The organism is Streptomyces sp. NPDC020747 (assembly GCF_044334695.1).
Classification (GTDB): Bacteria; Actinomycetota; Actinomycetes; order Streptomycetales; family Streptomycetaceae; genus Streptomyces.
Map to the genome: position 1 here is coordinate 114,320 of NZ_JBIRTJ010000002.1, position 228,883 is coordinate 343,202.

General features: G+C 71.0%; 196 protein-coding genes, 2 pseudogenes and 2 riboswitches (2 of these 200 cut by a window edge). Of the genes and pseudogenes, 108 read left to right on the top strand and 90 right to left on the bottom strand.

The annotated features are described in order from the left end of the window. The 4 genes and pseudogenes from ACH4YP_RS05615 to ACH4YP_RS05630 form a co-directional block, all read left to right on the top strand. Positions 1–325 carry the end of a protein kinase gene (locus ACH4YP_RS05615; protein WP_398490007.1) on the top strand. The gene continues 1,484 nt to the left of window position 1, outside the view, so 325 of the gene's 1,809 nt are visible here — the last part of the coding sequence; its start codon lies off the left edge, out of view; the stop codon is at positions 323–325. A gap of 124 nt (positions 326–449) precedes the next feature. Beyond that, positions 450–1,724, top strand: a pseudogene (locus tag ACH4YP_RS05620) (serine/threonine-protein kinase); the annotation flags it as partial. A 115-nt stretch (positions 1,725–1,839) separates the two neighbouring features. Next, positions 1,840–3,483 carry a serine/threonine-protein kinase gene (locus ACH4YP_RS05625; RefSeq protein ID WP_398489543.1) on the top strand — a complete coding sequence of 548 codons (1,644 nt, stop codon included), beginning with the start codon at positions 1,840–1,842 and terminating at the stop codon, positions 3,481–3,483. A 174-nt stretch (positions 3,484–3,657) separates the two neighbouring features. Next, positions 3,658–4,284 carry a GntR family transcriptional regulator gene (locus ACH4YP_RS05630; protein WP_361053993.1) on the top strand — a complete coding sequence of 209 codons (627 nt, stop codon included), beginning with the start codon at positions 3,658–3,660 and terminating at the stop codon, positions 4,282–4,284. A 62-nt stretch (positions 4,285–4,346) separates the two neighbouring features. Here the strand turns inward: ACH4YP_RS05630 and ACH4YP_RS05635 are convergent, their stop codons facing one another. From ACH4YP_RS05635 to ACH4YP_RS05645, 3 genes are read right to left on the bottom strand one after another with little or no spacing between them, the layout of a single operon-like run. Further along, on the bottom strand, positions 4,347–4,685 hold the full coding sequence (locus ACH4YP_RS05635) for a cupin domain-containing protein (protein WP_398489545.1): 339 nt from the start codon (positions 4,683–4,685) through the stop codon (positions 4,347–4,349). Next, the gene (locus tag ACH4YP_RS05640; protein WP_398489546.1) at positions 4,682–5,485 is read right to left on the bottom strand and encodes a carbon-nitrogen hydrolase family protein; all 804 of its coding nucleotides are present in this window, start codon (positions 5,483–5,485) and stop codon (positions 4,682–4,684) included. The genes ACH4YP_RS05635 and ACH4YP_RS05640 overlap by 4 nt, the downstream gene beginning before the upstream one ends. Before the next feature lie 51 nt (positions 5,486–5,536). After that, entirely contained in the window at positions 5,537–6,901 is a 1,365-nt protein-coding gene (locus tag ACH4YP_RS05645) for an MFS transporter (protein ID WP_361054002.1), read from the bottom strand. Positions 6,902–7,062: 161 nt separating this feature from the next. On the opposite strand from ACH4YP_RS05645, the gene ACH4YP_RS05650 reads away from it, so the two are divergent. Further along, complete coding sequence (locus ACH4YP_RS05650) at positions 7,063–7,749, top strand: DUF2848 domain-containing protein (RefSeq protein ID WP_361054005.1); 687 nt, start codon at positions 7,063–7,065, stop codon at positions 7,747–7,749. Between the two features lie 137 nt (positions 7,750–7,886). Here the strand turns inward: ACH4YP_RS05650 and ACH4YP_RS05655 are convergent, their stop codons facing one another. After that, positions 7,887–8,717 carry a hypothetical protein gene (locus ACH4YP_RS05655; protein WP_361054008.1) on the bottom strand — a complete coding sequence of 277 codons (831 nt, stop codon included), beginning with the start codon at positions 8,715–8,717 and terminating at the stop codon, positions 7,887–7,889. 166 nt (positions 8,718–8,883) lie between these two features. Between ACH4YP_RS05655 and ACH4YP_RS05660 the strand changes: the two genes are divergently transcribed. The 4 genes from ACH4YP_RS05660 (at position 8,884) to ACH4YP_RS05675 (ending at position 15,787) form a co-directional block, all read left to right on the top strand. Then, positions 8,884–10,374: a diacylglycerol kinase family protein gene (locus tag ACH4YP_RS05660; protein ID WP_361054011.1), complete on the top strand. Its 1,491-nt coding sequence runs from the start codon at positions 8,884–8,886 to the stop codon at positions 10,372–10,374. A gap of 74 nt (positions 10,375–10,448) precedes the next feature. After that, entirely contained in the window at positions 10,449–12,170 is a 1,722-nt protein-coding gene (locus tag ACH4YP_RS05665) for a serine/threonine-protein kinase (RefSeq protein WP_361054014.1), read from the top strand. A gap of 127 nt (positions 12,171–12,297) precedes the next feature. Further along, positions 12,298–13,923: a succinic semialdehyde dehydrogenase gene (locus ACH4YP_RS05670; RefSeq protein ID WP_398489548.1), complete on the top strand. Its 1,626-nt coding sequence runs from the start codon at positions 12,298–12,300 to the stop codon at positions 13,921–13,923. An 85-nt stretch (positions 13,924–14,008) separates the two neighbouring features. Further along, positions 14,009–15,787: a GMC family oxidoreductase N-terminal domain-containing protein gene (locus ACH4YP_RS05675; RefSeq protein ID WP_398489550.1), complete on the top strand. Its 1,779-nt coding sequence runs from the start codon at positions 14,009–14,011 to the stop codon at positions 15,785–15,787. Between the two features lie 127 nt (positions 15,788–15,914). Here the strand turns inward: ACH4YP_RS05675 and ACH4YP_RS05680 are convergent, their stop codons facing one another. Then, positions 15,915–16,919, bottom strand: a complete 1,005-nt coding sequence (locus ACH4YP_RS05680) for an LAETG motif-containing sortase-dependent surface protein (protein WP_398489551.1) — start codon at positions 16,917–16,919, stop codon at positions 15,915–15,917. A gap of 286 nt (positions 16,920–17,205) precedes the next feature. Between ACH4YP_RS05680 and ACH4YP_RS05685 the strand changes: the two genes are divergently transcribed. Both ACH4YP_RS05685 and ACH4YP_RS05690 read left to right on the top strand, forming a co-directional pair. After that, positions 17,206–18,381, top strand: a complete 1,176-nt coding sequence (locus ACH4YP_RS05685) for a hypothetical protein (RefSeq protein WP_361054027.1) — start codon at positions 17,206–17,208, stop codon at positions 18,379–18,381. Continuing rightward, positions 18,378–19,217, top strand: coding sequence for a hypothetical protein (locus ACH4YP_RS05690; protein ID WP_398489553.1), 840 nt, complete (start codon positions 18,378–18,380; stop codon positions 19,215–19,217). Before ACH4YP_RS05685 ends, ACH4YP_RS05690 begins: the two co-directional genes overlap by 4 nt. A gap of 655 nt (positions 19,218–19,872) precedes the next feature. On the opposite strand, the gene ACH4YP_RS05695 is transcribed toward ACH4YP_RS05690, so the two are convergent. Then, a complete protein-coding gene (locus ACH4YP_RS05695) occupies positions 19,873–20,175 on the bottom strand; it encodes a chorismate mutase (RefSeq protein WP_361054032.1) in 303 nt (100 codons plus the stop codon). A gap of 345 nt (positions 20,176–20,520) precedes the next feature. Between ACH4YP_RS05695 and guaA the strand changes: the two genes are divergently transcribed. After that, positions 20,521–22,095: a glutamine-hydrolyzing GMP synthase gene (gene guaA / locus ACH4YP_RS05700; protein ID WP_361054035.1), complete on the top strand. Its 1,575-nt coding sequence runs from the start codon at positions 20,521–20,523 to the stop codon at positions 22,093–22,095. Between the two features lie 20 nt (positions 22,096–22,115). Here guaA and ACH4YP_RS05705 read toward each other — a convergent pair whose 3' ends face one another. Continuing rightward, entirely contained in the window at positions 22,116–22,613 is a 498-nt protein-coding gene (locus ACH4YP_RS05705) for a pyridoxamine 5'-phosphate oxidase family protein (RefSeq protein ID WP_361054038.1), read from the bottom strand. Positions 22,614–22,685: 72 nt separating this feature from the next. Then, the gene (locus ACH4YP_RS05710) at positions 22,686–23,204 is read right to left on the bottom strand and encodes a hypothetical protein (protein WP_361054041.1); all 519 of its coding nucleotides are present in this window, start codon (positions 23,202–23,204) and stop codon (positions 22,686–22,688) included. 277 nt (positions 23,205–23,481) lie between these two features. Here ACH4YP_RS05710 and ACH4YP_RS05715 point away from each other — a divergent pair, with 277 nt between their 5' ends. Further along, positions 23,482–24,276, top strand: a complete 795-nt coding sequence (locus ACH4YP_RS05715; protein WP_269653884.1) for a class II aldolase/adducin family protein — start codon at positions 23,482–23,484, stop codon at positions 24,274–24,276. A 63-nt stretch (positions 24,277–24,339) separates the two neighbouring features. Here the strand turns inward: ACH4YP_RS05715 and ACH4YP_RS05720 are convergent, their stop codons facing one another. After that, positions 24,340–25,245, bottom strand: coding sequence for a DUF4429 domain-containing protein (locus ACH4YP_RS05720; protein ID WP_398489555.1), 906 nt, complete (start codon positions 25,243–25,245; stop codon positions 24,340–24,342). Between the two features lie 342 nt (positions 25,246–25,587). On the opposite strand from ACH4YP_RS05720, the gene ACH4YP_RS05725 reads away from it, so the two are divergent. Both ACH4YP_RS05725 and ACH4YP_RS05730 read left to right on the top strand, forming a co-directional pair. Then, on the top strand, positions 25,588–26,889 hold the full coding sequence (locus ACH4YP_RS05725) for a hypothetical protein (protein WP_398489556.1): 1,302 nt from the start codon (positions 25,588–25,590) through the stop codon (positions 26,887–26,889). Positions 26,890–27,143: 254 nt separating this feature from the next. Then, positions 27,144–27,665: a DoxX family protein gene (locus tag ACH4YP_RS05730; protein WP_398489557.1), complete on the top strand. Its 522-nt coding sequence runs from the start codon at positions 27,144–27,146 to the stop codon at positions 27,663–27,665. 181 nt (positions 27,666–27,846) lie between these two features. Here ACH4YP_RS05730 and ACH4YP_RS05735 read toward each other — a convergent pair whose 3' ends face one another. Further along, positions 27,847–28,104 (bottom strand): hypothetical protein, encoded by a 258-nt coding sequence (locus ACH4YP_RS05735; protein ID WP_361054054.1) that lies wholly within the window; start codon positions 28,102–28,104, stop codon positions 27,847–27,849. Then, positions 28,091–29,596, bottom strand: coding sequence for a PspC domain-containing protein (locus ACH4YP_RS05740; protein WP_398489559.1), 1,506 nt, complete (start codon positions 29,594–29,596; stop codon positions 28,091–28,093). Before ACH4YP_RS05740 ends, ACH4YP_RS05735 begins: the two co-directional genes overlap by 14 nt. A 267-nt stretch (positions 29,597–29,863) precedes the next feature. Between ACH4YP_RS05740 and ACH4YP_RS05745 the strand changes: the two genes are divergently transcribed. Together ACH4YP_RS05745 and ACH4YP_RS05750 are read left to right on the top strand one after the other, a co-directional pair. Beyond that, positions 29,864–31,147, top strand: a complete 1,284-nt coding sequence (locus ACH4YP_RS05745; protein ID WP_361054060.1) for a PspC domain-containing protein — start codon at positions 29,864–29,866, stop codon at positions 31,145–31,147. Beyond that, positions 31,144–32,007, top strand: coding sequence for a response regulator transcription factor (locus ACH4YP_RS05750; RefSeq protein WP_361054063.1), 864 nt, complete (start codon positions 31,144–31,146; stop codon positions 32,005–32,007). The genes ACH4YP_RS05745 and ACH4YP_RS05750 overlap by 4 nt, the downstream gene beginning before the upstream one ends. 12 nt (positions 32,008–32,019) lie before the next feature. Here the strand turns inward: ACH4YP_RS05750 and ACH4YP_RS05755 are convergent, their stop codons facing one another. Next, the gene (locus ACH4YP_RS05755) at positions 32,020–32,865 is read right to left on the bottom strand and encodes an L-histidine N(alpha)-methyltransferase (protein WP_361054066.1); all 846 of its coding nucleotides are present in this window, start codon (positions 32,863–32,865) and stop codon (positions 32,020–32,022) included. Between the two features lie 101 nt (positions 32,866–32,966). Here ACH4YP_RS05755 and ACH4YP_RS05760 point away from each other — a divergent pair, with 101 nt between their 5' ends. Further along, positions 32,967–34,628 (top strand): PLP-dependent aminotransferase family protein, encoded by a 1,662-nt coding sequence (locus ACH4YP_RS05760; protein WP_398490009.1) that lies wholly within the window; start codon positions 32,967–32,969, stop codon positions 34,626–34,628. 910 nt (positions 34,629–35,538) lie between these two features. Here the strand turns inward: ACH4YP_RS05760 and ACH4YP_RS05765 are convergent. Next, positions 35,539–36,606, bottom strand: a complete 1,068-nt coding sequence (locus tag ACH4YP_RS05765; protein ID WP_398489561.1) for an NlpC/P60 family protein — start codon at positions 36,604–36,606, stop codon at positions 35,539–35,541. A 416-nt stretch (positions 36,607–37,022) separates the two neighbouring features. Here ACH4YP_RS05765 and ACH4YP_RS05770 point away from each other — a divergent pair, with 416 nt between their 5' ends. Beyond that, a complete protein-coding gene (locus tag ACH4YP_RS05770; RefSeq protein ID WP_361054072.1) occupies positions 37,023–37,376 on the top strand; it encodes a hypothetical protein in 354 nt (117 codons plus the stop codon). A 70-nt stretch (positions 37,377–37,446) separates the two neighbouring features. Here ACH4YP_RS05770 and ACH4YP_RS05775 read toward each other — a convergent pair whose 3' ends face one another. Continuing rightward, the gene (locus tag ACH4YP_RS05775) at positions 37,447–38,604 is read right to left on the bottom strand and encodes an NlpC/P60 family protein (protein WP_361054075.1); all 1,158 of its coding nucleotides are present in this window, start codon (positions 38,602–38,604) and stop codon (positions 37,447–37,449) included. Positions 38,605–38,610: 6 nt separating this feature from the next. Further along, positions 38,611–38,783, bottom strand: a riboswitch (cyclic di-AMP (ydaO/yuaA leader). A gap of 450 nt (positions 38,784–39,233) precedes the next feature. Here ACH4YP_RS05775 and pcrA point away from each other — a divergent pair. Continuing rightward, the gene (gene pcrA / locus ACH4YP_RS05780; protein ID WP_361054078.1) at positions 39,234–41,786 is read left to right on the top strand and encodes a DNA helicase PcrA; all 2,553 of its coding nucleotides are present in this window, start codon (positions 39,234–39,236) and stop codon (positions 41,784–41,786) included. A 57-nt stretch (positions 41,787–41,843) separates the two neighbouring features. On the opposite strand, the gene ACH4YP_RS05785 is transcribed toward pcrA, so the two are convergent. Together ACH4YP_RS05785 and ACH4YP_RS05790 are read right to left on the bottom strand one after the other, a co-directional pair. Then, positions 41,844–43,460 (bottom strand): peptidoglycan DD-metalloendopeptidase family protein, encoded by a 1,617-nt coding sequence (locus tag ACH4YP_RS05785; protein ID WP_361054081.1) that lies wholly within the window; start codon positions 43,458–43,460, stop codon positions 41,844–41,846. A 317-nt stretch (positions 43,461–43,777) separates the two neighbouring features. Continuing rightward, entirely contained in the window at positions 43,778–44,707 is a 930-nt protein-coding gene (locus ACH4YP_RS05790) for an alpha/beta fold hydrolase (RefSeq protein WP_361054125.1), read from the bottom strand. Between the two features lie 587 nt (positions 44,708–45,294). On the opposite strand from ACH4YP_RS05790, the gene ACH4YP_RS05795 reads away from it, so the two are divergent. After that, complete coding sequence (locus ACH4YP_RS05795; protein ID WP_398489564.1) at positions 45,295–45,696, top strand: cobalamin B12-binding domain-containing protein; 402 nt, start codon at positions 45,295–45,297, stop codon at positions 45,694–45,696. 163 nt (positions 45,697–45,859) lie between these two features. Here ACH4YP_RS05795 and ACH4YP_RS05800 read toward each other — a convergent pair whose 3' ends face one another. Both ACH4YP_RS05800 and ACH4YP_RS05805 read right to left on the bottom strand, forming a co-directional pair. Next, positions 45,860–47,581: a DUF5691 domain-containing protein gene (locus ACH4YP_RS05800; RefSeq protein ID WP_398489565.1), complete on the bottom strand. Its 1,722-nt coding sequence runs from the start codon at positions 47,579–47,581 to the stop codon at positions 45,860–45,862. A gap of 161 nt (positions 47,582–47,742) precedes the next feature. Beyond that, positions 47,743–49,095, bottom strand: a complete 1,353-nt coding sequence (locus ACH4YP_RS05805) for an SWIM zinc finger family protein (RefSeq protein WP_398489567.1) — start codon at positions 49,093–49,095, stop codon at positions 47,743–47,745. Positions 49,096–49,228: 133 nt separating this feature from the next. Here ACH4YP_RS05805 and ACH4YP_RS05810 point away from each other — a divergent pair, with 133 nt between their 5' ends. From ACH4YP_RS05810 to sucD, 7 genes are all read left to right on the top strand, one after another. Further along, on the top strand, positions 49,229–50,383 hold the full coding sequence (locus ACH4YP_RS05810; RefSeq protein ID WP_398489569.1) for an AAA family ATPase: 1,155 nt from the start codon (positions 49,229–49,231) through the stop codon (positions 50,381–50,383). After that, positions 50,380–53,046: a DUF5682 family protein gene (locus ACH4YP_RS05815; protein ID WP_398489571.1), complete on the top strand. Its 2,667-nt coding sequence runs from the start codon at positions 50,380–50,382 to the stop codon at positions 53,044–53,046. Before ACH4YP_RS05810 ends, ACH4YP_RS05815 begins: the two co-directional genes overlap by 4 nt. Then, entirely contained in the window at positions 53,043–54,266 is a 1,224-nt protein-coding gene (locus ACH4YP_RS05820; protein ID WP_361054100.1) for a VWA domain-containing protein, read from the top strand. The genes ACH4YP_RS05815 and ACH4YP_RS05820 overlap by 4 nt, the downstream gene beginning before the upstream one ends. 275 nt (positions 54,267–54,541) lie before the next feature. Further along, complete coding sequence (locus ACH4YP_RS05825; RefSeq protein WP_398489572.1) at positions 54,542–55,567, top strand: hypothetical protein; 1,026 nt, start codon at positions 54,542–54,544, stop codon at positions 55,565–55,567. Positions 55,568–55,836: 269 nt separating this feature from the next. Continuing rightward, positions 55,837–57,765 carry a hypothetical protein gene (locus ACH4YP_RS05830; RefSeq protein WP_398489574.1) on the top strand — a complete coding sequence of 643 codons (1,929 nt, stop codon included), beginning with the start codon at positions 55,837–55,839 and terminating at the stop codon, positions 57,763–57,765. 490 nt (positions 57,766–58,255) lie between these two features. Then, complete coding sequence (sucC, locus tag ACH4YP_RS05835; protein ID WP_398489576.1) at positions 58,256–59,434, top strand: ADP-forming succinate--CoA ligase subunit beta; 1,179 nt, start codon at positions 58,256–58,258, stop codon at positions 59,432–59,434. A gap of 22 nt (positions 59,435–59,456) precedes the next feature. Continuing rightward, a complete protein-coding gene (gene sucD / locus ACH4YP_RS05840; protein WP_143639188.1) occupies positions 59,457–60,341 on the top strand; it encodes a succinate--CoA ligase subunit alpha in 885 nt (294 codons plus the stop codon). A 152-nt stretch (positions 60,342–60,493) separates the two neighbouring features. On the opposite strand, the gene ACH4YP_RS05845 is transcribed toward sucD, so the two are convergent. Further along, positions 60,494–61,393, bottom strand: a complete 900-nt coding sequence (locus tag ACH4YP_RS05845) for an RNA polymerase subunit sigma-70 (protein ID WP_398489577.1) — start codon at positions 61,391–61,393, stop codon at positions 60,494–60,496. 105 nt (positions 61,394–61,498) lie between these two features. On the opposite strand from ACH4YP_RS05845, the gene ACH4YP_RS05850 reads away from it, so the two are divergent. Continuing rightward, positions 61,499–63,709, top strand: a complete 2,211-nt coding sequence (locus ACH4YP_RS05850; protein WP_398489578.1) for a DUF6350 family protein — start codon at positions 61,499–61,501, stop codon at positions 63,707–63,709. 6 nt (positions 63,710–63,715) lie between these two features. Here ACH4YP_RS05850 and ACH4YP_RS05855 read toward each other — a convergent pair whose 3' ends face one another. Together ACH4YP_RS05855 and ACH4YP_RS05860 are read right to left on the bottom strand one after the other, a co-directional pair. Then, a complete protein-coding gene (locus ACH4YP_RS05855) occupies positions 63,716–64,702 on the bottom strand; it encodes an aldo/keto reductase (protein ID WP_361070395.1) in 987 nt (328 codons plus the stop codon). Positions 64,703–64,914: 212 nt separating this feature from the next. Beyond that, a complete protein-coding gene (locus ACH4YP_RS05860; protein WP_398489579.1) occupies positions 64,915–65,814 on the bottom strand; it encodes a hypothetical protein in 900 nt (299 codons plus the stop codon). A gap of 409 nt (positions 65,815–66,223) precedes the next feature. Between ACH4YP_RS05860 and purN the strand changes: the two genes are divergently transcribed. Continuing rightward, positions 66,224–66,844 carry a phosphoribosylglycinamide formyltransferase gene (gene purN, locus ACH4YP_RS05865; protein ID WP_361070390.1) on the top strand — a complete coding sequence of 207 codons (621 nt, stop codon included), beginning with the start codon at positions 66,224–66,226 and terminating at the stop codon, positions 66,842–66,844. Then, the gene (gene purH, locus ACH4YP_RS05870; RefSeq protein ID WP_398489580.1) at positions 66,841–68,421 is read left to right on the top strand and encodes a bifunctional phosphoribosylaminoimidazolecarboxamide formyltransferase/IMP cyclohydrolase; all 1,581 of its coding nucleotides are present in this window, start codon (positions 66,841–66,843) and stop codon (positions 68,419–68,421) included. Before purN ends, purH begins: the two co-directional genes overlap by 4 nt. 147 nt (positions 68,422–68,568) lie before the next feature. Here purH and ACH4YP_RS05875 read toward each other — a convergent pair whose 3' ends face one another. The 3 genes from ACH4YP_RS05875 to ACH4YP_RS05885 form a co-directional block, all read right to left on the bottom strand. After that, the gene (locus ACH4YP_RS05875; RefSeq protein WP_398490011.1) at positions 68,569–69,015 is read right to left on the bottom strand and encodes a peptidoglycan-binding protein; all 447 of its coding nucleotides are present in this window, start codon (positions 69,013–69,015) and stop codon (positions 68,569–68,571) included. Between the two features lie 153 nt (positions 69,016–69,168). Next, entirely contained in the window at positions 69,169–69,570 is a 402-nt protein-coding gene (locus ACH4YP_RS05880; protein ID WP_398489581.1) for an ATP-binding protein, read from the bottom strand. Further along, the gene (locus ACH4YP_RS05885) at positions 69,567–69,779 is read right to left on the bottom strand and encodes a hypothetical protein (RefSeq protein ID WP_398489582.1); all 213 of its coding nucleotides are present in this window, start codon (positions 69,777–69,779) and stop codon (positions 69,567–69,569) included. The genes ACH4YP_RS05880 and ACH4YP_RS05885 overlap by 4 nt, the downstream gene beginning before the upstream one ends. A gap of 117 nt (positions 69,780–69,896) precedes the next feature. On the opposite strand from ACH4YP_RS05885, the gene ACH4YP_RS05890 reads away from it, so the two are divergent. Both ACH4YP_RS05890 and ACH4YP_RS05895 read left to right on the top strand, forming a co-directional pair. Then, positions 69,897–70,751, top strand: a complete 855-nt coding sequence (locus tag ACH4YP_RS05890; protein WP_398489584.1) for a helix-turn-helix domain-containing protein — start codon at positions 69,897–69,899, stop codon at positions 70,749–70,751. Next, a complete protein-coding gene (locus ACH4YP_RS05895) occupies positions 70,732–70,950 on the top strand; it encodes a DUF397 domain-containing protein (protein WP_398489586.1) in 219 nt (72 codons plus the stop codon). Before ACH4YP_RS05890 ends, ACH4YP_RS05895 begins: the two co-directional genes overlap by 20 nt. Here ACH4YP_RS05895 and ACH4YP_RS05900 read toward each other — a convergent pair. The 5 genes from ACH4YP_RS05900 to ACH4YP_RS05920 all read right to left on the bottom strand — a co-directional run bounded on the left by ACH4YP_RS05900 (position 70,947) and on the right by ACH4YP_RS05920 (position 76,401). Beyond that, on the bottom strand, positions 70,947–72,257 hold the full coding sequence (locus ACH4YP_RS05900) for a protein kinase (RefSeq protein WP_398489588.1): 1,311 nt from the start codon (positions 72,255–72,257) through the stop codon (positions 70,947–70,949). The two genes, ACH4YP_RS05895 and ACH4YP_RS05900, sit on opposite strands and share 4 nt — an antisense overlap. Positions 72,258–72,322: 65 nt before the next feature. After that, positions 72,323–73,063: an FHA domain-containing protein gene (locus ACH4YP_RS05905; RefSeq protein ID WP_398489590.1), complete on the bottom strand. Its 741-nt coding sequence runs from the start codon at positions 73,061–73,063 to the stop codon at positions 72,323–72,325. A gap of 162 nt (positions 73,064–73,225) precedes the next feature. Beyond that, on the bottom strand, positions 73,226–74,794 hold the full coding sequence (locus ACH4YP_RS05910; protein WP_398489592.1) for a protein kinase: 1,569 nt from the start codon (positions 74,792–74,794) through the stop codon (positions 73,226–73,228). After that, on the bottom strand, positions 74,791–75,597 hold the full coding sequence (locus ACH4YP_RS05915) for an FHA domain-containing protein (RefSeq protein ID WP_361070361.1): 807 nt from the start codon (positions 75,595–75,597) through the stop codon (positions 74,791–74,793). Before ACH4YP_RS05915 ends, ACH4YP_RS05910 begins: the two co-directional genes overlap by 4 nt. Before the next feature lie 165 nt (positions 75,598–75,762). Beyond that, the gene (locus tag ACH4YP_RS05920) at positions 75,763–76,401 is read right to left on the bottom strand and encodes a hypothetical protein (protein ID WP_361070359.1); all 639 of its coding nucleotides are present in this window, start codon (positions 76,399–76,401) and stop codon (positions 75,763–75,765) included. A 258-nt stretch (positions 76,402–76,659) separates the two neighbouring features. Here ACH4YP_RS05920 and ACH4YP_RS05925 point away from each other — a divergent pair, with 258 nt between their 5' ends. Together ACH4YP_RS05925 and ACH4YP_RS05930 are read left to right on the top strand one after the other, a co-directional pair. Then, a complete protein-coding gene (locus ACH4YP_RS05925) occupies positions 76,660–77,514 on the top strand; it encodes a bifunctional methylenetetrahydrofolate dehydrogenase/methenyltetrahydrofolate cyclohydrolase (protein WP_361070356.1) in 855 nt (284 codons plus the stop codon). Between the two features lie 274 nt (positions 77,515–77,788). After that, entirely contained in the window at positions 77,789–78,361 is a 573-nt protein-coding gene (locus ACH4YP_RS05930) for a DUF3017 domain-containing protein (protein WP_398490013.1), read from the top strand. A 500-nt stretch (positions 78,362–78,861) separates the two neighbouring features. Here the strand turns inward: ACH4YP_RS05930 and ACH4YP_RS05935 are convergent, their stop codons facing one another. Beyond that, the gene (locus ACH4YP_RS05935; RefSeq protein WP_398489594.1) at positions 78,862–79,023 is read right to left on the bottom strand and encodes a hypothetical protein; all 162 of its coding nucleotides are present in this window, start codon (positions 79,021–79,023) and stop codon (positions 78,862–78,864) included. Positions 79,024–79,472: 449 nt separating this feature from the next. On the opposite strand from ACH4YP_RS05935, the gene ACH4YP_RS05940 reads away from it, so the two are divergent. Further along, a complete protein-coding gene (locus ACH4YP_RS05940) occupies positions 79,473–80,777 on the top strand; it encodes a DUF2690 domain-containing protein (RefSeq protein ID WP_398489595.1) in 1,305 nt (434 codons plus the stop codon). Between the two features lie 792 nt (positions 80,778–81,569). Next, positions 81,570–82,559: a malate dehydrogenase gene (locus ACH4YP_RS05945; protein ID WP_266759472.1), complete on the top strand. Its 990-nt coding sequence runs from the start codon at positions 81,570–81,572 to the stop codon at positions 82,557–82,559. A 201-nt stretch (positions 82,560–82,760) separates the two neighbouring features. Here the strand turns inward: ACH4YP_RS05945 and ACH4YP_RS05950 are convergent, their stop codons facing one another. After that, positions 82,761–83,051: a hypothetical protein gene (locus ACH4YP_RS05950; protein ID WP_361060453.1), complete on the bottom strand. Its 291-nt coding sequence runs from the start codon at positions 83,049–83,051 to the stop codon at positions 82,761–82,763. A 236-nt stretch (positions 83,052–83,287) separates the two neighbouring features. On the opposite strand from ACH4YP_RS05950, the gene ACH4YP_RS05955 reads away from it, so the two are divergent. Beyond that, positions 83,288–84,490 (top strand): helix-turn-helix domain-containing protein, encoded by a 1,203-nt coding sequence (locus tag ACH4YP_RS05955; RefSeq protein ID WP_398489596.1) that lies wholly within the window; start codon positions 83,288–83,290, stop codon positions 84,488–84,490. Between the two features lie 46 nt (positions 84,491–84,536). Here the strand turns inward: ACH4YP_RS05955 and ACH4YP_RS05960 are convergent, their stop codons facing one another. Continuing rightward, a complete protein-coding gene (locus tag ACH4YP_RS05960; RefSeq protein WP_398489597.1) occupies positions 84,537–85,394 on the bottom strand; it encodes a GNAT family N-acetyltransferase in 858 nt (285 codons plus the stop codon). A gap of 261 nt (positions 85,395–85,655) precedes the next feature. On the opposite strand from ACH4YP_RS05960, the gene ACH4YP_RS05965 reads away from it, so the two are divergent. From ACH4YP_RS05965 to ACH4YP_RS05985, 5 genes are read left to right on the top strand one after another with little or no spacing between them, the layout of a single operon-like run. Next, on the top strand, positions 85,656–87,167 hold the full coding sequence (locus ACH4YP_RS05965; RefSeq protein ID WP_398489598.1) for an aldehyde dehydrogenase family protein: 1,512 nt from the start codon (positions 85,656–85,658) through the stop codon (positions 87,165–87,167). Positions 87,168–87,226: 59 nt separating this feature from the next. Then, positions 87,227–88,756 carry a GMC family oxidoreductase gene (locus ACH4YP_RS05970; protein ID WP_398489599.1) on the top strand — a complete coding sequence of 510 codons (1,530 nt, stop codon included), beginning with the start codon at positions 87,227–87,229 and terminating at the stop codon, positions 88,754–88,756. Continuing rightward, positions 88,756–90,003: a glycine betaine/L-proline ABC transporter ATP-binding protein gene (locus tag ACH4YP_RS05975; RefSeq protein WP_361060443.1), complete on the top strand. Its 1,248-nt coding sequence runs from the start codon at positions 88,756–88,758 to the stop codon at positions 90,001–90,003. Before ACH4YP_RS05970 ends, ACH4YP_RS05975 begins: the two co-directional genes overlap by 1 nt. Further along, on the top strand, positions 90,003–91,964 hold the full coding sequence (locus ACH4YP_RS05980; RefSeq protein ID WP_398489600.1) for an ABC transporter permease: 1,962 nt from the start codon (positions 90,003–90,005) through the stop codon (positions 91,962–91,964). The genes ACH4YP_RS05975 and ACH4YP_RS05980 overlap by 1 nt, the downstream gene beginning before the upstream one ends. 40 nt (positions 91,965–92,004) lie before the next feature. After that, positions 92,005–92,976, top strand: coding sequence for an ABC transporter substrate-binding protein (locus tag ACH4YP_RS05985; protein WP_398490015.1), 972 nt, complete (start codon positions 92,005–92,007; stop codon positions 92,974–92,976). A 119-nt stretch (positions 92,977–93,095) separates the two neighbouring features. Here the strand turns inward: ACH4YP_RS05985 and ACH4YP_RS05990 are convergent, their stop codons facing one another. Continuing rightward, positions 93,096–93,665, bottom strand: coding sequence for a carboxymuconolactone decarboxylase family protein (locus ACH4YP_RS05990; RefSeq protein ID WP_361060439.1), 570 nt, complete (start codon positions 93,663–93,665; stop codon positions 93,096–93,098). Positions 93,666–93,712: 47 nt separating this feature from the next. On the opposite strand from ACH4YP_RS05990, the gene ACH4YP_RS05995 reads away from it, so the two are divergent. Further along, positions 93,713–95,257, top strand: a complete 1,545-nt coding sequence (locus ACH4YP_RS05995; RefSeq protein ID WP_398489601.1) for a PLP-dependent aminotransferase family protein — start codon at positions 93,713–93,715, stop codon at positions 95,255–95,257. A gap of 63 nt (positions 95,258–95,320) precedes the next feature. On the opposite strand, the gene ACH4YP_RS06000 is transcribed toward ACH4YP_RS05995, so the two are convergent. Together ACH4YP_RS06000 and rocD are read right to left on the bottom strand one after the other, a co-directional pair. After that, positions 95,321–96,181 (bottom strand): hypothetical protein, encoded by an 861-nt coding sequence (locus ACH4YP_RS06000; RefSeq protein ID WP_361060435.1) that lies wholly within the window; start codon positions 96,179–96,181, stop codon positions 95,321–95,323. A 285-nt stretch (positions 96,182–96,466) separates the two neighbouring features. Beyond that, positions 96,467–97,678 (bottom strand): ornithine--oxo-acid transaminase, encoded by a 1,212-nt coding sequence (gene rocD, locus ACH4YP_RS06005; protein ID WP_398489602.1) that lies wholly within the window; start codon positions 97,676–97,678, stop codon positions 96,467–96,469. A 174-nt stretch (positions 97,679–97,852) separates the two neighbouring features. Next, a riboswitch (ZMP/ZTP riboswitch) is annotated at positions 97,853–97,939 on the top strand. Between the two features lie 31 nt (positions 97,940–97,970). Here rocD and ACH4YP_RS06010 point away from each other — a divergent pair. Beyond that, positions 97,971–99,416, top strand: a complete 1,446-nt coding sequence (locus tag ACH4YP_RS06010) for a glycine hydroxymethyltransferase (protein ID WP_361060431.1) — start codon at positions 97,971–97,973, stop codon at positions 99,414–99,416. Between the two features lie 193 nt (positions 99,417–99,609). On the opposite strand, the gene ACH4YP_RS06015 is transcribed toward ACH4YP_RS06010, so the two are convergent. The 4 genes from ACH4YP_RS06015 to ACH4YP_RS06030 all read right to left on the bottom strand — a co-directional run bounded on the left by ACH4YP_RS06015 (position 99,610) and on the right by ACH4YP_RS06030 (position 103,356). Continuing rightward, the gene (locus ACH4YP_RS06015) at positions 99,610–100,272 is read right to left on the bottom strand and encodes a hypothetical protein (RefSeq protein ID WP_361060430.1); all 663 of its coding nucleotides are present in this window, start codon (positions 100,270–100,272) and stop codon (positions 99,610–99,612) included. Between the two features lie 424 nt (positions 100,273–100,696). Continuing rightward, positions 100,697–101,494: a hypothetical protein gene (locus tag ACH4YP_RS06020; protein ID WP_398489603.1), complete on the bottom strand. Its 798-nt coding sequence runs from the start codon at positions 101,492–101,494 to the stop codon at positions 100,697–100,699. A 187-nt stretch (positions 101,495–101,681) separates the two neighbouring features. Beyond that, positions 101,682–102,671: a hypothetical protein gene (locus tag ACH4YP_RS06025; protein WP_398489604.1), complete on the bottom strand. Its 990-nt coding sequence runs from the start codon at positions 102,669–102,671 to the stop codon at positions 101,682–101,684. Beyond that, the gene (locus tag ACH4YP_RS06030; protein ID WP_398489605.1) at positions 102,664–103,356 is read right to left on the bottom strand and encodes an RNA polymerase sigma factor; all 693 of its coding nucleotides are present in this window, start codon (positions 103,354–103,356) and stop codon (positions 102,664–102,666) included. The genes ACH4YP_RS06025 and ACH4YP_RS06030 overlap by 8 nt, the downstream gene beginning before the upstream one ends. 100 nt (positions 103,357–103,456) lie before the next feature. Here ACH4YP_RS06030 and trpS point away from each other — a divergent pair, with 100 nt between their 5' ends. The 3 genes from trpS (at position 103,457) to ACH4YP_RS06045 (ending at position 106,539) form a co-directional block, all read left to right on the top strand. Then, complete coding sequence (trpS, locus tag ACH4YP_RS06035) at positions 103,457–104,470, top strand: tryptophan--tRNA ligase (RefSeq protein ID WP_361060424.1); 1,014 nt, start codon at positions 103,457–103,459, stop codon at positions 104,468–104,470. Positions 104,471–104,643: 173 nt separating this feature from the next. Continuing rightward, positions 104,644–105,222, top strand: a complete 579-nt coding sequence (locus tag ACH4YP_RS06040; protein ID WP_361060423.1) for a 2'-5' RNA ligase family protein — start codon at positions 104,644–104,646, stop codon at positions 105,220–105,222. Between the two features lie 99 nt (positions 105,223–105,321). Next, positions 105,322–106,539, top strand: a complete 1,218-nt coding sequence (locus ACH4YP_RS06045) for a hypothetical protein (protein WP_398489606.1) — start codon at positions 105,322–105,324, stop codon at positions 106,537–106,539. Between the two features lie 68 nt (positions 106,540–106,607). Here ACH4YP_RS06045 and ACH4YP_RS06050 read toward each other — a convergent pair whose 3' ends face one another. Then, complete coding sequence (locus tag ACH4YP_RS06050) at positions 106,608–107,363, bottom strand: decaprenylphospho-beta-D-erythro-pentofuranosid-2-ulose 2-reductase (protein WP_361060419.1); 756 nt, start codon at positions 107,361–107,363, stop codon at positions 106,608–106,610. Positions 107,364–107,460: 97 nt separating this feature from the next. Further along, on the bottom strand, positions 107,461–108,816 hold the full coding sequence (locus tag ACH4YP_RS06055) for an FAD-binding protein (RefSeq protein ID WP_398489607.1): 1,356 nt from the start codon (positions 108,814–108,816) through the stop codon (positions 107,461–107,463). Positions 108,817–108,948: 132 nt separating this feature from the next. On the opposite strand from ACH4YP_RS06055, the gene ACH4YP_RS06060 reads away from it, so the two are divergent. From ACH4YP_RS06060 to ACH4YP_RS06075, 4 genes are read left to right on the top strand one after another with little or no spacing between them, the layout of a single operon-like run. Then, on the top strand, positions 108,949–109,482 hold the full coding sequence (locus ACH4YP_RS06060) for a phosphatase PAP2 family protein (RefSeq protein ID WP_398489608.1): 534 nt from the start codon (positions 108,949–108,951) through the stop codon (positions 109,480–109,482). Next, complete coding sequence (locus ACH4YP_RS06065; protein WP_361060413.1) at positions 109,475–110,422, top strand: decaprenyl-phosphate phosphoribosyltransferase; 948 nt, start codon at positions 109,475–109,477, stop codon at positions 110,420–110,422. The genes ACH4YP_RS06060 and ACH4YP_RS06065 overlap by 8 nt, the downstream gene beginning before the upstream one ends. Before the next feature lie 14 nt (positions 110,423–110,436). Beyond that, positions 110,437–110,910 carry a GtrA family protein gene (locus tag ACH4YP_RS06070; RefSeq protein ID WP_398490016.1) on the top strand — a complete coding sequence of 158 codons (474 nt, stop codon included), beginning with the start codon at positions 110,437–110,439 and terminating at the stop codon, positions 110,908–110,910. After that, positions 110,898–111,857: a YihY/virulence factor BrkB family protein gene (locus tag ACH4YP_RS06075; protein WP_361060411.1), complete on the top strand. Its 960-nt coding sequence runs from the start codon at positions 110,898–110,900 to the stop codon at positions 111,855–111,857. Before ACH4YP_RS06070 ends, ACH4YP_RS06075 begins: the two co-directional genes overlap by 13 nt. On the opposite strand, the gene ACH4YP_RS06080 is transcribed toward ACH4YP_RS06075, so the two are convergent. Further along, positions 111,811–113,145 (bottom strand): D-alanyl-D-alanine carboxypeptidase family protein, encoded by a 1,335-nt coding sequence (locus tag ACH4YP_RS06080; RefSeq protein ID WP_398489609.1) that lies wholly within the window; start codon positions 113,143–113,145, stop codon positions 111,811–111,813. The two genes, ACH4YP_RS06075 and ACH4YP_RS06080, sit on opposite strands and share 47 nt — an antisense overlap. 136 nt (positions 113,146–113,281) lie before the next feature. On the opposite strand from ACH4YP_RS06080, the gene ACH4YP_RS06085 reads away from it, so the two are divergent. The 4 genes from ACH4YP_RS06085 to ACH4YP_RS06100 all read left to right on the top strand — a co-directional run bounded on the left by ACH4YP_RS06085 (position 113,282) and on the right by ACH4YP_RS06100 (position 117,112). Next, positions 113,282–113,524, top strand: coding sequence for an SCO4848 family membrane protein (locus tag ACH4YP_RS06085; protein WP_055615755.1), 243 nt, complete (start codon positions 113,282–113,284; stop codon positions 113,522–113,524). Positions 113,525–113,538: 14 nt separating this feature from the next. Next, on the top strand, positions 113,539–114,846 hold the full coding sequence (locus ACH4YP_RS06090) for a metallophosphoesterase (RefSeq protein WP_361060408.1): 1,308 nt from the start codon (positions 113,539–113,541) through the stop codon (positions 114,844–114,846). Positions 114,847–115,062: 216 nt separating this feature from the next. Further along, on the top strand, positions 115,063–116,613 hold the full coding sequence (locus ACH4YP_RS06095; protein WP_398489610.1) for an ABC transporter substrate-binding protein: 1,551 nt from the start codon (positions 115,063–115,065) through the stop codon (positions 116,611–116,613). Positions 116,614–116,710: 97 nt separating this feature from the next. Further along, positions 116,711–117,112 carry an ATP-binding protein gene (locus ACH4YP_RS06100; protein WP_361060404.1) on the top strand — a complete coding sequence of 134 codons (402 nt, stop codon included), beginning with the start codon at positions 116,711–116,713 and terminating at the stop codon, positions 117,110–117,112. A gap of 58 nt (positions 117,113–117,170) precedes the next feature. Here ACH4YP_RS06100 and ACH4YP_RS06105 read toward each other — a convergent pair whose 3' ends face one another. After that, complete coding sequence (locus ACH4YP_RS06105) at positions 117,171–118,616, bottom strand: HAMP domain-containing sensor histidine kinase (RefSeq protein WP_361060402.1); 1,446 nt, start codon at positions 118,614–118,616, stop codon at positions 117,171–117,173. Continuing rightward, on the bottom strand, positions 118,613–119,302 hold the full coding sequence (locus tag ACH4YP_RS06110; RefSeq protein WP_361060400.1) for a response regulator transcription factor: 690 nt from the start codon (positions 119,300–119,302) through the stop codon (positions 118,613–118,615). Before ACH4YP_RS06110 ends, ACH4YP_RS06105 begins: the two co-directional genes overlap by 4 nt. A gap of 167 nt (positions 119,303–119,469) precedes the next feature. Between ACH4YP_RS06110 and ACH4YP_RS06115 the strand changes: the two genes are divergently transcribed. Then, positions 119,470–121,887, top strand: a complete 2,418-nt coding sequence (locus ACH4YP_RS06115; protein ID WP_398490018.1) for an MMPL family transporter — start codon at positions 119,470–119,472, stop codon at positions 121,885–121,887. 13 nt (positions 121,888–121,900) lie between these two features. Here ACH4YP_RS06115 and ACH4YP_RS06120 read toward each other — a convergent pair whose 3' ends face one another. The 5 genes from ACH4YP_RS06120 to ACH4YP_RS06140 form a co-directional block, all read right to left on the bottom strand. Beyond that, on the bottom strand, positions 121,901–122,677 hold the full coding sequence (locus ACH4YP_RS06120; protein ID WP_398489611.1) for a TetR family transcriptional regulator: 777 nt from the start codon (positions 122,675–122,677) through the stop codon (positions 121,901–121,903). A 10-nt stretch (positions 122,678–122,687) separates the two neighbouring features. Continuing rightward, positions 122,688–123,203, bottom strand: coding sequence for a DCC1-like thiol-disulfide oxidoreductase family protein (locus tag ACH4YP_RS06125; RefSeq protein WP_361060463.1), 516 nt, complete (start codon positions 123,201–123,203; stop codon positions 122,688–122,690). A gap of 5 nt (positions 123,204–123,208) precedes the next feature. Further along, positions 123,209–123,616 carry a hypothetical protein gene (locus tag ACH4YP_RS06130; RefSeq protein ID WP_361060396.1) on the bottom strand — a complete coding sequence of 136 codons (408 nt, stop codon included), beginning with the start codon at positions 123,614–123,616 and terminating at the stop codon, positions 123,209–123,211. 210 nt (positions 123,617–123,826) lie between these two features. After that, a complete protein-coding gene (locus ACH4YP_RS06135; RefSeq protein WP_269649010.1) occupies positions 123,827–124,237 on the bottom strand; it encodes a VOC family protein in 411 nt (136 codons plus the stop codon). A gap of 25 nt (positions 124,238–124,262) precedes the next feature. Beyond that, the gene (locus ACH4YP_RS06140) at positions 124,263–125,132 is read right to left on the bottom strand and encodes a helix-turn-helix domain-containing protein (RefSeq protein WP_398489612.1); all 870 of its coding nucleotides are present in this window, start codon (positions 125,130–125,132) and stop codon (positions 124,263–124,265) included. 184 nt (positions 125,133–125,316) lie between these two features. On the opposite strand from ACH4YP_RS06140, the gene ACH4YP_RS06145 reads away from it, so the two are divergent. The 3 genes from ACH4YP_RS06145 (at position 125,317) to ACH4YP_RS06155 (ending at position 129,302) form a co-directional block, all read left to right on the top strand. Further along, on the top strand, positions 125,317–126,330 hold the full coding sequence (locus tag ACH4YP_RS06145) for an aldo/keto reductase (protein ID WP_398489613.1): 1,014 nt from the start codon (positions 125,317–125,319) through the stop codon (positions 126,328–126,330). 108 nt (positions 126,331–126,438) lie between these two features. Further along, on the top strand, positions 126,439–126,831 hold the full coding sequence (locus ACH4YP_RS06150) for a hypothetical protein (protein ID WP_361060390.1): 393 nt from the start codon (positions 126,439–126,441) through the stop codon (positions 126,829–126,831). Further along, a complete protein-coding gene (locus tag ACH4YP_RS06155; RefSeq protein WP_398489614.1) occupies positions 126,831–129,302 on the top strand; it encodes a DUF4132 domain-containing protein in 2,472 nt (823 codons plus the stop codon). The genes ACH4YP_RS06150 and ACH4YP_RS06155 overlap by 1 nt, the downstream gene beginning before the upstream one ends. Here ACH4YP_RS06155 and ACH4YP_RS06160 read toward each other — a convergent pair. Together ACH4YP_RS06160 and ACH4YP_RS06165 are read right to left on the bottom strand one after the other, a co-directional pair. Beyond that, positions 129,289–130,443 carry a serine hydrolase domain-containing protein gene (locus ACH4YP_RS06160; protein WP_361060386.1) on the bottom strand — a complete coding sequence of 385 codons (1,155 nt, stop codon included), beginning with the start codon at positions 130,441–130,443 and terminating at the stop codon, positions 129,289–129,291. The two genes, ACH4YP_RS06155 and ACH4YP_RS06160, sit on opposite strands and share 14 nt — an antisense overlap. Before the next feature lie 201 nt (positions 130,444–130,644). After that, on the bottom strand, positions 130,645–131,655 hold the full coding sequence (locus ACH4YP_RS06165; RefSeq protein WP_398489615.1) for a hypothetical protein: 1,011 nt from the start codon (positions 131,653–131,655) through the stop codon (positions 130,645–130,647). Here ACH4YP_RS06165 and ACH4YP_RS06170 point away from each other — a divergent pair. Next, on the top strand, positions 131,621–132,193 hold the full coding sequence (locus ACH4YP_RS06170) for an ATP-binding protein (protein WP_398489616.1): 573 nt from the start codon (positions 131,621–131,623) through the stop codon (positions 132,191–132,193). The genes ACH4YP_RS06165 and ACH4YP_RS06170 overlap by 35 nt on opposite strands. A gap of 288 nt (positions 132,194–132,481) precedes the next feature. Here ACH4YP_RS06170 and ACH4YP_RS06175 read toward each other — a convergent pair whose 3' ends face one another. The 6 genes from ACH4YP_RS06175 to ACH4YP_RS06200 form a co-directional block, all read right to left on the bottom strand. Further along, entirely contained in the window at positions 132,482–133,090 is a 609-nt protein-coding gene (locus tag ACH4YP_RS06175) for a Uma2 family endonuclease (protein WP_398489617.1), read from the bottom strand. Positions 133,091–133,246: 156 nt separating this feature from the next. Then, complete coding sequence (locus tag ACH4YP_RS06180; RefSeq protein WP_398489618.1) at positions 133,247–134,026, bottom strand: succinate dehydrogenase iron-sulfur subunit; 780 nt, start codon at positions 134,024–134,026, stop codon at positions 133,247–133,249. After that, entirely contained in the window at positions 134,026–135,783 is a 1,758-nt protein-coding gene (gene sdhA, locus ACH4YP_RS06185) for a succinate dehydrogenase flavoprotein subunit (protein ID WP_361060377.1), read from the bottom strand. Before sdhA ends, ACH4YP_RS06180 begins: the two co-directional genes overlap by 1 nt. Positions 135,784–135,802: 19 nt before the next feature. Next, positions 135,803–136,288 carry a succinate dehydrogenase hydrophobic membrane anchor subunit gene (locus ACH4YP_RS06190; RefSeq protein WP_055618602.1) on the bottom strand — a complete coding sequence of 162 codons (486 nt, stop codon included), beginning with the start codon at positions 136,286–136,288 and terminating at the stop codon, positions 135,803–135,805. 8 nt (positions 136,289–136,296) lie between these two features. Further along, on the bottom strand, positions 136,297–136,677 hold the full coding sequence (gene sdhC, locus ACH4YP_RS06195; protein ID WP_079053671.1) for a succinate dehydrogenase, cytochrome b556 subunit: 381 nt from the start codon (positions 136,675–136,677) through the stop codon (positions 136,297–136,299). 359 nt (positions 136,678–137,036) lie between these two features. Further along, on the bottom strand, positions 137,037–137,702 hold the full coding sequence (locus ACH4YP_RS06200) for a 2-oxo-4-hydroxy-4-carboxy-5-ureidoimidazoline decarboxylase (protein WP_398489619.1): 666 nt from the start codon (positions 137,700–137,702) through the stop codon (positions 137,037–137,039). Between the two features lie 161 nt (positions 137,703–137,863). On the opposite strand from ACH4YP_RS06200, the gene ACH4YP_RS06205 reads away from it, so the two are divergent. From ACH4YP_RS06205 to ACH4YP_RS06215, 3 genes are all read left to right on the top strand, one after another. After that, on the top strand, positions 137,864–139,525 hold the full coding sequence (locus tag ACH4YP_RS06205; RefSeq protein ID WP_398489620.1) for a glycoside hydrolase family 20 protein: 1,662 nt from the start codon (positions 137,864–137,866) through the stop codon (positions 139,523–139,525). Between the two features lie 284 nt (positions 139,526–139,809). After that, complete coding sequence (locus ACH4YP_RS06210; RefSeq protein ID WP_361060458.1) at positions 139,810–140,328, top strand: hypothetical protein; 519 nt, start codon at positions 139,810–139,812, stop codon at positions 140,326–140,328. A 99-nt stretch (positions 140,329–140,427) separates the two neighbouring features. After that, the gene (locus ACH4YP_RS06215) at positions 140,428–141,030 is read left to right on the top strand and encodes a hypothetical protein (protein ID WP_361060375.1); all 603 of its coding nucleotides are present in this window, start codon (positions 140,428–140,430) and stop codon (positions 141,028–141,030) included. Between the two features lie 157 nt (positions 141,031–141,187). Here the strand turns inward: ACH4YP_RS06215 and ACH4YP_RS06220 are convergent, their stop codons facing one another. Further along, positions 141,188–143,938, bottom strand: a complete 2,751-nt coding sequence (locus ACH4YP_RS06220) for an FG-GAP-like repeat-containing protein (RefSeq protein ID WP_398489621.1) — start codon at positions 143,936–143,938, stop codon at positions 141,188–141,190. A gap of 267 nt (positions 143,939–144,205) precedes the next feature. Between ACH4YP_RS06220 and ACH4YP_RS06225 the strand changes: the two genes are divergently transcribed. The 5 genes from ACH4YP_RS06225 (at position 144,206) to ACH4YP_RS06245 (ending at position 148,863) form a co-directional block, all read left to right on the top strand. Next, positions 144,206–144,790 carry a hypothetical protein gene (locus tag ACH4YP_RS06225; protein ID WP_361072627.1) on the top strand — a complete coding sequence of 195 codons (585 nt, stop codon included), beginning with the start codon at positions 144,206–144,208 and terminating at the stop codon, positions 144,788–144,790. Positions 144,791–144,895: 105 nt separating this feature from the next. Further along, entirely contained in the window at positions 144,896–145,513 is a 618-nt protein-coding gene (locus ACH4YP_RS06230; RefSeq protein WP_361072630.1) for an RNA polymerase sigma factor, read from the top strand. A gap of 39 nt (positions 145,514–145,552) precedes the next feature. Further along, complete coding sequence (locus ACH4YP_RS06235) at positions 145,553–146,386, top strand: hypothetical protein (protein ID WP_398489622.1); 834 nt, start codon at positions 145,553–145,555, stop codon at positions 146,384–146,386. 369 nt (positions 146,387–146,755) lie between these two features. After that, on the top strand, positions 146,756–147,430 hold the full coding sequence (locus ACH4YP_RS06240; RefSeq protein WP_055617921.1) for an RNA polymerase sigma factor: 675 nt from the start codon (positions 146,756–146,758) through the stop codon (positions 147,428–147,430). Continuing rightward, the gene (locus ACH4YP_RS06245; RefSeq protein ID WP_398489623.1) at positions 147,430–148,863 is read left to right on the top strand and encodes a hypothetical protein; all 1,434 of its coding nucleotides are present in this window, start codon (positions 147,430–147,432) and stop codon (positions 148,861–148,863) included. Before ACH4YP_RS06240 ends, ACH4YP_RS06245 begins: the two co-directional genes overlap by 1 nt. A 218-nt stretch (positions 148,864–149,081) precedes the next feature. Here the strand turns inward: ACH4YP_RS06245 and ACH4YP_RS06250 are convergent, their stop codons facing one another. Next, a complete protein-coding gene (locus tag ACH4YP_RS06250; protein WP_398489624.1) occupies positions 149,082–149,969 on the bottom strand; it encodes a L,D-transpeptidase family protein in 888 nt (295 codons plus the stop codon). Between the two features lie 135 nt (positions 149,970–150,104). Here ACH4YP_RS06250 and ACH4YP_RS06255 point away from each other — a divergent pair, with 135 nt between their 5' ends. Next, positions 150,105–151,685 (top strand): methylmalonyl-CoA mutase, encoded by a 1,581-nt coding sequence (locus ACH4YP_RS06255; RefSeq protein WP_398489625.1) that lies wholly within the window; start codon positions 150,105–150,107, stop codon positions 151,683–151,685. Between the two features lie 92 nt (positions 151,686–151,777). Continuing rightward, positions 151,778–152,356: a Uma2 family endonuclease gene (locus tag ACH4YP_RS06260; RefSeq protein ID WP_398489626.1), complete on the top strand. Its 579-nt coding sequence runs from the start codon at positions 151,778–151,780 to the stop codon at positions 152,354–152,356. A 6-nt stretch (positions 152,357–152,362) separates the two neighbouring features. Here ACH4YP_RS06260 and ACH4YP_RS06265 read toward each other — a convergent pair whose 3' ends face one another. Then, a complete protein-coding gene (locus ACH4YP_RS06265) occupies positions 152,363–153,802 on the bottom strand; it encodes an FAD-dependent oxidoreductase (protein WP_398489627.1) in 1,440 nt (479 codons plus the stop codon). Positions 153,803–153,873: 71 nt separating this feature from the next. Between ACH4YP_RS06265 and ACH4YP_RS06270 the strand changes: the two genes are divergently transcribed. Beyond that, positions 153,874–154,518: a TetR/AcrR family transcriptional regulator C-terminal domain-containing protein gene (locus tag ACH4YP_RS06270; RefSeq protein ID WP_398489629.1), complete on the top strand. Its 645-nt coding sequence runs from the start codon at positions 153,874–153,876 to the stop codon at positions 154,516–154,518. Between the two features lie 209 nt (positions 154,519–154,727). Here the strand turns inward: ACH4YP_RS06270 and ACH4YP_RS06275 are convergent, their stop codons facing one another. The 4 genes from ACH4YP_RS06275 to ACH4YP_RS06290 all read right to left on the bottom strand — a co-directional run bounded on the left by ACH4YP_RS06275 (position 154,728) and on the right by ACH4YP_RS06290 (position 159,691). Beyond that, positions 154,728–155,639, bottom strand: coding sequence for a class I SAM-dependent methyltransferase (locus ACH4YP_RS06275; RefSeq protein ID WP_269647900.1), 912 nt, complete (start codon positions 155,637–155,639; stop codon positions 154,728–154,730). A gap of 383 nt (positions 155,640–156,022) precedes the next feature. Next, on the bottom strand, positions 156,023–157,186 hold the full coding sequence (locus ACH4YP_RS06280; protein ID WP_398489631.1) for an acyltransferase family protein: 1,164 nt from the start codon (positions 157,184–157,186) through the stop codon (positions 156,023–156,025). Between the two features lie 196 nt (positions 157,187–157,382). Next, positions 157,383–158,717, bottom strand: a complete 1,335-nt coding sequence (locus ACH4YP_RS06285; protein WP_398489633.1) for an alpha-2,8-polysialyltransferase family protein — start codon at positions 158,715–158,717, stop codon at positions 157,383–157,385. Further along, positions 158,714–159,691: a glycosyltransferase family 2 protein gene (locus ACH4YP_RS06290; RefSeq protein ID WP_398489634.1), complete on the bottom strand. Its 978-nt coding sequence runs from the start codon at positions 159,689–159,691 to the stop codon at positions 158,714–158,716. The genes ACH4YP_RS06285 and ACH4YP_RS06290 overlap by 4 nt, the downstream gene beginning before the upstream one ends. 198 nt (positions 159,692–159,889) lie before the next feature. On the opposite strand from ACH4YP_RS06290, the gene ACH4YP_RS06295 reads away from it, so the two are divergent. The 12 genes from ACH4YP_RS06295 (at position 159,890) to ACH4YP_RS06350 (ending at position 175,338) form a co-directional block, all read left to right on the top strand. Continuing rightward, positions 159,890–161,266: a DUF6716 putative glycosyltransferase gene (locus tag ACH4YP_RS06295; RefSeq protein ID WP_398489635.1), complete on the top strand. Its 1,377-nt coding sequence runs from the start codon at positions 159,890–159,892 to the stop codon at positions 161,264–161,266. Positions 161,267–161,328: 62 nt separating this feature from the next. Continuing rightward, positions 161,329–162,642: a cytidylyltransferase domain-containing protein gene (locus ACH4YP_RS06300; RefSeq protein ID WP_398489636.1), complete on the top strand. Its 1,314-nt coding sequence runs from the start codon at positions 161,329–161,331 to the stop codon at positions 162,640–162,642. Positions 162,643–162,656: 14 nt separating this feature from the next. Then, positions 162,657–163,595, top strand: coding sequence for an N-acetylneuraminate synthase family protein (locus ACH4YP_RS06305; RefSeq protein ID WP_361064258.1), 939 nt, complete (start codon positions 162,657–162,659; stop codon positions 163,593–163,595). Between the two features lie 51 nt (positions 163,596–163,646). After that, positions 163,647–164,885: a hypothetical protein gene (locus ACH4YP_RS06310; RefSeq protein ID WP_398489637.1), complete on the top strand. Its 1,239-nt coding sequence runs from the start codon at positions 163,647–163,649 to the stop codon at positions 164,883–164,885. Positions 164,886–165,257: 372 nt separating this feature from the next. After that, positions 165,258–166,526 carry an amidohydrolase gene (locus ACH4YP_RS06315; protein WP_398489638.1) on the top strand — a complete coding sequence of 423 codons (1,269 nt, stop codon included), beginning with the start codon at positions 165,258–165,260 and terminating at the stop codon, positions 166,524–166,526. Between the two features lie 324 nt (positions 166,527–166,850). After that, complete coding sequence (locus tag ACH4YP_RS06320; RefSeq protein WP_361064266.1) at positions 166,851–167,906, top strand: BMP family ABC transporter substrate-binding protein; 1,056 nt, start codon at positions 166,851–166,853, stop codon at positions 167,904–167,906. 295 nt (positions 167,907–168,201) lie between these two features. Further along, entirely contained in the window at positions 168,202–169,251 is a 1,050-nt protein-coding gene (locus tag ACH4YP_RS06325) for a BMP family ABC transporter substrate-binding protein (RefSeq protein ID WP_361064269.1), read from the top strand. Positions 169,252–169,506: 255 nt separating this feature from the next. Beyond that, entirely contained in the window at positions 169,507–171,165 is a 1,659-nt protein-coding gene (locus ACH4YP_RS06330) for an ABC transporter ATP-binding protein (protein ID WP_398489639.1), read from the top strand. Next, entirely contained in the window at positions 171,165–172,295 is a 1,131-nt protein-coding gene (locus ACH4YP_RS06335) for an ABC transporter permease (RefSeq protein ID WP_055611266.1), read from the top strand. Before ACH4YP_RS06330 ends, ACH4YP_RS06335 begins: the two co-directional genes overlap by 1 nt. Further along, on the top strand, positions 172,292–173,557 hold the full coding sequence (locus ACH4YP_RS06340) for an ABC transporter permease (RefSeq protein WP_398489640.1): 1,266 nt from the start codon (positions 172,292–172,294) through the stop codon (positions 173,555–173,557). The genes ACH4YP_RS06335 and ACH4YP_RS06340 overlap by 4 nt, the downstream gene beginning before the upstream one ends. Continuing rightward, a complete protein-coding gene (locus ACH4YP_RS06345) occupies positions 173,554–173,970 on the top strand; it encodes a cytidine deaminase (RefSeq protein ID WP_398489641.1) in 417 nt (138 codons plus the stop codon). Before ACH4YP_RS06340 ends, ACH4YP_RS06345 begins: the two co-directional genes overlap by 4 nt. Before the next feature lie 90 nt (positions 173,971–174,060). Continuing rightward, positions 174,061–175,338, top strand: coding sequence for a thymidine phosphorylase (locus ACH4YP_RS06350; protein ID WP_361064324.1), 1,278 nt, complete (start codon positions 174,061–174,063; stop codon positions 175,336–175,338). Between the two features lie 123 nt (positions 175,339–175,461). Here the strand turns inward: ACH4YP_RS06350 and ACH4YP_RS06355 are convergent, their stop codons facing one another. After that, positions 175,462–176,382 carry an AEC family transporter gene (locus ACH4YP_RS06355; protein ID WP_398489642.1) on the bottom strand — a complete coding sequence of 307 codons (921 nt, stop codon included), beginning with the start codon at positions 176,380–176,382 and terminating at the stop codon, positions 175,462–175,464. A gap of 259 nt (positions 176,383–176,641) precedes the next feature. On the opposite strand from ACH4YP_RS06355, the pseudogene ACH4YP_RS06360 reads away from it, so the two are divergent. Beyond that, a pseudogene (locus ACH4YP_RS06360) lies at positions 176,642–176,839 on the top strand (hypothetical protein); the annotation flags it as partial. Positions 176,840–176,878: 39 nt separating this feature from the next. Here ACH4YP_RS06360 and ACH4YP_RS06365 read toward each other — a convergent pair. Both ACH4YP_RS06365 and ACH4YP_RS06370 read right to left on the bottom strand, forming a co-directional pair. Beyond that, positions 176,879–177,901, bottom strand: a complete 1,023-nt coding sequence (locus ACH4YP_RS06365) for a sigma-70 family RNA polymerase sigma factor (RefSeq protein ID WP_361064282.1) — start codon at positions 177,899–177,901, stop codon at positions 176,879–176,881. A gap of 184 nt (positions 177,902–178,085) precedes the next feature. Beyond that, positions 178,086–179,378 carry an MFS transporter gene (locus ACH4YP_RS06370; protein ID WP_361064285.1) on the bottom strand — a complete coding sequence of 431 codons (1,293 nt, stop codon included), beginning with the start codon at positions 179,376–179,378 and terminating at the stop codon, positions 178,086–178,088. Positions 179,379–179,440: 62 nt separating this feature from the next. On the opposite strand from ACH4YP_RS06370, the gene ACH4YP_RS06375 reads away from it, so the two are divergent. Continuing rightward, a complete protein-coding gene (locus ACH4YP_RS06375) occupies positions 179,441–180,394 on the top strand; it encodes a LysR substrate-binding domain-containing protein (RefSeq protein WP_361064288.1) in 954 nt (317 codons plus the stop codon). Positions 180,395–180,518: 124 nt separating this feature from the next. Here ACH4YP_RS06375 and ACH4YP_RS06380 read toward each other — a convergent pair whose 3' ends face one another. Next, positions 180,519–181,280, bottom strand: coding sequence for an alpha/beta hydrolase (locus ACH4YP_RS06380; protein WP_361064291.1), 762 nt, complete (start codon positions 181,278–181,280; stop codon positions 180,519–180,521). A gap of 113 nt (positions 181,281–181,393) precedes the next feature. Between ACH4YP_RS06380 and ACH4YP_RS06385 the strand changes: the two genes are divergently transcribed. Together ACH4YP_RS06385 and ACH4YP_RS06390 are read left to right on the top strand one after the other, a co-directional pair. Beyond that, complete coding sequence (locus tag ACH4YP_RS06385) at positions 181,394–182,548, top strand: adenosine deaminase (RefSeq protein WP_361064293.1); 1,155 nt, start codon at positions 181,394–181,396, stop codon at positions 182,546–182,548. Positions 182,549–182,673: 125 nt separating this feature from the next. Beyond that, positions 182,674–183,027 carry an ATP-binding protein gene (locus ACH4YP_RS06390; protein WP_361064295.1) on the top strand — a complete coding sequence of 118 codons (354 nt, stop codon included), beginning with the start codon at positions 182,674–182,676 and terminating at the stop codon, positions 183,025–183,027. 89 nt (positions 183,028–183,116) lie between these two features. On the opposite strand, the gene ACH4YP_RS06395 is transcribed toward ACH4YP_RS06390, so the two are convergent. The 5 genes from ACH4YP_RS06395 to afsQ1 all read right to left on the bottom strand — a co-directional run bounded on the left by ACH4YP_RS06395 (position 183,117) and on the right by afsQ1 (position 187,046). Further along, positions 183,117–183,323, bottom strand: coding sequence for a PspC domain-containing protein (locus tag ACH4YP_RS06395; protein WP_361064298.1), 207 nt, complete (start codon positions 183,321–183,323; stop codon positions 183,117–183,119). Positions 183,324–183,417: 94 nt separating this feature from the next. Continuing rightward, entirely contained in the window at positions 183,418–183,987 is a 570-nt protein-coding gene (locus ACH4YP_RS06400) for a VanZ family protein (RefSeq protein ID WP_361064327.1), read from the bottom strand. 124 nt (positions 183,988–184,111) lie between these two features. Beyond that, a complete protein-coding gene (locus ACH4YP_RS06405) occupies positions 184,112–184,714 on the bottom strand; it encodes a hypothetical protein (RefSeq protein WP_361064330.1) in 603 nt (200 codons plus the stop codon). Positions 184,715–184,779: 65 nt separating this feature from the next. Beyond that, complete coding sequence (locus tag ACH4YP_RS06410; RefSeq protein ID WP_398489643.1) at positions 184,780–186,372, bottom strand: ATP-binding protein; 1,593 nt, start codon at positions 186,370–186,372, stop codon at positions 184,780–184,782. Continuing rightward, the gene (afsQ1, locus tag ACH4YP_RS06415; protein WP_217452845.1) at positions 186,369–187,046 is read right to left on the bottom strand and encodes a two-component system response regulator AfsQ1; all 678 of its coding nucleotides are present in this window, start codon (positions 187,044–187,046) and stop codon (positions 186,369–186,371) included. Before afsQ1 ends, ACH4YP_RS06410 begins: the two co-directional genes overlap by 4 nt. A 274-nt stretch (positions 187,047–187,320) precedes the next feature. Between afsQ1 and ACH4YP_RS06420 the strand changes: the two genes are divergently transcribed. Further along, positions 187,321–188,079: a SigE family RNA polymerase sigma factor gene (locus tag ACH4YP_RS06420; RefSeq protein ID WP_361064302.1), complete on the top strand. Its 759-nt coding sequence runs from the start codon at positions 187,321–187,323 to the stop codon at positions 188,077–188,079. Between the two features lie 213 nt (positions 188,080–188,292). Here ACH4YP_RS06420 and ACH4YP_RS06425 read toward each other — a convergent pair whose 3' ends face one another. After that, on the bottom strand, positions 188,293–189,015 hold the full coding sequence (locus tag ACH4YP_RS06425) for a uridine kinase (RefSeq protein ID WP_361064305.1): 723 nt from the start codon (positions 189,013–189,015) through the stop codon (positions 188,293–188,295). A gap of 52 nt (positions 189,016–189,067) precedes the next feature. Between ACH4YP_RS06425 and ACH4YP_RS06430 the strand changes: the two genes are divergently transcribed. Further along, positions 189,068–189,469, top strand: a complete 402-nt coding sequence (locus tag ACH4YP_RS06430; protein ID WP_361064308.1) for a hypothetical protein — start codon at positions 189,068–189,070, stop codon at positions 189,467–189,469. A gap of 136 nt (positions 189,470–189,605) precedes the next feature. On the opposite strand, the gene ACH4YP_RS06435 is transcribed toward ACH4YP_RS06430, so the two are convergent. Genes ACH4YP_RS06435 through deoC form a run of 3 tightly spaced genes read right to left on the bottom strand, consistent with a single transcriptional unit; the run spans position 189,606 to position 192,905 of the window. Further along, positions 189,606–190,490, bottom strand: a complete 885-nt coding sequence (locus tag ACH4YP_RS06435; protein ID WP_361064310.1) for an aldehyde dehydrogenase family protein — start codon at positions 190,488–190,490, stop codon at positions 189,606–189,608. Next, a complete protein-coding gene (locus ACH4YP_RS06440) occupies positions 190,483–191,943 on the bottom strand; it encodes an aldehyde dehydrogenase family protein (RefSeq protein ID WP_361064313.1) in 1,461 nt (486 codons plus the stop codon). Before ACH4YP_RS06440 ends, ACH4YP_RS06435 begins: the two co-directional genes overlap by 8 nt. Positions 191,944–191,948: 5 nt before the next feature. Then, positions 191,949–192,905: a deoxyribose-phosphate aldolase gene (deoC, locus tag ACH4YP_RS06445; protein ID WP_361064316.1), complete on the bottom strand. Its 957-nt coding sequence runs from the start codon at positions 192,903–192,905 to the stop codon at positions 191,949–191,951. A gap of 276 nt (positions 192,906–193,181) precedes the next feature. Between deoC and ACH4YP_RS06450 the strand changes: the two genes are divergently transcribed. The 3 genes from ACH4YP_RS06450 (at position 193,182) to ACH4YP_RS06460 (ending at position 196,986) form a co-directional block, all read left to right on the top strand. Next, complete coding sequence (locus ACH4YP_RS06450) at positions 193,182–193,871, top strand: PH domain-containing protein (protein WP_398489644.1); 690 nt, start codon at positions 193,182–193,184, stop codon at positions 193,869–193,871. 392 nt (positions 193,872–194,263) lie between these two features. Continuing rightward, a complete protein-coding gene (locus tag ACH4YP_RS06455) occupies positions 194,264–195,922 on the top strand; it encodes a hypothetical protein (protein WP_398489645.1) in 1,659 nt (552 codons plus the stop codon). 215 nt (positions 195,923–196,137) lie between these two features. Next, complete coding sequence (locus tag ACH4YP_RS06460) at positions 196,138–196,986, top strand: hypothetical protein (protein ID WP_361069398.1); 849 nt, start codon at positions 196,138–196,140, stop codon at positions 196,984–196,986. Positions 196,987–197,072: 86 nt separating this feature from the next. On the opposite strand, the gene ACH4YP_RS06465 is transcribed toward ACH4YP_RS06460, so the two are convergent. The 3 genes from ACH4YP_RS06465 to ACH4YP_RS06475 form a co-directional block, all read right to left on the bottom strand. Further along, on the bottom strand, positions 197,073–198,713 hold the full coding sequence (locus tag ACH4YP_RS06465; protein WP_398489646.1) for a phospho-sugar mutase: 1,641 nt from the start codon (positions 198,711–198,713) through the stop codon (positions 197,073–197,075). A gap of 218 nt (positions 198,714–198,931) precedes the next feature. After that, positions 198,932–199,756, bottom strand: a complete 825-nt coding sequence (locus tag ACH4YP_RS06470) for a purine-nucleoside phosphorylase (RefSeq protein ID WP_398489647.1) — start codon at positions 199,754–199,756, stop codon at positions 198,932–198,934. 100 nt (positions 199,757–199,856) lie between these two features. After that, positions 199,857–200,294, bottom strand: a complete 438-nt coding sequence (locus ACH4YP_RS06475; RefSeq protein ID WP_361069390.1) for a gamma-glutamylcyclotransferase — start codon at positions 200,292–200,294, stop codon at positions 199,857–199,859. Positions 200,295–200,477: 183 nt separating this feature from the next. Here ACH4YP_RS06475 and ACH4YP_RS06480 point away from each other — a divergent pair, with 183 nt between their 5' ends. Both ACH4YP_RS06480 and ACH4YP_RS06485 read left to right on the top strand, forming a co-directional pair. Next, positions 200,478–201,926: an NAD(P)H-quinone dehydrogenase gene (locus ACH4YP_RS06480; protein WP_361069387.1), complete on the top strand. Its 1,449-nt coding sequence runs from the start codon at positions 200,478–200,480 to the stop codon at positions 201,924–201,926. A 191-nt stretch (positions 201,927–202,117) separates the two neighbouring features. Further along, positions 202,118–203,083 carry a DeoR/GlpR family DNA-binding transcription regulator gene (locus ACH4YP_RS06485; protein ID WP_361069384.1) on the top strand — a complete coding sequence of 322 codons (966 nt, stop codon included), beginning with the start codon at positions 202,118–202,120 and terminating at the stop codon, positions 203,081–203,083. Positions 203,084–203,241: 158 nt separating this feature from the next. Here ACH4YP_RS06485 and ACH4YP_RS06490 read toward each other — a convergent pair whose 3' ends face one another. Further along, positions 203,242–203,808 carry a TetR/AcrR family transcriptional regulator gene (locus ACH4YP_RS06490; RefSeq protein WP_398489649.1) on the bottom strand — a complete coding sequence of 189 codons (567 nt, stop codon included), beginning with the start codon at positions 203,806–203,808 and terminating at the stop codon, positions 203,242–203,244. Between the two features lie 230 nt (positions 203,809–204,038). Continuing rightward, the gene (locus tag ACH4YP_RS06495) at positions 204,039–205,811 is read right to left on the bottom strand and encodes a biotin carboxylase N-terminal domain-containing protein (RefSeq protein ID WP_361069378.1); all 1,773 of its coding nucleotides are present in this window, start codon (positions 205,809–205,811) and stop codon (positions 204,039–204,041) included. A 373-nt stretch (positions 205,812–206,184) separates the two neighbouring features. On the opposite strand from ACH4YP_RS06495, the gene ACH4YP_RS06500 reads away from it, so the two are divergent. Next, positions 206,185–206,715 carry a hypothetical protein gene (locus tag ACH4YP_RS06500; protein ID WP_361069375.1) on the top strand — a complete coding sequence of 177 codons (531 nt, stop codon included), beginning with the start codon at positions 206,185–206,187 and terminating at the stop codon, positions 206,713–206,715. Between the two features lie 25 nt (positions 206,716–206,740). Here the strand turns inward: ACH4YP_RS06500 and ACH4YP_RS06505 are convergent, their stop codons facing one another. Both ACH4YP_RS06505 and mmpB read right to left on the bottom strand, forming a co-directional pair. After that, positions 206,741–207,361, bottom strand: coding sequence for a Maf family protein (locus ACH4YP_RS06505; RefSeq protein WP_398489651.1), 621 nt, complete (start codon positions 207,359–207,361; stop codon positions 206,741–206,743). A gap of 31 nt (positions 207,362–207,392) precedes the next feature. Beyond that, positions 207,393–207,521 carry a morphogenic membrane protein MmpB gene (mmpB, locus tag ACH4YP_RS06510; RefSeq protein WP_107102526.1) on the bottom strand — a complete coding sequence of 43 codons (129 nt, stop codon included), beginning with the start codon at positions 207,519–207,521 and terminating at the stop codon, positions 207,393–207,395. Between the two features lie 174 nt (positions 207,522–207,695). On the opposite strand from mmpB, the gene ACH4YP_RS06515 reads away from it, so the two are divergent. Continuing rightward, entirely contained in the window at positions 207,696–208,826 is a 1,131-nt protein-coding gene (locus ACH4YP_RS06515) for an SGNH/GDSL hydrolase family protein (RefSeq protein ID WP_398489652.1), read from the top strand. A 31-nt stretch (positions 208,827–208,857) separates the two neighbouring features. Here ACH4YP_RS06515 and ACH4YP_RS06520 read toward each other — a convergent pair whose 3' ends face one another. Together ACH4YP_RS06520 and ACH4YP_RS06525 are read right to left on the bottom strand one after the other, a co-directional pair. Next, positions 208,858–209,064, bottom strand: coding sequence for an acyl-CoA carboxylase epsilon subunit (locus tag ACH4YP_RS06520; RefSeq protein ID WP_398489653.1), 207 nt, complete (start codon positions 209,062–209,064; stop codon positions 208,858–208,860). Positions 209,065–209,105: 41 nt separating this feature from the next. Beyond that, complete coding sequence (locus ACH4YP_RS06525; protein WP_361069365.1) at positions 209,106–210,704, bottom strand: acyl-CoA carboxylase subunit beta; 1,599 nt, start codon at positions 210,702–210,704, stop codon at positions 209,106–209,108. A gap of 202 nt (positions 210,705–210,906) precedes the next feature. Here ACH4YP_RS06525 and ACH4YP_RS06530 point away from each other — a divergent pair, with 202 nt between their 5' ends. Continuing rightward, entirely contained in the window at positions 210,907–211,818 is a 912-nt protein-coding gene (locus ACH4YP_RS06530) for a biotin--[acetyl-CoA-carboxylase] ligase (protein WP_361069362.1), read from the top strand. A 633-nt stretch (positions 211,819–212,451) separates the two neighbouring features. Then, positions 212,452–213,579: an adenylate/guanylate cyclase domain-containing protein gene (locus ACH4YP_RS06535; protein ID WP_398490020.1), complete on the top strand. Its 1,128-nt coding sequence runs from the start codon at positions 212,452–212,454 to the stop codon at positions 213,577–213,579. A 50-nt stretch (positions 213,580–213,629) separates the two neighbouring features. Here the strand turns inward: ACH4YP_RS06535 and ACH4YP_RS06540 are convergent, their stop codons facing one another. Continuing rightward, complete coding sequence (locus ACH4YP_RS06540; protein ID WP_398489654.1) at positions 213,630–214,337, bottom strand: hypothetical protein; 708 nt, start codon at positions 214,335–214,337, stop codon at positions 213,630–213,632. A 284-nt stretch (positions 214,338–214,621) separates the two neighbouring features. Continuing rightward, on the bottom strand, positions 214,622–215,434 hold the full coding sequence (locus ACH4YP_RS06545; protein WP_361070237.1) for an enoyl-CoA hydratase-related protein: 813 nt from the start codon (positions 215,432–215,434) through the stop codon (positions 214,622–214,624). A gap of 152 nt (positions 215,435–215,586) precedes the next feature. On the opposite strand from ACH4YP_RS06545, the gene ACH4YP_RS06550 reads away from it, so the two are divergent. The 4 genes from ACH4YP_RS06550 to ACH4YP_RS06565 all read left to right on the top strand — a co-directional run bounded on the left by ACH4YP_RS06550 (position 215,587) and on the right by ACH4YP_RS06565 (position 220,475). Further along, positions 215,587–216,729: a sensor domain-containing diguanylate cyclase gene (locus ACH4YP_RS06550; RefSeq protein WP_361070240.1), complete on the top strand. Its 1,143-nt coding sequence runs from the start codon at positions 215,587–215,589 to the stop codon at positions 216,727–216,729. A gap of 105 nt (positions 216,730–216,834) precedes the next feature. Next, complete coding sequence (gene hutH / locus ACH4YP_RS06555; protein WP_361070261.1) at positions 216,835–218,373, top strand: histidine ammonia-lyase; 1,539 nt, start codon at positions 216,835–216,837, stop codon at positions 218,371–218,373. Positions 218,374–218,573: 200 nt separating this feature from the next. Then, the gene (locus ACH4YP_RS06560) at positions 218,574–218,777 is read left to right on the top strand and encodes a cold-shock protein (RefSeq protein ID WP_053661143.1); all 204 of its coding nucleotides are present in this window, start codon (positions 218,574–218,576) and stop codon (positions 218,775–218,777) included. Between the two features lie 123 nt (positions 218,778–218,900). Next, positions 218,901–220,475, top strand: a complete 1,575-nt coding sequence (locus ACH4YP_RS06565; protein WP_361070244.1) for a DEAD/DEAH box helicase — start codon at positions 218,901–218,903, stop codon at positions 220,473–220,475. A gap of 81 nt (positions 220,476–220,556) precedes the next feature. Here ACH4YP_RS06565 and ACH4YP_RS06570 read toward each other — a convergent pair whose 3' ends face one another. Together ACH4YP_RS06570 and ACH4YP_RS06575 are read right to left on the bottom strand one after the other, a co-directional pair. Then, positions 220,557–222,638, bottom strand: a complete 2,082-nt coding sequence (locus ACH4YP_RS06570) for a glycosyltransferase family 4 protein (protein WP_398489656.1) — start codon at positions 222,636–222,638, stop codon at positions 220,557–220,559. A gap of 184 nt (positions 222,639–222,822) precedes the next feature. Then, positions 222,823–223,155 (bottom strand): LAETG motif-containing sortase-dependent surface protein, encoded by a 333-nt coding sequence (locus ACH4YP_RS06575; protein WP_398489657.1) that lies wholly within the window; start codon positions 223,153–223,155, stop codon positions 222,823–222,825. A 110-nt stretch (positions 223,156–223,265) separates the two neighbouring features. Between ACH4YP_RS06575 and ACH4YP_RS06580 the strand changes: the two genes are divergently transcribed. The 5 genes from ACH4YP_RS06580 to ACH4YP_RS06600 all read left to right on the top strand — a co-directional run. Beyond that, positions 223,266–223,607 carry a hypothetical protein gene (locus ACH4YP_RS06580; RefSeq protein ID WP_361070253.1) on the top strand — a complete coding sequence of 114 codons (342 nt, stop codon included), beginning with the start codon at positions 223,266–223,268 and terminating at the stop codon, positions 223,605–223,607. 249 nt (positions 223,608–223,856) lie between these two features. Beyond that, positions 223,857–225,128, top strand: coding sequence for an Ig-like domain-containing protein (locus tag ACH4YP_RS06585; protein ID WP_361070255.1), 1,272 nt, complete (start codon positions 223,857–223,859; stop codon positions 225,126–225,128). A 159-nt stretch (positions 225,129–225,287) separates the two neighbouring features. After that, the gene (locus tag ACH4YP_RS06590; RefSeq protein WP_398489658.1) at positions 225,288–226,766 is read left to right on the top strand and encodes an ABC transporter permease; all 1,479 of its coding nucleotides are present in this window, start codon (positions 225,288–225,290) and stop codon (positions 226,764–226,766) included. A gap of 76 nt (positions 226,767–226,842) precedes the next feature. Further along, positions 226,843–227,526 carry an ABC transporter ATP-binding protein gene (locus ACH4YP_RS06595; protein WP_398489659.1) on the top strand — a complete coding sequence of 228 codons (684 nt, stop codon included), beginning with the start codon at positions 226,843–226,845 and terminating at the stop codon, positions 227,524–227,526. A gap of 211 nt (positions 227,527–227,737) precedes the next feature. Beyond that, positions 227,738–228,883, top strand: the 5' end (the start) of a protein-coding gene (locus ACH4YP_RS06600) for a S8 family peptidase (protein ID WP_398490022.1). The gene runs 2,118 nt beyond the window's last position; 1,146 of the gene's 3,264 nt are visible here — the first part of the coding sequence; it begins with the start codon at positions 227,738–227,740; its stop codon lies off the right edge, out of view.

Below are 228,883 nucleotides of genomic sequence, written 5' to 3' on the forward strand. Positions count from 1 at the left end.
CGACTCGCCGGACTTCGACACCCCGTACACGCATCTGCTCGACCTGGAGCAGCAGTTGAACGGGCGGCTGCAGGACTACCAGCAGGTGGGTCTGGAGGAGAACACCTTCCGCGACCGCCCGGGCGGGCTCTGGGACTTCACCTGGACCGCGCTGCCGAAGGACACGGAGTTCCCCGGCCCGCGCCGGGCCAGCGAGCAGGCGTATCTCAGCCGTGACGGCGTCGAGTACGTGATCTACATGTCCGCTCCGGCGGCGGACTGGGACACCGCGAAGGAACGGTTCGACACGATCCTGCGCAGCTGGCGGCCCCCGGGCGCCCAGTGAACCCGTACGCGCCGTACGCCCCGTAAACACGGCCGGTGCGAGGCGTCACCGCGTACGTCGCTTGTCGGCCACCCGTGCCGCAGCGGCCCGGAAGGCCTCCGTCCGGTGCGGCATGATGGGGCGCATGGTGACCGAGGGGGACAACGTCCGTGTCATCGCGGGCCGTTACCGGCTGGAGGCCAGACTCGGCCGGGGCGGTATGGGCGTCGTATGGCGGGCCGCGGACCAGTTGCTCGGCAGGCAGGTCGCGGTCAAGGAACTCGTCCTCGACACCTCGCTCTCGGCTGAGGAGTCCCGGCTGCAGCGCGACCGGACCCTGCGTGAGGCGCGTGCCGTCGCCCAGTTGCGGGACCCGCACATCATCGTCGTGCACGACGTCGTCGAGCAGGACGAACGCCCCTACATCGTCATGGAGTTGATCGAGGGCGGCTCGCTCGCCGAGCGGATCTCCCGGAGCGGGCCCGTGGACGCGGCCGAGACCGCCCGGATGGGCATCGACCTGCTCGGCGCGCTGCGCAGGGCACACGGCGCGGGTGTGCTGCACCGGGACCTGAAGCCCGCGAACGTACTCCTCACCGGGGAGGGCCGGGTCGTCCTCACCGACTTCGGGATCGCCCAGGTCGCGGGGTCGACGACGCTCACCGAGAGCGGGTCGTTCGTGGGCTCGCCCGAGTACACCGCACCCGAGCGGATGTCCGGCCTCAGGACCGGCCCCGAGTCCGACCTGTGGTCGCTCGGCGCGCTGCTCTGCACCGCCCTGAGTGGCGAATCGCCGTTCCGCCGCGACTCGTTGGGCGGGATCCTGCACGCGGTGGTGGTCGACGAGATACGTCCGCCCGCGTCCGCCGCGCCCCTGCTTCCCGTCGTACGGGGCCTGCTTGAGCGCGATCCCGAGCGCAGGCTCGACGCGGTCGAGGCGGAGCGGCTGCTGCGGGCGTTTCTCGACACGGGCCGTATGCCGCCGGTGTCGCCCGGCTACAGACCGACCCGGCGGGACGCGCCGAGACCGCATCCGCAGTCGCATCCGCAGTCGCTCCACGCGCCGCGGCCTCCGTCGGACTCGCCCGTGACATCGCCGATGAGGTCCGTCGCCTCCTCGCGCTCCGCCACGCGGAACGTGCTGATCGCGGTCGCGCTCGTCGCCGCGATGGCCGTGGCGGGTGTGTCGGCCGCCGCGCTGCTGATGGACGGTGACGGGGGCAACGGGCCCTTGTCACCGACGAGTTCCGCGCCATCGTCCCGGGCGACGGTCACTACTACGACCACCGCGACAACCACATCGACGACCGGCCCGACGGCGAGCGCGCCCACGAGCCCCGCCGCGAGCCCGGGCGGCACGAGCCCCGCCCCCACTGTCACGGTGACCCGCCCAGGGTCCGGCGGAGTCGACCCCTCGGGCACGTGAGTGGCGTGGCCGCGTAAAAGGAACATAAGCGACACCGTGCGTCACGGGTCTGTGACTGGAAAGCGCCCAGGGTGGCTCGCGAAGCGCTTGCCGCGATAGGGATGGACCCATGAGCAACAACGGGGGAGCCCCATACGGACCCGACGAACCAACGAGTTTCGGCCTGCAACCGCCGCGGCCGCCGGTCGCCGTGCCGCACCCCGGGAACCCGTACGCCGCGCCCACCCAGGTCGTGCCCGACCAGCAGGCGCCGCAGGAGCCGGGCACCGGTCGGCTGATCGCGGGCCGTTACCGGCTGCTCGGCAAACTCGGGCACGGCGGTATGGGCACCGTGTGGCGGGCGAAGGACGAGACGGTGGACCGGGAGGTCGCCGTCAAGGAGCCGCGGGTACCGGACCACCTTCCCGAACGTGAACGGGACAACGCCTACGAGCGGATGCGTCGCGAGGCGCGCGCCGCGGCCCGGCTCGACCACCCGGCCGTCGTGAACGTCCACGATGTCGCGGTCGTGGACGGCCGGCCGTGGATCGTCATGGAGCTCGTACGGGGGCGTTCGCTCGGTGCCGCCCTGCAAGAGGGCACGATCGGGGCGCGTGAGGCGGCGAGAATCGGCCTCGACGTGCTGGGCGCGCTGGAATCCGCGCACGCGGCGGGCATCCTGCACCGGGACGTCAAGCCCGACAACGTCATGCTCGGCACGGGCGACCGGGTCGTCCTCACCGACTTCGGCATCGCCCAGATCGAGGGCGAGACGAACCTGACCGACACCGGCGGCTTCGTCGGCTCGCCCGAATTCATCGCACCGGAGCGGGTGTTGGGGCAGCGGCCGGGTCCGGCCTCGGACCTCTGGTCCCTGGGTGTGGTCCTGTACGCGGCCACGGAGGGCGTGTCGCCGTTCCGCCGCAGCAACACGCCGGCGACGCTCCAGTCCGTCCTCAACGCCACGCCGGCCGCGCCCAACGCGGCCACGGGACCACTGGCCGACGCCATCAACGGCCTCCTCGACAAGGACCCGGCCCGCCGCCCGGACGCCGCGCGGGTGCGCGCGCTCCTGGAGCAGGCCGCGCGTCCGCCCGAGCCCGCGCCCACGCAGGTCGTACGGATGGCGGAGCCCGGCGGCAGGTCGGTCCGGGTCGGCCGCAAGGGGTGGATCGGGATCGGTGCCGTCGTCGTCGCGGCCGCGCTCGCGGCGTACCTGGTGGTCGCGGACCCGTTCGCGGGGCCACTGCCCGACAACTGGGACAAGAAGGACCTGAAGGCGCTGGGCGCGACGATGGCGGTACCGGCCGGCTACGTGAAGACCGTGCCCAAGCCCGACGCGGCCAAGGACGAACACTGGGTCCAGTTCACCGACGCGAGCGGCAGCCTCTGGATCAGCCTCACGCTGGCCAAGAGGATCGAGGACACCAGCGGTGACATCGCCGGGTCGGCGGCGGCCGAGATGTACGACGACGACGCGAGCTACCGGCAGAGCGGCAGCTACGGCATGGACATGGACTCCGAGCCCGCTCCCAAGAGCAAGCCCGATCCGACGACGTACAAGGACCGGAAAGCGGCCCTCAACACCATCACCTACGAGACCACGGACACCGAGTCCCCGCGTCCGCGCGAGATGCAGGTCCTCTACTACAAGACCAAGTCCGGCGACATGTACAAGCTCATGATCGGCTACCCGGGCGAGGGCGACTTCACCGGGCGCGGGCGCGAGGTCGCGAAGACGGCGATCGCGAACCTGGACATCGACCGGCTCTGAACTTGTTTCCAACCCTCTGACGGCTCACGGCTCACGGCTCACGGCTCACGGCACATGGCTCGTGGCACATGGCTCACGGCGTCGGCTTCTGACAGGGGTCGGCGGCCCGGTGTCGTGCGGGAACGTGCGTGGTAGCGTCGGTATACAAACTGTATGCGATGTCTGGGGGTTGCCGTGGCGTCCGGTCGGGAGAAGGCCTACGCGTATCTCAAGGACACGGTGCTGACGGACCCCGAGATGCAGGGGGCCTTCGTGTCGGAGCAGGAGCTCGCCGACCGTATCGGTGTCTCCCGCACCCCCATCCGCGAGGCGCTGCTGCTGCTCGCCGCGGAGGACCTGGTCGAGCTCGTGCCCAAGCGCGGTGCCCGGGTGGCACCTCTGACGGGGCGGGAGGTCCGGGAGCTGATGGAGCTGCGCGGCCTCGTCGAGCGGTACGCGGCCGAGCGGCTCGTCGCGGCCGAGCGGGTGCCGCTGGACGAGCTGCGCTCCCTGCTGGAACAGCAGCGCGCGCTCACCGGCGCCGAGGAGACCCGGGAGTTCATCGCCGTGGACCACCGGTTCCACGCGTCCCTGGTCTCGGCCGTCGGCAACACCCTGCTGGACCGGCACTACGACGGCCTGCGCAGCCGCCAGGTCCGTGCTGGAGTGGTCGCCGTCTTCAACCAGCAGGGACGGCAGAAGGCGGTGCTCGACGAGCACGAGGCCATCGTGGACGCCCTCGCCGCCGGTGACGCGCGGGCCGCCTGCGCGGCCATCGACCACCACCTGCAGTCGACCCTCAAGGTGCTCCTCGACGGCTGAGATGCCTGAAGTGCCCCCGGCACGCCTCCCGGCCGCCGGGGACCTTCCCGTGTCCGCCCGGATCAGGGGTACGTGATCACCAGCATCGTCACGCCGTTCGGTGAGGTCCAGGGCCCGTGCGGCATGCCCGGGGGACGGCAGGCGTACATGCCCGCGGTGAAGGTGCGCTCCAGCGTCAGGTCGTACATCGCTCCCTCGACGAGATAGACCTCCTCCCACACGTCGTGCCGGGACACGCCCGCCGCCGAGGTGTCGGTGCCCGGCGCCCAGCGGACCAGCGCGGTGCGCCGGCCGCTTTCGGGGTCCTCGGCCAGGACGCACTCCTCGACGCCGGGTCCGGCGCCGGCCGGGGCGTGCCAGGGGCCGTCGGGGCGGTGGAACTCCAGCTCGGGCCCGCTCATCGCCACACGTCCGGCCGCCGGTTCGCCAGTACGGACGTCTTCTCCCGGACCGCGCCGACCTCCTCGACGTCCAGCTCCGTAATGAGCAGCTCCGGATCGGCGCCTAGAGAGGCGCGTACGGTTCCGTCGGGGCCGACCATCAGGCTGTGCCCGATGCCGGTCGGCACAGGGCCCGGACCGGTGCCGGGATCGGCCTGGCCGACGGCGGCGACCCAGACGGTGGTGTCCAGCGCGCGGGCCCGCACCAGCAGCTCCCACTGGTCGAGCTTGCCGGGGCCGGCTCCCCAGGAGGCGGCCAGCAGTGTGCCCACCGCCCCGGCGTCGGCGTGCGCCCGGAACAGCTCGGGGAAGCGGACGTCGTAGCAGGTGGCCAGGCCCAGCCGGACCCCGTCCACGTCGATCACGGCGGGGCGGGAACCCGCGGCGACGGTCTCGGACTCGCGGAAGCCGAAGGCGTCGTAGAGGTGGATCTTGTCGTACGACTCCTCGACCGGCTCCTCGGCGCCGGGGCCGGTGGCCAGCAGGGTGTTGGCCACCCGGCCCTGGTCGGCCGGGGTGAACATGCCGGCCACGACGACGGTGCCGGTCGCGAGGGCGATCTCGCGTACGCCGTCGGCCCACGGTCCGTCGAGGGGCTGGGCGAGCGGGGCCAGTGGCGTGCCGAAGCAGGCCATCGACGCCTCCGGGAAGACGACGACGCGGGCTCCGGCGTCCGCGGCGCGACGCGTCCACTCCTCGACGAGACGCAGGTTCTTCTCGGGGTCGGGGCCGGTGGTGAGCTGGCTGAGGGCGATCCGCACTGCGGGGCCTCCTTGTTCGGGGCGAGTCTGGGCGGGGTTGTGTGGCCGTTGTCAGCGGGGCAGGGGAAGGTCCGCCGCGGCCCGGGTCTTCGGCGCGGCGAGCTCCGCGTCCTCGTCCACGGCGGCCTCCGGGTCGCGGCCCAGCAGGACGCCCACCAGGGAGACCGCGCAGGCGAGGGCGATGTAGACGGCCAGCGGTACCCAGCTGTCGTAGGCGCTCAGCAGGGTGGTGAACAGCAGCGGGGCGATGGCGCCGCCGATGATCCCGGCCAGGGTGTACGCCAGCGAGGAGCCGGTGTAGCGCAGCCGGGGCGAGAACTGCTCGGCGATGAAGGCGGCCTGCGGTCCGTAGAGACAGCAGTGGATGACCAGGGCGACGAGGACCCCGGCGGCGAGCGGCAGCCAGGAACCGCCGGCGGCCATCGGGAAGAACACGAACGGCCACACCGCGGCGGCCACCGCGGCGACACCGTACAGCAGGCGTCGGTTGACGCGGTCGGAGAGCGCGCCGGCCAGCGGCATCAGGAAGACCTGGACCGAGGAGCCGATGAGGACGGCCGCGAGGGCGGAGCCGCGCGACATGTCGAGTTCCTGGGTGGCGTAGGTCAGCACGAAGACGGTGAACATGGCGTACAGCACGTCGGGGCCGACCCGGCACAGGATCGCGGCGGTCAGGGCGCGGGGCTGGGTGGTGAAGACCTCGCGGATCGGGGCCTCGGGCCGGGACTGCTCGGCCTCCATCGCCTTGAAGACCGGGGTCTCCTCCAGCTTGGCCCGGATCCACAGGCCGAACGCGACCAGGACGCCGGACAGCAGGAACGCCACCCGCCAGCCCCACGACTCGAACTGCGCCTCGGTCAGCAGTGCGCCGAGGGCGGCGAGCACACCGTTGGCGAGCAGGTTGCCCGCGGGCGGGCCGACCTGTGCGGCGGAGGCGTAGAAGCCCCGGCGGCGCGGGTCGCCGAACTCGCTGGACAGCAGCACGGCGCCGCCCCACTCGCCGCCGACGCCGACGCCCTGGACGAAGCGCAGCACGACCAGGGCGATCGGCGCCGCCACGCCGATCGTTCCGTAGGCGGGCAGCAGGCCGATCAGGAAGGTGGCCACGCCGATCAGGACGAGGGTGGCGATCAGCACCTTCTTGCGGCCGATCACATCGCCGAGGCGGCCGAAGACGAATCCGCCGAGGGGACGGGAGACGTAGCCGACCGCGTAGGTGGAGAACGCCAGGAGCGTGCCGGTGAGCGGGTCCTCCGACGGGAAGAACAGATCGCCGAAGACCAGGGCCGCGGCGGCGGAGTAGACGGCGAAGTCGTACCACTCCAGGGCCGTGCCGGTGAGGCTCGCGACGAAGGCGCGGCGGACGCCGGAGCGCTTCTCAGCGGCCCCGGCGTCGCTCTTCGGGGTGTCGTGCATGGTGCCCATCCTTGCTCGGGGACATCGACCTTCCGGCATACTTCTTGTATACAGGTCGTATGCGCAAGCCCCGCGCCGGAAGTCGACCGCGGAGAAATCAGGATCCGTAGACCCCCTTCCCGATGCCCGTTTCCTGTTCCCCGATCCCTGGGAGTGCCCTCATGGCCGTGCTGACCTTCGAACTGCCCGACGGATCGACGCGTGAGGTCGATGTCGTCCAGGTCCTCAACGCCGGGTACGCCGGGCGCAGCCAGGACGATGTCGCCGCGCACGTCGCGGAGCTCGCCGAGCTGGGTGTGCCGGGCCCGTCCGTGACGCCGGCGCTCTACCCCGTCTCCCCGTACCTCGCCCAGCAGACCGAGCGGGTCGCGGTCCAGCACGGCCGCACCTCAGGCGAGGCGGAGTGGGCGCTGGTCGTCGCGGAGGGCGGGGAGCTGCTGCTGACGGCGGCCTGCGACCACACCGACCGCGACCTGGAGGTGCACGGGGTGGCGTGGAGCAAGAACGCCGGCCCCGACGTCCTCGCCCGCCGCGCCTGGCGCCTGGCCGACGTGGAGTCCCGCATCGACGAGCTCACCCTGCGCGCCTGGGTCAGCCACGACGGCACCGAGACCGAGATCCAGGCCGGGACGCTCGCCGAACTCCTCACCCCGGGCTACTGGGTCGACGTCCTGCGCTCCCGCGGCGAGCTGACACCCGGGACCGTCCTGATCTCCGGCACCATCCCGATGGCTCCCGGCGTCGACCAGTTCGCCGACGGCTGGCGTGTCGAACTGGCCGACCCGGCCGGCGGCGACGCGATCAGCCTCGCCTACGACGTCCGGCCCATGCCGCAGCCCATCGGCTGACACGTCAACCACGGGAGGGCGGGCCGGTGAACCCGGCCCGCCCTCATCGTGCGTACTGCCTTGTGTGTCCTACGCGCCTCAATGGCGTCGCCCCAACAGGCTCCGCCTCAACAGGCTCCGCCCCAACAGGCGTCGGCTCAGCCGAGCTTCGCCGTCTGGGCCTTGATCAGGGCGGCCGGTACGTCGTAGTCGGAGACCTTGGCGTCATCGGCGAACGCGGCCAAGCTGATCGAGTAGTACGTGGCGACCGTGTTCCCGTGCCGCGCGACCTCCGCGTGCACGACCGGGTCGCCGTCGGAGTCCGCGGTCACCGCGAACGCCAGCGACTCGTCGCCGTTCCCCGAGGCCTTCTCCGCCTCGACCTTCTTGAACTTCTGGGGCTCTTCCTTGGCCGTGGCCGTGAAGCCGCCGCCGCAGCCCTCGATCGCGGCGGAGAGCGAGGACATGGTCTCCTTCGCGCCGTCGCCCTCGTACGAGGACAGCGAGACGATGGTCATCGTCGAACCGAGGGCGTCGGTGATCGAGTTCATCGCGGCCTCCATCTCCTCCTCCGTCATGTCCTCCAGGTCCTTGGTGGGGGACTCGCTCGCCTTGGCCGTCGGGTCCTCCTGGGCCATGCGATTGACGTACGAGGCCGAGTCGCCCGGCGCGAAGCCGGTGAGGACGTACGCGAGGGGCGCGCACTTCTCGTCGACGACCTTGATCTCCTCCTTGGAGGAGGCGAACTGCTCGGACTGGTCGGCCGGGCCGACCTTGTAGCCCTTGACGTCGGCCGTCGCGATGATGAGCTTGTCCAGCTCACCCTTGGCGAGGGTCTTCGCTGCCGCGGCCGGCTCCTTGCCCGCGGCCTTGTCGTCCTTGCCCGATCCGGAGTCGGAACCGCTGTCGGAGCAGCCGGTCACCAGGGCGAGCGAGAGGACGGACACAACGGCTGCGGCGCCGGGACGAGGCAGCGCGAGTCTCTTCATTATTCGAATGTTCCTTCGGTGGTATTGCGGTGAAACTGGGAGTCTGAGGGCGGGTCAAGAAAACGTCAAGCCGGTCCCGGAACGGCATACTGCTCAGCACCGACGGACAACAGGGACGACAGCCGCCGACCCTCCCCGCGGCTTCCTGTGGAGAGAGGTGACGGGCGTGGGCCTGGATCTCGACGTGCGCGCGCACGCACGCCAGCGGTGGGCGGCGCGCGGTGCCCTGGCGGCGGCCGGCCTCGCCGTACTGCTGCCGATCGGATTCGCCAGGGCCGCGAGCGTGCTGCTCGTCGTGGTCGGGGTGCTCGGTACGGCGGTCACGGTCGCCGCGCTCTGGTGGGTGCTGACCCTCCGGGGGCCGGCCCGGGCCGCGGCCGGGGTGCTGGCACTCGCGACACCGGCCACGGTCATCGGGCTCTTCGCCGCCGCGAACCTGCTGTGGGTCGTCGTGGTGTCCCTGGCGCTGTGGGGCTTCGCCGTCTGGGCCGGGAAGTTCGCGCTCAGCCTGACCAAGTCGCATGCCGTGCGGGTGTCCGAGCACCGGACCCCCGCCCCCGCCAGGCCCTTCCTCATCATGAATCCGCGGTCCGGTGGCGGGAAGGTCGAGCGGTTCGGGCTGAAGGAGAAGGCCGAGCGGTTCGGAGCGCGCGTCCACCTCCTCGACCCCGAGCACAAGGAGGACGTCACCGAACTCGCCCGGCGGGCCGTCGCCGACGGCGCCGATCTGCTCGGCGTCGCGGGCGGGGACGGCACACAGGCGCTGGTCGCCGCGGTCGCCGCCGAGCACGACATCCCGTTCCTCGTCGTCTCCGCCGGGACCCGGAACCACTTCGCCATGGACCTCGGGCTCGACCGGAACGACCCGGCCGCCTGTCTCGACGCGCTCACCGCCTCGGGGGTCGAGGTCCGTGTCGACCTCGGCTTCGCCGACGGGCACCCCTTCGTCAACAACGCCTCGTTCGGGGCGTACGCGGTGGTCGTGCAGAGCCCCGAGTACCGGGACGACAAGGTGCGTACGACGCTGGAACTGCTGCCGGAGCTGCTCACGCACCAGCGGGGGCCGCTGCTGACCGCCCGGATCGAGGAGACGGGCGGGACCGCCGGGACAGGCACGCCGAGTGGGGCGGGCACACCGAGCGAGACCGGAATGTCGAGTGGGGCGGAGGAGGCGGCCGGGGTGGCCGTCATCGACGCGCCCCAGGCTCTCCTCGTGAGCAACAACCCCTACCGCATGGACGATCCGGCGGGCCTCGGCTACCGGGAGCGGCTGGAGTCGGGCCTCCTCGGCGTCCTCGGCATCAAGGTGGAGAACGCGGCCGAGGCGGCAGGGCTGCTGCTGGGGGTGCACTCCACCGGGCTCACGGTGCTCACGGCCCGCGAGGTGGTCGTCGACGCCGACCGCCCCGAGATCGAGGTCGGCGTGGACGGCGAGGCCTTCGTCCTGCCCACCCCGGTGCGGTGCCGTATCGCACCCGGCGCGCTGCGGGTGCGCGTCCCCTGGAACCGGCCGGGCGTGCCGGAGACCAAGCCGCCGATGGACTGGCGCCGGCTGCGCAAGCTAGCGGCGGCGGTGGGCCGTACGGCACTCCCCAAGCACCGGGCCCTGCCCAGGGACGAGCCTCTGCCCGAGAACCGGACCCCGCCCACCGCATGACCCACCGCATGACCCTCCGTTTGACCCCCAACACGACATCGACAAGCTCAGGCCCCGCACGGTACTGATGGGGCATGAGCGATGACGGGGGGCGGCTGATCGGCGGCCGCTACCGGCTGGCCGAGCGCATCGGCTCCGGCGGCATGGGCACCGTATGGCGGGCCGTCGACGAACTCGTGGAGCGGGACGTCGCGGTCAAGGAGCCCAGGCTGCCCGGCGATCCGCAGGACGCGGCCCACCAGCGCGCGTACAACCGGCTGCAGCGGGAGGCGCGGGCGGCGGCGCGTGTGGAACACCCGGCGGCCGTCGCCATCCATGACGTGGTCGTGGAGGACGGACTTCCCTGGATCGTCATGGAGTTGATCCGCGGCGAGTCCCTCCACGAGGTACTGCGGCGCGGCGCGCTCCCGCCCGCCGAGACCGCCCGGATCGGGCTCGCCGTCGTGGGCGCGCTGAAGGTCGCGCACGCCAAGGGCATCGTGCACCGTGACGTGAAGCCGGCCAACGTGCTGCTCGGACAGCACGGCCGCGTCGTGCTCACCGACTTCGGCATCGCCCACATCCAGGGCGAGGAATCCATCACGATGAGCGGGGAGTTCGTCGGCTCCCTCGAGTTCATCGCACCCGAGCGGATGTCCGGCCGCGGCGCCGGCCCGGCCGCTGACCTGTGGTCCCTCGGCGTCTGCCTGTACGCGGCCGTGGAGGGCTGGTCCCCCTTCCGGCGTACGACGCTGGAGTCGACCCTCGCCGCGATCCTGTCCGCCGAGCCGCCGGAACCGAAGCAGGCGGGGCCGCTCGGCGCCCTGATCGTGCGGCTCCTGGCGAAGGACCCGGACGAGAGACCGGACGCGGACGAGGTCGTCGTCGCACTGGAGGCGGTGGCGGAACGGTGGCCGGTACCGGCTCCGGCTCCACGGGAAGATCTGACGATCCCTCAGGACACCTCCGCGTTACGGGAGTTCGCGGACGACTCGGGGACGGTGCGGCTCGCCAGGCCCTCCGCCTCGGACGAGGCGCCGGAGAAGTCGAGGTCGTCGGAGTCGCCCGTCCGGCCGGAGACGGCCACCCCCTCCGAGTCGACCGCCTCCTCCGACATATCCGCCCCGTCCGAGGGCACCCGGGCCGACCCCGTCCCCGTACGCCCCAGGCGCAAGCGCTCCACCGCGCGTCTCGTGGCCGGAGTCCTCGCCGGTGCCCTCCTCGTCGCGGGTGGTGTCTGGGCCGGGACCTCGCTCACCGACGACAGCGCGACCGCCGAAGGGGGCAAGCCGTCGGTGGCCCCGAACTTGCCCATTCCCAAGGACAGTTGGGTCGCCAACGAGGAGCCGGACCTGAACGCCGTCCTCTCCCTCCCCAGGCAGTACGTGCGCTTCCACGAGCAGGGCGGCCCCGACGACCAGCCGCGCATGGCCATCTACGACAACGACGAGGTCGTCCAGGTCCGACTCACCCTGTGGGACGAGGCGCCGCGCTCGCCGATGGGCCAGGCGAAGGACTCGGCCGAGACATGGGCCGGCTACGGGGAGTCGCGGACGCAGTACACGAAGACGTCCTTCCACGGGAACGAGGCCGTGCTCGTCGACACGACCTACGAGACCGAGGGCAGGCTGGTGCGCGTCATGGAGCTGATGATCCTTACCGACGACAGCCGGCTGTACGAGCTGCGCGTCGACATGCCGAAGGGGACGGCGAACGAGAAAAGGGGCACGGAGGTGTTCAAGGGGGCGCGGGACCGGCTGAAGATCGGCGGGTCGAGGAAGTGGTCGCCGCGCTCCGATATTTCGGCCGGCCCCTGATCGTCGCCGGACGACTCCCTGATCAGGCCATTCATTGCCAGTGATCGCTGGCGTCGTGTGTGTACTCGGTGAAACCCTGTTACCGCCGGGTACCCAAAGCGGCGGGCCCGGGCATACGCTGCGGGCCATGACCGACTCGCAGGCCCCGGCACAGGCCCCGGAAAAGACCGGCACCAACCCCCTCGCGCCCGCCCCCGAGGGCGCCCGCACGGCTGCTGACGTGGTCACGCCGGAGCTGATCGCACAGCTCACGCGTGGCGTGGTCGGTTCGGGCCGCACCGCCAACCACACGCCGTTCACGGGCGAGAAGCTGGCCGACCTGCCCGAGTCCACCCCCGAGGACGTGGAACGGGCCTACGAGAAGGCCCGCGCCGCCCAGGCCGTCTGGGCCCAGACCCCGGTCAGGCAGCGCGCCGCCGTCCTCCTCCGCTTCCACGACCTGGTGCTCGCCCGCCAGGCCGAGGTGCTGGACCTCATCCAGCTGGAGACCGGCAAGGCCCGGCTGCACGCCCACGAGGAGGTGCAGGCCGTCGCCGTGGCGGCCCGCCACTACGGCCGCAAGGCCGCCTCGTACCTCAGGCCCAAGCGCCACGCGGGCGCCGTGCCGACCCTCACCAAGGTCACCGAGCTGCGCCACCCCCGGGGCGTCGTCGGCCAGATCGCCCCCTGGAACTACCCGCTCGAACTCTCCGTCGGCGACGCGATCCCCGCCTTCGTCGCGGGCAACGCCGTCGTCATGAAGCCCGACACCGAGACCTGCCTCACCGCCCTGTGGGCCCGTGACCTGCTGATCGAGGCGGGCCTGCCGGCCGACGTCTTCCAGGTCGTCCTGGGCGAGGGGCCGGTCGTCGGCCCGGAGGTCGTCAAGCGCGCCGACTACGTCTCGTTCACCGGCTCCACCCGCACGGGCCGCGAGGTCGCCCAGAGCGCGGCGGCCCGTCTGGTCGGTGTCTCCCTCGAACTCGGCGGCAAGAACGCCATGTTGGTCCTTGAGGACGCCGACATCGACAAGGCGGCGGCCGGTGCGGTCCGCGCCTGCTTCTCGTCCGCGGGCCAACTCTGCATCTCCATCGAGCGGTTGTACGTCCACGAGTCGATCGCGGACGCCTTCGTGGAGCGGTTCGCCACACGCACCAGGGCGATGCGGCTCGGCAAGTCCCTCTCGTACGGCGCCGAGATGGGCTCGCTGGTCGGTGAGCGCCAGCTGGAGACGGTGACCCGGCACGTCGAGGAGGCGGTCTCCAAGGGCGCCAGGCTCGTCGCGGGCGGTGTGGCACGGCCGGACATCGGCCCGTACTTCTTCGAGCCCACGATCCTGGACGGCGTCGAGGCGCCGATGGCGGTCTGCAACGAGGAGACCTTCGGCCCGGTCGTCTCCATCTACCGCTTCAAGGACGAGGACGAGGCGGTCGAACTCGCCAACTCCACGCCGTACGGCCTCAATTCGTCGGTGTGGACGAAGGACGGCCGCCGCGGCGCCGACGTCGCGGCCCGCCTGCGCACCGGCACGGTCAACGTCAACGAGGGCTACGCGCCCGCCTACGGCAGCGTCCAGTCCCCGATGGGCGGCATGAAGGACTCCGGCCTCGGCCGCCGCCACGGCTCCGAGGGCATCCTCAAGTACACCGAGGCCCAGACGGTGGCCCAGCAGCGCCTGCTGCCCATGGCCCCGTCCCTCGGCATGGACGACGAGGGCTACGCCCGGTTCATGAGCCGCAGCCTGAGGCTGATGAAGGCATTCCGGTTCCGTTAGAAGTCCTTTGTCGTTCAGGGGCGTCTTTCAGGGGCGCGAGCCACCACAGAGCACCCGCACTGCACACTCAAAGGGGAGAAGGCACGTGCCTCAGGACGCTTACGACTACGACGTCATCGTCGTCGGCTCCGGCTTCGGCGGATCCGTCACAGCCCTGCGCCTCACGGAGAAGGGCTACCGCGTAGGCGTCCTGGAGGCGGGCCGCCGCTTCACCCGCGAGTCCCTCCCCAAGAACTCCTGGGACCTCAAGAACTACCTCTGGGCGCCGAGACTCGGCATGTACGGCATCCAGCGCATCCACCTCCTCGGCAACGTCATGGTCCTGGCGGGCGCAGGTGTCGGCGGCGGCTCGCTCAACTACGCCAACACCCTCTACGTACCGCCGAAGACGTTCTTCGAGGACCCGCAGTGGAAGGACATCACCGACTGGCAGGAGGAGTTGAAGCCGTACTACGACCAGGCCCGGCGCATGCTCGGCGTACGGCTCAACCCGACCATGACGCCCTCGGACGTCCACCTCAAGGCAGCCGCCCAGCGGATGGGCGTGGGCGACACCTTCCACATGGCACCGGTCGGCGTCTTCTTCGGTGACGGCGAGGACGCCGACGGGACCGCGAAGGCGGGGCCCGGACAGCAGGTCGACGACCCGTACTTCGGCGGGGTGGGGCCGGCCCGCAAGGCATGCGCCGAGTGCGGCGAGTGCATGACGGGCTGCCGGCACGGCGCGAAGAACACCCTCAACGAGAACTACCTCTACCTCGCGGAGAAGGCGGGCGCGGTCGTCCACCCGATGACGACCGTCATGTCGGTCACCGACGACTCGCAGGGCGGCTACGCCGTCGCGACGCTCCCGACGGACGAGAAACGCAAGGGCGAGGGCCGGACCTTCAAGGCCCGCCGGGTCGTCCTCGCCGCCGGCACGTACGGCACCCAGACCCTGCTGCACCGCATGAAGTCGAGCGGCCAACTCCCGTACCTGTCCGGCAGGCTGGGCGAGCTGACCCGTACCAACTCCGAGGCCCTGGTCGGCGCGCAGACCGACAACCGCCGCTACCGGAAGGCCACCGGCGAGGCGAAGGTCGACTTCACGCGCGGAGTCGCGATCACCTCGTCGGTCCACCCGGACGAGAACACCCACATCGAGCCCGTCCGCTACGGGAGGGGCTCGAACTCGATGGGCAGTCTGTCGATCCTCCAAGTCCCCTACACGGAGGGCTCGTCGAGGGTGCTGGGCTGGCTGGTCAACGCGGTGAAGCACCCCACCCTCGTGGCCCGCTCGCTCTCCAACCGCCGCTGGTCGGAGCGGACCATCATCGGCCTGGTGATGCAGTCCCTCGACAACTCCCTGACGACGTACCTGAAGCCGAAGGGCGCGGGCAAGGGCCTGCTCACGGCCAGGCAGGGCCACGGCGCCCCCAACCCCAAGCAGATCAAGGCGGCTTCGGAGTCGGCCTCCGCGATCGCCGCGGAGATCAACGGTTTCCCCGGCTCGAACGTCGGCGAGCTGATGGGCACCCCGCTCACCGCCCACTTCCTGGGCGGCTGCCCGATCGGCGCGTCGGCCGCCGAGGGCGTCATCGACCCGTACCACCGGCTGTACGGACACCCCGGCATCTCGGTGGTCGACGGCGCCGCGGTCTCGGCGAACCTGGGCGTCAACCCCTCGCTCACGATCACCGCGCAGGCGGAGCGGGCGATGTCGTACTGGCCCAACAAGGGCGAGGCGGACCCGCGTCCGGCGCAGGGGGCCGCGTACGAGCGCCTGAAGCCGGTCGAGCCCCTCGCACCCGCCGTCCCCGCGGACGCCTTCGGCGCGCTGCGCCTGCCGTTCCTGGGAATACCGACGGTGCCGCCGAAGAAGTAACTCCCGCCGTACCGCGTGCAATCGGCGACCGGAAACGACGAAGGACCTGCGCCCCCCTCCGAGCGCAGGTCCTTCGTTTCTTGCGTGAAGCGTTGGTTCGCGTGAAGCGAGTTACGCCCTACGCGTCCTAGGCGTCGGCGCCGGCCTTGCGGCGGCGGACGACGAACACCGCACCGGCACCGGCGACGACGGCGGCGCCGCCGACGAGACCGATGGTCGGCAGGGCGGAGCTGGAGCCGGTCTCGGCGAGGTTGCCGGTCGGCAGCTCGGAGACGTTGCCCTGCGGCTTCTTCACCGGGTCCTTGCTGTCGTTGTCACCCGGCTCGGCGGTGCCCGGGCTCGGGTTGGCGGAGCCGGCCTTCAGCACCTCGAAGTCGTACTGCGCCCAGCCCTCGGCGATGCAGTCCTGGCCCTTGATGTTGTCCAGGTAGGCGCCGGAGCCGAAGGAGTACGAGTCACCGGCCGGAGCGCCCTTGTCGACGCTGAAGCGCAGGGCGACCTTCTCGCTCGCCTTCGCCTTCAGGGACTCGACGTAGAAGAAGTAGTCACCGGCCCAGTTCTCGTCGCCGATCCGCTCCCACTTGCCGGACTCGGTGTTCTTGAACTCCAGCGTGACGTACGGGCTCAGGAACTTCGCCTCGTCGAGCTCGTAGTTCTCGATCTCGGCGTAGAAGGCGACACCCTTGATGTCGGCCTTCGACTCGTTGGTGACGACCAGGTTGAAGTTGTGGAAGCCGTCGCCCGCGACGATCTTGCCGGGCAGACCCTTGATGTCCGCGGAGACCTTGGCGTCGCCGTAGTTCTCGTCGAGGTCCTCGCAGTAGGGGACGTCCGGGTCGGGCTCCTCGCTCGGCTCGGGCGTCGTGGTCGGCGACCCGGTGGGCGTCGTGGTGTTGCTCGGGGTCGTGGTGGAGGTCGGCGTGCCCGAGGGGGTCTGGGTGACCGGCGTCGTCGTCGGCGTGGCCGTCGGCGTCCCGGACTCGGTGGTCGCAGTCGCGGTCGGCGTCGTGGTCGCGGACTCGGTCCCGGTCGGAGTCGGGTCGGTCGCGAAGGCGGCAGGAGCCGACAGCAGCGCGAGTGGAGCTATGACAGCCGTCGTGGCCGCAGCGGCCATGACACGGCGAAGCTTCATGAAGACCTCGAAGAGTCCGGCGTACCGCAGCGTTGCGGCACGAGATGTTGGGAGGCCTCCGCGTGCGGAGTACGCGGGTACGGCCGTTGGTTCCGCAAGTGAGACCTGTGACTCCTGTAAAGGGTTGCCTCCGAACTCACAGAATTTTTATGTGGGCTGGGTCACAGTCGGCCCGGACTTGTGAACTCCCTTGCCTACGCCTTAGAACTGTCCATCGTTTGTTCGTCGAGTAATTCGAAGAAAACGTCGATCCGCGGGTCGATCACGGGGGAGGGGCGCGAGCGCCATGGCCGAGAAGCCGTCGGAGAAGACACCCGAGGAACCTGAGGGGGCCGGGCAGTCCGGAGAGTCCATACCGGACGACGTGTGGGCGCAGTTCGTCCAGGACAGCGAGCGGGACATCTATACGTCCGAGGCGCCCAAGGAGCCGTCCGCGCGGGCCCGGATGGTGACCGAACGGCTGCGGCAGCAGGAGGCGCGCGGCGAGCTGCCCCCGGGGTGGCGCACCGGGCCCGCCTGGCAGGAGATGAACGGGCGGGCGGCCCGGCGCCGCAAGGTGTGGACGATCATCGGCGTGGTGCTCGCGATCGTGGCGGCCGTGGTGGCCATGAAGCCGTCCCTGCTGCCGGGTGACCTGTTCGGCACCGGCACGGACGAGGGCACGCAGTCGGCGAACCCGCTGCCCGACGAGACCGCGGCCCCGTCGAGCGCCCCCTCCGCGGCGCCCGGAACGCCCACGCTGGACGAGCCGTTCGCCGGCTCCCCGGCAGTGCGGTACGCCGACGGCGCCGCCGGAATCGTCCTGCCGGAGGCCAAGCCGGTCGGCGCGTTCGGCAAGGACCAGGTGGCGAAGGCCCTGGCGCAGACCAAGTCCCTGCTCGTCGACACGAACATCGACCGCAAGACCCTGCTCGGGGGCACCCCCGAGACCACGCTCGACAAGATCCTCGACCCCAAGCAGCCGGACGTGATCGACGACGCGAAGTCCTGGCTCCGCACGCCCGGCAAGGACAGCGACCCGCTCTGGCTCTTCAGCCGTTTCGACCCGGACGAGGTGCGGCTCGTCGGCGACGTGGTCAAGACCCGTGGCCGTACGACCTTCAAGGCGGGCAAGGACGGTGGCGTCGCCATCCACGCCGACTACACCTTCGTCTACCCGCTGGCCCTGGCGGACCCGGACGCCACCGAGGTCTCCCGCACCATCGTCCGCCGCGTCCTGGACCTGGAACTCCTCAACCCGGCGAAGTACGAGGTCACCCCGGGCAGGCTCTCGGTCAACCGCCACGACCTGGATCTCGCCAACTCCGCCTGTGACGTCTACGACGGCTTCCTGCACCCGCAGTTCGACTCGGTCGATCCCACCGGCGCCCCGCCGAGCGGGCCCACGACCGACCCGTACGACCGCAGCCGGGACATCGGCAAGTCCGGGTCGGAGGAGTGTGGGACGGTGTCCCGGACATGAGCACGGACATGGGTACGGGCGTGAAGGCGGGCGTGAGCAAGAGGATCGTGCGGACCCTCGTGGCCGCTTCGGTCGTGGCAGGCATCGGATGCGCCTCGGGGTGCGCGGGCGGCGACGACAAGGACAAGAAGGCGGCACGGACGTCGGCCGCCGCAAAGCAGGCCGGCGAGTCGAAGGAGAAGGCGGAGGGGGACGCGGGGTCGAAGGACGGGGCGAAGGACGGGGCGAAGGCTCCGGCCAAGGACTCTTCGGCCGCCCCGGACACGGACGAACCCCTGACCCGGGCCCGGTTGAAGAAGGCCGCGCTCGTGACGGGTGACGTCAAGGGCTACAAGGTCGAGGGGGCCGGATCCGCCGATCTCCAGGGGGCGTCCTCCCCGGCGGGCCCGGCCAAGTGCCAGCCGGTCGCGGACATGTTCCTGTTCACCACCGACCCGGTCTCGCGGACCTCCCTCAGCTGCGGCGTCACCGCCAAGGACGAGACGAACGCCTCGGTGACCACGCTCGCGCTCCTCTCGTACGGGTCCGACGAGGCGGACGACGTGCTCGCCGGCCTGCGCAAGGCGACGGGCGAGTGCACCGAGTACCGGTACGTCGGCTACAAGTACTCCGGGGTCAACGCGCTGGCCGATCCGAAGCTGGGCGACGAGTCCGTCGCGTTCCGGCTGGTCGCCTCCATCGAGGGGGCGGAGGTCCCGGCCGCGTACACGGTCGTGCGGGACGGTTCGACGCTGGTGGCCTTCAGTTCGATGAACATGCTGGACACCGACGAGGTCGAGGTCCCTGTCGAACTCGTCGAGGCGCAGCTCGCCAAGCTGAAGAGGACGACGGCCTGACAGGACGGCAAGGCCGGGGACCCGGGACCGGCCGCACGGCGTACCGGACAGGCGAAGGGCCCCGCGGACAACCGCGGGGCCCTTCGTGGTCAGCACCGACGTCAGGGCAGCGTCGGTGCCTGCGGGACGGCGCCGGGGGGTGCGCCGTTTACTGGCTTCTCCGCCCGGTCGGCGCCCCGGCGCACGAGGGGAGTGCGCGTGGTATCGACCAATGGCGGTAAGACGATCCAATGCCGCTGTCTGCTCTGGGACTTTGGGGTGGTTCCAGACATCGTGCTCGATGGGCCGCGGCCTCCGCAACCGTTTCGACCGCCCTTGCACAGATTCCGCCGGTCGGCTCCGAGCGTCCCCGGAGCCGACCTCTCTTGGGTGACCGGGCTGCTGTCCCCTGCCGTCCGGTCACTTCTCTGGAACGAGGTCCCACGGCGCACGTCCGTACGCCTCATCGTTCCAGCGGAGCCACGCGTGGTTCTTCGGGCCCGCCCCTGGCTGGCACGGACACCGGGACCAACGAAGCCCGCCGCGGGGCGGTCACGCGCCGTACGGGTGAGAGGACATGCGTACGTGCGTGCACCGGACGTCCGTCGTACACGGATGTCGTACGTGGATCCCGTACGCCCTCAGCATCGTCGGAGGCGGTCTTCGGAGGCGGTCTTCATACGCGGCCCCGGCACAGCTCCAGGAGGGTCATCGCGAGCGAGGTGCCCGGCTTGCCGAGCGCGTCCCTGTAGTGGCCGAGGACGTCCATCTCGCGGGACAGGTTCACGCGGCGGCCTCCGGAGGCGATCCGGGCCTCCTGGATGACCGCCGAGATGGCCATGCGCTCCTGGACGAGGCCGATGATCCGGTCGTCGAGGGCGTCGATGCGTTCGCGGGCGCCGGTGATGACGTCGGCGGCCTCTTCGGTGCGGGCGCCGGTCTTGTCGGTGGAGGTGTTCGTGGCGGCGGCTGTGCTCATCTCGGGGGTTCCTCTTCGGGTGGGGTGCCCCGGAGCGGCAAGGTCCGGAAACCGCGAGGCGCCCCGGGCCTTGTCGGCCCGGGGCGCCTGGGAAGTCGCTTGTCAGTTGCTCAAGCAGCACGACCATGGCAGCCGGTGGGCCGGTTGCCATAGGTAAAGACGAAGGTCTCGTGCGTGAGCATGGGAGCAGTATGCCCGGGCGGGCGGTGCCGTCCAACTCGGTTCGAATCCTGAGACACCTTTCCTCGCCCCGGCGGGGGCGAGGAAAGGTCGTAGGCCCCCCACCCCCGACCCCCCGGTAGACTCGCCCCCACACACCCCTTGCTCACCGCCGGAAGGCAAACCGTGCCAGAAGCGTCCCCCGTCGCCCCCGACACCGTCCTGGTCGTCGACTTCGGTGCGCAGTACGCCCAGCTCATCGCCCGCCGGGTCCGCGAGGCCCGGGTCTACAGCGAGATCGTGCCGAGCACCATGCCGGTCGCGGAGATGCTCGCCAAGAACCCGGCGGCGATCATCCTCTCCGGCGGCCCCTCGTCGGTGTACGCGGAGGGCGCCCCCCGCCTGGACCGCGCGCTCTTCGAGGCCGGTGTCCCGGTCTTCGGCATGTGCTACGGCTTCCAGCTGATGGCGACCACCCTCGGCGGCACGGTCGACAACACCGGCGCCCGCGAGTACGGCCGTACGCCGCTGCACGTCTCCAAGTCGGGCTCGACCCTCTTCGAGGGCACCCCGGACGAGCAGTCGGTGTGGATGTCCCACGGCGACGCGTGCAGCGCGGCCCCGGAGGGCTTCTCGGTCACGGCCTCCACGGACGTCGTCCCGGTCGCGGCCTTCGAGAACGACGAGAAGCGGCTGTACGGGGTCCAGTACCACCCCGAGGTCATGCACTCCACGCACGGCCAGCAGGTGCTCGAACACTTCCTGTACCGGGGCGCGGGCCTGACCCCGAACTGGACCACCGGCAATGTGATCGAGGAGCAGGTCGCCGCGATCCGCGAGCAGGTCGGCGACAAGCGCGCCATCTGCGGCCTGTCCGGCGGTGTCGACTCCGCCGTAGCCGCCGCCCTCGTGCAGAAGGCCATCGGCACCCAGCTGACCTGCGTGTACGTCGACCACGGTCTGATGCGCAAGGGCGAGACCGAGCAGGTCGAGAAGGACTTCGTGGCCGCGACCGGCGTACAGCTGAAGGTCGTGGACGCGGAGGAGCGGTTCCTCACCGCGCTCAAGGGAGTCAGCGACCCCGAGGAGAAGCGGAAGATCATCGGGCGCGAGTTCATCCGCGTCTTCGAGCAGGCGCAGGCGGAGATCATCGCGGACGAGGGGCCCGAGGTCGCGTTCCTGGTGCAGGGCACGCTCTACCCGGACGTCGTCGAGTCCGGCGGCGGCACCGGCACCGCCAACATCAAGTCCCACCACAACGTGGGCGGGCTGCCGGAAGACCTCGAATTCAAGCTGATCGAGCCGCTGCGCCAGCTGTTCAAGGACGAGGTCCGGATGGTCGGCCAGGAGCTCGGCCTGCCGGACGAGATCGTCCAGCGCCAGCCGTTCCCCGGCCCCGGCCTCGGTATCCGTATCGTCGGCGAGGTCACCAAGGAGCGGCTCGACCTGCTCCGCGAGGCCGACGCCATCGCCCGCGAGGAGCTGACGGCGGCCGGTCTCGACCGTGACATCTGGCAGTGTCCGGTCGTGCTGCTCGCGGACGTCCGCAGCGTCGGCGTCCAGGGCGACGGCCGGACGTACGGCCACCCGATCGTGCTGCGGCCCGTCTCGTCCGAGGACGCGATGACCGCCGACTGGTCGCGCCTCCCGTACGACGTCCTCGCGAAGATCTCGACGCGCATCACCAACGAGGTCGCGGACGTCAACCGGGTCGTCCTCGACGTGACGTCGAAGCCGCCGGGCACCATCGAGTGGGAGTAGCCCCGGGCTGCTGCTGACGGTCAGGTCCGCTTGAGAGTCCGCACCGGCTCTCCGGGCTTCCAGATCTCGACGACCAGATAGGTGTCGTCCTCGACGTAGGTCCGTACGACCTCCGTCAGCTCGGTGCGGAAGAGGTGGAACGGCTCCGGCGGTTCCACCTCTTCGGCGTACCGGGCGCGCTCCGCCGGGTCCTCGACCTCGACGGCCCGGCCCGCGATCCGTACGTCGCCGCCCGCCATCCCCGTGCCGGGGCCCGGATTGGTCTGCAGGGCGAAGCGCGGGTCGCGGCGCAGGTCCAGCGCCTTGAGCGAGTCCGGCATCATGCCGAGCCACAACTCCCCGTTCAGGAACCGGACTTCGAGTCCCGAGGTGCGTGGCGACCCGTCCTTGCGGAGGGTCGCCACGATGTGGTGAGTGAAGGCCGCGAACCGGTCCTCGACGGTCTTGGCGAGGTCCGGTTCCGCGGCGGTGAACGCTGCCCAGTTCGATGTCCCGCGAGTCGATGTCGTCCGAGTCATACGACGAGTCTTACGCCGATACCCGACATCCTCTGTCGCCATTGCGGCGGAGGGTTCCTCGGGCCGGATCGCTCAGATCAGCCCCGCCGACCGCAGCCGCCGGGCCAGCCGGTCCTTCCGTAACACCTCCAGGCGCAGGAAGACCGCGAACACCGCGGCCATGGTGGCGCTCGCGGCGAGCGAGGCCCTCCAGCCCGCGGGGATCAGCAGCAGTGCCATGAGGGCCGCGCTGGCGGTCATGAAGACGGCCTTGCGGCGCCAGTCGAGGTCGTCGGCCAGCGCGTCGAACTCGATACGGGCCCTGAGCAGCCCGACCGCGGGCGCCACGTCGGGCAGCGGTTTGAGCGTGCCCGGGCGCATGCCCGGAGCGCGGCCCGCGGCGAGGCGGCCGAGGGCGGCCGTGCTTCGTTCGCGCGCTTCAGGGCGGGGGTCGCGGGTCAGGCGGACCTGGAGTGTCTGGCCGAGTCTGTTCGTCTCCTCGTAGCGGAATCCGTACTGCACGGCGATGTAGGTGAGCGCGGCGAGGCGGCGGGGGGACCCGCCGAGGTCGTCCAGGACGACCACGTCGCGCGTGGCGATCTGTCTGAGCATGCCAGTGACAAGGCGCTCGTTTCTCTTCATGGGCTGGTGGGGGGTGCGGTCGCGGGACGCGGTCCGCGCAGCGTAGGGGGGTGACTGCGCACGGGGTCCTCCAGGGGGCGTCGGTGCAGGTGCCCGACCGAATAGTTGGCTCCGGACAGGCAGACCAGCGACCCCGTGCAACGGTTGTGCACTCTCTTCACGAACATCTCTGTTCTCCTGCGCTGACCGCCGGTAACTTCCGGCCCGTAGACACGTACCGAGTCCGTACCTCAGGGCTGGAGGACATATGCACGGGCCCACGCCGCCCCTGCCCCTTCCCACCGACCGGCTGCGGTTCGCCATGCCGCCGATGCACGAGTCGCTCGACGACGAGCGGCGGCACCGCAAGGAACGCCTCGCGGGCGCGCTCCGGTTGTTCGGCCGGCTCGGGTTCGAGGACGGGGTCTCCGGGCACATCACCGCGCGCGATCCGGAGTACAGCAACTGTTTCTGGGTCAATCCGTTCGGGATGCCGTTCAAGCATGTCACGGTCAGTGACCTGGTCATGGCCAACGAGGACGGGCAGGTGATCGAGGGCCGCTATCACGTGAACCAGGCGGCGTTCACCGTGCACGCGCAGGTGCACGCCGCCCGGCCGGACGTCGTCGCGGTCGCCCACTGCCACTCGGTGCACGGCCGCGCGCTGTCCGCGCTCGGCGACCTGCTCGATCCGATCACCCAGGAGAGCTGCGCGTTCTACGAGGACCACGCGCTGTACGACGCGTACTCGGGGGTCGCCGTGGACGCCGAGGAGGGGCGGCGGATCGCCTCGGGGCTCGGCACCCGCAAGGCGCTCGTGCTGCGCAACCACGGGCTGCTGACCGTCGGCGACTCGGTGGACGCGGCGGCCTGGTGGTTCCTGTCGATGGAGCGCTCGTGCCAGGTGCAGCTGACCGCGTGCGCGGCGGGCCGTCCCGTACTCATCGACCACAAGCAGGCGGTCGCGACACGGGAACAGCTCGGCGGGGATCTGGTGGCGTGGATCAACTACCAGCCACTGTGGCAGGACATCAGCCGCAGTGAACCCGATCTACTCAGTTGAGCCAACCCGATCTCCTCAGCTCCCAACTCCTCAGCCCTCAACTCCTCAGTCGGAAGGCCCGGTTCAGAAGTCCCGCAGCACCGCCGCTTTCGTCGTCGCGAACTCCTCGTCCGTGAGCACGCCGTCGCGGTGCAGTTCGCCCAACTCCCTGAGGCGGCGCAGGAGTACGTCGTGATGCCCCTGCCTGGGCTGCTGCGGTACGGCGTCCTCGGGTGCGGCCGGGAGGCGGGGCGGGTCGCCCCGGGCGTACTCGCCGGACCTGGTGGACGGGTGCGGGAGCCGGGCCATGACCGCGGTGGCGACCAGTGCCGTGAGCAGATCGCGGCGGGCACTGCCCCACAGGTCGAGGGCGAACGGGTCCTTCTCCGGCGGCAGTTTGGAGAACACCGAGTCACGGGTCACGAAGCGCAGGAAGCCGTCCTCGTAACCGGAGTTGGGCAGCCACTCCACCTGGACCAGGTCCGGCAGCTCGATGATGCGCGGGCCCGTCGCGCGCTTCACCCGGTCCGAGGTGTCGCTCCAGTCGATACGGACCTGGGTGCCGTCGAAGGACACCGTGCCGTCGCTGGAACGGACCGAGACGGGGACGGGCGGGCCGGACACGAGGTAGGTTCTGGCCGGTTCCCTGGGAATCTCTTCGAGGAGCAGGGCGTGCCGGATCTCCTCGGCGACGTACTCGGCGACGCCCGAGCCGTCGATGTCCACGGTCAGCCGGTACGGGTCCGCGGGCTCGGGCAGCCGGCCACCGGTCGCCTGGAGCAGCGGGTCGGCGCCCTCGCGGAGTCTCAGGCGCAGGCGGCCCCGCTTGCGTTCGGGTTCGTAGGCGACGCCCGCGACCGCTTCGAGGGGCACGGCGATCTCTCCGTACGTCTGCCGGAACAGCGGCACGGAGCGGTGCAGTCCCGGGGTGATCCGGACCGTGCTGCCGTCGAAGGCCCAGGTCCCGTCGCGCTGGATGATCTCGGCCATACGCGAATTCTCGCAGCCGGGTCAACACGGGGGTGGGCGGTTCACCCGCGCTGACCAGACCTGGCGGACGCGCGGGGTGTGGGGTACGGCACAATGCGCTGTCGTCGCGAGGCAGTTGTGCGGCTGCGCAGATGTGCGGGGGTTGATTGTGCGACCGGTGGCCTCGGGGCCGGCGGTCGTGCCGCTGTCCGCGGTGCGGCGGTGGCGTGCGAACGTGACATATCGGTAGGGCGTGCGGTCGGTTCGGTACGGCGTGCGTCGGTTCGGTAGAGCATGCGTCTGTTCGGTGGGGTGTGCGGTAGATGAGGGTTCGACCCAATGGTCTGGAAGGCGGCAACGGGCGTGGCGGTGCAGGAGACTGGACAGGGCGCGGGGCGTGACGCCGGGCGCGGCGCCGGTCGGAGCGGGCACGAGGGGGGCTGCACCTGCGGGAACTGTCCGCACGGGGCACGCGAGGGACATCGGCGTGCCGTTGCCGAGTTCCTTTCCAAGCGGGACGAGTTGGCGTCCGGGCGGGGGCTGCCCGCGGCCGTCGCGTACTCGGCCGGCGCGTCGAGGCAGTGGGTGTCGGACGAACTGACCCAGTCCGCGGACGTCGTCGCGGAGCGCGGGCGGGCCGAGGGCGAGGTCTGGCTCGGCCTGGTGTGGCGGCGAACCGTCATCGCCGTGTGGGGAGTTGTCCTCGTCCTGCTCCTGGTGCAGACGCTCACCGCGATCGGGGCGGGCTGGACGGCCGCGCGGACCGCGGGGCTGGTGGCCGCGGTGGTCGTGAGCCTGCTGCTGACCGGCGCCTCGTGGTTCCACCGGGCGCGGGGCGGGGTGCTGGCGCCCGTCATCGGCGAGGACAACCGGCTGTCCACCTCCCGTGCCGTGGCGGTCGGCTGGGTGCTGTTCGTCGTCTACGCCGTGCTCGTCCTGGCGGGACGGCTGGCCGGAGCCTCCTCCCCCGCCCAGCGGGACTCCTTGATCGCCGGGCTCGAACTCGCCCGGGGAGCCGGGATCGTGACCGTGCTCGCCGTCGCGTGCGCGATCGCCGTACTCGTGCGTCGGGTCGTCGGTCTGCGCGTTCTCGGACAGCGGCTGCAGAAGGTACGGGCCGACCGGCCGCGGGCCGCGGACCTCCTCACCGACGACTCCGGCCGCGGCAGCTTCGCCGACATCCAGTACGTGGTCGCGGGCGCCGTCGCACTCGTCTTCGCGGCGGTGCGGCTGGCCCGCCGGCCCGAGCAGCTGCCCGATCTGCCGTGGGGCCTCGCCGTGATGGTGCTGGTGTCGGCCGCCACGTACGTCGCCGGGAAGTACGCGGAGGGCGGGCGGCCGGTGATTCTGTCGGTCGTGCGGGCGCGCGAGGCGGGCGATCTGGACGCGCCGATCCGGACCGGCGACGACATCGAGATCCGGGGCGCCGGATTCGTGCCGCCCGGCGCGCAGGGCGCGGACCGGCTGTCGCGGATGGTGGTGCGGATCGGGGCCGTGCATGTGCACGTGCCGCTGGTTCCGGTGCCCGGTGGGTTCAGCAACCCCTCCGACGCCGTGCTCACCGTGCCGGTGCCGGCGGATGTGGAGCCCGGGCGGGTGGACGTACAGGTCGTCACCGCGGCGGGGCTGGAGACGAACCGGGTGGGGATCGATGTGACGGAGTGACCGCGCCTCGGTGGCGGAGCGACCGCGGCGCCCGGCCCACGGCTCCCGCCCGCCACTCGCATGGACGTGTCTCCGGGGAGCGGCCCGCGGACCCGGATCCTCCGTTCCCGTACGGGCTCAAAAGGGATGTTCAGGGGGACCTGGTGAAAATTTGTGCGTCCGCTCCTGAGCGGGACCTCGCCGTCGTACGTATCGTCTGTTGAGGGGTGGACCGTTCGGCGGGCGAGAGGCGGCGGAGAGCGATGGCTCACGGCATGCGAATGGACACGCACTCCGGATACATGGACGACGGCGGCGGCGACTGGCGGGACACCGCGACGCGGTACGCCCTGCTTCCGCTGCGGGTCTTCCTCGGCGTCACCTTCATCTACGCGGGAATCGACAAGCTGACCGACAGTGCCTTCATGCACGACGCCGGGGCCGGATCGGTCGGCGACCTGATGCGGGCGGTGCGCGACTCGTCGGCCATTCCGGCGCTCGTCGATCTCGCCCTGAAGAATCCCGTCGGCTTCGGCTATGCCATCGCCTTCGGTGAGCTCGCGGTGGGTATCGGCACGCTGATCGGTCTCCTCGCCCGTCTCGCCGCGTTCGGCGGCGCCCTGATCTCCCTCAGCCTCTGGCTGACGGTGAGCTGGGCCTCTGACCCGTACTACTACGGCAACGACCTCCCTTACCTGATGGCCTGGCTGCCGATCGTGCTCGCCGGTGCGTCGGTGTTCTCGGTGGATGCGATGCTGCGATCCCGGCGCAGGCGCCGGACGAGCAGCGCCTACTAGGCACTCCGCGAGGCGCTTCGCGAGGCGCTCCGCTGGAAGCAGGGCGACGACCTGCGGGCCGCGTGGGGGCTGGTCGCGCCCACGACGGGGTCCCTCCCTGGTCGAGCGAAGCCGAGAGTGGGGGAGCAGTCGCATGTACACAGCCCCGCGTCCCTGAAGGGGCGCGGTACCGCGTGAGGGACTACCGGCCCGGTATCCGCTCGTCCGCCTGGGAGCCCTGTGTCTCCCGGGCCAGGAGCGCGCGGCGCCTGCGGCGCCGGATTCCGTGGGCCAGGGTGCCCGCCGCGGCCGCCAGGCAGAGGCCGACCGTGACGAGGGGGATCACCACGAACCACGGGGTGTCCCAGGCGTCGCCCGCGTCTCCGGCGTAGACGACGCCTGTGAGGGCGAGGAAGAAGCCCGCGATGAGCCGACCGGGCTGGAACTCATGACGTGCCACGGATGACCTCCGCCTGTCCGATGCCGACTTCGAGGGTGAGGTCGAGCGTGCCGCCTGCCTTGGCCTTGTCCGTGTCTGTGGGGGAGAGCGTCAGCTGCTTGTGCTTGCCCGGGGCCACGTCCACGTCCTGTTTGTCGTCGCCCGGCAACTGGATGTCGCCGACGCCCACTTCGATCACCAGCTGCACCGTCACGTCCTTGGGCAGGATCACCTTGAGCTGTCCCATCCCCACCTCGGCGTACGTCGCCACGGTCCGGCCCTTGGCGAGGTCGATCCGGCTGAGGTCGAGCGTGCCGACGCCGGTGCCGAGGTCGTAGTGCTCCCGTACGGCGGCGGCCGTGGCGGGTGTCCAGTCCGTACGCACCCAGTGGGTGCTGATGTCCTTCGGCAGTGCCGCCGAGCCGGCCAGCAGGCCCGCCGTGACGATCGCGAGGAAGATCGACCCCGCTCCGGTGCGCCCCCGGAACGCGCTGACCGCGATGCCCAGGCCGAGCACGCCGAGCGCACAGGCCAGGCCGGTCTGCAGGCTGGCGCCCAGCGCGCGGTCGTCCCAGGTCAGGTGCGTACCGAGCAGGCCCGCGAGGAGGGCGAACAGGAACACCTGGCCGCCGATCGAGCGGGGGCCGCGCGGCTTGGGCGCCCGGGCCGGAATGTCCCGGACGTGGCCGCCGCCGCGCGCGATGGTGATGGCCGCCGCGATGTCGCGCTCGCGGGCGTCCTTGGGGCCCCACAGATAGCCCGTGCCGCCCACATACGTGCCGTCCTTGACGATGGGCTCGCGCCACCAGGAGGGGAACGAGGCGGGGACGGGCGGTGCCTGCGCCTCGGGCGGTGCGTCGGCGACGGCCTGCGCGGCGAGCGGGTCGGGGTCGTCCGTGGCGCGCTGCCGCGACCAGTACCCGGCGCCCGCGAGGAGCAGTGAGAGCACCGTCCCGAACGTCAGCACACCGCTGTTGCTCAGCATGGAGAGGAACACACCGCAGCCGACCAGGGCGAACAGCACGCCCGCCAGCGCCTGGCCGTCCACCCGGCCGGTGAGGAGCTTGCGCACCTCGTTCTCGTCCTCGTCGTCGTTCGGGACGAAGAGCCAGGCGAAGCCGTAGAAGAGAAGGCCGATGCCGCCGGTCGCCGAGAGCACGGCGAGCACGATCCGGAAGATCACCGGGTCCATGTCGCAGTGCCGCCCGAGCCCCGCGCACACGCCGCCCAGCATCTTGTGCCGCGGGTCGCGCCGGAACTTCCGCGGGACCTCGGGCACACCGGGCACACCGGGCACACCGGGCACACCGGGCACACCGGGCACACCGGGCTCCCCGGGCGGGACCGGGCTCTCCGGCGGGTTCGGCTCCCCGGGTGCGCGCGGCTCCTCACCCGCGGTCGCCCGGGCGCCCGCCGCGAGCACGGTGTCCTGCGGCTCCACCCCCGGGACTCCACTCCCGGCCGGGCCGGAGCCGGGTCCCGGACCCGGCGCGGCGTGCTGGTGATCTGTCATGTGTCCATGGTGACGGCCGCGACGGCCGGACGGGAGTCGGTACGACCCTGGCCGAACCCTGAAATCGACCCTGGGCCGGACCCTCACGCGACGATCACCGAGGAGACTCCGAGCGGAGGAGAGACTCCGTGCCGAGAGGAGACTTCGTGCCGAGAGGGACTCCGTGCCTATTCGCGGGTCGGGCGATTCGCAGAGATTCGAAGATCAGGGGAGTCTAGGGGGTCGACCCTGATGCCCGGCGCTGCCCGGCGTGTGAACATCGATGGCATGCCGGAAGCCGCAACCTTGACCGTCGAGGACCCGCGGCCGCCGCGCAAGCTCTACCGCAGCAGTGACGGACGCTGGCTCGGAGGGGTGGCGCGGGGGCTCGCGGGCCATCTCGGGCTGCCGGTGATCTGGGTGCGGCTGGTCTTCGTCGGCCTCATGACGGCGGACGGCCTCGGCGCGTTGCTGTACGCGGCGTTCTGGTTCTTCGTCCCGCTCGGCATCGGCGGTGTGGACGCCGAGCGGCCCCCCGCCCTCGCCACCGAGACCGCGCCCGACGGCCGCCGCAGACTCGTCGCCCGCAAGCCCGACAAGGGCCAGATCGTCGCGCTGCTCGCCATGGTCGTGGTGGCCCTGGTCTTCGTCGGCAATGTGGACCTCAGCGGCGGAGCCAAGGCCTATCTCTGGCCCACCGTCCTGGTGGGCGCGGGCGTCGCCCTGGTCTGGCGCCAGGCGGACAACGCGCGGCGGGCCCGCTGGATGGAGGTCGGCCGCCGCAAGCGCACGATCACCCTGCTCCGCTCCGCGGCCGGCGTCCTGCTCGTCGCCACCGGCGTCTCCGCGATCTTCGTCCTGCAAGGCTCCGCCGCCCACCTCGGCTCGGTCCTCCAGGCCGCGCTCGCGGTCCTCGTCGGCATAGCGCTGCTTTCCGGCCCGTATGTCGTCCGCATGACCCAGGACCTCTCCGAGGAGCGCCTGATGCGCATCCGCGCCCAGGAGCGGGCCGAGGTCGCAGCCCACGTCCACGACTCGGTGCTGCACACCCTGACCCTGATACAGCGGAACGCCGAGAACGCGAACGAGGTCCGACGCCTCGCCCGCGCCCAGGAGCGAGACCTGCGCAACTGGCTCTACAAGCCCGAGGGCACCGGCAAGGACGAGGACGACGAGCCCGGCACGCTCGCGGAGGCCGTGAAGCGCAACGCCGCCGAGGTGGAGGACAAGCACGGCGTCCCCATCGAGGTCGTGGTCGTCGGCGACTGCCCGCTCGACGACCGGATCGGCGCCCAGATGCAGGCCGCGAGGGAAGCCATGGTGAACGCGGCCAAGTACGGTGGCGAGGGCGGTGCGGTGCAGGTCTTCGCCGAGGTCGAGGGGAGGACCGTCTTCGTGTCGGTCCGCGACCGCGGTCCGGGCTTCGACCTGGATTCGATACCCGGCGACCGCATGGGCGTCAGAGAATCGATCATCGGCCGCATGGAGCGCAACGGCGGTACGGCGCGGCTGCGCGCGGTGCCGGACGGCGGCACGGAGGTCGAGCTGGAGATGGAGAGGGCGGAGACATGAGCGACGCGAACGAACCGACCGGAGCGGTCGAGCCGGACACCGGCACGACCGGCGCGGGCACGGCCGGCGGCCCTGCCGCGGCGACCGGTGCGGCAGGTTCGGCCAGCACGGCCGGTTCGGCCGGAGCCGGTGCGCCGTCCGGTGCCGCCACGGCGAACGGCCCTGCGGGCGCCCCCGATCCGGCGGGCTCCGCGCCCGGGCGACGCGTGCGCGTGGTTCTCGTCGACGACCACCGCATGTTCCGTACGGGGGTCCAGGCGGAGATCGGGCAGACCGAGCGGACCGGCGTCGAGGTGGTCGGCGAGGCCGCCGACGTCGACCAGGCGGTCACGGTCATCACGGCGACCCGGCCCGAGGTCGTCCTCCTCGACGTGCACCTCCCGGGCGGCGGCGGGGTCGAAGTCCTGCGCCGCTGCTCGCCGTTGATGGCCGACGCCGAGCAGCCGGTGCGGTTCCTCGCGCTGTCCGTGTCGGACGCCGCGGAGGACGTCATCGGTGTGATCCGGGGCGGTGCCCGTGGCTACGTCACGAAGACGATCACCGGCACCGACCTGGTCGACTCCGTCTTCCGCGTGCAGGACGGCGACGCGGTCTTCTCGCCCCGCCTGGCCGGCTTCGTCCTCGACGCCTTCGCCTCCACCGACGCCCCGCCCGTCGACGAGGACCTGGACCGCCTCACCCAGCGCGAGCGCGAGGTCCTGCGCCTCATCGCCCGCGGTTACGCGTACAAGGAGATCGCCAAGCAGCTGTTCATCTCCGTCAAGACGGTCGAGTCCCATGTCTCGGCGGTGCTGCGCAAGCTCCAACTGTCGAACCGGCACGAGCTGACTCGGTGGGCGACGGCGCGACGGTTGGTCTGACGGCATCTGACGTCAGGGGTTCACAGCCGTGTTCGGCGGGTTCACGGCCACGGCCTTGAAGAACGTGTAGTGGAAGGTGCCGTCCGGGTCCGCCGTGCGGCGCAGGTCCGCCAGGCCGTGCTCCCAGTCCGCCCGGGGCATGAGGCCGGCGGCCAGGGCGTCCTCCCGTACGGACTCGACCATCGCGATGAAGGTGTTGCGGGTGAAGCCCTCGACCAGGGCCGGGCGGGAGGGGGCGGCGTAGACCGGCAGGGGGCGGACGTCGATGTGTTCGTACCCGGCGGCGGTGAGAAGCGGGTGCAGTTGACGGCCCAGCAGGGCGTTTCCGCCCGCCGCCTGCTGGAGCCGGACCTGGCAGTCGATGGCGGCATGGGCGTACGCGCTGTCGGGGTGGAAGAACGTCGAGCCGTGGTCGCCCTCGATGACGGTGAGCGTGCCACCGGGGCGCAGGACGCGGCGCAGTGCCGTGAGAGCCCGCCGAGGGTCGGGCAGGTGCTCAAGCACGAAACAGACGAAGACGTGGTCGAACTCGGCGTCCTTGAAAGGCAGTTCGAAGAGATCCGCCCGGTGCCAGGTGACCAGGGCGTCCGGGGCCTCCGCCGTGACGCGGGCGCGGGCCTGGGCCAGCGAGGCGGCCGAGACGTCCACCGCGGCGAAGCGGGCCTCCGGGCTCGCCGCGACCAGGTGCACCGTCTGGGCGCCCACCCCGCAGCCCACCTCCAGGACCTTGCTGCCCGGTGGGTACGCCGTGCCGGCGTGGAGCAGTTCCGCGAGGGTGTCCGCCTGGTCGCCGAGGCGGCGGGACTCGTGGGCGGAGTAGCCGTGGACGTAGTCGAGGGCTTCGGTGGGTGTGGTCATGACCGTGAGCCTCGTCGGAGAATGGTCCGGTGGACAGGTCCAAAGAAGGTGCCGCCGAGAGGGCCATAGGCGTCGAGGGGGACGCGTGTGTCGGTGAGGCCGTGGGTGCGGGGGCCGGGGCGGGCGTCGCCGGGTCCGTCGTCCCCGGCTCCGACTTTCTCCAACTCGATGTGGCCGAGGCGCCGTTCGGTGGGCGGGCCGAGTGGCTGGCCGGGCAGTTGAGACAGGCCGTCGCCGACGGGCGGTTGCCGGTCGGCAGCAGGCTTCCGGCGACTCGGGTGCTCGCCGCGGAGTTGCGCGTCTCGCGCGGGGTCGTGACCGAGGCGTACCGGCGGCTCTCGGAGGAAGGGCAGGTGGAGGGCCGCGGGAGGGGCGGGACGGTGGTGGTGGCGGGGCCCGGGGCAGCGGGTGCTTCGGGTTCGGGTGTCGGAGGCCGTGCGGTCGGCCCGGGGCAACTCGCTTGCGCCGAGCCTCCGTACGCTCCCTCCCCGTCCGCCTCCACTCCGTCCTCCCCGTTCGGCAGCCCGCCCGGCGATGACGTCTTCGACCTGATCCGTACGGCGGCCGCGCGGATCGACCTGTCGCCCGGGGTGCCGGATCTCGCGGCGTTTCCGCGGGCGGCCTGGCTGCGGGCCGAGCGTGGGGTGTTCGGGGAGCTGGCTGCGGGCGGGTTCGGGTACGGGGACCCGCGCGGGACCGAGGAGCTGCGGCGGGCCGTCGCCCGGTGGCTGGGGCGGTACCGGGGGATCCGGGTCGAGGCCGGTGACGTACTGATCGTCGCCGGGACCGCGCAGGCGCTCGCGCTGATCGGGCGGGTGCTGCGGGAGGACGGCATCGAGGAGATCGCCGTGGAGGACCCGGGGTCGCTCGGGGTCAGGCAGCATCTACGGAACCAGGGGCTGCGTACCCCGCCGGTGGCGGTCGACGGCGAGGGCGTCCTCGTGTCCGAACTGCGGGACCACCGGGCCGTGTTGCTGACCCCGGCGCACCAGTTTCCGACGGGGGTCGTACTCGGGGGCGCGCGGCGCCGGGAGCTGATGCGGTGGGCCGGGGACGGCGGGCTGGTCGTGGAGGACGACTACGACGCCGAGCACCGGTACGACCGGGCGCCCGTGCCCGCGCTGCGGTCGATGCTGCCGGAGGGGGTCTGCTACGCCGGAAGCGTGTCCAAGCTGCTCGCGCCCGCGCTGCGGATGGGGTGGGTCGTGGCGCCCGCGCGCTACCGGGAGGCGCTGGTCGCCGCGAAACGGTACGCCGACCTGGGCAACGCGGTTCTGCCCCAGCTCGTGCTGGCCCGGCTGATGGAGTCGGGGGAACTGGAGCGGCACCTGCGGCTGGTACGGCGGCGCCATCGGCGTCGGCGGGACGCGATGATCGGGGCGATACGGGCGCATCTTCCGGGGGCCGTGGTGCATGGGGCCGCGGCCGGACTGCATCTGCTGATCACGTTCGGCGGGGACGACAGCGCCGGAACCGACGCCAGTGCCGGAACCGATGACAGCGGACGAACCGGGGACAGCGGAGGAACCGGGGACTTCAGGGATGCCGACCTCGCCGCCGCCGCGCTGGCCCGCGGGGTCAAGGTGCACCCGCTCTCCTGGCACCGCCAGCGCCCGGGTGGCCCGCCAGGGCTGCTGCTCGGTTACGCGGCGTCCTCGGTGTCGGCGATCGAGGAGGGGGTCGCCGTACTGGGTGAGGCCGTTGTCCGCTGCTCGGTGGGTGCCGGTGTCCGGGGCCCCAACACCCGCACGGCCCACCGATAGTGGCGTACGGCCTTCACCACGCCGATGAGACCGGTCAGCCAGAGGATGAATCCGATCCCCGTCACGAGCACCACGTCGCTGTAGGCGTCCCGTCCGGTCTTCGCCTCCGCCGCCCCCGCGAACGACGTCCACAGCCCGAACGCGCAGACGGTGAGCGAGGAGAGCAGCCAGAAGAGACTCAGACCGGAGGAACGCAGCCGGGCGTCCGCGGGCTGATGGTTGTCCAACCGCAGCCAGGCGTCGAGAAGTTGGCTGATATGGCGGTCCCGCCGGACGGCGAGGACGACAGCCACGACGGAGGGCGCCAGTGAGGCCAGGCCGAGGACAGCGAAGAGCGGCCCCAGGATGAACCCGGTGGGATCGCGCTGCTCCAGTTGCTGCAACGGCAGTACCAGCAGCGCCCATCCGATGATCGCGGTGACCGCCAGCAGCCACAGGAGCAGCACCCGGTGCACCCCGAGACTGCGTCTGCGCAGCTCCTCCAACGCCCGCCCGCGGTCGGCCAACAGCGCCGACCGACTGGGCCAGCCGCTGATGTACGCGGGCGGCGGCGGAAGCGGCAGCGTGGGGCCGGGCATCGAATCCTTCGGGAAGGCGACGGCGAACCAGGCGGAACAGGACGGAACGCAACAGGACGGAAGACAACAGGACGGAAGACAACAGGACGAAAGACAACGGGACGGACGGGAACGGGACGGAAGACAGCGAGGCAGAGTGAGAAGGGAACGGAGCGGAGCGCGACCGTGCGGTGCGGTGCGGCATTTCGAACAGTGCCACGCCGACGCTACCCCGCCGCTGTACCCAGGCGATGCCCATCCACGCCCGGCCGACGCCCGAACGGCTTGAACTCCCCCGCGCTCTCCACCAAACCCTGCCTGTTCCACCAACCTCCGCCTGATCGCCGGCCGGCTCACGCCACGCGCGTGGCCCCCGCGAACGGCATCTCGTCGATCGGTGCCACCCGCACCGGCGCCGACGGATTGGGCGCGTGGACCATCTGCCCGTTGCCCACGTACAGCCCCACATGGCTGATGCCCGAGTAGAAGAACACCAGGTCGCCGGGGCGCAGTTCGGACCGCGACACCCGCTGGCCCGCGTTGATCTGCGCGTACGTCGTGCGGGGCAGTTCGATCCCCGCGGCGCGGTACGCGGCCTGCATCAGCCCCGAGCAGTCGAAGGCGTCGGGACCGGTGGCGCCCCACACGTACGGGCTGCCGAGTTTTCCGTACGCGTACGAAATGGCGTTCGCCGCACGGGAGTTGGGGGCGGTGGCCGACGAACCGCTGCCGCCGCCCAGATCGCGCGGGCCCGCGGCGGAACGTGAGGCACGCGCGGTGTCCGCGTCGTCGGCGCCGATGCGGGCCCGGTCCGCGTCCGACAGCCGCGACAGCAGATCCCGTGCCTCTCCCAGCTTCCCGGTGACGGCCGTCTTGTGCCGCTTCAGCTCCGCCTGCCGCTCCTTGAGCGAGGTGAGTTCGACATGGGCGGCCCCGCGCAACTGCTCGATCTCGCGCAGCTGCCGGCGTACGCGCGACACGTTCGAGGCCTGCCTGCTGCCGGCCCGCTCGGCGAACGCGGCCCCGTCCAGGTACTGGTCGGGATCGGAGGAGAGCATGAGCCCCAGCGCGGGGTCGACGCCGCCGTCCCGGTACTGCGCGGCGGCCAGTGAACCGAGCGCCTCCCGCTCGGAGTTGAGCCGTTCCGTCCTGCGCGCGGCCTCGTCCCGCAGGGTGTCCAGGCGGCCCCGCGTCTTGGTCGACTTCTCCTTCGCGCCGTTGTACTTCTCGGTGGCGACCTCCGCCTCCTGGTACAACTTGTCGACCTTCGCCTTGACCTGAGCGGGTGTCAGCTCCGGGGCGGCGGCACCCGTCCCCTCGAACCCGGTCGCGCTCGCCGCGCCCGCAAGCGCGATGGTGAGGGCGGTGCGGGCCGTACTGCCGCCGACTGAGCGCTGTCTCGGCTTGCGGTGCGCTGCCACGTGCGATCCACGTCCTTCCGTACGGCCGCCGAGGCGTTGGTGCGGCTGCGGCGGCGGCCCTCAGGGGCCCGTTGCACGTCCGGCGGCGTTCCGCACAGGGGGAGCGGGCCGCCGCCGGACCTTCTCGGCGGTGGTGTCCGGATGCCGCCCCTGACCCGGGCGGTGGTGGGGAGCCGGTCACCTGGTGAAGGACGCTAAACCTGGGACCGCGGCGGGGGTAACGGCATGTACGGAAGTGGTGGGACTCGGACATGAGCTGACCGGGTGCGACCACGAGCCGGGCCCGGTGCCGCCGACTTGGCGTGGTGCGGTGACCGATGCGCGGATTGTGGTGAAACGGGCGGCGACCCGGTGCTATGGGCTCCGCCGGGGGCGGTGCGCGGTGGTGCGGAGGTGTCTGGTTAGTGTCCGGGCTCATGGACGTACTCATTCATGTCTTCGTAGCCCTGCACATCATCGGCATCGCGTCCCTCCTCGGCGGCTTTCTCACACAGCTGAAGGCCATGAGTGACGGCACGGCCCGCTTCAGTCCCGCCATGCTCCACGGCGCGCTGACCATGCTGGTCACCGGCGCGATCCTGGTCGGCCTCAACCAGGCCGACGACCAGACCGTCAACAACATCAAGATCGGCGTGAAGCTCGCCCTGCTGGTCGTGATCCTCGGCCTCGTGTACGTGAAACGGGACGAGGAGAAGGTGGAGAGCAGCCTGTTCGGCCTGGTGGGCGCGCTGACCACGGTGAACATCTTCATCGCGGTGCTCTGGACCTGAGTGGAGACCGGTGTGTTTCCACATGGGTCTCCACTCAGGTCTGCCTCCACTCAAGTCTGCGAAAAGCCCCTCACGCCGGGCGCACCACGCTGTGGATCGGCATGTAGTAGATCGACTCCTCGCGGACGTACGCCCCCGGCTTGGGCGCGTGGATCATCATGCCGTCGCCGATGTAGATGCCGACGTGGCTGATGTCGTCGTAGAAGAAGACCAGGTCACCGGGCTGTGCGCTGTTCACTGAGACCGTCGTGCCGGCCTTGACCTGGTCCCAGGTGGTGCGCGGGAGCGTGACGCCGGCGGCCTTCCAGGCGGCCTGGGTGAGGCCGGAGCAGTCGTACGAGCCGGGGCCGCTCGCGCCCCAGACGTACGGCTTGCCGATCTGGGCGCGGGCGAAGGCGAGCGCCTTGTCGGCCTTGGCGGTGGAGGCGGCTGGCCCGGACCCGGAGGTCCCCGAGGTGCTCCCGGAGCCCGTGGAGGTCCCGGTGCCGGTGCCCTGCGCGGCCTCCTGGCGCCGCCGCTCGGCGTCGGCCGCCTGCTGCCGGGCCAGCTCGTCCGCCTTGCGCTGGGCCTCTTCCTGCTTCTTCCGCTCGATCGCGGCGAGCCGCGCCTTCTCCTCGGTGGTCAGCTTCGAGAGGAGTTCGCGCGCCGTGGCGAGCTTCCGCTGGACGTCGGCCTTGGACGTCTTCAGCGAGCTCTGCGTCCTGGTGAGCGTCTCCAGGCTCTGGGACGCCTCCTGCCGCTTCTCCGTCGTGGCGGTCTGCTGCGTCACGTAGTCGTCGACGGACTGCTTCTGGCGGCTGGTCAGCCGGTCCATCAGCTGGGTCTGGTCGAAGTAGTCCTGCGGGTTGTCCGCGAGGAGCAGGGAGGCGGTGTCGGGGGCGGCGGCCCCGGTGCGGTACTGCGCGGCGGCGAACGTACCGAGCTCCTCGCGCGCGTCGTTGAGCTTCTCCGTGCGCCGTGCCACGTCGTCGAGCAGGGTGCCGACGCGCTTCTTCTGCTTGGTGGTCCTCTCCTTGGCCGCGTTGTACTTCTCGCCGGCCGTCTCCGCCTGGCGGTAGAGGTCGCCGACCTTCTTCTCGACTTCCTCGAGGCTCGGCTTGGGCTCCTCGGAGGGGGACGCGTTCGCCGTCTGGGAGAGAAGGGCCACCGAGGTCAGGGCCGCGGTGGCGAGGGCCGGAGTCCGTATGCCCATGGGACTGGGGGGCCGGGACTTGCGGTGTGGCGCCACGAGGGCGTCTCCTTCCGTCATCCGCCTACCGAGTTAGCTGTCGGGTTCGGGCGGGTGCTCCGGAAGGTTTGCCCTACGGTCCGTTTCCCCGAAGGGAGTTGGACCGATTCACCCCAAGGTCGGTTGGGTCCCCGGCTCCGTCGGCCACGAGGGCGTACCGGACTCGGCGGAGGCCGCTCGGCCCGGCGTGTTCGCCGGTGCGGGTCGTGCGGCCCACATAAAATTTAGCTAATTCGTGTGGCCCCTGTGAAGTTTGATGTGCGATATGCCCGATACGTTTTCGTGACCTTAGCTTTGGGCTCGACTCTCCGTGGTCAATTGGGAACGATCTACGGCGAGTTGTCCGGAGTGCGGTGACGGCGGCATCCCGAACGGTGGCTTCCGAGAGGGGCGTGGGGATCTGCGCCGTCGGCCAAGGCCCGCCCGCACCCGCGATAGGGGGTTCCCGGATTCCCGTTCCCACCGAAGCCGCAGGTCGGCCATCTGATCGCGGACCGCTACACGCCACCACCGGAGGGTGACGGGCCCGGCGTGAGCGGCCCCGGAAACCCGCACCCCCGCGGAGCGATCCCGTCGAGTTTTCAGGGTGGCGGCGGTGTGTCAGTGGGGGCGCCTAGACTCGGAGAGCGATGAGCAGCCTCTTTGATGACAGCTTCCTGGCGGACCTCAAGCCCTCGCGGGCCCACGACGAGGAGCCCCCGCCGCCCGAGGACGAGCCCCCGCCGCCGCCCGAGGACGAGGCGCCGGAGTCGGGGCCGGTTCCGGACGACTTGTTCGGCGGCCGCTTCGACGTGCCGTCGAGCAGATGGGGGTCCCCCCGCTCGAGCGAAGCCGAGAGTGGGGGAGGGTACTACCGCGACGGGGCCCCTCGCCCGCACGTGGACCCGGCCGCGCTCCTGGACGGGCTGAACGAGAACCAGCGCGCGGCGGTGGTCCACCACGGCTCGCCGCTGCTCATCGTGGCCGGCGCCGGCTCGGGCAAGACCCGTGTGCTCACGCACCGGATCGCCCACCTGCTGGGCGAGCGCAGGGTGCACCCGGGCCAGATCCTCGCGATCACCTTCACGAACAAGGCCGCGGGCGAGATGAAGGAGCGCGTCGAGCAGCTCGTCGGCCCGCGGGCCAACGCGATGTGGGTGATGACCTTCCACAGCGCGTGTGTACGGATCCTGCGGCGCGAGTCGAAGCAGCTCGGCTTCACCTCCTCCTTCTCGATCTACGACGCCGCCGACAGCAAGCGCCTCATGGCCCTGGTCTGCCGTGACCTGGACCTCGACCCCAAGCGCTTCCCGCCCAAGTCGTTCAGCGCCAAGATCTCGAACCTGAAGAACGAGCTGATCGACGAGGAGGACTTCGCGGCCCAGGCCGCCGACGGTTTCGAGAAGACCCTCGCCCAGGCCTACGCGATGTACCAGTCACGCCTGCGCGAGGCGAACGCGCTGGACTTCGACGACCTGATCATGACGACGGTCAACCTCCTGCGCGCCTTCCCGGACGTCGCCGAGCACTACCGCCGCCGCTTCCGGCACGTCCTGGTCGACGAGTACCAGGACACGAACCACGCGCAGTACGCACTCGTCCGCGAGCTCGTCGGCACCTCCGAGCACCCGGTCGACGTACCGCCCAGCGAGCACGACCTCCCGCCGGCCGAGCTGTGCGTGGTGGGTGACGCCGACCAGTCGATCTACGCCTTCCGCGGCGCGACCATCCGCAACATCCTCCAGTTCGAGGAGGACTACCCGAACGCGAAGACGATCCTGCTGGAGCAGAACTACCGCTCGACGCAGACGATCCTCACCGCCGCGAACGCGGTCATCGAGCGCAACGAGTCGCGCCGCCCCAAGAATTTGTGGACCAACGCGGGCGCCGGTGCCCAGATCACCGGCTATGTGGCCGACACCGAGCACGACGAGGCCCAGTTCGTCGCCGACGAGATCGACCGGCTCACGGACGCGGGCGACGCGAAGGCGGGCGACGTCGCCGTCTTCTACCGTACGAACGCGCAGTCCCGTGTCTTCGAAGAGGTCTTCATCCGCGTCGGCCTGCCCTACAAGGTCGTCGGCGGCGTCCGCTTCTACGAGCGCAAGGAGGTCCGGGACGTCCTCGCCTACCTGCGCGTGCTCGCGAACCCCGAGGACTCCGTACCGCTGCGCCGCATTCTCAACGTCCCCAAGCGCGGTATCGGCGACCGCGCCGAGGCGATGATCGACGCGCTCTCCCAGCGCGAGAAGATCAGCTTCGCGGAGGCGCTGCGCCGCGTCGACGAGGCGTACGGCATGGCGTCCCGCTCGACGAACGCCGTCAAGAAGTTCAACACGCTGATGGAGGACCTCCGCACGGTCGTCGAGTCGGGCGCCGGCCCGGCGACGGTCCTGGAGGCGGTTCTCGAACGGACCGGCTACCTCGCCGAGTTGCAGGCCTCGACCGACCCGCAGGACGAGACCCGCATCGAGAATCTCCAGGAACTGGCCGCCGTGGCCCTGGAGTTCGAGCAGGAGGCCGGCGAGGGCGAGGCACCGGGCGGGCTCTCCGCCTTCCTGGAGCGGGTCGCGCTCGTCGCCGACTCCGACCAGATCCCGGACGAGGAGGAGGACGGGTCCGGCGTGATAACGCTGATGACCCTCCACACCGCCAAGGGCCTCGAATTCCCCGTGGTGTTCCTGACCGGCCTGGAGGACGGCGTCTTCCCGCACATGCGCGCACTCGGCCAGACCAAGGAGCTGGAGGAGGAGCGCCGGCTCGCGTACGTCGGCATCACGCGCGCGCGGGAGCGGCTGTATCTGACCCGCGCCTCGATGCGCAGCGCCTGGGGCCAGCCCTCGTACAACCCGCCGTCCCGTTTCCTGGAGGAGATCCCGGAGACGCATCTGGAGTGGAAGCGCACGGGCTCCCTCGGCCCGGTGGCCTCCGGTCCGGTGTCCGGGGTGGCGGCCTCCCTGTCCTCCTCGCGCTCCCGCTCGGCCGCCTCGGGCGCGTCCGGCTTCGCCACCCGACGCGGCGGCGCCGCGGACAAGCCGGTGGTGTCACTCGCCGTCGGCGACCGCGTCACCCACGACCAGTTCGGCCTCGGCACGGTCGTCGGGGTGAAGGGCACGGGGGCGAACGCCGAGGCGACGGTCGACTTCGGCGAGGAGAAGCCGAAGCGGTTGCTGCTGCGGTACGCACCGGTGGAGAAGCTGTAGCCCTGAGGGCTCCCGCCCCCTGGGGGAAACGCCCCCAGGGACCAACGGGTCAACGGGTCACGTCGGGTCGATGCCGTGGCTGCGCAGCCACGGCAGCGGGTCGATCGCCGAGCCGCCACCCGGGCGCACCTCGAAGTGGAGGTGCGGACCGGTCGAGTTGCCGGAGTTCCCGGAGTACGCGATCGGGTCCCCGGCCTTCACGACGGCACCCGAGGCGACCTTGTACGTGGAGAGGTGGCAGTACCACGTCTCCGTACCGTCCTTGGCCGTCACGATGACCATGTTCCCGTACGCGCTGTTCCACTGCGTCCGGACGGTCCCGTCGGTCGCGGCCATCACCGTCGTGCCGTACGAGACGGGGAAGTCGATGCCGGTGTGGACGGACATCCAGTTGATGCCGGCCTGTCCGTAGTAGGCGCTGAGCCCGTGCTGCGCGACCGGCAGTGCGAACTTCGGGCGCAGCCGCTCCTTGCGGGCCGCCTCCGCCGCCGCCTTCTGCTTGTCGGCGACCTGCTGGGCCTTCAAGTCGATACGTTCCTGCGTACGGCTCGCCCGGTCGGCGAAGTCGTCCGCGTCCGCGGAGAGGTTCTCCAGCTGGGTGTCCAGCTCGTTGTTCGCGGCCGCCGGCTTCACGGCGCTCGCGTCGGGCGCGGCGGCCGTCGTCGTCTGCACGTCGTCGTTGCTGCCGCTGCCGCCGGTCACGGACGCGGCGGCGATTCCGGCCACGCCCATCACACACGCCGAGGGCACGGCGACCGTCAGCAGGGCGGAACGCTTCGGCGGGGTGCGACGGCGGGACCGGGGCGCGGAACGGCCGGCCGCACGTGACGCGGAGCGCCCGGCCGGGGCGGCGGTGGCGACGGAGGTGGTCTCCTCGACGTCGTCGAAGGGCGGTTCGTCGTGCGTGTGGTGGCTGTGGCCACCGGTGGCGGAGTCCGCGTCGGCGTCGTCGGAGGGGGTGAACTCGCCTTCCGCGGTGGCCTGTTCCTCGTACGGGACCTGCTCGAAGGTGGTGGTGGCCTGCTGGTCGTGGGCCTCGTGGTGGTCGTACGACGTGTGCGGGACCTGGGTCTGGTTCTGCTCGCCGCCGTCGGAGTTCCACGCCGTCGCGTCGTACGTGCCGGTCTCGAAGGTCGGTGCCGTCCACTGCTGGGTGGGGTCGACCGGATCGGCCTGGCGCCAGGCGTTCGCGTCCCACTGGCCGGTGCCCTCGGGGCTTCCGGCCTGCGTCGGGATCTCGCCGAGGTGCTGGTAACCGGAATCCGGCCAGACACCGCTCGTGTCGTAGCTGCCGGTCTCGAACGCGGCGTGGTGCTGGGCCGCGTACGGGTCGTAGTTCAGGGTCTGATGACTGCCGGTGGCCCACTGGGTGGCGTCGTACGAACCGGTGCCCGCGCCGCTGCCGTCGGTTCCGCCGCCGTCGCCGGGGAGGTCGCCGAACAGGGGGTCGGTGTCGAAGGTCGTCGTCGCGTAGGCGCCCGTCGTGTCGTAGCCGCCCGTCGTGCCGTACGTGCCGGAGGCGGTGGCGTCAAAACCGGTGGCGGAGTAGCCGTCGTACATGGTGAAGTCGCCGTACTGGACGCCCTGTTCGCCATGGGACGCGTAGTGCGCCGTGGCGGCCTCGGGAGCCGGAGCCGGGGGAGTTGCGGTCCCCGACGGGTGACGGTCGTTCACCAACTTCTCTTTCGCCTCGACGACAGGGGCTGGCAGAGCAGTGCGGCGACTGTACCCGGCGGTATGAGGGCGCGACAATCTTCGGAGGCTTTCCCTCTCTCAGGAAACGGGCATTCGGCCGCCTTTCGGCGGAGGGTGGGCACAGCTTTGGCCTGGCGTTCGATGAATGTTCGAAGAAACGCCGGTCTTCGGAGCCGGTTGAACGGGCTCGGCGGCGCCTTCCGGTTGTACCGATCCCCTTTTGCGCCGCTTACGCTCCGCCGATTCCGGTTGGCTCACGCCTCCGGTCGCGCCATCGTCGGTCGATCACTCCACCGTCACGCCACCGTCAGACCGTCGGCGTGGGCGGCGGCAGGGCGAGCGGCGGCCGGGCGGGCCTCCGTCTCCTCGGCGTCCAGGGCCTGCCGGATGCCGGCCGCGACGGCCGGGTGCACGGGGAGGGCGAGATGCCCGATCCCGCTCACCCGTACGTTCTGGACGAGCAGGTCCGGGTGCTCGATGCACGCGGTCTCCAGCGGGTCCATCAACTGGTCGAGGTCGCTCCAGAAGCTCACGAACCGGGTCCGGCAGTGCGGTGCCGGCTGGCACAGCTCGTCGAGCACGGCCGAACCGGGACGCATCTGGCGGACGATCGGGTGCGCGTTCATCAACGGGACGACCCGCGTGCCCGAGTGCGGCGTGCCCAGTGTGACGAGGGTCCGGACGCGGACGTCACCGCCCAGGCACTGCACGTAATAGCGCGCTATCAGTCCGCCGAGGCTGTGCCCGACGACGTCCACCTCGTGACGGCCGGTGCGCTCGCAGATCTCCTCTATGTGCCGGCCGAGCAGCTCGGCGGCGGTCCGTATGTCACAGGTCAGCGGGGAGTAGTTGAGCGACTCGATCTGCTGCCTGCCGTGCTGGGCCAGTGAGCGGCGCAGCATCACGAAGACGGAGCGGTTGTCGATGAAGCCGTGCAGCAGGACGACCGGGGGCCTGGTGGGGGTGGGCAGCCGGGTGGTGTCGGAGGTGGCGCCGGTGCCTGTGCCCGTACGGGTGTCCGTGTCGGTGAGGTCGGCCGGGGACCCGGGTGGGGTCGGGCGGCGCTCCGGGGTGATGCCTGTGGGATAGAGCAGGAGATGGCCGGCGAGGATCGCGATCTCCAGGGCGGTCGCCTTCAGGAGGGCCAGCGAGAGTCCGGCCAGTCTGCCGGGGAGCAGGCGCTGGCAGAGTGGAAGAAGGGGCGACACTGCCCTGGTGACCTTCATGGCCGACCTCCCGTCGGCGCACGGGAGGACGACTCCGTCCCCCGTGTGCCCTCGTGAGAAGCCGGTGACGAGGAAGGCGAGGTGCACGTGCGGTGCGTGTGGCACCGGTGGAGCGACGGGCGGGCCCGTCGTCGTGCGATCGCCGATGCGCCGCACCACCGTGCCGCGCGGCTGACGGCGCGGAGGTGCGGCGACCTCGAAGCGGCTCCCCTTGCGCCCGGTCCGGCCGCGGCCCATCGGCCGCGGACTGCGGCCCATGTGCCGCGTGATGCGGGACCGGTGCGCGGCGAACTTGTCCCACCGTGTGATTTCCCCCTCGGCCCACACCGTGAAACTGCCGGTTGCGGGATGGTGTCGATAACGTTCGTTCACTTCCCCGGGCCGTGTCGTGTGGGGTTGCTGTGCAACCGGGGCATATCTGACGTGAGGACGGTGGCGGCGAGTCGCCGTCTCGGCCCTCGGGTGCTATCAGTCGGTACAGGTCCGAGTGGATCTCCGTGGATCTCAGCGGATCGCAGTGGAGCTTCGCGCATCCCCGCGGACTGTGCGGGTCGGTAGCTCGGTGTAGTCGGTTCATGGAGGCAGTGATGGGTGTGGCAGCCGGTCCGATCCGCGTGGTGGTGGCCAAGCCGGGGCTCGACGGCCACGACCGCGGAGCGAAGGTGATCGCGCGGGCGTTGCGGGACGCCGGTATGGAGGTCATCTACACCGGTCTCCACCAGACGCCCGACCAGATCGTGGACACGGCGATCCAGGAGGACGCCGACGCGATCGGGCTGTCGATCCTGTCCGGCGCGCACAACACGTTGTTCGCCGCGGTGATCGGGCTCCTGAAGGAGCGGGACGCGGAGGACATCAAGGTGTTCGGGGGCGGGATCATTCCGGAGGCGGACATCGCGCCGCTGAAGGAGCTGGGTGTGGCGGAGATCTTTACGCCCGGGGCGACGACTGTGTCGATCGTGGAATGGGTTCGCGCGAACGTGCGGTAGGGCTCCGCCGGGTGGGCCGGGGGTGTGGGGGCTTGGGGTGTGTTGTTGGTGCGGGTCGGTCTGAGCTGAGCGCGCAGTTCCCCGCGCCCCTTGGGGGTGGGTGGGGTGAGGGCGTTGCGAGGTGCTGTGAGTCTCTGCCCCGGTTCCGGCCACACCTCGGCGCTTACTCCTCCGTGAGTTCTCTCTGCATCGCCGCTCGTAGGCGCAGGGTCGTGACCAGGCGTTGGAAGGATTCCGCCCAGTAGCTGCCGGCGCCGGGGGCCGCGTTCTCCGGTTCGTCGGGGATGGCGGTGAGGGTTTCGAGGTGAGGGGCCTCCGAAGGGTCCAGGCAGCGTTCGGCCAGGCCCATGACCCCGCTGAAACTCCATGGATAACTGCCCGCGTCGCGGGCGATGTTGAGGGCGTCGACCACCGCTCGCCCCAAGGGTCCCGACCAGGGCACCGTGCACACTCCGAGCAGCTGGAACGCCTCGGACAGGCCGTGCACGGCTATGAATCCGGCCACCCAGTCGGCCCGCTCCGCGGCCCCCAGCGTGCCGAGCAGCTTGGCCCGCTCGGCCAGCGACACCGCCCCCGGTCCGCCCGCCTCCGGCGCGGCGGGAGCTCCCAGCAGAGCTCTGGACCAGGAGGGGTCGCGCTGGCGCACGGCCGCCCGGCACCAGGCGGCATGCAGCTCGCTCTGCCAGTCGTCCGCCACGGGCAGCGCCACGATCTCCTCCGGCGTACGTCCCCCGAGCCGCCGCGACCACGTGCCGAGCGGTGCCGCCTCCACCAACTGGCCCAGCCACCAGGACCGTTCGCCCCGCCCCGCCGGAGCCTTGGGGACGACTCCGTCGCGCTCCATCCCCGGATCGCACTCGTGCGGTGCCTCGACCGCTATCGTCGGCACGCCCTGTGTGCTCTGTGTGCCCTGTGTGTGGTCGACGGCCACGCAGGACATCGCGCGTTCCGCCATCCGTCCGGCGAGCGCCGAACCGGGCAGCGCGGACAGCAACTCCGCCGCCGTGGCCCGCACATTGCGGCTCCGGTCGGCCAACGCCCGCTCCAGGAACGGCTCGTCCGCCGCGCACAGCCCCATACGCAACGAGTCGAGGAACATCAGCCGGTCCTCGGCCCGCTCCGTCGCCCACGTCGTGGCGAGCAGGTCCCGCGCGGCCGCCGCGTCCCGGGCCCGTATCCCGGAAAGGAGCGCGACCCGCTCGGCGAACAGCCCCTCCTCCCACAACTCCCTTATGCGGTCGGGCTCCTCGGGCCCGGGCAGCGCCGCCCCGCCGCCCGGCGTCGAGCGCAGCGCGAACCGCCAGTCCGCGTTCAGCCGGGCCAGCCACAGCGCGCGCGGCCCCGCGAACGCCAGCACCGCCGGCCGTAGATCCGTACGCCCCCGGGCCGCGTCCAGCAGCGCGGGCAGCGCCTCCGGGCGTGGCGCGAACCCGCGCAGGTTCGCCGTGGTGAGCCACTGGGGGAGCAGCTCCATGAGATCGGGCGCCGACCCTCTGCGGCCGCCACTGCCGCTGCCCGTCCCGGGCCGGTCGGCGAGCAGCATCGCGAGTCTGCGCGCCGCCGCGGTCGGCAACAGCGGCCGGGGGTCCGCCGCCGTGGGCTCCACCCGGGCCGCCGCCCGCCCCGGCCGCATCCCGGCCCGCCGCCGCACGGTCTCCACGGCCGCCGCGTCCAGCAGGGCCGTCGGCGCTTCCCGGCCGGCCGGGACCCCCGACGGCGTGCGCCGCGCGGTCCCCAGGAGCGCCGCGGTCACGAGCTCCTCCCAGCGGCTCCCGCCGGACACTTCCGTGGAGGCCGTGTCGTTGGAAGACGCGTCGGTGGAAGTGGCGTCGGTGAAAGCTGCATCGGTGGAAGCCGTGTCGGTGGGAGCGGGGGTCCTGTTCATGTGAGTCCCTTCCATGGATCCACCAGGTCCGTCACGTCGGTCATCTCGGCTATCGCGGTCATCTCGGCTGTCGCGGCCATCGCGGCCATCTTGGTCACGTCGGTCGGGCCGGTCAGGTCCGTAGGCGGTGAGGGGGCCGGGAGTCGTGTCGGGTGTCGTCGTCAGCACAGCGACACCGCCTCGCCCGGGCCCTCCGGCCAGGCCGTGAGGGGCGTGAAGCCGCGGTGGCCGCACTCTCCGAAGACCGTGACCGGTGTGCCACCGGAGAGGGCGACCAGACGCCACAGGCCCGAGCCGGACCGGGCCGCCGGGGTGAGCGGTAGGGCCAGCTCGCCGTCGGCGTCGGCCAGTTGCCAGGTGTCGCCGTCGGGGGTGGGTATGACGCGGCCGAGTGTCACCGGGTGGGAGTCCAGCCACGGGTCGTCCCGGAGCGCCTCGCCGTACCTGGCCGCCGCCTGCGCCACGCCCACTCCCGGCGGGCGGGTCGTCGTGGGCGCCGGAGGCGTGAACTGCTCGCCGAGCGCGGCCCGTAGCTGCCCCGCGCCCGGATAAGCGGACACCTCGGCGTCGAGCGCGAGCCCGACCGGAAGGGCCAGTTCGGGTGCGCGGCCGGCAGCCCCGTACGACAGGAGCAGGACCTGGCGTGCCGATTCCGCCCCGTGCAGCCAGATGCGGCGGGTGGTGAGGTGGCTGTCCGACGTGTCGTACTGGGCCAGGACCAGCCAGTGGTCGCGGACCGGTGGGCCGTCCGCCGAGCCGGTAAGGCCGATCCGTGAACGGACCGTCGCGGCCAGGCCGTCAGGCAGCCGCTCGCGGCGCAGCCAGCCCTGGTCGAGGAGGTGGAGCAGCGCGCACTCCTCCAGCAACCGCACCGGCCAACCGGGGCCCGACGACGGGATCGCCCCCAACTCCCTTACGCGCGCGGCCAGTCCGGACGCCTGCGCGTCGACCATCCGGGCCGCCGTCTCCTCCCAGAGCCCATATCCCGCCTGCTCCGCCGTGGCCAGGCCACCCCGGAGCAGATCGGCCAGCCGCTGCTCCAACTCCGCGGCCCCCGCGGTGATGTGCTCTGCCCGCCGCTCCGCCCTGCGCCGTGCGGCCTCCGGGTCACCCGAGGCCGGGGAACCCGCCGCGCTCGCCGCCCGTTTGTCGTCCGCGCGCTTCCTCCTCCCCTCGGTCCACTCCTCCGCCCAGTCCGGCACCTGCCCCCGCGCCACCGTGCCGTCCTCGCCCGCCCAGAGCAGCAGCAACCCCAGCGCGTGCTTGCACGGGAACTTGCGGCTCGGGCAACTGCACTTGTACGCGGGCCCGGTGGAGTCCGCGATGTCGATCACCGTCCGATACGGCCTGCTGCCGCTCCCCCTGCACAGCCCCCACACCGTCCCCTCGTCCGTACTCCCCGCCTCCGACCACGGCCCTGCCGCGCCGAGCTTGCTGCCCGCCTTGCGTGACGCGGCGTCAGGAGCCAGTGCAAGCACCTGATCCGCAGTCCAGCGCACCCCCTGCTGAGTCATGTCATCGAAGGTAGGTCCCGCCACTGACAATCGGCCCCGGCGAGTGCGTTTATGCAGGTCAGAGCGATTGTCAGTGGCGTAGTGCACGGTGGAACCAGATCCGAACCGGCCGAGCCGCAAGGGGGACCGCTCCATGTCCGTGCCCGTCGACCAGACGTCCGTCGAACCGAGCCAGCACCACTCCGCGCACACACGGGAAGCAGCGGAGGGCGAGGCGCTGCGGCCGCACGCCGAGGACGCGTTCGCCGCCGAGCTCGCGGCGCTGGCCGCGCAGGACGACCGGCCGCGCCCGGTCCGCTGGCGGATGTCGCCGTGGGCCGTCGCGACCTACCTGCTCGGCGGCACACTGCCGGACGGCACGGTGATCACGTCGAAGTACGTCGGCCCGCGCCGCATCGTCGAGGTCGCCGTCACCACGCTCGCCACCGACCGGGCCCTGCTGCTGCTCGGCGTGCCCGGCACGGCCAAGACGTGGGTCTCCGAGCACCTGGCCGCGGCGGTCAGCGGCGACTCCACCCTCCTCGTGCAGGGCACGGCCGGCACACCGGAGGAGGCGATCCGCTACGGCTGGAACTACGCGCAGCTGCTAGCGAACGGCCCGAGCCGGGACGCGCTGGTGCCCAGCCCGGTCATGCGGGCCATGGCGGAGGGGATGACGGCCCGGGTCGAGGAACTGACCCGCATCCCCGCCGACGTACAGGACTCGCTCATCACGATCCTGTCGGAAAAGACCCTGCCGATACCGGAGTTGGGCTCTGAGGTGCAGGCGGTCCGGGGCTTCAACGTGATTGCCACGGCCAACGACCGCGACCGCGGGGTGAACGACCTGTCCAGCGCCCTGCGCCGCCGCTTCAACACGGTGGTCCTGCCGCTGCCCGAGAGCGCCGACGCCGAGGTCGACATCGTCTCGCGCCGCGTCGACCAGATCGGCCGCTCCCTCGACCTGCCCGCGGTGCCCGACGGTGTCGACGAGATCCGCCGCGTCGTCACGGTCTTCCGCGAGCTGCGCGACGGCATCACCGCCGACGGGCGTACGAAGCTGAAGTCGCCCAGCGGAACGCTGTCCACCGCTGAGGCGATCTCCGTCGTCACGAACGGCCTCGCCCTGGCCGCCCACTTCGGGGACGGCGTCCTGCGCGCGAGCGACGTCGCCGCGGGCATCCTCGGCGCCGTCGTCCGTGACCCGGCCGCCGACCGCGTCATCTGGCAGGAGTACCTGGAAGCGGTCGTCCGCGAGCGCGACGGCTGGAAGGACTTCTACCGCGCCTGCCGGGAGGTGAGCGCGTGAGCGACCGCGACGGGGGGACCGGGCCCCTGCTGCTCGGGGTGCGCCACCACGGACCCGGCTCGGCCCGGGCCGTACGGGCCGCGCTGGAGGCGGCGGGCCCGCGCACCGTACTCATCGAAGGGCCGCCGGAGGCCGACGCGTTGATCGCGCTGGCCGCCGACGAGGACATGCGGCCGCCCGTCGCTCTCCTCGCGCATGTCGTGGACGAGCCGGGGCGGTCGGCGTTCTGGCCGCTCGCCGAGTTCTCGCCGGAATGGGTGGCCATCCGCTGGGCCCTGGAGCACGGGGTGCCGGCCCGCTTCATCGACCTCCCGGCCACGCACACGCTGGCATGGGGACGGGAGGAGGGAGAGGAACAGAAGCAGGAGGCATCGGAGAAGAGGGAGCGGGCGGGGGAGGGGGAGCCGGGAGGACTTCCGTCCGAGCCCGAGGAGGCCGTGCGGATCGACCCGCTCGCCGTCCTCGCCGAGACCGCCGGGTACGACGACGCCGAGCGGTGGTGGGAGGACGTGATCGAGCACCGGGGGGCGAGCGACGGGGACGCGTTCGCGCCGTTCGAGGTGCTCGGCGAGGCGATGGGGGCCCTGCGGGAGGCGTTCGGGACCGGGGGACACGAGCGGGACCTCGTGCGGGAGGCGTACATGCGGCTCCAGGTCCGGGCGGCCCAGCGGGAGTTCGGGGACGACGTGGCCGTGGTGTGCGGTGCCTGGCACGTGCCCGCGCTGCGTCAGCGCACGACCGTCGCCGCGGACCGGGCACTGCTTAAGGGGCTGCCCAAGGCCAAGGCCGACATGACATGGGTGCCCTGGACCCACCGACGGCTGTCGCGGGTGAGCGGCTACGGCGCGGGGATCGACTCACCGGGCTGGTACGGACACTTGTTCGGCGCCGCCGACCGCCCGATCGAGCGCTGGATGACGAAGGTGGCCCGGCTGCTGCGCGACGAGGACCGGCTCGTCTCGTCCGCGCACGTCATCGAGGCGGTGCGGCTCGCCGACACGCTCGCCGCGATGCGGGGCCGCCCCCTGCCGGGCCTGACCGAGACCACCGACGCCGTACGGGCCGTGATGTGCGAGGGCTCGGACGTGCCCCTCGCGCTCGTGCACGACCGGCTCGTCGTCGGTGACGTCCTGGGCGAGGTGCCCGCGGCGGCGCCCGCCGTGCCGCTGCAGCGCGACCTCGACCGGCTGCAGCGGCGGCTGCGGCTCAAACCGGAGGCGCAGGAGCGGGAGTTGGAGCTCGATCTGCGCAAGGAGAACGACGCCGGGCGCAGCAGGCTGCTGCACCGGCTGCGGCTCCTGGGTATCGAGTGGGGCGAGCCGGCCGCGTCGCGCGGCAGCACCGGTACGTTCCGGGAGACCTGGCGGCTGCGCTGGGAGCCGGAGTTGGCGGTGCGGGTCGCCGAGGCCGGAGTGTGGGGCACGACCGTGCTCGCCGCCGCGACCGCCAAGGCCGGGGCGGACGCCATCGGCGCACGGTCCCTCGCCGACGTCACGGGCCTCGCCGAGCGCTGCCTCCTCGCCGAACTCCCGGACGCCCTCCCGGTGGTGATGCGGATCCTCGCCGACCGCGCCGCCCTGGACGCCGACGTCGGCCACCTAGCCCAGGCGCTCCCCGCGCTGGTCCGCTCCCTCCGCTACGGCAACGTACGCGGCACGGGTACGCAGGCCCTGGCCGAGGTGGCCGCGGGGCTCGCCGAGCGCGTCTTCGTGGGGCTGCCCCCGGCCTGCGCCGCACTCGACGCGGACGCCGCGGAGGAGATGCGCGGGCATGTGGACGCGGTGCACGGGGCGGTGGGGTTGCTGGGGGAGGGAGAGGGGGACGACTCCGCACGGCACGAGGCCGACTCTGCACGGGATGAGGCCGACTCCGCACGAGACGTGGAGGGCTGGGCGCGAGGTGAGCAGGGACCCGCGAGGCCCAAGGAGTCCGAGGGGTCCGAGACGCCCAAGGAGTCTGAAGGGTCCGAGGGGGCCGAGGCGTCGGCAGGGGGCGAGTCGAGGGGCTCGGCCGGATCCAGGCCCGGACCCCGTGGCGGTATACGCGGCCGTTGGCACGGCGTACTGCGCACGCTCTCCGGGCGGGACACGGTTCCCGGGGTCATCCGGGGCCGGGCCGTGCGGTTGCTGCTGGACGACGGGGAGTTGGGGCAGGAGGAGGCGGCGCGGCTCATGGGGCTCGTGCTGTCGCCGGGGACGGAGCCGGCGGACGCGGCGGCGTGGATCGAGGGCTTCGTCGGCGGGGGCTCCGGGGGCGGGATGCTGCTCGTGCACGACGAGCGGTTGCTCGGGCTGGTCGACGCCTGGCTGGCCGGGGTGCCGGGGGGCGCGTTCACGGACGTACTGCCGTTGCTGAGGCGCACCTTCTCGGCGTACGAGCCCGGAGTGCGCCGCACCCTCGGCGAACTGGTCCGGCGTGGCCCGGGAACGCGAGGCAGTGCCACGGCCACCGCCTCGGGCATACCCGGCTTCGCCTCCGACCTCGACGCCGCACGCGCCGACGCGGTGCTGCCGGTGCTGCGCCTGCTGCTGGGGCCGGACGAAACAGCGTTCACCGACGGTGCCGCCGACAGCAGCCTCCACGGCACCAGCACCAGCACCAGCAGCACCAACGGCAATGACAACGGCGCCGATGACAACGACCTTGTGGGGGTGGGCCGATGAGCGCGGGAGCGGTGAACACGGGAGCGACCGACCAGGCCGAGGCGCCCGAGCCGGGCGGCGCCGACGACGAACGGCTTCGCCGCTGGCGGCTCGTGCTCGGCGGGGAGGACGCGGACGGTACCGGGTGCCGGCTCACCGGGCAGGACGCAGCGATGGACGGGGCGCTCGGCGCGCTGTACGGGAACGGCAAGGTGGGCAAGGCGCGGGCCGGGCGGGAGCGTTCGGCGGGGCTCGGGGGGTCCGCGCCGTCCGTCGCCCGGTGGCTGGGGGACATCCGGACGTACTTCCCGTCCTCCGTCGTCCAGGTCATGCAGCGGGACGCCATCGACCGGCTCGGCCTGTCCACCCTGCTCCTGGAGCCGGAGATGCTGGAGGCGGTGGAGGCGGACGTCCACCTGGTCGGCACGCTCCTGTCGCTCAACAAGGCCATGCCCGAGACGACCAAGGAAACGGCGCGGGCGGTCGTACGCAAAGTGGTCGAGGACCTGGAGAAACGGCTCGCGACGCGCACCAGGGCCACGCTCACCGGCGCCCTCGACCGCAGCGCCCGTATCAACCGGCCCCGCCACCACGACATCGACTGGAACCGCACGATCTCGGCCAACCTCAAGCACTACCTGCCCGAGTACCGCACGATCGTGCCCGAGCGGCTCATCGGGTACGGGCGCGCGTCGCAGTCCGTGAAGAAGGAGGTCATCCTCTGCATCGACCAGTCGGGCTCGATGGCGGCGTCGGTCGTGTACGCGTCGGTGTTCGGCGCGGTGCTCGCCTCGATGCGGTCCATCAACACCCGGCTCGTGGTCTTCGACACGGCCGTCGTCGACCTCACCGACCAGCTCGACGACCCGGTCGACGTGCTCTTCGGTACGCAACTCGGCGGCGGGACGGACATCAACAGGGCGCTGGCGTACTGCCAGTCGCAGATCACGCGCCCCGCCGACACCGTGGTCGTCCTCATCAGCGACCTCTACGAGGGCGGCATCCGGAACGAGATGCTCAAGCGGGTCGCGGCGATGAAGGCGTCGGGGGTGCAGTTCGTGACGCTGCTCGCGCTGTCCGACGAGGGGGCTCCCGCGTACGACCGAGAGCACGCGGCGGCGCTCGCGGCACTGGGAGCACCGGCGTTCGCCTGTACGCCCGACCTCTTCCCGGAGGTGATGGCGGCGGCGATCGAGAAGCGCCCGCTGCCGATACCGGACACCGGGAGCCCGGGGCAGTAGAGGCGGCAGCGAGGGAGACGCGGCGGAGCTGACAGACGACGGAAAAAGCGGACATGAGTATCCATCGGTAACAGGGGACTTGCGCGACCTCGGGAGTCCCGTGCAAGGATCGGCCGGACTTCAGAGGGCGCGCAGCCTCGCAGCCGCGCCCCCGTTCGCTCCACCCCGCCTCATCTCGCTTCACCCGACCTCATCTCGCTTCACCTCGTCCCTCCGCACGGGAGGCTCTCCCCGCCTTGGCCCTGTCAGCCGTACCGCCCGCTGTCGCTCTGCGCGTGACGCGCACGGCGGCGGGGCGGCGTGCGCTGCAAGTGGCGCTGCTGGTGGGCGGGTTGTTCGTGCTGGGGCTCCTCTGCGGGGAGCAGGCGCGCGCGGCGGACGGTGTCGCGCCGGCCTCGAAGCTCACAGAGGTCGTGCGGTCGGTGACGAGTTCGGCCGAGCGGTCGGCGAAGGGTGCGGAGGAGCCGCGGCAGCGGGTCGGAGAGCGGCCCTCGGGCTCGAACTCACGGTCCGCGACGGTCTCGTCGGCCACCCCGCCGCCCGTCTCCACCGCGTCCTCCGGTTCCGGTTCCGGCTCCGAGCAACCTGGACTCCCCAGAGCGATCACGCCCGTGACCGACGAAGTCCAGCGAGTCGTGAGGCCGGTCGCCGAACCTGTCGTGCGGCCGGTGACCGAGCAGGTGGTACGCCCGGTCACCGAGCGCGTAGTACCGCCGGTCACCAAGGACGTCGTACAGCCCATCGGTGATCTGGTGGATCGGATCACCGGCGGGGTCACCGGCGGGATCGGTGAGCGGCCGGACCCGCCGCAGTGGTGGCCGTCGCTGCCTCAACTGCCCACGCTGCCGGGCCTTCCCGGGCTCCCGGAGTTGCCAGGGCTGCCGCTGCCCGCGGTTCCCGGGCAGACCCTGCCGGTCGGTGCGGTGCCGCAGCAGCCCGGCGGGGCGACGGACAACCACCGGGCGGCCGAGAAGCAGTCGCGCGACGACAACGCGGCGACGGTGTACGGGCCGCGGTTCGCCGGTGGCCTCGCGGCGGCCGGTGACGATGTGCGCCACCATGCGGACACTCAGGGCACGCGGGCCGAGCAGGCACCCGTGCACCAGGTTCCCGACGGCGACCCCACGGGTGCGCCGGGGCGTCATTCCGCGGTCGACAACGGGTCGCCGCGGCACGGCGACGCGCAGACCGTCGCGTTGAACGAGAGGGACCGGCCGGCGCTGGTGCCCGGCGCCGCCGCGGACGTCACCGCGGCCGGGACCAGGGACAGGCACCGGGACATCCCGGCATTCCCCGGCTAGAGCCGCCGGCCTTCCCCCGCTGAGACCTGCCGCGCGGGGGCGGAACAGGTCTGCCCGCGCGCCCGTCCGGACATCCCTCCGATTCTCCGGATTCTCCGGATTCTCCGGACGCGATCGACCGGACACCCCGGACGCGGGCCGCTGCCACGGCCGTCGGTGCTCGACTCCTCAGTTCGAAGCACCGACGCGGCGCATCGGCCCCTCCGGACGCCCGGTCCCTCCCCACACCACGTCCCGAACTCTCGGTCTTCCGAAGGACTGACGCACGCATGCACAAGAACATTCGCCGTTCCATCGTCATAGCCGCCGGAGTCACCGGTGCCTGGGCGCTCGGCTCAGCCGTCGCCAGCGCGGACGAACTGCCCGCCACGTCCGCCTCCGTACCCGACGCGTCCCTCTCCCTGGACGACGTGGACCCCGTCGTCGGCACGGTCACCGACACCGTCGACGGGGCGGTCGGAGACGTCCGCACCGACGCCTCCCCGGTCACCGCCCGAACCGTTCCCGACGCTCGCGCCACCGTCACCGACATCACCGGCACGAGCGCCGACGCCATCGCCGGGACGAAGCCGGCCGCCGACGCGAAGACGAAGGCGGCCGACCAGGCCCGCCGGTACGTAGATGCCGAGCTCCCCACCCAGAAGACCCAGACCCAGACCCAGATCCAGGTCAAGGGCAAGGTGGACACCGTCGCCGAGTCCGCCGCAGACGTGACCGCCAGGGCCACCGACGCACTGTCCGACGCCCCCACCCCCCACCCCCAAGGCGAGGTCGACTACCTCTTCGGCCCCCTCTCGGCCTTCGCGCCGGAGCTGGAGCAGGCCCTCGCCGCCACGCAGACGAAGCTCGGGGCCACCCGGCGCACCGCCACCGCAGTCCCCTCCGGCGCCCGTGCCCAGGTGCGGCAGACCGTCGCCACCGCCGGCCGGACCGTTCCCGACGCCCGCGCCACGGCCACCGCGAACGGCGTGCCCGGCCGGCTCCGGGCCACCCTCGACACCACCCCCGCACACCTCCAGAACACGGTCACCGGTGCGAAGGGCCAGGTCCACGGCACCGTCGCCACACTCGGCGGCCGGGCCCGGACCACCGTGACCTCCGTGCGGGCCGAGGCGGCCGCCACCGTCACCGGCCTCCCCTCCACGGTCCGCGGTATCCAGGGCGGCATCCAGGGGACCGCCACCCCGGTAGTCGACGAGACGGCCGCCGCCGCGCTGCCGCCCGTCGCAGCCACCGCCGTGCACGGCGTCACCCCGATCGCCGGTCGGGCCGTCGGCGGGGTCACGCCCGTCGCCGACCAGGCCGTGACCGGAGTCCCCCGGGTCGCCACCGGCGCAGTGAACGGCGTGGTCCCGGTCGCCGGCCAGGCCGCGGACAACGCCACCGGCCTCGCCAACGAGGTCGTGGCCGACGTGCGCACGTACACCGACGGCGTCACCGGCGACGTGGCCCCGTACGCGACGGGCCTGGTCGGGAACGTCGGCCCGTACGCGACCGGTGTCGTCGGCGAGGTCGCCCCGTACGCCACCGGCGTGGTCGCGGGCGTTCCCCCGTACGCCACCTCCGTCGTCACCCAGGTCGCCGACGAGACCGTCGACTCCGTCCTCCCGCCCGTCGCCGCCACGGCGGTGGACGGTGTGGTGCCCGTAGCCGGGCAGGCGGTCGGCGACGCGACCGTGCTCGCCGACGGTGTCGTCGGCGACGTGCGGCCCTTCGCGGACGGCGTTGTCGGCGAGGTCCCGCCGCTCGCGTACGGCGTGGTCGGCCAGGTCGACCCGTTCGCACGGGGCGTCGTCGGCCAGGTGCCGCCGTTCGCCGAGGGCGCCGTCGGCGCGGTGCGGCCGGTCGTGGACACGGCCGTCCAGTACGTCAGGCCGGTCGTGGACGGCGTCGGCGGCAGTGCCACGGCGCTGGCGTACGGCGTCACGGGCGACGTACGCCCCTTCGCGGACGGTGTCGTCGGCGAAGTCGCCCCGTTCGCGGCCGACGTGACCGGACAGGTCGGGCCCTTCGCGGGGAACGTGACCGGAGCCGTCGGGTCGGCCGCCGGCCCGCTGGCCGGAAACGCCGTCGGCGGAGTCGAGGACGTCGCCGACTCCGTCACCCCGAGCTACCTGCCGACCGACCGGTACGAGGTCGCTCCGAGCTCCCTGCCGACCGCCCCCTACGGGCAGCACGGCTCCCCCTACGGCGTCTGACGACGCCCAGGGCGTATGCCCCGAGGGAACCCCGAGGCGTTGCCCCAGGGGCGTACACCCCGCCGTACGACCGTGCCCGGCCGCCGGTCGTACGGCATCCACCGGACCCCGCAGCGCGACGGTCACGTACGGCCGAAATCCGTCGGTCGTGCGACCGGAACCCTGCGGTCAGGGCCGGGCGGTCCTCATTGGGGTGGGGACCGGCCGCCCTACGCCCCTCAGGTCACTGTCAGGGGTTGTTCGAGGGGCCTCACCAGGCAAACCCCAGCCTGGTGAGGCCCTTTAGAGTGGTGGTCTGTGACCGTAATCACCGCCCAGGTGTGATCTGCGATTTACGACCCCACCATGAGCGGGGATAACCTGCGAGGCGGACATGCCGCGTGCCGGCCACCGTGCCCACGCCCTCCTTGTGACCGCGCAGTCACGTTGCCCTTCGCGGCACGCCCACGCAGACAACGAACCGCGAGATACCTGATAGGGACGGACGCGCGTGGACCTGTTCGAGTACCAGGCGAGGGACCTCTTCGCCAAGCACGGTGTACCGGTGCTGGCCGGTGAAGTGATCGACACGCCTGAGGCAGCCCGCGAGGCGACCGAGCGGCTTGGCGGCAAGTCCGTCGTCAAGGCCCAGGTGAAGGTCGGTGGCCGAGGAAAGGCCGGCGGTGTCAAGCTCGCCGCCAACCCCGACGAGGCGGTCGCCCGTGCGACCGACATCCTCGGCATGGACATCAAGGGCCACACGGTCCACAAGGTGATGATCGCCGAGCTGTCCCCGGAGATCGAGGCGGAGTACTACGTCTCGTACCTCCTCGACCGCACCAACCGCACCTTCCTGGCCATGGCCTCGGTGCAGGGCGGCATGGACATCGAGGAGGTCGCGGAGAAGACCCCCGAGGCCCTCGCGAAGGTCCCGGTCAACGCGGTCGAGGGCGTTGACATCGTCAAGGCCCGCGAGATCGTGGCCCTGGCGAAGTTCCCGGCCGAGGTGGCCGAGGGTGTCGCCGAGGCCCTGGTGACCCTGTGGGAGACCTTCGTCGCCGAGGACGCGCTCCTCGTCGAGGTCAACCCGCTGGTGAAGACCAAGGACGGCCGCATCCTGGCGCTGGACGGCAAGGTCTCGCTCGACGAGAACGCCGACTTCCGCCAGCCCGGGCACGAGGCGCTGGAGGACAAGGACGCGGCCAACCCGCTGGAGGCCGCCGCCAAGGAGAAGAACCTCAACTACGTCAAGCTCGACGGCGAGGTCGGCATCATCGGCAACGGCGCGGGTCTCGTCATGAGCACCCTCGACGTCGTCGCGTACGCCGGTGAGAACCACGGCGGCGTGAAGCCGGCCAACTTCCTCGACATCGGCGGCGGCGCCTCCGCCGCGGTCATGGCGAACGGCCTGGAGATCATCCTCGGCGACCCGGACGTCAAGTCCGTGTTCGTCAACGTCTTCGGTGGCATCACCGCCTGTGACGAGGTCGCCAACGGCATCGTCCAGGCGCTGCAGCTGCTCGCCGACAAGGGCGAGGAAGTCAACAAGCCGCTGGTCGTCCGTCTCGACGGCAACAACGCGGAGCTGGGTCGCAAGATCCTGTCCGACGCCAACCACCCGCTGGTGCAGCGCGTGGACACCATGGACGGCGCGGCCGACAAGGCCGCCGAGCTGGCCGCGGCCAAGTAAGGGACGAGGGAAAACCACAGCCATGGCTATCTTCCTCAACAAGGACAGCAAGGTCATCGTCCAGGGCATGACCGGCTCCACGGGCATGAAGCACACCAAGCTCATGCTCGCCGACGGCACCAACATCGTCGGCGGTGTGAACCCGCGCAAGGCCGGCACGTCGGTCGACGTCGACGGCACCGAGATCCCGGTCTTCGGCACGGTCGCCGAGGCGATCGAGAAGACGGGCGCCAACGTGTCCGTCCTCTTCGTGCCGCCGGCCTTCTCCAAGGCCGCCGTCGTCGAGGCCATCGACGCCGAGATCCCGCTCGCGGTCGTCATCACCGAGGGCATCGCCGTCCACGACTCCGCCGCCTTCTGGGCGTACGCGAAGTCGAAGGGCAACAAGACCCGCATCATCGGCCCGAACTGCCCCGGTCTCATCACGCCGGGCCAGTCCAACGCCGGCATCATCCCGGGCGACATCACGAAGCCGGGCCGCATCGGCCTGGTCTCGAAGTCCGGCACGCTGACGTACCAGATGATGTACGAGCTCCGTGACATCGGCTTCTCGTCGGCCGTCGGCATCGGTGGCGACCCGGTCATCGGTACGACGCACATCGACGCGCTCGCCGCGTTCGAGGCCGACCCCGACACCGACCTGATCGTCATGATCGGCGAGATCGGCGGCGACGCCGAGGAGCGCGCGGCCGACTTCATCGCGAAGAACGTGACGAAGCCGGTCGTCGGTTACGTCGCGGGCTTCACCGCGCCCGAGGGCAAGACCATGGGCCACGCCGGCGCCATCGTCTCCGGCTCCTCCGGCACGGCCGCCGCGAAGAAGGAGGCCCTGGAGGCCGCCGGAGTCAAGGTCGGCAAGACCCCGACCGAGACGGCGAAGCTGGCCCGCGCCATCCTGGCCGGCTGAGCACGGCACCTGGCGCACTTCCCGGCGCAGCCCCCGGTACGACTCCGGTCGGCTGATTCGCCGCCTGTACGCGGACGGGCCCGCATCCCTTCTCCAGGGGTGCGGGCCCGTCCGCGTCGCCGTCTGCCCGGCGGTTCTCGTACCCATGCTCCTCAGCGGAGCTCCGGCCGGAGCCTCTCCGGACCGCTCTGGAACATCGTGCGGAGCTTGGTGCGGAGCTCCTGCTCCTCCTCGGACAGCGGACCGGGGCCCGACCTCGGCGGAACCCCGCTGATCGTCGCGGCGGGCGCCTGCGGGGCCTCGTAGTGGTCGGGCGCTGTGCGGAGCGTGAACGCGGTGGACCCGATGAGCAGGACCGTGAAGGCGATCGCCGCGCGGGTCCAGCGACGGGCGCGGCGCTCACTTCCCGACCGCACCACGACGGGTTTCGCGGCGGTCCGCAGCGACTCCTTGCTCCCGAGTTCCGTCAGCCTGAGCCGCAGCTCCCCGGGATCCGCGAGCTCGGGCACGCGCGCGGCGACGACCTCGCGCGCGTGCAGCAGCCGGCCCACCGCCGCGGGCGTGCTCGCCTCCGTCTCGGCCGCGGTCTCCGGCAGCCCGATGCCGAGGCCGTCGTGGAGCAGCACGGTGCGTCGGTACGCCGGCGGCAGGCCGAGCAGTACGGAGAGCAGCCGGCGGTCGTCCAGGGCGGCGGGCGGTGGCTCCGGGGTCCGGTGCCGAAGACGCAGCCGGTGCCAGGGGGACATCGCGTACTCGTACGCCGCTGCCCGCACCCAGCCCGCCGGATCCCGGTCGACCGCCACCTCCGGCCAGCGCTGCCACGCCAGTTGGAAGGCCCGCTCCACGGCCTCACGCGCCAACTCACGCCGCCCGGTCAGCAGATAGGCCTGCCGTACGAGGGCGGGGGCCGCGAACGCGTAGAGGGCGTCGAAGGCCTGACCTGGCGTCAGGGCGGGGGCGGGGGGCGCGGGTTCGAGGTCGACCTCCACCTCGGTCCCGTCCTCGGCCTCGGCCTCCGGAAGTGGCGGCGGGCAGGCAGGGGTCTGCGTCACCGGGCGCCCCTTCGTACGTAAAAGTACATAAAAAGTATATTGAGCGACACATCCGAGGTTTGCCTGTTACGAGGAGAAAGCGCGTGTCGTTGGGAGCATGGCGGCGTGACCCAGACGACCGACCGCAGTCCGGACCGCACCTCGTCCCTGCCGACCCCACCGGCCTTGCCTGCGCTGCTGGCCCGATGGCGCGGGAGGTCGCCCGGACTGGCCGCGAGCCTGGTCGGCGGCGCGCTCGCGGCGGGGCTCGGACTGGCGGCGTTCACCGTACTGGTGACGGTCCTTTGGATCAGCTCGCCCTACCCGGACAGCGGTCCTGACGGGGCGTTGCACGTCGCCGCCGGGCTGTGGCTCCTCGCGCACGGCTGCGAACTCGTCCGCACGGACACGCTGTCCGGCGTACCCGCGCCCGTCGGCGTGACCCCGCTGCTCCTGGTCGTGCTGCCCGCGTGGCTGCTGCACCGCGCGGGGCGCGACGCGGCGGACGGCGACGAGGAGTCGGCGCCGCCCGCCGTCCGCACGGCATGGGGCGGTGTCGTCGCGGGCTATCTCACGGTCGGCACGGCCGCCGCCCTGTACGCCTCGGGCGGTGCGCTGCGGCCGTCCTGGGCGTCGGTCGCCGTATGGCTGCCGCTGCTCGCGGTCACCGCGGCGGGGGTGGGCGCGTGGACGGCGTACGGGCGCCCCCGGGGGTCGCTGGCGCCGCCCGTGCGCCGGGCACTCCGCGCCCTCCCCTTCGCCTCCTTCGTCTCCGCCGTCCCCGGGCTCCGGCTCCCGGCCGCCGTGCGCGCCGCGAGTGCGGGTGCGGCGGTGCTCGTGGGGGGCGGGGCCGTGCTGGTCGGCGCCTCACTCGTGTGGCACGGAGGGCCGGCCCGCGTGTCGTTTCTGCAGCTCACGGAGAGCTGGTCGGGACGGTTCGCGGTACTGCTCCTGGCGCTGGCCCTGGTGCCGAACGCGGCGGTGTGGGGGGCCGCGTACGCCCTCGGCCCCGGCTTCGTGCTCGGCGCGGGGCACGCGGCCGATCCCCTGATGTCGTCGCCCGGTCCGCTGCTCCCGCCCTTCCCCATGCTTGCGGCGGTTCCGGGCGCGGGCCCGGGCACTCCGGTGAACTGGGCGGCGGGGGCCGTGCCGTTGGTGGCGGGCGTGGTGGTGGCCTGGTTCACGGTGGGGGCGGGGGTGCCGGGCCGGAAGGACGCGGGGGAGGGAGAGACAGAGGCACAGGCGACAACCGGAAACGAAGAGGGGAAGCGGAAGGGGAAAAGGAGGGGGAAGAGGAAGCGGAAGGGGGAGGGTGCGGGCCGGGTTTCGGTGGCGGCCCGCCGCGGTGAGGCCTGGTCACCCGGCCGGACCGCCGGGAACGCGGCCCTCGCGGCCCTCCTCTGCGGACTGGCCCTCGCGGCGCTCGCCGCCCTGTCGGGCGGCCCCCTCGGCACACACGCACTCGCCGACTTCGGCCCCGTCTGGTGGCAGACGGGTCCCGCGGCGGCGGGGTGGACCGCGGTGGTGGGCGTCCCGGTGGCTTTGGCCCTGCGCGCCTGGCGGCTGCGACAGCCGCGGGTACGGGTGACGCGGGCGCCCCGGGTAAGGGCCGTGCGGGGGAGTGGGCGCTGGGCGTGGGCTTCCTGGATGCGGAGGCCTTGGGGGCGTGGGCGGGAAGGACAGACACAGGCAGGCCAGACACCCGCAGGCCCGAAGGCTTCAGCCCATGAGCCTGCGGGCGGGGTGACTCCAGTGCATGAGCCTCTGCTCTCGAAGCCGTCGGCCAAGGAGCCGCAGGCACAGCTTCCGGGCTTCGAGCCGTCGGGGGGCCTGTTCCTGTCCAACGCCCACGAGTCGTCAGGAGCCGGGCTCCCGGACTTCGAGCGGTCAGGAGGGGCGCTCCCGGCTGACGAGCCCTCCGAGCAGGCCCTTCACTCCGAGTCCCTCGCCCCCGAGCGCCTCGCCCACCAACCCCTCGCCCCCGAGCCGCCCGGATCCCCCCTCCACTCCCGGACGTCCCCCGAACTCCCCCCCGAACTCCCCACCGAGCCCCTGCCGCCCCCGCGCGCCCCGCGAACCAGCTGGTTCGCGCGCGTACGGCTTCGGCGGCGGGCGGAGGTACCGCCCGTCACCCCCGCCATCCCCGCCACCCCCGTCGAGAGTCGCCGCGCCACCCCGGCCCCGGATCCCGACTTCGAGCCGTACGACTTCCTGCCCGCCTCCGACTCCTTCGGCTCGCTCTGGCACGACGACGTCTCGCGTGAGGCCCGCTGGGCCGCTCTCAAGAAGGCGTCCGGCCCGACCGGCTCCCCGGAGAGCGGGGACCGACGGGACTGACGGGGGTCAGCGGGCCGCGTCCAGGCGGGCCCGCTGTTCCGCCGTCAGTTCCAGGTCGACCGCAGCCAGGTTCTCGTTCAACTGGGCCACCGAGGAGCAGCCGACGAGGGGGATCGCCGGGACCTCGCCGTCGATCAGCCATGCCAGGACCACCTGGTTGACCGTCGCGCCGGTCTCCTCGGCGACCGAGCGGAGCGCCGCCAGCCGGGCCGGCGTGCCCGCGTGGTCGAACTCCGGGCCGAGCGGCTTGTCCTCGCGGACGTAACGGCCGGACAGGAGCGGGGTGTAGGCGACGAGCGTGAGGGACGGCTCGGCGCGCAGGTAGCTGAGCAGGTCGCCGCCGGTCACGCCCTGGTCGCCGTCGGGCGAGAGCTGCCCGGGCAGGTCGGCGCGCTTGCGCAGATAGCTGTGCTGGTACTGGAGGACCTCGTAACCCGGCAGTCCGGCCGCCGCAGCGAGGCTCCGGGCCCGCTCCAGACGCCAGGTCCAGTGGTTGCTCGCGCCGAGCAGCCCGACCGAGCCCTCGGCGACGAGTTCGGCGAAGCCCTCGACGGTCTCCCGCATGGGCACGGTCGTGTCCTCGATGTGGGCGTACAGCAGGTCCAGCTTCGGGACGCCGAGCCGCTCGCGGCTGCCCTCCACCGCCTCCCGGATCGCCTTGGCGGACAGGCCCTCCGGGTTGTCGGTGTAGCTCGTGCCCGGGGCGAGCGGCCGTGCGCCCAGCTTCGTGGCGATGACGATCTCGTCGCCGATGCCACGACTGCGCCGCCAGCGGCCGAGCAGGGCCTCGCTCTCGCCGCCCTGCGTGCCGTTGATCCAGAACGCGTAGTTGTCGGACGTGTCGATGAACGTGCCGCCCGCCTCGACGAACCGGTCGAGGATCGCGAACGAGGTCGCCTCGTCCGTGACCGTCCCGAACAGCATCGCGCCGAGGCTGAGGACGCTCACCTCACGGCGGGTCCCGGGGGCCGTTCCGATCGTGCGGTAGCGCATGCGGGTTGTCCTCCCCTTACGGCCCGCCGAGCGGCGGGCGTCGAGAGGAGCATGGATTTTGAAGCGCACTCCAAGTCAACCCACAACTTCAGCCCACAACTTCAGCCCACGACTCCAGCCCGCGACTTCGATCCACGGGCTGCACCATGTACGAGAATCCACGCGCTGCACCCCGTACGAGGCCGCTGCACCCCGTACGAAGAAGCGGGCCCTCAGCTCTCCGTCCCCAGCAGCCCCCGCAGTTCCTTCGGAAGCAGTTGGTCGCAGGACTTTTCCGCCGTCTTCGTCAGCGAGTCGTTCACGCACGTGTAGTAGTCGCGGTACACGAGCTGTGCCGTGAAGGTGGCCGCGACCATGGCGAGGGCCAGGGACCCGGTGACCAGGCCGCTGATCGCCGCCGTGGTCTGGGGCCTGGAGCCCGAGGTGGGCGGCGCCGGGGTGTTCGGGTCCGGCGCGCGCGGCGGCTTGCTGCGCAGCGCGCTGATCGCCCAGTACAGGGCCAGCGCGCCGAGCAGGAGTGCCACGTACGGCCAGCTGAAGAGGGCGAAGAAGAACGCCCACATGCCGGACAGCAGCGCGAACCGGGCGCGGCGCTGGGCGGGGTCCGTCGGGTCCCAGCGCATACCGGCGCCAGGACCGCCGCCGGACCCGTCCGGACCGTTCTGCCCGCCGGATCCGCCGCCGGACCCGCCGTTGGAACCCGGCCGGTCACCGAACCGGCCGCCCTGCGCGGGCCCCGGCTGGCGGTCGCTCCACTGGCTGCCCCAGGGGGAGCCGTCGCCCTCGCCCCGGCCGTCCTGGCCGTCGCCCTGTCCGCCCGCGGGCCGCCGCGGCTGCCAGGGCCGGTCGGGTGTGCCCTCGGGCGGCGGGGCGAAGGGGTTGTCGTCGGCGGGAGGCGGCGGCTCGGGCCGCTGCCCGGAATCGGGCGCACCGGAGCCGCCCGTGCCACCGGAGCCGCCCGGGCCACCCGCGGAGCCCTGCCCACCTGCGGACCCCTGTCCGCCCGCGGAGTCCTGCCCGCTCTCGGGCACGTCGTCGCTCTCCGGCGGAGTGGGAGAAGGGCGCCGCTCGCGCAGCAGGAGTGGAGGGAGTCGGAGACTGCGGTCCGGCATCAGGTGTGCGTCTTCCCCTTGATGGTCTCTGGCGGCAACGTGTCCACAGAGCTGGTTACGTGTCCGGGGCTCGCGCCCAAGCGTTCGTACCCGTCCCTGGTCAACGTCCCGTGCGCGAAAGGCGTTCCCCGGTGCGCACCGTGTTCCCCGGGCGGATCCTCCCCAGACGCTACCTTCCGGCCACGCCCCCGTCCCGTGGGGGCCGCCCGGTGTGCCGGTATCGTTGCTGACGGTCGGCCGCTTCGTAGACTTCCCCGTATCCGGGGGCTCGATGCATTCGTACGACCATACAAACGCCGACCGTGGACACACTCTCCCCGAGAACCACGGAGAAGCATCCGCGAACCACCCGAGAACCACCGAGAACCACCCAAGAACTCCCCTGGAACCCCCGAGAAAGGGCCCCGCCGTGGCCAAGGCCAAGCGCCTCGTCGTGCTGGTCTCCGGATCAGGTACGAATCTGCAGGCTCTCCTCGACGCGATCGCGTCGGAGGGGACGGCCGCCTACGGAGCCGAGATCGTCGCGGTCGGCGCTGACCGCGACAACATCGCCGGCCTGGAGCGCGCCGAGCGCGCCGGGCTTCCCACCTTCGTGTGCCGGGTGAAGGACCACGCCACGCGTGAGGAGTGGGACAGGGCGCTCGCCGAGGCGACGGCCGCGTACGAGCCGGATCTCGTCGTCTCGGCCGGGTTCATGAAGATCGTGGGCAAGGAGTTCCTGGCCCGCTTCGGCGGCCGGTGCGTGAACACCCATCCCGCGCTGCTGCCGAGTTTCCCGGGGGCGCACGGCGTTCGCGACGCCCTCGCGTACGGCGCGAGGGTCACCGGGTGCACCGTCCACTTCGTCGACGACGGCGTCGACACCGGCCCGATCATCGCTCAGGGCGTGGTCGAGATCCGGAACGAGGACGACGAGAGCGCTCTGCACGAGCGCATCAAGGAAGTCGAGCGAAGGCTGCTCGTCGATGTCGTGGGGCGGCTCGCCCGCAACGGCTATCGCATTGAGGGACGAAAGGTAGTTATCCCGTGACCGCCGAAGGTACGCAGGGTACGCAGGACACCAAGCGGGTCATCCGCCGCGCGCTCATCAGCGTCTACGACAAGACCGGTCTTGAAGAGCTCGCCCGCGGCCTGCACGCCGCCGGTGTCGAGCTGGTCTCCACCGGCTCCACCGCCGGGAGGATCGCCGCCGCCGGGGTCCCGGTCACCAAGGTCGAGGAGCTCACCGGCTTCCCCGAGTGCCTGGACGGCCGGGTCAAGACGCTGCACCCGCGCGTGCACGCGGGCATCCTGGCCGACCTGCGCCTGGAGTCCCACCGCGAGCAGCTCGGCGAGCTGGGCGTGGAGCCGTTCCAGCTGGTCGTCGTGAACCTCTACCCGTTCCGCGAGACCGTCGCCTCGGGCGCCACGCCCGACGAGTGCGTGGAGCAGATCGACATCGGTGGCCCCTCGATGGTCCGCGCCGCCGCCAAGAACCACCCGTCCGTGGCCGTGGTCACCAGCCCCGAGCGGTACGCCGACGTGCTGTCCGCCGCCCGCGACGGCGGCTTCGACCTGCGCGCCCGCAAGCGGCTCGCCGCGGAGGCCTTCCAGCACACGGCCGCGTACGACGTCGCCGTCGCCTCCTGGTTCGCGAGCTCGTACGCGCCCGCCGACGAGTCGGGCTTCCCCGACTTCATCGGCTCGACCTTCGAGAAGCGCAACACCCTGCGCTACGGCGAGAACCCGCACCAGGGCGCCGCGCTCTACGTGGACGGCAGCGGTGGTCTGGCCGACGCCGAGCAGCTGCACGGCAAGGAGATGTCGTACAACAACTTCACGGACACGGATGCCGCGCGCCGTGCCGCGTACGACCACGACGAGCCCTGTGTGGCGATCATCAAGCACGCCAACCCGTGCGGCATCGCGATCGGTGGGAACGTCGCCGAGGCGCACCGCAAGGCGCACGCCTGTGACCCGCTCTCCGCGTTCGGTGGCGTGATCGCCGTCAACCGGCCCGTGTCGAAGGAGATGGCGGAGCAGGTCGCCGAGATCTTCACCGAGGTCATCGTCGCGCCCGAGTACGAGGACGGCGCGCTGGAGGCCCTCACCAAGAAGAAGAACATCCGCGTGCTCCGCGCCCACCAGGGCCCGGCCGCCTCCGTCGAGGTCAAGCAGATCGACGGCGGCCGGCTCCTCCAGGTCGCCGACCGCCTCCAGGCCGACGGCGACAACCCGTCCTCCTGGACCCTGGCGACCGGCGACGCCCTGTCGCCCGGCGAGCTGGCGGAACTGGCCTTCGCCTGGCGGGCCTGCCGCGCGGTGAAGTCCAACGCGATCCTCCTCGCCAGGGACGGCGCCTCAGTCGGTGTCGGCATGGGCCAGGTCAACCGCGTCGACTCGGCCAAGCTCGCCGTCGAGCGCGCGGGCACCGAGCGCGCCCGGGGTTCCTTCGCCGCCTCGGACGCCTTCTTCCCGTTCCCCGACGGCCTGGAGATCCTCACCGCCGCCGGCGTCAAGGCCGTCGTCCAGCCCGGCGGTTCGGTCCGCGACGAACTGGTCGTCGAGGCCGCGAAGAAGGCGGGCGTCACGATGTACTTCACGGGGACGCGGCACTTCTTCCACTGAGCGGTTTGCCCGTCGGCTTCGTGGCCTTGGACGCCGCGAAGCCGGTGCCCGCAGCCGCCAGGCTCCCGGCGGCAACGTACCGCGGCCCGTCCGCTCCCACGAAGGGAGGACGGGCCGCGGCACGGTCGTGCGATCGGTCAGGTCCGGTCAGCAGGCGGGGCAGCTGTTGGCCGCCCGCTTGAACGCGGCCTGGGTCCCCGATCCGGCGACTCCGTCGATGCCACCGGTGTAGCCCCAGAGTGCCTTGAGCCAGCGCTGCAACGCCATCACCGTGTTGGGTCCGACGTCTCCGTCGATCGAGTCGTTGTAGTCCCAGCGCGCCTTGAGGAAGCGCTGCATCGCCTTCCAGCTGTTGGGGCCGAGTTCCCCGTCGATCGTGTCGGTGTAGCCCCAGTTGAGCTTCAGCCCCTGCTGGATCTTCTTGGCCTGCGCGGTGCTCAGGCCAAGGTTGACCACAGCGGCCGCCTCGGCGCTCGCCGCAGGCTTCGCGGCAGGCGCGGAGGCGGCGAAGCTGGTGCCCGCGGTCGCCAGGCTCCCGGCGGCGATCACGCCGATGGTGGTGACACTGACGAGCGTCCTCGTCAGAACATTCAGTCCCATTCATTTCCCCGTTCGGGTCGCAGGGCGGCACCTGATGTGGCCGGTGCCGATCACCGGTCGCGTCGATGTCACCGTCTGTGTTGATGTGGTGCGTTCTTGCCATGGCCATGTTGGCCGAGGCGGGTGTCCTGGGGAACCTGGAATGTTTCAGGTGTGCGGTGCGGAACCACCGGTGCCGTCGGACGCGTCTTCCTTCAACTCGCACCACACGGTCTTGCCGCCGGGCCCCTGGTCCACGCCCCACCGCAGCGCGACCGCGTCGAGCAGGAGGAGGCCACGGCCGGTCTCGTCGTCGGGGGCGGCCCTGCGGAGGATGAGCCAGGAGTACGGGTCCGGGTCGGTGACCTCCAGACGGGTACGGCCGTCGTCGTGGGCGAGCCGCACGGTGACCGGCGTGTCCTCGCCGAGGTGGACGATCACGTTCGTCAGTAACTCGCTTACACAGAGCTGCACTTCGGGACAGGGGACGCCGAGGTGTTCACGTACCGCGCGGCGGACCTCCGGCACGGCCTTGGGGGCCGCGAGCAGGTCGAGGGTGAGCGGTTTCAACGGTCGGCCGCCTTGTGGAGGGCGGCGGCCAGGGCCTGGGCGGTGGCGAGGTTGCAGTTGCCGAGAGCGACGAGGTGCGGGGTGGCGTACGTGGCGGCGAAGGACATCGACTCGACACCGAGGGACGGCAGGGCGATGCCGTTCGCTGCCAGCGCGGTGCGGAGTTGTTCTACGCAGGCGGGTACGTCGTCGGGGGCGGGGTCGGCCATGGGGGGAACGCCTTCCTGTGCTTTACGTGACGAACTCGTCACACTCTGGCGTCGGTCGGCGTACCGTAAAAGGGTTTTGGGGTCCACGGCACCGGGTGTGGAAGCAGGTGGTCAACGGTGGCTGCGCGCAAGGACATCGACGGTTCGGCGAGCGTTCCGGAGTTCTATGGCAAGGAGTTGCGGTGGAAGCGGGAGGAGGTCGGGCTCACGTTGGAGGGGACGGTGGAGGGCAGCTTCTACGCGGCGACCTACCTGAGTGAGATCGAGCGCGGGCAGCGGAGAATGCCCGAGGATCTCGCCCGCCACGTGGACCAGGTGCTGAAGACCGACGGGTTCTTCGGACGACGGTGCGAGGACGTGCGGAAGGCGAAGAGGAAGGGGCATGCGGGGTACTTCGAGCGGATTCTGGATGCTGAGAAACACGCGAAGACCATCGAGGAATGGTGCCCAACCCTCGTTCCTGGGCTGCTGCAGACTCCCGCGTACGCGCGGGCGGTGGTGCGGGCGACACACCCGCTGGCGCCCGACGATGAGGTGGAGGAGAAGACCAACGCCCGTATGGCGCGGGCCCAGCTCTTCGAGGACGATCACACGACGCCGATGTACTGGGCGATCCTGCACGAGTCGATCCTGCGCCACCCCATCCTTCCGGCAGAGTCGATGGCCGAACAGCTCCACCGCATCGCGGCGTTGGCGCGGCGTCGGCGGATCGTTCCACAGACCCTTCCGTGGAACAGCGGGCCGCACCCCTTCATGTTGGGCACAGCCAAGATCATGACCTTTCCTGACGCGCCTCCGCTCGCCTATACGGAGTCTCTCCACAGCGGTGACACCATCGACGATCCGGCCCTCGTGGAGGAATACCGAAGGTCGTACGATCTGCTCAGGGCCGCCGCATTGCCGCCTGAGGCGTCCCTCGCCATGATCGAGGATGCGGCAGAGGACTATCGAAATGGCAAGCAAGCAGATTGACTTGGGCGCTGCCGTCTGGCGCAAGAGCAGTTACAGCAACGGCAGTGGCGGGGACTGCGTCGAGGTCCGCCACGGCCTCCCCGGCATCGTTCCCGTCCGGGACTCCAAGGCCCCCGCCGGCCCCGCCCTCATGTTTCCCGCGAGCGCCTGGGCCCCCTTCGTCGGCGCGCTCAAGGGTGTTGATGTGCCCATGAGTTAGCTCTCAGTGCTCCTGGTGCGCAGCGCGCGCCAGGTGTTCGGGCCCACCTCTCCGTCCGTCGACAGGCCCGCCCGCTTCTGGAAGGCCACGACGGCCGCGTGGGTCAGCGGGCCGAAGTCGCCGTCCACCCTTCCGATTCCGGTGATGCGGTGAAGGTGCTTGAGCAGGCACTGGAGCTCTCTGACCTGGCTGCCACCGTCGCCCTGCTTGACGGTGAAGTCCCACGTGCCGCTCCAGCCCGCGGTGTAGCCGCGGCCGTAGGTGCTGTCCTCGTACACCGCGGGCTTCTCGCAGGTGGGCGGCGCGGCGGCCGCCGCGTCCGAATCCCGCAGGGCGTACGTCACCGTCGCCGCGCCCAGCACCGCCACCGCGAGGGCGGCCGCCAGCACGGGGCGGCGCCACCGGCGGGGCCGCAGCCTCGGCAGGCGAGCCGAACGGGCCGTCCCCGCGGCCCGCTCCACCCGGCGCAGCAGCGAGGCCGCGTCGTGCGGGGCGCGCTGCGCGTGCGTAGGGGCCAGGCAGTCCGTGATGATCTCCCGCCAGGAGTCCGGGAGTTGGGGGGACAGGCGGAGTTCGTCGGTGCCCCGCGCGTACCGCACCACCGCGTCGCGGCGGGCCTCGGCCGTGCCGCCCGGCAGGGGCAGGAAGCCCGTCAGGACCAGATGGGCCAGTACGCCGAAGGCCCAGATGTCGGCGGTCGGGCGGATCTGCTGGCCGCGTTCGCCGATCTCGGCCCAGAGGAGTTCCGGTGGCGTGTAGTCGGGGGTGGAGAAGGCGGGGGAGTAGGCGTGGGTGCCCTCCAGTTCCGCCGCCAGGTTGAAGTCGCCGAGACGCGCCGAACCGTCCTTCATCAGCAGGATGTTGGCGGGTTTGAGGTCGCCGTGCACCCAGCCCGCGTGGTGCAGCTGGTGCAGGCCCTCGCAGACCTGGGCCAGCAGGGCGGGCCCGCCTCCCGGGGTGGCGGACCGGTCGAGGAGCGCGTCCATCGAGCCTTCCGCCCGCTCCAGTACGAGGACGGTGGCGCCGTCGAGTTCGGGGTGCTCCGGGTCGTCGACCGTCAGCGCCTCGTACATCCGGATCAGGCGTGGTGAGCGCAGCCGCTTCAGCAACTCCTGTTCACGGTCGGCCAGTTCACGCAGGTGGTGGAGCTGGCGCGGGGTGCGCGTACCGGTCGGCAGGAACTTCAGCGCCGCGCGCCGGGGCAGCGGACCGGCTCCGCCCCCGCCTCCGTCACCGGCACGCCTGGCCGCGTACACGCTGCCGAACGCGCCGGACGCGAGCGGCTCGCGCACCTCCCAGAGGCCCACCCGGTACCCCTTCGGAACAGAGACGGCGTAGGAGCGTCCGTTCGGTGCGCCGCTCGCCGCGCCACTCACTGCTCCGCCCTGCTCGGTGCCGGCGCAAGGACGACGAGATCGTCCTCCCGTACGAGGTCGAACCGGAGCGCGAGCGAGACCAGCGACTCCTTCTTGCCGTAGCGGCGCGGGCCGGGTTCCGCTGTGTCAGGGCCGGGTCTCAGGCGCAGCTTCACCGCCAGGTAGTCGATGTTCCAGTACACGGACGAGCGGCTCGCCGCGGGCCAGGAGGGCCGCAGCCGCTCCACGAGCTGGTCGCTCGTGGCGAGCGGGGCGTGCGGCTCGCCACGTAGTCGGGACTCGCACAGAGCGGCCAGCACCGCGAAGTACCGCTTGGTCCGGTCGAGCGAGAACGCAGCGGCCGTGGTGGCGCCGGAGACCCCGGGATGGGCCGTACCGCTGTACGTGTGCCGCGGCGCCCACACGTCGAAGCTGAGCAGCTCGCCCGCCGCGGGCAGTACCACGCGCGAGAACTCGAACGACACGGGCGCGTCCAGCCTGCCCGGTGCGACCTTGATGTGCTCGCCCGCGCCCTCCGGGTTCTCCACCACGTACGTCTGGTCCTGGCTGAGGTTGCTCAGGATCCAGAAGGCCCGGTGCGCGGTGATCTCACCGGCGACCCTGGACACTCCTTCGTGGGCGATCGTCAGACCGCCCTCCCGCGCGGACCTGCCGAAGGCGAGCTTCTCGCCTGCCGAGAGATGGATCTGGTCGCCTGATCCAGTGCCACCCGGCGGTACCACGATGACGCTGTACATAGAGTCGTTTCCCCTTACCCCTGCCCCCAACGATGGCCAGGCTATGGGGAGTCAGAGGGGTCGGCCAGGGTATCGGGAGTTACCGGAGGCATGTCACAGCGGCATGACGAGGAGCGGGCGCCCCAGGGGAGACCCGCGAGCGGTACCTCGGAACTCTCAGGGTCACTTCTTCCCCGCGGGCGTGTACTCCTTGAGGTAGTGAGCGACGCGGGCGGCGTAGTCGAGGGACTTCGGGGGAACACCGGCCGCGTCGTTCACCTTCTCGTACGACGTGCGGTAGGCGGCCGCGATCAGTACGCGACGGTCGCCGTCGAGCTTGGGATCGAGGCGCGGCGCGATCCAGCACAGGTATCTGCTCATGGCGGGGATGGACTCGGCGGGGGAGAAGGGGGGTTGGGGGATCGTCTTGGCTGTGACGCCGTCGGACCGGATCCACCAGCGCAGCACCCGCGGGGTCCAACGGGCGATGCCGTACTCGTCGTCGGCCGGGTCGGACAGGCCCGGGTCGAAGTCGCTCTCCACCTTCAGCATGGCGGCGAGGAGCGCCGGGGTGACCGACTCCTGCACACAGTCGTGCGCGGAGTCGACGATCAGCGGCCGGTAGACGGCCGGTACGCCCTTGCCGGTACGGAGTTCACCGGCGCCGTACGAGGCCTGGGCGACCTTCTTGTTCGCGGAGGCGTTTCCCGCGCGCCTCTCCGCGCTGCTCTCGCCGTCGCCCGCCCAGGTCGTGATGCCGTACGCGAGCCCCGAGACGGCGACCGCGGCGGCCGCGGCGGCGAGGACCAGCGTCGAGCGGCGTCCGCGCCGGGCGCGCAGTCTCGGCAGGCGGGGCGAGCGGCTGGTGCCTGCCGCCTCCTCCACCCGCCGCAGCAGCGTCTCTCCGGAGACCCGTTCCGTGTGCGTACGGGCCAGACAGTCCCGCACGATCTCCCGCCAGCCGTCCGGGAGTTGAGGGGAAAGGCGTAGCTCGTCGGTGCCGCGCGCGTACTGGACCGCCGCGTCCCGGCGGGCCGAGGGCGTGCCGCCCGGCAGCGGGAACGTGTCGGTGAGGACGAGATGGGCGAGGACGCCGAAGGCCCAGATGTCGGCCGAGGGCCTGATCTGACGGCCGCGTTCGCCGATCTCCGACCAGAGGAGTTCGGGCGGGGTGTAGTCGGGGGTGGAGAAGGCGGGGGTGTAGGCGTGGGTGCCCTCCAGCTCGGCGGCCATGTTGAAGTCGGCGAGCCGGGCCGAACCGTCCTTCATCAGCAGCACGTTGGCGGGCTTGAGGTCACCGTGCACCCAGCCGGCGCTGTGCAGCTGGGCGATCCCCTCACAGGTCTGCGCGAGCAGCGCGGGGCCCTGCGGCGGGCTCGGGGAGCGGTCCAGCAGGGCAGCCATGGAACCCTCGGCCCGTTCCAGTACGAGGACGGTGGCGCCGTCGAGTTCGGGGTGGCCAGGGTCGTCGACGGTGAGGGTCTCGTACATCCGGATGAGCCGCGGGCGAGTGAGTCTTCGGTGCAACTCGACCTCGCGCTCGGCGAGTTCACGCAGATGCGTCAGCTGACGGGGCGTACCCGTGCCGGTGGGCAGGAACTTCAGCGCGGCCGACTTCGGCAGGCCCTCGCGCGGGTGGGCGCACCGGGCCTCGTAGACGCTGCCGAAGGCGCCCGTGGCGATCGGGTCCCGCACTTCCCAGGACCCCACCCGGTACCCCTTGGGCACCGAGACCGCGTACGCCTCGGTCACCGCGCCGCCCGGCTCGCCTGCTCGGTCAGGACGAGCAGGTCGTCCTCCCGTACGAGATCGAAGCGCAGGGCCAGGGAGACCAGGGACTCTTTCTTGCCGTTGAGGCGCGGGCCGGTGTCCGCCGTGTCGGGGCCCGGCTTGAGGCGCAGTTTCACGGCGAGGTAGTCGATGTTCCACTGGACCGACGTGCGGGACGCGGCGGGCCAGTGGGGGCGCAGCCGCTCCACGACCTGGTCGACCGTGGGCAGCGGGGCGTGCGGTTCACCGCGCAGCCGGGGCTCGCAGAGGGCGGCCAGGACCGCGAAGTACCGCTTGGTGCGGTCGACGGAGAACGCGGGCGTGGTCGTCGACCCGTCCATGCCCTCGGGCGAGCGCAGATAGTCGTGGCGGGGTGCCCACACCTCGATGGGCAGCAGGTCGCCCGCCGCCGGGAGCACGATCCGCGAGAACTCGAAGGGGACCGGCGCGTCCAGCCGGCCCGGTCCGACCTTGATGTGCTCGCCCGCGCCCTCCGGGTTCTCCACCACGTACGTCTGGTGGGCCGAGAGGTTGCTCAGTACCCAGAACGCGCCCTGCGCGGTGATCTCCCCGGCGTTCCGGGAGACGCCCTCGTGTGCGATCGCAAGTCCTTCGCCGTTCGCGGAACGTCCGAAGGGCAACCGCTCGCCGGGCGCGAGCCGGATCTGGGGGCTGGTGCGTTTCGCGCCGTGCGTTCCGCCGAGTGCGTCGCCGTATGTCCCGCCGTACGTGCCGCTGTGTTCGTCCTCCGTGGTCGGCGGAGGTACCACGATGATGCTGTACAAGGCCGTTCTCCCCGTCCCGCTCCCCGTTCCCAGTCCCGTACGCGGTTACCGGATCAGGGTATGGCGACGCGGCAGGGCCGTGTCCCCCTCAGCGGGGGGAAACACGGCCCTTGGCGTGAATGGCGTGAACGTGCCGTTGCCGAGCGGGAGTTCGGGGCTCCGAGGTCAGTACCGCGGGCGGTTGAACCATGCCGAGGCGGCGCTGTTCACCATCGAGGCGAGGATGATGCCGGCGATGGCGAGGGAGATGATCCCGCCGAAAGTGGCCGAGCCGCCCGCGCCCTGCACGGTGTTGCCGAGGCCGCCGAGGATCATCAGCGACGCGTAGACGATCGTCGTGACGCGGATGCCGCTGCCGCCGGTCTTGAACTTGACGCCCAGGAAGATGGACAGGGCGCCGATGCCCACCAAGAAGGCGGCGAGCACGAAGCCCAGTCCGGCGAGGGTGTCGGTGCTGTCACCGCTGCCGATGCCGTTCGACACGTCCTGTGCGGCGCCGACGGCGATGCCCGCGATGATGCCGAACAGGATCTGGAATCCCGACAGGATGAACAGCAGGACGCGCGCGGTCTTCATCAGACCGGGCATCTCCACGGGCATCTGGTTGCCGCCCGGGTAACCGGGATACCCGGGCTGCTGCGGGTAGCCGTAGCCGGGCTGCTGCTGCGGGGCGCCCTGCGGGTAGCCGTAGCCGGGCTGGCCCTGGGGAGGGTAACCGGGCTGGCCCTGCGGAGGCTGGGGAGGGTAGCCGGGCTGCTGGCCCTGCGGCGGACCGTATGGGTTGTTCGGGTCGCCAAAACTCATGGCGTCTTTCCTCCGTCGTTGCGTAAGTGCGGGGACGACGCGGCACATTTCGGAGGAAAGTTCTACAGATGCGGTTCGTCCCCCCGGTACTGTCCGCGGCACTGTGCCGCTCATCGTCCTTAACGCGTTGCTTATTTGTCCAGCCGGATACCGCGTGTGTTGTGCAAGTGCAACATGGCCGATCATGGGCGAAGGCCGGAACGCGTGCGTGGGGGGCCGGATTGGAACCAGGGCCCGGTCATCCGCGAGGATGGGCACATGACCGCCCAGATTCTCGATGGCAAGGCCACCGCAGCCGCGATCAAGTCCGATCTGACCGTCCGCGTGGCGGCCCTGAGGGAGAAGGGCATCACGCCCGGCCTCGGAACCGTCCTGGTGGGCGACGACCCCGGCAGCCAGAAGTACGTCGCGGGCAAGCACCGCGACTGCGCCCAGGTCGGTATCGCCTCCATCCAGCGGGAACTGCCCGCGACCGCCACACAGGAGGAGATCGAGGCGGTCGTCCGCGAGCTCAACGAGGACCCGGACTGCACCGGTTACATCGTCCAGCTGCCGCTCCCCAAGGGCATCGACGAGAACCGCATCCTGGAACTGATGGACCCGGACAAGGACGCGGACGGACTCCATCCGATGAACCTCGGCCGCCTCGTCCTGAACGAGCCGGCCCCGCTGCCCTGCACCCCCAACGGCGTCCTGACCCTGCTGCGCCAGTACGGCGTGGAGATCAAGGGCGCCGAGGTCGTGGTCGTCGGCCGCGGCGTGACGATCGGCCGCCCGATGCCGCTGCTGCTCACCCGCCGCTCCGAGAACGCGACGGTGACGCAGTGCCACACCGGCACCCGCGACCTCGCCTCTCACCTGCGCCGGGCCGACATCATCGTCGCCGCGGCGGGCTCCGCGCATCTGATCCGCCCCGAGGACGTGAAGCCCGGGGCGGCCGTCCTGGACGTCGGCGTCTCCCGCAGCGCCGAGGGCAAGATCGTGGGCGACGTCCACCCCGGTGTCGCCGAGGTCGCCGCCTGGATCTCCCCGAACCCCGGCGGAGTGGGCCCGATGACCCGCGCCCAGCTCCTCGTCAACGTGGTCGAGGCGGCGGAACGCAGTGCCGGCTGACCGGGCCGCCACCGGGCGGGACAGCGAGGCGGACACCTCCGCGAGCGCGGACACCTCCACGAATGCCGACACCTCCGCGAAGACGGACACCTCGGTGAAAGCGGACACGTCGGTGAAGGCGGATGCCGCGACGAATGAGGACGCCGCGGGCCGGGGTGCCGAGGGTGCTTCGGACGTCCAGGACACCGAGTCGCACGGGACGACTGCCGCCGCCGGGGCGTCCGTACCGGAACAGAAGCCGACCGGCGGCGCCGAGCCGGAGGCGGGACGGGCGCTGGACGCGGAGCCGCACGGTGCGGAGTCGAGTGGCGACGAGCCGCGCCAGGCTCACGCCGGTGAGGGGGACTCCGGTGGGGCCCCGGCTGAGGGCGCCGGTCCCGGTGCCGACGCGGTTCACGAGGGTGAGCCCAGCGTCCGGGACGCCGTCAGCGCGCCCGGCCCCGACGGACAGCCCCGGCGGACCACGCGGCGGTTCCCGCTGTTCACTCGGGACACCGCGCGGCCCGAGGGCGGTGGCAGGGCGGCTCCCCGCGACGCGCCCGCTCCCGCGCGCCAGTGGCCGATCCTCGCGGTCACTGGCACCGTCGGACTCGGTCTGCTGCTGACCGCGATCGACCTCTTCAAGTTCGGCACCCTGCTGATCGGTCTCGCGCTGCTCGCGGGCGGCGTCATGCGCTGGATGCTGCCCGACGTGGGCATGCTCGCCGTCCGCTCCCGGTTCACGGACCTCGTCACGTACGGCGTCCTGGGCGTGACGATCGCGCTGCTCGCGTTGATGGCGCAGCCCAACCCGTTGCTGGAGATCCCGTTCCTGGACGACACGCTGCACTTCACGATCAGGACCTGACCTCACGATCGGGACCTGGCGAACGCGGTGCCCGTACGACGAGAGCCCGCCCCCTCTTGCCGAGGAGGCGGGCTTCTTCGTGGACGGGAGCGGCGCCCGTCCACTCCCCCGAGCGAGGACGGGCGCCGCCTGGACTCAAGAGTCATGGACGTGCCAACGGCGGTTCAATGCCTGTCAGCCCCCTGTGGCACGGAGGTGACGGTTCCGGCACGTCCCACCCGTCAGGGCGCCGTCGCGGCCCACGTGTGGCCGTCGTGCGGCCGTCGTGCGGCGTACGACCCGCGAGGCATCCGACGGGAACCAGTCCGCCGTCGGCGCCGTCGTCCTGGCGTGATCACACGTCGGAGTGACAGTCCGAGGGCTCGGGGCGTACGGATCCAGCCACGCCGGTTGCGCGCCGCCACCTTCCCCTGCGTACCGATCTTGACGTAGTACTTCCCGCTCAGCCGCTCGAACGCGACGTCCCGCCGGTAGCCGCTGTACGTAACCTTGCCGCCCGGTTACGGGCCGTCGAGGACGTCTCCGCGTGGCCGAAAAGCCTCCTTCCCGACGCCGCCGTCCACCTCTTCCAGCTCCTCGCCCGCCCGCCGCCAGTTCAGGGGCGACTTCGTCCTCCGGCCGAAGGAGCCGTCGGTGTCGTACGTCGTGAAGAGGCGTTTCACGCTGTTGCCGTCGCGGTCGCGGCGGTGACCGCGGTGGGCGGTCGGCCGTTCGACCTGCCCATGGTGTGCGTGTGGTCCCCCTGAGGTCGCGAGTGACGCACGAGGTCGCGCATGTGTTCCCCACGTGTCGATGTGTTGACAAGTTCGAGGATTTACGCTGATCACCCCCGACACCAGGGATAACGTGGGCAATCGGGACGCTCCGGGAGGTCCCGTGCGCTGACCAGGCGATCCTGTCGGCCGAGGGGGAAGTCGGTGGGACACTGGACCGCAGACCAACGGGCGTGCAACGGTGCATGCCCACAGGCCCGAATGCTCCCGTGCGCCCCCATCCCGGGAACTGAGATCCTTACTGTGCGCATCCCTGTGGGTAGCCAGAACGAGGACTCGGCAGAGGGCTTCACGCGCGGGAAAAGCCAGCACGTACGGGGGGAAAGAGGGGGGTAGCAATGCCTCGTTGGAGGGCCTTGCCGGATGAACTCGATCCGCAGGTCAGGGAGTTCGCCAGCCAGCTGCGCCGGCTGGTCGACCGCGGTGGTCTGAGTGTCGCCGCCGTGGCCGACCGTACCGGGTACAGCAAGACGTCCTGGGAGCGGTATCTGAACGGCCGGCTGCTCGCGCCGAAGGGCGCGATCGTGGCTCTGGCCGAGGTGACCGGGACCAATCCCGTCCATCTGACGACGATGTGGGAGCTTGCCGAGAGGGCCTGGAGCCGCTCGGAGATGCGCCACGACATGACCATGGAAGCGATCCGGATCTCCCAGGCGCGTGCCGCGCTCGGAGAGTTCGGGTCGACTCCGGCCAAGGGGGGACGGAACGGGAAGCAGGCGCGCGCCGGGGGTAGTGCGACGGGTGCCCCCACGCCGGGTATCGCGGGACCTGCCGGGGTGGCGCCCACGGTGCCGCCGCAGACTCCGGTGCAGGGGGAGGAGCGGCGGACGCCGCACGGCGCCGGTGCCGGCAACGCCTCCGGCGGGGCCTCGGGTTCGCGCGGTGGCGGCTGGGGGGTCGTCGCCACGCCTTCGGGGACGTCCGGGACGTCCGGGACGGCCGGAGGGTCCGGGGGGTACGGATACCCCGGGGGTCTGGGTGCGTCGAGTGCCGGCACGTCCGGCTCCGCCGGTGCGTCCGGGTCGTCGGGCCTCGGCCCGTCGGGTTCCTTCGGGCCGCCCGGCACGGCAGGTCCCGCCGGTTCGGCCGGTTCTGCTGGGGGGCCGCCTGAGGACGCGCGTCCGCGTTCGGGCGGTTCGCCCGACGGGAAGCGGGGGAAGCGGCGGCTCACGATGTTCCTCGCGGGGGTCGTGGGCGCGCTCGTGGTGATAGCCGCGGCCGTGTTCCTCACGGACGGCGGGAGCGACGACAAGGCCGGGAGCGAGACCACGCCGACACCGACGCCGACCGTCAGCAAGGAGCTGCCGGCCGGTGTCGAGTGCTTCGGCGCGGACTGTGCGGGCAAGGACCCGGAGAACATGGGCTGCGGCGGCACGCTTGCGACGACGGTCGAGAAGGCCGTCGTCGGCACCGCCCAGGTCGAGGTCCGCTACAGCGAGACGTGCGGGGCCGCCTGGGCCCGCATCACCGCGGCCGGGCCCGGCGACGAGGTCCGGATCACGGCGGGCAAGGCAGCCGCCCAGACCGCGGAGGTCGACACGGACACCGACGCCTACACCCCGATGGTCGCCGTGAAGAACGCCACCGCGGCCAAGGCCTGCGCCACCCTGCAGACCTCGGGCGAGGAGGGCTGCACGAAGTAGCAACCCCGAGGCTCCCGCAGAACGAGCCCCAACAGGCGCCCGCCTCCCCAGAGGCGGGCACCTGCTTGTTCGGGGCCGGGGGTCCGCCTTTCCGGGCCGCCGGCAACTGCCCTTTAGGGGCGCGGGGAACCGCGCGTCCAGCCTCGGGCGACCCGCACGTACTCACCGGCCTGAGCTCACCCGCTTCTCTGCGGCCGGGGCACCTGCCTTTCCGGGCCGCCGGCACCCGCCTTTCAGGGGCGCGGGGAACTGCGCGTCCAGCCTCGGGCGACCCGCACGTACTCACCCGCCCAAGCCCACCGAGCCCACCCGAGCGATCCGAACCCCACCCGCAACAATTCGCCGTACAAGAGGAATGCCCGACCCCCGCCGGGGCAGGCGAACCGTACCCCCACGGGAGTCCGGCGCCGACCGGGAGGTTCCCCCCCTCCCGGCCAACCGGCACCCCCACCAAGGCGGCCGTCGTCCTTCTCTCCCGGAACGACGGCCGCCTTCCCATGCCCACGCTGCCCCCACGTCGACCCCTCACGCACCCCGCCCCGTGTCCCCTGACCCAGCGGAGCAAGACGCGGAGCAATCCGTGGCGTGCCCCGCGGAGCGCCTTGTGGGGTGGGCCACATCGGCCCCGGCCGTCCGGGATCCCGGATGCGCGATAGCCTGACCGCTGGATCTCTCTTGACGCCAAGAGATCGATCATCGACGCAGGTGATCGATCATCCCGGCGGCAGGCAGAGGATCCCGTACCCGGGGCAGGGACGCCCCACCGTCGTCAGCTGTCATACGGAGAACGCCATGACCCGCACTCCCGTGAACGTCACCGTCACCGGCGCGGCCGGCCAGATCGGTTACGCCCTGCTCTTCCGCATCGCCTCCGGCCAGCTGCTCGGCGCGGACGTGCCGGTCAAGCTGCGTCTCCTGGAGATCACGCCGGCGCTGAAGGCCGCCGAGGGCACCGCCATGGAGCTCGACGACTGCGCCTTCCCGCTCCTCCAGGGCATCGACATCACGGACGACCCGAACGTCGCCTTCGACGGCACGAACGTCGGTCTCCTCGTCGGCGCCCGCCCCCGCACCAAGGGCATGGAGCGCGGCGACCTGCTCTCCGCCAACGGCGGCATCTTCAAGCCCCAGGGCAAGGCCATCAACGACAACGCCGCGGACGACGTCAAGATCCTCGTCGTCGGCAACCCGGCCAACACCAACGCCCTCATCGCCCAGGCCGCCGCCCCGGACGTACCGGCCGAGCGCTTCACCGCGATGACCCGCCTGGACCACAACCGCGCGCTCACGCAGCTCGCGAAGAAGACGGGCTCGACGGTCGCGGACATCAAGCGCCTCACCATCTGGGGCAACCACTCCGCCACCCAGTACCCCGACATCTTCCAGGCCACGATCGCCGGCAAGAACGCCGCCGAGACCGTGAACGACGAGAAGTGGCTGGCCGAGGAGTTCATCCCGACCGTCGCCAAGCGCGGTGCCGCCATCATCGAGGCCCGCGGCGCGTCCTCGGCCGCCTCGGCCGCGAACGCCGCCATCGACCACGTGTACACGTGGGTCAACGGCACGGCGGACGGCGACTGGACCTCGATGGGCATCCCGTCCGACGGTTCGTACGGCGTTCCGGAGGGCCTCATCTCCTCCTTCCCCGTCACCACGAAGGACGGCTCGTACGAGATCGTCCAGGGCCTCGACATCAACGAGTTCTCCCGTGCCCGCATCGACGCGTCGGTGAAGGAGCTGGAGGAGGAGCGCGAGGCGGTCCGCGGACTCGGCCTCATCTGAGCCCCACGCCGGCCCGAAGCCTGAAGCACGACATCTGAAGGCCGAAGTCCCAAGCCTGAAGCCTGAAGCCGCCCCCGGGAGTTCCCGGGGGCGGCTTCTCGCGCACCGCGCGTCACCGCGCACCGCTCACTGCCCCACCGCCCGGTACCTGCTCTCCCCTGTGCAGCAGGTCCCGGACAGCGCGGGGCGTACGAGCCCGGCTCAGGCGGTGTCGATCCAGTGGTTCGTGATGGTGGGGCCGCCGGAACAGCGCAGGCTGGTCGGGGTGGTGACCCTCTTCCAGGCGGACCACTTGTAGTCGCCGTCGGAACACCGGATGCCGAGCCGCCAACTGCCGCCGCCCGACATGCTGTTGCAGGCACCGCGGGCGAAGGTCGGGCTGGTCTGCTCGCTCCAGCAGGCGCTCGGCGAGGCGCTCGCCGGTGCGCTCATGACACTCAGCGCGAGCGCGGTTCCCAGGCCGGCACTCGCAAGGGCATGACGAAGACGCATGAGTAACTCCTCAGGGATTCTTCAGGGACGGTGCCCGAGCAGTGGACCTGCCGGGCAGGAATGAGCTTGCTGGGGCCGGTTGGACGGGGACAACAGCGTCGGGCCGTCCCGGACAGTCCCGCGCTGTCCGGGCTGGTCAGTCGGCTGTCCGGGTTTCCGCGCGCGCTCGTACGACCGGTGCGAGGGGCCGGAAACGGCCTTTGCTGTGTGACGTGCCTCCGACAAAGATGTCTGGCATGGGCGACCACGGGCAGTCAGCGCCGCAGCAGCCGTCACAGCAGACGCCTCCTGACACGCCTCGCGAGACACCTCGGCCGACGCCTCAAGAGCCCCGGAACACCGCCGAGTTCGCCGCCCGGCTGCGGCGGCTCAAGGACCGGTCGGGGCTCTCCTACCGGCAGTTGGAGGAGCGGGCCGCCGAGCGGGGCGAGGTACTGCCGCGCAGCACCCTGGCCGACGTACTGCGCCATGACGTCCTGCCGCGCCCGGAGATGCTGACGGCGTTCCTCAACGCCTGCGGGGCGGGACACGAGGCGGAGGCATGGCTGGCGGCGCGGAACCGGATCGCCGAGACGGAGCCCTCCGGGACCCGCCCGGGCCAACAGCAGGACGAGGGCCAGAGCCGGAACCAGAACCAGAACCAGAACCAAGCCGAGGACCAGGCACACGAGCAGGCACACGAATACGAGGAAGAGCGGGCCCACGCCCACGTGCAGCCGCCGGGACCGGGAGGAGGCCCGCCCGGCCCCCAGCACGCGTCAGCCCTCGACCCCGACCCCGAAGCCGGCCCACCACCCCGCCACCGTCGCCTGCGCAGCCTCATCGGCTCGCGCCGGCGATTGTCCGGTGCCGTGGTGACCCTGCTGGTCCTGGCCGGCGGCGGCTACCTCGCGTCGGCGGTGAGTCACGACGGGGCGGACAGCGACGGAGCTTCGCCCGTCCCGGGCACCTACCAAATCCGCAGCCTCACCTCCTCCCTCTGCATCTCCGAACGGGACGGCGAAGAGACCGGCAGCGTCTACCAGTTCGACTGCGGCCGCGGCCTGCTGACCTACGCCCTGGAGGACCAGGGGGACGGGGTCTACCGGATCCGCTCGCTCCACCCGGTCTTCGGCTACGGCTGCCTGGGCGTGACCGGCGGCAGCACCCGGGGCGGGGCACGCATGGCGGACGACTACTGCGGCCACCGCGGCAACGCCGAACGCTTCCGTCTGAAGCCGGTCGCAGCGGACGGGTCGCAAGGGTCAAGCGAACCACGCGGGTACCGGATCATGCCCCTGCACACCGACTCCTGCGTCTCGGTGCCCGGCGGTTCCAAGAAGAGCTGGGCCCCGGTGCTCCAACTGCCCTGCGGCCAGGGCCAGTCGGGGCAGACGTTCCGCTTCGACCCGGTCCCCTCCCCGAGCGCGGTGCCCTCGATCAGCAGCAAGGACGGCTGACGGGCGACGGGTGACAGGCGACAGGTGACGGGCACCGGACCGTACGTCAGCCGGGCAGGACCAATGCCTTCTCGAACCAGTAACTGGCGTGCTCGTTCGCGTCGTACGCCGGGATCTCGACGTACCCGCTCGTCCGGTACATCGCGGCGGCCTCCTTGAGAACCTCGTGCGTGTCGAGGCGTACGACGTGATGCCCGCGCTCGGCGGCCGTGCGCTCCAGTTCGGTCAACAGCCGCCGCCCGAGGCCGAGTCCACGCGCGTCGGGGTGCACCCAGAGATGCCGGATCTCGGCCGTGCCGGCGTCGAGCGCGCACAGCGCCCCGCAGCCGACGGCATGCTCCTCCTCGTACGCGACGAGGAGGACGGCGATCTGCTCCGGCGGTACGAGATCCGCGGTGGCGTACCCCTCGGGGAACCGTTCGTCGAGCTCGGCGGCGAATCCGGCCAGGCAGGCGCGGGCGTCGGCAGACCCGGCGCCGACGGCTCTGACAGTGACCCCGGCCAGCCTGAGCAGCCGCTCGGCCACGGTGACGGCCTCCGTCAGCCGACCCCGCTGCTCCTCGCTCAGCCCGTCGAGCAGCCCCTTCGCGAGTCCGTCGGCCCGCCGGTTCTGCTCGGCCAGCTCCGCCCGCCCGGTCTCCGTGAGCTCCGCGAGGCGCAGCCGGCTGTCCGTCGGGTGCACGCTGACCCGGACGAGCCCCTGGCCCTCCAGCGCGCGCACCATCCGGCTCAGGTACCCGGCGTCCAGGCCGAGCCGGGTCCTCAGCTCCTTCAGCGACGCGCCGGTGCCGATCTCGAACAGCAGGCGTGCCTCGCCGAGCGGCCGGTCCTGCCCGAGGTAGTGATCGTCGAGCACACCGATCCGGCGGGTGAAGTACCGGTTGAAGCGGCGCAGGGTGGTCACGTGCTCCGCGGACGCTGACGCTTTCACTGGCTCCATATTTCTTTGACTTTAGTCAAAGGCTTGCTGTGGTGTCCATGGCTCGGATCGGCCGTGCGTTTCGCGCCTTCTGTTCGCATTTTCGATGACTTTTCAGTGACCCCGCGCACTATCCGTCACTGGTTGTGCATGCGAACCAGGTCCCGGGGCAGGTGCACTCGGCCCGCGAGAGTGACACGCGTGTGACACAGGGGCACGGAACAGGAACGGAAGGCAACACCGATCATGTCGGGACACCAGGCGCAGCAGACGATTCACGTGGGCGGAGAGTGGCGTGCGGCCGCCTCAGGGGCCACGCGCGACATTCTCGACCCGGCGGACGCCAAGACGTTCGCCGTGGTCGCCGAAGGCGGCGTACCGGACACGGACGCCGCGGTCGAGGCCGCCCGGCGGGCCTTCGACCACGGAGAGTGGCCACACACGCCCGTCGCCGAGCGGGCCGCGCTCCTGCGCCGCGTCGCCGACTTCCTCGTACGCGACCGCGAACGGCTCGGGCTCCTTGAGAGCCGGGACGCGGGCAAGACCCTGGAGGAGGGGCGCGTCGACATCGACTGTGTCGCCGACGCCTTCCGGTACTTCGCCGATCTCGTCGTCGGAGAGGGCGGCGGCCGGGTCGTCGACGCCGGGTCGGACGACATCCACAGCGTCGTCGTGCACGAACCCGTCGGCGTCTGCGCGATGATCACGCCCTGGAACTACCCCCTGCTGCAGGCGAGTTGGAAGATAGCCCCCGCCCTCGCCGCCGGGAACACCTTCGTCGTCAAGCCGAGCGAGATCACTCCGCTGACCACGGTCGCCCTCATCGACCTGCTGGTCGAGGCCGGGCTGCCCGAGGGTGTCGCCAACATCGTCACCGGGCCCGGCCACAGCGTCGGCGCCCGGCTCGCCGAGCACCCGGACGTCGACCTGGTGTCCTTCACCGGCGGACTCGTCAGCGGTACGAAGGTCGCGCAGGCCGCCGCCGTCACCGTGAAGAAGGTCGCCCTCGAACTCGGCGGCAAGAACCCCAACGTCGTCTTCGCCGACGCCTGCGCCACGGAGGAAGGGTTCGACACCGCCGTCGACCAGGCCCTCAACGCCGCCTTCATCCACAGCGGTCAGGTGTGCTCCGCCGGATCCCGGCTCATCATCGAGGAGTCCGTGCGCGAGCGCTTCGTCGCCGAACTGGCGCGGCGGGCCGAGCGGATCCGGCTCGGCCGCGGCACCGAGGACGGCGTCGAGTGCGGACCGCTCGTCTCCGCCGAACAGCGCGAGAAGACCGAGTCGTACGTCGCCGCCGCCCTCGCCGAGGGCGCGGTGCAGCGAGCCGGCGGCGCCCGCCCCGAGCCGTCCGCCGAGCGGCCCGCCACCGGCTACTTCTACGAGCCGACCGTCCTCGACCAGTGCCACCGCGAGATGCGGGTCGTCCGGGAAGAGGTGTTCGGGCCGGTCCTGACCGTCGAGACCTTCCGCACGGAGGACGAGGCCGTCGCGCTCGCCAACGACACGGAGTACGGGCTCGCGGGCGGCGTCTGGACCGCCGACGCGGGACGCGCCCGGCGCGTCGCCGGCCGGCTGCGGCACGGCACCGTCTGGATCAACGACTTCCACCCCTACCTCCCGCAGGCGGAGTGGGGCGGCTTCGGCAAGAGCGGTGTGGGACGCGAACTAGGGCCCGCGGGGCTCGCCGAGTACCGCGAGACCAAGCACGTCTACCAGAACCTCGCGCCGAAGCCGGTCAGGTGGTTCGCGGGCTGACCCCCGCCCCGGCCACCCAACGACTCCCCACCGCACAAGGCACCTTGGAGCGCCACGCCATGCCCGAAGAACAGAACACGTACGACTACGTCGTCATAGGCGGCGGCACCGCGGGATCCGTCATCGCCTCCCGGCTCACCGAGAACCCGGACGTCACCGTCGCCGTCATCGAGGGCGGCCCGAGCGACGTCGGCCGCGAGGACGTCCTGACCCTGCGGCGCTGGATGGGCCTGCTCGGCGGGGAGCTGGACTACGACTACCCCACGACCGAGCAGCCGCGCGGCAACTCGCACATCCGGCACAGCCGCGCCCGGGTCCTCGGCGGATGCTCCTCGCACAACACGCTCATCGCGTTCAAGCCGCTGCCGTCCGACTGGGACGAGTGGGAGGCGGCGGGTGCCAAGGGCTGGGGCGCGGTGCCGATGGAGGCGTACTTCCCGCGGCTGCGCAACAACATCGTGCCGGTCGACGAGAAGGACCGGAACGCCATCGCCCGCGACTTCGTGGACGCCGCGCAGTCGGCGCTCGAAGTGCCGCGCGTGGAGGGCTTCAACAAGCAGCCGTTCACCGAGGGCGTCGGCTTCTTCGACCTCGCGTACCACCCGGAGAACAACAAGCGGTCGAGCGCGTCGGTCGCCTACCTGCATCCGTTCATGGACGAACGCCCCAACCTCCACATCCTCCTGGAGACCTGGGCGTACAGGCTGGAGCTCGACGGGACGCGCGCCCGCGGTGTGCACGTACGCACCAAGGACGGCGAGGAAGTCCTCGTCAGGGCCAGGAACGAAGTCCTGCTGTGCGCCGGCGCCGTCGACTCGCCGCGGCTGCTCATGCACTCCGGCATCGGGCCGCGCGAGGACCTCGAAGCGCTCGGCATCCCCGTCCTGCACGACCTGCCGGGCGTCGGCGAGAACCTGCTCGACCACCCCGAGTCGGTCATCGTCTGGGAGACGGACGGGCCGATCCCCGAGAACTCCGCGATGGACTCCGACGCCGGCCTGTTCGTGCGGCGCGACCCCGAACACGCGGGCCCGGACCTGATGTTCCACTTCTACCAGGTCCCGTTCACGGACAACCCGGAGCGCATCGGCTACGAACGCCCCGCGCACGGCGTCTCGATGACCCCGAACATCCCCAAGCCGCGCAGCCGCGGCCGCCTGTATCTGACGAGCGCCGACCCGGCGGAGAAGCCCGCCCTCGACTTCCGCTACTTCACGGACGAGGACGACTACGACGGCCGCACCCTCGTCGACGGCATCAAGATCGCCCGCGAGATCGCCAAGTCCGAGCCGCTCGCGCACTGGCTCAAGCGCGAGGTGTGCCCGGGACCGGACATCACGGGCGACGAGGAACTCGGCGTGTACGCCCGGTCGGTGGCGCACACCGTGTACCACCCGGCGGGCACCTGCCGCATGGGCGCGTCCGACGACCAACTGGCCGTCGTGGACCCCGAGTTGCGGATCCGTGGCCTCGAAGGCATCCGGATCGCCGACGCGTCGGTCTTCCCGACGATGCCCGCCGTGAACCCGATGATCGGGGTGCTCATGGTCGGCGAGAAGTGCGTGGACCTGCTGGGAGGCGGTGCGTGATGAGTACGTCAACAGATGTTCAGAGCTTCGCAGTTGAGCCCACGGGTGCCGAACGCACTGGCGCCGAGCCCGTCTTCGCCGTCGAGGGGCTGTGGAAGGTCTTCGGCCCCAAGGCCGAACGCGTCCCCGCCGACCCCGAGCTCGCGGCCCTCACCCCGGCCGAACTCCGGTCCCGTACCGGCTGCACGGCCGCCGTCCGGGACGTGAGCTTCGACGTCCGCAAGGGCGAGGTCTTCGTCGTCATGGGCCTGTCCGGCTCGGGCAAGTCCACCCTCGTGCGCTGTCTGACCCGGCTCATCGAGCCGACGGCCGGCTCGATCGTCATCGACGGCGAGGACGTCCGCGCGATGGACAAGGCCCGGCTGCGCGAACTGCGCCGCCACCGTGCCGCGATGGTCTTCCAGCACTTCGGCCTGCTGCCGCACCGGACCGTGCTCGACAACGTCGCGTACGGGCTCGAGGTCCAGGGCGTCGGCAAGCGCGAGCGCCGCGAGAGGGCGCAGGTAGTCGTCACCAAGGTGGGCCTCGAAGGCATGGAGCAGCGGAGGCCCGGCCAGCTGTCCGGCGGTCAGCAGCAGCGGGTCGGACTGGCGCGGGCGCTGGCCGTGGATCCCGAAGTCCTGCTGTTCGACGAGCCGTTCAGCGCGCTCGACCCGCTGATCCGGCGCGACATGCAGGAGGAGGTCGTCCGGCTCCACCACGAGGAGGGCCGCACGATGGTCTTCATCACCCACGACCTGAACGAGGCCCTGCGCCTCGGCGACCGCATCGCCCTCATGCGCGACGGCCGCGTCGTCCAGCTCGGCACGCCCGAGGAGATCGTGGGCTCGCCCGCCGACGACTACGTACGCGAGTTCGTACGGGACGTGCCGCGCGAGCAGGTCATGACGGTACGGCGGGCCATGCGGGCCGCGTCCGCGCAGGAGGCGGGCGAGGGTCCGGCCCTCGCGCCCCAGGCCACGGTCTCCGAGGCCATCGAGGCCGTCGCGCGCACCGGCCAGACCGCCCGCGTGGTGGACCAGGGCCGCTGCCTCGGCGTCGTCGACTCGGACGCGTTGCTGGGGGTGGTGGCGGGGACCGGCGGGCAGTTCGCCGACGCGGACACCGACGCGGACACCGACGCGGACACCGGTTCGGACACCGGTTCGGGTTCGGGCGCTGGTTCGGAGTCGGACGCCGGTTCGGCCGAGTCCGTTGGCGACAAGGGCGACGGAACGGCCGCGCCCGCTCGCGAGGGGGCGGCCTGATGGCCACGATCGCCGCCGCCGCTCCCCGGAGCGGCCTCCCCGGCCTCCTCAAGCACCCCGCCACCGGCAAGCTCCTGCTGCTCGCCGTCGTGGCGGCGGTCCTCGTCCCGTTGGCCAACGCCCGCTGGGCGAGCGGCAGTTGGCCGCACGCCCTCACCGTCGACCTCTCCGAGCCCCTCGGCAAGGCCAGCGACTGGGTCATCGACAACCGCGACAGCCACCCGCTGTTCCTCTACTTCTTCGGGTACGTCTCCAACGCGGTCGTCCTCTCCGTACGCGCCGTCTATCTCGTCCTGCTCGCCGCAGGCTGGGCGGGCGTCACGGCCGCGGCGGCACTGGTCGCCTGGCGGGTCGCGGGGGTGCGACTGGCGCTCGGCACGGGCGCCGCGTTCCTGGCCTGCGGGCTGCTCGGCATGTGGATCCCCACCATGCAGACGCTCGCGCTCATGGTGGTCGCGGTCCTCGCGTCCGTCGTGCTCGGCGTGCTCCTCGGCCTCGCGGCCGGGCTCTCCGACCGTACGTACCGGGCGCTGCGCCCCGTGCTCGACACCATGCAGGTGTTCCCGGCCTACGCCTACCTCCTGCCGGTCGTCCTCGTCTTCGGCATGGGTGTCCCGGCCGCGGTGCTCGCCACCGTCGTGTACGCGGCCCCGCCGATGGCCCGCCTCACCGCGCTCGGCCTGCGCGGCGCCGACGCCGGGGTGATGGAGGCCGTCGAGTCCCTGGGCACCACGGCCCGGCAGCGGCTCCTCACTGCCCGCGTCCCGCTCGCCCGCAAGGAACTCCTCCTCGGCCTCAACCAGACGATCATGATGGCCCTGTCCATGGCCGTCATCGCGTCCGTCATCGGCGCGGCCGGCCTCGGTGACCGCGTCTACCAGGCACTCGCCTCGGTCGACGTGGGCGCCGCCCTCTCCGCAGGCATCCCGATCGTGCTGCTCGCGGTCGTCCTCGACCGGGTGACGGGCGCGGCGGGAACGGTGACTTCGGCAGGCGACGGGCTCGGCGAGCCCGGGTCCCGCTGGACCGGCTGGGCCTACGCGGCTGTCGCGGCGGTGGCCGTCGCGGTCGCAGGACGTCTCACCGGCCGTCTCGACTGGCCCGAGGCCTGGCTCGTGAACATCGCCGAGCCGGTCAACCGGGCCGTCGACTGGATGACGGACCACCTCTACTCCGGCGTCCCCTACGTGGGCGGCACCGCCGACTGGGCGGGCCACTTCACCACCTGGGTCCTGGACCCGATGCGGGACGGCCTGCAGTGGCTGCCCTGGTGGTCGGTCCTGCTGATCGTCGCCGCACTGGCCTGGCTGATCGGCACCTGGCGCACCGCGCTCACCGCTGTCCTCGCGATGGCCGCGATCGGTGTGCTCGGCGTGTGGGGGCCGTCCCTCGACACGCTGTCGCAGGTCCTCGCGGCCGTGGCCGTCACCCTGGTCCTGGGCTTCGCGACCGGCATCGCGGCGGCCAGGAGCGAGCGCTGCGAACGCGTGCTGCGCCCCTTCCTGGACGTCTTCCAGACGATGCCGCAGTTCGTGTACCTCATCCCCGTCGTCGCGCTCTTCGGCGTGGGCCGCGCCCCGGCGGTCGCCGCCGCGGTCGTCTACGCCCTCCCCGCGGTCGTCCGCATCACCACGCAGGGCCTGCGCCAGGTCGACCCGGCCGCCATGGAGTCCTCGCGCTCGATGGGTGCCACGGGCTGGCAGCAGCTCCGCCAGGTCCAGCTGCCGTTGGCCCGCCCGGCGCTGCTGCTCGCGCTCAACCAGGGCGTCGTCCTCGTCCTCGCCGTCGTCATCATCGGCGGCCTGGTCGGCGGTGGCGCACTCGGCTACGACGTCGTGTTCGGCCTCGCCCAGGGCGACCTCGCCACGGGCCTGGTGGCCGGCGCGGCGATCGTCTGCCTCGGCCTGATGCTCGACCGCGTGACCCAGCCGACGGACCGCCGCACGAAGAAGGGAGCCTGAGATGCGTACGCGTATACGTCGTACGACCAGTGGTACGCGCATGACGGGCGGTACGCGCTTTACGGGCGCTCTGGCCGTCGGCTGTTCCCTGCTGGTGCTGACGACGGCCGGCTGCGGGGCCGCCGACATGACCAAGCAGGCCTCGCCCTTCGCCAACGCGCAGGGGGCCAGGACGGTGACCCTGTCCGTGCAGTCGTGGGTCGGCGCGCAGGCCAACGTGGCCGTCGCGCAGTACCTGTTGGAGCACGAGCTGGGCTATCGCGTCGACACCGTCCAGGTCGACGAGGTCCCCGCGTGGGACGCGCTCAGCCAGGGCCGGGTCGACGCGATCCTGGAGGACTGGGGCCACCCCGAGCAGGAACAGCGGTACGTCAAGGACAAGAAGACGATCGTGAACGGCGGCGGCCTCGGCGTCACCGGCCACATCGGCTGGTTCGTACCGACGTACTTCGCGAAGCAGCACCCGGACGTGACCAACTGGAAGAACCTGAACAAGTACGCCGACCAGCTCCGCACGCCCGAGAGCGGCGGCAAGGGGCAGTTGCTCGACGGCTCACCCTCCTACGTCACGAACGACAAGGCGCTGGTGAAGAACCTGGACCTCGACCTCCAGGTGGTGTTCGCCGGTTCGGAGGCGGCCCAGATCACCCAGATGCGCCAGTTCGCCAAGGAGAAGAAGCCCTTCCTCACGTACTGGTACTCACCCCAGTGGCTCTTCAAGAAGGTCCCCATGACCGAGGTGAAGCTGCCCGCCTACAAGGAGGGCTGCGACGCCGACCCGGAGAAGGTCGCCTGCGCCTATCCGCACACCCCGCTGCAGAAGTACCTGAACACGGACTTCGCGAAGAGCGGCGGCAAGGCGGCGGCCTTCCTGAAGAAGTTCAAGTGGACCACCGAGGACCAGAACGAGGTCTCCCTGATGATCGCCGACCAGAAGCTGACGCCCGAGGAGGCGGCACGGAAGTGGGCCGAGGGCCATGAGTCCACGTGGAAGGCCTGGCTGCGGAAGTAGTCCATCGCCGTACGGGCCGCCCAAGTGGCCCTCCCTGTACGGGTGCCGGGTGTCTCCCTGACGAGGGCACCCGGCACTCCCGCGTGTTGTGCTGCTACTGGTTACGGCTGCTGGTTCGGCTACTTGTACTGCCCGGCTGTGTAGTGACCGGCCACGAGACGGCAGGTCACGCCGAAGCGGTTCCAGGCGTTGATCACCGTGATGGCGGCGATCAGCTGGGTCAGCTCGGCCTCGTCGAACTGGCGGGCGGCGGCCTCGTACACCTCGTCCGGCACGAAGCCGTCCGTCAGGACCGTCACGGCCTCGGTGAGCGCGAGGGCGGCGAGCTCCTTCTCCGTGTAGAAGTGCCGTGACTCCTCCCACGCGCTGAGCTGGACGATCCGTTCGACGCTCTCGCCCGCCGCGAACGCGTCCTTCGTGTGCATGTCGAGGCAGAACGCGCAGTGGTTGAGCTGCGACGCGCGGATCTTCACCAGCTCCAGCAGCACCGGGTCGACGCCCTTACGGGCAGCCGCGTCCAGCCTGACCATGGCCTTGTAGACCTCGGGGGCGAACTCGGTCCACTGGAGGCGGGGGGCGTGCTCGCGGGCGAGCGGAGTGTCGGTCGAAGCGCCGGTAGAGGTGTCGGCGGTGGTCCCGGCCGTGGCGTGGATGGGGGTGGTGCCGATGGGGGTGGTGTTCGTCGTCATGATCATGAGCCTACGTCCGGAGTAGCCCAGGAGTATGGTCCATTTCCATGGTGAAACCCTGGGCCACTTTCGGAGTGGATCTGCATGTCGACGTGACGCGCACCGGCTCCGGCCTGCGCAAAGGCCTGACGGACGCGCTGCGGGCCGCGGTACGCGGCGGACGGCTCGCGCCCGGGACCCGGCTGCCGTCGTCGCGCTCCCTCGCCGCCGATCTGGGCATCGCGCGCAACACCGTCGCCGACGCGTACGCCGACCTCGTGGCCGAGGGCTGGCTCACCGCCCGCCAGGGCTCGGGCACGCGGGTCGCCGAGCGGGCGGTGGTGGCACCGGCCTCCGCCCGGCCCCGGCCGCGTACGCCCAGCGGCCCGGCGTACGACCTCGTCCCCGGCACCCCCGACCTCGCCTCCTTCCCGCGCGCCGAGTGGCTCAAGGCATCCCGCCGAGCCCTCGCCGCGGCCCCGTACGACGCCCTCGGCTACGGGGACCCGCGCGGCCGCGTCGAACTGCGCACCGCGCTCGCGAGCTACCTCGCCCGGGCCCGCGGCGTACGCGCCGACCCCGAACGCATCCTCATCTGCTCCGGGTTCGTACACGGCCTGATGCTCCTCGGCGCGGTGCTGCGACAGCGGGGCGCGGGGGCGCTGGCCATGGAGTCGTACGGGCTCGACGTGCACTGGAGGCTGGTGGAGCGGGCGGGCCTGCGGTCGGTGACCCTGCCGTTCGACGAACTGGGCACACGGACTGAGGAGTTGACCGGGGGAGGGCTCGGTGCGAGCGGGCCTGGGAGTCGGAGTGGGAGCGGGAGAGGGAGCGGCGGCGGGCAGGAGAGCCGGGGCGGGAGCCGGAGCCGGAGTGGGAGTGGGAGTGGCGGTGGGCGGGGGAGTGGGGACAAGGGTCGGTCCGGTGGTGTGGGGGCCGTGCTGCTGACTCCCGCCCATCAGTTCCCCATGGGCGTGCCCCTGCACCCCGACCGTCGTGCCGCCGTCGTCGACTGGGCGCGGCGGACGGGCGGGCTGATCCTGGAGGACGACTACGACGGGGAGTTCCGCTACGACCGGCAGCCCGTGGGCGCGCTGCAGGGCCTCGACCCGGACCATGTGGTGTACCTCGGCACCGCCAGCAAGTCCCTGGCCCCCGGCCTGCGCCTCGGCTGGCTGGTCCTGCCGGCGGACCTGGCGGCCGAGGTCACGGCGGCGAAGGGCGGCGCGGACTGGTCGTGCGGTGTCCTGGACCAGCTGACCCTGGCGGAGTTCATCACGTCGGGCGCGTACGACCGCCATGTGCGCGCCTCACGCCTCCGTTACCGCCGTCGCCGCGACCACCTCGTCTCCGCCCTGGCCGCCCACGCGCCCTCGGTCACGGCCACCGGCATCGCGGCCGGCTTCCACGCGGTACTCCAACTCCCGCCCGGCACCGAGCAGTCGGTCGTCCGCGCGGCGGTCTGGCAGGGCCTGGCGGTCCACGGCCTGACCCGCTACCGCCACCCGTCCGCCACGGCCCCACCCCTGGACGCACTGGTCGTGGGCTACGGAACACCCACGGACAGCGGATGGCCGGGAACACTGGAGGCACTGGTCAGGGCGCTGCCCTAACGCGGCCGGGCGACACGCCCGCGAGAGGCCGCCCCGTGCGGAACGGAACCGACCTGTGGAGCCCTATGGCGCAACCGACTCCGACTCGTCCGCCTCCACCGGCGCCTCCCCGAAGCGGGCCAGCGCCAGCGCCCCGGCCACCGCCACGGCGAAACCGAGTACGGCCAGCCAGGCCAGCCCCTCCCGCGTACGGTCGCCCAGCCACACCACGCCCACCACCGCCGGCCCGATGGTCTCGCCGATGACCAGCCCCGCCGTGGCCGTCGTCACCGAGCCCCGCTGGAGTGCCGAGGTGAGCAGCAGGAACGCCGCTCCTCCGCCCAGCAGCAGGGCGTACGTCGCCGGGTTGGTGAAGAGCGTCGAGGGGGCGAGGCCGTCGATGAGCCGGACCGACACCTCGACCACCCCGAACCCGAACCCGGCACCCAGCCCGAGCGCGAGCGCCCGCCCCCGATCGGGCAGCCGTCCGGCCAGCGCGCCGAGGAGCAGCACGACCACGGCGGTGCCCAGCATCGCGTACTTGAGCGCGGTCGACCCGGCTCGGTCGCCCTCTTCCCCGGACGCGAGCCCGAGCATGGCGAGCCCCGCGCACACCACCGCGACCGCGCCCCATTCGAGCCCGCTCAGCCGCACATCTAGGAGCCAGGCCGCGACCACCGCCGTCACCGCGAGGCTCGCGGCGAGCGCCGCCCCCACCGTGTAGATCGGGAGCGACCGCAGGGCCGCGATCTGCAGCACGAACCCGACCCCGTCGAGTGCGAGCCCGGCGATGTACCGCCACTCGCGCAGCGCCCGCAGCAACAAGGCGGCGTCCACACCGGACGAGCCGGAATCGTCCGCCGCCGGTGAGGCCGCCCGCGCGGCAATCGCCTGCAACACCGTCGCCGTCCCGAAGCACAACGCCGCACCAAGGGCACACACCATTCCAAAGAGCACAAAGCGACTCTAGGGGAGGGAGAGTTCGAGAGAGCGGTTTGCACAACCCGCTGACCTGATCTTTAACCAGTCCGGGGCCGGACAGGCGAACCCGGCCCAGTCGTCGAGGTCACGGTCCGAGCCGGCCTCATCGTCCACGAACCGGGCCCCACTCCCGTCGTCCGCGAAGAACCCTGCTGCTACCAGGAGTTGGCACCCCGCGCCCACTTCCTGCCGCGCGTGATCCTGCCCCCCGCCGGGCCTGGCCGGGCTCCCTCGGCCAGGCGAGGACGGTCACGCCCCCAGCCCCAGTACGCCCCGCAGCTGCGCGAGCCCCCAGTCCAGGTCCTCCTTGCTGATCACCAGCGGCGGCGCGATCCGGACCGTGGACCCATGGGTGTCCTTGACGAGCACACCCCGGTCCATCAGCTTCTCGGAGATCTCCCGGCCCGTGCCGTACGCCGGGTCGATGTCGATCCCCGCCCAGAGCCCTCGCCCCCGCACCTGAGTGATCCGGCCCGAACCTGCCAACTGCCCCAATTCCCGGTGCAGATGCTCGCCCAGCTCGGTGGCCCGCCGCTGGTACTCGCCCGACCGCAGCATCGCGATCACCTCCAGTGCCACCGCACAGGCCAGCGGATTCCCGCCGAACGTCGACCCGTGCTCACCCGGCCGGAACACCCCGAGCACCTCGCTCGACGACACCACCGCCGACACCGGCACGACCCCGCCCCCGAGCGCCTTGCCCAGCACGTACATGTCCGGCACGACCCCCTCGTGCTCGCACGCGAAGGTCCGCCCCGTCCGCCCGAGGCCCGACTGGATCTCGTCCGCCACGAACAGCACGTTCCGCTCGCGCGTCAACTCCCGTACGCCCGCGAGATAACCGGCCGGCGGCACCAGCACCCCCGCCTCGCCCTGAATCGGCTCCAGCAGCACGGCCACCGTGTTCTCCGTGACCGCCGCGCGCATCGCCGTCAGATCCCCGTACGGCACGATCTCGAAGCCCGGCGTGTACGGACCGAAGTCCGCCCGCGCCTCGGAATCCGTGGAGAAACTGATGATCGTCGTCGTACGCCCGTGGAAGTTGTTGCCCGCCACGACGACCTTCGCCCTCCCCTCGGGCACGCCCTTGACCCGGTACCCCCACTTCCGGGCGGTCTTCACGGCCGATTCGACCGCCTCCGCGCCCGTGTTCATCGGCAGCACCATCTCCATGCCGCACAACTCGGCCAACCGCTCGCAGAACTCGGCGAACCGGTCGTGGTGGAACGCCCGCGACGTCAGCGTCACCCGCTCCAGCTGCGCCTTCGCCGCCTCGATCAGCCGCCTGTTGCCGTGACCGAAATTCAGCGCCGAATACCCGGCCAGCAGATCCAGATAACGGCGCCCCTCGACATCCGTCATCCAGGCCCCGTCCGCCGTCGCCACGACGACCGGAAGCGGGTGGTAGGTGGGCGCGCTGTGCGCTTCGGCCGAGGCGATCAGTTCTTCGGTGGTGCTCACAGGGGTCTCCGTTTCCGGCCGCACGAGGGCTCGTGACCTGCATCTTTTCCCGCTTCTGTGCCAGAGCTCCGGCCCGGCTCCCTTCCGGCCGTCCGACTGCGTGTGGCCCCTTTCCTATCGTCGCTCGCATGGTGGACGGCGGACCTCAACAATCCGGCGCGCCCGGTACGCTGATCCACGGGCCGTGACTGGCGCGCTGGGATGGGACCGACCATCGGGGAGCGGCCCATGAACTGTGTGCCGTGCGCCTGGGCCGAACCGTGAACGCCGAACGCCACGTCCGGAGGCCGTCATGCCAGAGCCCCTCTCCAACGAATCCACCGCCTTCCGCAGTGCCCTCGAAGTGATCCGCGCCGTCGAGCCCCGCGTCGCCGACGCCATCGGGCAGGAAGTCGCCGACCAGCGCGAGATGCTCAAGCTGATCGCCTCCGAGAACTACGCCTCCCCGGCCACCCTCCTCGCGATGGGCAACTGGTTCAGCGACAAGTACGCCGAAGGCACCGTCGGCCGCCGCTTCTACGCCGGCTGCCGCAACGTGGACACCGTCGAGGCCCTCGCCGCCGAGCACGCCCGCGAGCTCTTCGGCGCCGAGCACGCCTACGCGCAGCCGCACTCCGGCATCGACGCCAACCTCGTCGCCTTCTGGGCCGTCCTCGCCGCCCGCGTCGAGGCCCCCGCCCTGCAGAAGGCCGGCGTCCGCAACGTCAACGACCTCTCCGAGGCCGACTGGGCCGAACTGCGCCAGGCCTTCGGCAACCAGCGCATGCTCGGCATGTCCCTGGACGCCGGCGGCCACCTCACCCACGGCTTCCGCCCGAACATCTCCGGCAAGATGTTCGACCAGCGTTCCTACGGCACCGACCCCGCCACCGGCCTCATCGACTACGAGGCCCTGCGCACCTCCGCCCGTGAGTTCAAGCCCCTGATCATCGTCGCCGGCTACTCCGCCTACCCCCGTCTCGTGAACTTCCGGATCATGCGGGAGATCGCCGACGAGGTAGGCGCCACGCTCATGGTCGACATGGCGCACTTCGCCGGTCTCGTCGCAGGCAAGGTCCTCACCGGCGACTTCGACCCGGTCCCGCACGCCCAGATCGTCACCACGACCACCCACAAGTCGCTGCGCGGCCCGCGCGGCGGCATGGTCCTGTGCGACTCCTCCCTCGCCGACCAGGTCGACCGCGGCTGCCCGATGGTCCTCGGCGGCCCCCTTCCACACGTCATGGCCGCCAAGGCGGTCGCGCTCGCCGAGGCCCGCCGCCCCGAGTTCCGCGACTACGCCCAGGCCGTCGTCGACAACGCCCGCGCTCTCGCCGAGGGCCTGATGCGACGCGGCGCCACGCTGGTCACCGGCGGCACCGACAACCACCTCAACCTCATCGACGTCGCCTCCTCCTACGGCCTCACCGGCCGCCAGGCCGAGTCCGCCCTGCTCGACTCGGGCATCGTCACCAACCGCAACTCCATCCCCGCCGACCCCAACGGCGCCTGGTACACCTCCGGCATCCGTATCGGCACGCCGGCGCTGACCACCCGTGGCCTCGGCGCCACCGAGATGGACGAGATCGCCGGCCTCATCGACCGCGTCCTCGCCACCACGGAGCCCGGCACCACCGCCAAGGGCGCCCCTTCCAAGGCCCAGCACGTCCTGGACCCGAAGATCGCCGACGAGATCTCCCACCGGGCGACCGACCTCCTGACCGGCTTCCCGCTCTACCCGGAGATCGACCTAGGCTGAGGCCGCGAGCGAGACCTCGGCTGAGGCTTCGGCTGAGACCGCGAGCGAGGGCGTGGGCGACGAGGCCGAGAACCGACACCCGGTCTGAGTCGAAACCGCCTCACAAGCCGAACCCGCCGATTCGTGGGCCGACTTACAGGTCGGCCCACAGGTCGGCCCACAGGTCGGCCCACATGTCGGCTCACAAGCCGGCTCACAAGTCGATCAACTCCTGTCGTGATTCCCGCGGCGGCCCCGGCTCACGCCCGGCCGCCGCGCGGCGTATCAGCAGGGTGCCGCCGGAGCCGAGGGCGAGGCCCGCCACGAGTCCGGCTGTCGCCCACCCCGGGCCGCCCGCGGGATCGGCCGCACCGTCCGTCGCGTGCGCCGGACCGAACAGCTCCTTCCCGTCCAACCGGTCGTAGACCGACCGTGATGCCCGATGCCAGCGGATGTCGTCGTCGTTCACATCGACCGCAGGGTCGCTCCGCACCCAGGGGGTGCCGTCCTCCGCGAGGAACAGCTGGTCCTGGCGCCCCATATAGATGTCGCCCCCGGGCGCGCTGTCCGTCTCGGGCCAGCCGCCCACGCCGGTCGTCCCCCAGATCACGGTGGCCCGCACTGCAGGGAAGTCGCCCTCCAGCCAGTCCTGCGGGACCTTCTCCGTGTCCGTGGCCGACGGCCCCAACAGCCGCCAGAGCCGCGCGAAGTACGGATCCCCGGAGCGCACGCTCGTCGTCCGCCCGGTGCCGTCCCCCGCGATGACAACCGCCAGATTCGGTACGTCGGGATCCGGCGTCGGGGCCGCGGAGGCCACCGCCGCGTGTGCCCGAGGCACCCCGAATCCGGCGAGAGCCACGACGACGAGCGCGACCATGACGCACACGAATCCGCCAGACACCCCGCCGCCGAGTTGCCCGCCCAGGCCCGCACCTTCCCGCCCGCCCGGGCCCGATCCTCCCCACCAGACCCGAAGACAACGGGCCGTCCCCCCTCCCCGGGGCTTCGTTCTCCGCATGCGTAGGCCTCGGCTCGCCATGCCCCAGCTCCGTGGGCCCCGGCACCACATGCCACCGGCCGCCTTAGCTCTTCGACGCCGCACACCGAGAGCCACCCCCACGCGCCCGAACCCCACGCGCCCGACGCCCACGCGCCCGACCTCCATCTTCATGAGCCCTGCCCCACGGCTTCCCCCTTCCCCCTCACCGGCCCTGCCCACCACAACTCCCCTCCTCACAAGGCCCCTCCTCGCACAGGCCCGCCCAGACACCCCACCCGAACCTCCTTCTCAGACGCCCCTCTCAGACATCCCTCAGCTCCTGCCGAGGCCCCGTCTCCCGCTCCCGCCGACGGCCCAACTGCCGTACTCCCGGGAACCGTCCGACGAACGGCCGCAGCCCCAGGGCCAGCACAGCCCCCGTCGCCACCCCAGGTATCGCCCACCACCAGTCCGTGTCGTCGTCCGCCGCCGCGACGGCCGTCGCCGTCGCCGTGCCGGACCGCTCCGCGGACTCGGACTCGGACTCGGACTCGGGGGCGGGTGCAGGCCCGGCAGCGGCACCTGCCTTCGTCTCCCAGGGCGCTGGATAGATGGCCCCCGCGCTCTTGCTGGACGACTCGCCCAGCACGCCGAGCTTCTTCAACAGCGCGCGCACCGCCGCCGGTTGCTCGGCCCGGTGCCAGTAGCCGTTCATCGACTCCGGAACGTTGGCCGCCGTGTGTATCCAGACGTCCTTGGTGCGAGGTGTCTCCGGATAGACGCGGTCGACCCGCCAGGGCGAGACGTCATGGATCATCCAGGTGACGTTGATCTGCCGACCGCTGCCCACGCCCAGCCCGGGCGGCTCCTCGCGGGTGCCGCTGCCTGGTGATCCGAGGAGGCGCTCCAACTCCCCGTACTCCTCCTTCGAGTTGTAGATCGCCGCGCTCTGGCCGCTCTCCGGCGAGACCACCAGCACGCTCGTCGGACCGCCGGCCGCCGCGGTGGGCGCGCACATCACCACCAGGCCGAGCGCCATCACCCACCCCCAGACCATCGCCCAGCCCGAGACCGCCGCCCCTCCCCGGCTCCCCGTCACCCGTGTACGAATCGAGCGCATCCCGACATCCCCAATCGGTCCCGGTGCGGTCCGCCCGCACTCGCGTGTCACTTCTGGTACACCGCTCGACCCGCCGGGGTTCCCACTCGACACCGACCAAATTTCGAGAATCCCGCGGAGCCCCGGCCTGCCCCGCTCCGGCGTCGCCCCGCCCTCGCCAACAGGCCCGCCAGTTCGGCCAGTTCGGCTAGTTCAGCGACTTCGCGATCTCCACCGCCCGTGCCCTCGACGCCACACCCTCCAGCCGGAGCGTCATGTCGCCCCCGTGCATCCACAACAGCGTCGGCCCCGAGGTCCGCTTGGAGCGGGTGAACTCCCCGTCCGTGTCCATCAGCCAGAGGCGCAGGAGATGCGGTTCGGGAAACCACAGCGCCGTACGCTCGACGAAGTCCGCGTCCTTGCCCAGCGGCACGTACTCCGGCTGCTCCCGCACGAATTTGGTGAAGCCAGGACTCAGCACCGCCGGATACTCGTCCAGCCGGACCGTGCGCCCCCGCTCGCGCCAGCACAGGGTGATCAGGAACCGCCCCTTCGGCTCGCGGGCCACCGTCACCGCCTCCGGGGTCCCCAGGGCAGGGGGAGTAAGGGGTGCGAAGCCTGCCCGCCGCTCGGCCTCGGTGAGAGTGAGGGACGGGCCGCCGCAGCCGGGCACCACGGCCCCCGGCGAAGGCGTCGCCGACGGGTCGTACCGCACCTCCACCCCGCCGAAGTCGAACCACTCGACGACCGCGGCGCGCACCGGAGGCGTGAGCACGAGGACCGTCAGCAGACCGCACAGCCCGGCGGCCAGCGCGCGCCGACGCGCCCGGGCCCAGCGGCACACCGCCCTCAGCCGCTCCGCGAGGCCCGGCGGCTCGGCCACCGGGACCGGCACGTGCTCGGCGAGTATCCGCTCCAGCACCCGCTCGACCATCGACTCACCGCCCGCCGCCCCGGGCCGGTCCAGCGACCGCCCGAGCGCCCGCAACTCCTCGGGCAGCCGGGAGCCACCCTGTCCGTGCCCCTGCCCCTGCCCCTGCCCCTGCCCCGGCCCCTGCCCCGGCCCCTGCCCCGGCCTGGGCCCATGCCCATGTCCGTCCCCGACCCCGTACTGGCCCCCGTACGGGCCCTCACCACGGCCCCTGCCACCGGAGGACCCCGTACCCCCCGCCTCGTACGACTCGTGCGAGTCACCCATGCTCATCACCTCCTCCCCGCGTCTTCCGACCTCTCCGGCCGTTCAGGTCAGCCCCATCAGCCCCATCAGCCGTACTCTCAGCACCCTCCGATTCCCCCGACCGCTCCCGCGGCTCGAAGTCCGGCAGCAGTCTGCCGAGCTTCCGCAGGGCGCGGTTGAGCCGGGATTTCACCGTCCCCCGCGGCCAGCCCAGGGCTTGGGCGGTCTCCGACTCGTCCATCTCCAGCAGATAGCGGTAGGTGACGACCAGGCGGTGGTCCTCGCCCAGTCCTTCCAGGGCGGTCAGCAGGGCAGTCCGGCGCTCGACCTCCAGGGCCGCGGCCGCCGGATCCGTCGATTCCGGTATCAGCGGCTCGGCCTCCACGAGGGCGGCCTCACGGCCGGCCAGCGTCCGCTGGCGCACCGCCGTCCGCACTGTGTTCCTCGTCTCATTGGCGACGATCGAGAGCAGCCACGGCTTGAACGCCGCGCCGTCCCGAAAGCGCCCCAAGGAGCAGTAGGCCTTGAAGAAGGCCTGCTGCACCACGTCCTCCGCGTCCGCACCCGCCCCCAGTGCCGCGGCCGCCCTGAGCGCGAGGCCCGTATGGGCACGCACCAGCTCCGCATACGCCTCCGGCTCTCCGGCGCGCACGCGTGCGATCACCGCGGCCTCATCGACGATGCGGCCCCCCTCCCGCGTCCTCACGCTCTTGTTACACCGCCGGAGGCAGATCGGTTCCCACCCGTGTCACATCTGTTTCCGACCAGTTCCGGAACGGCCCCCGACACCTGAGAGAATGGTGAGCATGGCTTCAGACCGTCCCCGCGTGCTTTCTGGAATCCAGCCCACCGCCGGCTCGTTCCACCTCGGCAACTACCTCGGCGCCGTCCGTCAGTGGGTGGCCCTGCAGGAGTCCCACGACGCGTTCTACATGGTCGTCGACCTGCACGCGATCACCATTCCGCAGGACCCCGCGGACCTCCGCGCCAACACCCGGCTCGCCGCGGCCCAGCTGCTGGCCGCCGGTCTCGACCCGGAGCGCTGCACGCTCTTCGTCCAGAGCCATGTCCCCGAGCACGCACAGCTCGCCTGGATCATGAACTGCCTCACCGGCTTCGGCGAGGCGTCCCGTATGACCCAGTTCAAGGACAAGTCCGCCAAGCAGGGTGCCGAGCGCGCCTCGGTCGGCCTCTTCACGTACCCGGTCCTCCAGGTCGCGGACATCCTGCTGTACCAGGCCAACGAGGTCCCGGTGGGTGAGGACCAGCGCCAGCACATCGAGCTGACGCGCGACCTCGCCGAGCGCTTCAACGGCCGCTTCGGGCAGACGTTCACCGTTCCGAAGCCGTACATCCTCAAGGAGACGGCGAAGATCTTCGATCTCCAGGACCCGGCGATCAAGATGAGCAAGTCGGCATCGACTCCGAAGGGCCTCATCAACCTTCTCGACGAGCCGAAGGTCACCGCCAAGAAGGTCAAGAGCGCGGTCACCGACACGGACACGGTGATCAGGTACGACGTCGAGAACAAGCCGGGCGTCAGCAACCTGCTGACCATCTACTCCACCCTCACCGGGACCGGTATCGCGGAACTGGAGCAGAAGTACGTCGGCAAGGGCTACGGTGCGCTGAAGACCGACCTCGCCGAGACCATGGTCGACTTCGTGACGCCGTTCCGGGAGCGTACCCAGCAGTATCTGGACGACCCGGAGACGCTCGACTCGATTCTGGCCAAGGGGGCCGAGAAGGCCCGCGCCGTCGCCGCGGAGACCCTCTCCCAGACGTACGACAGAGTGGGTTTCCTGCCGGCGAAGCACTGACTCCCGGGACGACAACCGGGACGACGGCCGACACGAGACCAGGACAACACCGGTACGACAACCGGAACGGGGTCGTACGGCCGTACAGTCGATAGCCGAACCGGCAGCAACCCCTGCCCGAGAAGTGCACCAGCACGACGCGAACATCAACACAACCAACGACAGGAGACGACGTGGGGACCGTAACGATCGGTGTGTCGATCGCGGTCCCGGAGCCACACGGCAGCCTGCTCCAGGAGCGGCGCGCGGGCTTCGGCGACCCCGCGGCTTCCGGCATCCCCACGCACGTCACACTGCTCCCGCCGACCGAGGTCGAGGGCTCGGCGCTGCCCGCGATCGAGGCGCATCTCGTCGAGGTCGCGGCCGCCGGACGGCCCTTCCTGATGCGCCTTTCGGGCACCGGAACCTTCCGGCCGCTGTCGCCCGTCGTGTTCGTGCAGGTCGTCGAGGGGGCCGAGGCCTGCACCTGGCTGCAGAAGCAGGTCAGGGACGCGTCCGGGCCCGTGGCGCGCGAGCTGCAGTTCCCGTACCACCCGCATGTGACGGTGGCACACGGCATCGACGACGAGGCGATGGACCGGGCGTTCGAGGAGCTCGCGGAGTACGGGGCCCAGTGGCCGTGCACCGGCTTCGCGCTCTACGAGCAGGGCGCCGACGGCGTCTGGCGCAGGCTGCGCGACTACGTCTTCGGGGGCGCGGTCGTACCGCCGCAGGCCACCCGCGCGGAGCGGGGCCCCCTCCCGGCCCGCTGAGCGGACAGCCCGCGGGTCGGGCGGTCCGCGGCCCGGACCGTTCGCGGGTCCGGCGGTCCGCGGCCCGGGCGAGCTGGGGATCGGACGATCAGGGGGATCATGCGCAGGATCGTCACGGGGCTCACTGTGCTCGGCCTCGCGCTGACCGGATGCGGTACGGGGGCCGACGGCGACGACGGCAAGGCGAAGCCGCCCTCGTCGTCCTCATCGACCGCTGGTGAGACACCCGAGCTGACCTGGGCCTACGACGAGATCGCCGACGACGGGAGCAAGCTGTCGGACGTGATCGCGACGGCCGACGACGACGTCTGGGTCGTGGGCACCGTCACGAACAGCGCGGACTCGTCGGGCGACGACGGTTTCCTGCTCCACTACGACGGCACGCGCTGGCAGCGGCAGCCGATGCCCGCCGGGCTCGGCACCAGTGTCCATGTGGCCCGCTTCGACACTCTGGGCTCGGACGGCTTCCTGCTGACGGCCTCGCAGCCGAACGAGCAAGGGCCACGGACGGTCCGCTGGGACGGCACGCGCTGGACCGCGCTCCCGGAGCTGCCGGGCGGCGGCGGTCGGCTCGTCGACATGAAGGCCTTCGCGGCCGTCGACATCTGGACCCTCAGCGGCGAGTCACAGATCCACCACTGGGACGGCACCCGGTGGAGCACCTCGACCCTGCCCGCCACCGTCGTCTCGCTCGACGGCGTCGCGGCCGACGACCTGTGGGCCGTCGGCTACCGCGAAACGGGTGACGGCAGTGACGGCAGTGACGGTAGTGACGGCGGAGAGTTCACCCGGCCCGCGGCCGTCCACTGGGACGGTTCCTCCTGGCAGCTGACGGAGACCCCCGCCTACCGCTTCCCCGAGCCGGTGCCGCCCGAGCCCGGCGCCTCGATCGACGACGTCCTCGCTCTCGCGGCCGACGACGTCCGCGCGTACGGCACGCACAGCTTCAACCACGGCGAGGTGGAGGACGAACCCCAGGAGGAGGCCGTACGGCTCCGCTGGGACGGCTCCGGCTGGGCCAAGGCGCCCGATGCCGCGGGGGACTGCGCCGGGCGCGACCCCATGGCGGTCGACGGCACGCGCGGGCTCTTCCTGGACGGCAACCGGTACGTCGGCACGGACGGCGCCTGTACGAAGATCAAGCGGCCGCGGTTGCCCAGCGAGGGTGGGGTACGGGCGACTTCCCGGCAGTCGTTGTGGCTGTCGGCCGTGGAGGTTGTGCCGGGCACCGACCGGGTCCTTGGCGTGGGGCACGTCCAGGTCAACCAGAGCGGTGATCCGACGAGCAGGTCCGTGATCGTGTCGCTCAGGCGGTAGCGCTCGCTCCGTCCGAGATGCGCACCCCGCGCCCCTACGGGGGCGCAGGCCCCGCACACGTCGTGGCCCTAAATCGGCAGGCGTCGGAAAACGGATCGCGGTACGTGCCTCAGCGCCGACATGACCACCCGTAGTGCCCCGGGCACCCACACCGTCTCGGAGCGTCGGCGCAGGCCCGTCTCGATGGCCGTGGCGACCGCCTCGGGGGTCGTCGCGAGGGGGGCCTCCGGCAGACCCGTGGTCATCCTGGTGCGGACGAAGCCGGGGCGTACGACCATCACGTGGACGCCCGTGCCGTGCAGGGCGTCGCCCAGGCCCTGGGCGAAGGCGTCGAGGCCCGCCTTGCTGGAGCCGTAGATGAAGTTGGCGCGGCGGGCGCGCTCGCCGGCCACCGAGGAGAGCACCACCAGGGAGCCGTGTCCCTGGGCCTGGAGCGCCCGCGCGCACACCAGCCCCGACGACACCGCGCCCGTGTAGTTGGTCTGCGCGACCCGGACCGCCGAGCCGGGCTCGTTCTCGTCGCGCGACTGGTCGCCGAGGACACCGAACGCCAGCAGTACGAGGTCGATGTCGCCCTCGGTGAAGACCTTGCCGAGGGCGCTCTCGTGGGCGTCGGGGTCGAGCGCGTCGAAGGCGACCGTACGGACGTCCGCGCCGAGGACGCGCAGGTCGGCGGCGGCCGTCTCCAGTGCGGGCGAGGGTCGGCCCGCGAGCCACACCGTGCGGGTGCGGCGGGCGATCAGCCGCCGCGCGGTGGCCAGCGCGATCTCGGACGTGCCGCCGAGAACGAGCATGGACTGGGGGGCACCGAAGGCGTCCTTCATGAAACCGAACTCCTATAGAGAGATTCATCCAGAGAGATTCATCAGAAGAGAGAGATTCAGAGAGAGTGGGAAAACCGAACTCACCCAGCGGTTCGCCTCAGAGCCCGAGGCGCCGGGACAGGTCCGAGGTGAAGACGGAACGCGGGTCCAACTCCTCGCGCAGCGCCCGGAAATCGCCCAGCCGCGGATACATCGCCGAGAGCAGTTCGGGCCGCAGCCGGGAGTCCTTGGCGAGGTAGACACGCCCGGCCGCCGCGGTCACCTCCTCGTCCAGCTCGTCCAGGAAGCCGCCGAGCCCCGGCAGGTTCGCGGGGATGTCCAGCGCGAGGGTCCAGCCGGGCATCGGGAAGGACAGCCACCCCGGATCGCCCTCCCCGAAGCGCTTCAGGACGGCGAGGAAGGAGGGGCAGCGGCGCTGCGAGATGCGGTGCACGATCCGGCGCAGGACGTCTTCCTGGCCGTGTCCGACGACGAACTGGTACTGCACGAAACCGCCGCGCCCGTAGACGCGGTTCCAGTGCGGCACGCCGTCGAGCGGGTGGAAGAACGTGGAGATCCGCTGCAGTTCGCCGCTGCGCGCGCGGGGCGCCCTGCGGTACCAGAGCTCGTTGAAGAGGCCGACCGTCGTCCGGCCGAGCAGTCCCTCGGGCATCCATGCGGGGGCGGCGGGCAGGCTGCCGGGACGGAACTCCAAAGGGGCTCTACGCGCGCGCGTGCGGTCCGCCAGCGCCTCCAGGGGAGCGTGATCGCCCCGGGTCAGCACCGAACGCCCCATGGACGCGCCACGGGCCAGCAGATCGATCCAGGCGACCGAGTAGCGGTAGCGGTGGTCGGTCGCCGTGAGGCGGGCCATCAAGTCGTCCAGGTCCGTGGCGCGTTCCGTGTCGACCGACATCAACGAGGTCGCCACGGGCTGCAGCCGGACGGTGGCCGTGAGGATGACACCGGTCAGGCCCATACCGCCCGCCGTGGCGTCGAAGAGGGGCGTGCCGCGGCTCACCGTACGGATCTCGCCGTCCGCGGTCAGCAGTTCGAAGGAGAGCACATGGCGGGCGAACGAGCCGGACACATGGTGGTTCTTGCCGTGGATGTCCGCGCCGATCGCGCCGCCGACCGTCACATAGCGGGTCCCGGGTGTCACCGGCACGAACCAGCCCAGTGGCAGCAGGACTTCCATCAGGCGGTGCAACGAGACGCCCGCGTCGCACAGCACGGTCCCCCCGTCGGCGTCGATCGCGTGGACGCGGTCCAGGCCCGTCATGTCGAACACGGCCCCGCCCGCGTTCTGCGCCGCGTCCCCGTACGCCCGTCCCAGGCCCCGCGGGATGCCCCCGCGGGCCCCGCACTCCCGGACGGCCGCCGCGGCCTCCTCGTACGAACGAGGGCGGATCAGGCGGGCGGTGGAGGGAGCGGTGCGGCCCCACCCCGTGACGGAAACCGTGTCGGCAGGCATGCGCACGACCGTATAGCCGGAAAGTTACCGTTAGTTCCCTAACATCCCTACTCTCCCCGAAATGGGTGATTAATGGGATGTCGCTCAATATTGCCGGAGTTCCAGTGGTGTTGACGTGAACAGTGAGTCCCCATGGACCATCACGACGACCACCACGACGACCGTCCCGACCTGGACCACCGGATCCTTACGGCCCTCCACGCCCGCGGCGCGGCCCCGCGCGTCGCCGCCGCCGCGCGGGCCCTGTCCCTGGCCGGCGAGCACGGCGCGCTGTGGCTGGCGGCGGGCCTCGCCGGAGCGGCCGTCGACCGGGAGCGGCGCGGTGCCTGGCTGCGCGGCACGGCCCTGACCGCGGGCGCGCACCTGGCCAGCATGGGCGTGAAACGGCTCGTACGCCGCCCACGCCCAGTGCACGTCGAACCGCTGGTCCGCACCGCGGGCCGGCACTCCTTCCCCAGCTCGCACGCCACCTCCGCGGCGGCCGCCGCCGTGGCCTTCGGAGCACTCGGCGCGCACGTGGTGCCCCCACTGGCCGCCGCGATGTGTCTCTCGCGGCTGGTCGTCGGCGTCCACTACCCCTCCGACGTGGCCGCGGGCGCGGCACTCGGCGCGATGACGGCCCGGCTCGGGGCCCGCTGGATGACCGGAGGCCGGAACCATGGCTGACACGGCCCTCCTGGAAAGCACCCACAAGAAGCACGAGAAACAGTCCACTCGGGAGAAAAGCGGCCTCCTAAGAGGGCTGATCAGGACCGCCCGGCCGAAACAGTGGGTCAAAAACGTCCTCGTGGTCGCCGCCCCGGCCGCCGCCGGCGAGCTCTTCTCGCGCCACGCGCTCACCCAGATCGCGCTCGTCTTCGTGCTGTTCACGGCCAGCGCCGCCGGCGTCTACCTGGTCAACGACGCCCGGGACGCCGACGCCGACCGCGCCCACCCGGTCAAGCGCCACCGGCCGGTCGCCGCCGGACAGGTGCCCGTACCGGTCGCCTACTCCGTAGGGATCGCGCTCGCCGTCGTCGCCCCGACCGCGGCCGCGTTCCTGTGCTCCCCGCTCACCTCGGCCCTGCTGACCGCCTACCTGGGCATGCAGTTCGCGTACTGCGTCAGCCTCAAGCACGTCCTCGTGATCGACCTCGTCGTGGTGACCACCGGGTTCCTGATGCGGGCCATGATCGGGGGACTCGCGCTCGGGATCCCGTTGTCGCGCTGGTTCCTGATCACGACCGGCTTCGGCGCGCTGTTCATGGTCTCCGCGAAGCGCTACTCCGAAGCCGTGCAGATGGCCGGCAAAGCGGGCGCCACGCGCGCGTTGCTCACCGAATACACCACCGGCTACCTGCGCTTCGTCTGGCAGCTCGCCGCCTCGGTCGCCGTCCTCGGCTACTGCCTGTGGGCCCTGGAGGAGGGCGGCGTACCCCACACCAGCGTCCTGCCCTGGCGGCAGCTCTCGATGGTCGCCTTCATCCTCGCGGTCCTGAGATACGCGGTGTTCGCCGACCGCGGCACCGCCGGCGAACCCGAGGACGTCGTCCTGCGCGACCGCGCGCTCGCCGTCATCGGCGTGGTGTGGATCGCGATGTACGGCCTGGCGGTGGCCAACTGGTGAGCCACGCACAGCGGTTGAAGGCCCCCGGGCCTCAGCCCCAGCCACGGCCTAGGTCGTGGGCCCGGCGCCCCGGAGCCCAGGAGCTGCTCGGCTTCGCCGCCGCCGGTCTCCTCGCGTACGCCGCCGACCTCGCCCTCTTCGTCTGGCTGCGCGGCCCCGTCGGACTGGACCCGCTCACCGCCAAGGCCCTGTCGTTCGTGGCGGGCTGCTCGGTCGCGTACGCGGGCAACGCGCTCGGCACCTACCGCCACACGACGACGGGGGGCTTGCGCCGGTACGCGGTCTTCTTCGCGGTGAACGTCGCCGGCGCCCTCGTCCAGCTGCTGTGCATCCTCATCAGCCACTACGGCCTCGGTTTCACCTCCCCGCGCGCGGACACGGTGTCCGGTGCGGGAATCGGCATGGCGCTCGCCACAGTCCTGCGGTTTTGGGGTACCCGGACATTGGTTTTCCGAGGCGAGGGCAGAGTCGGATCATGGACTGGCTGAAAAAGCTCCCCGGCGTGGGCCCGTTGGTCACACGTCTGATGGCCACGCACGCGTGGCGCTCGTACGAACGGCTGGACCGGGTGAAGTGGACGCGGCTCGCCGCCGCGATGACCTTCATCAGCTTCGTCGCGCTGTTCCCGCTCATCACCGTCGCCGCCGCGATCGCCGCCGCGACGCTCGACAAGGACGGGCAGGAGAAGCTGCAGGAGAAGATCGCCGAGCAGGTGCCGGGCATCTCCGACCAGCTCGACATCGGCGGCCTCGTCGACAACGCCGGCACGGTCGGACTCATCGCGGGCGCCCTGCTGCTGTTCACCGGCATCGGCTGGGTCGGTTCGATGCGCGAGTGCCTGCGCGCGGTCTGGGAACTGCCGGACGAGGAGGAGAACCCCCTCCTGCGCAAGCTCAAGGACGGCGGCGTACTCGTCGGCCTCGGCGGCGCCGTGCTCGTCACCCTCGCCGCCTCCACCGTCGCGTCAACCACCGTGGGCTGGACGGCCCGGCAGTTCGGCATCGACGAGGACGGCTGGGGCGGGGTGCTGCTGCAGACCGCCGCGTTCACCGTGGCCGTCCTCGCCGACTTCCTGCTGCTCCTGTACGTCCTGACGCTGCTGCCCGGAGTCCAGCCCGCCCGGCGTCGGCTCGTCGTCGCCGCGCTCATCGGCGCGGCCGGGTTCGAGCTGCTGAAACTGCTGCTCAGCGGCTATATGCAGGGCGTCGCGTCGAAGAGCATGTACGGGGCGTTCGGGGTGCCCATCGCACTGCTCCTGTGGATCAACTTCACCTCGAAGCTGCTGTTGTACTGCGCCGCCTGGACGGCGACGCAGCACGAGGAACCGGCCGGGTCCGAGGAGTCGGCCGAGCCCGACGACTCCACCGGAGTCGGCAAGACCGCCGGGCTCAGCGGCGGCGGCGCATCAGGTCGGGCAGCGGCCAGCGGCGGTTGATCACGAAGACACCGGCCGCGAGGAACACGAGGACGCCGCCCGCGATCGCCAGCGCGATGCCCACACCGCTCGAACCCTCCGTCTCGGCCGAGGCCGCGACGGGCTTCGAGGAGGCCTCGCCGTCGCCCGAGCCGCCCGCCTCGCCGGAGGCGTTCGCGCCCGGCTGCGCGTCCGTGTCCGCGCTCTTCGGCGGCACCAGCTCGCCCACCGGGTCGACCTTGCCGGACGCCTGGAAGCCCCAGTCGAGGAGCTTCGCGGTCTCCTTGTAGACCTCGTCGTGCTCCTCCTTCTCGGGGTTCATGACCGTGACGAGCAGCACCTTGCCGTCGCGCTCGGCGACACCCGTGAAGGTCGAGCCCGCGTTCGTGGTGTTGCCGTTCTTCACACCCGCAATGCCCTTGTAGGCGTCGAGACCGTAGTCGCCGGTGAGCAGCCGGTTGGTGTTCTGGATCTCGAAGGTCCCGCGGGTCTTCTTGCCCTTCTTGTTCTTCTTGGTCTCGCCGGGGAACTTCGCGCGGACCGTCGAGCAGTACTCCCGGAAGTCCTTCTTCTGCAGGCCGGAGCGGGCGAACAGGGTCAGGTCGTACGCCGACGACACCTGCCCCTTCTCGTCGTACCCGTCGGGGCTGACCACGGTCGTGTCGAGGGCCTGGAGCTCCTCCGCGTGCGCGTTCATGTCCTTGACGGTCTGGTCCACGCCCTTGTTCATCGCGGACAGGACGTGGACCGCGTCGTTGCCGGAGCGAAGGAAGACGCCGAGCCACAGATCGTGGACCGTGTACGTCTCGTCCTCCTTTATGCCCACCATGCTGGAGCCCGCGCCCATGCCCGCCAGATCGGACGGCACGACCTTGTGCTTCTCCGTCTTCGGGAACTTCGGCAGCAGCGTGTCCGCGAACAGCATCTTCAGCGTGCTCGCCGGGGGCAGCCGCCAGTGCGCGTTGTGCGAGGCCAGGACATCGCCCGACTCGGCGTCCGCGACGATCCAGGAACGGGCGCTCAGGTCCTTCGGGAGGACCGGGGCGCCGGCGCCGAGGTTCGCCTGGGTGCCGGACCGGCCGAGCTGGGCGCCGCCCACGGTCGACATGTCCGCCGGGGGCGTGGCCGTCGGGCTGGTCGACGACTTGCCCGACGGCGAGGTCGACGGCGAGGTCGACGGTGTCGAGGAGGGCTTGTCGTCCGCGAGGGCCGGCGCGGTGGCGGTCGCGGTGAGCGCGAGCGAGAAGGACAACAGGGTGGCGGAGGTGACCAGCAAGGAGGACTTGGCGGTCTTTTTCATGGCGGGCACGGTCGAGAACGTACAGGGCGAGGGGCGGGAAGTCGCGCGGCCCTCCTCACCGTGGCTCGTACCGTTGCGGTCGTTCCCTCTGCGGCCCTCTCCACCCCGGGCGCCGGTGCCGTTCGACGGCGGCGATACTGAACCCATGAAGCTCAGCCGTCCCGTCTCCTGGTTCCTGCTCGCCTTCGGAGTGTGGAGCTGGGTCATCTGGATCACTTTCGTCAAGAACCTGTGGAAGGACGGGAGTGGGCTCGCGTTCGACGACGCGGGCGATCCGACCGGGTACTTCTGGGTGCACCTGACACTCGCCGTTGTCTCCTTTGTCTTGGGGACGGTCGTCGGGGGCATCGGGTTGCGCGGTGTTCGAGCCTTGCGTCATACGTCATAACGGGGAGTCTCCGCGTGATCATCGTGTTCCTGGTCCTGGTCCTGGTTCTGGCCGTGTTCGGCGGTCTGCACTGGTACGTGTGGCGTCGGATGGTGCGTGACACGACGGCGCGCCCGGGAGTGGCCAGGCGTGTGGGCACGGTCGTGATCGTCGGCGGCCTGCTGTTCATGTTCGGGGGGAGCGCGTCCGAGTGGGCCGGCGCGCCGTTCTGGCTGCAGCAAGTGCTTGCCTGGCCCGGGTACCTGTGGATGGCCTTCTCGCTCTATCTCCTGCTGGCGTTGCTGGTGGGGGAGGCCGTACGGCCGTTGCTCCGGCGGGTGCTGGAGCGGCGCTCGACGCCCACGGCGGAGCCGGTCGGCGTACGCGAGGGCGCACCCGTACGCACGCGAGTTCCTGACCTGGAAGCCGAGTCCGCCTCGGAGCCCGGGACCGCCTCGGACCCCGAGAGCGAGCCCGAGCCCGGGCCCGCCGAGAAGCCCGAGCCCGCGGCCACCGGTCCCTCGCGTCGCCTCTTCGTCTCGCGCGTGGTCGGTGGGGCCGCAGCGGCGGCGGCCGTGGGGACCGTCGGCTACGGGACGTACGGCGTCCTGCGCGGGCCCAAGGTGAAGCGGGTGACCGTGCCGCTCGCCAAACTCCCCAGGTCGGCCCACGGATACCGGATCGCCGTCGTCAGCGATGTGCACCTCGGGCCCGTACTGGGGCGTGGGTTCGCGCAGAAGGTGGTCGACACGATCAACTCGACGCAGCCCGACCTCATCGCGGTCGTGGGTGACCTCGTCGACGGCAGTGTGAAGGATCTCGGGCCCGCGGCCGCGCCCCTCGCCCAGTTGAGGGCCCGGCACGGGTCGTTCTTCGTCACGGGCAATCACGAGTACTTCTCCGGTGCCGACGAGTGGGTCGCGCACGTACGGGAGTTGGGGCTGCGCCCGCTGGAGAACGCCCGTACGGAGCTGGCCGACTTCGATCTCGCCGGGGTCAACGACGTGTCCGGTGAGGACGAGGGGGAGGGGCCCGACTTCGTCAAGGCGCTCGGCGACCGGGACCGTTCGCGGGCGTGTGTGTTGCTGGCACATCAGCCGGTGCAGATCCATGACTCCGTGGACCATGGCGTCGATCTTCAGCTCTCGGGGCACACGCACGGCGGCCAGTTGTGGCCCGGCAGCCTCATCGCGGCTCAGGCCAATCCGACCCTCGCGGGCCTGGAGCGGTACGGGGACACGCAGTTGTACGTGTCGCGGGGCGCCGGTGCCTGGGGGCCGCCCACGCGGGTGGGTGCGCCGTCCGACATCACGGTCGTGGAGCTGGCTTCCAGACAGGCTTGAGACGTGAGCTGAGGCGCACGCGGCACGCCTGTGAGCGGGCTGTGGAAGCGGCCGGAAACCATCGCTTGGTCAGCTTTCTCCCAACACTCCCCATAAGCCTTTCCCTGCCCGAAACCCCTGTGGTTGAGTGCCTCGCGCCACCGGGGAGTGGCATGAGGAGCCACTGGGGGAGTGGCGGGATCGAGCCACGGGACCGTGGCTCCAGGAGGGGCGCCGATGCGATCGGTTCGCATACGGATTCTCGCGGTGGTTCTGGTGCTGGTCGCCGTGGGTGTGGGCGGCTGGCAGCTGCTGCCGACGGGCGGCGGCGGGTCCATCACCGTCGGTACGACGGACGCGGTGACGGCCCTCGATCCGGCGGGCGCCTACGACGCCGGGTCCTGGGACCTGTTCAGCAACGTCTTCCAGTCGCTGCTGACCTTCGATCCGGGCGGCGCGGCCCCCGTGCCCGACGCCGCCAGGAGCTGTGAATTCGTCGGTACGGGCCTGACCACGTACCGGTGCACGTTGAAGGAGGGCATCACGTTTCCCAGCGGGCACACGATGACCGCCCAGGACGTGAAGTTCTCCTTCGACCGGGTCAGGTCCATCGACTCGGCCGTGGGACCGGCCCCGTTGTTCGACACGCTGGCTTCGGTGGACGCGCACGGGCTCACCGTCACCTTCCATCTGTCGTCGCCGGACGCCACGTTCCCGTTCAAGGTCGCCACCGGCGCCGGTTCGATCGTCGACCGCACCCGCTACTCGGGGCACTCGCTGCGTACCGACAACGGGGCCGACGGCTCGGGGCCGTACACGCTGAAGACGTACACGAAGGATCAGCGGGCCGTTCTGACGCCGAACTCCCGCTATCGGGGGGCGGCGCAGCGCAAGGGTGAATCCGCCGTGGTGCGCTACTACGCGACCCCCGGGAAACTCGACGCCGCGTGGAAGGCCAAGAAGGTCGACGTCGTCGCGCGGACGCTGCCGCCGAAGGTGCTCGCCGGGCTGTCGCCGAGCGATCCCCGCCATCGCGTCACGGAGGCGGCCGGCGCCGAGACCCGCAATCTGTACCTCGACGTGCGGGCCGGATCACCGCTCCACGACCGCCGGGTACGGCAGGCGCTGGCCCTGCTGGTCGACCGCGCCGAGCTGGCCGACACGACGTACCAGGGCACGGTGGATCCCCTCTACTCGCTGATCCCCGCGGGCATCACCGGGCACACGGCCTCGTTCTTCGACGCCTACCCGAAGCCCGATCCCGTGCGGGCGAAGGCGCTGCTCACGGCCGCCGGGGTGAAGACGCCCGTGCGCTTCACCTACGGGTACGCGAAGGGAAGGGACGCGGCCGGCGTGGAAGCCGCCGAGCTCAAGCGGCAGCTGGAGCGGGGTGGGCTGTTCCAGGTGACGCTCAAGGGCTACGAGTGGACCGACTTCCAGAAGCGGTACGCGGACGGCCAGTTGGACGCGTACGCCGTCGGGTGGGTCGCCGACTTCCCCGACCCGGACAACTTCACCGCGCCGCTGGTCGGCACTGGCGGCAGCATGAAGAACGGCTACAGCAGCAAGGACGTGGACCGGCGGATTCAGGACAGCCGGCGGTACGCGGACCGCGGTCGCACGGAGGACGACTTCCGTGCGGTCCAGGACGACGTCGCCCGCGATGTTCCGCTCGTGCCGCTGTGGCAGCGCAAGGACTACGTACTGAGCAGCGAGGCCGTGGGGGGCGGGCAGTACCTGTCGGACGGCACCGGGGTCTTCCGGCTGTGGAGCCTCGACCGGATCTGACGCGTTCGGGAGGGGGTTGACGATTGCGTCAGTGACGCGATGGGCTCACCCCCCACAGCACCTTGTGACGAAGGTGTGCGTGGGGTGAGGAGTAAACGTGTTGAGACGCAACTCCTTCCGGCTGCCCCGGCATCCGGCCTCGGTCGGGCTCGCCCGGTGCCGGGTGCGTGACCATCTGTCGAACTGGGGGCACAGCGCGGGGGAGCAGGCGTTCGAGGACGTCGTACTGCTCGTGTCCGAGCTGGCGACGAACGCGGTGCGCCACGGGCCGCTGCTGGAGCGGGAGTTCGAGGTCGCGGTCACCGTGCTCGCGGACGGCTCCTGCCTCATAGAGGTCTCCGACGAGAGCCCTGTCCAGCCCCGCCTGCGGGTGGTCGGAGAGTACGACGAGGAGTCCGGCCGAGGCCTGACGGTGGTGGAACACCTCACGTCTGCCTGGGGAGTGTGGAGCCGGGGAAGATACGGCAAGACGGTGTGGGCGCTGGTCCCGGCGGCGTAGCGCCCTTCTCCGCCGCGTGGGCGGGCCAGGCCCCCACCGTCCCGCACCCCCACGACGATCAACCCGCACACGCCTTCGCAGGCAACGTGACCGTCACCGCCAGCCCTTCCCCCGGCGCCGTCCGTACCTCGACCTCGCCTCCGTGGGCCACGACCACTCCTTGGACGATGGCCATGCCGAGCCCGCTGCCGGCGCCCCCGCCCGCCCGGAAGAACCGGTCGAAGATGCGGGAGGCGTCGTCCGCGTCGAGGCCGGGCCCCTCGTCGGCGACGCAGAGGTGGACGACCCCGTCGACCCGCTCCAGGCCGAGCGTGACCGCGACATCCGCGGGCGTGTGCGTGCGTACGTTCGCCACGAGGTTGCCCAGGATCTGGCGTAGGCCCGACTCGTCGGCGTGTATCAGCAGGGCCCCGTCGGCGCCCACGGACACCGGTCGTTCGGGCTGCTGGACCCGCAGGTCCTCGGCCGCGTCGCGCACGAGACGGCTCAGGTCGACGTTCTTGAAGCGCAGTTCGGGCTGCTGGTCGAGGCGGGCCAGGGTGAGCAGCTCGTCGACCAGGCGGGCCATGCGGTCGGCCTCACCGGTCATCCGGTCCCAGGCCCGCTTGCGCTCGCCCGGTTCGCACAGCATGCCCTTGTCGTACAGCTGGAGGTAGCCGCGGATCGCCGACAGCGGCGTACGCAGTTCGTGGGAGGCGTCCGCGACGAAGCGGCGCAGCTGCGTGGCGCTCCGCTCGCGGGTGCGGTAGGCCGACTCGACCTGGTGGAGCATCGAGTTGAGGGCGAGCCGCAGCTGCTCGACCTCCTGGGTCGGGTGGTGGCTGGAGGGCACGCGCCGGGCCAGATCCCCCTCGGCGATCGCCGACGACGTCTCGACCATGTCCTCCAGGGGCCGCAGCCGGCGGCTCACGCTGAGCATGGTCAGTACGGCGAGGAGTGCCAACAGCAGGACACCGAAGGTCAGATCGAGCTTGAGGGCCTTGGTCATGCCCTTGTGCAGGGCGTCCGTGGAGGAGGCCAGCAGGACGGTCGTGCCGTCCGCGAGGGAGACGCCGATGACCCGGAACGGGGTGCCGTCCACGCTGACGTCCCGCGGCTCGGCGTCTCCGGTGAGGGACCGGGGGTCGTCCACGGCCGCGGCCAGCGCCCGCTGGTTCTCCGTCGGTTCGAAGTTGCCGATCGTGAGGGTGTGTCCGGTCCTGTCGACCAGCACGAACAGGGAGTCCGAGTTCGGCGGCCCCTGCGACTCCGGGATCCTTCCGTCGCGGACGAAGGCCAGTGCGCTCATCGAGTCGATCTGCCGCGCGGTGAGCTGCGTACTCCCCAGTGAGTCCCGTGTCTTGAGCAGCTGCGAGTCGACCTGGTCCAGCAGGTAGTACCGCATGCCCATCAGGCTGACCGCCGTCGCCACGATGATGCCGAGCGCCAGCAGCGCCACGTTGGCCAGCGTCAGCTTGCCGCGCAGCGAGTGGATGCCACGGCTGTGGTGGTGGCGGAAGATCATGCGAGCCCGTATCCGACGCCCCGGCGTGTGGTGATCACCGGGGCGCCGAGGGCGTCGAGCTTGCGCCGCAGATAGCTGATGTATGTCTCCACAACGGTTGACTCGGCCGAGTGCTCGTACTGCCAGACGTGGCGCAGGAGTTGCTCCTTGGGGACGATCCGGCCGCCGTTGCGCACGAGGAAGCGCAGCAGCGCGTACTCGGTGGGGGTGAGCTCGACCGAGCGGCCCGCGCGGTGCACCGAGTACGTCGTCTCGTCCAGCTCCAGGTCTCCGTAGCGCAGCGGCGGGCGCTCCGGGAGGACGTCCTCGGAGCGGGTGCGGCGCAGGACAGCGGTGATGCGGGCGATCACCTCGTCGATGTTGAACGGCTTGGTGATGTAGTCGTCGCCGAAGGCGAGCGCGCCGACGATCTCGGTGGGCGCGTCCCGCGCGGTCAGGAACACCAGGGCCAGGTCGGGCTGTTTGGCGCGCAGTTCGCGGCCCAGCGCCCGGCCGTCGCCGTCCGGGAGCATCACGTCGAGGAGCGCGGCGTCCGGGCGGGTGCGCTCGGCCAGCGTCAGGGCCTGGCGCACGGTCCCCGCCGTCATCACCTCGAAGCGGTGGTAGCGCAGAGCGATGGCCAGGACGTCCGCGATGCTCGGTTCGTCCTCGACGACCAGGACGGTCGCCCCCTCGTGAGCGGTCATGTCCCCAGTATCGGCGCGGGCACTGACAACGGGGCCGGGTCGTGCTTTGGAGTTCCTTGTGAGTCATGGCGGAGTCGTGTCCACGGGTGCGCGCCGCCCCGATGCTGAGCCGCAGGACCTGGGGGACCGACCGACAACCGATTAAGGGGCGTTGAGGCGTGACGACATTGGCACGGTGGTGCTATCGGCACCGGCTGGTGGTCCTGGTGTTGTGGGTGGGGGCGCTGTTGGGGCTGGGCTTCGCGGGATCCGCCGCGGGCACGAACTACGCGGACACCTTCACTCTTCCGAACACGGACTCCACGCGCGCGTACTCCCTGATGGAGAAGGCATTCCCGGAGAGGTCGGGCGACACCGACACGGTGGTGTGGAAGGTCGACGACGGATCCGTACGGGACGGTTCCGTACGCTCCCGGATCGAGCCCGCCCTGAAGGAGATCGGGCGCATGAAGGGCGTCGGCGACGTCAGCAGCCCGTACGCCGCCCAGGGGGCCACGCAGATCAGCGAGAACGGGCGGATCGCCTACGCCCAGGTGACCTTCACCGAGCAGGCGAACGGTGTCCCCAAGGAGCTGGTCCAGGACGTCGTCGACTCGGCGCAGGACGCCGAACGCGCCGGTCTCCAGGTGGAGCTGGGCGGTCAGGCGATCACCCGGATCCAGGAGCCGCCCACCGGTATCGCCGAGATGGTCGGCATCATGGCCGCGGCGGTCGTCCTCTTCCTCGCCTTCGGCTCGGTCTTCGCGATGCTGCTGCCGCTCGTCGTCGCGATCGCGGCCCTCGGCACCGGCCTGATGGCGACCTCACTGCTGAGCCATGTCACCGACGTGCCCGAAGTGGCGCCGCTGCTCGGCTCGTTGATCGGTCTCGGCGTGGGCATCGACTACGCGCTGTTCATCGTGACGCGGCACCGCCGGGGCATCCTGCGCGGCATGAAGCCCGAGGAGTCCGCCGTCACGGCCCTCAACACCTCGGGGCGTGCCGTGCTGTTCGCGGGCGGCACGGTGTGCATCGCACTCGCCGGAATGCTCGTGATGAACATGCGCTTCCTGGACGGCGTGGTCGTCGCGACCTCGCTGACCGTCGTGCTCAGCGTCCTCGCCGCGACCACCCTGCTGCCCGCGCTCCTCGGCCTGCTCGGCATGCGTGTTCTCAGTCGCAAGCAGCGGCGCAGGCTCGCCGTGACGGGACCGGAGCCGGCCGAGGCGAGTGGCCTCGCGGCACGCTGGGCCACGTACGTGCAGAGGCGGCCGCGTTCGATCGCCGCCGGGGCACTGGTCGTGATGGTGATCCTCGCGCTGCCCGTGCTGTCGATCCGGCTCGGCGCCACCGACCAGGGCAACCACAAGGACTCGACGACGACACGCCAGGCGTACGACCTGCTCGCCGAGGGCTTCGGGCCCGGCTTCAACGGCCCGCTCCAGGTGGTCGTGGACGGCGGCGACACGGACGCGCTCGTGTCGGCCATCCGCTCGACCGAGGGCGTCGCCCAGGTCGCCGCCGCACCGCCCTCCCAGGGCGTCACGGTGATCCAGGTCGTGCCCACCACGTCACCGCAGTCCGAGAGGACGGACCAGCTGATCGACCGGCTGCGGGACGACGTGATCCCGGAGTCCGGGACCGAGGCCCACGTGGGCGGAGTGACCGCCGTCTTCAAGGACTTCGCGGCCGTCACGGGGGACCGGCTGCCGTACTTCGTCGCGGCGATCATCACGCTCGGTTTCCTGCTGCTGATGGTGGCCTTCCGCTCCCTGGTGGTGCCGCTGACGGCAGCCCTTATGAACCTGATCGCGGCCGCCGCGTCCTTCGGAGTGCTCGTCGCGATCTTCCAGTGGGGCTGGGGCACGGGACTCCTCGGCCTCGGCAAGGAGGGGCCGATCACCGCCTTCCTGCCGGTCATCATGCTGTCGCTGCTCTTCGGGCTCTCGATGGACTACCAGGTGTTCCTGGTGAGCCGCATGCACGAGGAATGGGTGCACACCAAGGACAACGCGCGGGCGGTGCGGGTCGGCCTCGCCGAGACCAGCCGGGTCATCAACTGCGCGGCCCTGATCATGATCTGCGTGTTCTCCGCGTTCGTCCTCAGCGGCGACATGGAGGGCGCGATGGCGGGCATCGGGCTCGCGGCGGCGGTCGCGCTGGACGCGTTCATCCTGCGTACGGCGCTGGTGCCGGCCGCGATGCACCTCCTGGGGAACTCCAACTGGTGGCTGCCCGCCGGTCTGGAGAAGCGGCTGCCGCATCTGGCGGTCGAGCCCCGCGAGGAGGAGGTTTCCGAGCCCCACGCGCGCGTGCCCGACGCCGACGGCGGTTCGACCGTGATCCACGGCTTCGTCCGCACCCCGGACGGCGTGCCCGTCGAGGGCGCCGCGCTGACCCTGCTCTCCAAGGGCGGCCGTCAGCTCGACCGGGTGACGTCGCTGGCCGACGGCTCGTACATCGTCTCGGTGCCCTCCGCGGGCTCGTACCTGCTGGCCGTGACGGCCGCCGAGCACCCCTCCCGGGCCCGGCACGTGATGGTCGGCGCCGAGCCACTGGTGTACGACGTGGAGCTGGCGGAGGACGAGGTGGACGCCGTGAACTGACCGCGCGGGGGCGCTATTTCGCGGACTTCCTGGCGGGGTCGGGCAGTGCGTTCGTCATCCCCGGCAGGAAGTCCGTGAACAGCCCGTGCACCTCGCGGACCAGGGGCCGCAGCACCCGGAAGCGGGCCAGCGACACGCCGAGCGAGGTGAGCCGGGCACCTCGTTCGGCGAGCCGGTAACTGCGCTCGCGGCCCTCCGTACGGTCGAAGACCCAGTACAGGACGAGACCCATCTGGGAGAGCCACAGCAACTCGGGGAGCACCTCCCGCAGTTCCTCGGGGATCTTCGCCTTGGAGCCCGTCAGCACCTCGCGGCAGACCGCGATGGCCTCCACGCGCGCGTGCTCCGACTCGGCGGAGAACGGGCTGAGCGGGCTGTCCGGATCGGCGGCGTTCTTGAAGAACTGCACCGCGAACTCGTGGTACGGCGTCGCCACGTCCAGCCACGCCTTCAGCACCCCGGCGATCCGCGCCTCCAGGTCCTTCTCCTGGTCCAGGACTTCCCGGACCGCCACCCTGTGCTCGGCGGCGAGCCGGTCGTAGAACCCCTGGATCAGGTGCTCCTTGCCGGCGAAGTAGTAGTACGCGTTGCCTACGGAGACCCCGGCCTCCTTGGCGATGGCCCGCATCGTCGTCTTCTCGTAGCCCCGCTCCTGGAACAGGCGCATCGCCGTCTCCAGAATCAGGGCCCGGGTCTGCTCGCTCTTGGCCGGCGTACGGGACGGCCGGGCGGGGCCCTCCGGCTCCGCGGGGCCGTCCGGACGACTGGCATTGTCTTTCTCTGCTGGCACGGGACAGAGCCTAACGAGGCGCGCAGGTGGTGCTGTCGCAGGCGGGCGGGTCGTAGGTCCAGCCCGTGCGCGGGTTGTAGGACCACCCGTCGGCCGTGTAGTAGGAACCGCCGCCCCAGGCGCCCTGCTGCTTGCGCGCCCAGTGTCCCTCGCGCCACTTGGCGGCGGCGAGGACCGCACCGCGCGCGAGCCGTGCCCCGGCCGGGGTGCTGAGCCGGTGGGCCATCGGGCGGTGCTCGGCGAGCGCCCACAGGGTGACGATCCAGGCGGCGGTGCCCCGGTAGACCTGGCCCGAGTCGCCGATCACGGTGATCTCGTCGAGCGTGGCCCCGTGGTCGAGCCCCGGGAAGCGCAGCCGGGCGGCCTCCGAACCGGCGGGCACCAGCTCCAGGGGCACCAGCTGGCGCTGCCGTACGAGCCAGTCGCGCAGGAAGGCGCAGAGCGAGCACTGCGCGTCGTACAGGACGGTGAGCCCGCGGACCGGGACGCGCGCGGCGTCCCGGTCCGGGGTGGCGGCGGTGGCCATCGCGGTCACGCCCCGACCGCCGGGGCGACCCAGTCCTGCGGAGGCACGGGCGGCTGCTGCTCGCGCTCCATGATGCCCCGGCGCCGGATCTTGTTGAGCACGTACACATTGCCCAGGTGCATGGCGCCGAGCACCAGGAGCACCACGCCGAGCTTCGTCGACAGGGCCTCGAACACCCCGCGGGCGTCGGTGATCTCCTCGTCCTGGTTCAGGTAGAGGGCCACGAAGCCCAGGTTCACCAGGTAGAAGCCCACCACCAGCAGGTGGTTGACGGCGTCCGCGAGCTTCTCGTTCCCGTGCAGCACATCCGCCAGAAAGATCCGCCCGTTCTGGCTGAGCGTCCGCGCCACCCAGATCGTCAGCGCCACGCTGACCAGCAGATAGATGACATACGCGACGACCGTGAGGTCCATGTCCCCACCCCTTCTCGACTTCTTGAACGCGTTCAAAACGCGCTGTCGAGGAAGAATGTAGACCTGTTTTTGAACGTGTTCAAGTCGATTGCGGGCGCGCGTGTGTGACGTGCGGCTCAGGCCGCGAGGGGGTGGGGGTGTGGGCGGCGGGAGGAGCGAGGTCCGGGGCGGGGAGTCCGGGACGGGCCCGGTCGACGCCGGGGGTGAGGCTCAGCCGGTGCGCGCCAGCTCCGGCCGCTTGCCGTAGTCCGTGAAGCCGATGACGTTGCCCCAGGGGTCGGCGATCTCGACGGTCCAGCCGGTGGCCACCGGGAAGGGCTCGTCCAGGGGCTGGATCCCGGCCGCGGTCAGCGCCCGTGCCGTCACCCGCGCGTCCCGCACCTCCAGCCACACACGGCACGCCGGCCACGACGGCGGCCGTTGCCCCAGCTCCTCGTCCACGCGCAGCAGCACGCCCGGAGTCTCGTTCCCGACCTTCAGCAGGGCGATCCCGGCCTCGTCCAGGCGGAACGCCACCGGAAACCCGGCCCGTCCGTAGAAGCCCAGCGCCTCGTCGAGATTCCCGACGGGCAGCAGCACGTTGTCGAAACCGAGCAGTTCGTACGACTCGTCATCTGACATACCGTCAGAATAGGTCGCCGTCCGCTCAGGGCGAGGGAACCGGCTGCGGCGTCGCGCGCGTGGCGAGCAGCCGCAGCGCCTTGTCCGTCGCGGAGCCGGGCTCCGCCGTGAGCGTGACCAGGGTCTGGCCGGGATCGGAGGGCAGCGGCAGCGACTCGTAGTGCAGCCACAGCTCGCCCGCGACCGGGTGGGCGATGTGTTTCACGCCGTAGCACAGGCCCCGTACGTGCTGTTGGTCCCAGCAGCGGCGGAACTGCGCGCTGTGCTCCAGCAGGTCGGCGATCAGCGCGGCGAGGGCGGGGTCGTCGGGGTGCCGGCCCACGTCGGCGCGGAGCGTCGCGGCCATGTACTCGCCGCCCGCCTCCCACTCCGGATACAGCGCCCGGGACCGCTCCTCGTGCAGGAAGTACAGCCGGGCCAGATTCCGCTCCCGCGGCTCCATCGCGGCGAAGTCGTACGTGACCCGCCCGCCGAGCGTGTTCCAGGCCAGGACGTCCATGGCCGCGCTGCACACGTACGCGGGCACGTTCTCCATGGCGTCCATCAGCAGCCGGATGCCCTGCCGCACCTGCTGCGGCGCCGCGCCCGGTGTCGCCGTCGGCGTCCGGCGCCCGGGAAGGGTGAGGTCCCGCAGATAGGCGTACTCGGAGTCGGTCAGCCGCAGCGCGCGGGCGACGGCGTCCAGGACGGAGTCCGAGATGTTGGGCGTACGGCCCTGCTCGATGCGCGTGTAGTAGTCCACGCTGATCCCCGCCAGCTGGGCGGCCTCCTCGCGCCGCAGGCCCGGCACCCGTCTGCGGTTCAGCCCGGCCGGGAGCCCCAGCTCAGCCGGGTCGAGAGCGGCCCGGCGGGCCTTGAGGAACGCGCTGACGTCGGGTTCGGGACGCGTGACCATGTTCCGAGTATCGCCCAGCCGGGTCCGCCGACGGTTCCTGGTACTGCCAGACCCAGGCTGGACCGGGCCTGGTCCGGATGCGCGGCGGGAGGGAGGGTCGAAACATATCCACACAGCCACGTGAAGCAAGCCCACAGACATGTGAAGCCCATAGCCACGTGAAGCCCTAGGAGGCTCGACACTCATGCAGCGCAGGATTCTGGGCGGCACCGGCATCTCGGTCAGCGAGTACGCGCTCGGCGCGATGATGTTCGGGGAGATCGGCAACGCCGACCACGAGGATTCCGTACGGATCATCCACGCGGCCCTGGACGCGGGGATCAACTTCGTGGACACCGCCGACATCTACAGCGTCGGCGAGTCCGAGGAGATCGTCGGCAAGGCCCTCAAGGGGCGTCGCGAGGAGGTCGTCCTCGCGACCAAGTTCCGGCTGCCCATGGGTGACGAGCCCAACCTGGCGGGAGGCTCGCGCCGCTACATCATGCGCGCGGTCGAGGGCAGCCTGCGGCGCCTGGACACCGACTACATCGACCTGTACCAGATGCACCGCCCCGACCCGCTCACTGACATCGACGAGACCCTGTCCGCCCTGTCCGACCTCGTACGTTCCGGAAAAGTGCGGGTCGTCGGCTCCTCGTCCTTCCCGGCCGACCAGATCGTGGAGGCCCAGTGGATGTCCGAGCGGCGTGCCCACGTCCGGTTCCGTACCGAGCAGCCGCCCTACTCGATCCTGGCCCGCGGGGCGGAGGGCAGCATCCTGCCGGCGGCCCAGCGCTACGGCATGGGCACGCTGACCTGGGGCCCGCTCAGCGCCGGCTGGCTCTCCGGCCGTGACCTCGCGGCCAGTGGCCGCGCCAAGCTGGAGGGCTTCAAGTTCGACCCGGCCCTGCCCGGCAACGCGGCCAAGCTCGCCGCGGTCGCCGACCTCAAGAAGGTCGCCGCCGACGCCGGTCTCCCGCTCCCGCACCTGGCCCTGGCCTTCGTACGCGCCCACCCGGGCGTCACCTCGGCCATCATCGGCCCCCGCACGATGGACCAGCTCACCTCCCTGCTGGAGGGCGCCGACGTCACCCTCGACGACGCGATCCTGGACCGCGTCGACGAGATCGTTCCGCCCGGCACGGACCTGAACCGGGCCGACAACTACTTCGTCGAGCAGCCCGCGTTGACGGACCCGTCGCTGCGTCGCCGCAGGTAGCGGGGACGTACGGCCGGCAGTGCGGCGGGGCCCCGGAACCGGGGGCCCCGCCGCCTGTTTCCCGCCCGCGGTGACTGATTGTCAGTGGAGCCTCGTACTGTCGACGGCATGGGAATGGTGACGTTCGTCGACGAGACGACAAGCGGGGACCGCGGTGCGGGCTGGGGGCTGGAGATCGCCGAGGAGCGGCTCGCACTGCGCGAGTTGATCCGGCGGCGGGTCTTCCAGGAGGTCGCCGAGTTCAACGCGCGTACGCCGGAGGTGTTCCAGGGACTGGTGCAGCCCAAGGACACCGAGCGCGTGCTGAACGGGTACGCGTTGCGGACGCCCCGGCGGATAGACCCCGAGGTCCAGACGGACCTGGCGCTCAGGGCGTTCGCGGGGAACGGCTTCCTGGTGCTGGTGGGGGACCGGCAATTCACGGACCTCGACGAGGAGATCGAGCTGACGCTCGGCACCGAGGTCACGTTCCTGAAGCTCGTCGCGCTGGTGGGTGGCTGATGGCGTCGATGCGATCGCACACGCAGAAGATCCGCAACCAGATCGCCGCGGGGAACATGGGCAGACTCACCGACGAGGCGCTGAAGGCGGCTGTCTCCAACCACGGCTTCTGGGGTGAGGACTGGGCCGAGATCTTCGACACCCTGCGCGACCTGCCCATGGAGGAGCGTCGCCGGCTCGCCCACGCGCTCACCGAGCGCTTCCACTCGCTCGGCGCGGAGCCGGAGGCCCGGCAGAGGGTGCTGACGCTGCTCGCCATCGTCGCCCGTGACCTGCCCGACGACTTCTTCCTCCCCACCGAGCGGCTGGCGGAGCTCGAATCGCTCGGTGCCCGGCACTCCTTCTGGCACGCCACGCGCCTCGACCTCCTGGTGGAGGCGGAGCTCGCGACCGGCAGACAGCTCGCACCCCCGGTCGTGGCCGTCCTCCGGCGTACGGCCCTGGTCGCCTACCGCGCGGAGCACCTCGTGGAGCTGGTCAAGAACCTCACCACCCCTGTCCTCAACGTCGGCGAGGCATGGGCCGATCACGCCCTGGAGCAGCTCACCGGCTCGGACGACGACCCCTGGCACGCCCTGCTCGTCCACGCGCTCACGGCCACCGCCTCCAAGCCCAGCGCCAAGTGGGACAAGCAGGCCCAGGCCCTCATCGACACCATCGGAGCGGACCGGGTCAGGGAGACCGTCCTGCCCTGGCTCGCCCTCGTCGGCCGCCCGCGCACCATCCCGCTGGATCGCCAGACGTACGACCCGGACATCAACAACGCCTACGACCCGTACAACGCCAACGCCCTGCGCGGACTCGCCTGGCTCCTGTCGCTCCTCCCGCCGCACCCCGACACGGCCCGGGCGCTGGGCGCGCTCGTCGAGACCTCCCTCAAGAAGGTCGCCGGGATCGGCCCGCGCAACCCGAAGGTCGCCAACGCGGGCGTCATCGCGCTGTCCCGCGTCGACAGCGAGGCCGCCCTCGCCGAACTGGCCCGCCTGGCCACGAGAGTGACGTACAAGAACACGGCGAAGCTGCTCGACGGGGCGTTGGAGGCCCGCGCCACCGCGCTCGGCCTGAGCCGGGAGGAGATCGAGGAGCTCGCCGTCCCGGCGTACGGGCTCACCGAGGTGGGGCGTGCCCGGCACCAACTCGGGGACGTCACCGCCCTCATCGAGGTCCACGGCACCAAGTCCGTGCTCGGCTGGCGCAACGCGGCCGGCAAGGAGGTCAAGAGCGTGCCCGCCGCCGTGAAGCGGGACCACGCCGACGACCTCAAGGAGCTCAAGGCCGCCGCCAAGGACATCGACAAGATGCTCTCGGCGCAGGCGGAGCGGCTCGACCGCCAGTTCCTGGCCCGGCGCACCTGGGCGTACGACGCCTGGCGCGAGCGCTACATCGACCATCCGCTGGTCGGCACCCTCGCCCGGCGCCTCCTGTGGACGGTCGACGGCAGACCGGTCGGGTTCGCCGACGGCGAGCTGCGCACGCTCACCGACGACCCGGTGGTCACGGGTTCGCAGGTCGGGCTCTGGCACCCGGTGGGGCGCGAACCCGCCGAGATCGTCGCCTGGCGCGACTGGCTGGAGCGGCACGAGATCACCCAGCCCTTCAAGCAGGCACACCGCGAGGTGTACCTGCTCACCGACGCCGAGCGCGCCACCGGCACGTACTCGAACCGGTTCGCGGCACATGTCCTGCGGCAGCACCAGTTCAACTCGCTGGCCGCGATCAGGGGTTGGCGCAACAAGCTCCGGCTGTGCGTCGACGACTCGGCTCCGCCGGCGAGCCGTGAGCTGCCTCAGTGGGGCCTGCGCGCCGAGTACTGGATCGAGGGCGACGGCGAGGAGTACGGCGAGGACACCACGGAATCCGGCAGCTACCTGCGGCTGCGCACCGACCAGGTCCGCTTCTACCCGATCGACGCTCCGGAGAACTCGGCGCACTGCTGCGGCGGCGAGTACAGCATGTGGCTGCGGGACGGACGGGACCCGGTCGAGCCACTGCCCCTCACCGAGATCCCACCCCTCGCCCTCTCCGAAGTCCTGCGCGACGTCGACCTGTTCGTGGGTGTGGCGAGCGTCGGCAACGACCCGACCTGGCAGGACGGCGGCCCCGGCGGCCGCTTCCAGGAGTACTGGTCGGGGTACAGCTTCGGCGAGCTGAACCAGAGCGCCGAGACCCGCCGGGCCCTCCTCGACCGCCTGATCCCCCGCCTCGCGATAGCCGACCGCTGCACCCTGGAGGGCCGCTTCCTGCACGTGAAGGGCGAGCGCCACACGTACAAGATCCACCTCGGCTCGGGCAACATCCTCATGACCCCGAACGACCAGTACCTGTGCATCGTCCCGAAGTCCGCGACGACTCCCCAGACCGGCTACCTGCCGTACGAGGGAGACCGCACCCTCGCCGTCATCCTCAGCAAGGCGATGATGCTGGCCAGGGACACCGAGATCACGGACCCGACGATCCTCAGCCAGCTGTAGTCGGTGTCGGGACGTCGAACGCCGCCCCCGCGATCCGCAGGACGTACGGCAGTTCCGGGGACCGGTCCGTCGGGTTGAGGGCGTAGACGAGGAGGCGCCGGAGGTCGCGGGTGGCGAAGGCGCCGCTCGTGTAGCCGGGCACGTGCCCGCTCTTGCCCCAGACGACCGTGCCGTCGGGGAACTCGGTGCGCTGGAGCCCGCCGTAGCTGAACTGCGTGTCGCCGGACGCCGCGGCGGGCATCCGGAAGAGGTCCTTCTGCTGGGCCGGCGGGAGGAGGCGGCCGCGGTACAGGGCCGTGAAGAAGCGTGCCAGGTCGGGGGCGTTGGAGATCATGCCGCCCTCCGCCCAGCTGTACGGGTTCTGGACGCTCACGTCCTTCAGGCCGGTCGAGTCCGGTGTCACCACCAGGCCGCGTGTGTAGGGCGCCGGGATCGACCAGTCGTCGAGGGCCGGGACGTAGGTGTCGCGCAGCCGGAGGGGTTTCAGTATCCGGGTGCGGACCTCGGAACCGTACGAGTGGCCCGTCACCTGCTCGATGATCAGGCCCGCGATGAAGTAGTTGATGCCGTTGTAGCGCGTGGCCCTGCCCGGTTCCGTCGGCTCGCCGCAGGCCAGGGAGGCGTCCACGGCCTCGCGCGGTGCCATGTCCTCCGTGGCGCAGGTCATGATCTGCAGGCCGCTGGTGTGGCTGAGCAACTGACCTACGGTGACGGGGAAGTAACCGGCTGGCAGAAGGCCCGGCATCAACTCCTGCACCGTGTCGTCCAGGGACAGCCGTCCCTCGGCGGCCAGTTGGAGCAGCACGGTCGACGTGAAGATCTTCGTGACACTGCCGATCCTGAAGTGCGCGTCGGCGGCCGGTACGGACGGGCCGGCCGTACCCGTCCAGCGGCCGTCCGCTCCGGACATCCGGATCAGCCCACCCGTCACGTTCGCGTCGGGCAGCCCGGCGAGGGAGGCCCGCAGCGCCTCCGTGTCGAGCCGCCGGTCACTCTCGTCGAGCCCTCGGTCACCCCGGGCCACACCGTGCCCGGGACCCGCGGCCACCGCCGGCACGGTCCCCACCACCAGCACGCCCGCCACCACTCCGGCAGCCGCCGCCGCCCTCCAACGCCTCTCACACCCACGTAAGTTCGCCATGCACACCAGCCTCGCGCCGGACGTCCGCCGCTTCCATCGGGAGGATCCCGGACACGGCCCTGAGCTCACCCTGAGTCTGTCCCTGCCCGGCACGGGGCCTGCCGTGGAGGTTCAGTACTCTTCAGGCGCATGAGTCAACGACGTATGGCTGATTTGAGGCCTTAACTGTGCCTCGATCGCTGGGAGTTGAGCTCAGAGTCGTCATCCGATGGCGATCCGGGTCTTCCAGTAGCTTGCGGGGGCAATGATCTCTGTACCGGAGCCCGAGAGGACTGCCTTGCCGCCCGCGTAGAAGCGGACCGAACCGTCGGAGCGTACGGTCCAGATGTCGGGGATCGAATCTCCGTTGGTGTCCGGTGTTCCGACCAGCAGCGGGATGTCGGTGCTGGACCAGCCGGCCGCGCCGTACTCGATGTCGGCGCCGCCCGAAGAGTTCGCGCCGGACTTCAGAGAGTCCATGTTGACCCCGCCGCCGCTCGCGGCTATTCCCTTGCGCAGCAGTAGGCGCTCGGAGACATCGGTGCGATAGACGATATCGGTGATGCCGTCTCCGCTGACGTCCTGGGCGGTGACCAGGTCGCGCTCGGTCCAGGTGGAGGCGGCCAGACGCGTCGCCTGGTCGATGGTCGCTCCGTGGTAGCCGGTGAAGGCCCACAACTCGTCGCCGACGGTGGCGAAGAAATCGGTCCTGCCGTCGCCGGTGGCGTCGCCGGCGGACACGATCTGGGTGAGGCTCGCCGGGCTGGGAGCTCCCTCGGGCAGCAGGATCTCGCGGCGCTTGTCGACGTTGACGGCGCCGTAGCCATCGCCCGGGTAGACCCACAGCCTGCCTTCGACGCGCACGACCAGGTCCTGAAGCCCGTCACCGCCGTAGATGTCGCCGTTGTGGGTGATCAGCGCGCCCTTGAAGTGTCCGGAGGACGCGGCGACGAAGTGCGGCAGGTCGTCCCCGTTCGGGTCCTTCTCCGGGTTGGCGCGGTAGGCACCGGACATCGAGTAGTCCAGGTCGCCGGATCCCTTGGTGAGGTCCGTGGTGGCCTGTGAGGGGTAGAGGGAGGGATTGCCGCCTTCGGCGACGGCCATCAGGTCGGAGAGTTCGTCCCCGGTGAAGTCGCCGGGGGCGTCGGCCTGGTCGCGGGGCGTGACGTAGAAGAAGTACTTCGTCGGCTGCGAGACGTTGCCCGCGCCGTCCACGGTCCTGACGTACAGCACGCACCCGCCAGGAGTAGACGGCGCCGTTGGTGAGCGTGCTGGTGGAGAAGCCGCTCGTGGTGCGCAGAGCGGTGTCCTTGTCGCCACCGACGGAGACCTTTCCGATGGACTTCAGCAGATCACCCGTGGTGTCCCACTTGCCCTTGGCCCACAGGGCCCCGGCATCGTCAGAGCCCACGTACGCGCGGTACTCACCCGCTACCAGGCGACCTCCACCGTCCTCGACAACGCCGAACTCGTCGCCTCGGAGCTGGTCACCAACTCCCTTTCCTGTACTCGGGATCCCGTCGCCGTACGGCTCGTACGGGTCGATGGGCGACTGCGGCTCAGCGTGTGGGACAGCAGTCCGTATCCTCCGCAACCGCGATGCCCCGGACCGGGGGAGGGGGCTGGGCCGGAGTTCGACGCGGAGAGCGGGCGCGGGCTCTGGCTGCTGCGGGCATGCGCCGACGAGTGGGGTCACTACCTCCTCGTCAACGGACGCCGTAACGGCGGCGGCAAGGAGGTCTGGGCGGAGTGGCGTGCCCCGGGCGCATAGGCTCCATGCCCAGGCCGTACAGGGCCGGTTCCCCTGCGCGGCGAAGCGGGCCGTGGCCGACCGGCGGTGCCGCCAGGCCATGGCGCTCAGTGGCCGGAGGCGGGTTCCGCAGCCTCTGATCCGCCGCGTGCTCAACGCGATGTCGCCCATCCGCATCGCGTACGACGGGGAAGCCGGGTCGGCCTGACAGAACTGCCAGCCCAGCCCCGCCCAGCCCAGCTTGAGCTTGTCGAGGAGGGGTGACGAAGCCCTCCGCGCCGTCCAGGCAGGACGGCATGTCTCGATCACTCAATCCCGTTTGGTCTGCCCGGCCTTGAGGATCTCCGCCACGTCGAGCGTGACCTTGGCGCCGATCGAGTCGGGGAGAGTGACGAGTTCGCCGGGGGCGTGGATGCGGTGGGTGGTGTACTTGTCCGGCGTCGGGTCGGTGAGGACGTGGAGGCGCTGGTGTTTGCGGTCGACGATCACGTAGACCGGGATCCTGGCCTGGGCGTATGCGGTGACCTTGGTGCGGAGATCGGCCTGCCAGTTGCTTGAGGTGACCTCCAGGACGAGACGGAAGACCACGGGGTCGTAGCTGTTGTTCTCGACCAGGTGCTCGTCGATGTCGGCTTCGACAATGCAGAGATCGGGGATCGCATAGTCCTCGGGGCCGTCCGGTAGCCAGACGCCGATGGCTTGGTGGATCTCGGTCTCGTCCTCATCGAGTCCAGCGGCCTCGAAAGGACGAGCCACCTTCTTCAGCGCCCGCGAGTGAGCGACGTCGGGAGAGGGCGTCACCAGGATCTGGCCTCCGATGATCTCGACGCGGCGGCCCGGGAGGCGGTCCATGATGCGATTCGCCTCCGCGATCAGTGACCGGTCGCCGTGCGGCTGCTCGACGGGTGCTGCGGACATCACGTGCCTCCCGTGGGCTGTTTGTCGAGAGCATCATCGTAGGCCGGACAGTCCTCGCGAGTTCTGAACAGTCCGCTTCACCCGATCGTGGCCCAGCACGCGCGAGGGCCCCGTTCCAGAAGGAACGGGGCCCGCACCGACGTACAGGAAATGACGTCAGAAGCGCCGAGTGATCAGCGCCCTCTTCACTTCCTGGATCGCCTTGGTGACCTCGATGCCTCGGGGGCAGGCGTCCGTGCAGTTGAACGTGGTGCGGCAGCGCCAGACGCCGTCCTTGTCGTTCAGGATCTCCAGGCGCTGCTCGCCCGCCTCGTCACGCGAGTCGAAGATGAAGCGGTGCGCGTTGACGATCGCGGCCGGGCCGAAGTACTGGCCGTCGTTCCAGAAGACCGGGCACGAGGACGTGCAGGCCGCGCAGAGGATGCACTTCGTCGTGTCGTCGAAGCGCTCGCGGTCCTCCGCCGTCTGGAGGCGTTCCCGGGTCGGCTCGTTGGTGTCCTTCGTGATGAGGAAGGGCATCACGTCGCGGTACGCCTGGAAGAACGGCTCCATGTCCACGACCAGGTCCTTCAGGACCGTCAGGCCCTTGATGGGCTCGACCGTGATGGGCTTCTCGGGGTTGAGGTCCTTGATCAGCGTCTTGCAGGCGAGGCGGTTCCTGCCGTTGATCCGCATCGCGTCCGAGCCGCAGATGCCGTGCGCGCAGGACCGGCGGAAGGTGAGGGTGCCGTCCAGGTCCCACTTGATCTTGTGGAGGGCGTCCAGGACGCGCTCCTTCGGGTCGATCTCCAGCTGGAAGTCTTCCCAGACCGCCTCCGCCGAGACCTCGGGGTTGAAGCGGCGGATGCGGAACGTGGCGGTGATGTACGGCGTGTCGGCGAAGCCGGCCTCCGGCGTGCCGGCGCTGTCCGCCTTGTCCAGGGTGGGGGTAGCCATCAGTACTTACGCTCCATCGGCTGGTAGCGGGTCTGGACGACCGGCTTGTAGTCGAGACGGATGGACTCGGTGCCGTCGTCGCCGACCTCGCGGTACGCCATGGTGTGGCGCATGAAGTTGACGTCGTCGCGGTTCGGGTAGTCCTCGCGGTAGTGACCGCCGCGGGACTCCTTGCGGGCGAGGGCGGAGACCGCCATGACCTCGGCCAGGTCCAGGAGGTTGCCGAGCTCGACGGCCTCCAGCAGGTCGGTGTTGAACCGCCTGCCCTTGTCCTGGATCGAGACGTTCCGGTAGCGCTCGCGCAGCTCCGCGATCTTCTCCACGGCCGTCTTGATCGTCTGCTCGGTGCGGAACACCATGACGTTGGCGTCCATGCACTCCTGCAGCTCGCGGCGGATGTCCGCCACGCGCTCGTTGCCCGTCGACGACCGAAGGTGCTCGATCTGCTCGACGACCTGCGAGGCCGGGTCCTCGGGCAGCTCGACGTGCGAGGCCACCTTCGAGGAGTACTCCGCCGCGGCGATACCCGAGCGGCGCCCGAACACGTTGATGTCCAGGAGCGAGTTCGTGCCCAGGCGGTTCGCGCCATGGACGGACACGCAGGCGACCTCGCCGGCCGCGTACAGGCCCGGGACGACCGTGGTGTTGTCCGACAGGACCTCACCCTCGACGTTCGTCGGGATGCCGCCCATCGCGTAGTGCGCGGTGGGCTGGATCGGGATCGGGTCCGTGTACGGCTCGATGCCCAGGTACGTACGGGCGAACTCCGTGATGTCGGGCAGCTTGGCGTCCAGCTGCTCCGGCGGGAGGTGCGTGAGGTCGAGGTAGACGTGGTCGGCCTCGGGACCGCAGCCGCGGCCCTCACGGATCTCCGTGTAGATGGAGCGGGACACGACGTCACGGGACGCGAGGTCCTTCATGACCGGCGCGTACTTCTCCATGAAGCGCTCGCCGTCCTTGTTGCGGAGGATGCCGCCCTCACCGCGGGCGCCCTCCGTCAGCAGGATGCCCATGCGCCAGATGCCGGTCGGGTGGAACTGGAAGAACTCCATGTCCTCCAGCGGCAGACCGCGACGGTAGACCGCCGCCTGTCCGTCACCGGTCAGCGTGTGCGCGTTCGACGTCACCTTGAAGAACTTGCCGGTGCCGCCGGACGCGTAGATCACGGCCTTCGCCTGGAAGACGTGGATCTCACCGGTCGCCAGCTCGTACGCGACGACGCCGGCCGAGTGCTTGACCCCGTCGATCTCGACGATCAGCTGGTCGAGGACGTAGAACTCGTTGAAGAACTCCACGCCCTCTTTCACGCAGTTCTGGTACAGCGTCTGGAGGATCATGTGGCCGGTGCGGTCGGCCGCGTAGCAGGACCGGCGGACCGGGGCCTCGCCGTGGTTGCGGCTGTGACCGCCGAAGCGGCGCTGGTCGATGGTGCCGTCCGGGGTGCGGTTGAACGGCAGGCCCATCTTCTCCAGGTCGAGGACCGCGTCGATGGCCTCCTTCGCCAGGATCTCGGCGGCGTCCTGGTCGACCAGGTAGTCACCGCCCTTGATCGTGTCGAAGGTGTGCCACTCCCAGTTGTCCTCCTCCACGTTGGCCAGCGCGGCGGCCATGCCGCCCTGCGCGGCGCCCGTGTGGGAGCGGGTGGGGTAGAGCTTCGTGAGCACGGCGGTACGGCTGCGCTTCGTCGCCTCGATCGCGGCGCGCATGCCGGCGCCGCCCGCGCCGACGATGACTGTGTCGTACTTGTGGATCTTCATGATTCTCGTAGCCCCGGATCTAGCGGATGTTCGGGTCGAAGGTGAAGATCACCAGCGTGCCCAGCAGGATGGTGAACACCGTGGCCGTGTAGAGCAGGCCCTTGAGCCACAGCCGGGTGTTCGCGCGCTCCGCGTAGTCGTTGATGACCGTGCGCAGGCCGTTGGCGCCGTGCAGCATCGCCAGCCACAGCATCAGCAGGTCCCACGTCTGCCAGAACGGGGACGCCCAGCGGCCCGCCACGAAGGCGAAGCCGATCTTGGAGACGCCGCCGTCGAGGACGAGCTGGATCAGCAGGTGGCCGATGACGAGGACGACGAGAACGATGCCGGACAGACGCATGAACAGCCATGCGGCCATCTCGAAGTTGCCACGGGTGGACTTCGGCGTCTTCTTCGTCCGCTTGCGCGGGGCCTCGATCAGGGGCGCCGGGTTGTCGACGCCGTAGAGGGACGCGCCCTCGACGGGGCCGATGCCGGAGGCGGCGGTCTTCTCAGTGGTGGACATTGTTGGCGTCAGCTCCCGAAGACTTCACGAGCGGCGTGGCCGAGTACGGGGTACAGGGCCCCGACCATCAGCACGACCCAGATGCCGACCACGGTCCAGAGCATCTGCTTCTGGTAGCGCGGTCCCTTCGACCAGAAGTCGACGGCGATCACACGCAGACCGTTCAGCGCGTGGAAGAGGATGGCGGCGACGAGGCCGTACTCCAGCAGCGCGACGATCGGCGTCTTGTAGGTGGCTACGACCTTGTCGTAGTCCTCGGGGGAGACACGGACAAGAGCGGTGTCCAGCACATGTACGAACAGGAAGAAGAAGATGAGGACGCCGGTGACTCGATGAGCCACCCATGACCACATTCCTTCCCGGCCGCGGTACAGCGTTCCAGCCGGCACGGAAGAACCCTCCGGGAGCGGGGATTGGGGCCGCGCCGGCTTCTGTGTCGGACGGGCCCGGCCGGGTACGGTCCACCGGCCCTGGCCATCGTAGCGACGTGTTGTCGGAACGTTTACGGCGGGCCTACCGATGTGATCGAACCGGCAGTCATATGGGACACGTACGGGCTACTCCGTGGGTGGTGCGGGGCGGCTTCGGGGGTGGGGGTTCGGGTGGTTTGCCGGGTGCGGGTGTGTTGTGGCTTGGTGCGCCGTTCCCCGCGCCCCTAGAAGATTGCGCAGTTCCCCGCGCCCCCAAAAGGACTGCGCAGTTCCCCGCGCCCCCAAAGGGCCGGTCCCCGTGGCCCTGGAAGGTGCGGCTAAGAGACCGCGCAGTTGCCCGCTGCCCTGAAAGACCTGGTGAGGCGGCCCCTTGCCAGGCGGCGGAGTTCTTCTGCCGTCAGGGTTCGTTCGTCGTCCGGATCGTTTGTCAATCGTGATCGGATTCCGGCCAGGACCTGGTCGAGGGACTCCTCGGGGGCCGTGTCGTCCAGGCAGATGACGAAGACGTGGCCGAAACGGCTCTCGTAGGCGGCGTGGGCGGCGCTCAGGGCGGTGTGGGCCGCGGAGTACGCGCCCTCCGGGAGGAGCGTGAGGGATTCGCAGGCCAGGGCCTCGGTGAGATCGCCGGGGGTCAGGTCGTACGCCGCCTCGTCGGCCGCGGCCAGCAGGGCGTCCAGGTCGGGGTACGGGCGGTGGGCGGCGACACGGCGGGCCCACTGGTGGCTGCCGCAGCAGGCGAGGAGGGCGCGCTCGGCCTCGTCGGCGGGCATGCCGTTGAACCGGTCCAGGCCGGTGGGGCGGGGCTCCGAGGGCTCCGGCGGGTCGGTCGGATCGGTCGGATCGGACGGTTCCGGAATGGCGACGGCCTGGCCGGGGAGGCGGGAAGGACGGTGCGCGGGCAGCGTGGGTTCCTCGGCGGTTCGGTGGCGCTCGGATGTGCGCCACGCGTGGTTCGGCGGGGGGTCAAGTGAGAGATGTGTCATCACGCTATCGAGGTGTGACGCGACCTGTCCGACGGATGCCCGAATATCACCCGTAAGAGAGAGTTTAGGAACGGGCGGTGGACGGTGGCCCCGGGTGCCAGGGCCTAGGTTCACAGTGAAGGTACAGCGTACGAGAGTGATCGCAGGAGGGTGAGTGGTCTGTGGTGAACGGGCGAGGGCGCAGGGCTTCGCGGTCCCTGCCGGGCGGCAGGAGGACTCTGCTGGTCGGCGCGGGCGTGGCGGTCGCGGCGGGTGCCGCGCTGACCGTCGGGCTCTGGCCGAGCGGTGACTCCGGCGCGTCCTCGTCACAGCGGCCCTCCGGCGGGAGAACCGCCCTGGCGCCGCCCCCGTCCCCGTCGCCCACTCCGTCACCCAGTCGGACGTATCCGCTGTCGAAGACTCCGCGGACCATCCCGGCCGTACGGGAGCACACGCCGGCGCGTGGGCCCGGCTGGCGCCCCGCGAAGGGCTGGCGCCCCGCGAAGGGCGGGCGTGTCGTGGTCGGCGACGACGCGCTCGCGGACGAGGGGCGGCTGCTCGCCGGGGAGCTGGGCCTGGCCTACGCGGGCTCCGGCGGGGCACGGGCCGGGGATGTGGAACTGGCCCTCACCGACGAGGACGCGAACGCCGAGTCGTACACGCTGGCCGTGAAGGACGGGCGGGTGCGGATCAGCGGTACGGCCGAGGCGGGCGTCTTCTACGGCACGCGCACGCTCAAGCAGGAGGTGCGCGCGGGCGGCACGGCACCCGAGGGAGTCGTACGGGACTCGCCGGCCAAGCCGCAGCGCGGGTTCATGCTCGACATCGCGCGCAAGCACTTCACGGCCGGGTGGATCGAGGACCGGATCCGTGAGCTGGGCGACCTCAAGTACAACCAGCTCGGGCTGCACTTCTCCGACGACCAGGGCTTCCGGATCGCCTCCGACTCGCATCCCGAGGTGGTGTCGAAGCAGCATCTGACGAAGGCGGAGGTGCGGCGCATCCTCGCGCTCGCGGCGAGCCGGCACATCACCGTCGTGCCCGAGATCGACTCGCCCGGCCACCTGGGCGCGGTGCTCGCCGCACACCCGGACCTCAAGCTCCGCAACACCCAGGGCGTGGTCTCGCAGGGCTCGCTCGACATCTCAAAGCCCGCGTCCGCGAAGATCGTGGACGACCTGCTGAACGAGTACGCGGGCCTGTTCCCCGGGCGGTACTGGCATCTCGGCGCCGACGAGTACCGGGCGCTGACGGTGCCGAACCCGGCGGCCTCGTATCCGCAGCTGGCCGCCGCCGCGAAGGACAAGTACGGCTCGGGCGCCGGGATCGCGGACCTCGCGACCGGGTGGCTCAACGACCGCGCCGACGTGATGCGCGGGCACGACCGGACCGTACGGGCCTGGAACGACGGGTTCTTCCCCGGGGGCACCGTGCAGGCCGACGACGACATCCAGGTCGCGTACTGGACGGGCAAGGAGATCGGCGCGCGGCAGCCGGCCGAGTATCTGCGGGCCGGGCGCGATGTCGTCAACTACAACGACGAGTACCTGTACTACGTGCTCGGGCAGCCCAACGCCTTCGTCTACCCGACCGGGCAGCGCATCTACGAGCAGTGGACCCCGCTCGTCGTGCGCGGTTCGACGCCGGTGTCGCGGGAGTACGACGACCAGATCCTCGGCGGTTACTTCGCCGTCTGGTGCGACCTCTCCGGCTCGCAGACGCAGGACCAGGTGGCGGCAGGCATCCGGATGCCGCTGCGGGCGCTGACACAGAAGCTGTGGGATCCGCGGAAGCCGGGGATGCCGTGGGCGGAGTTCAAGGAGCTCGCGGGGAAGCTGGGCTGAGGGCGGCGAGCCGTTGTCGGCTCCTGCGGCCGGCTCTGCGGCCGGCTCCCTGTGGCACAGACCGTACAGACGGTACGAACCGTACGAGCGGTGTGGCCGAGACGGGCGGGACGGCCGTGTCGCGTGGACGTCAACACCCAGGTGGCGGTATGCAGGACGAAAAGGCCTGGCACGGATCACGCGCCGGTGTGGTGCAGTTGCGGCGGCTTGCCCGTTTCGGTGGCGAACTGCCGTACGCGTGTGGTGTATTCACGCTGGCCGAACCGATACACCGGGGGAGCGGGATGGGCTACTGGGGATATTTCGTCGTAGGCAGGAGCGAGCGGCCGCTCGCGGAACTGGAGGCGCTGTCGGGCGCGACGGGTCTGACGCTGCACCAGACGGCCGACGACGGCTGGCAGGTGTGGGAGTACCCGAACGCTCCCGACGACCCTGCCAAGGGTGACGTCGGGAACATGAACGACCTTGCCCAGGAGACGGGCGCGCCCGCCCTCTTCGGGTACGTGATGGACAGTGACTGCGTGGTCGTCGAGGCGGCCGCGCCCGAGAGCGGTGCCTGGACGACCTGCCTGGACAGGGACGCGATGGCCGGATACCTCGGCGGCAACGAGGACGGGCTGGCCGTCGACGACTTCTTCCTCGAACCGCACGACGCCGTCGGACGGGCCGTCGCCTGGGCCGCCGAATCGGGGCGTCCCGTGCCCGAGGAACCCCTCCTCGACGTGCTCACCGCCGACGCCGACCCGTCCGCCGAGATGCTTTTCTTCCGATTTCTGGACCGGCTCGGCGTCGTCCCCATGTAGATTTCGGCCAACTCGCAGTGTGACGTTCCGGCCACAGCGCACGCAGTAAGGGGAAGTGCGGGTTCCGTTGGCAGAGGCGGCCCCACCGAGGGAGGCGTGATGAGCCTGGTGGAACTGATCGCTCAGGCCGACGAGCGTGGTCTCGCGGCGAGTGGTCTGGCGTGTCTGGACCGGTGCGTGCCGCTGTTGGGCGGGGACGACGAGATTCTGCGGCCGCTGTGGGCGAGCCTCTCCGAGGGCGAGGGGTGGGGCGACGACTGGCGTGAGCGGGTCGAGCAGGTGCGCGCCAAGCTCGACTTGTCCGGTGGTGGTGGCGGGGTCGGTCCCGGTGTCCCGGGCGGTGGGGTGTTCGGCGAGGGGGAGGCCGTCGTGCTCGTGCACCGGATGCTCGGTGCCGTGCCGGTGGACCGGGCCGCCGGGGACCTTCGTGAGTGGGCGGATGCCTGTTCCGTCGCGGCGCTTCAGGTCCATCGGCTCCTCGATGCCGCGAGTGACGGGGCGTCCTCGGTCACCGCTCGGCGTGAGGGGCGTACGCAGGACATGTCGCCCCTTGTCGCGGCCGAACTGCGGCGGCAGATCGCCATTCTGGAGCTGTTGTCCGCCCACGGGGCGGCCGGGGTGCGCCGGGCGCTCGACCTGTCGACGGAGGGGCGGCGCGTCCTCCGCGCGGTCGTCTCGCGCCGGGCGCGCGGGCGGGTCTGAAGGGTTTTCGCCCCCGCCGCCCCTTCCCGTCCCGTCCCTGGGGGCTGCGCCCCCAGACCCCCGCATCGCGCTGGCGCGCTCGTCCTCAAACGCCGGACGGGCTGATTTTCAGCCCGTCCGGCGTTTGAGGAGCGGGGGCGAGGAAAAGCCGGGACGACTACGGGGTCAGGAACAGGCCCAGGCGGCCCGCTGTCGGCGTGGTCAGTTGGGTTACGCCGTAGTAGGCCGACTTGGCGACGGAGACGCCCGAGGCCGTGGTCGGGAGGTACAGGATCGTGCCGTTGCCCGTGTCCTCGCCCTCCGCTCCGATCAGCAGGTGCGCCCGGCCGTGGCCGGAGACGTCCGTCAGTGAGACGGACGAGCCCAGCTTGTCGTCCTTCTCCGTGGAGCCGGGGATACCGGCCGTGTCCTGGGAGTAGGACAGCGAACCCGTGCCCGTCAGACCCGACGAGGTGCCCTTGAAGAGCCAGACCGCGCCCGCGTTGGCGCGGTTGGAGGTACGGGTGATGTCCTCGTTCGGGGCGCCCGTGAGGACGTCCGCGTAACCGTCGGCGTTGAAGTCGCCCACAGAGACGGAGGAACCGAGCGCGTCCCCGGACTCGTTGGCGCCCGGGACACCCGCGGTGTCCTGGGTGATCTTCGTCATCCCGGTCGTGGTGAAGCCGGAGGACGAGCCCGGGACCATGGTGACCTGGCCGCCGGAGATCGCGCCGGACTCGGTGGCGTACGGCTGGCCGATGACGATGTCGTCGTAGCCGTTGCCGTTCACGTCGCCCGCGGCGATGGACCGGCCGCCCTTCACGGAGATCGTCGAAACCTTCGACAGGCCCAGCGACTTGGAGCCCTTGAACCAGGTGACCCGGCCGACGCCGGACGCGTCGCGGTAGTTGAGGGCGACGTCCGCGTAGCCGTCCCGGTTGAAGTCACCGGTGGTGGCGTCCGCGTACGCGAGGGCCTTGTCGGCGGTGGTGAGGTCGCCCGCGACCTCGTGGCCGTCGTTGAAGCGGGCCGCCCAGTTGCCGCCCGTGCCGGTGGCAGCCGTGAAGACGTCCGCCTTGCCGTCGGCGTTGAAGTCGCCGACCGCGACCGTCGCGCCGAACCGTGCGCCGGCCGGCTCGTAGTCGTCGCCCAGCGCCATGGTGTCGGCACCGGTGTCGAACTTCGGGCCGTACAGGATCGTCACCGCGCCGCGGTCCGCGTGGCCGGTCGTGTCGTCCTCGCCGGGCGCACCGATCGCGAGGTCCGCGTAGCCGTCGGCGTTGATGTCGCCCCAGGCCGTGGCCGTGCCCCACTGGTCGCCGGACTCGGCGGCACCCGGCACACCGGCGCTGCCCTGGTTGAGCTTCACCTTCGAGGCGGAGACGGGGCCGTTGACACCGCCCGGCACGAGTGTGAGCCAGCCGCTGCCCTGCTTGGGCGTGGCGGCGACGACGTCGCTGATGCCGTCACGGTTGAAGTCGGCCGTGGGGATCGCGGCGTTCTTGCCGGGGCCGGCGGCGTACCGGCGGATCTCGCCCAGCTTCGAGTACAGGTTCTTGCCGGGGCACGCGGTGGCGAAGCCGTCGCGGTGGCCGGAGATCGTGTTCAGCGTGGCCAGCTCGCCCGCCTTCCACACCCCCGTGTCGGCGGCGGCGGTCAGCGTGACCTGGCCGCTCGGGTTGCCCCCGTACTGGCCCAGCTTCCACGCGGCGACGCGCGCCACGGACTCCAGGGCGGCGCGGGACGGCTTGCCCGCGGCCTTCGCCGGAGTGGTGGACGTGGCGGCGGCGCCCTCGAAGTCACCGAGGACGGCGATGCCCGCCGAGTCGGCGTTGAAGCCGTACGTGTGCGCGCCGCGCACCGGCAGGTCGATGCCGCCGCCGCGGCCCTCGAAGATCCGGCCGCACTTGTCGACCAGGAAGTTGTAGCCGAGGTCGTTCCACCCCTCGCTCTGCACGTGGTACGCCATGATGCCGCGGACCAGCGCCGGGGACTCGGCGCAGCTGTAGTCGTTCGTGCCGACCGTGTGGTGCACGAAGACCGCGCTGACCTTGTCGATGTACTCCGGCGGGTCCTTGACCATCGACTCGTCGGCGCCCCACTGGGCGCGCGAGATGATCGTCGGCATCGTCACGGTGGACGGCGGCGGGGACGGGACCGGGTCGGGGGACTCCGACGGGCTCTCCGAGACGCTCTCGGTGGGCGACGCCGGGGCGCTGGTGGTGGGCTCCGTGCCGGTGGAGTCCGTCGGCGACGGGGAGTCCGAGACCGGGTCGGTCGGGGTCGGGGAGTCGGTCGGGTCCTCGGCGACGAAGGCGGCGTTCTCCAGGGAGGTACCGGCCGTCGTGCCGGCCGTCGTGTCGAGCGCCTTGTTCTTCGCCTCGGCCGAGGTCACACCCGGGTCGACCAGGCTGACCTCAAGTCCCTTGGGCAGCGGGGAACTCGTGGAACCGTCGGCCGCGACCACCCGTGCCTCGACACCGTCGCTCGGGCCGACCCACAGCGGGTCGGAGGCGCCGCGGGCATCCTTGGCGCCCGGCTCGGCCTTGTCGACCGGGTGCGGCTCCAGATCCAGGTTCTGCCAGCCGGTCCACTCGCCCGTCGCCAGGTCGCGGGTGCGTACCTGGGCGGTGCCGTCCAGCTCGGTCTTCGCGCCGGTCCAGGTGACGCCGAGCAGCGAGAACTGAGCGGTGCTCGTCCGCTCGACCTCGCGCCGGTCAGAGCCGTCGCTCCGCATCGTGAGCTCGTGCACCTTCACGGGCCGCTTGCCGCGCGCGGCGTCCACGGCCGGGTCCGAGCTCGGGTTCGCGACGGCGTACGTCACGGCGCCCGTGCCGCCCAGCACCACGGCCCCTATCGTCAGCCACGCTCTCCGCTTCAGACTCAGCGGCTTGTACGCATGGGTCGTCCGGCGACTCAAATGCCCCACCCCTAGGAAATCCTCACAAAAAACCCACCCGTCACTGGGGTGGCTTTCTAATTCAGCGGTAAGACGAGGTTAAACATCACCCAACAGGGGTGTGGGGTACGTCACTTCGCGTTCGCGCAGACGTCCGAGAGGGGCGGATGGTTGTACGGGTCTCGCCGACTTGTCACGTGACCCTTGTCACCGCGGTGACGTGTGATGTTCGTGGCACCCGCCCCGCTTGGTCTGCCAGGGGCAGATGCCTGAGCGGTGAGCCAGGGGGCGGAAGTGATGGGAAGGACAAGGCAGTCGGCCGACCTGCGGATGCGGCGGCACGCGGCGGAGTTCGTACGGGACGTCACGGCCCGCAGCCGGCTGCCGTTGGACTACTCGGTCGCGAGCCTGCGGGTGGTCGACTTCATCATCGACGGGCTGCGCAAGAGCGGCCGGGACCGCGCGGCCGTGGGGCACGTGCTGTTCGGGCTCGGGGCGTACGCCGGTGAGGTGCTCGTCCGACGGGCCGGTGCCGTGTGGGTCGAATTCGACGAGGGCCAGCGGGAGTTGTTCGGCCGGCCGGTGGGCGTACGGATGCCGGACGGGCGGGTGTGGAATCCGCTGGGCAAGGTCGTGAAGCGGTTCGAGGCGGGGGAGCGGGAGTCACTGCGGACGTTCTATCTGCAACTGCACGGGCGGGCGCGGCCCGGGTTGCCGGGGGTGCCCGCGCAGCCCGGGTCAGCGCGGCCCGGGTCCGCCGAGGCGGGTGGGAGCGGCGGGACCGGTGATCGTGCCGGTCGTGGGACTGGTCGTGGGACTGGTGGTCGTGGGGCCGGTCAGGGTGTCGGTCGTGGCGCCGCCCGGGCGGCTGACGGGCTGTGACACTTCCGTGCCGTCCGACGCTGATGACCTTGGAGGCGCGCGGGCATGGCGACCCGCGTCGCGCGGTCCGGATTCGGTAGGAACTCGGCATGAACGAGGACACTGTTGGGCCAGGGAGGGGAACCCCGCCGCGGACGGACGTCCGACGGTGAGCTGGGCGTGGCCGTCGCACGGGCGCAGGAGGGGGACGAGGCCGCCTTCGCCGTCGCGTACCGGATCGTGCAGCCCGGACTGCTCGGGTACCTGCGGGGGCTGGTCGGCGACGAGGCGGAGGACGTGGCGTCGGACGCGTGGCTGGAGATCGCCAGGGACCTGGGGCGGTTCCGCGGCGACGGGGCGGGGTTCCGCGGCTGGACCGCGACCATCGCCCGGCACCGGGCCCTCGACCATCTGCGGCGGCTGAAGGTGCGGCCGCGGGCGTCCGCGCTGGAACAGGACATACTCGACCTGCCCGGCCCGCACAGCACGCACGACCAGGCCCTGGAGTCCCTCTCCACGGCGTACGCGCTCGAACTCGTCGCGAGTCTCCCGCGCGACCAGGCCGAGGCCGTACTGCTGCGTGTCGTCGTCGGCCTCGACGGCCCCGCCGCCGCGCGCGTCCTCGGCAAACGCCCCGGCGCCGTACGCACCGCCGCGCACCGGGGCCTGAAACGCCTCGCGAGCCGGCTCGGTGCGGAGGGTGTGACGGATGACGGGCCCAGCACGCTTGGGGAGTCGAGATGAACGGCAAGCAGTCCATGGCCGGCGAGGGTGGATACGGACATGCCTGAACGACACGACCCCGACGGCCCCCCGAGCCCCGCTCCGGTGAACCCTGCGAACCCCGCGAAGGGTGCCCCGCATCCGGATCCTCTGACGGCGGGCCCGGCCGGCGAGGAGCCCGGGGGCCTCGCCGCGCGCCCGGCGGGCGGGGTGAATCCGCCCGACCTCGATGCCGTGCTCGCCGCCGCCGTGCGCGGGGGCGGCGAGGTCGACGCCGATGCCGAGGGGCGGGCCCTCGCCGCGTTTCGGGCGGCGCGGGACGAGGGGGCGCACCGGGCGGCGGCGCGCAACCGGCGGCGGGACGACTGGCGGCCGGAGCGGGAGCGGCGGGGCGGTTGGTCGGTGCGGGCGACCCTGGTGGCGTTGGCGGCGAGCGTGACGCTCGGCGGGGTCGCGGTCGCGGCCATCGGCTCGGGGGACGGCGGAACGCGGGACCAGCGTGGGGGCGGGCCCCTGCCCGCCGTGAGCAGCGCTCCGACCGGCCCCGCCGTCGCCGCGCCGAATCCGTCCCCGCCCGCGCAGGCCGGCCGTGGTGCCCACCGTCCGCCGCCCGCCCAGGACACCGAGGCCCACTGCCGCGCGTACGACTCCGTCAAGAAGCGCGGCAAAGCCCTCGACTCGACCGCCTGGCAGCGGCTGATACAAGCCGCGGGCGGCGAGGAGAACGTCGAGGCGTACTGCGCCGGGCAGTCGGCCGAGAAGAAGAACGGCGACAAGGGAAAGCCGAGCAAATCGCCCAGGACACCCAAGACGTCCAAGGAGTCCAAGGCTCCCGGCAGCGGCGCCACGAAGAATCCGAAGAGTACGAAGAGCCCGAAAAGCGAGACCGACTGACCGAGAGCGGCCGACAAAGGGTGAAAAGCGGGACGAAGTCCCAGCCTCACCGTGCCGATGGCAACGGCCGGAGCCGCCACCCCCCACAGGAGAGGCCCCGGCCGTCGCGCGGCACGGACCGCGCGGCGGCCCGTACTTGCTTCAGCGTCGGAGGTGCGTTTTGTGTCACACCCCAGGCCGGAACGCGATCGTTGCACGTTGTACGGACATGGACGGGGAACGGTTTCACGCCGTAACGTGCCTTTCGCGCCGGACTGCGGCAGACCTGAATCCACGGAGGGTCCACGACCGCGGCCACCAATCGAGGAACCACGACGGCGAGGACCCGGTCCGCGAGAGCGGCGCCGGCTTAGGCGCAAAAGGGGCGCGGTGCTGGGGGACGACGCGGAGCTGACCGCCGCGGTGCTTGCGGCACAGGACGGAGACGAGACCGCGTTCCGGACTGTGTACCGAGCCGTGCATCCACGGCTCCTGGGGTACGTACGGACGCTGGTCGGCGACCCGGACGCGGAGGACGTCACGTCCGAGGCCTGGCTGCAGATCGCCCGCGACCTCGAACGGTTCAGTGGCGACGCCGACCGCTTCCGCGGCTGGGCGGCCCGGATCGCCCGCAACCGCGCCCTCGACCACATACGCATGCGCGGCCGCCGCCCCGCGATAGGCGGCGACGAGACCGAGCTCACCGGCAGAGCGGCCGAGTCCGACACCGCAGGTGAGGCCATCGAGGCCCTCGCCACCGGCAGCACGCTCTCCCTCATAGCCCAGCTCCCGCAGGACCAGGCCGAGGCCGTCGTACTGCGCGTCGTCGTCGGCCTCGACGCGAAGACCGCCGCCGAGACCCTGGGCAAACGCCCGGGCGCCGTCCGCACGGCCGCGCACCGCGGTCTGAAGCGGCTCGCGGAGCTGATCGGCGCGGATCCGGAATCGGCCGGATCCCTGAGTTCCGTACCCCCACAAAGACCCCCACACGCAGAACCGCGTACCCGCGCGGTGACGTCCGCCGGTGTGACGCATACGCGTTCGCGGACGCAGAAGGACATGTGATGGCCGACGAGCAGTACAGGTGGCTGGACCGCGACACGGCGGAGCGGCTGCTGCGCGGCGAGCCGCTGGACGCCGTCGACGCCGACAGCCGTGACCAGGCCGACCGGCTCACCGAGGCGCTCGAAGCCCTCGACGCGCTGGGCACGCAGACCGCCGACCCCACGCCGGCCGACGCCGAACTCCCCGGCGAGGCAGCCGCGTTGGCCGCCTTCCGCAAAGCACGCACCGGCAAGAACGGCGAACAGGCCGGCCTCGGCCCGCGCACGCGTGCCCGCTCCACCTCCTCGGCCTCCGCCGCTTCCTCCGCGGCTTCCCAGATCTCCTCCGACGCGGGACTCGTCCACCTCGGCCGCCCCGTCGCTCATGGGCGCGTCCCCTCCCGCTGGGGCCGCCCGATGCGATACGGACTCGCCGCCGCGCTGGCCGCCGGGATGATCGGCGGAGCCGCCATGGTCGCGGCCTCCGGTGTCCTGCGGTTCGGCGGAGAGGAACCGGAACCCGGCGCGTCCGCGAGCGTGGCCGTCACCCCGGACCGCCCACACGTCTCGCCGTCCCCCGAGAAGAAGCCGGGCGGCGGCCCCGACGTGCCGCGGCCCGACGGCAGCGCGGGCGGCCCGACCGGTAAGGGCTCGGTCCCGGGCGGAGAGGCGCGCGGCGGTACGGACCCGGGTGCGCGGACCGATCCCGGCGACGACCGGCGCGAGGGGCGGCCCGGCCGGGGGTGGCGCTGGCTCACCTCGGCCTGCCGCGACTACCGCGACGGCAAGAACCTCGACTCCGAGCGCAGACACGGTCTGGAGGACGCGGCGAACGGCGCCGAGCAGGTGAAGAAGTACTGCAAGGGCCTCCTGAAGGACCGGGACGACCGCGGCTCCGGTGACGGCCGGCGCGGCAACGGGTCGGGCAGGGGCGAGTCCGGCCGGGGCGGCTCGGGCTGGAACAACGACCGCGAGGGCAGAGACGGAGACGGCAGGGACGGAGACGGCAGAGACGGCAGGGGCAGTGACGACGACGGCGACGGGGGCGGCGACGGCTCGCACATAGGCGCGGGCGCGTTCCGGGGCGGCAGCGGCACGGTCCTCCTTGCCACCGGCGCGGCCGAACCCACGGCCTTCACCCCCGCCAGACCCTCGGCCTTCGCTCCCGCCCGACTCCCGGCGACGCGGACTCCGACACCCGTACGGACGCTGCTCCAGGCACCGAGTCGGACATCGACTCGGACATCGACTCAGGCACCGACCGCACGGAGCGCACAGAGCACACAGGCCGCACCGAGCCAGACGCCCGTTCGGGCACCTGTTCGAGCTCTGGCCACCGACTCCGACGCCGGTGCTCCGGCCCGGTCCACGGGACCCAAGCCGCGGTCCGCCGGATCCAGGGCATCCGCCCCGCACACCCCGCGGGCGCTCCCCGCGCTCTCGTCACCCTCCTGACCGCCGCCCGACCTGCGGTTTCCCACCGCTGCCCGGCTGCCGTCGGCCCGGTGTGACGTTTTCGGCCGCCCTGACGCAGTAGTAAGCAGCCGACTGGTCATCGGCTGTCGCACGAGCCGGGGTTCCCCCCGTACCCACGGCTCAGTGCACAGTGGCGCGGGCGGGACACGTTCCCCCGGTCCCGCCCGCGCCCACACGCTCTGCCCGCCGCCGGTTCCTCACCAGTAGACGACGACCTTGTCGCCGTTCCTCACCTGGGAGAACAGCGCCGCGATCTTCCCTTCGTCCCGTACGTTCACGCAGCCGTGCGAGGCTCCGTAGTAGCCCGTCGCCGCGAAGTCCGAGGAGTAGTGGACGGCCTGGCCGCCGCTGAAGAACATCGCGTACGGCATGGGTGAGTCGTAGATCGTCGACACATGGTGGCGCGACTTGAAGTAGACGTTGAAGACACCTTCCCGGGTCGGCGTGTACTGCGAGCCGAAGCGCACGTCCATCGTCGAGACCGTGCGGCCGTCGATCATCCAGCGCAGGGTGCGGCTCGTCTTGCTGACGCACAGCACCCGGCCCGTCATACAGCGCGGATCCGGCGTCGCGGCCGGCTGACCGCCCGACGCGTACAGCTCCCATTTGCCGGGCTCGCGCGTCATCCTCACCAGCCGCTGCCAGGTCACGGCGTCCGTCTTCCCGGTCTTCGGCAGGCCCCGCTTGCCCTGGAAGCCCTTCACCGCGGTGACGGTCGAGCCGCCGTACGTCCCGGTCGGACCCTCGTGGAGCCAGAGAACCTGACGCAGCCGGGCCTGCAGTTCCCGTACGTCCCTGCCCCGATCGTCCTTCGACCACAGGGTCCTGGGGGCGGGCGCGGGCGGTTCGGCGGGCTTCGGCTTCGACGGCTTGGCATCGTCCGGGGAACCGCCGGGCGTCGGTGACGTACCGGCCGGTGACTTACTGGCCGGAGACGTACCGACGGGTGCCGTCCCGGCGGGTGTCTGTCCGCCGGAGGTCTCCGCGGACGGGCCGACGGTCTGGACGGTGCATCCGCTCACCGCGACGAGCGCCGCCATCGTCGTCGCCACCGCGCCTGTTCGCCACATGACCGGTATACGCATCCGAACCCCCCGTTGCTCACCGACCCCCGGTGGTGCGTCGTGTCCCCTGAGATGTTTCCCGCGCGTGCCCGGTTGCGAACTACGCGGCATTGTTGGGGGCGCAGGCCCGTCCCGGTCCAGTGGGAGGCAGACGTCATGGCGCGCGAGTCGGAGTCCGGACTGCCCATCGAGCCGGTCTACGGGCCGGACGCCCTGGAGGGCTGGGACCCGGCGGAGAAACTGGGCGAACCCGGTGCGTATCCCTTCACGCGGGGCGTCTACCCGTCCATGTACACGGGCCGGCCGTGGACCATGCGGCAGTACGCCGGGTTCGGTACGGCCGTCGAGTCGAACGCCCGCTACAAGCAGCTGATCGCGCACGGCACGACGGGCCTGTCGGTGGCCTTCGACCTGCCCACCCAGATGGGCCACGACTCCGACGCCCCGATCGCGCACGGCGAGGTCGGCAAGGTGGGGGTGGCGATCGACTCCGTCGAGGACATGCGGGTGCTGTTCGACGGGATCCCGCTGGACCAGGTGTCGACGTCGATGACGATCAACGCGCCCGCGGCGCTCCTGCTGCTGATGTACCAGCTGGTCGGCGAGGAGCAGGGCGTGCCGGCCGACAGACTCACCGGCACGATCCAGAACGACGTGCTGAAGGAGTACATCGCGCGCGGCACGTACATCTTCCCGCCCAAGCCGTCGCTGCGGCTGATCGCGGACATCTTCAAGTACTGCCGGGCCGAGATCCCGCGGTGGAACAGCATCTCGATCTCCGGCTATCACATGGCGGAAGCCGGGGCCTCACCCGCACAGGAGATCGCGTTCACACTGGCGGACGGCATCGAGTACGTCCGCACCGCGGTGGCCGCCGGCATGGACGTGGACGACTTCGCGCCCCGCCTGTCGTTCTTCTTCGTGGCCCGTACGACGCTCCTGGAGGAGGTCGCCAAGTTCCGGGCGGCACGCCGGATCTGGGCGCGGGTGATGCGCGAGGAGTTCGGGGCGAAGGACCCCAAGTCGCTGATGCTGCGCTTCCACACGCAGACGGCCGGCGTGCAGCTGACCGCGCAGCAGCCGGAGGTGAACCTCGTCCGGGTCGCCGTGCAGGGCCTGGCCGCGGTCCTCGGCGGCACCCAGTCCCTCCACACCAACTCCTTCGACGAGGCCATCGCGCTGCCGACCGACAAGTCGGCCCGCCTGGCCCTGCGCACCCAGCAGGTCCTGGCCTACGAGACGGACGTGACCGCGACCGTCGACCCGTTCGCGGGCTCGTACGTGATCGAGAGGATGACCGACGACGTCGAGGCGGCCGCCGTCGACCTGATGGGCCGGGTCGAGGACCTGGGCGGCGCGGTCGGCGCCATCGAGCACGGTTTCCAGAAGGGCGAGATCGAGCGCAGCGCCTACCGGATCGCCCAGGAGACCGACTCCGGGGAGCGGGTCGTGGTCGGCGTCAACCGGTACCGGCTCGACGCGGAGGAGCCGTACGAGCCGCTGCGCGTCGACCCGGCGATCGAGGCCCGGCAGGCCGAACGGCTCGCGAGGCTGCGGGCCGAGCGCGACCGTGCGGCGGTCCACGCTGCCCTGGCCGCCCTGAAGAAGGCGGCACAGGGCGAGGACAACGTCCTGTACCCGATGAAGGACGCGCTGCGGGCGCGGGCGACGGTGGGGGAGGTGTGCAACGCCCTGCGGGAGATCTGGGGGACCTACGTGCCGACGGATGCCTTCTGACCTGGGCGATTACTCCGTACGAGTGATCGAGGGCGGAAAATGCACGCCCCCGGTAACGCTCATGAAGAGTGACCCCCGAAAAGGAGGATGCCGTGGCTGTACTGCAACACGAGCTGACGTTGGGCGAAGCCGCCGACCTGCTCTCCCGTGCACTGCCTGGGCACCGCGTGGAGATTCTCCAGGGGAGGCTCACTGTGACACCGCCGCGGGACGGCTCGCATGCTCTGTCGTTGACGAAGCTGGGCCGGGCATTCGACCGGGCAGGGATCGTGGAGGCGGGGCACGAATACGTCCAGGGCATCGGACTCTGGCTGCCGGCGCTGCCCGACGACTACGCGATCCCCGACTTCTCCGTCGTCGACGAGGACTTCCGGGACGCCCTCGTCCAGAAGAACTGCTACGCCCCGAACGTCTTCCGTCTGGTCGTGGAGGTAACGTCCTCGAACTGGTCGGACGACCTCGGCCCCAAGGTCGAGAGCTATGCCGAGGCGGGCATCCCGGTCTATATCGTGGCCGACCGGAAACATGACGAGGTACTTCTCTACCAGAACCCGGTCGACGGAAAGTACGACGCACCCCAGCACTTCAAGCGGGGCCAAAGCGTCCCTGTACCGGAGTCCGTCGGCGTCACCCCCGACCTGTCTGTGGACACTCTCCTCGACGGCGACTGACCCCGCCTAGCCAGCGACACCCACGCTCTCCGCGTACTCCGCCAGCCCCTCCGCCGACGTGCCCGCCCAGCCCACGTAACCGTCGGGCCGGACGAGGAACACCCCGGCTCCGTACGCCTCGTACGCCGGAATCCGGACCGTGCGCACCGTGCGGGCCGCGAGTTCGGGCAGGTCGGTGTCCGTGCCCACCGTGAGCAGTGTCCAGTGCGGGCCCCGGAACGCGTCGAAGAGGCGTACGCCTCCGCGCGTGCCGTCCGGTGCGCGGTCGCCCGCGTGGAGGGCGTCCTCCGGCAGACCGCCCCGGGTCTCGACCGCCAGCGACGAGCCCCGGTAGCCCAGGCCGAGTTGCTGTGTGGCCGTGCCGCGGCGGACCTCGCCCCGGTGGACGCGGGTGGAGAGGCCGAGCATGTGCGCGGCGATCGGCAGCCGCTCCTCCTCGTACGAGTCGAGGAGCGACTCGGGAGCCTCGCCCCGCAGGACGGCCCCGAGCTTCCAGCCGAGGTTGTAGGCGTCCTGGACGCTGGTGTTCAGGCCCTGTCCGCCCGCCGGTGAGTGGACGTGCGCCGCGTCGCCCGCGAGGAAGACCCGCCCCTGACGGAACCGGTCCGCCATCGCGGCGCGCGGCCGGAAGTCCGATGCCCAGCGCACCTCGGTCACGTCGTCGGCCGCGAGGTGTGTCCGCGTGGCGACCAGCTTCCGGATGCCGTCGAGGGACAGGTCCGGTTCGGCGGCCGGATCCTCGAAGCTGCCTGCCAGCTGGAAGTCCTCCGTGTGCGGCAGCGGGCAGATCGCCAGGAAGCCCTCGCCGTCGGCGGGCGGGAACACATGCCAGTTGTCCCGGTCGAGTCCGCTGATGCGCAGGTCCGCGACCAGCGTCGGACCCGGGTCCACCGTCTCCCCGGTCATGCCGATCCCGAGCGCGCGGCGCACCGCCGAGCGGCCGCCGTCCGCGGCGACGGCGTAGCGGGCGTGGACGGGGGAGCCACCGGTGAAGGACGCGGTCACGCCGTCCTCGTCCTGGGTGAGACCCGTCAGCTCGCGGCCGAAGGCCACACTCCCGCCCAGCTCCTCCAGCCGCGCGAACAGGATCTCCTGCGTCCGCCACTGCGGCACCATCCACGGGCCGCCCGCGTACGGCTCGGCCTCCGTCGTCTCCGTCTCGTCGAACATCCGGTGCTCGCCCTGTCGCGCCCCGTCCTGCCAGATCATCCCGACGGGGTACGCGCCGCCGCCCGCCCGGATCGCGTCCAGTACGCCGAGGTCGTCGAAGACCTCCAGGGTCCGCGGCTGGATCCCCTTGCCGCGCGAGCCGGGGAAGAGCGCGTCGGCCCGCTCGACGACGAGGGCGCGCGTCCCGCGCCGGGCCAGGTCGGCCGCGAGGGCGAGCCCGGTGGGGCCCGCGCCGACGATCAGTACGTCCGTCTGTACGTCCGTGTGAGTGGTCATGACCAGCCTCCTTAACGCTGTTAAGTGCGCTGCTCTACGAGAGTGGCCTTAACGCCGTTAAGCTGTCAAGTGTGAATACGGAACGCCGAGCGCCCCTCGACCGCAAACGTGTCGCGGACACCGCCCTGAAGCTGCTGAACGAGGTGGGCCTGGACGGCCTCAGCCTGCGGGCCATCGCGAAGGAGCTGGACGTCAAGGCGCCCGCTCTGTACTGGCACTTCAAGGACAAGCAGGCGCTGCTCGACGAGATGGCGACCGAGATGTACCGCCGGATGATCGCCGGCACCGCCCTCGACCCGGACGACACCTGGCAGGAGCGGCTGCGCAAGTCCAACCGGGGGCTGCGGGACGCGCTGCTCGGCTACCGCGACGGCGCGAAGGTGTTCAGCGGCTCACGCTTCACCGGCATCGAGCACGCCGAGCAGATGGAGGACAACCTGCGGCTGTTCACGGCCGCCGGGTTCACCCTCACCGAGGCGGTCCGCGCGACCTCGACGACGTACCTCTACACCCTCGGTTTCGTCACCGAGGAACAGGGCGTCGAGCCACTGCCCGGCGAACGCCGAGAGGGCTACGACGTGGACGAACGCGCCCGCCTGATGGCCGACTATCCGTTGTCGGCTCAGGCGGGCGCGGAGATCTTCGAGAACTACGACCGGCACTTCGAGGAGGGGCTGGAGCTGGTGATCGCCGGGGTCGAGGCGCGGCGGGGGTGAGGCGAGGGAGGTGAAGGGCGGCCCGGCGCGGCGGCGCGGGCCGGGCCGCCCGGGTCGCGGTGCTTTTCCCGGACTCCCCGGACTCCGCTCGCCCCGCCGGGCCCACGACCGTCACACAGCGGCGTACGCCGCCTCGTCACCCTTGGGTGTCCGGGCGCTCACGGCCACGCCGGGGCTCACGGCCACGCCGGGGCTCACGGCCGCGGCCCTCACGCCGCGCGCAGATAGCCCGAGTTCGCCACCTGGCCGAGGAAGCTCAGCCGGGTGTCCGTGGCCATGTGCTTCTCGAAGGCCTCCTTGATCCCGGGCCACTTGGCGTGCCCGAAGTCGTCGAGGACCACGATGCCGCCGGGCGCGGCGATCTGCTCGGCCCATTCCAGATCCGCCTTGACTCCCGCGGCGGAGTGGTCGCCGTCGACGATGATCACTCCGTAGCTGCGGTCGGAGACCTTGGCACGCACCTCGGGGTCCTCGGAGAAGCCCTGCTGGACACGGGCCGCGGCCCCGGCCGAGCCCACCAGGTCCAGGTTGGTGCGCACCGCGGCCCCGCGCACGGGGACACCCGTCGGATCGGCTCCCTCGGTCGTGCCGGGCTGCAGCTGCAGCCCCGCCAGTGGGTCGACGATCGTCAGACGCGGGTCGCGTCCCGCGCGCTCCATCATCCGGATCAGAGCCGCGCCGAACATCCCGTACAGGGTGCCGATCTCCAGGATCTCGTCGTTCGGCGGATCCAGCAGGGGCACGGCGGAGAGCTTGCCGCAGATGTTCATGGTGCCGCCCGCGATGCGGCCGACCCCGAGCGACTCCAGGGCGATGAGCAGTCGGAACGACTGGGCGATGTTGCGCTCGGCGCCGTCCTTGTCCCCGGTCACCGACGCCAACTCGGCTATCGCGCGGTTGAGATGGACCTCCGCCGGGAGCCTGGACACGCCACGCCCGGTCCCGTCGAGCAGCAGTTCCAGGGGGCGCTGGCGGTTCCTCAGTGTCGCCAGTTCGTGCAGTGTGCTGTCGGAACCGCCACCGACGGAGCGTCGGATCTGCCGATCGATGCGCTGATCGATGAGGTCGGCGATCGGACGCAGGGCGCGCCGGGCGACCCTGGTGGTGAGCAACGTTCGCATGGCTCTGTGACCCCCACAGATATCGGAAGGTATGGATGACCTTGGGCATCACCCGGTGGCCGGACCGCATCCGATGTGCCGGGGGAGTCAACGCCCCACGCACCGCGGCTGCGCCCGCTTCCCCCCGTCGGGCAATGGGCAACAGCACACAGCACACCGGGTTCGATTCACAGCTCAACCACGCCTGACAGAGCCACAGTTCGCCCGACCGTCGCCACGAGTTAACCAATGAGCCGAATCGCTCTCCAGCCGTTGGTGGTCGTGCCGTACCAGCCGCCCCATGTGTTGGTCGCGCAGTCGTCGTGGTTGCGGTAAGCCAGTCGACGAGGTCGAGGTGGACACCGCGATTGCTGCTGTCCTCGGGGGATCGACCGGAGCGGTGGCTAGCGTTTCGGGTTGTTCAGCAGGGAGCGCATGCGTGGTGTCAGCGGGTCCTCGACGAACCGGTTGAGGAGCCACGCCAGGGTGAGCATCGTCAGCACCGTCAGTGGCAGTGTCGCGTACGCCGGGATGTCCAGCTTCTGGTGGTAGGCCTCGATGACCACCCAGCCCAGGTGCTCGTGCACCAGGTAGAACGGGTAGGTCAGGGCGCCCGCGACCGTCAGCCAGCGCCAGTTCGCCCAGTTCAGCCACCCCAGGGCGATCACGGCGACGGCGACGAAGCCGAACGTGACGACGAGGACGATTCCGAACGTGGTGCGGTAGGAGAAGAAGTCCGGGTTCGGCGCGTGCCACAGCCCGCGCACCGCCTGGTTCTGGCCGATCAGCCAGCTCACGATCACGATGCCCCAGGCGTACGCGTCGTGCCGGTCGCGGTGGACCAGATAGAGGCCGATGCCGCCGATGAAGAACGGCGCGTACTCGGGCATCACGACCAGGTCCAGCAGCGGCTCGTTCGCGGCCTGGGTGAGCACGGCGGCCAGGGTCCAGCCCGCGCAGAACATGATCACGCGCTGCCGGGTCGCGCCCGGCATCACGACGCACAGCGCGAACAGCGCGTAGAAGCGGACCTCCGCCCAGAGCGTCCAGCAGACCCCGAGGACCCGGTCCGCGCCGAGCGGCTGCTGCATCATGGTCAGGTTCACCAGTGTGTCGCTCGGTGAGACCGTCCTGTACGCCACCACGGGCAGCGCGAACACCACCGTCACGATCACGATCGCCGCCCAGTAGGACGGCAGCAGCCGGGACGCCCTGGAGGCGAAGAACGAGCGCAGCGGCCGTCCCCAGCCGCTCATGCAGATCACGAAGCCGCTGATGACGAAGAAGACCTGCACGCCCAGACAGCCGTACGCGAACCACGAGTGCAGCGTCGGGAACTGGACCGCCGGCGAGCTTCCCCAGGCCTGGGTGACCTCGCCGCCACGACCGCCGTAGTGGTACGCCGCCACCATCAGCGCGGCGATCAGCCGCAGCCCGTCCAGGGCCCGCAGCCGGTTCTCCCGCGGCCTCTTCACCTGCGGAGGGCTGGGCCTGTCGGCCGCAGGGAGGACGGCACGGGCCACCGTGCCCACGGACGTCGTACGTGTGTCCTCGGGAATTTCGGTCACGGGTCCCCTCAACGGCCGTTCTGTGAAGTCGTGCGCAGCGCGGGCCGTGGATTCCGTGACCCGGGGCCTCCGAGGGCCTCAGCTAATTCACAGCACACTAGTCCGACTCGCAGGTGGGGCCCGGTTGAAGAACTGATCATTCTCTGACCGGACCCCATGAATTCACCGTCTGTTAGTTCTCATTTCCCGGAGAAACTCAGCGGCGCACGGCCTTCTTCAGGGAGCGGGCGCGGCGGGCCACCCGGCGCACGGTCGCGTTGCGCGGAAGGAACGCCAGCTGCGCCGGGACCGCGCCGGGCAGCGCCAGTGAGGTGAGGCGCTTGCGCTTGAAGTACCGCCAGGTGTACGTGTTCAGACGCTTCGTCAGATAGGCCTCGGCGGCCGGGCGCAGGTCCGGGTAGATCTTCGGCTGCATCGCGTAGCCGACGGCCCGCACGAGGTCGGTCAGGCCCTGCTCGTCCGTGCCCCGGCGCTGCCCGGTGACGGCCTCGCGGTCGGTCAGGTCAGGCAGCAGCGCGTCGACGACCGTCACCGGGACGCGGTTGCTGTTCTCGTACGGCGTCAGACGGTCGAGCAGGGTGGCGGTGCCGACCCGGGCGACCGGCAGGCCGTACAGCGCGTAGGCCGTGAGCAGGGCCGTGGAGAAGCAGCCGACGACCAGGGCGGGACGCATCCGCTGGTAGAGGACCTCGGCGAGGACCGGGGTGTCGAGGACCGTCAGGTCGGCGCCCAGCTTCTCGGCCTCCTTCTCCAGTCCGCGGGTCCAGCGGGCCGGCGCGGAGGGGTGCGGCTTGAACACCACACGGGTGTGGCCGAGTTCGACGGCACCCTTCAGCATCCGCACATGGAGGTTCTCCTCCTCCTCGGGCGTGAGGATGCCGAGCGCGGAGAGGTACTGGCCCAGCAGCAGGGCCGGTTCGTCGATCGACGGCAACGCGTCGCCGGTGTCGACCAGTTCGGCGAGCACCTTCACGAAGGCGTCCGTCGGCACGATCTCCGACTCCACGCCGAACTCGGTGAGCAGGAGGGGCCGCAGCCCCGGCACGAGGTCGAGGTGGAGCAGCCGGTCCACGCGGGTGCCGACCAGCGGGTCGATCTTGTTGCGCGTGGGGCCGTAACTCATCAGACCGTCGGCGTACACGGTGACGGGCGCGCCGGTGAAGATCTGCGTGACGCCGAGCGCCGGATTGACCTGGATCGACTCGACGACGAGTTCCACCGGATCGTCGCCCAGCCCCCACGCGAGCCGCAGGTGCCGCTCCCAGATCGGGACGTCGTCGAGCCGGGGGGCCCAACCGCCCGGGTGGAAGGGCGAGATGGTCTCGTTCCACGACACCACGTCGTCGAACCGCTCGCGCAGCCGCTCGAACCCGGGCATCTCGTCGACACCGGGCGTCGTCTCGGGCGTCGCCGTGTTGTTGCAGACGAGCAGGATGCGGCGGTCCGCCGGCGCGAAACAGTCGGAGTCGAGGGCGGCGGCGAGCGTGGCCGTGCCGTACAGCGTCGACGCCAGGAAGATCTGCGTGGTCACGCGGCGACCCCCGCGGCGGCCGGGCGGCGGCGCAGCCTGCGCAGCCGGGTGGCGCGCTGGATGTCCATGGAGTCGAGGGCCTCGTCGAGGACGTTCTGCGGCATACGGCGCAATGCCGCGGCGCTCATCGACTTCAGTTTCCGTGCCACCTGTGGCTCGAACCTTTCGATTGATCCCAGATGATGGGAAATAATCGCGCAATATGTGCGCACGGCCTTGGGAAGCAGTTTGTCCGCGTCCGGGTCCTGCGCGGTTTCCACGACGACCTGGTCGAACGCGCGAATGAAATCGAGCTGGCGCACATCGCCGATCTGGGTCAGAGAGGACGCGACACCGCGCCGGTAGAACACACCGAGCAGCCCCACCGTGGCGAACGACTCGGCCTCCCGGTGGAGCTTCCAGATCCACGGCCGGTCCTCGGCCGTACGCAGCCCGTCGGTGAAGTGCAGCAGCCCCCGGTCGACCAGCCGGCGGTGGTAGACGCCCGCCCACGCGTACGCGTAGTCGACGGAGGTGGACCGGTCGGCGGGCAGGATCGCCTCGCGCGGGTTCAGCACGACACCGCGCCTGCCGTGCGGCACCCGGTGGATGGCGCGGGCCCGCGCGGTGCACTGGACATGGTCGCTGCGCACGAAGTCGCACCCCAAGTCCTCGATGGCGGCCACGAGTTGCTCGTAGTAGCCGGGGGCCAGCCAGTCGTCCCCGTCGAGGAACGTCAGATATTCGCCGCTTGCCGCGTCGATTCCTGTGTTGCGCGCGGTGGCCAGCCCTCCGTTCTGCTCGTGTCTGACATGCACCGCGCCCGGGAGCTCGCGTTCCGCGCGCGCGAGAATGTCCGGGGTCTCGTCGCGCGAACAGTCGTCGACGAGAATGAATTCGAAGTCGTCACGTGCGTTCGCACGCAGACTCCTCAGGGTGTCGGGTGCGTATTGCTGCACGTTGTAGAACGGCACGATGACGGAGAGCTTGACCACCCGAGTGACGTTAGGCGGCGGCCCGGCATTCGTCTTGACCGCCGGTGAGATGCAAGGTGAACGACGCGTGGCGGAATGGTGAATCGGGTCTTTTCCGCTGCCGATCCGAGGTCGATTCGCCATTCGGCTCTGTGCTGTTAACCCTTTGTTGCATTCTGGTTGGGCCGCGCATCGGAATCGCTTCCTAGCGTCTTGGACGTGCCAGCAAGTACCTCGAAGTCCCTGCGAGTCGCCGTCCTCGCCGATTCCGACACCCGGTGGAAATGGGGCTCGCTCACCGCGAACCGCATCGCACCGGCCGATTCGGACATCAGGCTCGACGGCTACCTCCTGCGCGGCCGTGCGACCCCCACCGCACGGCAGCTCGAAGAGGTCGGCGTGCGCGCCGACTCCCTCCGGGAGGTCACCGCCGCGGAGTTCCTGCGGGAGATGGCCCGCGCTTCCGAGGGGTCCGCCTCCGAGGGGTCCGAAGGGACCGAGGGCGAGCCCGCGTACGACCTCGTCGTGCTCTCGCTCGTCGGCGGCGCCGTCCAGGCGATGCTGCACGGACTCTCGTACCAGTGGCGGGAGCGCTTCGGACCGGGGCGAGTGAAGCGGCCCGTCGTCGTCACCGGCTATGTCGGGGTCGTCTACGAGAAGCTCGCCGACGGTCTGCTGCTGCGGCACGGCGCGGACCTCGTCCTCGCCAACTCCCGCCAGGACGCGGACCGTTTCACCGCCGTGTACGAGGGAGTGGGCGCCGACGCCTCCTCCGTGACCGAGGTCGCGCTGCCCTTCCTCGGCGGCGCCGCCTACGAGAAGCACGACCCGTACACGGTCGTCTTCGCCGCGCAGCCCTCCGTCCCGGAGAGCCGCAAGGACCGTACGTACCTGCTGAACCGGCTGGTGAAGCACGCCCGGCTGCACCCGGACCGCGAGGTACTGCTGAAGCTGCGCTCCAAGCCGGGCGAGCACACCACGCACATCGAGGAGCAGCCCTACCAGCGCCTCGCGGAGCGGATCCCGGGCGGCCTGCCCGCCAACTTCCGCCTCGTGTACGGGCACATGGGCGAGGTCCTCGACCGTACGGACCTGCTGGTCACGGTCAGCTCCACGGCGGCCCTGGAGTCCCTGCACCGCCGGATCCCCACCGTCGTCCTCACCGACCTCGGTGTGCGCGAGTCGCTCGGCAACCACCACTTCGTGGGCTCGGGGTGCCTCGCCTCCTGGGACCAACTGGACGCCGGGCACGAGCCGTTGCCCGACGAACAGTGGGTCGCCCGCCAGGGCGTCGCCGCCGAAGGCTCGTACGAGACGGCCTTCGACGCGGCCCGTGAGCGCATCGCCAAGCTGCTCGGCCGGGGCGGACTCGCCGCCCTCGCCCCCTACTACACGCCCGTCACCGCGCCCGGCTATCTGCCCGGCATCCTCGCCCGCCACCACCTCGGCCCGGACGGCAGCCCGCTGCCCGGCGCCCCCGCCGCCGACAGGGAACCGGGCCCGGTCCGGCAGATCGTGCGCCGGGCCGCCCGGGGCGCCTACCGGCACGGCGTGCAGCGCGTGGCGCCCGTCATCCGGCGCATGGGCGAGCTGTGACCGCCCTCCCGACGGATCCGCGAGCCGCGGGCGTCCAGAACCCTCCTCAAGGAGTACAGCCAATGACCAACTCGCAAGCGGGCCAGGCCACAGCGGGCCGGGCGAAGCCGGTGCGCCGGGTGCTCGCGGTGATCCCCGCGCGGGGCGGCTCCAAGGGCGTCCCCGCCAAGAACCTCCTCCCCGTCGGGGGCGTACCCCTGGTGGCCCGTGCGGTGCGCGAGTGTGTCGCGGCCCGGCTCGTGACGGACGTCGTGGTCTCCACCGACGACCAGGCGATCGCCGCAGCGGCCCGCGAGGCAGGCGCGGAGGTCGTGCTGCGCCCCGCCGCCATCGCCGGTGACACCGCCACCTCCGAGGCCGCCGTCCTGCACGCCATGGACGCCCACGAGGCGCTGCACGGCTCCGCAGTCGACGCCGTACTCCTCGTGCAGTGCACCAGCCCCTTCATCATCCGCGAGGACATCGACGGGGTGGCCGGCGCGGTCGTCGAGAACGGCGCGGACACCGCGCTGACCGTGGCGCCCTTCCACGGCTTCATCTGGCGGGACGCGGACGACGACCCGACCGCCGTCGACACCGAGCGCACCCGGGCCGTCGGCGGCGGCACGACCGTCGCCAACACCACGGCCACGGACGGCGGTTACGGCGTCAACCACGACAAGTCCTTCCGCCCGCGCCGCCAGGACCGCCCCCAGGACCTCCTGGAGACCGGCGCCGCCTACGCCATGGACGCGGCGGGGCTGCGCGAGCACAAGCACCGCTTCTTCGGCCGTACGGAACTCGTCCGCACCGACCCCGCCCGGGTCCTGGAGATCGACGACCCGCACGACCTCGCCCGCGCCCGGGCCCTCGCGCCGCTCTTCGACGCGAACAGGCCCGGCACCCTCCCGACCGCCGAAGACATCGACGCGGTCGTCCTCGACTTCGACGGCACCCAGACCGACGACAGGGTGCTGATCGACTCCGACGGACGGGAGTTCGTCTCCGTGCACCGCGGAGACGGACTCGGCATCGCGGCCCTCCGCAAGAGCGGCCTCACGATGCTGATCCTGTCCTCGGAGAAGAACCCGGTCGTCGCCGCACGAGCCCGGAAGCTGCAGATCCCGGCGCTCCACGGCATCGACCGGAAAGACCTCGCACTGAAGCAGTGGTGCGAGGAACAGGGCATCGCGCCCGAGCGCGTGCTCTACGTCGGCAACGACGTCAACGACCTCCCGTGCCTCGCCCTCGTGGGCTGGCCCGTGGCGGTCGCGAGCGCCCACGACGTCGTACGCGGCGCCGCGCGCGCGGTCACCACCGTTCCCGGCGGCGACGGCGCGATCCGAGAGATCGCCAGCTGGATCCTCGGCCCCTCTCTCGACTCCCTCCACAGTTAAGGAACTTCTCCACCATGAGCACCAACTCCCGTCTGCGCCAGTTCGGTTCGAAGACCGCCGGCCCGGGTCACCCCGTCTACGTCGTCGGCGAGATCGGCATCAACCACAATGGCGACATCGAGAACGCCTTCAAACTGATCGACGCCGCCGCCGAGGCCGGCTGCGACGCCGTGAAGTTCCAGAAGCGCACCCCCGAGATCTGCACCCCGCGCGACCAGTGGGACATCGAGCGCGACACCCCCTGGGGCCGCATGACCTACATCGACTACCGCCACCGCGTGGAGTTCGGCGAGGACGAGTACCGCCAGATCGACGAGTACTCCAAGTCGAGGAACATCGCCTGGTTCGCCTCCCCGTGGGACACCGAGGCCGTCGCCTTCCTGGAGAAGTTCGACGTCCCGGCCCACAAGGTGGCCTCCGCGTCCCTCACGGACGACGAGCTGCTGCGCGCCCTGCGCGGCACCAACCGCACGGTCATCCTCTCCACCGGCATGTCGACGCCGAAGCAGATCCGCCACGCGGTCGAGGTCCTCGGCAGCGACAACATCCTGATGTGCCACGCCACTTCGACCTACCCGGCGCAGGCCGAGGAGCTCAACCTCCGCGTCATCAACACCCTCCAGGCCGAGTTCCCGAACGTCCCGATCGGCTACTCCGGCCACGAGACGGGCCTGCAGACCACCCTCGCCGCGGTCGCGCTCGGCGCCACCTTCGTCGAGCGTCACATCACCCTCGACCGCGCCATGTGGGGCTCCGACCAGGCCGCCTCCGTCGAGCCGCAGGGCCTGACCCGCCTCGTCCGCGACATCCGCACCATCGAGGCCTCCCTCGGCGACGGCGTCAAGAAGGTCTACGAGTCCGAGCTCGGCCCGATGAAGAAGCTGCGCCGCGTCCCGGGCGTCGTCGCCGAGTCCGAGATCGCGGCGGCGGCGGGCGAGCCGGTCGCGGTCTGAGTCACCTCCGAATCCCGATCAGGATCAAGGGAAAGCGACGGTCGTACGTCGATGAGTCCCCGCGCCGGGTCCACCGGCCCCCAGTCACCCGCCACCCTGGCCTTCGTGGAGAGCCCGGTGCAGCTCCTGAACGTCCTGGAGTGGGCGCACGCGCATGCCCTGAGGGCGGCCGCCCTCAGGATCACGGGCGAGCCCTTGGGACCCCCGGGTCCGGAACTGGGAGCCGGCAGGCCCGGCGGGACCGGCAGGTTCGGCCGGTCGGGCCGGCCCGGTGGCGCCGGCGGGACCGGCGGCACCCGTGGGGTCAGCAGGCCCGACGGGGCCGGGGCGGGGCTCATCCTCGTCGTCCTCTCGCCCACCGACCCGATGACCCGCGGCCAGCTCCGGCGCATGGCCGAGCTGGCCCGCGACGAGGGGTACGAGGTGCGCTGGGAGGAGGCGCGGGGCGGTGCGACGGCCCCCTTCCACACGGTCGGCGGGCTCGCCCCGCTCCTGCGGCGTGCCGAGCGGGTCGTGATGGGCGACCCCTTCTCCCGTTACGTACAACTGCTGCTCAGCATCACCCGGGCCCGTGATCTCGTCGTCGTCGACGACGGGACCGCGACGATGGAGTTCGTCTCCCAGCTCGCCAAGGGTGAACGGCTGGTGCGCTGGCACCGGCGCGGCGGGCGCCCCGGGCCCCGGGACCTGCTCTTCGCACCGGTCTCGGCCCGGGCCCGCCGACGGCTCACGCCGGGGAACGGACGGCGGGTGGAGGTCTTCTCCTCCATGCCGATCACCGAGACGCCCGAGGGCGTCACCATCACGGCCAACGACTTCTCCTGGACCCGGTCCCGGTTCGGCCCGCCCCGGATCACGAAGGGCGCCGACCTGGTCGGAACGTCCCTGGTGGAGACGGGAGTCGTGGACCCCGACCGCTACCTGGAAGCGGTGCAGGGACTCGCCACGACCTATGGCGCCACCCGGTACTTCGCCCACCGCCGGGAGAGCCCGGACAAGCTGCACCGGCTCGCGGTCGAGACCGGCCTGGAGATCGTCCGCCCGGACCTCCCGCTCGAACTGATCGCCCGCCGCGGCCCCATCGGCCGTACGATCCTCAGCTTCCCGTCGACCGTGGTGCACACGCTGCCCCTCGCCCTGGTCGGCACGGAGGTCAAGGTCGCCGTGTGCGACATCGACCCGGCCTGGCTCACGGAGAACGCCTCCCCCCGGGCCCAGGGCTTCCTCTCGGGCGTCACGGGCACGGCCCGGGACGTCCACCGCCTGTCGGCCGTCTCGACGGCGACCTGATCCGGTGGGCCGGAGGGAATTCGGTGGGCCGGAGGGAATCCGGTAGGCAGGGCCGGGCCGCCCTGCCCCTCCTGTCCGCCAGGTGAACAGAACCGGCCACGGCCACGTATGCGTGGTATGCGTAGAGAGCCCCTCCCCGGAGACCCGGGAATGGGCGTCGCAGCCCGGAGGTTCTCCCATCAGGAGACCTGGATCACGATCCTTTCGGCCACCCGAGATCCATACGGCTGAAAAGCCGGGCGAGTGTACCCATCCCAGTCAATATCTATGCGCCACGCGGCCAGGTTTTCTTCCCCAATCGGGTTGAACTTTTGTTGATCGTGGGTCAGTTGGCCGTCGCGTCGCCCTACCCTTCAGAGGGTGAACCAACTGATGTCCCGAGATTCCGAGGCCGACCAGCCCGGGGAAGCCACGCTTCCCGGCACGCTCCCGGGTGCGCTCGCAGGCGCCCTGCCGGGCGACCTCCCCGGCACGCTGCCCGAGGCGCTCCGCGCAGAACTCGTCGCCTTCCGCCGCGACCTGCACATGCACCCGGAGCTCGGCAACCAGGAGTTCCGCACCACCGCCGCCATCAAGGCGCGGCTGGAGCTGGCAGGCCTGCGCCCCCGCGTGCTCGCCATCGGAACCGGTCTCATCTGTGACATCGGCGACCCGGACCCCGCGCGTCCGATGCTCGCCCTGCGGGCCGACATCGACGCCCTGCCCATCCCGGACACGAAGACCGAGTGCGCGTACCGCTCGACCGTGCCCGACCGGGCCCACGCCTGCGGCCACGACATCCACACCACCGTGGTGCTGGGGGCCGGACTCGTCCTCGCCCAGCTGCACGAGCAGGGCCTGCTAGACAGGGCCGTGCGCCTGATCTTCCAGCCCGCCGAGGAAGTGCTGCCCGGCGGCGCTCCGGACGTCATCGAGTGCGGGGCGCTGGAGGGCGTCGGCCGGATCGTCGGGGTGCACTGCGACCCGAAGGTCGACGCGGGCCGGATCGGGCTGCGGCACGGGCCCATCACCTCCGCCTGCGACCGCCTTGAGGTGTCGCTGGACGGGGCCGGCGGGCACACCGCACGGCCGCACCTCACCACCGACCTCGTGACCGCCGCCGCCCGCGTCGTCACGGACGTGCCCGCGCTGGTCGCCCGCCGGGTCGACGCGCGGTCCGGCCTCGCCGTGACCTGGGGCCGGATCGAGTCGGGCCACGCCTGCAACGTCATCCCGCAGCACGCCGAGCTCTCCGGGACCGTACGGTGTCTGGATCTCGCCTCCTGGCGGGCCGCGCCCGATCTGGTGCACGCGGCCATCGACGAGATCGCGAACCTGTACCGGGCCAAGTCGGAGATCAACTACATCCGCGGGGTGCCGCCGGTCGTCAACGACCCGGACACCACCGACCTGCTGCGGGACGCCATGGCCGCGCGGCGCGGCCTCCACTCCGTGGAGGACACCGAGCAGAGCCTCGGCGGCGAGGACTTCTCCTGGTACCTGGAGCACGTCCCCGGGGCCATGGCCAGGCTCGGAGTGCGCACCCCGGGCGAGCGGACCGTACGGGATCTGCACCAGGGCGACTTCGACGCGGACGAGTCGGCGATCACCGCGGGCGTGGAGCTCTTCACCGCGGCCGCCCTCCTCGACGCCGGGGCCTGACCGGCCGGCGCGACCGGACTCGGCGGCGGGCGCGGCCGGTCCTTCCGGTCGCGCCGTGTACCCCCGCGCAGTAGCGTGGTGCCCTGTCAAGAACCACTCGTGTCGTCACGCGGACTCCACCGTGCCGGTTGCGGAGCGTGACTGCCGTGGTGGGTGCTGTGTCCCCATGTGCACCTTTCGATCCCGGGGTTCACAAGGACGTAACCGGCCATCGGCACGAATGGATAACGGCCAAGCGCTATCCCGTTCCCTCAAGGGTCTACGCGCGTTAATGTGCGCCGAACTCAGCACCCACTGCGGGGCTTGGAGAATGGGGAACTTCAGATGCGTCGGATATCCAGCCTGACCCGCGTCGCGGTGGGGGTCGCGTCGCTGGCACTGGCGGCGACCGCCTGTGGCGGCACCAGCAGCGACAGCAGCAGTAGTGACAGCAGCGAGAGCAAGGGTGGCAAGGGTCTTGCCATCGCGTACGACGTCGGCGGCAAGGGCGACCAGTCCTTCAACGACGCCGCGTACGCCGGTCTGGAGAAGGCGAAGAAGGAGTTCGGCTACCAGACCGCCGACATCGAGCCCACCGACGGTGAGACCGACGCCGACAAGGAGCAGCGCCTGGTCTCGCTGGCCAAGCAGGGCTACAACCCGGTCGTCGGCGTCGGCTTCGCCTACGGTCCCGCGCTGGAGGCCGCCGCCAAGAAGTACCCGAAGACCAGCTTCGGCATCGTGGACTCCGTCGTCGAGGGCGACAACGTCGCGTCGCTCGTCTTCGCCGAGCAGGAGGCCTCGTACCTCGCCGGTGTCGCGGCGGCCAAGGCCACCAAGACCAACACGGTCGGCTTCGTCGGCGGTGTGGACATTCCGCTGATCCACAAGTTCGAGGCCGGCTACACGCAGGGCGTCAAGGCCACCAAGCCCAGCGTGAAGGTCGTCTCGCAGTATCTGACGCAGACCGCCGAGGAGGGCGGCTTCGCCAGCCCCGACAAGGGCAAAGCCGCCGCCGAGGGCCAGCTTGAGAAGAACGCGGACGTTGTCTACCAGGCCGCCGGCCTGTCGGGTCAGGGTGTCATCGAGGCCGCGGCCAAGAAGAAGGTCTGGGCGATCGGCGTCGACTCCGACCAGTACAAGCAGGAGGCGCTGGCCGCGTACAAGGACTACATCCTGACGTCGGCGCTCAAGGACGTCGGCGGCGCGGTGTACTCCCTGGCCAAGTCGGTCGAGGACGGCAAGCCGCTCACCGGTGTGCAGACCTTCGACCTGAAGGTGAACGGCGTCGGCCTCGCCGACAGCAACCCGAAGATGGGTGAGATCGCCGGTCTCACCGACGCGGTGGCCAAGGCCAAGGCGGGCATCATCGACGGCAGCATCAAGGTGAAGACCGAGTAGTCGGGAGGCGGGCCTCCGGGCCCGTCACCGCCCCGGCGGGCGAAGCAGTCGAAGTCACACAGAGCGGGCGGGCATCCTCGATGCCCGCCCGCTCAGGTGTTCCCCGCGCAGGTCATCCGCCGTGCACGGACCTTTGCGGTCGGCAAGCCCGCACCCGGTCGGCGGGAGGCCTCGGGCACAGCCGCATAACAAGGTGGACAGAGGGGGTTCTCTCGCGGGTCTACGCGCGTTAATCTGCGGCGAAGCCAGCGCCGAAGGTGTTCCGCCCGGCGCTTGTACGACAGGAGCACAACACATGCGCCGGGTTCCCCGCATCGCGCTCGCAGGCGCAGCGGCCGCCTCTTTCGCCCTCGTCCTCTCCGCCTGTGGCGGTACCTCGACCTCCTCCGGTTCGGCGGACTCGAAGGGCGACAAGGGCCTCGCCATCGCATACGACGTCGGCGGCAGGGGCGACCAGTCCTTCAACGACGCCGCGTACGCGGGCCTGAAGAAGGCGAAGGGCGAGTTCGGCTACGAGACCGCCGACATCGAGCCCACCGACGGTGAGACCGACGCCGACAAGGAGCAGCGGCTCGTCTCGCTGGCCAAGCAGGGCCACAACCCGGTCATCGGCATCGGCTACGCCTACGCGCCGGCCGTCAAGGCGGCCGCGGAGAAGTATCCCGACACCACCTTCGGCATCGTCGACGACTCCACCATCGAGGCGGAGAACGTCGCGGACCTGGTCTTCTCCGAGCAGGAGGCCTCCTACCTCGCCGGTGTCGCGGCGGCCAAGGCCACCAAGAGCAACACGGTCGGCTTCGTGGGCGGTGTGGACATCCCGCTGATCCACAAGTTCGGGGCGGGCTTCGCGCAGGGCGTCAAGGACACCAAGCCCGGCGTGAAGGTCCTCTCGCAGTACCTGACGCAGACCGCCGAGGAAGGCGGCTTCTCCAGCCCCGACAAGGGCAAGACGGCCGCCGAGGGCCAGATAGAGAAGAAGGCCGACGTCGTCTACGCGGCGGCCGGCCTGTCGGGTCAGGGTGTCATCGAGGCCGCCTCCGCCGACAAGGTGTGGGCGATCGGTGTCGACTCCGACCAGTACAAGCAGGAAGCTCTGGGCAAGTACAAGGACGCCATCCTCACCTCCGCCACGAAGGACGTCGCGAAGGCGGTGTACAACCTCGCGAAGTCGGTCGAGGACGGCAAGCCCGAGACCGGTATCGTCAGGGGCGACTTGAAGTCCGGTGAGGTCGGCCTCGCGGACTCCAACCCGAAGTTCAAGAGCGACACCGCGATCCAGGAAGCCGTGTCGGCGGCCAAGGAGAAGATCATCGGCGGCGAGATCAAGGTCAAGTCCAGCTGACAGCAGTACCTCAGGAGCAACTCGGCAACCCGGGGAAGTTCACGTGTCGATCTTCCCCGGAGCCGCTCGTAACCGCGGGGTTACGTCCGCTCAACGGGGTACGGGGAGCCTGGCTCCCCGTACCCCGTTCTCGCGGCGTGTCGGCCCCTCATGTCGCCGTAGGGGCGCTACGCGCGTAGACGACCCCCTTTCCCTTCAGGAGAGTGCGCCATCAACGCGTCCAGCAGTCCTCCGGCCGGCGCGGTCAACGGATCGGTGACCGCAGTCGAACTCGCCGGGATCACCAAGCGGTTCCCCGGCGTCGTGGCCAACCACGACATCCACCTCAGCGTCCGCAAGGGCACGGTCCACGCCCTCGTCGGCGAGAACGGCGCCGGCAAGTCGACGCTGATGAAGATCCTCTACGGCATGCAGAAGCCGGACGAGGGGACCATCGCAGTCGACGGGGACCAGGTCACCTTCTCGTCGCCCGCCGACGCCATCGCCCGCGGCATCGGCATGGTCCACCAGCACTTCATGCTCGCCGACAACCTCACCGTCCTGGAGAACGTCGTCCTGGGCAGCGAGAAGTCGTACGGCATCGGCGCCAAGGCCCGGCGCCGGATCGTGGAGCTCTCCGAGCGCTACGGCCTCGGCGTGCGCCCCGACGCCCTCGTCGAGGAACTCGGTGTCGCCGACCGCCAGCGCGTGGAGATCCTCAAGGTCCTCTACCGCGGTGCCCGGATCCTCATCCTCGACGAGCCCACCGCGGTCCTCGTGCCGCAGGAGGTCGACGCGCTCTTCGCCAACCTGCGCGAGCTCAAGTCCGAGGGCCTGTCGGTCATCTTCATCTCGCACAAGCTGGGCGAGGTCCTGGCGGTCGCCGACGACATCACGGTGATCCGCCGGGGCACGACGGTCGGCACGGCCGTCCCGTCCGAGACCACCTCGCGCCAGCTCGCCGAGCTGATGGTCGGCAGCGAACTGCCCACCCCGGAGACCGCCGAGTCCACGGTCACCGACCGGCCGGTGCTCACCGTCGAGGATCTGCGCCTGGTCGCCCCGGGTGGCAAGGCCCTGCTCGACGACATCGGCTTCACCATCCACGAGGGCGAGATCCTGGGCCTCGCCGGTGTCGAGGGCAACGGCCAGACCGAGCTGATCGAGGCCCTCATCGGCCTCAAGGCGGCCGACTCCGGCACCATCACGCTGGCCGCCGAGGAGATCACCTCCTGGGCCACCCGCAGGCGCCGCGAGCAGGGCATCGGCTACATCCCCGAGGACCGCCACCGCCACGGCCTGCTCCTGGAGGCCCCCCTCTGGGAGAACCGCATCCTCGGCCACGTCACCGAGAAGCCCAACACTCGCGGTAGTCGGGGTGTCTGGCTCGACATCAAGGGCGCCCAGGACGACACGCGCCGCATCGTCGAGGCGTACGACGTCCGCACGCCCGGCATCGACGTCACCGCCGCCTCGCTGTCCGGCGGCAACCAGCAGAAGCTGATCGTCGGCCGGGAGATGACCCACAAGCCGCGCTTCCTGATCGCCGCCCACCCCACCCGCGGTGTGGACGTCGGCGCGCAGGCCGCGATCTGGGACCACATCCGCGAGGCCCGCCGTGAGGGCCTGGCCGTCCTGCTGATCTCCGCCGACCTGGACGAGCTGATCGGCCTCTCCGACACGCTCCGGGTGATCTACAACGGCAAGCTGGTCGCGGACGCCGATCCGGCGACCATCACCCCGGAGGAGCTCGGCTCGGCCATGACCGGCGCCGCCTCCGGACACCTGGAGAACGAAGAGCTCGTGGAACAGCTCGAAGAAGAGCAGACAGAGCTCGAAGAGCAGACAGAGCTTGAAGAGAAGGCAGCGCTCGAAGAGCCTGCCGAGACGCCGGCGGACGGCCCGGCAGACGCCCCGGAAGACGAGGCCCGCTGATGAAGAAGTTCGACAAGGAGCGACTGCTCCTCGCGGTGGCCGGGCCGGTCATCGCGCTCGTCGTGGCCGTGGCGCTGACCTCGGTCGTGCTGATCGCCTCGGGGAAGAACCCGTTCGAGCCGTACTCGATCATGTTCGAGCAGGCCACGTTCTCCGACATCCAGGTCCTGATCATCAACCAGGCCTCGCTGTACTACATCGCGGCACTCGCGGTGGCCATCGGCTTCCGGATGAACCTGTTCAACATCGGTGTGGACGGCCAGTACCAGCTCGCCGCCATGATGGCCGCGGTGGTCGGCGCCCACGCCAGCCTGCCGGCGGTCCTGCAAGTACCGCTGCTGCTGCTCACCGCGGTCCTCACCGGCGCCTTCTGGTCCGGCATCGCCGGTGTCCTCAAGGTCACCCGAGGGGTCAGCGAGGTCGTCGCGACGATCATGCTGAACGCGATCGCGACCTCCGTCATCGCCTACTTCTGGCTGCCCAACGTCTTCGGCGTCAAGGTCGGCAACAACAACACCACCGGCGAGATGCACGAGTCCGGCTGGATCCCCGGCTTCGACATGGGCGACGCCGGCGAGATCTACGGCCTCGTCGTCCTCGCGGCCCTGCTCGGCATCGGCTACTGGGTCGTCCTCAACCGCACCCGCTTCGGCTTCGACCTGCGTGCCTCCGGCGCCTCGGAGACCGCCGCCGCGGCCAGCGGGGTGAACCCCAAGCGCATGGTGCTCACCGCCATGCTGATCTCCGGCGGCCTCGCCGGTCTCGCGGGCCTGCCGATCCTGCTCGGCGACTCGCACACCTACAGCCTGAACTTCCCGACCGGCATCGGCTTCCTCGGTATCGGCATCGCCCTGCTCGGCCGCAACAACCCGACGGGCATCGCCTTCGCGGCCCTCCTGTGGGCCTGGCTGGACAAGGCCTCGCCCGAGCTCGACTTCCACGGGTACGACAAGGAGATCGCGGTCATCATGCAGGGCCTGATCGTGATCGCGGTCGTCGTCTCGTACGAGGCCGTGCGCGAGTGGGGTCTGCGCCGCCAGCAGCGCCGCGTCGGCGCCGAACTCGCCGCGGGCCACGTCCTCGGCGCCACCTCCGACAACTCGACCCAGAAGGAGGTGGCCGGACGATGACCACCGTGACCGACCTCAACCAGCCCTCGCTGCAGCCCACGGCGCCCAAGGGCCGCCGGCTCACGCTCCCCGTCCTCCTGCTGGTCATCGCGGGCGGCCTCGCGCTGACCTCGATCGTCCGCATCATCACCGGCGCCGACGGCATCACCAACGTCAGCCAGATGTCGACCGCGCTCGAACTGGCCGTCCCGATCGGCCTGGCCGGTCTCGGCGGACTGTGGGCCGAGCGCGCGGGCGTCGTCAACATCGGCCTCGAAGGCATGATGATCCTCGGCACCTGGTTCGGCGCCTGGGCCGGCTACCAGTGGGGCCCGTGGAACGGCATCCTCATCGGCATCATCGGCGGCTGCATCGGCGGTCTGCTGCACGCCATCGTCACGGTCACCTTCAACGTCAACCACATCGTCTCCGGTGTGGCCATCAACATTCTGGCCCTCGGCGCCACCCGCTATCTCGCCCCGCTCGCCTTCGAGGGCGTCCAGGGCGGCTCGGCCAAGCAGTCCCCGCCGGTCGAGTCCATCGGCAACTTCACGGTGCCGGGGCTGTCCGACGCGCTCGTCGACCTCAACGACAAGGGCTGGTTCTTCATCTCGGACCTCGCCGGTCTGCTCGGCGGTCTGGTCACCAACGTCTCCTGGCTGACCCTGATCGCGATCGCGCTGATCCCGGCCACCTGGTGGATCCTGTGGCGCACCGCCTTCGGTCTGCGGCTGCGGTCCTGCGGCGAGAACCCGGTCGCGGCCGAGTCGCTCGGCGTCAACGTCTACAAGTACAAGTACCTGGCCGTGATCATCTCCGGCGGCCTGGCGGGCCTCGGCGGTGTCTTCCTCTCCATCGTCGCCAACCCCTTCTACCTGGAGGGTCAGACCAGCGGCCGCGGCTACATCGGTCTCGCGGCGATGATCTTCGGCAACTGGATGCCCGGCGGACTCGCCCTCGGCGCGGGCCTGTTCGGCTACACCGACAGCCTCAACCTGCGCGGTGGCGCCGAGAACGTCCACGCGCTGCTGCTGCTCGGCGCCATACTGCTGGCCATCGGTGCCATCTGGCTGCTCGTCAGGAAGAGGTACGTGCCCGGCGTGATCACCCTGGCCGTCGGCGTCCTGGTGTTCACCTGGTACTCGCTCACCGACGAGGTGCCGAACCAGGTCGTCTCCGCCACGCCGTACGTCATCACGCTGCTCGTCCTCTCCCTGTCCGCCCAGCGGCTGCGGATGCCGAAGGCGGACGGCATGCCGTACCGGCGGGGGCAAGGGAAGTGACGTCCGCGGAAACCGGGTCCGAGGCCGAGGTCGACTGGGAGTCCCTGCGGGAGGCGGCCCGCGAGGCCATGTCCCGTGCGTACGCCCCGTACTCGGGCTTCCCGGTCGGCGTCGCGGCCCTGGTCGACGACGGCCGGGTGATCTCCGGGTGCAACGTCGAGAACGCCTCGTACGGGCTCGGGCTGTGCGCCGAGTGCGGACTTGTCGCGGAGCTCCACAACACCGGGGGCGGCCGGCTCACGCACTTCACCTGCGTGGACGGCCGCGGCGAGATCCTGGTCCCGTGCGGCCGCTGCCGCCAGCTGCTGTACGAGTTCGGCGGCCCCGATCTGATCCTGGAGACGCCGGCCGGGATCCTGCCGCTCTCGGAGATGCTGCCGCAGGCCTTCGGGCCGGGGCATCTGCGCAAGTAGTTCACGGTCGGCCCCTCCGCGTCGCGTGCCTCCAGGGCACCGGGAGGGGCCGCTGCACTTTCGGAAGGAAAGGCCATGGCTTTGTTGTCGATGGATGCCATCTCCGTCATCCGCACCAAGCGGGACCGCGGCGAGCTGAGCGACGAGCAGATCGACTGGGTCATCGACGCGTACACACGCGGCGAGGTCGCCGACTACCAGATGGCCGCCCTGAACATGGCGATCCTGCTCAACGGCATGAACCGCGGTGAGATCGCCCGCTGGACGGCCGCGATGATCGCCTCCGGCGAGCGCATGGACTTCTCGTCCCTGTCCCGCCCGACCGCCGACAAGCACTCCACCGGCGGCGTCGGGGACAAGATCACCCTCCCGCTGGCCCCGCTGGTCGCGGCCTGCGGCGCGGCGGTCCCGCAGCTGTCGGGCCGGGGCCTCGGCCACACCGGCGGCACCCTCGACAAGCTGGAGTCGATCCCCGGCTGGCGTGCCCTGCTCTCGAACGAGGAGATGCTCTCCGTACTCGACGAGGTCGGCGCGGTCATCTGCGCGGCGGGCGACGGCCTGGCCCCCGCGGACAAGAAGCTGTACGCGCTCCGGGACGTGACCGGAACGGTCGAGGCGATCCCCCTCATCGCCTCCTCCATCATGTCGAAGAAGATCGCGGAGGGCACCGGCTCGCTCGTCCTGGACGTGAAGGTGGGCACGGGCGCCTTCATGAAGACGATCGAGGACGCGCGCGAACTGGCGTCCACGATGGTCGGATTGGGCACGGACCACGGAGTCAAGACGGTCGCGCTCCTCACGGACATGTCGACTCCGCTGGGCCTGACGGCGGGCAACGCGCTCGAAGTCCGCGAGTCGGTGGAGGTGCTGGCCGGTGGTGGCCCGTCCGACGTCGTCGAACTGACCCTCGCCCTGGCCCGCGAGATGCTCGACGCGGCGGGCGTGAAGGACGCCGACCCCGCGAAGGCGCTGGCCGACGGCTCGGCGATGGACGCGTGGCGCCGCATGATCGCGGCCCAGGGCGGCGACCCGGACGCCGAGCTGCCGACCTCCCGCGAGCAGCACGTGGTCAAGGCCCCGTCCTCGGGCGTACTGACCCGCCTCGACGCCTACGACATCGGCATCGCCGCCTGGCGCCTCGGCGCGGGCCGCGCCCGCAAGGAGGACCCGGTCCAGGCCGCCGCGGGCATCGAGATGCACGCCAAGCCGGGCGACACGGTGACCGAGGGCCAGCCCCTCCTCACCCTCCACACGGACACCCCGGAACGCTTCGAGTACGCGCTGGCGGCCGTGGAGGGCTCGTACGACGTGGCGGCGCCCGGCACGGACTTCACGGCGGCGCCGGTGGTGCTGGAACGTATCGCCTGAGCAGATCCGATCCGATCCGACTCGGCTCGGCTCGGATCGGCTCGGCTCGGCTCGGCTCGCGAGTGAAGGGGACCGGCGTCCGTCGCCGGTCCCCTTCGCATGTCCGTGAGGTCGGGCCCGCCCTCAGCCGAGGGTCGCCGCGACCACCACCAACACCGGCACCGCCGCCATCGTCGACAGCAGGATCGACTCGCGGGCCAGTACCTCGCCCACGCGGTACCGGGACGCGTACGTGAAGAGGTTCTGGGCGGCAGGCAGGGCCGAGGTGACCACCACGTCGAGGAGTGGGGCGCCGCGCAGGCCGAAGACGCCTGCCGCCAGGGCCCAGGCCGCCAGGGGCTGGCCCACCGATTTCAGGGCGACGGAGAGCAGGACAGGGGCCCGGTCGGGGCCGCGGCCCGGCATCGTGCTGCCGCACAGGGAGATGCCGAAGGCCAGGAGTACGGCCGGGACCGACATGTTCCCGATCAGGGTGAGCGGGTCGAGGACCGGGCCCGGGACCGTCAGGCCGGACGCGGAGACGGCGACGCCGGACAGGGAGCCGATGCCGACCGGGTTGCGGACGGGAGTGGTCACCCGCCGCCACAGGGAGGTCTTCTCGCCCGGGCCGGAGAGGTCGAGGACCGTCAGGGCCACCGGGGTCATCACGATCTGCTGGAAGAGGAGCACGGGCGCCACGAGTGAGGCGTCGCCCAGCACGTACACCGCGATCGGGATGCCGAGATTGCCCGCGTTGACGTAACTGGAGCACAGCGCGCCGATCGTCGTACGGCCCACGCCCCAGCGGCGTACGGCACCGACCGCGACGAAGACCCCGGCCACCGCGAACGTACTGACCGCCGTCACCAGCAGCCGGTTGGAGAGGATCACCGACAGGTCGGCCTGCGCGAGCGTGGTGAACAGGAGCGCGGGGGTGGCCACGTGGAACGCGAGCTTGGTCAGCACCTCCCGGCCGTTGTCCCCGAGATGGCCGCGGCGGCCGATCAGATAGCCGACGCCGATGACGACGGCGATCACCGCGAAGCCGTTCAGCACCCCCTGCACGGCACCTCCCCGAGCCCCCGGGGGTGGCCGGGAGCGGCGGTGCGGAGGTGGTCGCGTATTCGGTCGGGCAGGAGTCCGGACGCGAGTCCGGGCGGGCGGACCGGCCCGCGGACGGGCGGCAATTCGTGGGGCATACACCGAACCCTCTTGGGTAGGCCCTGCCCAGGTCAATGTGACCTTGCGCTACCTGAACTCCGTGCTCGGTGAGCACGCAGCGATGAGTTCCGGGCCGCCGCCCGGTCTACCGCACGTGGACGCCATGACACCTGCCGTACTCGTACTGCCCGGCCCCGTCACCCGAGACGAGGTGCCGAGGCTCTGCGAGGACGTGCGCGCACGGCTGATGAGCAGCAGAGCCGGCGTCCTGGTCTGCGATGTCGCCGGTCTCGGACCACCAGGTCTGACCACCGTCGACGCGCTCGCCAGGATGCAGCTCGCCGCCCGTCGCGCCGGAGGACGGATCAGACTGCGCGACCCGGACCCCGCCCTGCGTGCGCTACTCGGTCTTGTCGGCATCCCCTTCGAGGTCGAGGGATTCGAGGTCGAGAGGCAGCCCGAACAGCGGGAACCACCGCTTCGTGTCGAGGAAGCAGTGGAACCCGGTGATGCGGCCCTCTGAGGTCTCCAGGACCTGCACGGCCCACGCCGTGTAGCCGCCCGTCTCCGGGTCCGGCTTGTACTGGGCGAAGCCCGGCAGGCCGTTCACCGCGACCGGCACCAGGTGCGAGTTCGCACAGGGCGCGCCGAGTGTCGTCATGAAGCCGGTGATGTCCTCGGTGCCGGACAGCCACAGGTCGAACGGCGGCATCGTCATCACGGCGTCCTCGTGCAGGAGTGCCGTGAGGGCTGTCATGTCGTACCCCTCGAAGGCCGCCACATAGCGCTCAAGGAGCTTCTGCTGCTCCTCGTCGAGCGGGTCGGAGGTGGCGGCCCGGGCCGCGGCGCCGTCGCTCTCGGCGAGCGTGGCACGGGCCCGCTGGAGCGCGCTGTTGACGGAGGCGACGGTCGTGCCGAGCAGCTCGGCGACCTCGCTCGCCTTCCAGGCCAGCACCTCGCGCAGGATGAGCACGGCCCGCTGCTTGGGCGGCAGTTGCTGCAGGGTGGCCATGAAGGCGAGGCGCACCGACTCCTTGGCGACGGCGGCCTCGGCAGGGTCCTCGACCACGGGCAGCACACGCGCGTCCGGCATCGGCTCCAGCCAGGTGTGGTCGGGGCGCGGGTTCAGCGCCGCCTGTGTGAGCGGTGTCGAGTCCGTCAGGTCCATCGGGCGGGCCCGCTTGTTCCCCGCCGACAGCATGTCCAGGCACACGTTCGTCGCGATCCGGTACAGCCACGAGCGCATCGAGGAGCGGCCCTCGAACTTGTCGTAGCTCCGCCAGGCGCGCACGAGTGTGTCCTGGACCGCGTCCTCCGCCTCGAAGGACGAGCCGAGCATGCGGTAGCAGTACCCCGTCAGTTCGACCCGGTGCTTCTCAAGGCGGACGTCGAGGTCCTCCACCGTCGCCGTTCCGTCGCTCATGGCCAACCCACCCCTGTGGCATGTTCGTCGTCACCTTCACCGCCTCTTTGCGATGCCGGCACTTCGGAAGCTACCGCAGCCCACTGACAATGGCCCCCCGAGATGCAAAAGGTGCAGGTCAGGACCGTTAATGTCCTGACCTGCACCCGTACGTTCGAAAGCCGACCCGCTGTGCCGCCGTGTCTCAGCGGTGCACGGCCACCAGCCGCCGCTGCGTCCGGGCCGCGTGCGAACCGACCACCGTGATCGTCACGACCCCGACCACCGCGAGCAGGCCGAGCGCCACCGTCCCGGCCCAGCCGCCCGCGTGGAAGGCGACCGCGCCGAGCGTGCCGCCCGCGCTGGAGCCCAGGTAGTAGGCGGACTGGTAGAGGGCGGAGGCCTGCGCGCGGCCCTCCTTGGCGGTGTGGCTGACCGAGGAGGAGGCGACCGCGTGGCCCGCGAAGAAGCCCGCGGTGATCAGGACCAGGCCGAGCAGGATCAGCGGCAGGGAGTCGGCCAGCGAGACCAGCAGCCCCGCGGTCGTCGTGCCGCCCGCCAGATACAGCGCGCCGCGCCGGCCGAGCCGTCCCACCAGCTTCCCGGCGGTCGACGCCGAGACCGTGCCGACCAGGTAGACGAGGAAGATCGAGCCGATGATGCCCTGCGGCAGCGAGAACGGGGCCTCCGTGAGGCGGTAGCCGATCACCGTGTAGACGGCGCCGAACACCGTCATGAACAGCGCGCCGATCGCGTACAGCCTGCACAGCAGTGGGTTCGCGAGGTGACCGCGGACCGTGCGGACCAGCACCGCGGGCCGCAGCGAACCGGCCTTGAAGTGCTTCGGCGCCGGGAGCAGCAGCCGGAAGGCCACCGCGCAGCCCACCGCGATCAGCCCGATGACCCCGAGGGCGACCCGCCAGCCCCACTCCTGCGCGACCCAGCCGGTGATGACCCGGCCGCTCATGCCGCCGACGCTGTTGCCCGCGACGAACAGACCGATCGCGGTGATCAGCGCCTTCGGCCGTACTTCCTCCGCCAGATAGGCCATCGCCGAGACCGGCAGCCCGGCCAGCGCCGCACCCTGCACGGCCCGCAGCGCGACCAGCCAGCCGACCGACGGGGCGAAGGGCACCAGCAGTCCGACGGTCACCGCGATCGCCAGGGACGCCGTCATCAACGTACGCCTGCCGAACCGCTCCGAGAGGGCGCTCAGCGGCAGGACGAACAGCGCCAGCGCGCCGGTCGCCGCAGACACCGTCCAGCTCGCCGTGCTCGCCGTGACCCCGAAGTCGCCGGAGATCAGCGGCAGCAGGGCCTGGGTGGAGTAGAGAAGCGCGAAGGTCGCGACCCCCGCGAGGAAGAGCGCGAGGCTCATCCGGCGATAGCCGGGCCCACCGGGGGCCATACGGGAATCGACGGGAGCGGCTTCGGTGTGAACGGTGGTGGCTGCGGAGGCGCCCACGATCGTGGACGCCCCGGTACTTGCGGAAGGCATGCTTCGAACCTAAAACCGTCCCGCTCATCCGTCCAATGCATGGAATCGTCATAATCGTTCCTGTGATGCATCAGCAGAGGTCAGAGCCTCGCCTGTCACCGTCCAGTGACACAGAAGACATCGTCGCGATCCTCGCCCCGCGCCTCGCGTACTTCGCCGGGGTCGCCCGCACCGAGCACGTCACGCGGGCCGCGCAGGAGATGCAGGTCCCGCAGTCGACCCTGTCCCGCGCGATGGTCCGCCTCGAACAGGACCTGGGCGTGGACCTGTTCGCCCGCAGAGGCCGCACGGTCTCGCTCACCCCCGCCGGACGCACGTTCCTGGCCTCCGTCGAACGGGCCCTCGCCGAGATCGAGCGGGCCGCCGACGAGGTGCGCGCCGACGCGGACCCGGCCACCGGCAAGGTCGCCTTCGGCTTCCTGCACACCATGGGCTCCGAGACGGTCCCCGGCCTGATCCGCGCCTTTCGCGCGGACCACCCCCGCGTCCGCTTCAGCCTCGTCCAGAACTACGGCGAGGCCATGATCGAACGCCTCCGCTCCGGCGAACTGGACCTCTGCCTCACGTCCCCCGTGCCGGACGCCCCCGACCTCGTCGCCCGCCGCCTCGACGAACAGAAACTCCGCCTGGTCGTCCCCGCGGACCACCGCCTGGCCTCCCGCCGCCGCATCCGCCTCGCCGAGGCCGCCGACGAAACCTTCGTCACCCTGGAACCCGGCTACGGCCTCCGCCGCATCACCGACGACCTCTGCCAACAGGCGGGCTTCCGCCCCCGGGTCGCCTTCGAGGGCGAGGAGGCGGAAACCCTGCGCGGCCTGGTGGCCGCGGGCCTGGGAGTGGCCCTCCTGCCCCCACCGGCCGTGGCCCGCCCGGGAGTTGTCGAACTGACGGTCACGGCTCCAAGGGCGGCCCGGGAGATCGGCGTGGCATGGCTGGACGGGCATCCCGACACGCCCCCGGTGGCGGCGTTCAAGAAATTCCTGCTGTCAAGGAGAGGCAACCTGCTCCCGAACTGAGAGTCCTTGGCCAACCAGGTTCAGCGGTGGGCTTTCAGAGGCGCGGGGCCATATCGATACGCGGCTCCGCCGCTCGGACGCGACCAGCCCCACCGAATCCGCAGCTCTCCACGATCCCCAGCCATCAACGGCGCAGGGACCGCCCAAACCCCGAGGCGAGCGGCATCCGCAACCCCAACGGCGGTGGGGCCGCGAGGGCGTCCTCCACGGGGCGGGCGAAAGACCGTCCGAACAGCGTCCCCATCACGAAGTCCTCGGCCAGCGCGTGCACCTCGTCGCGGAACGCGTGCAACGCGTGTCCGTCGGAATGCACTTCGAACCGGCAGACATCGCGGTTCGCCTTCTTCGCCCGGGACGCCAGGCGGAACGACAACTCGGGATCGGTGCGCTCGTCGTTCGTGCCGTGCACGATCAACACCCGCCGCCCCACAAGCTGCTTCACCGGTTCGGGCGGTGCGGCGACGTCCTCCTCGGGCAGCCAAGGGGACAACGCCAGCACGGAGTTGACGGCGGTGTGCCCGCCCGAGTGCAGAGCGGCCCGCCCGCCCATGTCCGTCCCCGCGAGACAGACGGGAACGTCCCCGTACCGCCGTACGACCTCGTCCGCGGCCCACGAGGCGTCCCGCGCCTGATGTGCCTCCGCGCCGTTCCAGCCCCGGAACCGGTAGTGCACCACGTGCACGACCAGGCCGTCGTCCCGTCCCGCGCGGGTCAGCCGGCGGCCCAACGCCCGTACGGACGCGGTCGCCAGCATCGGTGAGGGTCTGCGGCCCGAGGATTCCTCGCCACCGGGCAGCAGCAGCACCACGCCGCTCACCGCCGTCGGTTCCGTTCCGAGTGCCCGCCCGAGCCGGGCCGTGCGAACCGGCGTCGCTTGCTGTGCCATGACAGAACAGTGTCAGAAGCGATGGTGTACGCCATCCGTCCGCACGGTCACCGTTACGTATCGACGGTTCCGCACAACAGGAGATCTACGCGCGTAGGCGGTAGAGTGCGGAGATGACGAGCCAGACCAAGAACACCCCGAGCTCGGAGCAGATCCGCCGGGCGCCGAAGGTCCTGCTGCACGATCACCTCGACGGAGGCCTGCGCCCCGGGACGATCGTCGACCTGGCCCGCGAGACGGGCTACAAGAACCTCCCGGAGACGGATCCCGACAAGCTCGGCATCTGGTTCCGCGAGGCGGCCGACTCCGGTTCCCTGGAGCGGTACTTGGAGACCTTCGCGCACACCTGCGCCGTCATGCAGACCCGCGAGGCGCTCGTCCGCGTGGCCGCCGAGTGCGCCGAGGACCTCGCCGAGGACGGTGTCGTGTACGCCGAGGTGCGGTACGCGCCCGAGCAGCACCTGGAAGCCGGGCTCACCCTCGAAGAGGTCGTCGAGGCGGTCAACGAGGGCTTCCGGGAGGGCGAGCGGCTGGCCCGCGAGAACGGCCACCGGATCCGCGTCGGCGCCCTGCTGACCGCCATGCGGCACGCGGCCCGTTCCCTGGAGATCGCCGAACTCGCCAACCGCTACCGCGATCTCGGTGTCGTCGGCTTCGACATCGCGGGCGCCGAGGCCGGCTTCCCGCCCACCCGTCACCTGGACGCCTTCGAGTACCTGAAGCGGGAGAACAACCACTTCACGATCCACGCGGGCGAGGCCTTCGGGCTCCCGTCCATCTGGCAGGCCCTCCAGTGGTGCGGCGCCGACCGGCTCGGCCACGGCGTGCGCATCATCGACGACATCCAGGTCCACGAGGACGGCTCCGTGAAACTCGGCCGCCTCGCCTCGTACGTACGCGACAAGCGCATCCCCCTGGAGCTGTGCCCCAGTTCCAACCTCCAGACGGGCGCCGCCGACTCGTACGCCGAGCACCCCATCGGGCTGCTGCGGCGGCTGCACTTCCGGGCGACCGTGAACACCGACAACCGGCTGATGTCCGGTACCAGCATGACCCGGGAATTCGAGCACCTTGTCGACGCCTTCGGCTATTCGCTCGACGACATGCAGTGGTTCACAGTCAATGCGATGAAATCAGCATTCATTCCTTTCGATGAACGACTGGCCATGATCAATGACGTCATCAAGCCCGGTTATGCCGAGCTGAAGTCCGAATGGCTGTTCCAGCAGACCGCTTCCACCAGCGGTTCTGTGAGTGAAGAGGGCTGAAGGAGAAGGACGGGAAGCGGCCGGGTGATGACGACTCGGCCGCTTTTCGATGTTTGCGGGGCGAGCTCGCACGTGATTACCGTTTCGGACCGCTCAAATCCCCGTCACAGCATGCAAGGACGAAGATGAAGCAGTCTGCTGCCAAGACCCTCGGTGTCGCCGCTCTCGGTGCCGCCTTCGCCGCCGCCGGCGCGGGTGCCGCCAACGCGGCCCCGGCGGTCCCGGACGCCTCCTCGGCGCTCTCCACCGCCACCAGTGCGCTGCCGGTGGACGGGGTCACCAAGACCCTCCCCGGCGCGGGCGAGTCGCTCGCCCAGGGTCAGAACGCGCTCGGCAGTGGCCTCGCCGCCGCCCAGCCGGCCGTCGCGAACCTCCTCGCCGAGGGTCCGGCCGCGCCGGTCGCCGGTCTGCTCGGTGGCCTCCCGGTCCAGGGCCTGCCCACCCACGGCCTGCCGGTGAACGGTATTCCGCTCGGCTGAGTCCACAGCCCGAGCACCGTCCTCGTACGCGCCGATGGGGCGCACCCCGCTCGGGTGCGCCCCATCGGCGTCTTCGCGTACGGAGTGCGTCACCAGGCCGTACGGGCGGTGGCCTTGTCCTCGGAGGGGAACAGGAACCACAGCGCTATGTAGAGCAGGAACTGCGGGCCCGGCAGCAGGCAGGAAACCAGGAAGATCACCCGCATCGTGGTCGCGGAGGTGCCGAAGCGCCGAGCCAGCGCTGCGCACACTCCGCCGATCATCCGGCCGTTGGTGGGGCGGGCAAGGCGGTTCATGAACGGCTCCTTCGTGAGCGTCGGTCCGAGGCCTCCCGTGTGGCTGCCTCATCTGTCGTCAACGCTACGGGGACGAAGGGCGCAAAGCATCGCTCTAGGGGGCGATCCCGACCCTGGGAATCGTCGGGGTCCGACCCTGAGTCGCCTCCTCGGCCGCCTGCTTCCGGCGGAGGGCGGCGGCGATCCGGCGCCGGGTCTCGGCCCGGCGGCGCAGCAGGGACCGGGCCGCGGGCACCACGGCGACATGGGCCAGCGCCACGCCCACCGTGTTCAGGAGCAGCGAGTCGACGTCCACGACCTGCCCGGGCACCCCGGTCTGCAGGAGTTCGATGCCCAGCGAGAGCAGGGCGCCGGCGGCGACCGTACGCATCAGGGACAGCAGCGGGGAGACGGCGAGTCTGCCGCCCGCCAGCGGCAGCAGCACCCCGAGCGGGGCGAGCAGCAGCAGGCCCTTGCCGATGTTGCGGGCGGCCGCCTCGGGGCCCAGCGCCAGATCGGCCCGGATGCTCGCGAACGGACGCAGATTCGCGGCGCTCACCCACGGCACGTCCAGGGGCCGCAGCGTGACCCAGGCGACAAGCGCGAGATGTACGACGAGGAGGACACCCCCCGCCGCACGGAAGCGGATCACGGCGCTGCTGCCGTTCGAGCCTTGACGCTGCACGATCCCCAAGACGCGACCACCGGCAGGATCGGTTCCGTGTGACGGCCGCGCTTGGCCCGCACGGGTGAGGCGTGCGCCACAGACGGGGCCCGTCAGGAGTCCGTCCGTGGCCCGGCCGGGGGGCTCAGGCCCCCTCGGCCTCCGACTGCGGCGGGGTCTGAGTGCCGGGGCGGGAGCGCACCGCCTCCGTGCACTCGTAGCGGCGCGGGGCGCCCGTGCCGGGCCCGCCGAGCGTCACCGTGTCGCCGTCCGAGGCGGCCGCCGAGTCACTGAACGTGCAGATGACCTGCGCCAGCGCGTACGGCGTCAGCTCCGCGGGCGGTGTGCTCAGGCGCAGCGTGTCGTCCGGTTCGCCGCGGCCCGGGCCGCTCACCGTGAGGCCCTGCGGCACGTCCGTCGTGTAGTTCGCCTGCTTCTCGGCGTCCGACGGGGGCTCGGAGAGCTCGTCCAGGAGCGCCTGTGCGGCCCGTACCCGGTCCGTGGCCGCGGGTCCCGCCTCGATGCGCACGGTCCGGTCCACCGGCGCCAGCTGCGAGGAGCAGAGCAGGAAGACCTGGACGAGGATCCCGCGCGAGGACTGCGTACCGATGTCGGGCTCGTCGAGCGTGCACGGCACCCGGGAGGGCGCGGGACCGAAGTCGGTCGGCACCTCCGTCGCCCGGATCCCGCACCCGGCGAGCACCGCGGCGAGCAACGGCACGGCGAGCACGAGACGAGCCGCGCGCATACGGCGTACGCCCCCTTCGTCGGCCGCACGCGTCCGGCGTACGCCCCATGTGTGGCGTTGCGACATCACACGCCCCCCTCGGTGCGGTTGTCGGCGACGGCCGCACCAGGGTCCCCGGAGCTGTCGGGGCTGTCGGGGTCCTCGACCTCCGAGGCGTCGCGCGGCAGGCGCAGGGTGAAGACCGCGCCGCCCTTGGGCGAGTTCGCGGCGGTGATCTCGCCGCCGTGGATATGGGCGTTCTCCAGGGCGATGGACAGACCGAGGCCGCTGCCCTCCGACCGCGGCCGGGAGGCGCTCGCCTTGTAGAAGCGGTCGAAGACGTGCGGCAGGACGTCCTCGGGGATGCCCGGGCCGTGGTCCTGGACCTCGACGACCAGGTCGTTGCCCTCGTCCCGCACACTCACCCGCACCGGGGAGCCGCCGTGCTTGAGGGCGTTGCCGATGAGGTTCGCCATGATCACGTCCAGGCGGCGCGGGTCGACACGTGCCATGAGGCCGCGCTCGGCGTCCAGGTCGACCGCGTCGAGCCAGGCCCGCGCGTCGATGCACGCGGTGATGTGGTCGACGATGTCGACGTTGTCGACGACGAGCCGGGCCGTGCCCGCGTCGAAGCGGGTGACCTCCATGAGGTTCTCCACCAGGTTGTTCAGCCGCCGGGTCTCGCTGACGACGAGCCGCACGGCGGGCTCGATCATCGGGTCGACGCTGCCGGTCTCCGCGTCGAGCTCCTCCTCCAGCACCTCCGTCACGGCGGTGATCGCGGTCAGCGGCGTCCGCAGCTCGTGCGACATGTCCGCCACGAACCGCCGGGACGCCTGCTCACGGGCGCTCATGTCCTCGACCCGTTTCTCCAGCGACTCCGCCGTGCGGTTGAACGTCCGTGACAGATCCGCGAGTTCGTCCGTGCCCGACACCCGCAGCCGGGTGTCCAGCTTGCCCTCGCCGAGCCGCCGGGCCGCGGTGCCGAGCCGGTGCACCGGCTTCAGTACGGTCGTCGCGGCGGCCTGCGCGAGCAGCGCCGAGCCGATCAGCGCGAGCCCGGTCGCGATCCCCAGCGACCAGGCGAGCGAGTTGAGGTCCTTGGCCTCCGGCTCCAGCGACTTGAGCATGTAGCCGGTCGGCCCGCCGCCGATCACCTTCGCGCCGCCCACGAGATACGGCTTGTCGCCCTGGACCGTCCGCTGCCAGTACAGGTGGTACGTGTACTTGTTGTTCGAGGAGATCTCCTGCTCCTTGTTCACCGCCTTCTGGAGGGACTTCGGTATGTCCTCCAGCGTGAAGGTGTCCAGGTCGGAGTTCCCGCGGACCGTCCTGCCGCTCTCGTCCTCGGCGATCAGCAGCACGCTGAAGCGCTGGCTGCTGTTCGCCATCTGCCCGGCGGCGCGCTGCAGTTCCTCCTGCGTGGGATGCGGCCGCAGCGCGCTGGCGCGGGTCTGCATCGCCTGCTGGAAGTCGCCGAGCACCGCGTCCTGCGTACGGGTGAGCACCGCCTCGCGGTTGAGCCAGTACGCGATCCCGGACGCCGACACCGCGGCGGTGAGCGCGACGAGCCCGAACACCACGACCAGCCGCAGCCGCAGGCTGGTGAAGCGCAGGCCCGCCATTATCGTCTTGCGCGCCGCGGCCCAGCCGCGGAGCTTGTCCTGCGGGTTTGTCACTGAGGGTTGTCCAGCCGGTAGCCGACTCCCCTGACGGTACGGATCAGGGTGGGGGACGACGGCACGTCCTCCACCTTCGCGCGCAGCCGCTGCACACACGCGTCGACCAGCCGTGAGTCGCCGAGGTAGTCGTGCTCCCACACCAGCCGCAGCAACTGCTGGCGGGACAGCGCCTGCCCGGGCCGCCGGCTCAGTTCGAGGAGCAGCCGCAGCTCGGTCGGCGTCAGCTGCAGATCCTCGCCGTTCTTCGTCACCGTCATCGCCGCACGGTCGATGACCAGCGAACCGAACGTCGCCGCGTCGTTCGCCTCGCGCTCGCCGCGGCGCAGCACGGCCCGGATACGGGCGTCGAGCACACGCCCCTGCACGGGTTTCACGACATAGTCGTCGGCGCCGGACTCCAGCCCGACCACCACGTCGATGTCGTCGCTGCGCGCGGTCAGCAGAATGATCGGCAGCTGGTCCGTACGCCGGATGCGGCGGCACACCTCGAATCCGTCGATGCCCGGCAGCATCACATCGAGGACGATCAGATCGGGCCGTTGCTCGCGCAACAGCTTCAGACCGTCCTCGCCGGTGGCAGCGGTGGCCACCCGGTGTCCCTGGCGCGTCAGCGAGAGCTCCAGGGCCGTCCGGATGGCGTCGTCGTCCTCGATCAGCAACAGGGAAGGCACGGACGTCATTCTGTCCCATGACATGGGCGTGTATCGACTGTTGGAGCGCTCCCACACATGTCCCGCCTACGAGTGGGTGCCCGTGTGCCGGATGAGTAGCCGTACGACGCTTCTCTGTGATCGGTCTGTGGGCCGGCTGGGCCAAGCCCCTGTGACAGGTCTGTGACAGTCGGCGGACACCGTCATGAAGTGGCCCCGGCAAGCTTTTGGTCACAGGCAAGGAAGCACCACAGCGAAGTACGGAACACCGGAACTCCACGACGGGGGGCGCGAGATGAACACGCTGCACAGCACCAGTACTGGCGCAGTTGTCACGCGGCTCCACGACGTCACGAGGAGCACGGAGAAGTCCGGTGCCGTGAGCGGGCGGGGGTGCGCTCGCGGCACCGGGCGTCAGCACACCGGGTACATGACGGTGGTCGACGCACACACGGGGGGAAGCGGTACGGGGGTTGCCCACGGGGGAACGGGGGCAGCGTACGGGGAGGTCACGGGGGAGCGTCGTTCCGTGTCGGAGGTGGAGTTCACCACCTACGTCCAGGAGCGCCGCGCCTCCCTGTACGCAACCGCCTACCACCTGACCGGTGACCGCTTCGAGGCCGAGGACCTGCTGCAGAGCGCACTGTTCTCGACCTACCGGGCATGGGACCGGATCAGCGACAAGGCCGCGGTCGGGGGCTACCTCCGCCGCACGATGACCAATCTGCACATCAGCGCGTGGCGCCGCCGCAAGCTGAACGAGTACCCGACCGAGGAGCTGCCGGAGACGGCCGGCGACACGGACGCGATGCGCGGCACCGAGCTGCGCGCCGTCCTGTGGCAGGCGCTCGCCCGGCTGCCCGAACTCCAGCGCACCATGCTGGTCCTCCGTTACTACGAGGGCCGCACGGACCCGGAGATCGCGGAGATCCTCGACATCAGTGTCGGCACGGTGAAGTCCAGCATCTGGCGGTCGCTCCGCCGGCTGCGCGAGGACCAGGTCCTCAGCTTCGGCCGTGACGAGGAAGAGTCCTTCGGGGAGCTTGTCGCCTGAAGGGTGTGGGGGGATGCCCGTCACTCCGGGGGGAGGTAGCGGGCAGGGTGTTCGTCACTCCGGGGGGAGGCGGCGGACAGCACGGGGGAGCAGTACCGGGGGGAACCAACGGGGTCACGGGGGACCACGGGGGAAAACGGGAGTGGGTCCAGGCAGACCGGGGGGTCTGACTGGGCCTCCTTTCGTTTGTGGCCCTTTACCCGGGTGCGCCCCTTACGCCGTCGTCGGGCGTGGCGTCGCGCGATTCCAGACGGTCGCGGCGGCCAGCCGGTCCAGGGCCTCGTCCTTGTCGCAGGGGTGCGCGCCGAGCGCGGTCTGCCGGGCAACGATCGACCGCTCGGCCCGCATCAGCCGCCAGCCGCGACGCAGCAGGAACGGCACGGACTTGCGTCCCTCCCGCAGATCCCGCAGGAACCGCCGCCGGAACGTGGCCACCGCGCCCCGGTTCAGGCACAGCGCGTCGGCCAGCACTCCGGCCTCACGGCACCGCGCCACGATCTCCGCGGCGAAGATGCCCTCCGCGATGAAGGCGGGCGCGCCCTCGATGTCCACGGTCTCCTCGCCCGTACGCGCGCTCAGGGCGATGTCGTACATCGGTACGCCCGTACGCCCGTTGCGGCACAGTTCCGATATCGCGGCGACCGCGGCGTCCGCGTCCCAGGACAGCGGGTGGTCCCAGTCGATGTCCGAACTCCCCGCCACCTGCGGCAGCGTCGGATCGTCGCCCTCTTTGTAGAAGTCGTCGAGCCGCAGGACCGGAAGGCCGGAGCGGGCCGCGACCAGGGACTTGCCGGAGCCCGAGGGGCCGCACAGCAGCACGACGCGGGCGGTTGTCGCGGAATTCGGGAGATGTGAACTCACGAGACACCAGTCTGACGCATCGAGCGCCCCCGGCCGACCCCGCGGGTCGTCTTTGGAACGGGCATCACACCTCAACTACCCTTCGTGTCGACCTCATTACTTTGCGCAGCAGAAGGTGGCAGCAGTCATGGCACGATTCCCGGCCCACCAGAACCCGACCGCCCGGCGCGCGTTGCTGGCCCTCACGACCGCGGGCATCGCGGTGGGCGTGGGAGCGACCTCGGCAGCCGCGGACACCGAACCCGTCGTGGACGTGGTCCGCACCAGGCCCACCTCGCTGGGCAACGTCAACCCGCAGGCGGGCGTCCAGGCGCTGACCGGGACCGTCGGTTACGTGACCGGCCCGGTCGCGGGCCTGAAGCCCAACCCGCTGGCCGGTACGGGTGTCGACCCTCTCGACAACGGACTCGCCACCCAGGTCGCCGACTTCCCGCCACTGGCCACGACCATGCTGACGGCCCCGGTCGCCCAGGCCCAGTCGCTGGGCGCCGTTCCGGTACTGGGACAGGTGACGGGCCTGCTGCACTGAGCCCTACGGCGGCGAGCCGTGCGGCGGCCGGTCGCACAACAGGCGGTCGCGCGGCGGCGAGTCGTGCGAAGGGCGAAGAGAGGGCCGCGCCTCCCCCGGACGGTGGGGAAGCGCGGCTCTCCGTCTTCGGCGGCCGTCAGTACGACGAGCCGGAGGCGCCCAGTGCGCCGGTCGGGTGCCAGACCGTCTTCGTCTCCAGGAAGGCGGTCAGGCGCTCGATGCCCGGTGCCGCAAAGTAATCCACAGCCTGTGGACGGACGACCCGCTTGAGGTTGTCCGCGGCGGCGACCTCCAGTTCCTTCGCGAGTACGTCGTCGGCGCCCGCGAGGTCGATCGCGTTGACGTCCTGGTGCGCGGCCAGCGGGGACGCGATCTCCGCCGTCCTCCCGGAGAGGATGTTGACGACGCCGCCCGGAACGTCGGAGGTGGCCAGCACCTCGCCCAGCGACAGCGCCGGGAGCGGGGACCTCTCGCTCGCGATCACGATCACCGTGTTGCCCGTCGCGATCACCGGAGCGATCACCGAGACCAGGCCGAGGAACGACGACTCCTGAGGGGCCAGGACCGTCACCACACCCGTCGGCTCGGGGGTGGAGAGGTTGAAGTACGGGCCCGCGACCGGGTTGCCGCCGCCCACGACCTGGGCGATCTTGTCGGTCCAGCCCGCGTACCAGACCCAGCGGTCGATCGCCGCGTCGACCTGCTCGGCGGCCTTGGACTTCGACAGGCCCTCGGCGTCGGCGACCTCACGGACGAACTGCGCCCTGCGGCCCTCCAGCATCTCGGCGACGCGGTAGAGGACCTGGCCGCGGTTGTACGCGGTCGCGCCCGACCAGCCGCCGAAGGCCTTGCGGGCCGCGACCACCGCGTCACGGGCGTCCTTGCGGGACGAGAGCGGCGCGTTGGCCAGCCATGCGCCTTTGGAGTCGGTCACCTCGTACACCCGGCCGCTCTCGGAACGCGGGAACTTCCCGCCGACGTACAGCTTGTAGGTCTTGAACACACTGAGACGGTCAGACATCGAGGTACGCCTCCAGGCCGTGGCGGCCGCCCTCGCGGCCGAAGCCCGACTCCTTGTAACCGCCGAACGGTGACGTGGGGTCGAACTTGTTGAACGTGTTGGACCAGATCACGCCCGCGCGCAGCTTGTTCGCGACGGCCAGGATCCGGGAGCCCTTCTCCGTCCAGATGCCCGCGGAGAGGCCGTACTGGCTGTTGTTGGCCTTGGCGACCGCCTCGTCCGGTGTGCGGAAGGAGAGGACGGACAGGACCGGGCCGAAGATCTCGTCGCGGGCGACGGTGTGCGCCTGGGTGACGTTCGTGAAGAGCGTCGGGGCGAACCAGTAGCCGGAGGAGGGGAGTTCGCAGGCCGGGGACCAGCGCTCGGCGCCCTCCGCCTCGCCCTGTTCGACGAGCGTGGTGATGCGCGAGAGCTGCTCGGCGGAGTTGATCGCGCCGATGTCCGTGTTCTTGTCCAGCGGGTCGCCGAGGCGCAGGGTCGACAGGCGCCGCTTCAGGGAGTCCAGCAGCTCGTCCTGGATCGACTCCTGGACGAGGAGCCGGGAGCCCGCGCAGCAGACCTGGCCCTGGTTGAAGAAGATGCCGGAGACGATGCCCTCGACGGCCTGGTCGATGGGGGCGTCGTCGAAGACGATGTTCGCGCCCTTGCCGCCCAGTTCGAGCGTGACCTTCTTCCTGGTGCCCGCCACCTGGCGGGCGATCGCCTTGCCGACGGCCGTGGAGCCGGTGAAGGCCACCTTGTTCACGTCCGGGTGCTCGACGAGCGCCGCGCCCGCGCTGCCGTACCCCGGAAGGATGTTGACGACGCCCTTCGGCAGGCCCGCCTGGCGGCAGATGTCCGCGAAGAAGAGCGCGGAGAGCGGGGTCGTCTCGGCCGGCTTGAGCACGACCGTGTTGCCCGTCGCCAGCGCCGGGGCGATCTTCCACGCCAGCATCAGGAGCGGGAAGTTCCAGGGGATGACCTGGCCCGCGACGCCCAGCGGGCGCGGGTTCGTGCCGAAGCCGGCGTGGTCGAGCTTGTCGGCCCAGCCCGCGTAGTAGAAGAAGTGCGCGGCGACCAGGGGGAGGTCGGCGTCGCGCGTCTCCTTGATGGGCTTGCCGTTGTCGAGGGTTTCGAGGACGGCCAGCTCGCGGGAGCGTTCCTGGATGATCCGGGCGATGCGGAAGAGGTACTTGGCGCGCTCGGAGCCGGGGAGCGCGGACCACTTCTCGAAGGCCCCGCGCGCCGCCTTCACCGCGCGGTCCACGTCCTCCGTGCCCGCCTGGGCGACCTCGGAGAGGACCTCTTCGGTGGAGGGGGAGACGGTCTTGAAGACCTTGCCGTCCGCCGCCTCCACGAACTCGCCGTCGATGAACAGGCCGTACGAGGGTGCGATGTCGACGACCGAGCGGGACTCGGGCGCCGGTGCGTACGCGAAAGCGGGCGACCGCTTTTCGGTGTTTTCCGTGGTCATGGTGATCAGTCCACCGTCACGTAGTCGGGGCCGGAGTAGCGGCCGGTGGCCAGCTTCTGCCGCTGCATCAGCAGATCGTTCAGGAGCGAGGACGCGCCGAAGCGGAACCAGTGGTTGTCCAGCCAGTCCTCGCCCGCCGTCTCGTTGACCACGACCAGGAACTTGATGGCGTCCTTGCTGGTGCGGATGCCGCCGGCGGGCTTCACGCCGACCTGTACGCCGGTCTGCGCGCGGAAGTCGCGGACCGCCTCCAGCATCAGCAGGGTGTTCGCGGGAGTCGCGTTCACCGCGACCTTGCCGGTGGACGTCTTGATGAAGTCCGCCCCCGCCAGCATGCCGAGCCAGCTCGCGCGGCGGATGTTGTCGTACGTCGACAGCTCGCCCGTCTCGAAGATGACCTTGAGGCGGGCCGCCCCGGAGGCCTCCTTCACGGCGACGATCTCCTCGTACACCTTCGCGTAGTCGCCCGCGAGGAACGCTCCGCGGTCGATGACCATGTCGATCTCGTCGGCGCCCGCGGCGACGGCGTCCCGCACGTCGGCCAGCTTCACGTGGAGCGCGGCGCGGCCGGCCGGGAAGGCGGTCGCGACAGACGCGACCTTCACGGCGGAGCCGGCGACGGCCTCCTTGGCGGTGGCCACCATGTCGGGGTAGACGCAGACGGCGGCGGTCGACGGGGCCGTGCGGTCCGTGGGGTCGGGGCGGACCGCCTTGGCGCCGAGCGCCCGGACCTTGCCCGGGGTGTCCGCGCCTTCCAGCGTCGTCAGGTCGACCATCGAGATGGCGAGGTCGATGGCGTACGCCTTCGCGGTCGTCTTGATGGAGCGCGTGCCGAGTGAGGCGGCGCGCGCCTCCAGGCCGACCGCGTCCACGCCGGGGAGGCCGTGGAGGAAGCGGCGCAGTGTGCTGTCGGACGCGGTCACTTCTGTGAGTGCGTGTGCTGCGGGTGCAGTGGTGGGCATGGTCACCAGACGAGCATATCTACGCGCGTAGCGGCTGTACAGCCCTGGGGGTGGGTGAGGGTGCGGGTGGGTGCGTGCATTGGATTCGCCCCCGCCGCCCCTACCCAATCCCGTCACCTACTCAGGGGCTCCGCCCCCGAACCCCCGCTCCTCAAACGCCGGAGGGGCTGAAGTGCGGGCGGTCGGAGGGGTTGAGATTTCCGGTGGAGGGGCTGAATGGCTCGGTGTTGGAGGGGCTGGAAATCGATCCTGGGTGGCGTCGGGCAGAATCGGGGTATGACGACGCCCGACCAGCAGCCGACCGTACCGGAGACACCGGATCCTCAGTTCAAGGACCGGGTCTACCGGTCGCCCTCCGGTATCGCGGGTGGGGTGCTGTTGCTCGCGATCGCGGGGTGGCTCGGGATCGACGCGCTGGTCACCGGTGAGGGGCGGGCGCCGTGGGTGGCGCTGGCCGCGCTGCTTTTCCTGGTTCCGCTGGTGCTCGCGTTCACCGTGCGTCCGGCTGTGTACGCCAACGAGCAGCGGCTGCGTGTCCGCAACCCCTTCCGGGTGATCGTGCTGCCCTGGGGGACGGTCGAGGGGTTCAGGTCGGGCTACTCGAACGAGGTGCTCGACACGGCCGGCGCCAAGTACCAGGTGTGGGCCGTGCCCGTCTCGCTGCGGGGCCGCAAGCGTGCGGCCCGGCGGGAGGCGCGCGGGGAGGCCCGCGGGGAGGCGCGCGGGGAGGCCCGCGGGTCCGCGGCGGCCGTTCGTGGCGGGCAGCAGCACCATGCCGCGGCGGTGGCCGCCGGACCGGTGCGGGCCGCGGGCGACCAGATCATGGAGGAACTGCGCGAGCTGCTGGAGGCCCGGAGCAAGGACCCGCGGGCACAGGGCGAGGCATCGGTGCGGTGGGCGTACGAGATCATGGCCCCCGCGGCGGCCGGTGCCGTACTGCTGGCGATCCTGCTGACGGTGGGCTGAGGCCACCAAGCCCGGCTGGATGCTATTGCTGAATCCCGTCACCGGTTGTCAAGTGGTGTGAGAGTCCCAGCGACACGCCGTGCAGACGGCGTGTCGCTGGGACTGTGCGCACACTTGGCTCTCGTTTGGCGATTCGCCGACAGCATCCCGGCCGGCCGGGCCGTCGGGGGCGCGCTCGTCCCTGGCGGGTTCTTGAGGGTTCTCTCGGCTTTCGTGGCTCGACGCCCTCGGCGGTTTGAGGCGATGGGCGCGTCCGGCCGTACGAGAGGGCGGTGCCCCGGTGGGGGCGGCGGCGGTCCGGTGGTTCGGGCAGGGGCGTCCGGTCGCTACTGTCACCACCTGTGCCGGCGCCGGTGTCACCACCGGCGTTCCCACGCGATCCAGGAGTGCATGTGTCGTACGACGAGCCGCTGCGACTGCCCGTGGCCGCGATACCCGACGGCTGCCGGGACTGGACGGCCGGGCGGGCCGGGGTCTGGTCGGCCGCGCTGCCTCCGCGCTGGTCGTTCCTGCGGGTGCGCAGGTCGATCGCGGCAGCGGTGTCCACCTTCGCGCTGTGCGCGGGCGCCTGGGCGGCGATGCTCGGCGGACTGTGGCCGTTCGTCGCGGCGGGGTTCGCGGTGTACGTCCTGTGGGTGCTCGCACGGCCCGAGCTGGTCTGGGCCGGCGCGCCCGTCCTGCTGCTGGTGCTCGCCTTGGAGGCGCCGTCGCTGCCGCGGGTCGTGACCGCCGTCGTGGCGTTCGTCGTCGTGGTCACCTGGGCCGCCGTCGCCGTACGCCTGCGGGCCCGGAGCCGTCAGCTCGAACGGGCGCTGGAGGCGGCCGGGGACACCACGGCACGTACCCCGGACGCGGACGCCGTGCTCCAGCGTGGCCGTTTCCTGCTCCCGCTCGGTCTCACCGTGCTCGTGCTCGGCGTGCTCATCGGTGCCACCGCGGGTCTGTGGGGCACGGCCGACGACCAGCGGGGCTCCTGGGTCGTGGCCATCTACCTGGCCGGGCTCGCCATGACCGCCCTGGCCTCGGCGTGGCTCGGCCGCCACCGGGCCCTCGCCCTGCGCCGGGCCCCCGCGCCCGTACTGCGCGTCCTCGTACGCGACGACGCGCAGGGCACCACGGAGGTGTACGCGGCGGACGACCTCGCCGCGCTGCGCCCGCTCTTCACGGTGGACCTGACGTCGTACGACGACAGTGAGGAGCCGGACGACGACGAGGACGACGAGGAGGATGGCGAAGCGGACGACGAGGAGTTGGAGCGGCTCCTCGACGCGGTGGACGACGACACCCCCGGGCCGGTCCGCGAGGCCGTCCTCTACGGCGCTCCCTTCGACGGCGCCGAACTCGTGGTCGTCAGCGCCGACGAGGACCCGGACCAGCCGCCGCTCACGGAGTGGTCGACGAGCCCGGTCCGGCCGCTGTCGCCCAGCGCGGGCATGAGACGGGCGGCCAAGGAGAAGGCCCGCGAGGAGCAGAACCGTCAACTGGAGGAGCAGGCACGGGAGTTGGTCGTCGACCGGTCGCCCGTCCCGGTCCGCCGCTGGCGTGCGGGCTGGCTCGACTGGGTGGCCGCGGCGCTGCTCGTGCTCTGGGGTGCCTGGTTCGTCGGGCTGTGGTTCTCCGAGTCCGCAATGCCCGTCTGGAAGTTGGCACTCCTCGGCGTACTCGGTCTCTACGGAGTCGTACGCGTCCCGGTGAAGCTCGCCTGGCGCATCACCGCGGACCGCTCGGGCCTGTGGGTCACCGGACTGCGCGGCCCTCAGCACGTCCCCTGGGACGACATCCGCTCCGTACGCCGTCAGTCCTTCGAACTGAAGCTCCGCTGGCGGGGCGACAACTGGTCGGTCGCGGCGCCGCGTTGGGCGTGGTTCGAGCGACGGCAGGGTCTGGTCCATCCCTACGACGCCCTGGCGGCCGAACTCACCGCCATGCGCACGGATCCCGCGCTGCGGCCCACCGGGGAGAGCACGGCACCCGAACGGGGGCGCCCGCTCTGGCCGTTGGCCGTGCTGCTGGGTCTGGTGTGGGCGGCGGTGCTGGTGGTGTGGGGCTGAGGCCGAGACCGAGGCCGAGACCGGGGTGAGCGGGAACGCGCGGCCGAAGCCGGTCGTGCCCGACCGGCGACCTTCGCCGGTTCGGCGGCAACCTTCGCCGGTTCGGCGGCAACCTTCGCCGGTTCGGCGGCAACCTTCGCCGGTTCGGCGGCAACCTTCGCCGGTTCGGCGGCGACCTGAGGGTGAAATCCCGTCCCCCACCAAGGGAGTTCACCGTGCACAGACACTTGGCACGTCTGGTCACCGTCTTCGCCGCCCTGGTCGCGCTGGTGGCCACCCCCTTCACCTCGGCGTCCCCCGCGAAGGCCGCCGACGTGTGGAACCCGCCCGCGAACCTCGTACAGCCCCTGAACGAGGTGTGGAACCACGTCTCGACCACCTACCCGGACCTCTACGGCTTCCGCAACTACGGCTGGGACCAGGTCATGGCCAACCGGGGAAGCATCAACTACTGCGTCCGCTGGGAGTCCGACGCCCCGGTCAGCACCGAGCTGCGCGACCGGATCCATGCCGCCCTGAAGAAGCAGTTCGGCAAGTGGACGGCCGCAATGGTGGACAACGGCACGGGACACAACGCCTGGCCGTACACCAACGTGCCGGTCAACATCGTCGGCTGGGCGGTGAAGAACCGCTCGACCCTCCAGTGGACCGACAACTCCGTCGACGTCTACACCGGCCTCGACGAGGGCGGCGCCCCGCAGTGCGCGCCCGACTGCGGCCGCTTCTTCCACCAGGACGGCAACTACTCCCGCTGTCCGGGCGGCGCGGCCCGCCACTACGACCAGTCCCTCTGGCTCACCAAGGGCTTCCAGGGCGGCGCCGGCGGCGACTGGGGCCAGCGCGTCGGCCAGGAGTACTTCACGGGCGCCCTGTCGCAGGAGAACATCCACATCTACCTGCACGAGGTCGGCCACACCTTCGGCCTCGACGACTTCTACGACTGGACCCCGACCGGCCAGTGCTGCTTCCTCATGAAGGCGGGCAGCGCAGCCCAGATAACGGAGTTCGACAAGTGGATGTTCCGGGACTTCTGGCGCCATCTGAAGAGCCGGTACGGCCTGTGACGCCTGGCCGCTGACATGGGGTGTCCGACGGGGGCCGCGGTGTGCGACCTGGCCCCCGTCGGGTATCCGTCAGGCTCTCCAGGTCCTCAGATGCCGGCCGCCGCCGAGAGATCCCGCTTGATCGTCGCCAGGAGTTCCGTCGCCTTCGCGCGGGCCGCCGGGAGGTTCTCGTGGGTGCCGACGGGGACCACGACCTCCAGGTAGCACTTGAGCTTCGGCTCCGTACCGCTGGGGCGGACGATGACGCGGGCGCCGTCCAGCGTGTAGCGCAGGCCGTCCGTGGGCGGGAGCGTGTCCGTGCCCTTCGTCAGGTCCTCGGCCTTGGTGACGGCCAGGCCCGCGAGCCGCGTGGGCGGCTGCTCGCGCAGACGGCGCATCGCGTCCGAGATGAGGGACAGGTCGTCCACGCGGACCGAGAGCTGGTCCGTGGCGTGCAGACCGTGCTCGACCGCGAGGTCGTCGAGGAGGTCGAGGAGGGTACGGCCCTGGGACTTGAGCTCCGAGGCCAGTTCCGTGATCAGGAGGGCGGCCGTGATGCCGTCCTTGTCCCGTACGCCCTCGGGGTCCACGCAGTAGCCCAGCGCCTCCTCGTAGCCGTACCGCAGATCCTCCACCCGGGCGATCCACTTGAAGCCCGTCAGCGTCTCCTCGTACGGCAGGCCCGCCTTCTCGGCGATCCGGCCGAGCAGGGAGGACGAGACGATCGACTCCGCGAACGTGCCCCGCGCGCCCCGGCGGACCAGGTGCTCGGCGAGGAGCGCGCCCACCTCGTCGCCGCGCAGCATGCGCCAGTCCCCGCTGCCCCCGCCGTCCTTGACGGCCGCCGCGCAGCGGTCCGCGTCCGGGTCGTTCGCGATGATCAGGTCGGGGTCGGTCTCGCGGGCCTTCGCGAAGGCCAGGTCCATCGCGCCGGGCTCTTCCGGGTTGGGGAAGGCGACGGTCGGGAAGTCCGGGTCGGGGTCGGCCTGTTCGGCGACGAGGACCGGTGCCGGGAAGCCGGCCCGGGCGAACGCCGCCAGGAGGGTCTCCTTGCCGACACCGTGCATCGCCGTGTAGACCGTCCGGGCCGTACGCGCGGAGCCGGCGGCCAGTACCTCGTCCGTACGCTCCAGATAGGCGTCCAGGACGTCGTCGTCGAGGGTCTCCCAGCCGGAGTCCGGGCGGGGGACGTCTGCCAGGTTCGCGATCGCGGCGATCTCCGCGGCGATCTCGGCGTCCGCCGGGGGCACGATCTGGGAGCCGTCGCCGAGGTAGACCTTGTAGCCGTTGTCGCGCGGCGGGTTGTGGCTGGCCGTCACCTCCACGCCCGCCACCGCGCCCAAGTGCCTTATGGCGTACGCGAGTACGGGCGTGGGGAGGGGTCGGGGGAGTACGGCGGCGCGCAGGCCCGCGCCCGTCATGACCGCCGCCGTGTCGCGGGCGAAGTCGGCGGACTTGTGGCGGGCGTCGTAGCCGACGACGACGAGGCCGTCCGTCTCTCCCTTGGCCTTGAGATACGCGGCGAGGCCGGCGGCCGCGCGGATGACGACCGAGCGGTTCATCCGCATCGGGCCGGCGCCCAGCTCGCCCCGCAGGCCCGCCGTGCCGAACTGGAGGGTGCCGCTGAAGCGTGCGGCGAGCTCCGCCGTGTCCTCGGCGTCGATCAGCTTGGCGAGTTCCTCACGGGTTTCCGCGTCGGGGTCCTCGGCCAGCCATGCCTTGGCCCGCGCGATGAGTCCGTCCTGCACGTCAGGTCAACCTCTCTCTTTGTCGTCGTCCCTGGGGGCTGCGCCCCCAGACCCCCTCTATCGGCCTGAACGGCCTCGTCCTCAAACTCCCCCACTCTCGGCTTCGCTCGAGCGGGGGGACCCCCACGACGGGCTGAAGGTGTCGGCCCGGGCTGCGAAATCCTCAGCCCCTCCGGCGTTTGAGGAGCGGGGGTTCGGGGGGCGGAGCCCCTGAAGGACTAAAGGCGGTCCAGGACCTGGGTCAGCAGCGCACCCATGTGAGTGGCGGAGTCGCGGCCCGCCTGGAGGACCTCCTCGTGGTTGAGGGGCTCGCCGGTCATACCGGCCGCGAGGTTGGTGACGAGGGAGATGCCGAGCACCTCCGCACCCGCCTCACGCGCCGCGATGGCCTCAAGAGTCGTCGACATCCCCACCAGGTCCGCCCCGATCACCCGCGCCATCCGAATCTCCGCGGGCGTCTCATAGTGCGGCCCGGGGAACTGCGCGTACACCCCCTCCTCAAGGGTCCCGTCGATCTCCTTGCACAGCGCGCGCAGCCGCGGCGAGTACAGATCCGTCAGATCGACGAAGTTCGCGCCGACGATCGGCGACGCCGCCGTCAGGTTGATGTGGTCGCTGATGAGGACCGGCTGCCCGGGCCGCATGCCCTCGCGCAGCCCCCCGCAGCCGTTGGTCAGCACGATCGTCTTGCAGCCGGCGGCCACGGCGGTGCGGACGCCGTGCGCGACGGAGGCGACACCGCGGCCCTCGTAGAAGTGGGTGCGGCCCAGGAACACGAGCGCGCGCCTGTCGCCGATCTCGTACGAGCGGACCTTGCCGCCGTGCCCCTCGACCGCCGGCGGCGGGAAGCCGGGCAGCTCGGTGACCTGGAACTCGGCCGCGGGGTCGCCGAGGGCGTCAACGGCCGGTGCCCAGCCGGAGCCCATCACGAGAGCGACGTCGTGGGTCTCGGCGCCCGTCAGTTCCCGTACGCGCACGGCGGCGGCGTCGGCGGCGGCGTACGGGTCGCCCTGGATGTCGTCCGGAAGAAGAGATGCGTTCACGCGCACGAGGGTAGCCGGTCCGGGCCTACGCGCGTAGATGGTGATGGTCACGGGATTGCGATCGTTGTCTTGTTGTTTCCGCCGAAGGCCGCCGAGGCGGTCAGCAGGGACGCTTGCGCAGCTCCATCACGTAGTCGTGCGGGGCCCCCGCCGATTCCGCCGCGTCCGCGATCTCGCCGAGGTAGCGGGCCGAGGGGAGACCGCCCTCATAGCCGTTGAGGACGTAGACCCACGCGGCCTCCTCGCCCTCCAGCGTGTGGATCCGTACCCGCATCCGCCGGTAGACGTCCAGGCCGACGCCCTCCCAGCGGTCCATGGACTCCTCGTCCGGGGGCGCGATGTCGTACAGGGCGATGAAGACCTGCGAGCGCGGGGCCTCGACGATGGTGGCCAGCGCGCCCTCCCAGCCCATGTGCTCGCCGCCGAACGTCAGCCGCCAGCCGTTCAGCCACCCCGTGGCGCGCAGCGGCGAGTGCGGAGCGCGGCGCGTCATGAGCCGCGGGTCGAGATTGCCGGCGTACGCGGCGTAGAGCGACATGGATCGAGGGTACGGCAGCGGACGCGTGCGCCACTCCCGTAACCGGAGCACCCGGATTCCGTATCCCGGCCGCCGGGATTTCGTACCCGAGAGGCCTGGAGCCCGTGACCGCGTCACCCGGATCCTGTGATTCCGGCCCCGTCGGCGGCCCCCGGGCGGAAGCACCTTGAAGCGTGCGGGACAATGGAGTACGTGACTCGGATCGTGATCATTGGTGGCGGACCCGGCGGATACGAGGCGGCCCTGGTGGCCGCCCAGCTCGGCGCGGAGGTGACCGTCGTCGACTGCGACGGTCTGGGCGGGGCGTCGGTGCTCACCGACTGCGTCCCGTCGAAGACCCTGATCGCGACGGCGGAGGTGATGACCACCTTCGACTCGTCGTACGAGGAGCTGGGGATCATCGTCGCCGATGACACTCCTCACATCGACGCGCCCGCGCGGGTCGTCGGTGTCGACCTCGGGAAGGTCAACCGCCGTGTGAAGCGGCTCGCGCTGGCCCAGTCGCACGACATCACCGCCTCCGTGACGCGCGCCGGGGCCCGGGTGCTCCGGGGCCGCGCGCGGCTCGAAGGCATGCAGGCCCTGGACGGGTCGCGAAAGGTCGTCGTACAGGCCGCGGACGGCAGCGAGGAGACGCTCGTCGCCGACGCCGTGCTCATCGCCACCGGCGGGCACCCCCGCGAGCTGCCCGACGCGCAGCCGGACGGGGAGCGGATCCTCAACTGGACGCAGGTCTACGACCTCGACGAGCTGCCCGAGGAGCTCATCGTCGTCGGGTCCGGTGTCACCGGTGCCGAGTTCGCCGGTGCCTACCAGGCCCTCGGCTCCCGCGTCACCCTCGTCTCCAGCCGCGACCGCGTGCTGCCTGGCGAGGACCCGGACGCGGCCGCCGTCCTGGAGGACGTGTTCCGGCGGCGCGGCATGAACGTCATGGCCCGCTCGCGCGCCGCGTCCGCCAAGCGCGTCGGCGACCGCGTCGAGGTGACGCTCGCCGACGGCCGGGTCATCACCGGCTCGCACTGTCTGATGGCCGTCGGCGCCATCCCGAACAGCCACGGCATGGGTCTCGAAGAGGCCGGTGTCCGGGTCCGCGAGTCCGGCCACATCTGGACCGACAAGGTCTCCAGGACCACCGCCCCTGGCGTGTACGCCGCCGGTGACGTGACCGGCGTCTTCGCGCTCGCGTCCGTGGCCGCCATGCAGGGCCGGATCGCCATGTACCACTTCCTCGGCGACGCGGTCGCCCCGCTGAACCTCAAGACGGTCTCGTCGAACGTCTTCACCGACCCCGAGATCGCGACCGTCGGCTACTCCCAGGCGGACGTCGACGGCGGTGTCATCGACGCCCGGGTCGTCAAGCTGCCCCTGCTGCGCAATCCGCGCGCCAAGATGCAGGGCATCCGCGACGGCTTCGTCAAGATCTTCTGCCGCCCGGGCACCGGGATCGTCGTCGGCGGTGTGGTCGTCTCGCCGCGCGCCTCGGAACTCATCCACCCGATCTCGCTCGCGGTCGACAACAACCTGACCGTCGAACAGATCGCGAACGCCTTCACCGTGTATCCGTCCCTGTCAGGCTCGATCGCCGAGGTGGCCCGGCAGCTGCACACCCGGAAGACCGAGGGCGAATCCTGACGGCGAAAGACCGTTCCCCGCTGGTCACGGGGATCGTCGGCCCATTGGTGACGGTGAGTCGCCGCCCATTCGCGCGGCATAGGCGCAGCGATTAGGCGCGTATACCACTTCGTGCCCTGCGGTGCGAACAACTTCTGTTATTCGGCGCAAACTGCTGAAAGCAGACGGTCGTTGGGGTTACTGTCAGTTTCGTGTTCGCTGCAGAACGTCGCCAATTGATCCTCGAAATGGTGCGAGCGAATGGGGCCGTGTCGCTCCGTGAGCTCGCCCGCGTCGTCCAGACCTCCGAAGTGACCGTACGGCGGGACGTGCGCGCACTGGAGGCAGAAGGACTCCTCGACCGCCGGCATGGCGGTGCGGTATTGCCGGGCGGGTTCACGCGGGAGTCCGGCTTTCCGCAGAAGTCTCATCTCGCGACCGCCGAGAAGACGGCAATCGCCGATCTCGCCGCAAGTCTCGTCGAAGAGGGCGAGGCCATTGTGGTGGGGGCGGGAACCACGACACAGGAGCTGGCCCGTCGGCTCGCTCGTGTTCCCGGTCTGACCGTCGTCACCAACTCCCTGCTGGTGGCCCAGGCGTTGGCCCATGCCAACCGCGTGGAGGTCGTGATGACCGGCGGCACCCTGCGCGGTTCCAACTACGCCCTGGTCGGCAGCGGGGCCGAGCAGTCCCTCCAGGGGCTGCGGGTCTCCCGGGCCTTCCTGTCGGGGAGCGGACTGACCGCCGAGCGCGGCCTGTCCACCTCCAACATGCTGTCGGCGTCCGTCGACCGCGCGCTGGTGCAGGCGGCCTCCGAGGTCGTCGTCCTCGCCGACCACACCAAGCTCGGCACCGACACGATGTTCCAGACCGTGCCGACCGACGTGATCACCCGGCTCGTCACCGACGAGCCGCCCGCCCACGACGACCGCGCGGGCACCGAACTGCAGGCCCTGGCGGACCAGGGCGTACAGATCGCGGTGGCCGGAGCGGGCGGTGCGGGCGGGGATACGGTCCCGGCGGGGCGTCAGCCGCCGCGCCGGGACGTGCCGCTCCCCGGCCCCAGGCGTGGCCAGGTACCCGGCGGCGCGGGCCCGCAGTTGCGCAGCGCGGCCGCGGTTCTGGGGGAACAGCCCCAGAGCGAGCGGGCGCGGGTCGCGGACCTGCGCCGACGCTGAGGGGCGGCTGCCCGCCCGGCCCGGATCCTGACGGACGACGGTCCAGTTCGTACGTCGGGAAGTGCGGCCACGGCAGTGCGGCAGGCAGTACGTACGTCGTCCGTGTGCGTGTCGGCAGTACGTGTATCGGCGGTACGTGCGCTCGGTGTTGCGGGGCGTCAGGCCTTGAGGCCCCGCAGGGTCAGTGTCAGCAGGCGGTCGGCCAACTCCGGATCGTCCGGGGTCTCTTCGGCCGCCAGCGCGATGGCGTTGGTCAGCTGGAGCAGGTCGCCGATGGAGACGTCGGAGCGCACGGCGCCCGCCCGCTGCGCACGGGCGAGCAGGGCGCTGCCCGCCTCACGCATCGGACCACTGCACCGGGCGAGTTCCGAGGCGTCGTCGTGCGAGGCCGCCATGAGTGCTCGGGACAGACCGCGGTACTCACCCGCATGAGTGATGATGGCGCGCAGCCATGCCACGAGCGCCGTGCACGGCTGCGGGTCGTTCAGCAGTTCGCGTGAGAGGTCGAGGAGATCGCTCACCGCGTCCGAGAAGACCGAGCTCAGCAGGGCGTGACGGTTCGGGAAGTGCCGGTAGAGCGTGCCGATGCCCACTCCGGCCCGTCTGGCCACGTCCTCCAGGGAGGCGTCCGCGCCGAACTCGGCGAACGCCGTCCGGGCCTCGGAGACCAGTCGCTCGTGGTTGCGGCGGGCGTCGGCGCGCATACCTGCCGGTGGCTTGGCCATGTGATTCACCTCGCCTCTCCTGCGTGCCGGGGGTGGGATGTGGTTGCCCGATCCCAACTCGTCTGCCCATTGTCTTCGTTCGGGGGCTGCGGGTGCGTTGTGGCTGGTCGCGCCCACGCGGCGGAGCCGCATATGTCACAGCCCCGCGCCCCTGACCAGGCTCCGAACCCGAGGCGCCCGGCGGACAGGCTGATCCTGTTCGTCGGGCGCCTCGGGACGGTGGGTGTGGGTCAGTCCTTGATTTCGCAGATGAGGGCGCCGGAGGTGACGGAGGCGCCGACCTCGGCGGACAGGGCCTTGACCGTGCCGGAGCGGTGGGCGTTGAGGGGCTGCTCCATCTTCATGGCCTCCAGGACGACGACGAGGTCGCCCTCCTTGACCTCCTGGCCCTCCTCGACGGCGACCTTGACGATGGTGCCCTGCATGGGCGAGGCGAGGGTGTCGCCGGAGGCGGCCGGGCCGGACTTCTTGGCCGCGCGGCGCTTGGGCTTGGCGCCGGCCGCGAGGCCGGTACGGGCCAGCGACATGCCCAGGGAGACGGGCAGGGAGACTTCCAGGCGTTTGCCGCCGACCTCGACGACGACCGTCTCGCGGCCCGGCTCGTCCTCGACCTCGGTGTCCGCGGGGGCCGCGAACGGCTTGATCTCGTTGACGAACTCGGTCTCGATCCAGCGGGTGTGGACCGTGAACGGGTCGCTGGAGCCGGTCAGTTCGGGGGCGAACGCCGGGTCCTCGACCACCGCGCGGTGGAAGGGGATCGCGGTCGCCATGCCCTCGACGTTGAACTCGGCGAGTGCGCGGGCGGCCCGCTGCAGGGCCTGTTCGCGGGTGGCGCCGGTGACGATCAGCTTGGCGAGCAGGGAGTCCCAGGCCGGGCCGATCACGCTGCCGGTCTCCACGCCCGCGTCCAGCCGCACGCCCGGACCGGACGGCGGCGCGAACACGGTCACGGTGCCGGGGGCGGGCAGGAAGCCCCGGCCCGGGTCCTCGCCGTTGATGCGGAACTCGAAGGAATGGCCGCGCAGTTCCGGGTCGCCGTAGCCCAGTTCCTCGCCGTCGGCGATACGGAACATCTCGCGGACCAGGTCGATGCCGGCGACCTCCTCGGTCACCGGGTGCTCCACCTGCAGACGGGTGTTGACCTCCAGGAAGGAGATCGTGCCGTCGGTGCCGACCAGGAACTCGACGGTGCCCGCGCCGACGTAACCGGCCTCCTTGAGGATGGCCTTCGAGGACGAGTACAGCTCGGCGACCTGCTCGTCGGACAGGAACGGCGCGGGCGCCTCCTCGACCAGCTTCTGGTGCCGGCGCTGCAGCGAGCAGTCACGCGTCGACACGACGACCACGTTGCCGTGGCTGTCGGCCAGGCACTGGGTCTCCACGTGCCGCGGCTTGTCGAGGTAGCGCTCGACGAAGCACTCGCCGCGACCGAACGCGGCGACGGCCTCGCGGACCGCCGAGTCATAGAGTTCCGGGACCTCTTCGAGGGTGCGGGCCACCTTCAGGCCGCGCCCGCCGCCGCCGAAGGCCGCCTTGATGGCGATGGGCAGCCCGTGCTGTTCGGCGAAGGCCACCACCTCGTCGGCGCCGGACACCGGGTCCGGGGTGCCGGCCACCAGCGGGGCGCCGGCGCGCTGCGCGATGTGGCGGGCGGCGACCTTGTCGCCCAGGTCGCGGATGGCCTGCGGCGGCGGGCCGATCCAGATCAGCCCGGCGTCCAGGACGGCCTGGGCGAAGTCGGCGTTCTCGGAAAGGAAACCGTAGCCGGGGTGGACGGCGTCCGAGCCGGAGTCCTTGGCCGCCTGCAGCACCTTGGTCATGTCGAGGTAGCTGGTCGCGGGGGTGTCACCGCCCAGCGCGAACGCCTCGTCCGCGGCCCGCACATGCAGTGCGTCCCGGTCCGGCTCGGCGTACACCGCCACGCTCGCGATGCCGGCGTCTCGGCACGCCCGGGCGACACGAACAGCGATTTCGCCACGGTTGGCGATCAACACCTTGCGCACGTTGGCTCCCTCTCCTTGAAACAAGCCGAGTTTAGGGACTGCCGACACGACGTATCGACCCGTCCCCGATGGTGAGCTTGCCCACACGGAGCGTGATACGAGGCCCGCTCGCCCGCGAAATCCCTTGTCGCACCGCGGTACGCAGGGGGCTTCCCAAGAACCCTAGCCCTCCGATGTGGCCAAGGTCTCTGTGAGAGCGTGCTGCGCCCCACTCCGTTTCTTTGTGGAGTCCCTACGAATGGCCCAACGAATCTTTGCCCTTCGCCGATCCCTTGTCCCCGGGTTTACCGGTTAGTAGCGTGCAGGCTGTCCCGAACGTACTTGAGGTAACAACAGCTTTGGTCGAGCGGCAGTCGGAAGTGGGTGGGGACCGGTGGTGCGCAGACCGGTGGCATGGGTGACCGCGATCGTGCTCTTCGCGGAGGCGATGGGCATCGCGTTGGTCAACTGGTTCATGGGGATCGTCGTGGACCGGCAGGACATGTCCCTGGCCGGGCTCGACTCGGACGTGATGTCCACGTCCTCGAAGGTCGCCGGCCTGCTCTTCGGCCTGTACTTCGCGCTCTGCGGTGTCGTCGCCCTGCGCGTGGCCCTGCGCGACCGCGCCCCGGCCGGCGTCGGCCGCATCCTGCTGTTCAGCGCCGCGGTGGTGCACGCCCTGCTCGGCGCGTTCACGGTGGGACTGGTGGGCTGGGGCGCTTTCGCCTTCATGATGGTGGTGCTCGGACTGATCGTGCTCATCTTCATGACGTACGACCGTCGCGAGGGCACCGTCTCCGACGCCGGGCCGGACGACGCCAAGCCGGACGGTGGTGCGACCGGCGGCGGTGCGGACGGTGGCACCGCGAACGGGGGCAACGGCGGGACGCCGGTCGTCCCGCCTGCGGCGCCCTCGACTTCCTGACCGCCCGTCCCGCCCGTCCCGTGCGTCACTTCTCGCGCGGGGTCCACAACTCCGTGATGCCGACACCCAGTTCGGCCAGCAGACGGCGTACCAACGGCAGCGAGATCCCGATGACGTTGCCGTGGTCGCCGTCGATGCCGTCGATGAACGCGGCCGAGCGGCCGTCGAGCGTGAAGGCCCCCGCGACATGGAGGGGCTCGCCCGAGGCGACGTACGCGGCGATCTCGGCGTCGCTCGGCTCGCCGAAGCGGACCACGGTGGAGGCGACCGCCGAGGCGTGGCGCCCGGCCGTCGTGTCCCAGACGCAGTGCCCGGTCTGGAGCGTGCCCGCGCGGCCACGCATGGCCTTCCAGCGGGCGGTCGCCTCCTCGGCGTCGGCGGGCTTGCCGAGCGCCTCGCCGTCCAGGTCGAGCACCGAGTCGCAGCCGATCACCAGGGCGCCCTTGATCTCCGGCCTCGCCGCCACGACGGACGCCTTGGCCTCGGCCAGCGCGAGCGCCAGTTCGGCGGGGGTCGGGGCGCTCACGGCGTCCTCGTCGACCCCGCTGACGATGACCTCGGGGGCGAGTCCGGCCTGGCGCAGCAGTCCGAGCCGGGCGGGGGACTGGGAGGCGAGGACGAGTCGGCGGCGTGGCTGATCAGTCATGCGGCCAGGGTATCGGCGGGTCCGCGGCGGCTCACATCACGCCGAGCACGATCATCGCGAGCACCGCGGCCAGCGCGAGGAGAATGCCCAGCCGCCGCAACATGTCCTGCATGTCGCGCAGTTCCTTGGGCGGCTCGTTCTCGGGGTCGGACCACAGCATGTAAACGATCGTGACTCCGTCGTGGGCGCGGGCGCCTGAGTACGCGTACTCATTTTGAGTAAAAGGGTCTGGGGTTCCATTAGGGCCCGCCTCCCTGTTACCGTTCCGGACATCACTAAAGGGACTCTGATTCCATTAGGGAAGGGTCCTGATCCTCTCAGGGAGGGATGCGCCGTGTTCACCACCGCCTGGACCGCCTCGCCCCAGCTGCCCAGTACGGGCTTCACGCCCAACTGGTCGCAGGAGGGCTTCTGGCGGCAGTCCCTGCGTCAGGTCGTCCGCCTTGCCGCGGGCGGCGACCGGGTCCGTATCCGCCTCTCGAACGCGTACGGGATCTCGCCGCTCCGGATCGCGGGCGCGACGGTCGCGCGTACGGCCCGCGGAGCCGCCGTGCGGCCGGACTCGGTCCGGCGGCTCACCTTCGCGGGGGCCGCGTCCGTCGAGGTGCCCGCACGCGGGGAGATCGTCGGCGACGCGGCCGAACTCGCCCTGGAATCAGGCGAATCGGTGACGGTCACCCTCCACCTGGACGCCGTCACCGGGCCCGCGACCTTCCACGCACAGGCCTTCGCCACCAGCTACCGGGGCGCGGGAGACCTCCTGGAGGACACCGGGGGCGAGGCATTCGACGAGGCCGGCGAGTCCTGGTACTTCCTGTCCGGCGTCGACGTCTCAGCGGGGCGTACGGACGCCGTCGTCCTGTTCGGCGACTCGATCACCGACGGGTTCGGGTCCACGCCGGGTGCGAACCGGCGCTGGTCCGACGCCCTCACCGAGCGCACCGGACGGCCCGTGCTCAACGCGGGCATCGGCGGGAACCTGCTGCTCAACGACTCGGCCTGGTACGGGGAGAAGGGCGTCCGGCGAGTGGAGCGGGACGTGTTCGCGCTCGCGGGCGTCGACACGCTCGTCGTTCTGCTGGGCCTCAACGACATCGGCTTCAGCGAGACGGACGAGCAGCCCACGTATCGGCCCGCGCCCCTTGTGGAGGTGGGCGAACTCGTCGCGGGACACCGGGAGTTGATACGGCAGGCACGGGCTCGCGGGGTGCGGGCCGTCGGTGCGACCCTGCTTCCCTTCGGCGGGTCCGACCACTGGGGTGAGCGGGCGGCGAAGGTGAGTCACGAGGTGAACGAGTGGATCCGTTGCTCGGGGGAGTACGACGCGGTCGTCGATCTCCACCGGGCCCTGGGCGATCCCGACTCGCCGGATGTGCTGCGCGGGGCGTACGACTTCGGCGATCACCTGCACCCGAACGACGTCGGGTACGAGGTGATGGCCGAAGCCGTCGCTGGTGTTCTTTGACCGCGGGTGCGCCGCGGCTTGGCGCGGCCGTCTAACCGGGCCAGAAGGTGCGGGCCCATGTCCGTGGGCCCGGTGCGGGCAGGCGCCTCTGGGCCACCCTGGACGGGTCGGACCATGCCGTCCGTTCCGGTGTCGCGCCGGGCGGAGTGGTAGCCGCCGCCGCGGCGCGGGCCCGGACCACCGCCAGTGCGGCGGCCAGCTCCTCGGGGGTCGGGTTGCCCCGTACGACCTTGATCATGAACGTTCCCGCTCTCGACTCGTCTGCTCTCGACCGGCGTCCTACAGGGGGATGTTGCCGTGCTTCTTCGGCGGCAGGGACTCCCGCTTCGTACGCAGCGACCGCAGGCCGCGTACGACGTGGGAGCGGGTGTCGGACGGCAGGATCACACCGTCGATGTACCCGCGCTCGGCAGCCGCGTAGGGGTTGAGGAGGGCGTCCTCGTACTCCTGGATCAGGCGGGCCCGGGTGGCCTCCTGCTCGTCGGCGGGGGCCGCGGCGATGGTGCGGCGGTGCAGGATGTTCACTGCGCCCTGCGCGCCCATCACGGCGATCTGGGCGGTCGGCCAGGCGAGGTTGAGGTCGGCACCGAGGTGCTTGGAGCCCATGACGTCGTACGCGCCGCCGAAGGCCTTCCGGGTGATGACCGTGATCAGCGGGACGGTGGCCTCCGCGTACGCGTAGATCAGCTTCGCGCCTCTGCGGATGATGCCCGTGTGCTCCTGGTCGACGCCCGGCAGGAAGCCCGGCACGTCCACGAAGGTGAGGACCGGGACGTTGAAGGCGTCGCAGGTGCGGACGAAGCGGGCCGCCTTCTCGCTCGCGTCGATGTCGAGGCAGCCCGCGAACTGCATCGGCTGGTTGGCGACGATGCCCACCGGGTGGCCCTCGACCCGGCCGAAGCCGGTGAGGATGTTCGGCGCGAACAGCGGCTGGGTCTCGAAGAACTCGGCGTCGTCCAGGACGTGTTCGATCACCGTGTGCATGTCGTACGGCTGGTTCGCGCTGTCCGGGATCAGCGTGTCCAGCTCGCGGTCCTCGTCCGTCAGCGCCAGGTCCGCCTCCTCCGGGAAGGCGGGCGGCTCGCTGAGGTTGTTCGACGGGAGGTAGGACAGCAGCGACTTGACGTATTCGATCGCGTCCTTCTCGTCGCCCGCCATGTGATGGGCCACGCCCGACACCGCGTTGTGCGTGCGCGCGCCGCCCAGCTCCTCGAAGCCGACGTCCTCGCCGGTGACCGTCTTGATGACGTCCGGTCCTGTGATGAACATGTGCGAGGTCTGGTCGACCATCACCGTGAAGTCGGTGATCGCGGGGGAGTAGACCGCACCGCCCGCGCACGGGCCGACGACCAGGCTGATCTGCGGGATGACACCCGAGGCGTGGGTGTTGCGGCGGAAGATCTCGCCGTACATGCCGAGCGCCGAGACGCCCTCCTGGATACGGGCGCCGCCCGAGTCGTTGATGCCGATGACCGGACAGCCGGTCTTCAGCGCGAAGTCCATCACCTTCATGATCTTCTGGCCGTAGACCTCGCCGAGCGCGCCGCCGAAGACCGTGAAGTCCTGGGAGAACACGGCGACCGGGCGCCCGTCCACCGTGCCGTAACCGGTCACGACCCCGTCGCCGTACGGGCGGTTGTTCTCCAGGCCGAAGTCCGTCGAGCGGTGCTGCGCGAACTCGTCGAACTCGACGAAGGAGCTCTCGTCCAGCAGCAGCTCGATCCGCTCACGAGCCGTCAACTTGCCCTTGGCGTGCTGCTTTTCGACGGCACGCGCCGAGCCGGCGTGCGTCGCCTCGTCGATGCGGCGCCGCAGATCCGCGAGCTTGCCCGCGGTGGTGTGGATGTCGATCTCGTGCTGCTGTTCCGGCTCGGACATCGGGATGCGGCTCCCTGCCTGCTCAGTGGGGACGTGAGGGTGAGGTGACACGAGGTGCTTCAGAGGTGCTTCATCAGAGGTGCTTCAGACGTGCTGAACGGTCCTGGGTGGTGCTCAGCAGGGGGGTTGGCTACTCATCCGTAGAGTAGTGGCGTGCCCAGCGTTCGGCAGTGCGGCGTTTACCACACCTAGGGTGGGTTGCATGACGCCGCGAGACGACTCAGACGCGAACAGCAATCGGTGGTCCGACCTGGACCGTCCCCCGCTCAACGCCGTGGCCCTGCGCCGCGCGCTCGTGCGCAACGGGGGGCACGAGGGGCTCTGGCGCGCTGTCGACGTCGTGCAGCACACCGGTTCCACCAACTCCGACCTCGTCGCCCTCGCCACCGACGGCAAGGCGGAGGAGGGCGCGGTCCTCGTCGCCGAGGAGCAGGACGCCGGGCGCGGGCGCCTGGACCGCCGGTGGACGGCACCTCCCCGCTCGGGCCTCTTCTTCTCCGTCCTGCTGAAACCGACCGAGGTGCCGGTCGAGCGCTGGGGCTGGCTGCCGCTGCTCACCGGGGTCGCGACGGCCACCGCGCTGTCCCGCGCGGCCGGGGTCGACCTGGCCCTCAAGTGGCCCAACGACCTGCTCGTCACGGTGGACGGCCAGGAACGCAAGACCGGCGGCATCCTCGCCGAGCGCGCCGGGCCCGACGCGGTCGTCGTCGGCATCGGCATCAACGTCACGCTCCGCGAGGACGAGCTGCCCGTGCCCGGCGCGGGTTCGCTCGTCCTCGCGGGAGCGACGACCACGGACCGTGACACGATCCTGCGGGCCGTGCTCCGCTCCCTCGGCCAGTGGTACGAGAAGTGGCGCAGCGTGGGCGGCGACCCGGCCAGGTCCGGCCTCCAGGACACGTACGCCGCCGGATGCGCCACCCTCGGGCGGGTCGTACGGGCCGAACTGCCCGGCGGGAAGTCGATCACCGGGGAGGCGGTGGCCGTGGACGGCGACGGACGGCTGGTCCTGGCCACGGCGGAGGGCGTGCAGCAGCCCGTGGGAGCGGGGGACATCGTGCATCTGCGGCCGGCGGGGGACGAGGGAGACGCGGGCGACACGGGGGACCGGTGACGGCTGTGCCCGCAGGGACGCGCCGGACACTTCGTGCTCGTCATGCCTGTTGTGCCTGGTGGTGAGCAAGGAGCGCGTACGAGCCGTACGAGTGGGGGTGGGCCGCCGGACCCACGCGGGAGGAGCGGGCCTCGGGCCGTCCGGCCTCGACGGCCGGGAGTGAGCCAGAGCACACCTGCCGTAGAGTTGAGGCCGGTCGATACCTGACCGCGGCAGATCGGAAGGGCAGCAGGCGTGACCGTCGACGACACGGGCTCCGGCACGGGTGACACCGCCTCCGACGGTGAGCCGGGGCGTACCACCGGGCCTGTCGCCGACACGGCGGCCGCACGGATCGATCGGGCCGAGGCGCACGCGCGGGTGGAGGAGCAGGACCGAGTGGACGCGCAGGACGGCCGAACGGCCCGGGCGGAGACGCCGGACCGGACGGAGACGGAGACGCCGGGTGGGCCGCCCAGTGCACCCGAGGCGTCGGATCAGTTGGGACGGACGGATCGGCCAGATCTGCCGAGTCGGATGGATCGCCCGGATCAGGCGGGTCAGGCGGAGGCGCCGGGCGGGACGTCGGCCAGGGGCCGGGCGGAGGGCTCAAGCCCGATGGGGGCTTCGGGCCGGGTGGAGGGCTCAAGCCTGATGGAGACCTCGGGCCGGGGTGAAATCGCGGGGCGGGGTGACGGGGCCGACCGTGCGGAGGTGCAGGCCGCCGCCTCCGAGGAGGATCCGCTGGCCCTGCGTCTCGAACAGCTCATCCTCGGTGCCGAGCGCCGCTACACCCCCTTCCAGGCCGCCCGCAGCGCGGGCGTCTCCGTGGAGCTGGCCACCCGTTTCTGGCGGGCCATGGGCTTCGCGGACATCGGCCAGGCCAAGGCGCTCACGGAGGCCGACGTACTGGCCCTGCGCCGGCTCTCCGGTCTGGTCGAGGCGGGGCTGCTCAGCGAGGCGATGGCGGTCCAGGTCGCCCGTTCGACCGGCCAGACCACCGCGCGGCTGGCCGAGTGGCAGATCGACTCCTTCCTGGAGGGCCTGACCGAGCCCCCGGAACCGGGCATGACGCGCACCGAGGTCACGTACCCCCTCGTCGAGCTGCTCCTGCCCGAGCTGGAGGAGTTCCTCGTCTATGTCTGGCGGCGCCAGCTCGCCGCCGCGACCGGCCGCGTCGTGCAGGCCGCGGACGACGAGGAGATGGTCGACCGGCGGCTCGCCGTCGGCTTCGCCGACCTCGTCGGCTTCACGCGACTGACCCGGCGCATGGAGGAGGAGGAACTCGGCGAACTCGTCGAGGCCTTCGAGACCACCGCGGCGGACCTGGTGGCCGCCCACGGCGGGCGCCTGATCAAGACGCTGGGCGACGAGGTGCTGTACGCGGCCGACGACGCGGGTGTCGCCGCCGAGATCGCGCTGCGGCTGATCGAGACGATGGCCGGCGACGAGACGATGCCCGAGCTGCGCGTCGGCATCGCCTTCGGCACGGTGACGACCCGGATGGGCGATGTCTTCGGTACGACCGTCAACCTCGCGTCCCGGCTGACCTCGATAGCTCCGAAGGACGCCGTCCTGGTCGACGGGGCGTTCGCCGAGGAGCTCACCCGGACCGGCGACGCGCCCGTCTCCGAGGCCGCTGCCGCCGACGAAGCCGCCGCCGCGGAGAAGGAGGGCGAGGAGCCGCCGTCGTACCGCTTCGTGCTCCAGCCGATGTGGCAGCGGGCGGTGCGGGGACTGGGCGTGGTCGAGCCGTGGCAGCTCAGGCGGCGCAGTAACTAGCGGTTGTCCGGTCTTTCCCCGCTTGTCGCTACCTGCCGCCTACCTGTCGCCTACCTGTCGTTTCCGTCGAAGCACAGGCCCACGATCGGTACGCACAGGCCTGCGCCCGGGCGGGCGGGGTTCTGCGGTGCGCCGGGGGGTGTCGGGGCGGGCGCGGGGGCTGGGAGTGTGGCGGCGGGGGGTCGGGGCGCCGCCGGTTGTTGTCCCGCTCGGGCCGGCGGGGTGGCGGTGATGGGGCGGCGGGCGTCCTGGAGGGCGCCGGAGGGGTTGGGGGCTGGGTTGCGGGGGCCTGCGGCCGGTCCGGGGATTCCGGCCGGCCATGTGGCTCCGCTCCGTGCGCCCGGGGTGGACGCTCCGTTCGGTCCGTAAGGCTCGTTGGGCTTGTTCAGCCCGTTCGACCTGGTCGGTTCGGATGTGGCTCCCGAGGGCCCCGTGGCGGCTGCGGCCGAGGGGGACGCGTCCGCCGTGGGTGGTGCGGCTACCGGGACCGCCCCCGCGTCGTCCTGGAGCGGGTTCTCCGTCGAGCCGGCCGCGCTGGGGTCGATGTCCGTGGCCTCCACGCCGGTGTCTCCGCCGGTGGGGTGGGGTGCCATTCGCAGGAGGCTCAGGGCTCCCGCGGCCAGGGCGAGGCCGCCCACCGCGAGCAGGACGCGGCGGGGGCGGGGTTTGCGGTGGCGTCCTCGGGGGCGGGTGAGGACCGGTTCCGGTGGTGTCGTCTCCGGTGTGACCGTTCCTGGCTTCGTTGCGGTGTGCGGCATGCAGTTCCCCTCCCCGATGCGAGGGCGCCCCCGGCGCGGTGTCGCGGTGCGCAGGTTATGCGCGGGGTGGGGTCGTGCGGGGTGACTCCGTCCGTACGTCACCCGAACGGGGAGTCTGCGACGGCTTGGGGGTTTCTTTCGCCCCCGCCGCCCCTTCCCGTCCCGTCCCTGGGGGCTGCGCCCCCAGACCCCCGCATCGCGCTGACGCGCTCGTCCTCAAACGCCGGACGGGCTGAAATTCAGCCCCTCCGGCGTTTGAGGAGCGGGGGTTCGGGGGCGGAAATCTACTCCCCAGGCCACTCCGGACGTCGCTTCTCGTTGAAGGCCGCGACCCCCTCCGCCCGGTCGCCGGAGAAGGCGACCGAGCGCCACGCGGCGTCCTCGATCTCCAGGCCCGCCCGGAGATCGAGCCCGTGCCCGAGCCGAAGCGCCCGCTTGGCGGCCCGCAGCCCGACGGGCGAGTTGACGGCGATACGGCCCGCGAGGGCCAGCCCCTCCGCACGGGCCTCCCCCGCGGGGACCAGGACGTCGATCAGACCGAGGTCCGCCGCCTCCGCCGCCTCCACCCGCCGCGCAGAGAAGATCAGCTCCGCCGCCCGCGCCGCCCCGACCCGCCGCGGCAGCAACTGCGTACCGCCGCCCCCGGGAATGACGCCGACGGACACCTCGGGCAGCCCCACCACGGCCGTACCGTCCGCCACGATCAGATCGCAGGCCAGGGCCAGCTCGAAACCGCCGCCCAGCGCGAACCCGTGCACGGCGGCGACGGTGGGCATCGGCAGGTCGAGTACGCCGGTGTACGCGGCACGCGCGAGCGGACGCTGACGGACCAGCTCGGCGTCCGTGAGGGAGTTGCGCTCCTTGAGGTCGGCGCCGACGCAGAAGGCGCGCTCGTGGGTGGAGGTGAGGACGACGGCCCGGACGTCCCGGTCCGCGGCCAGCGCCTCGCACGCCGTGGCGATCGAGCGGGCCATGTCCGTCGACACGGCGTTCATGGCCTTGGGCCGGTCCAGGACGAGCTCGGCGACGTACGACGACGCATGGCGTCGCACCACGACGTACTCACCGAACCGCTGTTCCGCGCCTTGCTCGGACATGAGACTCTCCCGGTTCACGGTTCACGTTAACGGCGGTTAACTTCTCTGTGGCCCGATCATTCCAGCCGTCCGCCGCCTGGGAAAGCCCGCCCCGGACCCCTGTTCGCCGCATCAATGTCCCAAATTATTACAAACCTACCTAACCTGGAGTGATGGGCGGTGACGATGTGCGGTTGAGGGCCGTGGTGGCGCTGGCGCAGGGCATGGCCGCCGCGCACGCCCCGCGGGAGTCGTGGCGGGCGGCGGCGGCCGGAGCCTGCCGGGCACTGGGCGGGAGCTTCGCCGCGCTGTCCGTGTGGGAGCGGGAACTCGGGCGGCTGCGGGTCCTGGCGAACGTGGGGGAGCGGGCCCGGGACGAGGAGGAGTTCCCGGAGGACGAGGCCTATCCCGTGCACCAGTTCCCGGAGATCACGGAGTTCCTGCACGAGCGCTGGGTCGGCGGCGGCGGGCCCAACGCCTGGGTGGAGACGGCCGACGGACCGGCCGCCGGGCATGCCGAGTACTGCCATCAGCGGGTCGCCGCCCTGCGCAGGCGCGGTCGCGGATGCTGTGTCGTCGCGCCGATCGTCATGCACGGGCGTGCCTGGGGCGAGTTGTACGTGGCCCGCCCGGCCGGAGCCCCCGTCTTCGACCGGGCCGACGCCGACTTCGCGACCGTCCTCGCCTCCGTGGTCGCCGCCGGGATCGCGCAGACCGAACGCCTGGAGGAGGCCCGCCGGCTCGCCTTCACCGACGCCCTCACCGGCCTCGCGAACCGCCGTGCCGTGGACATGCGGCTGGAGGAGGCCATCGAACGCCACCGCGCGGAGGGCGTGGTCGTGAGCCTCGTCGTCTGCGACCTCAACGGCCTCAAGCGCGTCAACGACACCCGGGGCCACGCCGTCGGCGACCGGCTCCTGGAGCGCTTCGGGTCGGTCCTCTCGCTGTGCGGCGCGATGCTGCCCGGCACCCTCGCCGCCCGCCTCGGCGGCGACGAGTTCTGCCTGCTCGCGGTGGGTCCGGCCGCCGACGAGGTCGTACGCGTCGCCGACGAACTGTGCCGCCGCGCAGCCGAGTTGGAGCTCGGGGAGGGCGTGGCGTGCGGGGTCGCCTCCACCGAGGATCCGCTCGGGCCCGTCCGCTCGGCCCGGCGACTCTTCCGGCTCGCCGACGCGGCCCAGTACCGCGCCAAGGCCGTACGCTCCGCCAAGCCCGTCGTCGCCGGTCGCGAGGGACCGGACGACCCCGTCGTACGCCTCGCCGACGCACCCCCGCCCGCGGCGGCCGAACGTCGGCGGTTCCGCGGCCGTCGGTAGGGCGCCCCCGTCCGGCCGCCTCTGTGAGGTCCTGCGTGTAAGGACCCAACCCGCCACCCACTAGTGACACCAAGGCATTCACTGCGTACGCTCCTGAATATGGATATGCACACTGTGGTGGTGGGGACGACGGGTGTCACCGCGTCCGACGTTCTCGCCGTGGCGCGCGGCGGCGCCCGGGTCGAGCTCTCCGACGAGGCGGTCTCGGCGCTCGCCGCGGCCCGCGAGATCGTGGACGCGCTGGCGGCCAAGCCGGAGCCCGTGTACGGGGTCTCCACCGGCTTCGGAGCCCTCGCGACCCGGCACATCAGCCCGGAACTGCGCGCCCAGCTGCAGCGCAACATCGTGCGCTCGCACGCCGCCGGAATGGGCCCGCACGTCGAGCGCGAGGTCGTCCGCGCCCTGATGTTCCTGCGGCTCAAGACCCTCTGCTCGGGCCGCACCGGCGTCCGCGCGTCCGTCGCGCAGACCATGGCCGACATCCTGAACGCCGGCATCACCCCGGTCGTCCACGAGTTCGGCTCCCTCGGCTGCTCCGGCGACCTCGCGCCGCTCTCCCACTGCGCCCTGACGCTCATGGGCGAGGGGGACGCGGAGGGCCCGGACGGAACGATTCGCCCCGCCGGTGAACTCCTCGCCGCCCACGGCATCGAGCCCGTCGAACTGCGCGAGAAGGAGGGCCTGGCCCTCCTCAACGGCACCGACGGCATGCTCGGCATGCTGGTCATGGCCCTCGCCGACCTCGACACCCTCTACAAGTCCGCCGACATCACCGCGGCCCTCTCCCTCGAAGCCCTCCTCGGCACCGACCGGGTCCTCGCCCCCGAACTGCACGCCATCCGCCCCCACCCGGGCCAGGGCGCCAGCGCCGCCAACATGCTGGCCGTGCTGAAGGGTTCGGAGCTGACGGGCCACCACCAGGACGACGCCCCCCGCGTCCAGGACGCCTACTCCGTGCGCTGCGCCCCGCAGGTCGCGGGCGCCGGCCGCGACACCATGACCCACGCCCGCCTGGTCGCCGACCGTGAACTCGCCTCCGCCGTCGACAACCCCGTCGTCCTGCCCGACGGCCGCGTCGAGTCGAACGGCAACTTCCACGGCGCCCCGGTCGCCTACGTCCTGGACTTCCTCGCGATCGCCGCCGCCGACCTCGGCTCGATCACCGAGCGCCGCACGGACCGGCTCCTCGACAAGAACCGCTCGCACGGCCTGCCGCCGTTCCTCGCGGACGACGCCGGCGTCGACTCCGGCCTGATGATCGCCCAGTACACGCAGGCCGCCCTGGTCAGCGAGATGAAGCGGCTCGCCGTCCCGGCGTCCGCCGACTCCATCCCGTCCTCCGCCATGCAGGAGGACCACGTCTCGATGGGCTGGTCGGCCGCCCGCAAGCTCCGTACGGCCGTCGACAACCTGACCCGGATCGTCGCCATCGAGCTGTACGCCGCCACGCGCGCCATCGAGCTGCGCACCGGCCTCACCCCCGCCCCCGCCTCGCAGGCCGCGATCTCCGCCGCCCGCGCCGCCGGTGTCGCGGGCCCGGGGCCCGACCGCTTCCTCTCGCCGGACCTGGCGGCCGCGGACGCGTTCGTGCGCGGCGGCCACCTGGTCGAGGCCGTGGAACCCGTGACGGGCCCGCTGGCATAGGGATTTCCGGGGTTCCATCAGATGTACGAGGTGGGGGCGCCGGGGCGTCGCGACGCCCCCACCGAAATCTGTGCTAGGGTTCCTAACGAAACGTTTTTGGTACCCATTAACTTTGTGCGCCTGAAAGGAATCCTCTCTCAGGCGCGTTTTGTTTTCCCGGTCATTTCCGGATGGGAGCCACCTATCTTGGAGAAAATGACATGGCTACTGGCACCGTGAAGTGGTTCAACGCGGAAAAGGGCTTCGGCTTCATCGAGCAGGACGGCGGCGGCGCCGACGTCTTCGCCCACTACTCGAACATTGCCACCTCGGGCTTCCGTGAGCTGCAGGAGGGCCAGAAGGTCTCCTTCGACGTCACGCAGGGTCAGAAGGGCCCGCAGGCGGAGAACATCGTCCCCGCCTAATTCCGGGACGCGTAACACGCGAGCCGGGGCCCGCACCTTCGGGTGCGGGCCCCGGCTTGTGCTGTCCGTGTGTCCTTGAACACGGAATACCCGTGAGGCCCAGGAAGGAATTCCAGATCCAGCATGACTCGATCCGAACGTCCTGAACGACCCGCCGGCCAACGCCCGGCGAATTCCCGGGGTTCCCGTGGCTCTCGTGGCACACGCGGCGGAGCCCCTGCGGCTTCCGCCAACGGCGGCGCAAGGAACGTACGCAAGAAGCCGTCCCAGCAGTCGACGGCGCCGCGGGAGTTCACCCTGCCGCAGACGCTGACGCCCGCGCTGCCCGCCGTCGAGTCCTTCGACGCGCTGGACATGCCGGCCGCGCTGACCAAGACCCTCACCGCGCAGGGGGTCATCGAGCCGTTCCCGATCCAGGGCGCGACGCTCCCCAACTCCCTCGCCGGGCGCGACATCCTCGGCCGTGGCCGCACCGGCTCGGGCAAGACCCTCGCCTTCGGCCTCGCACTGCTCGCCCGCACGGCCGGCCGGCGTGCCGAGCCCAAGGCGCCGCTCGCGCTCGTCCTCGTGCCCACGCGCGAGCTCGCGCAGCAGGTCACCGACGCGCTCACGCCGTACGCCACGGCCGTGAACCTGCGGCTCGCGACCGTCGTCGGCGGGCTCTCCATCGGCAAGCAGTCCGGTCTGCTGAGGCGCGGCGCCGAGGTGCTCGTGGCCACGCCCGGGCGCCTCAAGGACCTGATAGACCGGGGCGACTGCACCCTGGCGCAGGTCGGGATCACCGTCCTCGACGAGGCCGACCAGATGGCCGACATGGGGTTCATGCCCCAGGTCACGGCGCTGCTCAACCAGGTCGAGCCGGACGGCCAGCGCATGCTGTTCTCCGCGACGCTGGACAAGAACATCGACAAACTCGTACGGATGTTCCTCACGGACCCCGTCGTGCACTCCGTCGACCCCTCGGCGGGCGCGGTGACGACGATGGAGCACCACGTGCTGCACGTCGCCGACGAGACCGACAAGAAGGCCGTCGCGATGCGGATCGCCGCCCGCGACGGGCGCGTGATCCTCTTCGTCGACACCAAGCGCTCGGCCGACCGCTTCGCCAAGCGGCTGCTCGCCAACGGTGTGAAGGCCTCCGCGCTGCACGGCGGGCGCTCGCAGCCACAGCGGAACCGGACGCTCGACCAGTTCAAGACCGGGCTGGTGACCGCGCTCGTCGCCACGAACGTCGCGGCTCGCGGGATTCACGTCGACGATCTCGACCTCGTCGTGAACGTCGATCCGCCGGTCGACCACAAGGACTATCTCCACCGGGGCGGGCGCACCGCCCGCGCGGGGGAGTCCGGGAGCGTCGTCACGCTCGTCCTGCCCGAGCAGAAGCGGGAGATGACCCGGCTGATGGCCGACGCCGGGATCAGTCCGCGGACGGCTCGGATCAAGTCGAGCGACGAGGAGCTCGTACGGATCACGGGGGCTCGGGAGCCGTCCGGGGTTCCTGTCGTCATTCCTGTGCCGGAGCCGGTCGCCGCGCAGGCCCAGCCGAAGTCGCAGTCGCGGGCGCGGCGTGGTGGCGGCGGGCGTGGGGGCCCGGCCGCCGGTGCGCGGTCCGGGGCCGGCGCGGGTTCGCGGGGGCGCGGTGGTGCGGGTTCCTCGCGTGCGCGTGGAGGCCAGGGCGGCGGGCGTCGGTCCGCCTGACAGCTCGGCGCGGACTGCGGGTGAGTGGGAGCTTTTCGCGCCCGCTCGGCGGAGCCGCACGATGCCACAGCCCCGCGCCCCTCAAGGGGCGCTGATCGCCACGTCGTTGGTGATCGTGAAGAAGAAGCGGGCCTCTGTCGGAGCGCCCGACCGGGTGGGCAGGGTTGTGCTCGGGTGTTTGTCCGTGGCCTTGCGGTCGACGATGTCGCCGATGATCCGGCCGACGCGTACGGGCTCGTCGGCCGCGGCGGGGCGCAGGAAGAGGTCCCACAGAGGCTTGTCGGCGTCTGTGGGGCGGGGCAGGGACGTGATGTCCGCCCGGAACGTCCGTTCCCCCGTGAGCGTCGCCGGGGTTTCGAAGTCGTGGGGTCTCCCGTCGCGGGAGACGCCCAGCAGGGTCGCGCCCTCGCCGAGTACGGCCCCGTGGAGGGTGCCTTCCACGGTCAGGGAGCCGGTGTCCGTCCGCAGGGCGGTGGCCTCCGCGTGGGCCGGGCGGCGGAAGGTCCGCAGGGCGAGGTAGCCGTCCTTGGTCGCGTACGGAATCCACCAGGCGAAGGCCCGGTCCGGTGTGGACGGCGTGGGTCTCGCCGTGAGCAGGCCGCGCTGCTCGACGAGTCCTGCCTTGAGCCGACGGCGTGCGCCGTCCTCCGCGCGTTCGACATGCAGGTCCCAGCGGCCTTCCGCCAGGGTGACCTGGCGATGGGACAGGTTCGCCGTCCAGGGCGACTTCGGGTCGTCCGGGCGCTCCAGCGGGACGCGGGTCTCGTCGTCTCCGTGCCGGTGGCGCAGGACCAGCGTGAGGCTCTCGCCCGACACTCCCGCCGCGTTCACCGCGATCCGTACGCCACCGCTGGAGTCGGTCGTGCAGCGGGCCTTCGGGCGCAGCGCGCGTGGTCGGTCGTCCGCGGCCGGTGGGGCCGCCGGTGGCGCTTCCTCGGGGCGTGGGCGTGAGCCCTGGGGCAGCAGCCCGCCGAGCGCACGGCGCACCCGGCGCGTGACCTTCGTCGCCGTCGAGGTCCGGGCCTCGCGCAGTTCGCCGAACAGCCGCTCGTACTGGTCCGCGATCCGGCGGGGAGCGAACCGCTGCACGGTCTCCCTGGCGGCCTCGCCCATGACCCGGCGCTGGTCCGCGTCCTCGATCAGCTTCAGCAGCCCCGCCGCGAACGCGTCCGCGTCCCCCGGCGGTACGAGCAGTCCGTCGGAGCCGTCGGTGATGATCTCGCCGGGGCCGTGCGGACAGTCGGTGGCCACCACCGGGACGCCGGCGTGCATGGCCTCCAGGATCGTCATGCCGAAGGACTCCCAGTCCGAACTCACGGCGGCGACGGAGGCCTTGGCCCACTCGGTCTCCATCGTCGTGTGGGGTCCCATGAGGAAGACGTGGTCGTTGAGGCGGTGTGCGTCCACGGTGGCGCGCAGGGCCGCGCGCTCGGGGCCCTGGCCGTAGATCCGCAGCCGCCACTCCGGGCGTACGGCGACGACCTCGGCGAAGGCCTCGATGAGCAGGTCGTAGCGCTTGACCGGCATCAGGCGGCCCGCGGCGACCACCAACGGGGCCTGTACGTCCGATTGTTCGGCCTTCGGCCGGGGAGCCGCGTTCGGGATGTCGGTGATCCGTGTCCGCAGCCCGGGCAGACGGTCGCGGTGGTCGGCCGCGTCCTGCGCGGAGACGGTGACGAAGGCGTCCAGGTGCCGGAAGGCCTCGTTCTGCGCGGTGCGTACGTCCGGGACGTGGTTGTCGTACGACAGGTGCTCCTGTCCGACGCGCAGATAGCGGCGCGAGCCGTGCCGGGCCAGGAAGACCACCAGCGCCGGGCGGGTCGCGACGACGACGTCCGCGTCCGTACCGTCGAGGAAGCCGCGCAGCCGTTCGTCGGCCAGCTCGTTGTAGCGGTGGGCGAGGACCTCGGCGGGAGGTACGACCGCGGAGGGGCGTGCCATCAGCGGGTTCCCGCCGTCGTACGTCGGCGCGTCGGGGCGCTCGTCGACGAGCGGGACGAGACGGACCTTGCGGTTCACGCCGAGCAGGGGTCTCTCCTGGCTGCGGAAGACCGAGACGATCTCCACCTCGTGCCGCGCGGCCAGCGCACCGGCGAGGTTGAGCGTCGAACGCACCGTGCCGCCGATGGCATAGGCGTTGTGCAGCAGAAAGACGATCTTCACGTGGGCAACTCCCTGTTCACGCGGTACGGAGAAGCGACAGGGAGTGCGTGCGTGAACCCCACGGACTGTAAACGGGTCCGCCCCTCTCTCGCCGGTCTTCCTTCGAGGATGCCGCGAAATGGCTGAAAAGGGGGCGGACATCTCCGCGCCGGGCCATGCGGGCCCTCGGGCGGCAGCTGGACCTTCAGTACATGGTCGTACGTTCCCGGCGTACCGAATACACCACGAAGCCCGCGCCCAGGCCGAGGAGCAGGGTGCCGCCGACCACGTACGGGGTCGTGTCGAAGCTTCCCGTGTCGGCCAGTTGGGTGCGGACGGAGGTCGGGGCCGCGGCCTCCTCCTGGTCGGACGTCTCGGTCCTGTCCCCTGCCTTGGTCTGCAGGGTCGTGGTCGTCGCTGTCTGTGTTCTGTGCTCTGCCGTCCCGTCCCCGGTCGCATTGGCGGACGGGACGAACCACAGGGCGCCCAGCAGGGTCCCCGCGGCGGTGGCGGTCAGCAACGATCGACGTGCGGACACGGAATATCGATCCCCTTGTGACGCTGGCGAATTGGCCGTGTGGGGCGATGTTAGTGAAAGGTGCGGGTCACGGGAAAGTCACGGTGGTGATGAGCTTTACGCTCCGGGGTATGAGCACACCTGAGACATCACGTTTTGTACGGTTGCGCGTCGAATTGGTCGTCGAGGTCGACGACGAGGGCGCGCTCACCAAGGCGGCGCTGGGGCGCATCGCCGAGGACCCCGAGATCCCGGGCGACGAGCGGGCGCACGCCGAGAGCGCAGTGACGGAAGACACTGCCGAGGCCCTCGCGTACCTCGTCGACCCGTTCGACCTGGTCAGCGAGGTCGCCGGGGTCGAACTCGCGCAGGCCTCCTGGAGCACCGAGCGGATCGACTACGACCCCGATTCGCCGGAGTGGGACCTCGACGAGGATGATGAGGCCGGAGACGAGGAAGAAGTGGTCGGCTGAGGCGGCTTGGGAGAATCGTGACCCCGGGCGGCAACCGCCACCCGGGGTTTTGTCGTCTCAAGGGGCGCAGTGACCGACACCCGCACCAGTCGTAACAGCCGCACCGGTCGAATCGAGAACGATCCGACGTGGGCTGAAACCGATCGACGTGGTGTGCCCCACACCTGTGACGGGTGTGGAACGGGACGAACCGGTCGTAGCGTTTAAAGGTGTTACGGGGACTCTCGGGGTTTTGGGGATTCGGCAACGATGGAGAAGCGTGTGATGACGGACAGTAAGCGGCGCAAGGGCCTCACGGTCGCGTCCGCACTGCTCGGCGGGGTGCTGGTGCTCTCTGCGTGCAGCGGAGGCGGCGGCGACGACCCCAAGGGCGAGAGCGGGGGTGACGGCTCCTCGCAGTCCAAGGTCGACGAGGCGGCGGCCGAGAAGTCCTCCGAGGCCCAGATCAAGATCACACCCAAGGACGGCTCCGACAACGCCTCCATCAACAGCGCCGCGGCCGTGACTGTGACCAAGGGCACGCTGACCGACGTGACCCTGAAGACTGCGGCCGGCGCGGCTGTCACGGGTGAGATATCCGCTGACAAGAAGAGCTGGAAGCCCAGCGCCCAGCTGGAGCGCGCCACCGCCTACAAGATCGCCGCGACGGCCAAGGACTCCGACGGCCGCGCCGCCCACGAGAACGCGTCGTTCACGACGGTCTCGCCGGCCAACAGCTTCATCGGCAACTTCACGCCCGAGGACGGTTCCACCGTCGGCGTCGGCATGCCGGTCTCGATCAACTTCGACAAGGCCATCACCAACAAGGCCGACGTGCAGAAGGGGATCACCGTCTCCTCCAGCAGCGGCCAGGAGGTCGTCGGCCACTGGTTCAACGCCAACCGGCTCGACTTCCGCCCCGAGGAGTACTGGAAGGGCAACTCGACCGTCACGCTGAAGCTGAACCTCGACGGCGTCGAGGGCGCGAACGGCGTCTACGGCGTGCAGCAGAAGACGGTCAGCTTCAAGATCGGCCGCAACCAGGTCTCGATCGTCGACGCGCAGACCAAGACCATGAAGGTCACGCAGGACGGCAAGACCATCCGGACGATCCCGATCTCCGCCGGTTCGCCCGAGAACAAGACGTACCAGGGCCAGATGGTGATCTCCGAGAAGTTCAAGGAGACCCGGATGAACGGCGCGACCGTGGGCTTCACGGACGACGACGGCAAGGGCGAGTACGACATCAAGGACGTCCCGAACGCGATGCGTCTGTCGAACTCCGGCACCTTCATCCACGGCAACTACTGGGGCGCCAAGTCCATCTTCGGCAGCGTCAACACCAGCCACGGCTGCGTCGGCCTGTCGGACACGAAGGGCGCCAACGACCCGAACACGCCGGGCGGCTGGTTCTTCAGCAACTCGATCGTCGGTGACGTCGTGGACGTGCGGAACACCGGTGACAAGACCATCGCCCCGGACAACGGCCTCAACGGCTGGAACCTGGACTGGGCGGCGTGGAAGGCCGGTTCGGCCGTCTGACCCGAACGCAACTCCCGTCCCGAGGGCGGTTGTCCGTACGACTCGTACGGGCAACCGCCCTCGGCGTTCTCACAGGGTTCCGCGGCGGCGCACAGTGTTCTCATCCTTCTCTTATGCGGGCCTTATCCCGCCATCACGCGGTGTCCCTAGCTTTCGGCCATGTTCTTCACCTACCTGAGGCGCGAACTGCGCCGCCGCAGAAAGGCGGCGCTCGTCGTCGCCTCCGGACTCGCCCTGGGCATCGCCCTGGTCATCGTGGTCAGTTCCGTGTCGTCCGGCATGGAGAAGGCGCAGGGCAAGGTCCTCCAGTCGCTGTACGGGCTGGGCACGGACATGACGGTCACCAAGGCGGCCCAGGCACAGTCGGGCACGGGCGAGCGCCCGCGCTTCCAGTTCGACGCCCGGGGCAGCGACTCCGACGAAGAACAGAGCAGTGACCGCGTCATGGTGCAGGGCTTCCAGACCCTGGCCACGAGCACGGTCTCCAAGGTCGGCGCACAGAAGGGTGTCTCGGACGTCGTCGGAGGCCTCAGCCTTCAAGTCGTCAAGGTCAGCGGCCAGTTCCGCCAGGGCCAGTTCCAGCAGGACCAGCAGAACGGCGGCGGCAACCAGCAGGGTGGCCGGCCCGGCGCCCAGCAGTCCCCCGAGGGCCGGGTCGAGGGCGGCGGCGCCGACTTCGACGTCAACAACTACTCCGTCTACGGCACGGACGTCACCAAGCCCGCGCTCGGCCCGCTGACCTCCTCGAAGATCATCAGCGGCCGGACCTTCAAGTCCTCCGAGACCAACGCCAAGGTCGTCGTCGCCGACAAGTCGTACGCCAAGGAGAAGAAGCTCGTCCTCGGTGACACGGTCACCATCAAGAGCGTCAAGTACAAGGTCATCGGCATCGCGACACCCGACAGCGGGGACGCGGCGGCCAACCTCTACATCCCGCTCAAGCAGGCGCAGACGCTCAGCGACTCCAAGAACAAGGTCACCACGATCTACGTCAAGGCGTCCGACTCGCAGCAGATCAGCGCGGTCAAGTCGACCATCCAGAAGAACATCTCGGGTACGACCGTCACGACCTCCGCCGATCTCGCCGACACGGTCTCCGGCTCGCTGTCGACCGCTTCCGACCTCGCCTCGAACGTCGGCAAGTGGCTGTCGATCGCGGTGCTCGTGGCCGCGTTCCTGGTCGCGGGGCTGCTCACCTCCTCGGCCGTCTCCCGCCGCGTGAGGGAGTTCGGCACCCTCAAGGCGCTCGGCTGGAAGTCCGGCCGCGTCACCCGGCAGGTCGTCGGCGAGGCCGTCGTCAACGGCCTGGTCGGCGGCGCCCTCGGTATCGCGCTCGGCCTCGGCGGCGCCTCTGTCGTCACCGCGATCAGCCCGACGCTCCAGGCCGAGGTCGGCTCCACGGGCGGGGCGCTCGGCGGCCCCGGCGGCGGTGGTGGCCCGGGCGGCGGCGGCATGGGCGGACCCGCCCGTGAGACCGCGTCCAAGGCTCTCGACGTGGCGCTCACCGCGCCCGTCGCCCTCAGCACGATCGCCCTCGCGGTCGGCCTCGCCGTCACCGGCGGCCTGGTAGCGGGCGCCTTCGGCGGCTGGCGTGCCTCCCGGCTGCGGCCCGCGGACGCCCTGCGCCGCGTCGAATAGCCGGCCGCCTCGGGCGCCCGCCCGGCCGCACGTCGCGGCGGGCGCCAACCCCCTTACGTATCCCAGGAGTTGCAGCATGTACGAACTCAGAGGCGTCACCAAGCGCTACAAGCGGGGCAAGGAGTCCGTCGACGCGCTCGCCGGGGTCGACCTGACCATCGGGGACGGTGACCGGCTGGTCATCCAGGGCCCCACCGGCGGCGGCAAGTCCACCCTGTTGCAGATGCTCGGCGGACTCGACCGGCCCACCGCCGGAAGCGTCGAACTCGACGGTACGGATCTCGCCAGACTGTCCGAGACCAAACTCACCAAGGTGCGCGCCGAAAACATCGGCTTCGTCTTCCAGAGCTTCAATCTCATTCCCACACTCACCGCCCAGGAGAACGTGGAGACCGCCCTCGTACCCCTGAAGCTGAAGGTCAGGGAACGCCGTGAACGGGCCGCGGCGGCACTGGAGTCCGTGGGGCTCGCAGAGCGGCTCGGGCATCTGCCGGCCGAACTCTCCGGCGGTCAGCAGCAGCGGGTCGCCATCGCCCGAGCCCTGGTCAAGCAGCCGAAGGTGCTCCTCGCCGACGAACCGACCGGAAACCTCGACGAGTCCATGCGCGACGAGATCATGGACGTACTCGAAACCATGTGGAAGGAACACGGGCTCACTTTCATCATGGTTACGCACGATTCGGCGATCGCGAAAAAGGCCCCCCGGGTCGCCACGATTCGCAAGGGAAAGATCACCGTGAAGGAAAACGCGAACTCTTAACAGCCGCCTCACTATTGAGCACCTGTTCACCCCCCGGCATACTGAGTATTCCGGGGGGTTACGCGCGAGCATGCGTACGAGACGTCCCCCGGCCGGATGAACGGGGATTCATCCCGGACCTGCATCTCCAGGGGGAGACTTGCGCAGACAAGTGAAAAGAGCGTGCGTGGCCACGATCGCCGCGGCGGCAGCCGTGGCCCTGGCGGCGGGCATGACCAGCCCGGCGTCGGCGGAGGCCAGGACCGCGGCCGCCGACTCGGCCGTGCCGACCACGCCCAAGCACCGCGTCACCCTGATCACCGGCGACCGTGTGGTCGTCGACGCCAAGGGCCGCGTCGTCGGCCTGGAGCGCGCCAAGGGCCGCGAGGGGATACCCGTCCAGGTCCGCACGGCCGGCGGGCACACGCTCGTCGTGCCGGCCGACGCCGCGCGGCTGATCGCCTCCGGCAAGCTCGACCAGCGGCTCTTCGACGTCACCGAGCTGAACAAGTCGGCCAACCGCAAGGCCCAGAAGCAGGGCCTCAAGCTGATCGTCGGCTACCGCGGCGCGGCCGCGGCGGCGAAGGCCGACGTCCGTGACGCCGGTGACACCAAGGTCCGCCGGACCCTCAAGTCGCTGAACGCGGACGCGGTGCTGACTCCGAAGGCCGACGCGACCGACCTCTGGTCCGCGGTCACCGACTCGCAGGGCGGCAACGCGCGGACCGCGTCCGGCATCGCCCATGTGTGGCTCGACGGCGTCCGCAAGGCCAGCCTCGACAAGTCCGTCAAGCAGATCGGCGCCGACAAGGCCTGGGCCGCCGGGTTCGACGGCAAGGGCGTCAAGATCGCCGTCCTCGACACGGGTGTCGACACGACCCACCCGGACCTCAAGGACCAGGTCGTCGCCGAGAAGAACTTCTCCACCGCCCCCGACGCGACCGACAAGTACGGCCACGGCACGCACGTCGCGTCCATCGCGGCCGGCACGGGCGCCAAGTCCGCGGGCAAGTACAAGGGCGTCGCGCCGGGTGCCCGACTGCTCAACGGCAAGGTCCTCGACGACAACGGCTTCGGCGACGACTCCGGCATCCTCGCAGGCATGGACTGGGCGGCCGAACAGGGTGCCGACGTCGTGAACCTCAGCCTGGGCGGCGGCGACACCCCCGAGGTGGACCCGCTGGAGGCCCAGGTCAACAAGTTGTCCAAGGAGAAGGGCATCCTGTTCGCGATAGCCGCCGGCAACTCCGGCGAGTTCGGCGAGCAGACGGTCGGCTCCCCGGGCAGCGCGGCGGCCGCGCTCACCGTCGGCGCGGTGGACGACAGCGACAAGCTGGCCCCGTTCTCCAGCACCGGACCTGGCCTCGACGGCGCCATC

Coding starts and splice junctions, on each gene's coding strand:
- ACH4YP_RS05625 (WP_398489543.1), top strand. CDS start 1,840: ATGAGCAACAACGGGGGAGCCCCATACGGACCCGACGAACCAACGAGT.
- ACH4YP_RS05635 (WP_398489545.1), bottom strand. CDS start 4,685: ATGAGCGGGCCCGAGCTGGAGTTCCACCGCCCCGACGGCCCCTGGCAC.
- ACH4YP_RS05645 (WP_361054002.1), bottom strand. CDS start 6,901: ATGCACGACACCCCGAAGAGCGACGCCGGGGCCGCTGAGAAGCGCTCC.
- ACH4YP_RS05650 (WP_361054005.1), top strand. CDS start 7,063: ATGGCCGTGCTGACCTTCGAACTGCCCGACGGATCGACGCGTGAGGTC.
- ACH4YP_RS05655 (WP_361054008.1), bottom strand. CDS start 8,717: ATGAAGAGACTCGCGCTGCCTCGTCCCGGCGCCGCAGCCGTTGTGTCC.
- ACH4YP_RS05665 (WP_361054014.1), top strand. CDS start 10,449: ATGAGCGATGACGGGGGGCGGCTGATCGGCGGCCGCTACCGGCTGGCC.
- ACH4YP_RS05670 (WP_398489548.1), top strand. CDS start 12,298: ATGACCGACTCGCAGGCCCCGGCACAGGCCCCGGAAAAGACCGGCACC.
- ACH4YP_RS05680 (WP_398489551.1), bottom strand. CDS start 16,919: ATGAAGCTTCGCCGTGTCATGGCCGCTGCGGCCACGACGGCTGTCATA.
- ACH4YP_RS05685 (WP_361054027.1), top strand. CDS start 17,206: ATGGCCGAGAAGCCGTCGGAGAAGACACCCGAGGAACCTGAGGGGGCC.
- ACH4YP_RS05690 (WP_398489553.1), top strand. CDS start 18,378: ATGAGCACGGACATGGGTACGGGCGTGAAGGCGGGCGTGAGCAAGAGG.
- ACH4YP_RS05695 (WP_361054032.1), bottom strand. CDS start 20,175: ATGAGCACAGCCGCCGCCACGAACACCTCCACCGACAAGACCGGCGCC.
- ACH4YP_RS05705 (WP_361054038.1), bottom strand. CDS start 22,613: ATGACTCGGACGACATCGACTCGCGGGACATCGAACTGGGCAGCGTTC.
- ACH4YP_RS05710 (WP_361054041.1), bottom strand. CDS start 23,204: ATGCTCAGACAGATCGCCACGCGCGACGTGGTCGTCCTGGACGACCTC.
- ACH4YP_RS05715 (WP_269653884.1), top strand. CDS start 23,482: ATGCACGGGCCCACGCCGCCCCTGCCCCTTCCCACCGACCGGCTGCGG.
- ACH4YP_RS05720 (WP_398489555.1), bottom strand. CDS start 25,245: ATGGCCGAGATCATCCAGCGCGACGGGACCTGGGCCTTCGACGGCAGC.
- ACH4YP_RS05730 (WP_398489557.1), top strand. CDS start 27,144: ATGCGAATGGACACGCACTCCGGATACATGGACGACGGCGGCGGCGAC.
- ACH4YP_RS05740 (WP_398489559.1), bottom strand. CDS start 29,596: ATGACAGATCACCAGCACGCCGCGCCGGGTCCGGGACCCGGCTCCGGC.
- ACH4YP_RS05745 (WP_361054060.1), top strand. CDS start 29,864: ATGCCGGAAGCCGCAACCTTGACCGTCGAGGACCCGCGGCCGCCGCGC.
- ACH4YP_RS05750 (WP_361054063.1), top strand. CDS start 31,144: ATGAGCGACGCGAACGAACCGACCGGAGCGGTCGAGCCGGACACCGGC.
- ACH4YP_RS05755 (WP_361054066.1), bottom strand. CDS start 32,865: ATGACCACACCCACCGAAGCCCTCGACTACGTCCACGGCTACTCCGCC.
- ACH4YP_RS05770 (WP_361054072.1), top strand. CDS start 37,023: ATGGACGTACTCATTCATGTCTTCGTAGCCCTGCACATCATCGGCATC.
- pcrA (WP_361054078.1), top strand. CDS start 39,234: ATGAGCAGCCTCTTTGATGACAGCTTCCTGGCGGACCTCAAGCCCTCG.
- ACH4YP_RS05790 (WP_361054125.1), bottom strand. CDS start 44,707: ATGAAGGTCACCAGGGCAGTGTCGCCCCTTCTTCCACTCTGCCAGCGC.
- ACH4YP_RS05795 (WP_398489564.1), top strand. CDS start 45,295: ATGGGTGTGGCAGCCGGTCCGATCCGCGTGGTGGTGGCCAAGCCGGGG.
- ACH4YP_RS05800 (WP_398489565.1), bottom strand. CDS start 47,581: ATGAACAGGACCCCCGCTCCCACCGACACGGCTTCCACCGATGCAGCT.
- ACH4YP_RS05805 (WP_398489567.1), bottom strand. CDS start 49,095: ATGACTCAGCAGGGGGTGCGCTGGACTGCGGATCAGGTGCTTGCACTG.
- ACH4YP_RS05810 (WP_398489569.1), top strand. CDS start 49,229: ATGTCCGTGCCCGTCGACCAGACGTCCGTCGAACCGAGCCAGCACCAC.
- ACH4YP_RS05820 (WP_361054100.1), top strand. CDS start 53,043: ATGAGCGCGGGAGCGGTGAACACGGGAGCGACCGACCAGGCCGAGGCG.
- ACH4YP_RS05830 (WP_398489574.1), top strand. CDS start 55,837: ATGCACAAGAACATTCGCCGTTCCATCGTCATAGCCGCCGGAGTCACC.
- sucD (WP_143639188.1), top strand. CDS start 59,457: ATGGCTATCTTCCTCAACAAGGACAGCAAGGTCATCGTCCAGGGCATG.
- ACH4YP_RS05855 (WP_361070395.1), bottom strand. CDS start 64,702: ATGCGCTACCGCACGATCGGAACGGCCCCCGGGACCCGCCGTGAGGTG.
- ACH4YP_RS05860 (WP_398489579.1), bottom strand. CDS start 65,814: ATGCCGGACCGCAGTCTCCGACTCCCTCCACTCCTGCTGCGCGAGCGG.
- ACH4YP_RS05885 (WP_398489582.1), bottom strand. CDS start 69,779: ATGGCCGACCCCGCCCCCGACGACGTACCCGCCTGCGTAGAACAACTC.
- ACH4YP_RS05895 (WP_398489586.1), top strand. CDS start 70,732: ATGGCAAGCAAGCAGATTGACTTGGGCGCTGCCGTCTGGCGCAAGAGC.
- ACH4YP_RS05905 (WP_398489590.1), bottom strand. CDS start 73,063: ATGTACAGCGTCATCGTGGTACCGCCGGGTGGCACTGGATCAGGCGAC.
- ACH4YP_RS05920 (WP_361070359.1), bottom strand. CDS start 76,401: ATGAGTTTTGGCGACCCGAACAACCCATACGGTCCGCCGCAGGGCCAG.
- ACH4YP_RS05925 (WP_361070356.1), top strand. CDS start 76,660: ATGACCGCCCAGATTCTCGATGGCAAGGCCACCGCAGCCGCGATCAAG.
- ACH4YP_RS05940 (WP_398489595.1), top strand. CDS start 79,473: ATGCCTCGTTGGAGGGCCTTGCCGGATGAACTCGATCCGCAGGTCAGG.
- ACH4YP_RS05945 (WP_266759472.1), top strand. CDS start 81,570: ATGACCCGCACTCCCGTGAACGTCACCGTCACCGGCGCGGCCGGCCAG.
- ACH4YP_RS05950 (WP_361060453.1), bottom strand. CDS start 83,051: ATGCGTCTTCGTCATGCCCTTGCGAGTGCCGGCCTGGGAACCGCGCTC.
- ACH4YP_RS05955 (WP_398489596.1), top strand. CDS start 83,288: ATGGGCGACCACGGGCAGTCAGCGCCGCAGCAGCCGTCACAGCAGACG.
- ACH4YP_RS05965 (WP_398489598.1), top strand. CDS start 85,656: ATGTCGGGACACCAGGCGCAGCAGACGATTCACGTGGGCGGAGAGTGG.
- ACH4YP_RS05970 (WP_398489599.1), top strand. CDS start 87,227: ATGCCCGAAGAACAGAACACGTACGACTACGTCGTCATAGGCGGCGGC.
- ACH4YP_RS05975 (WP_361060443.1), top strand. CDS start 88,756: ATGAGTACGTCAACAGATGTTCAGAGCTTCGCAGTTGAGCCCACGGGT.
- ACH4YP_RS05980 (WP_398489600.1), top strand. CDS start 90,003: ATGGCCACGATCGCCGCCGCCGCTCCCCGGAGCGGCCTCCCCGGCCTC.
- ACH4YP_RS05985 (WP_398490015.1), top strand. CDS start 92,005: ATGACGGGCGGTACGCGCTTTACGGGCGCTCTGGCCGTCGGCTGTTCC.
- ACH4YP_RS05990 (WP_361060439.1), bottom strand. CDS start 93,665: ATGACGACGAACACCACCCCCATCGGCACCACCCCCATCCACGCCACG.
- ACH4YP_RS05995 (WP_398489601.1), top strand. CDS start 93,713: ATGGTGAAACCCTGGGCCACTTTCGGAGTGGATCTGCATGTCGACGTG.
- ACH4YP_RS06000 (WP_361060435.1), bottom strand. CDS start 96,181: ATGGTGTGTGCCCTTGGTGCGGCGTTGTGCTTCGGGACGGCGACGGTG.
- ACH4YP_RS06010 (WP_361060431.1), top strand. CDS start 97,971: ATGCCAGAGCCCCTCTCCAACGAATCCACCGCCTTCCGCAGTGCCCTC.
- ACH4YP_RS06015 (WP_361060430.1), bottom strand. CDS start 100,272: ATGGTCGCGCTCGTCGTCGTGGCTCTCGCCGGATTCGGGGTGCCTCGG.
- ACH4YP_RS06020 (WP_398489603.1), bottom strand. CDS start 101,494: ATGCGCTCGATTCGTACACGGGTGACGGGGAGCCGGGGAGGGGCGGCG.
- ACH4YP_RS06025 (WP_398489604.1), bottom strand. CDS start 102,671: ATGGGTGACTCGCACGAGTCGTACGAGGCGGGGGGTACGGGGTCCTCC.
- trpS (WP_361060424.1), top strand. CDS start 103,457: ATGGCTTCAGACCGTCCCCGCGTGCTTTCTGGAATCCAGCCCACCGCC.
- ACH4YP_RS06045 (WP_398489606.1), top strand. CDS start 105,322: ATGCGCAGGATCGTCACGGGGCTCACTGTGCTCGGCCTCGCGCTGACC.
- ACH4YP_RS06050 (WP_361060419.1), bottom strand. CDS start 107,363: ATGAAGGACGCCTTCGGTGCCCCCCAGTCCATGCTCGTTCTCGGCGGC.
- ACH4YP_RS06055 (WP_398489607.1), bottom strand. CDS start 108,816: ATGCCTGCCGACACGGTTTCCGTCACGGGGTGGGGCCGCACCGCTCCC.
- ACH4YP_RS06060 (WP_398489608.1), top strand. CDS start 108,949: ATGGACCATCACGACGACCACCACGACGACCGTCCCGACCTGGACCAC.
- ACH4YP_RS06065 (WP_361060413.1), top strand. CDS start 109,475: ATGGCTGACACGGCCCTCCTGGAAAGCACCCACAAGAAGCACGAGAAA.
- ACH4YP_RS06075 (WP_361060411.1), top strand. CDS start 110,898: ATGGACTGGCTGAAAAAGCTCCCCGGCGTGGGCCCGTTGGTCACACGT.
- ACH4YP_RS06085 (WP_055615755.1), top strand. CDS start 113,282: ATGAAGCTCAGCCGTCCCGTCTCCTGGTTCCTGCTCGCCTTCGGAGTG.
- ACH4YP_RS06095 (WP_398489610.1), top strand. CDS start 115,063: ATGCGATCGGTTCGCATACGGATTCTCGCGGTGGTTCTGGTGCTGGTC.
- ACH4YP_RS06105 (WP_361060402.1), bottom strand. CDS start 118,616: ATGATCTTCCGCCACCACCACAGCCGTGGCATCCACTCGCTGCGCGGC.
- ACH4YP_RS06110 (WP_361060400.1), bottom strand. CDS start 119,302: ATGACCGCTCACGAGGGGGCGACCGTCCTGGTCGTCGAGGACGAACCG.
- ACH4YP_RS06125 (WP_361060463.1), bottom strand. CDS start 123,203: ATGGCCACCGCCGCCACCCCGGACCGGGACGCCGCGCGCGTCCCGGTC.
- ACH4YP_RS06130 (WP_361060396.1), bottom strand. CDS start 123,616: ATGGACCTCACGGTCGTCGCGTATGTCATCTATCTGCTGGTCAGCGTG.
- ACH4YP_RS06135 (WP_269649010.1), bottom strand. CDS start 124,237: ATGTCAGATGACGAGTCGTACGAACTGCTCGGTTTCGACAACGTGCTG.
- ACH4YP_RS06140 (WP_398489612.1), bottom strand. CDS start 125,132: ATGGTCACGCGTCCCGAACCCGACGTCAGCGCGTTCCTCAAGGCCCGC.
- ACH4YP_RS06145 (WP_398489613.1), top strand. CDS start 125,317: ATGCAGCGCAGGATTCTGGGCGGCACCGGCATCTCGGTCAGCGAGTAC.
- ACH4YP_RS06150 (WP_361060390.1), top strand. CDS start 126,439: ATGGGAATGGTGACGTTCGTCGACGAGACGACAAGCGGGGACCGCGGT.
- ACH4YP_RS06155 (WP_398489614.1), top strand. CDS start 126,831: ATGGCGTCGATGCGATCGCACACGCAGAAGATCCGCAACCAGATCGCC.
- ACH4YP_RS06160 (WP_361060386.1), bottom strand. CDS start 130,443: ATGGCGAACTTACGTGGGTGTGAGAGGCGTTGGAGGGCGGCGGCGGCT.
- ACH4YP_RS06175 (WP_398489617.1), bottom strand. CDS start 133,090: ATGTCCGCAGCACCCGTCGAGCAGCCGCACGGCGACCGGTCACTGATC.
- ACH4YP_RS06180 (WP_398489618.1), bottom strand. CDS start 134,026: ATGGCTACCCCCACCCTGGACAAGGCGGACAGCGCCGGCACGCCGGAG.
- sdhA (WP_361060377.1), bottom strand. CDS start 135,783: ATGAAGATCCACAAGTACGACACAGTCATCGTCGGCGCGGGCGGCGCC.
- ACH4YP_RS06190 (WP_055618602.1), bottom strand. CDS start 136,288: ATGTCCACCACTGAGAAGACCGCCGCCTCCGGCATCGGCCCCGTCGAG.
- ACH4YP_RS06200 (WP_398489619.1), bottom strand. CDS start 137,702: ATGACACATCTCTCACTTGACCCCCCGCCGAACCACGCGTGGCGCACA.
- ACH4YP_RS06210 (WP_361060458.1), top strand. CDS start 139,810: ATGGGCTACTGGGGATATTTCGTCGTAGGCAGGAGCGAGCGGCCGCTC.
- ACH4YP_RS06215 (WP_361060375.1), top strand. CDS start 140,428: ATGAGCCTGGTGGAACTGATCGCTCAGGCCGACGAGCGTGGTCTCGCG.
- ACH4YP_RS06225 (WP_361072627.1), top strand. CDS start 144,206: ATGGGAAGGACAAGGCAGTCGGCCGACCTGCGGATGCGGCGGCACGCG.
- ACH4YP_RS06235 (WP_398489622.1), top strand. CDS start 145,553: ATGCCTGAACGACACGACCCCGACGGCCCCCCGAGCCCCGCTCCGGTG.
- ACH4YP_RS06245 (WP_398489623.1), top strand. CDS start 147,430: ATGGCCGACGAGCAGTACAGGTGGCTGGACCGCGACACGGCGGAGCGG.
- ACH4YP_RS06250 (WP_398489624.1), bottom strand. CDS start 149,969: ATGCGTATACCGGTCATGTGGCGAACAGGCGCGGTGGCGACGACGATG.
- ACH4YP_RS06255 (WP_398489625.1), top strand. CDS start 150,105: ATGGCGCGCGAGTCGGAGTCCGGACTGCCCATCGAGCCGGTCTACGGG.
- ACH4YP_RS06265 (WP_398489627.1), bottom strand. CDS start 153,802: ATGACCACTCACACGGACGTACAGACGGACGTACTGATCGTCGGCGCG.
- ACH4YP_RS06275 (WP_269647900.1), bottom strand. CDS start 155,639: ATGCGAACGTTGCTCACCACCAGGGTCGCCCGGCGCGCCCTGCGTCCG.
- ACH4YP_RS06300 (WP_398489636.1), top strand. CDS start 161,329: ATGACCAACTCGCAAGCGGGCCAGGCCACAGCGGGCCGGGCGAAGCCG.
- ACH4YP_RS06305 (WP_361064258.1), top strand. CDS start 162,657: ATGAGCACCAACTCCCGTCTGCGCCAGTTCGGTTCGAAGACCGCCGGC.
- ACH4YP_RS06310 (WP_398489637.1), top strand. CDS start 163,647: ATGAGTCCCCGCGCCGGGTCCACCGGCCCCCAGTCACCCGCCACCCTG.
- ACH4YP_RS06315 (WP_398489638.1), top strand. CDS start 165,258: ATGTCCCGAGATTCCGAGGCCGACCAGCCCGGGGAAGCCACGCTTCCC.
- ACH4YP_RS06320 (WP_361064266.1), top strand. CDS start 166,851: ATGCGTCGGATATCCAGCCTGACCCGCGTCGCGGTGGGGGTCGCGTCG.
- ACH4YP_RS06325 (WP_361064269.1), top strand. CDS start 168,202: ATGCGCCGGGTTCCCCGCATCGCGCTCGCAGGCGCAGCGGCCGCCTCT.
- ACH4YP_RS06335 (WP_055611266.1), top strand. CDS start 171,165: ATGAAGAAGTTCGACAAGGAGCGACTGCTCCTCGCGGTGGCCGGGCCG.
- ACH4YP_RS06340 (WP_398489640.1), top strand. CDS start 172,292: ATGACCACCGTGACCGACCTCAACCAGCCCTCGCTGCAGCCCACGGCG.
- ACH4YP_RS06350 (WP_361064324.1), top strand. CDS start 174,061: ATGGATGCCATCTCCGTCATCCGCACCAAGCGGGACCGCGGCGAGCTG.
- ACH4YP_RS06365 (WP_361064282.1), bottom strand. CDS start 177,901: ATGAGCGACGGAACGGCGACGGTGGAGGACCTCGACGTCCGCCTTGAG.
- ACH4YP_RS06370 (WP_361064285.1), bottom strand. CDS start 179,378: ATGCCTTCCGCAAGTACCGGGGCGTCCACGATCGTGGGCGCCTCCGCA.
- ACH4YP_RS06380 (WP_361064291.1), bottom strand. CDS start 181,280: ATGGCACAGCAAGCGACGCCGGTTCGCACGGCCCGGCTCGGGCGGGCA.
- ACH4YP_RS06385 (WP_361064293.1), top strand. CDS start 181,394: ATGACGAGCCAGACCAAGAACACCCCGAGCTCGGAGCAGATCCGCCGG.
- ACH4YP_RS06390 (WP_361064295.1), top strand. CDS start 182,674: ATGAAGCAGTCTGCTGCCAAGACCCTCGGTGTCGCCGCTCTCGGTGCC.
- ACH4YP_RS06395 (WP_361064298.1), bottom strand. CDS start 183,323: ATGAACCGCCTTGCCCGCCCCACCAACGGCCGGATGATCGGCGGAGTG.
- ACH4YP_RS06405 (WP_361064330.1), bottom strand. CDS start 184,714: ATGCGCGCGGCTCGTCTCGTGCTCGCCGTGCCGTTGCTCGCCGCGGTG.
- ACH4YP_RS06420 (WP_361064302.1), top strand. CDS start 187,321: ATGAACACGCTGCACAGCACCAGTACTGGCGCAGTTGTCACGCGGCTC.
- ACH4YP_RS06430 (WP_361064308.1), top strand. CDS start 189,068: ATGGCACGATTCCCGGCCCACCAGAACCCGACCGCCCGGCGCGCGTTG.
- ACH4YP_RS06435 (WP_361064310.1), bottom strand. CDS start 190,490: ATGTCTGACCGTCTCAGTGTGTTCAAGACCTACAAGCTGTACGTCGGC.
- ACH4YP_RS06440 (WP_361064313.1), bottom strand. CDS start 191,943: ATGACCACGGAAAACACCGAAAAGCGGTCGCCCGCTTTCGCGTACGCA.
- deoC (WP_361064316.1), bottom strand. CDS start 192,905: ATGCCCACCACTGCACCCGCAGCACACGCACTCACAGAAGTGACCGCG.
- ACH4YP_RS06450 (WP_398489644.1), top strand. CDS start 193,182: ATGACGACGCCCGACCAGCAGCCGACCGTACCGGAGACACCGGATCCT.
- ACH4YP_RS06475 (WP_361069390.1), bottom strand. CDS start 200,294: ATGTCGCTCTACGCCGCGTACGCCGGCAATCTCGACCCGCGGCTCATG.
- ACH4YP_RS06480 (WP_361069387.1), top strand. CDS start 200,478: ATGGAGTACGTGACTCGGATCGTGATCATTGGTGGCGGACCCGGCGGA.
- ACH4YP_RS06490 (WP_398489649.1), bottom strand. CDS start 203,808: ATGGCCAAGCCACCGGCAGGTATGCGCGCCGACGCCCGCCGCAACCAC.
- ACH4YP_RS06505 (WP_398489651.1), bottom strand. CDS start 207,361: ATGACTGATCAGCCACGCCGCCGACTCGTCCTCGCCTCCCAGTCCCCC.
- mmpB (WP_107102526.1), bottom strand. CDS start 207,521: ATGCTGTGGTCCGACCCCGAGAACGAGCCGCCCAAGGAACTGCGCGAC.
- ACH4YP_RS06520 (WP_398489653.1), bottom strand. CDS start 209,064: ATGATCAAGGTCGTACGGGGCAACCCGACCCCCGAGGAGCTGGCCGCC.
- ACH4YP_RS06525 (WP_361069365.1), bottom strand. CDS start 210,704: ATGTCCGAGCCGGAACAGCAGCACGAGATCGACATCCACACCACCGCG.
- ACH4YP_RS06530 (WP_361069362.1), top strand. CDS start 210,907: ATGACGCCGCGAGACGACTCAGACGCGAACAGCAATCGGTGGTCCGAC.
- ACH4YP_RS06535 (WP_398490020.1), top strand. CDS start 212,452: ATGGAGACCTCGGGCCGGGGTGAAATCGCGGGGCGGGGTGACGGGGCC.
- ACH4YP_RS06540 (WP_398489654.1), bottom strand. CDS start 214,337: ATGCCGCACACCGCAACGAAGCCAGGAACGGTCACACCGGAGACGACA.
- ACH4YP_RS06545 (WP_361070237.1), bottom strand. CDS start 215,434: ATGTCCGAGCAAGGCGCGGAACAGCGGTTCGGTGAGTACGTCGTGGTG.
- ACH4YP_RS06550 (WP_361070240.1), top strand. CDS start 215,587: ATGGGCGGTGACGATGTGCGGTTGAGGGCCGTGGTGGCGCTGGCGCAG.
- hutH (WP_361070261.1), top strand. CDS start 216,835: ATGCACACTGTGGTGGTGGGGACGACGGGTGTCACCGCGTCCGACGTT.
- ACH4YP_RS06560 (WP_053661143.1), top strand. CDS start 218,574: ATGGCTACTGGCACCGTGAAGTGGTTCAACGCGGAAAAGGGCTTCGGC.
- ACH4YP_RS06565 (WP_361070244.1), top strand. CDS start 218,901: ATGACTCGATCCGAACGTCCTGAACGACCCGCCGGCCAACGCCCGGCG.
- ACH4YP_RS06580 (WP_361070253.1), top strand. CDS start 223,266: ATGAGCACACCTGAGACATCACGTTTTGTACGGTTGCGCGTCGAATTG.
- ACH4YP_RS06585 (WP_361070255.1), top strand. CDS start 223,857: ATGGAGAAGCGTGTGATGACGGACAGTAAGCGGCGCAAGGGCCTCACG.
- ACH4YP_RS06590 (WP_398489658.1), top strand. CDS start 225,288: ATGTTCTTCACCTACCTGAGGCGCGAACTGCGCCGCCGCAGAAAGGCG.
- ACH4YP_RS06595 (WP_398489659.1), top strand. CDS start 226,843: ATGTACGAACTCAGAGGCGTCACCAAGCGCTACAAGCGGGGCAAGGAG.